This is a genomic window from Novosphingobium sp. SG720, from assembly GCF_012275365.1.
Taxonomy (GTDB): Bacteria; Pseudomonadota; Alphaproteobacteria; order Sphingomonadales; family Sphingomonadaceae; genus Novosphingobium; species Novosphingobium rhizosphaerae.
Map to the genome: position 1 here is coordinate 731,665 of NZ_JAAZQN010000001.1, position 230,686 is coordinate 962,350.

Genomic DNA, 230,686 nt, shown 5'->3' on the forward strand with positions numbered 1-230,686 from the left:
CAGCCGATGTCCACCACGCCCGGTTCACCCGCCAGCCAGGTGGCGGCCTGGCGCGTGCGGCGGTCCCACCGGTCTTGCAGGGCAGACCAGTACAGGCGCTGGCAAGCCAGTGTCGCATCGGTGGGGGCATCATTCATCCCGGGCAGGTGGCCCGCCTGGCGTGGCAACATCAAGCGCAGTTGGCTCGCATGTGGCGCAATTGCCGAGGAAACCCGCCCAAGCCGGGCTATGCGTGGCGCTCAATTAATTTTGTAGACAATGTTGCACGCCCGGCCGAACTCTCCGCCACCATTTCCCAAGCCTCGCATTCGCGTTCGCCATTGCCGATCAAGGAGCCTTGCCATGTCATCCTCCCGCTTGTCCCGCCGCGCTGCCCTGGCCGGTCTTGCCGCCGGGGGCGCGGCCCTGGCATCGCCCACGCTGGCCGCGCCCGCGGGAGCATCAGCGGGCAAGAAGCTGAATTTCCTGTATATCATGGCCGATGACATGGGGTATGCCGATGTTTCTTGCTATGGCCGGCGCGACTATGCCACGCCCGCCATCGATGCGCTGGCAGCGCAGGGCGTGCGCTTTACCCAGGCCTATGCCAACAGCGCGGTGTGCACGGCCACGCGCGTGGCGCTGATCACCGGGCGCTATCAGTATCGCTTGCCGGTGGGCCTGGAAGAACCGCTCGCCCAGCGCGCGGTGGGCCTGCCGCCCAGCCAGCCCACTTTGCCCTCGCTGCTGCGCAAGGCCGGCTATGCCACCGGCCTGATCGGCAAATGGCATCTCGGCAGCCTGCCCGATTACGATCCGCTCAAAAGCGGCTATGACGAATTCTGGGGCATCCGCAGCGGGGCGGTGGACTATTACACCCATGCCAATTCGGGCGGAAAGCCGGATCTGTGGGACGGGGCCACCCCGGTGCAACAGGCCGGATACCTGACCGACCTGATCGGGGACCATGCCGTGGCGGCGGTCAAGCGCAACGCCGGGATTGCCAAGCCCTGGCTGCTCAGCCTGCATTTCACCGCGCCGCACTGGCCGTGGGAAACGCCTGATGACGACAGCGAATCCAAGCGCCTGGCACAGTCGAAAGACCCCGAAGCGTTGATGCATTTCGATGGCGGCAGCCAGAAGACCTATGCCGCGATGGTACAGCGGCTTGACCTGCAGGTTGGCCGCATTCTCAAGGCGCTGGCCGAATCCGGCCAGGCAGACAACACCGTGGTGGTGTTCACCAGCGACAATGGCGGCGAACGCTTTGCCGATACCTGGCCGTTCACCGGCAAGAAGACCGAACTGCTCGAAGGCGGCTTGCGCATCCCCGCCATCGTGCGCTGGCCGGGCCTGGCCAAGCCCGGCACCACCAGCGAGGCGCAGATCATCTCGATGGACTGGCTGCCCACCTTCGTGGCGGCGGCGGGCGGCGCGCCCGATCCGGCATTTGCCCCCGATGGCATCGACATCCGCGCCGCGATCGCCGGCGGCACGCTGCCCGAGCGTACGCTCTACTGGCGCTACAAGCTGCACGACCAGCAGGCCGCGCGCCGGGGTAAGTGGAAATACCTGAAGATCGGGGACAACAGCTTCCTGTTCGACGTGGAAGCCGACCCGCTGGAGCGCGGCAATCTCAAGGCGCTGCATCCCGATGTGTTCGCTGCGTTGACGCAGGACTGGAACCGGTGGAACGCCACGATGCTGCCGCTCGATCCGCAAAGCTATAGCCACGGGTTCACCGCGGCCAAGCTCGCCGATCATTTCATCGCGGTGGATTGATCATGGGCGGAAGGGGCGGCCCCGGCCGCCCCTTCACCGACAACAAAAAACCCCGCCGAAGCGGGGTTTTGCCGATGGTGGGCGTAGCAAGGATTGAACTTGCGACCCCTACGATGTCAACATAGTGCTCTACCACTGAGCTATACGCCCGGCACCATCGATTTTCCGTCAGCCGCTCGGCGTCGGGAGCGCCCCACTACCTTTGCCGTTTTGCCTTGGCAAGGGGGCAAATGTGGTTTTTTACGCAGCGTTGGCAAAGATGCGGTCGACCTCCATCACCAGGTCGCGCAAGTGGAACGGCTTGGACAGCACGCGGGCCTGCGGTGCCTCGCGATTGGCCTTGAGGGTGACGGCGGCAAACCCGGTGATGAACATCACTTTGGTGGAAGGGCTGATTTCGTTGCAGCGCTGGGCAAGCTCGATCCCGTCCATTTCCGGCATGACGATATCCGACAGCAGCAGGTCGAAACGCTCGCGTTCCAGCAGGGGCACGGCCGCGGTGCCCCGATCGACGGCCACCACGCTGTAGCCGGCGTTTTCCAGCGCGCGCGCCAGATAAGTTCGCATGGCTTCCTCGTCTTCGGCCAGCAGGATGCGGATCATGTTACCCTTCTGATTTTCCATGTCGTTTTCCAGATGCACCCGGCAGTCGCGCGTCGCCGTTGCCGGCGGGGCACGCAGCCGGGGTGCTGCTATAGCGCCCGGCGGGTTAACAATCTCCGGCCGCCAGCATCGGCTTTATCGGCCGCGTCCTTTGCCCGCTTTTGCACCCGTGGGGTTTTGACAGAACGCGCAAAGCATTGCAGCCAATGGGCATGGATGCAACCGATGGTCCCGCCCCTGATTCGTGCCGCGATGGGGCAGTGCCTGCATCCCATTCCTGTGTGCCTGCCACAAGCCAGGATAGCGTGACCCAGGCCGAAGGCGGCGCGATTCCCGGTGATGCAGGGCCGGCGTTTGTCTTGCATCGCCCGATGCCCGCGCCGATCCCTGTGGTCATTGCCGTGCCCCATGCCGGACGGGCCTATCCGCCAGGCCTGCTTGCCGCGATGCGCCAGCCCGCGCAGGCCGCGCAACGGCTGGAAGACCGCCTTGTCGATCTGGTGGCGCAGGCCGTGGCGCGGCAGACCGGCGCGGCCTTGCTGATCGCGCGCGCGCCCCGCGCGATGATCGATCTCAATCGCGCGCCCGACGATCTCGATCGCGAGATGATCCTGCCCGATCCCGCCTTGCCCGATTTTCCGCCGGTTGCGCGCGGGCCGATGGCGGCGCGCCGCGCGCATAGCGGGCTGGGCCTGGTGCCGCGCCGCCTGGCCGGGCTGGGCGATATCTGGCGCCAGCGCACCCCGGCAGCAGAAATCCAGGCGCGAATCACCGGCATTCATGCGCCTTATCACCTGGCCCTGGCGCAAGTGCTGGCCGACCTGGCATCGCGCTGGGGTGCGGCCCTGCTGATCGATTTGCATTCCATGCCGCCCCTGGCGCGGCGGGAAGAGGGGGAATTGCCACCCACCTACGTGCTGGGGGACCGATTCGGCGCGGCCTGTGCCGGCCCGCTGATGGCGGCGGCCTTTGCCCATCTGGCCGCCTGCGGCGCGCGGGCGGCACACAATCGCCCTTACGCCGGCGGTTATGGCTTGGAACGGCAAGCCCGGCGCGAGGCGGGGGTGCATGCGGTGCAGGTGGAAATCGACCGCAGCGCCTATCTCGATGCGGCGCTGGCCGAGCCGGGCGCAGGGCTCGCCGATGTGGTGGAAACCGTCACCGGGCTGGTGCGCGTGCTGGCGGGCGAAGTCGCCGCTCTGGGCCAGGCAGCGCAGCGATGGCCGCGCGCGGCCGAATAAGGCCAAGAAAAAACCACCTGGAGACGTATCTCCAGGTGGCCAAGGTTCAGGGAGGAGGTGCACCAAGTGCACCAATCAGACCGGGCCATGAGGGGAGCGCCGGCCTGATGTGATGAAGATAGGCAACACTTCCGAACCATGCAAGGGGGTGATGCAGAAATTTATTGCATTTGCCGAAAATCTTTGTTTGCTGGGCAGCCCTTTCCTGAACGGGCAATACATTTGCGGTTCAGTGATCGCGCCAAGCGCCCTGATTCTCACCATTTTTTGCAGAAAAAGCATCGCCGCGGCGCGTGCCGGGTGATCATCGCGCGTGCCATCGAGCACGAAAAAAGCCCCAGCCGTTGCCGGCGGGGGCTTTCTCGTTTGGGCTTTGGCGCCGGTCATCCGGCGCCAAAACGCACCAATGGCGTATTACAGCGCCGGCACGGCCACCGGGGCCGGAGCCTTGCCCTGTTCGGCCTGGATGCCGAAGATCGTGCTCATCAGGTCGAGCGAGAAGATGTGGGCATAGAGCAGCGGCAGCAGGCCGCTCTGCGCCCAGCCGCGCAGCACGTCGCCGCGGATTTCGCGCAGCTTTTCCTGGTTCACCATCTGGAACCCGCGATAGATGAACGGCTGGTCCACACCGGTCTGCTGGATGGCGACTTCGCCTTCCATCAGCAGGTTGTGCTTCTTGAGTTCATCGATGAACGCCTGCGTGCGCTGCCCAGCCTGTTCGAACTGTTCGCAGAACTGCAGGGCCTGCTTGGTCGCTTCGCTCGGCTGGTCGCCGTCGAACAGCGGCTCGCCATCCTCGAATTCGCCGACCAGGCCGCTCGACGGATCGAAGCACAGCGAAAGCTCTTCACTGTTGGGCGTGAGCTTGGCGAGCATGAAGGGATAGCGGCGCGCATAGGCGGGCAGGTAGATCGGTTGGTCGATCTTGCCTTCTTCATTGACGAAGACGTTCACGCCTTCGTTCAGGCCCATCAGCGCCAGCGGCACGGGATTGTCGCCCGAAGCGAAGATGATCGGGAAGTGGCGCGCAGCCTGCGGGAATTCTTCCACGGTCAGCGGCACGGCATGCTGGCCGATCAGCCACGGGGCCGATTGGGCGCCGCGTGCGCGCCACGTGGCGTGGTCGCGCGTGTTGAGCGGCATGAGGTCCTTGTAGAACAGGGGCAGGTTGGCTTGCGGCGCGCTGGCCATGAACTCTCTCCGAAAACGATAATGGGCCCGTGGCCAGCACGGGCGCGCGCCGGGCATAAGGCCTCAAGGGTGCAGTGACAAGCGCGAGGCCGCGCGGGACTGGGGGTTTATCGGCCGAAACGTGCCCGTTTCGGTGCTGGATACGAATGCCGTCCCCCCAGTGCGCCGCTTCAGATCAGCTTGCCGGGGTTCATCAGGCCTTGCGGATCGAGCGCCTGCTTCACTTGCCGGAGGATCGCCAGCGCCACCGGATCGCCCAGCCGCGCCAGTTCGTCGCGCTTCAACTGGCCGATCCCGTGCTCGGCCGAGATGGAGCCGCCCCACGCGGTGACCATGTCGTGAACCTGGTGGCTGATCGCCTTGCCATCGCCCGCTTCCCACGCGGCGCGATCGGCGCCCTGGGGCGCGATCACGTGGAAATGGATGTTGCCGTCGCCCAGGTGGCCAAAGCCGATGGCGCGGGTGCCGGGCCATTGCGCTTCCAGCAGCGGAACGGCTTCTTCTACAAAGGCAGGCATCTTTTCCACCGGCACGCTGATATCGTGCTGAACCGCCGGGCCAAGTGCCCGTTCGGCCGGTGCAATGGATTCGCGCAGGTTCCAGAACGCTTCGGCCTGGGTTTCATTGGCGGCCATCGTCGCATCGTCGATCAGGCCGGCCTCGAACGCCTCTTCCAGCACCCGCTGCGCCAGTTCGGGCAGGCGTTCGGCGCCATCGGCATCGGCAACCATCTCGATCAGCACGTGCCAGGGGTGGTCTTCGGCCAGCGGCTGGCGCGCGCCCGGCAGATAGTCGCGCACCGCGTCAAGGCTGTGCTGGGGCATCACTTCAAAGCCTTCCAGCGCCTGGCCGGCCAGGCGTTCGGCCAGCAGCAACAGCTCACGCGCCTTGGGCAGGCTCTGCGTGCCGGCCCACAGAACTTCGCGCGCGGCCACCGCCGGCTCCAGCTTGAGCGTGGCGGCCGTGACAATGCCCAGCGTCCCTTCCGAGCCAATCAGCAATTGCTTGAGATCGAAGCCGCGGTTGTCTTTCTTGAGCGGGACCAGCTGGTTGAACACGCTGCCATCGGGCATCACCGCTTCCAGCCCCAGCACCAGCGCGCGCATCGAGCCATGACGCAGCACCTGGGTGCCGCCGGCATTGGTGGAAACAAGGCCGCCGATCGTGGCCGAACCCTTGCCGCCCAGCGACAGGGGGAAGCGCAAGCCCTCGGCCTCGGCCGCTTCGTGCAGCACTTGCAGGATCACGCCGGCCTCGCACGTGGCGCTGCGGTTGGCGGTATCCACCTGGCGGATGGCATTCATGCGCCGCAACGAGAGCACCACTGCATGGCCGGTCTCGTCAGGGGTGGCCCCGCCTGACATGCCGCTGTTGCCGCCTTGCGGCACGATCGGCACGCCGTGGGTGGCGCACAGGCGCACCAGGGCGGCCACTTCCCCGGTGTTGGCAGGCGATGCCATCCCCAAGGCGCGGCCCGTGAAGCGCTGGCGCCAATCGGTCAGCCAGGGGGCGATCGTGTCGTGATCGGTGGTAAAGCCCTTGGCGCCCAGCAGGGCGGCGGCGGCTTCCAGGAACGGCGCGGTTTCCGCGCGGGGTGCAAGCGTTTCGACCATGGCCACCGGCTACGCGCCTGCGCGCCCGGCAGCAATTCCTTTTTCATCGTGGGCGGGTTAAGGCGCTGTTCAAGCGTCGGCTGCAAGGCAGGGCGCCAATCGGTTCGGGTCGGGTGCCAAGGGGGGCGCCGGGCCACGGACATGAGGGATCGTAGGTTCGTTGCCGATTTGCTGATGCCTGGTCTGGTCCATCCTCTCGTGGCCATGGCGGCGCTTCTGGGCGTTGCCGTTGGGCCTGATGCCGTGCCCGTGGCGCCGGCGGGACGGACTGTGCCGATCGTTCAGGCCGCGCCGGCCGCCATCGCACCGCAGCCCTTGCGCGATGGCGCCAGCGGCCCGATGAGCGAGGCTGCCCCCGATCTTCGCGACGGGCAGGGCACCTTGGCCGATAGCCTTTCGGAAGAACCTTGGCGCCAGGTGCGGATCGAGCAGCGCCTGATCATTCGCATCACCCCCGGCTTTGGCCGCGACTTGCCGCCGCCACCGCCCTTGCCCCAGCCATTGCTGGTGCCACGAGGCCGCCATGGCAACAGGGCCTGCGTGGCGCTCGGCGGGATCGGCGCAATCGCGCCGTCGGCATCGGATAGCCAGATCGTGCTCATGCTGCGCGATCGCCGCCAGGTGGTGGCGAGCCTGGAAAAATCGTGCAGTGCCCGTGACTTCTATGTGGGATTCTATGCCGAACGGAGCAGCGACGGCATGCTGTGCGCGGGCCGCGATTCGATCCATTCGCGGGCCGGCGCCACCTGCATGATCACGCGGCTGCAGGAAATGGGCCACTGAGCCACTCGCCGCTGGCGGCTTTCCTTGACTTTCCGGCAGGTTTCGGCATAGCGAGCCCGCAACGAGTGTCGGGCCGCGCATGGTCCGTCCTGGTGGCCCGGACCCATGGTGGCGTCGCGCGCACGGCGCTTCGTTGCCAGAAGGGCGGGCCATCCTGCTTTCGGAACATAATCTGCATGAAGTTTGCCGATCTCGGCCTCTCTGACGAACTGCTTAAGTCGGTTATCGACGCCGGCTATGACGAGCCGACTCCGATCCAGGCACAAGCCATTCCTTCCGTCCTGATGATGCGCGACATCATCGGCATCGCCCAGACCGGCACCGGCAAGACCGCCGGTTTCGTGCTCCCGATGATCGACATCCTGGCCCATGGCCGGCGCCGCGCGCTGATGCCGCGCTCCCTGATTCTGGAGCCGACTCGCGAACTGGCCGCCCAGGTTGCCGAAAACTTTGAAAAGTACGGCAAGAACCACGATCTCAAGATGGCCCTGCTGATCGGCGGGGTCCAGATGGGCGATCAGGTCAAGGCGCTGCAGGAAGGCGTCGACGTGCTGATCGCCACGCCGGGCCGCCTGATGGACCTGTTCGAGCGCGGCAAGATCCTGCTCACCGGTTGCGAACTGCTGGTCATCGACGAGGCCGATCGCATGCTCGACATGGGGTTCATTCCCGATATCGAGACGATCTGCTCCAAGCTGCCGGCCCAGCGCCAGACGCTGCTGTTCTCGGCCACGATGCCGCCGCCGATCAAGAAGCTGGCCGATCGCTTCCTGTCGAACCCCAAGTCGATCGAAGTGGCGCGCCCCGCCAGCACGAACACCAACATCGTGCAGCACAAGGTTAAAGTGGCTTCCCGTGCCAAGCGCGAGGCGCTGCGCCACCTGCTGCGCACCGACAATGTCACCACCGCAATCGTCTTCTGCAACCGCAAGACGACCGTGCGCGAACTGGCCAAGAGCCTCAAGAGCCATGGCTTTTCGGCCGGCGAGATCCATGGCGACATGGACCAGTCCTCGCGCAATGCCGAACTGCAGAAGTTCAAGGACGGGGTGATCAACATTCTCGTGGCGTCCGACGTGGCCGCACGCGGGCTCGACGTGAAGGGGGTGAGCCATGTGTTCAACTTCGACACGCCCTGGCACCCGGATGACTATGTCCACCGTATCGGCCGCACCGGCCGTGGTGGCGCCTTTGGCCGCGCGTTCACGCTGGTGAGCCCCGAGGATGCCGAAGCGATCGACAATGTCGAAAAGCTGACCGGCACCAAGATTCCGGTGATGGAGCTGGATATCGGCGGGGCCGAACCGGTCGAGCGCACGGAGCGCGCCGAACGCCCCGCGCGCAAGAGCAGCCGGGCCGAAAAGCCCGCCCGCGCCGAAAAGTCGCCCCGTGCGGAAAAGCCTGTCCGCGCCGAAGCGCCCGCCCAGGAAAAGCCGGCCCGCCGCCGCAAGGATGCCCCGGCATCCGAGGCGCCGCGCCGCGCCGAACCCGCGCCGCGCGAATCGGTTGCCCGCGAAGAGGCGCCGCGCCAGCAGGCCGAGCGCCGCCGCGACTATCGCGCCGATCCGCCCAGCGCACCGGGTGACTGGAACGGCCCGATCCCCGGCTTCCTGCACGTTTCGGCGCTTTGACCCGCACGCGCCGTTTCCACGCGGCGCGGCTGGCTCTGATCCTGGTGGCCCTGGCCGCCGGGGCAAGCGTTTTGGCCTGGTCGATCGGCCAGGGCCACACGGATGCTGCATCCGCCCCGGGGGCAGCGTCCGCACCGGTGGCGATCACCCTGGCTGGCCGCGTTACCGATGCAGCCCATGTGCTGTCACCGGACGAAGTGGCCCAACTCGATCGTGCGCTTGGCGATTTCGAGCGGCGCACCGGCCATCAGATGGTGGTGGTGACCGCACCCGGCCTGGGCGGCGCAGACATTGCCACGTTTACGCGCGCCCTGGGCAATGCCTGGGGCATCGGTCGCAAGGGCGTTGACGATGGGGTGATCGTGCTGGTGGCCCCGGCCGAGCGCCAGGCGCGGATTGCGGTGGGCGACGGGCTGCGCAGCGCGCTCAGCGATGCCGATTGCGCCACGATCATGCAGCAGCACATGGTGCCCCAGTTCCGCGCCGGCCATTATGGCGCGGGCGTGATTGCGGCCGTGGCGGCGATCCGGGCCAAGCTGGCCTGAACGGCCGGCTGGTGCCGCGGCGCATAGGCTTCCCCGTTGTGAAATAATGAGAAAATGAGACTGGCTGGCGCGAAATCGCGGGCTGGTTTCATGATGCTGTCACCAATCGGTGGCGGGGAAGGGCGGCGCGTTGGGCCGGCATGGCTCAACCGGAACCGATGGGGGTCTCATGCGTCGCCTTGCTCTTTCCCTGCTGGCAGCAGCCAGCACCTTGCCGTTCGTGAGCGTTTCAGCCCTGGCCGCCGCACCCGCCGCGTCGGGTCCAGCCGATACGGCCAGCGCCGATCCTGCCGGTGCCACGGGCGAAGCCGTCAATGTCGTCCAGGGCGATATTGTCGTGACCGCGCAAAAGCGGGAGCAGAAGCTCAAGGACGTGCCGCTGACCGTCTCGGCCGTCACGCAGGACCGGCTGAATCAGCTTGGGGTATCCGAACTGGGCGAGATGGCCGCTTTCGTGCCGGGCCTGCAGATCCAGAAGCAGAGCGCCAACAACCCCGGCTTCGTCATTCGCGGGATCACGTCGGACAGCGGCTCTGCCCAGGCCGGTTCGCGCGTCTCGGTCTACTACAACGGCGTGGATATCAGCCGCGCGCGGGGCGCCTGGCAGGATCTGTTCGATATGGAGCGGATCGAAGTGGTCAAGGGGCCGCAGGCAACGCTGTTCGGCACGGCGGCCGAAGTGGGCGCGGTCTCGATGATCTCGGCCCATCCGCGCGCGGGCTTTTCCGCCGGGCTCAACGCCAGCTACGGCAATTACAACAGCACGCGCATGTCGGGCTATGTCAACGCGGGCAACGATACGCTGGCTGGGCGCGTGGCCTTTTCGCACAAGTATCGCCACGGCTACACCACCAATATCCAGCCCGGGCAGGATGACCTGAACGGCGAAAACGATTGGGGCGCGCGCGCTTCGCTGCGCTGGACCCCGACCGCCGCGGTCAAGGTCGATCTGGTCTATACCTATGACCGCCAGCGCGACCCGGGCACCGGCTTCACCAGCCTGGTCTATCCCACCAGCCAGGGTGCGTCCGATCCGTTCGGCACCACCCAGCTGTCCGGATCGCCTTACAGCGCCAGCGCCCTGGGCGCGGCCAAGCTGGGGATCAACCGCGATGTGCACGACGTCAACCTGACGGGCACGGTGCAAGTGGCGCCGGGGCTGACGTTCACCACCGTCAACGGCTTCCGCACGTTCCATTCGCACGAAGTGTTCGACGCCGATGGCAGCCGCGCGTTCTATCTCGAATTTGCCGAAGACGCGCAGGGCGAACAATATAGCCACGAAGGCCGCTTCAACTACGACAGCACGCATTGGCGCGCCACGTTCGGCTGGAATGCCTTTGTCGAAAACAGCTTCCAGAAAGTGCCGTTCTCGACCGATGAAGGCACCTACCTGGCCTGCGCCGCGATCAGCAGCTTCGCCGCGTTCCAGAAAGTGCTGTCCGCCTATGGCGTGGGCACGGGCACCGGTTGCGTGAATGCCAACGGCGTGGCCACCAACGCGGCCGGCCAGACCGCGACCTATCTGCTGACCGGGGGCAAGGCATCGAGCCTGCCTTACACCTCGAGCTACATGAACAAGGGCGTCAACAAGACCTTTTCGGTGTTCGGCGACGTGACGTTCACCCCCACGCCGCGCCTGGAAATCACCGCCGGCGCGCGGTTCCTGCTCGAACACCGCAAGTCGGAATACAGTTCGGTCCAGCCCAATTCGACGATCCTGGCTGCCTATGGCGTCAACACCAGCCTGCTCGGCGTGGTCAGCACCAATGGCGGCCTGTTGATGGCAGATCGCAACTATCACGCCGTGCTGCCGCGCGTGAACGTGCTCTATCGTCTCAGCCCGGATGTGAACCTCTACGCCACGATCAGCGAAGGGCGCTATTCGCCGGTGCTGCAGGTTACGGCCAAGACGGCGACCACGGCCAATGTCCTGCCGATCCCGGCGGAAAAGCTGTGGAACTATGAAGCCGGCATCAAGGGCCGGATCGGGCCGTTCAGCGGTGCACTGTCGGCGTTCTATCAGGTTTACAGCGGCTTCCAGGTGACCGTGACCACCAATGGCGTCACCACCACGCAATCGGCGGGCAGCGCGCACAACCCTGGCGTGGAATTCGAAGGGAACTGGCAGATCAGCCCGATCCTGTCGGTCAACGGCATGGCGGCTTGGCTGCACGGCCGCATCGATGGCAGCAATGCGCTCAGCGCCTATGCCGGCAACCATTTCCGTCTCCAGCCCGATTTCAGTGCGGCCCTGGCGGTGAACCTGCGCGTGCCGCTGGGCCAGGATCGCCTGTTCTATTTCGCGCCCAACTGGAACACGCGCTCCAGCGTGTTCTTCGAAATGCCCAACAAGGCGGCGATTTCGCAGGGGGCCTATTCGCTCACCAACTTGCGTGCCGGCTTCGAACTCGGGCCACAGGGGCGCTATGCCGTGGGTGGCTATGTGCGCAACCTGTTCAACCGCCACTACCTGCTCGATGCCGGCAACACCGGCGGCAGCTTTGGCGATCCCACCTATATCGCGGGCGAACCGCGCATGTACGGGATCGAAGCCAGCGCCCGCTTCTGATCACGCCGCACCTTGGCCATACAGGACAACGACCATGCAATTTCACCGTCGTGATATCATCAAGACCGCAATGCTGGGTGCCGGCGCCCTGCTGGCGCCGGATTGGGCACGGGCGGCCGCGCTGATCGGCGCGCGCGGGTTCACCCATTCGGTGGCCAGCGGCGAACCCGGCGCCCACGAAGTGCTGCTCTGGACGCGCTATGTGCCCACCGATGGCGGCGTCGCCGATCTGCGCGTCGAACTTTCCGAGACGGAGGATTTTGCCCGCGCCTTCGCCGGTGGCACGATGCAGACCGGGCCGTGGCGTGATCATACGGTCAAGATCGTCGCGACCGACCTCGCCGCGGCGCGGCGTTATTTCTATCGCTTCATCGCGCCTGATGGCACCCGCTCGCCTGTGGGCCGCACCCGCACGCTCCCCGCCGATGGCCAGCAGCCCTGGCGCGCCGCGGTGTTCTCGTGCTCCAACCTGCCGTTCGGCTGGTTCAATGCCTATGCCCATGCGGCTCAGAATGATGCGTTCGACTGCACCATTCACCTGGGCGACTATTTCTATGAATATGCGCCGGGTCATTATCCCGAAGGGGCCGATGCGGTCGCGGGTCGTGCCATCCTGCCCGATGCCAACACCGTGCACGTGGCCGATTACCGCCTACGCTTTGCCAGCTATCGCGCCGATCCCGATCTGCAGGAATTGCATCGCCGTTTTCCGATGATCGCACAGTGGGACGACCATGAAAGCGCCAACGACAGTTGGTCTGGCGGCGCGCAGCACCACGATCCGGCCACCGAAGGCGATTGGGGCGTGCGCAAGGATGCCGCGATGCAGGTCTATCGCGAATGGATGCCGGTCAGCGAGGCGCCGTGGAAGGCCTATGACATCGGCGGGTTGGCCACGCTGTTCCGCACCGAAACGCGGCTGCTCGGCCGCACCCAGCAGCCCGATGTGGCGCCGCTGTTCAAGGCGGCCGATCCCATCGCCGCGCTCAAGGCATTTCGCGATGGCGCCTGGCAGGATCCGGCGGCCACGATGATGGGCAGCGAGCAGGAAGCCTGGCTGGCCGGCGCCATGCAAGCCTCGGTCAAGAGCGGGCGCCCGTGGCAGATCGTGGGCTTTGGCACGATCATGGGGCAAACCGTCATGCCCGCCAGCGCGCAGGATTGGCTGGCCAACGAAGTGGCGCCGGTTGCCGCCTATCTCAAGAGCGGGATGGCGCAGGCCAAGCTGGGCCTGCCGTTCAACTATGACAGCTGGGGTGGCTATCCGGCGGCGCGCGCGCGGTTCCTGCGCAGCGCGCAGGCGCTGGGTGGCAACACCGTGGTCATTTCCGGCGATAGCCACAACGCCTGGGCCTATAACCTGCGCCAGGATGGCCATGCCGCCGCCGTGGAATTTGCCGGGCACTCGGTCACCTCGCCCGGATACGAGCACGACGTGCGCACCGCGCCCGATACGGTGGCGCGTGGCCTGGTCGGCGCCAATCCCGAACTCGCCTGGTGCGATACGGCGCGGCGCGGTTACATGGCGCTGACCGTGACGGCGCAGGCGGTGACCAACGAGTGGATCATGGTCGATACCATCCGCCAGCGCAGCCCGGCCGCCAGCGTGGGCCATCGCGCCACCGTGCGCCTGGGTCGCAACGCGATGGAGGCCTGAGCGTTTGATCCGAAACTGCGTCCATGACGCAGTTTCGGATGGTTCGGCACCGGCCCGCTCCCGAACTTCACATTCGCCGATCGGCGAATGTGAATTGGATTCAGCGCTTCAACTGCTTGGGCATCAGGAACACGACATAGCCCTTGAACTGTGGTTCGTGGGCCAGGGCAGGGGGCGGTGTCCAATCGCCGCCTTCGGCCAGGGCCACGCGGAACGGCAGGGGGAAATGCGCCATCTTGCGGAAATAGGCGTCATACCCCGGTATCGTGCTGCGCCCCTGATAGGTCTGCACCACCACTTCGTCGATCACCGGCTTGAGCCGGGCCAGCGCGGCCGGATCGCCATTGGCGCTCCAATCCATCAGCCCGGTGATGGAAAGGCGCCAGGGGCGGGGCAGATGCGCGCGGGCATCGGCCAGGAACGCGGCATAGCGATCGAGGCCTTGCGTCGCCGCGTCGAAATCGATCTGCAGGCCGGCCAGGTGGTTGCCGGCGGCCTGCCAGCGTTCCATGTCCGCGACGATCATCGCCCAGGTGCGCGGGTTCAGGTCCAGCCGGTCGATCCGCACCACCAGCCACAGATCGGCATCGGGCAGGCGCGGCAGCCCTGCGCGCAGCCGGGTGAAGCGCGCCGGGCCGGGCCGGCGGCGCACTTCGCCATCGAGCAGGTAGAGTGTGTGGGCGTGCAGATCGGCGGCCGGGCGCACGCCGGGCCACACATAGAACGCGTCGAAGCCGTGGGCGTCGACCTTCGGCTCGTCCGGCTTGGTTGCCGGCGTTTCCACCGGCTTGGGTTGCTGGCGCTGGCAACCCGCCATCAGGGCGAGCGCGGCCAGCACAAGGGCGCGCCGCTTCACCAGTAATACCGCAGGCTCTTGGCCCATCGGCTGGTGGGATAGCGGGCCTTCAACTCGTCATACCAGGCCTTGCGCTGCGCCTTGGAAACCTGCTGCGCCTGGTAAGCGGCGTAATCGGGCGTCGGCCCGGCGCAGCCATTGGCACCTGACGGCGCATAGCACATCACCGCGCGATAGAGCGCATAGGCGCGCAGATCGGCTGCCGCGCTCTTGTCGGCAATGATCGCGGCATAGATCGCGTCGCGCGAAAGCATTGGCCCACGAAACTGGTCCTTGCCCCGGCCCAGTTGCTCCACCTTTTCAAATGGGGTGTAGAGCGCGAAGCCGTCGAACCCGTTGAGGCGGTAGAATTCGCCCAGGCACAGCCGCGCGGTCTGGTTGGCCGGATCGCGTGCCAGCGTGGCGGCGGTTTGGGCCAGTGGCGGGCAGGGCAGCACGTCGGACCATTGCCCTCGCGTAAAGCGCTGCGCGGGCGGCGTCGCCAGGCCGGCGCCATACCACGCCGTCAAGTCGACTTTGGGATCGGCCGGCACCAGCGCCAGGTCGCGAGTGAAATCGGCATAGGCGCCGCGCGTCAGGCCTTTGTACAGCAACGTGAATCGCGCCACGTTGCGTTCCCCGTCGGGCCGGCCGGCATCGGCGGCATTGGCGCGCAGCGTGGCCGGCGCGGCCATGGTCTGCAGCATCAGCTGGCGCAGCGTCGTGTCCTTGATCGGCGAGGCGCTGGCCAGGGCCTGGTCGATCCGCCCATCGCGCTGCCAGCGCAGAGCCAGGCCCAGTTGCGCCAGTGGCCCCTGCCACAGCCCCTTGGCGCCGCCCATCAGTTCCTGCCAGAAGCCGGCCTCGTTGGCATCGTGCGCCTTGGCCAGCGCCATGCCGCGCAAGACCTGGCGGCTGAACGCCAGCGGCGTGTAGCTGGGCGCGCGCCCCGCATCGGGCAGGCGGGTGAGGATGCTGCGCGGTGCTTCGCCGGCGTAATAGGCGCGCGTGGCATCGAGCAGCCCATAGAGATCGTCGTGCCCCGCAAACGCTGGCGCCTGCGCCGCCAGCGTTTGCGCGTCGAGCGGCATGGGCTTGGCCGGATCGAGCGGGCGCATTGCCTTGAGATCGGCAACGGCCATGAGCAGCGGCGTCTTGCCACCGCCGACCACGGCTTTCACGCCATCCTCGCGCTGGAGCAGCGTATTGTCGATTTCCTCGGCCAGATCGGCAGCGGCCTCGCTGTTGCCTGGCGTGGCGCGCAGCATGGCCTCATAGCTTTGCGCCAGCGCGGCGTCCTGCCCGGTCAGCCACAGGACGCGCCGCTTGAGGCCTTGCGCCGAGGCGGCATAGCGGCCCTGCGGATAGGACTTCAAATAGCGGTCGATCGCTTCGCCCGCCGCTTGTGCCTGCGTCTTGTCGACTTTTTCCAGTCCGGCAAAATCGCCATATTGATCGATGGCACCGGCCACCGCTGCGCGCAGGGCGACGCGGATCTTCATATAGGCGGCGGTTTCGCGCACCCACGGCGAAGGGCTGGACTCCAGCTTGGCAAAACTGCTGCGCGCGTTGGCGTAATGCCCACGATAGAAATCGTCAGCGGCACCCAGATACATGGCGTATGAACCCGCAAGATCATCGGGAAAGACGTCGGCGGGAATGGGATCGGGGCAACCGACCTTGGCCCGCGCGGTCATCAACATATCGCGGTAGAACTGGGGCACTTTATCCGCTGCCATGGCCGCAGCAAAGACATCCTGCGCAGCCTTGGGTGCTGCGCACTCGCTGGCCGGTTCGGAGGCGGCGGTTTCCGGCTGGGGCGCTTGCGGCCACAGCGTTTCGCGCAGGCCCTTCCAGCTGAAGAACACGTGGCCCAACTGGCCATCGTCCCAATCCGGCTTGGCATAGCTCACGCCCGCGTCGCTCACGGGCGCCAGGCTGCGCATCAACAGCAGCAGGTTGATCCGCGTGTCGTTGCCGGGGCTGAGCATTGCGCGGCCTTCGCAGGCGTAATCGGGCGCATCGAGTCTCCAGACCGGCGAGCAGGACGAATCCGCACAGGCCCAGGCAACGGTTGCCGCCAGTACGCTCGCCCCGGCCAGGGCCGTCGCGCCAACCCAAGTTCTGGCCGCCCCTCGCTGCCACCCCCGCATCGCTTGCCCCCTTGCGGCCTGGCTCAGGCCGGTTTCACGAAACTGTCGAGTACGCGCTTTTCCCCGGCGCTGTCGAACAGGATTTCCAGTTTGTTGCCTTCCTGGCTCTGAACCGTGCCGTAACCGAACTTGTCGTGAAACACGCGCGCTCCCACAGCCACATCGCTGCGCGGCTTGCTGGCGAAACTGGCGGCGCTGCGCGTCGATTCGGCAATCTTGCGCGGCTTGGGATCGAACATCTGGTTGGCCGCGCGCTGCCAGCCCGGCCCGCGCGTGCTGGCCTTGACCGGATGGTTGCGGGCCACGTCGGCAAAGGGATCGCTCGCTTCGCTCCAGTTGGCGCGCCACATCGACGCCCCACCCGACAATGTGGTTTCCTGCTCGATATGGTCCTCGGGCAGTTCCTCGATGAAGCGCGAGGGGATGGCGCTGGTCCACTGGCCATAGATGCGGCGGTTGGCCGCGTGCAGGATCGTGCAGCGCCGCCGCGCCCGCGTGATCGCCACATAGGCAAGGCGCCGCTCTTCCTCCAGGCTGGCGAGCCCCCCTTCATCCAGCGCGCGCTGCGAGGGGAACACCCCTTCTTCCCAGCCGGGCAGGAACACCTGGTCGAATTCCAGGCCCTTGGCCGCGTGGATGGTCATGATCGTGACCTTCTCCTCGTTGGCCGCCGCCTCGTTGTCCATGACAAGGCTCACATGCTCCAGGAAATCCCCCAGCGTTTCATATTCTTCCATCGCGCGGACGAGTTCGGACAGGTTTTCCAGCCGGCCATTGGCCTCGGCGGTCTTCTCGGCCTGGAGCGCGCCGGTATAGCCGCTCTCGTCCAGGATCGTGCGCGCCAGTTCGGCGGGCGAGAGCGTCGCCACCTGATCCCGCCAGCGCAGGAAATCGCGCACCAGCGCCAGCAGGGTGTTGCGCGCGCGGGCGGGCAATTCGTCGGTATCGGCAATGTCATAGGCCGCGCGCAGCAGCGGCACCTGTTGCGAGCGGGCAAAGCGGAACAGCTTCTCCAGCGTCTTGTCGCCCAAACCGCGCTTGGGCGTGTTGAAGATCCGCTCGAACGCCAGGTCGTCCGAAGGTTGGCCCACCAGCCGCAGATAGGCGAGCGCGTCGCGGACTTCGGCGCGTTCGTAAAACCGGAAGCCGCCGACGATGCGATAGGCGAGGCCGATCTGGATGAAGCGGTCTTCGAATTCGCGCGTCTGGAACTGCGCGCGCACCAGGATCGCCACGCGATCCAACGGGCAGCCCTCGCGCTCCAGCCGCTCGATCTCCTCGCCCACGCGGCGCGCTTCCTCGGGCGCGTCCCACACGCCGATCACGCGCAGCTTGTCGCCGCCGTCCTGCTCGGTCCACAATTGCTTGCCCAGCCGCTGCGCGTTCTCGGCAATCAGGCCCGATGCCGCGCCCAGGATATGTGGGGTGGAGCGATAATTCTGCTCCAGCCGGATCACCTTGGCGCCGGGAAAATCCTTTTCGAAGCGCAGGATATTGGCCACTTCCGCGCCGCGCCAGGAATAGATCGACTGATCGTCGTCCCCCACCACGCAGATGTTCTTGCGCACTTGCGCCAAGAGCCGCAGCCACAGGTACTGCACCGCGTTGGTGTCCTGGTATTCGTCCACCATGATATAGCGGAAGCGGTCCTGCCAGGTTTGCAGCACATCGCGATGCTGGCGAAAGATCGTCAGCATGTGCAGCGTCAGGTCGCCGAAATCGCAGGCGTTGATGGTGCGCAGCCGGTCCTGATAGAGGCCATAGAAATGCGCGCCGCGCCCATTGGCATAGGCTTCGTTTTCCCCGGCATCCAGGTCGGCCGGGGCAAGCCCGCGATTCTTCCAGCGGTCGATCAGCCCGGCCAGTTGCTTGGCCGGCCAGCGCTTGTCATCCACGCCTTCGGCCTGGATCAACTGCTTGAGTACGCGCAACTGATCATCGGTATCGATGATGGTGAAGGAACTGGTCAGCCCGACCAGTTCGGCATGGCGGCGCAGCATCTTGGCCGCGATCGAATGGAACGTGCCCAGCCAGGGCATGCCTTCCACCGCCGGGCCGATCAGCTGCCCCACGCGCTCGCGCATTTCGCGCGCGGCCTTGTTGGTGAATGTCACGCACAGGATTTGGGAAGGGTAAGCCAGGCGCTGGCGCAACAGGTTGGCGAGGCGCGCGGTCAGCGCGGCGGTCTTGCCCGTGCCGGCGCCGGCCAGCATCAGCACTGGCCCGTCGGTGGTCAGCACGGCCTCGCGCTGCGGCGGGTTCAGGCCGGAAAGCCAGTCGGGTTCTGTTCCAGCGGCATGGGAAGGGGGGGCAAAGCTTGTCACCGTGGAACAAGTAGGGAACTGGATGCGCGCGCGCAAGGCGGATTTGCCCCGAGCCATTTGCCATCGGACGCGGTGATTGCCGGTTATTCATCTGTCATACATCAACAAAAACACGGTTTGTCGTATGCCAGGGGCAAGTCGATCGGCTGATCGACGCAAGATCACGCCTTGCCGATTGGGCGGAAACGAAATGAAGGGATGGGGCGTAACTTGGACAAATTCTGATCTTGGGAACAGGAGAAGATCCCCATGCGAAAGATCATGTCTATCAGCGCTTTTGCGCTTGCCGTTGCTTCGATCCCGGCTGCACTGCACGCCCAGTCGGCCGCCACCACCCCGCCCGCGACTGCGGATGCGGCCGCTGCCGCAGCGCCTGCCGGGCCGTTTTCGATGACCACCGAGCAGAAGGGCCAGTATGATACCTGGCCGGCCGATCTGAAGGCCAAGTATGATGCCTGGCCTTCGGCCCAGCAGGAATACTTCTGGTCGCTCAATGCTGACCAGCAGAAGGGCTGGTGGGCGCTGAACGATACCCAGCGTGGTCAGGTCTATGCGATGACGCCCGACCAGCGCGCCCAGATCTGGCCGTCGATCGTGGCGCAGGTCCAGGGCCGTGCCACGGCATCGGCTGCCGGCAGCACGCCGCCGGCGCCCGCCGCCGGAACTGACGCCCAGGGCAGCACTTCGGGTGGCATGGCGGCCAACACGGCGCCTTCGCCCGTCCCGGCGGCGGATGCTGCCACGGACAGCGGCAGCAGCGCGACGGCCGGCAGCAACAGCCAGTACGCTGCGAACAGCGATACCAGCGCGATGCCCGCCAAGAAGTATCCGGTGTGTTCGCGCACCGTCACGGACAACTGCCGCAACCGCGGCGGCGTGTAACCGATAAGCCCTGAAGGGTCGCAACACTGTTGCCCTGACAATGGGACGGGCCAACGGGGAAGGGGTGCCGGGAAACCGGCGCCCCTTTTGCGTGCGGTGCACAAGATCATTGTTCGCTTGACAACGCACCGGCCGGCGGGAACGTCGCGTGCGTTATGACCGCGCCCACCCCGCTCCACGCCGTCCATCCTATCCGCCAGCACGCCCGGATTCTCGCTGCCAGCCTGGTTGGTACGGCGGTCGAATTCTATGACTTCTATATCTATGCCACGGCTGCGGCCCTGGTGATCGGTCCGCTGTTCTTTCCGGCCCAGGCGCCCGAGGCGCAAGTGCTGCTTTCGTTCATGACATTTGGCCTGGCCTTCGTGGCGCGGCCGGTGGGGGCCATCGCGTTCGGCCATTTCGGTGATCGCGTGGGGCGCAAGTCGACCCTGGTGGCCAGCCTGATGCTGATGGGCGGATCGACCATGCTGATCGCCTTCCTGCCGACTTATGCCATGGCTGGGCCAGTGGCGCCCGCGCTCTTGTGCCTGTTGCGCTTCGGCCAGGGCTTTGGCCTGGGCGGCGAATGGGGCGGGGCTTCGCTGCTGGCGGTTGAAAATGCGCCCAAGGGCTGGGAAGCGCGCTTTGGCGCGGCGCCGCAATTGGGCGCGCCGCTCGGCTTCCTGTTTGCCAACGGGCTGTTCCTGATCCTTGGACTGACTTTGCCCGAAGCCGCCTTTGCCAGCTGGGGCTGGCGCGTGCCGTTCCTGGCCAGCGCGCTGCTGGTCGGCCTGGGCCTGTGGGTGCGGCTCAAGATCGGGGAAACCGCCGCCTTCCGTGAAGCGGTGGAAGCCGCGCCTCCGCCCAAGGTCCCGGTTGGCCGCCTGATGGCCGATCATCCCGGTGCGGTCTTGGCCGGCATCGCGGGCGTCGTCGCCTGCTTTGCCATCTTCTATCTCGCCACCACTTTCGCGCTTTCATTTGCCACCATCAAGCTCGGCTATGCCAAGCAGGAATTCCTGGCGGTGCAACTGGCCGCCAATTTCTTCCTGGCTGCGGGCATCGCGCTGGCGGGCTGGTGGGCAGACAAGCGCGGGCCGGCCGCCGTGCTGCGCGTGGGCGCGGGGCTCACGGCGCTGGTCGGGCTGGTCTTCGGCCTGGGGCTGGGATCGGGGCATCTGCCGGTGGTCTTTGCCACGCTGGCCCTGGCGCTGTTCGTGATGGGGCTGGTCTATGGCCCGCTCGGCGCCTGGCTGCCCACGCTCTATGCCGTGCCGGTGCGCTACACCGGCATTTCGATCGCGTTCAACGTGGGCGGGATCATCGGCGGCGCGCTGGCGCCGTTCGCGGCACAATTGCTGGCGGCGCGCGGTGGCACGGCCAGCGTGGGCCTGTTCCTGACGGTGGCAGGGGCGGTGACTTTGGCGGGTGTGCTGCTGGCGCCCAAGCCAGCGCGCTAGGGGCCTGTCCTGAGCCTGTCGAAGGGCGCCAGCGCTGCCCTTGTCAGGCCTTCAAGCGCAGCAACGTGAGCCGTGCCTTGCCCACCTTGCGTTCGCTTTCCACTTCGCAGGCCTTGATCTGCGGCGCTTCGTCGGCGTGGGTTTCCAGGCTCACCCAAGTGCCTTCGCCGATCCAGCCCAGCCGGACCAGCTTGTCCACCGCCACCGCGCCCGCGCCGGAGCCATAGGGCGGATCGAGCAGGATCAGGTCCAGCGGTTCCTTGACCGGTCCCAGCGACAGGACGGACGAGGCGCGCACATCGGCCTGGGCCTGCACGCGGAAGGCGGTGAGGTTGGCACGGATCGCGCGGATGGCGGCCGCGTCCTGTTCCACGAACAGGCAATGCGCCGCCCCGCGCGACAGCGCTTCCAGCCCCAGCGCACCCGATCCGGCAAACAGATCGGCCACTTTGAGGCCTTCGAAATCGCCCAACCGGCTGGTCAGCATCGAAAACAGCGTCTCGCGCGTGCGGTCCGACGTGGGGCGGGTGGTGTCTCCGGCGGGCGCGTTCAGCTTGCGTCCGCGCCATTGCCCGGCAATGATACGCATTCGTTCAATTTTCCGTGTTGGGCGTGGCCGGCTTGGCGGGCTGGGCACTCTGGGCCGGCTGGGCTGCCTGCGCGGGCTGGGTCTTGAGTGTCTTGCGGAAGCGCTCGACCAGAACCTGCGGCACTTCCTCGGCCCCGCCGCGGGGCAGGTCGGCCAGCTCGAACGGGCCGTAGGCGGTGCGCAGCAGGCGCGAGACCTGCAGGCCCAGATGCTCCAGCACGCGGCGCACTTCGCGGTTCTTGCCTTCGGTCAGGGTCATTTCGATCCACTGGTTGCGGCCGGTGCGCCGCTCCATGTTGGCGTCGATCTGGCCATAGTGAATGCCTTCGATCTCGATCCCCTCGATCAGCTCTTCCAGCTGGTTCTGCGAGATGTCGCCAAAGGTGCGGGCGCGATAAGTGCGCGGGATGCCCGTGGCGGGCAGCTCCAGTGCGCGCTTCAATTCGCCGTCGTTGGTCAGCAGCAGCAGGCCCTCGGTGTTGAGGTCCAGCCGTCCCACCGGCATCACGCGCGGTGTGCCCGGCGGCAGCGCGTTGCGCAGCGCGTTGTAGATCGTGGGCCGACCCGAGGGATCGCGCTCGGCCGTGATCAGGCCGGCCGGCTTGTGAAAGCGGAACACGCGGGTGGGGGCGGCGGCAGCGATCAGCTTGCCGTCCACGCTCACACCCTTGAGGTTCTTGAGAATCGTGGCGGGCGTGGTGACGAGTTCATCGTTCAGGCGCACGCGCCCTTCGGTGATCAGGCGCTCCACTTCGCGGCGCGAGGCAACGCCGGCGCGGGCGAGCAGCTTGGCAATGCGCTCGCCCTCGCGGCCTTCCTCGCGCGGCTGGGCCGGCGCGGCGGCGGGCTTGGCTGCGGGCCGGGCAGCCGCCTTGGCCGGATGGTTGGCGATGCGGAACGGGCGTTCGCCCTGCTGCGGGCGGGTGAGCGAGCTGGCCTGGGCCATGCCGCTCGGCCGATCGTCGCGCCGCGCAGCGGGCTTGGGCGCAACCGGCTTGGGGCTCAGCTTGCCTTCGATCTTGGCCGCGGGCCGGGCCTGCGGCTTGCCCGCCGGCTTGGCCGCGGGCTTGCTGCTGTCACGCGGCGCGGCGCGGTCTGCGCGCGGCGCCGGCTTGCCATCGGGACGGCGTGTACTTGCGGCCTTGTTGGAAGCGGCGGGCCGTCCCGGGCGGCCGCTCCTGCCTTTTGGGGGAAGTGTCATCGCCGGCCCATAGACCATTGCCGCCTTTGCGTCAAAGTGGCGGCGGATGGGGGTGCTTGGGGCTTCGACAAGCTCAGCCCGAACGGCACCTCGGTCGTGAAATCCGTTCGCCCTGCGCTTGTCGAAGGGCCTTCCCCGCGCCTAGGGTGCCCAGCGAGCAACCAGGAGACCACGATGGCATCGGCCCCCGCGCCACAGAAACCCAAGGGCTGGCGCCTGTTCAAGCTGGCGCTGCAATCGCGCAAGTCGGCCACGATGCTGGGTTTCGGGTTCTCCTCCGGGCTGCCCTATGCGCTGCTGATCGGCACGCTCAACGCCTGGCTGGGCGAAGTGAAGATCGATCTGGCCACCATCGGCGTGCTGTCGTGGATCGGGCTGTCCTATTCGTTCAAGTTCCTGTGGTCGCCGCTGGTCGATCGCCTGGCGCTGCCGGGGCTCGAGCGGCTCGGCCGCCGCAAGAGCTGGATCGCGCTGTGCCAGGGGGTGCTGGTGCTCAGCTTTGCCGGGCTGGCCGCCACCGATCCCGCCCGTGCCATCGGCACGTTTGCGCTCTTCGCATTCCTGGGCGCGCTGGCTTCGGCCACGCAGGACGTGGCGATCGATGCCTGGCGGATCGACGTGGCCGACGAACAGGCCAGCGTCGAGCTGCTCTCCTCGATCTATCAGTTCGGTTATCGCATCGCTTCGATCGTGGGTGGGGCGCTGGCACTGGTCATGGCCGGGCGGATGAGCTGGCCGCTGGTCTATCTGCTGATGGCCGGGCTGATCGGCCTGGTCTTCGTGGTCACGCTGCGCGCGCCCGATACGCCGCGCGCCGAGCAGGGCGCCTTGCACGCCACGCTGGGGCAGGTGGGTGAACTCAACGCGGGCGCCCGCACTGCCGCGCTGGCGGTGGTGGGGGCCAGCTGGGCCTGGGCGATTGCCACGATCGTGCTGTTCATGGTCAAGATGCTCAGCCCGCTGGGGCCGGGGGAAAAGCACCCCTCCGTCGCCAGCTTCACGCGTGAAACCGGGCCGTTGATCGTGCTGGCCACGGTGGCCGTGCCGCTGCTGGTTTCGGCGGTGGTCAACGCGCTCAAGACGCGGCAGGTGGCCGTACTTGCCGCGCCCGACATGGCCCATGGCCCGGTGCGCACGGCGATGAACCATCTCTATGTGGCGCTGGTGGCGCCGCTGGCCGAACTGGTCGGCCGCTTGCGCTGGGGCGTGCTGATCGTGGTCGGCATGATCCTGACCTACACCTTGTGCTACAACATGTGGGCCAGCTTTGCCTTTCCGTTCTATCTGGAATTCCTGCACTATTCCAAGGACGAGGTGGCTTTTGCCTCCAAGCTGTTCGGCATTTTCATGACCATTGCCGGGATCAGCCTGGGTGGCTTCCTGTTCGTGCGGCTGGGGCGCATGCCCACGATCCTGATCGGTGCGGTGCTGCCGATCCTGGGCAATTTCGTCTATGCCGATCTGGCCGAAGGCGCCCCGTTGATTGACCGGGTGGGCCATGCCATTGGCCTCCACGCGCTGTTCGGCGCGTTCGGGTTCGATGATCGCATGGTGCGCCTGCTTCTGGCGATCAGCTTTGAAAACATCTCTACCGGCATCGCCGGGGCGGCGTTCGTCGCTTATATGTCGGGCATCGTCAGCCGCAGCTACACCGCCGTGCAATATGCGCTGCTATCCTCGCTCACGTTCCTGATCGGCTCGCTGGGGCGCGGGATCGCGGGCGAGGCATTCGACCTTTATGGCTATGCCACGGTGTTCCGCTATGCCGCGCTGGCCGGTGGGCTGGCGGTGGTCTTCGTGCTGCTGGAGTGGGCGCGGGTCTCGCGCGGGGCGAGGCCCGGCGCCAACGTTTAATCCGGCACTTCCCCGTTGCGTGCCAGCACGTCTCCGGCAAGGTAAAGCGAGCCGACGATCAGCACGTCGCCGTCCGCCGGCAGCGCGGCCAGGGCCGCTTCCACATCGGCAAAGCTGCGCACCGGCAGGGCGCTGTGCGCGGCGAAATCCTCGGGCCGGTGGGCATCGTGGCCGGGCGCGGGGACGACCGAGATGGACAGCGCATGATCGCCCAGCGGGGTGAGGATCGCGCCGGGGTCCTTGTTTGCCAGCATGCCGATGACCACGTGCACCGGGGGCTGCGCGGCGAGGTGGCGGGCGATGGCAAGGCCGGCATCGGGATTGTGTCCGCCATCGAGCCACACCGTGCGCCCCGGCACTTGCGCCGTCAGCGGCCCGGCACCCAGCCGTTGCAGACGGGCAGGCCAGCGCGCGGCGCGGATGCCATCGGCCATGGCCTGCGGGCTGACGTCAAGGGCGCTCTGGTGGCGCAGCATGGCCACGGCGAGCGCTGCGTTTTCTGCCTGGTGGGCGCCCGCCAGCGCGGGTAGCGGCAGGGTAAGCGATCCGCGCTCATCGCGATAGACGATTGCGCCCTCCACGCTGGCATCCCACGCCGCGCCGCGCGGCACCAGGATGCCGCCTTGCGTCGCGGCCGTATCGGCGACCACTTGCGCTGCGTGGGGCGGATAGGCCAGCGTGACCAGCGGCACGCCCGGCTTGGCGATGCTGGCCTTTTCAAAGGCGATGCGCGCCAGCGGATCTTGCGCCGCGGCGGCGGGAATGCCGGGATCGGGTGAAAGCAGGAACGCCTCGTGATCGAGGCCCAGCGTGGCAAGGCCGGCGCAGGCCGCGGTGGGGAGGATGTTGGTGGCATCCAGCCGTCCGCCCAGACCGGTTTCGATGACGCAGGCGTCCGCCGGCACGCTGGCAAAGGCCAGGAACAACGCGGCGGTGGTCACTTCGAAAAAGCTCGGCTTCAGGTCTGGCTCTGCGGCGTCGAGCGCCCGCTTGAGCAGATCGGCCAGCAGCGCATCGTCGATCAACTGGCCGGCCAGGCGAATGCGCTCGTTATAGCGCACCAGGTGCGGCTTGGTGGCGGTGTGCACGCGCAGGCCCTGCGCTTCCAGCATGAAGCGCAGGTACGTGCAGGTGGAACCCTTGCCGTTGGTGCCGGCCACGTGGAACACGGGCGGCAGCCGGTCTTGCGGGTTGCCCAGACGCGCGCAGAGCTCACGCACGGTGTCGAGGCCCAGCCGCCCTTGCGGCAGCGACAGCGCGCCCAGCCGATCGAGCTGGGCCTGCACTGCCGGATTTTCGGAAATCGCGAAGTCCTTCACGAAACCCCCTCCCGCCGATCCACCCCCGCGCGGGCGCGGGGGCGGGGCGCGTTCGTGTCAGGCGGCCTTGGCGGCCATCAGGTAATCGATGGTTTCAGCCAGGGTGGCGCGCAGGTTGTGGCGGTGCACCACCATGTCGATCATGCCGTGGGCGTGCAGGTATTCCGCGCGCTGGAAGCCTTCGGGCAGCTTTTCGCGGATCGTGTCCTGGATCACGCGCTGGCCGGCAAAGCCGATCAGGGCACCCGGCTCGGCAATCTGCACGTCGCCCAGCATGGCATAGCTGGCGGTCACGCCGCCGGTGGTCGGATCGGTGAGAACCACGATATAGGGCAGGCCCGCCGCGTGCAGGCGGCTGATCGCCACGGTGGAACGCGGCATCTGCATCAACGACAGGATGCCTTCCTGCATACGCGCGCCGCCCGCCGCCGTCACGGCGACATAGGGGCACTTTTCGCGGATTGCGCGCTCGGTGCCGGCGATGAAGGCATTGCCAACGGCCATGCCCATCGATCCACCCATGAACGCGAATTCCTGCACGCCGACCACGGCCTTCTTGCCTTCGATCCGGCCCACCGCGTTGGTCAGCGCATCGGGATGCGGGTTGGCGGCGCGGGCGGCCTTGATGCGATCAGCATACTTCTTGGTGTCGCGGAACTTGAGCGGGTCTTCCTTCACCTTGGGCGCGGGCAGCAGGACGAAACCGGGGTCCATCAGCTGTGCCAGGCGCGCATCGGCGCCGATGCGGCCATGGTGGTCGCAGCGCGGGCAGACCGACTGGTTGTCTTCATACTCCTTGGTGAACAGCATTTCGCTGCACGAAGGGCACTTGATCCACAGGTTGTCGGGCGTATCGCGCTTGGGGGTGAAGGGCAGCGCGTTGCGAACGCGGTTGATCCAGCTCATGCAATGTCCTTTCGCGCCGCGTGCACGGCCGCGCTCAGTGCCGCGACCAGGTCACGCACCGGGCCGGCGGCATCGGCGCCGTGTTGGGCCACGAGATCCACCAGCGCGGAACCGACGACGACGCCATCGGCCACGGCGGCAATGCCACCGGCCTGTTCGGGCGTGCGCACGCCAAAGCCCACGGCAACGGGGATCGTGGCGGTCTGCTTGATCCGCGCCACCGCCTCTTGGATCGAGGCGAGCGCGGCCGATTGCTTGCCGGTGATGCCGGCAACCGAAACGTAATAGAGGAACCCGCCCGAACCATCGAGCACGGCGGGCAGCCGCGCCGCATCGGTGGTGGGCGTGGCGAGGCGAATGGGCGAAATGCCGTGCGCGCGCAGCGCCGGGCCCAGTTCCGGGTCTTCCTCGCTGGGAATATCGACGCAGATCACGCCGTCCACGCCGGCATCGGCGCAGGCATCGGCAAACCACTGGGCGCCGCGCGTGATCATCGGGTTGGCATAGCCCATCAGCACCAGCGGCACGTCAGGGTGACGGGCGCGAAAACCCTTGGCGATGGCCAGGATATGCGCGGTCTTGGTGCCTGCGGCCAGCGCGCGCAAGTTGGCATTCTGGATCGCCGGGCCATCGGCCATGGGGTCGGTGAACGGCATGCCCAGCTCGATCACGTCGGCCCCGCCAGCCACCAGCGCATCGAGAATCGCGGGTGTCGCTTCGGGCGTCGGGTCCCCGCCGGTGACGAAGCAGACCAGCGCGGCGTGGCCCTTGGCAAAGGCGGATGAAAGGCGGGACATGGTCAAGCCCTCTCCCCTTCGGGGGAGAGGGTTGGGAGAGGGGCAAGCCGCGCATCTGCCAACGCCTGCGAGAGCATTTTCAAAACACCTTCCATCGTCTTCGTCACTTTCGGGCAGCGCACTACGTTATTCCCTGCTGGATGCAAAGGGGCGCACCTTTATCGTCGTCACCCCGGATCAAGTCCGGGTGACGATGCATGAGGAGGCTAGGGCGTTCCGCCCTTACAGCTCTACCCCCAGGTGCTTGGCGACGGAGAAGATGTCCTTGTCGCCACGCCCGCACAGGTTGGCCAGGATGATCTGATCCTTGTCCAACGTCCGCGCCAGCTTGGTGACAGCGGCGATGGCATGGCTGGGTTCGAGCGCGGGAATGATCCCTTCGGTGCGGCAGAGCAGCTGGAAGCCGTCGAGCGCCTCGGTATCGGTCACCGAGGTGTATTCCACCCGGCCGATGTCCTTGAGCCAGGCGTGCTCGGGGCCGATGCCGGGATAGTCCAGGCCCGCGCTGATCGAATGGCCTTCGGTGATCTGGCCATCCTCGTCCTGCAACAGATAGGTCTTGTTGCCGTGGAGCACGCCAGGGCGCCCCCCGGCAAGGCTGGCCGCGTGTTCCTTGTCCAGCCCGTGGCCGGCCGCTTCCACGCCCAGCATCTTGACCGAAGGATCATCCAGGAACGGATGGAACAGGCCGATGGCGTTGGAGCCGCCACCGATCGCGGCCACCAGCACATCGGGCAGGCGGCCGACGCGCGAGAGCATCTGCGCCCGCGCTTCGCGGCCGATCACGCTTTGGAAATCGCGCACCAGTTCGGGATAGGGGTGCGGGCCCGCGGCGGTGCCGATGATGTAGAACGTGTCGTGCACATTGGCGACCCAGTCACGCAGCGCTTCGTTCATCGCATCCTTGAGCGTGCCCGCGCCCGAGGTGACCGGCACCACTTGCGCGCCCAGCAGCTTCATGCGGAACACGTTGGGCGCCTGGCGCGCCACGTCGGTGGCACCCATGTAGACCACGCAGGGCAGCCCGAAACGCGCGCAGACGGTGGCCGTGGCCACGCCGTGCTGCCCGGCGCCGGTTTCCGCGATGATCCGCGTCTTGCCCATGCGCATGGCCAGCAGGATCTGGCCGATGCAGTTGTTGATCTTGTGCGCGCCGGTGTGGTTCAACTCGTCGCGCTTGAACCAGACCTGGGCACCCTTGCCTTCCGGCGCGCTCTTGGCCAGTTCCTCGGTCAGCCGGGGCGCGAAATAGAGCGGGCTCGGCCGGCCGACATAGTGTTCGAGCAGATCGTCGAACTCGGCCTGGAACGCCGCATCGGCCTTGGCCTTGCGGTATTCCGTCTCGAGATCGAGGATCAGCGGCATCAGCGTTTCGGCAACATAGCGGCCCCCGAACTGGCCGAAGTGGCCACGCTCGTCGGGCTGATTGCGGAAGCTGTTCGGGTTCTGGACAGTCATGGTCCAGCCGATTGGCAGAGGGCGCGGCGCTTGTCCAGATTCATGGCCCAACGGGCGGTTGCGGGCCATGGGCCCCCGCGCGACGTGCCCGGTTCACGCTTCGGATTTATGCAATTCCATTTCCGCAATTTGCACCATTGCGCGTTCATCCTGGCGTAATGTGCCGGCGTTAGAGAGCGTTTTGCAACGTCGTGAAGGCGGTCCTGTAATGGGGCCGCCTTTTTGTGTTTTCAAATACTGCAACGATACTTTCTGTCTATTTGTTCAGAAAAGAAGAATCCTTTCACAAATGACAGAAACTGTGGCAAAAATGCCATGTGTACTATGTTAGAGTCAGAAATGTCATTTTTCTGACTTGTTGAGGATTGAGGCGCGGACTACTTGCCCACTCGACCGCCGCGCAAAACGGCGGCTTGAATGCAAGGAGGTTTATTATGCGTCTCGTTCTTCTCGCGCTCGCCGGTACCCTGGCTGCAGCTGCCCCGGCTATGGCCAACGAGGTCCGCGTCGAAGCGCACAGCGGCGTGCTGTGGAATCACGACAGCACCGATGCCACGGCTGGTGTCGCTGCCGGTTACGACTATGACCTTGGCCCTGCCGCATTCGGTGGCGTCGAAGTGTCGGCCGACAAGATCCTGAACAGCTATGCCAAGCGCGTTTCGGTTGGCGTTTCGGGTCGCCTGGGTGCCAACCTGGCCGGCACCAAGCTCTATGCCGTGGGCGGCTATGCCACCACGCCGTGCTCTGACTGCGGCGGCGCATGGAACTTCGGCGCCGGCGTGCAGAAGTCGTTCCTGCAGAAGTTCTACGGCAAGGTGGAATACCGCCACTACATCGCCGACGAAGGCCTGGGCAACCGCGACGCGGTGACCGCCGGCGTGGGCTTGAAGTTCTGATCGCACCGATCCGAACAGCGGGAAAAGGGCGGCGCGCGAGCGTCGCCCTTTTTCGTTGCGGCACCGGCCCGCTCTCCCACCCGACCTCCCAACGATAGTACCCTATGGGAGGTCGGGTGGGGGAGAGGGCCGGTGCCGCATATCCGGCAAAGCCGGACCTTCAATTAGCCGAACGCGCGGCGCGGCAGAAGGCCTGGATGCGGCTTTCGTCCTTGACCCCGGGCGCGCTTTCCACGCCGGACGAGACATCGACCAGTTCGGCGCCGGTCTGGCGCACCGCATCGGCAACGTTATCGGGTGAAAGACCCCCGGCCAGGCCCCAGGCGGTGGCGCCGCGATAGGTTTTGAGCAAGGTCCAGTCGAACACCAGGCCCAGGCCACCGGGAATGGCAGCGCCCTTGGGCGCCTTGGCATCGAACAGCAGCAGATCGGCCGCGCCGGCATAGCGGGTGGCGGCGGCAACGTCGGCAGGGGCGGCGATGGACAGCGCCTTCCACACCGGCAAGCCAAACTGCGCCTTGAGCTGGGCGGCGCGTTCGGGCGTTTCCGCGCCGTGGAGTTGCAGCACGTCCAGCCGGGCGGCGCGCACGGCCTCGGCAATCGTGGCGTCATCGGCGTTCACGAACAGCCCGACCAGGCGCGCACGCCCGGCGTTGCGGGCGCCAAGCGTGGCGGCATCGCGCACCGATACGTGCCGGGGCGAAGGGGGGAAGAACACGAGGCCGGCGTATTCGGCGCGCGCGGCAAGCGTGGCGTCGAGCGCGGCACTCGTGTTGATTCCGCAGATCTTGATAGCAGGGGCTGGCATGACCAGCCCATGTGGCGGCTTGCTTACTGCGGTGCAAGCTCGAACGTGATGGTGACCGATGCGCTCACGTCCAGTTCGCCGGCGGCAACCGGGCTTGGTGCGGCGCTCATCATCATCTTGTCGGCGCGGGCATAGAGCATCGGCGGCTGGGGCGACCAGCCGCCGGTTTCGCTGATGGTCAGAATGCGTACCACCTTGAGGCCGGCAGCGCGGGCATAGAGTTCGGCGCGGGCGCGGGCCTTGCTCACCGCGTCGACTCGCGCTTCGTCCTGGGCCACGTCGGGCTTGTCGAGCTGGAAGCTCGGGCCGTTCACTTCGTTGGCGCCGGCTTTCACCAGCGTGTCGATCACCTGGCCATAGCGGGCAAGGTCGCGCTGCTTGACCTGCACCTGGTTGGTGGCGCGATAGCCCACGATCACCGGATCGCCTTCGGTGCTGCCGTCGGGCAGGCGCTTTTGCTGGCCATAGACCGGGCTGACCGAAAGATTGCTGGTCTGCATGTCACGCGCGGCCACGCCGCTGGCCTTGAGCGCGGACAGCGTGGCATTCATCGCGCGGGCATTGGCGGCCAGCGCTTCGCTCGCCGTCTTGCCTTCGCTGGTGACGCCGGCGGAGAACACCGCCAGATCGGGCACGCGCGTGGTGCGGCCTTCCGCCTGGACGGTCAGGACGGTAGCGCCGGGGCTGACGACCGGGGCGGTCTGCACCGCTTGGGCATGGGCGGGAACGGCAAGCGCGGCCAGCGGCAGGGCGGCAATGCTGGCGGCAAGGATCAGGCGCTTCATCGGGGACGGTCTCCGTTTGTTACGGTTCAGGCATGGCCGAAGCGAGCTTGCGGCGCGCTGAACCGTTGCAGGGGAAACCGTTCAGGTAAGCGGGCGTTCCAGCACGACCATGGCAAAATCGACCGCCATGGTGCCGGGGAACGGGCGGGTTTCGCCGGTGCGGACATAGCCGCGGCGCTCGTACCAGGCGATCAGTTCAGGGCGGCGGTCGATTACGGTCATTTCGATGGCGCGGGCGCCCAGTTCCGTCTTGGCCATGGCATCGCACTGCGCCAGCAGCGCCCGCCCCAGGCCCCCGGCCTGCACATCGGGATCAACGCAGAGCATGCCGAGATAGGCCTTGCTGCCGGGCAAGCCCACCAGTGTGACCGTGCCCACCAGTGCGCCATCCCCGGCTTCGGCCACGATCACGCGCTTGTCGGCGGCGGCAAGCGCGGCGGCGAGTTCTGCGTCCGACGTGCGTTCGTCATCGAGCAGATCGGCCTCGTGTGTCCAGCCCTGGCGCGCGGTGTCGCCGCGATAGGCACGTTCCACCAAGGTGCGCAGCGCGGGCAGGTCAGCCAAGGTGGCCAGCCTGAACTTTGGCTCCACAGCGGTCGGCATGGTGCTTACAGCGTGGCTTCGATGGCGCGGGCGGCGGCCACCGGGTCTTCGGCGCGGCTGATCGGGCGGCCGATCACCAGGCACGATGCGCCGGCATCGCGGGCGGCGCGCGGCGTCATGGCACGCTTCTGGTCGCCCAGTGCGGCGCCCTTGCCTTCGGCCGGGCGCAGGCCGGGCACAACGAAATAGCCATTCTTCCAGCGGCGGTGGACTTCGCCCACTTCGTGGCCCGAACAGACGATGCCATCGAGGCCCGCTTCCTGGGCAAGGTCGGTCAGGCGCAGCACCTGGTCGTGCGGGGTGCCGGCAATGCCGGTGCGGGCCACGTCGGCATCGTCCAGGCTGGTCAGCACGGTTACGGCCACCACCTTGCACGCTTCGCCGGCCGCCGCCTTGGCGTCTTCCATCATCGCCCGCCCGCCAGCGGCGTGGATGGTGACGATCGCGGGCTGCAGCACATGGATCGACTGCATCGCGGCCGCGACCGTGTTGGGAATGTCGTGCAGTTTCAGGTCGAGGAAGATCGGCAACCCGATCTTGGCCATTTCCAGGACGCCGTGGTGACCATGCGCGCAAAAGAATTCCAGACCCAGCTTCAACCCGCCGACGTGCCCTTTCACCTTTTGCCCCAGCGCCACTGCGGCATCGAGGCGGGGAAGATCGACGGCAAGATAGATCGGGTTGCTCACGGGTGGATGTCCGGCTGGGCCGCATCAATGGCGGCATCGGTGGCGGGATAGGTGCCGGCCTGGCTCACCAGGCTCGACTCCAGAGTGGCGATGCGGCGCTTGAGGCGCCAGCGGCGCAGGCGGCCCGCCGCCCAAGGCGGCAGGAACCCGGCCAGGAAAAAGACCAGCGCGACAAATCCCACCGGCCAGTCGAAATGCAGATACCCGGCGCCATAGGGCCAGAAATTCACCCGCGCGGTTTCCGCGTTCATCACGATGAAAGCGGCAAAGGCCGCAACGAGGGCGAGCCACAAGACGATGCGGATCTGCTTCATGTGTGGCGCTTCACCTTCAACCTGCCGTGCCCCATGCACGGGTGGCGGACATTAGGCAGATTGTAAACGAAGCGCCAGCACTTGCATTATTCGCCGAACACGCGGGCGAAGATCGTATCCACAGCCTTGAAGTGATAGTCGAGGTTGAACTTTTCCTCGATCTGCTGCGCGGTCAGGGCCTTGGTCACGTCCTCGTCGGCCTTGAGCAGTTCGAGCAGCGAAAGCTGGCCGTCGGATTCCCACACCTTCATGGCGTTGCGCTGCACCAGGCGATAGGCCTCGTCGCGCGTCACGCCGGCCTGGGTCAGGGCCAGCAGCACGCGCTGTGAGTGGACCAGGCCGCCCATGCGATCGAGGTTCTTCTGCATCCGCTCGGGATAAACCACCAGCTTGTCCACCACCGAAGTCAGGCGGGCGAGGGCGAAATCGAGCGTGATCGTGGCGTCGGGGCCGATGAAGCGTTCCACCGACGAGTGCGAGATATCGCGCTCGTGCCACAGCGCCACGTTTTCCAGCGCCGGGGTCACGGCCGAACGCACCACGCGGGCAAGGCCGGTGAGGTTTTCGGTCAGCACCGGGTTGCGCTTGTGCGGCATGGCGGACGAACCCTTTTGCCCCGGCGAGAAGTATTCTTCCGCTTCGAGCACTTCGGTGCGCTGCAGGTGGCGCACTTCGGTGGCCAGGCGCTCGATCGAGCTGGCGATCACGCCCAGCGTGGCAAAGAACATGGCGTGGCGATCGCGCGGGATCACCTGGGTGGACACCGGCTCGACGCTCAGGCCCAGCTTTTCGGCCACGTATTCTTCCACGGCCGGATCGATGTTGGCAAAGGTGCCCACTGCGCCGGAAATGGCGCACGTGGCGATTTCGGCCCGGGCATTGACCAGGCGCGTGCGGCAGCGCGAAAATTCGGCATAGGCCTCGGCCAGCTTCTTGCCGAAGGTGGTCGGTTCGGCATGGATGCCGTGGCTGCGGCCGATGGTCGGGGTATACTTGTGCTCTGTCGCCCGGCGCTTGATCGCGGCGAGCAGGGCGTCGATGTCATCCAGCAGGATATCGGCGGCGCGGGCCAGCTGCACCGCCAGCGTGGTGTCGAGCACGTCGGAGCTGGTCATGCCCTGGTGCATGAAGCGCGCCTCGGGGCCAACCTGCTGCGCCACCCAGTCGAGGAAGGCGATCACGTCGTGCTTGGTCACCGCTTCGATCGCGTCGATCGCGGCCACGTCGATCGTGGGGTTGGTCGCCCACCAGTCCCACAGCGCCTTGGCGCCGCTTTGCGGCACCACGCCCAGGTCACCCAGCTTCTGCGTGGCATGGGCCTCGATCTCGAACCAGATGCGATAGCGCGCTTCGGGTTCCCAGATCGCGGTCATCGCGGGGCGGGCATAACGGGGGACCATGGTTCGACTCCGGAGTTGACAGGTTTGCTGGTGCTCGCCCGCCCGCTACGGGCGTGCGGCCGTTAAGGCAAGGGGCAGGGGCGCCAGCGTGCCGGATCGGCCCGCCCTGCCACGCCGTTCCCCCCGGTTCGGCATGGCAAGGCGGGCCGGCCCCGTGCGCGCCGCCGGCGGCTGCACGGGGATCGACGAACGATCGGGGCAGCCGGGGAAAGAGGCGCCAGCCGGTCGAAGCGTCGAATCGCGCGGAAATTACAGCGCGAGAGTGAGCGCCACGGAGGCGACGTGGTCGCTGCTGTCGAGCTTGCCGGGGCGGATGCCGTGCTGGTTGAGATAGCCGGCTTCGACCGATAGCGTCTTGGTGATCGGCGCATTGACGCCGATGAAATTGCGCATGCGTTCCTCGCCGTTGACGGTCTGGAAGATGGTCTTGTTCAGGTCGATAAAGCTTTCGTGGCTGGCCACGATCATGACCTTGCTGTCTTTGGCCACCGGCAGGCTGGCCTTGATGAACGGGCGCAGGCGCCAGCCGGTGCCGGGCATGTTGTCGCGCCAGCGTTGTTCCAGACGCATGCGGCCGTTGAACCGCACCGGGCCCAGGTGGGCGAAATTGTCGAACGAGACCTGCTGGCGGAAACGACGCTCCATCACCGCGAAATCGCCGTGCAAGTAGTTGGGATCGTGGGTGTAGCCGAGCCACACGGTGAAGGTCTTGTCCAGCTTGTAGCCGACCATGAAATTGTCTTCGAGTTCGTAGAACCCGCGCGTGTTGCCGGTGCGCAAGATGGTTTCGTTGGACACGCGCCAGTGGGGCCCGGCCTTGGCGGTGACGGTCAATCCGCCCCAGCCCTGCGTGTCGGTGTCTGCGCGGGCGGCGCCGGGGGCAAGCATACAGGTAGCGGCCAGGGCGGCGCCGAAAATGCAAGGCAGGATACGCATGAGGCGAAGTGTCCGTTCAGGGCTGTTGGCCGCCCCTATGACGTTTTGATGACACATTCGTGACAAAGGATTGACGCAAAATAGACGGAATTGATGGCGAGGGGCGCCGCATTTTCGGGGGTTTGGGATGATCCTTGCGCTATGCTGTGTTTCGTGAAATATAGCCTGGGGTGACAAAATATGACACTGCGGCTTGGCCGCGGTGCAGTATCCAGGGGCAATAGATCCATGAATTCAGCGACGAAACGCCACTTGTGCAAAGTGGCGCCGGCCGGGCTCGCCCTGGCGGCACTCCTGGTTATGCCGGACGGGGCGCGGGCGGATTCGGCTGCCGATCCGCAACCTTTGCCCGGGCCGGCCAACGATATCGTCGTGACGGCGCGCCAACGGCCCGAACCGGCGCAGCGCGTTCCTGCGGCGTTGAGCGTGGTGGGCGGCGCGTGGCTCGATCGGTCGCTGGCGGTCAACACCCAGGCGCTGACCACGCTGGTGCCTGCGCTTGCTTATTCCTCAGCCAATCCGCGCAACACGGCCTTTACCATTCGCGGCCTGGGATCGAGCGTCGTGGCGGTGAGCCAGGCCAACGACGGGCTGGAGCCGGGCGTGGGCTTTTATGTCGACGGCGTGTACCACGCCCGCCCGGCGACGGCGGCGTTCGACTTTTCCGATATCGAGCGGGTGGAAGTGCTGCGCGGCCCGCAAGGCACGCTGTTCGGCAAGAACACCACAGCCGGGGCGATTTCCATCACGTCGCGCCTGCCGTCCTTCACGCCGGCCGCCAGCGAGGAAGTCAGCCTGGGCGAGCGCCGTTATGTGCAGGCGCGGGCCATGGCGACCGGGCCGCTGGTGGACGATGTGCTGGCCTATCGTGTCGCGGGCCTGCTTACGCGGCGTGACGGGGTGATCCACAATGTACGCACCGGCGCAGACCAGAACAGCGTGGACAACCAGGCCTTGCGTGGCCAGCTGCTGTTCACGCCTTCGGCCAGCATGCGGCTTCGGTTGGTGGCCGATTATGCCCGCTTTGGCGGCGAATGCTGCACCCAGGTTTACCTGCGCGTTGGCACCAGCCAGCGCAGCGCCTCGCGCCAATATGCCGCGCTCGCCGCCGCTGCCCACTATGCCCCGCCCAGCACCAATCCTTATGACCGATTGACCGATATCGACGCTGCGCTGGGGGTGAACACCAACGAAGGGGGCGTTGCCGCAACGCTGGACTGGAACCTGGGCGCCGCCACGCTCACGTCGGTCAGTGCCTGGCGCTTCTGGAACTGGGACGCGGCCAACGATCGCGACTATACCGGCCTGCAGATCCAGACCACGCAGCACATCCCCTCGCGCCAGGATCAGATCAGCCAGGAACTGCGCCTGGCATCCAACGGCGATCATCGCCTCAGCTATGTGGCCGGGCTCTATTATTTCCGCCAGGTCATCACCGGGCACCCGATCTCGATCTATGGTTCCTATGGCGCGCCGTGGCTGCTGGGCACGACCACAAGCAACGGCACGGCGATCCCCGCCAACCTGCTCGACGGCTATGGCCAGACTGGCAACACGCGCTATGCCGTCAGCAGCTATGCCGCCTTTGCCGAGGCGAACTGGAAAGTACTTCCGCGCGTGACGCTGACCGGCGGCCTGCGCCAGACCTGGGAAGACAAGAACGGCCAATATGCCACCACCGTGTTCGGCGGGCCGGCGACCAGCAACGCCGCGCTGATCGCCGCGCAGCTTTCGGTGCTGCGGCCCCAATCCTATACCGCGCGCAACAGCGATGCGAGCCTTTCGGGACGGGCCAACCTGGCCTGGCAGGTGACCCCCTCGATCATGGCCTATGCCGGCTATGCCCAGGGGTTCAAGTCGGGCGGGATCAACATGTCGGGCCTGCCGCTCGACAGTGCCAACCAGCCGGTGCTGGCCACGGCGGTGATCCGCCCCGAACGCAACGTGACGTGGGAAGGCGGGATCAAGAGCCAGTGGTGGGACCACCGCCTGACGCTCAACCTGGCGGCCTATCGCACCACGGTGCGCGATTTCCAGGCGACGATCGTCGATTCCAGCCAGACCGTGGCCCTGCGCGGCTATCTTTCCAACATTCCACGGGTGCGCGTGCAGGGGGTGGAAGCCGATGCCGCGCTGCACTGGGGCGGGCTGACGCTGACCGGCGCCCTGGCCTATGCCGATGGCCGCTATACCGATTATCCCAAGGGGCCGTGCCCGCTGGAAGTGCAGACGGCGGCCACCACGGCGTGCGACCTCACCGGCAAGACGCTGACCGGTCTGTCGCGCTGGACCGAGACGCTGGGCCTGGACTATCGCCTGCCCATGGCGCGGGGCGAATGGGTGCTGCACAGCGACACCGCCTGGCGCACCAGCTATAACGGCGATCCCTCGCTCTCGCGCTATACCATGATCGACGGTTATGCGCTGACCAACGCCAGCCTCGCGTGGCGCAGCCGCCGCGATGGCGGGCCCGGCGTGGAACTGGGGGTGTTTGCGCGCAACCTGTTCAATGCGGACTATATCCAGAACCTGACGATCCAGGCGGGCAATTCCGGCTTGATCCTGGGCACGCCAAGCGATCCCCGCACCCTGGGCGTGACGTTCCGCGCCTGGCAGTGAGGGGGTACGGCGGCGCGCCTTGCCCTCCGCCAGGCTTGCGGCCTGCCACCTCCCCATCAGGAATGGGGAGGAGTAGTTCCCCTGATCCTCCCTGCCGCACAGCGGTGGGGAGGGGGACCGCCGGCATTGCCGGTGGTGGAGGGGCACCTTCCCGTCGGCACACCGCGTCCCGGCATCGGCGCACATTTCTCCCCGCAAGGCAGGGGGCAAAGAGCGTGAAACAGTGGCCGATGGATCGGGCAGGAAAAGCCGCGCCATGCCGCAAGGGCTGGGCGCGTGGGTGGGCGGGTCGGGCGGCGACACCGCCCGACGGATAGCAGATGCCACGACTTCCCCAGCCTGTGGCAACCCTCCGGAGCTATGGCCAATCCGCCTGCTCCCGGCCTTGTTCCATCGATGCCAATGTCGCTTCCCTTACACCCCCTGCTAAGTGAAGACCTGTAGAGCAGGGCCAGAAGCGGGCGGCGAAGTCATCCCGCAATGCCTTGGGTTTCGACCGACATTGGGCGGTTTGGGCGGGCAGGCGCGTTTGTGTTGCCAAAAATTACACTGCTTTTCGGTGGTTGCCGCGCTGCCGCAATCGCTCGGTTTCGGACCGATTGGCAACGCTCGGTTTTTCCGATTGCTGCATCTGTTTCGGTTTGCAGCGAGGCGTGGTCCATGGCACCCCATGGCCATCCGAAAAGCCTTGCAAGAGGATGCCCCCATGCTGCCTTATCCCGCGCTTTTGCGCCTGCGCCGTGCCATGCTCGCCGGCGCCATGCTGGCCACACCCCTGGCACTTGCCGCCCCCGCCCGGGCCGACGAAGGGATGTGGACGTTCGATGCCTTTCCCGCCGCGCGGATGAAGCAGGATTATGGCTGGGCGCCCGACCAGGCCTGGCTCGACCGCGTGCGTGCCTCGGCCGTGCGGCTGACGGGGGGTTGTTCGGCCAGCTTCGTTTCGGCCGAGGGGCTGATCCTCACCAACCACCACTGCGTGGTCGATTGCGCGCAGAACCTGTCGAGCGACAAGGAAGACCTGGTCGCGAACGGCTTCATTGCTGCCCGGCGCGAGGATGAGCGCAAGTGCCCGGGGCAGCAGGCCGAAGTGGTAACGGTCATCACCGACGTGACCGCCGCGGTGAAAGGCGCGATCGGCACGCTGGCGGGTGAAGCGCTGGTCAAGGCGCGCGACGCCAAGATTGCCGAGATCGAGAAGGCCGGGTGCAAGGACACGGCCACCACGCGTTGCCAGGTGGTAACGCTGTTCGGCGGCGGGCAATACAAGCTTTATACCTATCGCAAGTATTCCGACGTGCGGCTCGTGTGGGCGCCCGAATTCCAGGCGGCGTTCTTTGGCGGCGATCCCGACAATTTCAACTATCCGCGCTATGCCCTCGATGCCGCGTTCCTGCGCGCCTATGAAAACGGCAAGCCGGTGAAAGTGGCCGCGCACCTGAAATGGAGCGCGCGGGCGCCCCAGCCGGGCGAGGCGACGTTCGTGGTGGGCAATCCCGGCTCTACCCAGCGGCTGTTCACGATGGACCAGATCGCGTTCCAGCGCGAGGTTTCGCTGCCGATCACCAACACGGTGCTGTCCGAATTGCGCGGCCGGCTGATCACCGCGATGGAGCAGAGCCCCGAGCGCAAGCGCGAGGGCGGAGACAGCCTGTTCGGTTTTGAAAACGCGCTCAAGGTTTATATCGGGCGGCAGAAGGCGCTCAACGACCCCGCCTTCCTGAAGATGCTGGCCGATAACGAGGCGACGCTGAAAGCCAAGGTGGCCGGCAATGCCGCGATCGGCGATCCCTGGACGCAAGTGGGGCAGGCGGTGGCCGCCTATCGCAACATCTACGCCGCCTATCGCTTTACCCAGCCGATGGGCGACCTTTACGGCTATGCTGAAACGCTGGTGAAAGCCGCGATCGAGCGGGGCAAGCCCAATGGCGAGCGCCTGCCCGGCTACACCGACAGCGCGCTACCGCTGCTGGAAAAGCAAGTGCTCGACGCCAAGCCGACCTACCCCTGGCTCGAACAGCTTGAGCTGGAGTGGAGCCTGTCCAAGGCGCGCGAATACCTGGGCGCCGACGATCCCGACACGCGCCTGATGCTGGGCAAGGAAAGCCCCGAAGGCCTGGCGGAACGGCTGGTTTCGGGAACGAAGCTGGCCGATCCCGCCGTTCGCAAGGCACTGTGGGAAGGGGGCGCGGCCGCGATTGCCGCCAGCACCGATCCGCTGATCGTCTATGCCCGCAACCTGGAGCCGCGCCAGCGCGAACTGCAAAAGGCAGTGGACGCGCAATACCAAGGGCCGCTGGTGGCGGCCGGGGCCAAGCTCGCCGATGCGCGCTTTGCCGCCTATGGCGCGACGCTCTATCCCGATGCCACGTTCACGCTGCGCATCAGCTATGGCAAAGTGGCGGGATGGAAGGAACGCGGGGCCGACGTGGCGCCGGTGACGACCATCGGCGGCGCGTTCGACCGCGCCACCGGCGCGCAGCCGTTCCTGCTTGCCAAGGGCTTTACCGCGCACGAGGCACAGATCGCCAAGGCCACGCCGTTCGATTTCGTGACCACCAACGATATCATCGGTGGCAATTCCGGCTCACCGGTGGTCGACAAGGACGGCGCCGTGATCGGCGCCGCCTTTGACGGAAACATCCATTCGCTGGGTGGGAACTATGGGTACCAGGGTGACGTAAACCGCACCGTGGTGGTCAGCACCGCCGCCGTGCAACAAGCGTTGGAAACGATCTATCCGGCGCCCGCGTTGGTGCGCGAACTGGCGTCGAAGTGAAACACCTTGGCCCCGTCGGCGCCAGCCTCGGCGCCGGCGGCGGCCAACCGCCGCGCGCGCAGCCCGTTCTCTTCCCGGCCGATATAGTCGCGGGTGAGGGGCAGCGTGTCGCGATGGCGCACCAGTTGGAACTGGAAATTCACCATATCGGCATGTTCAAACGCGGTGGCGGCACCGGCCAGGTAGAATAGCCACATGCGATAGAAGCGCGCATCGAACAGCGCCTCGATCTTGTCCTTGTTGGCCACGCAGCGATCGTACCAGGCGCGCAGCGTGGGCGCATAGTGGCGGCGCAGCACTTCCACGTCGGTGATCATCAGGCGGTTGGGTTCGACCGCCGCCACCGTCTCGCTCATTGCCGGGATATAGCCGCCCGGGAAGATATACTTGCGCGTGAAATCGTCGGTCACGCTGGGCGGGCCGACGCGGCCGATGGTGTGCATCAGCATCACCCCGTCTTCGCCCAGGATATTGTGGCACTGACGGAAATAGGCGCTGAAGTTGGGCACGCCGACATGCTCGAACATGCCCACCGAGACGATGCGATCATACGTATCGGTCACGTCGCGATAGTCGGTCAGGCTGAAGGTAACGTCGCCGTCCACCCCTTCGCGCCGCGCCCAGTCCTGGGCATAGGCAAGCTGTTCCTTGGACAGGGTGATGCCGTGCACGCTCGCGCCGGTCAGCTTGTGCAACTGGATCGCCAGGCCACCCCAGCCGCACCCGATATCGAGCACGCGCAGGCCTGGGCGCAGTGCCAGCTTGGCGGCGATATGTTCCACCTTGGCGTGCTGGGCTTCTTCCAGCGTGGTCACCCCTTCGCCCCAATAGGCGCAGGAATACTGGCGCAGCGGATCGAGAAACAGATCGTAGAGGCGATCATCCAGATCGTAATGATGGGCCACGTTGCGGCGCGAGGCGTTGCGCGCGTTCAACTGGTCGATCCGGCCGGCGATGTTGAGCCACAGCTTGCGCAAGGGGCCGGGATTGTCGATGTCTCCGGCGCGTTCCCACGGGTTGTTGGCGCGCACGAAGCTGATGAAATCCATGATGTCGCCGCCCTCGATGCGGACGCGATCATCCATGAAGGCCTCGCCCAGGCCCAGGCTGGGGTTGCGGGCCAGATAGCCCGGGACCTTCTTGTCCATCAGGCGCAGGGTAAGATTGGGCCAGCCTTCCTGGGCCACGCCAAACACCCGGCTGCGGCCATCTGCTTCGATTACTGTCAAGGTACCGTGGCGGATCAGGCGTTTGAGCACCGGACCCAGGATCAACATGGACATCGTGAATAAAGCTCCGACGGACCCTCCCCGCATGTCCACTATGCACAAGCGCGGCCCGCCTGCAAGCGGGCCGCACCGATTATTCAATATCCTGATTTTTCAGGATGTGTGCGTTGGAGTCTGATCCAAAATTCGCCGCTGGGCGAATTTTGGGTTCGGCGCCGGCCCGCTCCCCACCCGGCCTTCCAGAAGGTACGCTTGCGTGGGAGGCCGGGTGGGGGAGTGGGCTGGTGCCAAACCAGCCGGGACTACGTCATCGACGTAGTCCCGGATCAGAACCTTAACGGCAGCGTGCGTTGCCGCGATCGATTTCGCGGCCAAGTAGACCGCCACCCACGGCGCCCAGCAGGGTGCCCATGGTGCGATCGCCACGCGTGTCGATCGCGCGGCCCACCAGGGCGCCACCGGCGGCGCCGATGATCAGGCCGGTCGTGCCGTTGCTGCGCTTGCAGTAGTAGCGGCCGTCGCGGCCACGCCAGATGCGCTCGTCGCGGCCGATCGGACGGGGCTCGCGATAGCGGCCGCGATCGTCGAAGCGGTCGTGACGGCCATAGCCGTGGCCACGGCCGTGGCCCGGATCGGCCATGGCCGGTGCGGCGGGAAGAACGATGGCGGCCATGACCGCGGCGAGAATGGTCTTCTTCATGGGGTATGCTCCCTGCTTGGTCCGAAAATTCGTGACGGTGAACCCGGTTTTGAGCGATGCGATCCACAACCGGCGATGAACGTCTCGTTGTCTTTCATGTTCCGGGGCAAAGCGAGCCGCCTGCGCGACGGGTTGTGCCTTGCCGGGCGCGGGGCTGGTCGATAGTCATGGTCGAATGTTGCTCGATCTTGTCGATGTTTTCGTTTCCGGCCCGCTTTCGGGCAATCCCCTGGCCGTGGTGCGCGGGGGCGATGCCCTTGATGCCGATGCGATGCTGGCGTTGACGCGCTGGCTGGGTTTTTCGGAAACCACCTTTCTGCTGCCACCCACAGATCCTGCCGCCGACTATCGGGTGCGGATTTTCTACCCGGCCGGCGAATTGCCTTTTGCCGGCCACCCCACGCTGGGCACGGCCAAGGCCTGGCTGGCGGCGGGCGGCGTGCCGCGCACGCCTGGGCTGGTGATCCAGGAATGCGGCGTTGGGCTGGTGGACGTGCGCGTGGAAGACGATGTCCTGGCGTTTCGGGCCCCGGCGCTAAGGCGTGGGGGGCCGCTTTCGCCCGAAGATCGTGACGAGGCGATCCGCGTGGCCGGCGTGCCGGAAAGCGCGGTGGTCGATGCGGTGCATGCCGACAACGGTCCTGGCTGGCGCCTGTTGCGGCTGCGCAGCGCAGCCGATGTGCTGGCTGCCGTGCCGGTTGCGAGCGCGCCGGTGCCCACCGATGTGGGCCTGATTGGCCCCTGCGCGCCCGGCGCCGACAGCGATTTCGAGCTGCGTGCGTTCTTTACCAACCCGCAGGGCAAGATCGTGGAAGATCCGGTGACCGGCAGTCTCAACGCCGCCGCGGCGCAGGTCGTGTTTGCCGCGGGCCTGGCCCAGCACCGCTATGTCGCCACGCAAGGGCGCCGCACTGGCGCCGACGGGCGCGTGGTGCTGACCCAGGATGGGCAAGGCGCGGTCTGGGTGGCCGGCGGCGTGCGGCTGGTGAGCCAGGGCGGGGTGGTGGAGGCCTAAGGCAGCCTCCTACCCCAACGCAGCCTGCTTTTCGGCGGCCAGGCGGTCCATCTCGGCGCGGCTGCGGCGTTCGGCAGCGGTCTTGAGCTGGCCGCAGGCGGCATCGATGTCGCGTCCGCGCGGGGTGCGCACCGGAGCGGAAATGCCCGCTTCGAACACGATTTCGGCAAAGCGCTTCACCCGTTCGGGGGTGGAGCATTCATAAGGCGCGCCCGGCCAGGGGTTGAACGGTATGAGGTTCACCTTGGCGGGCAGCTTGTACTGCTTGATCAGCCGCACCAGTTCGCGCGCGTCATCGTCGCTGTCGTTGCGATCCTTGAGCATCACATATTCGAAGGTGATGCGCCGGGCATTGCTGGCGCCGGGATAATCGGCGCAGGCCTGGAGCAGTTCTTCCAGTCCGAACTTGCGGTTGATCGGCACGATTTCGTCGCGCACGTCCTTGGTCACGGCGTGGAGCGAAACCGCCAGGTTGACGCCGATTTCCTCGCCAGCGCGGGCCATCATCGGCACGACGCCGGCGGTGGACAGGGTGATGCGCCGCTTCGACAGGGCAAGGCCGTCGCCGTCCATCACCAGCTTGAGCGCATCGCGCACGTTGTCGAAGTTGTAGAGCGGCTCGCCCATGCCCATCATCACGATGTTGGTCAGCAGGCGACCATCGGCGGTGTAGCTGCCTTCGTCCTCGTCCAGATCGAGGTCGTCCGTGGCGCTGGCCATCGATCCCTTGGGCCATTCGCCCAGCGCATCGCGCGCCAGCATGACCTGGCCGACGATTTCGCCCGGCGTCAGGTTGCGCACCAGCTTCATCGTGCCGGTATGGCAGAACCGGCAATTGAGCGTGCAGCCCACCTGGCTCGACACGCAAAGCGTGCCGCGGTCGGCATCGGGAATGAACACCATTTCAAAGTCATGGCCATCGGCCGTGCGCAGCAGCCACTTGCGCGTGCCATCGGTGGAAACCTGCGCTTCCACCACGTCTGGCCGGCCGATCACGAACCGTTCCGCCAGCCACGGGCGCATGGTCTTGGCAATGTCGGTCATCGCCTCGAATTCGGTCACGCCACGGTGATAGAGCCAGTGGAACACCTGCTTGGCGCGCAGCTTGGCCGCCTTGGCATCGAGCCCGGCGTCCTGGAACAGCGTGGCGATCTGCGGGCGGGGCAGGCCGATCAGATCGGTCCGGCCATCCTCGCGCGGGGTAACCGGGCGCGGCACGGGCACGGGATCGATATGGCCGGGAATCGGCATGGACACGGGAAGCGAAGTGGGGGCGTTCATGCCCCGCCATATACGCATTTGTGGGAAAATCGCCAGAGGGCGCCGTTTCCCGCTGCACGCAGCGATTGTTTGTTTGGAAATCCGGCTTTGCCGGATTTGCGGCACCAGCCCGCTCCCCCACCCGACCTCCCAACGATAGTACCCTATGGGAGGTCGGGTGGGGGAGCGGGCTGGTGCCGCCCAAAAAATGCGCCATGGCGCATTTTTCAAACGGACTCTCAGCGGCGCAACCACCCGGTAATCGCCAGGCGCGGCGCCCCGGCAAAGGGCGTGACTTGCGAAACCGAATGGCGCTGCGGCACGCGGAACAGGTGCAGCGCGTTGTGACGCGGCGCCAGCGCGCGCTGCACATCGCCGGCATCATCGTGGAACATCAGCAACCCGCCCCATTCCACCCGCCACTGCGGCGTGAGATTGAGGACATAGGCCGCGACCCGGTTTTTTCCGGCGACATTGTCATCATGGCAGGTGAGAAAGTGGCCAGGCAGATAGCGCGTGGCCTGGCCATCGACCAGCCGGATGGCCGGTTCCCCGGTCAGCGTGCGAAAGAGATCGAGCCATGGCGGCGTGTTGAACGCGCTCACCAGCCGGTCCACCGGCCAGTTGCGCGCGGCCCGCTCGGCCGGATCGTCGGACACGCGCAGCGAATCGAACAGGAACTGAAAGCCATCGCGGGCCTGGGCATGCACCGCATCGAGCAGGGCGGCCTGCCGCTGCGGATCGAGCGCGGCGCGGGCCTTGGCATCAAGATCCCAGACCTTGTCCCCCTGGTTGAGCACGCGGGAAAACGCTGCTTCTTCGCCCATCCAGCGATGCAGGGCATCGGCAGTTGCGGCGGGCAAGACCGGGGTCAGGCGCACATGGCCAGACGCGGCCAAAGTGGCCGTGGCGGCCTGGCACGCGGCAGGGGTGATGGCGGGCGAAAACGGGTTGGCCATGTCGCCTCCTAGCGCGATGCACGCTGTGGCGCAAATGCCACAGTTTTCTTGTTGTGCTGTGTTCATGAAACCGGATCGCCTCTGAGGCCGTTCGTTGCAGGTCTGTCGGGTCGCAGCAAGGTTGCCAAATTGGAATGTTCCAAAAGGAACTGGCAACCGGCCGACAGAAAAGAACAGTTCGCATGGAGTTGAACCGCTATGAAGACCATTCTCGCCAGCGTCGTCGCCGTTTCGGCGCTTGCCGTTGCAGCCCCCGCCTTTGCCCAGGACACTGCGGGAACGCCTGACGCACCGAACCGCACCTTTGTCGGCCCGCGTGTTGGCGCCGTTCTGGGCTATGACATCAGCCGTTCGGGCAGCTCGGTGGACAACGACAGCACCCGCGACCAGAAGCAGTCGATCGACGGCCTGCTCTATGGTGGTGAAATCGGCTTTGACGTGCCGGTTGGAACCAATCTGGTTGTCGGCGTGGAAGGTGAAGCGACTGGCAGCACCGCCAAGTGGACCAATCGGTTCGAACCCAACACGTTCAACCTGGGCCGCGTGAGCGCCGGCCGTGACCTCTATGTCGGCGGTCGCGTTGGTTATGCCATGTCGCCCAAGGCCATGCTCTACGTGAAGGGCGGCTACACCAACATGCACTACAAGCTGCAGGGCACCGACGGCACCACCTCGGAAGACTACCGCATCACCACTGACGGCTATCGCGTCGGCGGCGGTCTGGAATATGCCTTCAGCCCCAAGACCTTCGGCAAGATCGAATACCGTTATTCGAACTACAGCCGCGCCAACTTCAACTTCAACGGCAACACCAGCGACCGGTTCGACATCGATACCGATCGCCACCAGATCGTGGCCACCTACGGCCTGCGCTTCTGATCACGGGTTGATCGTCTGTTGCAAGGGCGGGCCGGGGGAAACCCCGGCCCGTTTTGCTGTGTCACGCGCCGATGCAGCCAAGCGTTGCTGCATCCATGGCCGAAGCGGCGCCGGTCAGGCGATAGCTATCGCGAAAGGTGCGCCCATCGCGGCCCTTGCCGCTGACGCTCAGCGTGGTGGCCGTGCGCAGCTTGGCCACCACCGCGGCATCCATCCGTCGGTCCTGCGCCCAGGCAGCCGCTTCGCCGGCGACAAGATCGAAGCGCGCGTCGCCCAGGCTCAGGGTTACTTTGCTGCCTGGCGCAATGCGGTGTGACAGGCGCCAGTGCACTTGTCCTTGCAGGTTGCGGCGCGGCCAGGTGCCGATCGTCATGTAAGGGACCATGTCGCGCGGGCGGCTGCTGGGCGCGGGCATGGCAATGGCATAGCAGCGCGGAACCGCAGGATCGCGAAACGCCGCCCAATCGTCCCACACGCCCAGTGCATCGCGCGCATCGGCCGGCCCAGGCAGCAGCACGCCGGCCATGACCAGCGCCAGGATCAGCCTTCGGCCAGGTCGAGCCATGCGATCACGTCGTTGTCGGTGGCGATGAACAAGTCGGCCTGGATCTCTTCGCTTTGCTGGGCAGCCAGGGCCATCGCCTCTTCGAGCGGGCCATAGAACAGGGTCTGCGCCGCGCCGCCCTCGGGCCCGTCGGCCAGGTGATAGAGCCGCACGGTCGCGCTTTCATACGTGGTGCGCATCAGGCCTCGTCTCCATCGCGGCGGTGGCCATCGAGATGGCGCTTCGCCTGTTCCTCGCGCATTTGGTCGGCGGCCTTTTCGGCCTTGGTGCGGCCAAAACGGGCGCGATTGGTTGCTGCCTGGGCCTCAGCCGCCTGGCGGGCGCGGGCCTTGCGGGCTTGGCGCAAGTTGATCACTTGCGCCATCAGGCGTGCTCCGTCCCGCGCGAAGAGCCGAAGAACACCGTTTCTTCCCCATTCTCGATCAGCGCGATGGAGCCTTGCACCAACGACGGCGCGATCGGTGCGCCATGATCGGGGTGGGGCGCCAAGCCGGCCAGCAACCCGCGCAGCACGCGGCTGGAAATGCCATGCATCACGACGATATGAGTTTCGCCGGTGTGCCCCACGGCATCGATCCAGCGTTGCAGCCGGGCGGCGATCGCCGGATAATCCTCGCCATCGGGCGCCGGGCGCAGCAGGTGGTCGGCCAGCGTGATGGGGCCATGTTCGGCTTCCACATCATCATACCCACGCCCGATCCACGAGCCCATATCGATTTCGAACAAGTCGGGCGTGCGGTGCGCGGCGAACCAGTCGATCCCAAGTTCCTCGGCAATCAGCGAGGCGGTCTGCAGCGCACGGCCGGTATCGGAAATGTGCAGGCGCACGGCCGGTCGCTCGCCCAGTTCGCCGCGCAGCGCCTGGCCCATCATCACCGCCTGTTCAAAGCCCTGGCGGGTAAGCGGGGTGTGCATGGCATTGGATTGCAGGCGGCGTGCGGCGTTGAACACGGTTTCGCCATGACGCAGCACGAAAAAGCGGCCGGGCAGGGGCGTGTTCCGGTTTTCGGGGCCGTTCATGCCGGCACCGGATAACTGATGGCCATGATTTCCCATTCCTTTTCCCCGCCGGGCAGGCGCACCACGCGCAGATCGCCCACCCGCGCCCCGCGCAGCGCCCGCGCGATCGGCGCGCTCCACCCGATCAGGCCTTTGCTGGCGTCCTGCTCGTCATCGCCCACCAGGGTGAGCGTGCGGCGGTTGTCGTCCTCGTCGGCCAGTTCCACCGTGGCACCGAACAGCACGCGGCTCTGGTCTTCCTGGCGCGCCGGATCGACCACGCGCGCCGCTTTCATCCGCCGTGCCAGCCAGGCCAGTTCGCGGTCGATCTCGCGCATGCGCTTGCGGCCATAGAGGTAATCGCCGTTTTCCGAACGATCGCCGTTGCCGGCAGCCCAACTGACGATCTCGACGATGGCCGGGCGTTCGGTGCCCAGCAGGTGGTCATAGCGCGCGCGCAGGGCAGCAAGGCCGGCGGGCGTGATCGGATTGCCATCGGGTTTCATTGTCGTGCGTCTTTAGCGTGCAGCGTTGGGTTCCACCACCCCCGACCCTTTCACTCACCCCGGCGTGGGCTTGCCCAGGATATGGCTCATCGGGTTGGGCCCGTGCCATTCCGCCTTGTCAGGGTTCATCGCGTCATAGACCACGGCGTTTTCCAGCACGCGCTGCACATAGTTGCGGGTTTCCGACAGCGGGATGCGCTCGATCCAGTCGACCCATTCGACCGACCCGGTGCGCGGATCGCCATTGGCGCGCAGCCACTTGTTCACGTTGCCCGGCCCGGCGTTGTAGGCAGCCACGGCCAACGGGGTGGAACCGCCATAGATGTCCATCAGCCGGCCGAAGAACGCGCTGCCCAGCATGATGTTGAAACCGGCATCGTCGGTCAGCGCCTGGGTGGAATAGGCCAGGCCCAGCTTGCCGGCCTGCTCGCCCGCCGTGGCCGGCATCAACTGCATCAGTCCGCGCGCGCCGGCGTGGCTCATCGCATTCTGGGCAAACTGGCTTTCCTGGCGGGTGATGGCGTGGATCATCGTCCAGGACTGCTCGGTGCCAGGGGGAACCGGGATCAGCGGAAAGGCGATATGCTGGAAATCGAGATAGCCACGCGCGCCGGCCGCCTGGCCCACGATCACGCCAAGGTCCCTTCGGCCGAGTTCGCGGGCCAGTTCGGCCACCAGCATGTGCTGGCCCTCGGTCTGCTGCTGTTCGGAAATTTCCTTGAAGAAGCGCACGGTGGTGCGCCACTGCCCGCTGCGTGCCACTTCGCGCACCGCCAGGGTCAGCGGGCTGGCGTTGAAGCGGGCGCGTTCGTCCGGCGTCGGGATGGCACGCGAATCATAGGCGAAATTGGGCACGCTCTGGCCCAGCCGTTCCAGCGCGAGCAGGCCATAGAACTGATCGGCATAGCGCGCGGCCATGGCGAAATAGCGCTGGGCATCGCCCGTCAACCCAGCCTGCGCGGCGGCGCGGCCGGCCCAGTAAAAGCCCTTGGCCCGCGTGCCCGGCGTGCGCGCGGCATTGCCATAGCGCCAGAACAGCGGCGCGGCGTTGGCCGCATCGCCCAGCCTCCACAGCGCCTGGGTTCCGCCCAGCCATACCAGCGAGGTGTAATCGTCGCGCAAGTCATAGGGCAACTGGCTGATGTCTTCGCCCGCGTCGAAGGCATCGTCCACCCCGCGTGCGATCGCCACGGCGCTGCGCGCATCGCCGCCGTTGGCTGCGCCCTGCGCGTTGGCCAGCAGTTCCTCCACCCACTTGCCGCGCGCCAGCGGTTTGGCCCGCAGCGGCGGCCGGTTGGCCAGAAGCTGCTGCGCCAGCATGCCTTGGCCCTGTTTGCGCAACTGGCGCGCCCGCAGATAGAGAAAGCCGGGATCGCCGTTGAGCATGTCTGCCGGCGTTCCGGCGGCGGCAGCATAGGGATCAAGGCCCTGCAAGGCCATCAGGCGCGCGCCATCGATTCCGCGCCGCAGGGGGGAAACCGCGCCGAACGCGCGGTTGGCCTGGTCGGTAGCGCCGGCCCACAACAGCGCGTCCATTCGCGCGTCGGCATCGTCGGGCGTGAAGGTGGCGCCCCACATGGCCTGGATCGCGGCTTCGTCGGCATCGCTCATCGGGCCGCCGCGCCAGGCGGCTTTGGCCATGGCATCGGCATCGGGCCGGCCCAGGGTGCGCAAGGCCAGGGCATAGCGGGCGCGGCCGGGATTGGTGAGCGGTGGCTGGCGATCGAAATACGATACGATGGTGCGCACGTCTCCGCCGGCACCGGTGCCGGTTTCGCGGGTCAGCGCGCCTTCGGCATAGCGACGCAGGCGTTCTTCGTCGGGGAAGCCGGGGTATGACAGCAGGAAGCCGGCATAGTCGGAAAAATTGAAGCGATTGGAAGACGTCAGCAGTTCCCAGCGCGAAATGGCCAGGGCCATCGGCCCCTGCTGCCCGGCGATCAACTGCGCGCGGGCACGGTCCCACGCGCTGCCATCGGTATCGGGCCCGGCATCGCTGGCGCGCGTGGGCATCGATAGGGCAACGAGCGCGGCGAGGCCGCACAGCCCATTGCGCAGCGCGTTGCGCAATGGGGGGGAAACCGGGGTTCGGGGCATGTCCATGCTGGACATCGTCTATGCCGCCTCCTTATCAGGCGCTGAATATGGCTTTGCAGTGGCAAACTGTGGTTTGACGCGGTATGCGCCGCGCGGCAAGCGTCCAGACCTGCCCAGACCCGCATTGTGCGACAAGACGAGGGATAATGTCCATGTTTTCCGGCTCCATTCCGGCTTTGGTGACACCGTTTCGCGATGGAGCCCTTGACGAGAAAGCATTTCGTCGTCTGGTCGATTGGCAGATCGAGAACGGTTCGTCGGCGCTGGTGCCTTGCGGCACCACGGGCGAGGCATCGACCCTGTCCAACGCCGAACACCACCGCGTGATCGAGGTTTGCGTGGAGCAGGCCGCCGGCCGCGTGCCGGTGATCGCCGGTTGCGGCAGCAACGACACGATGAACGCGTTGCTGCACATGACCTTTTCCAAGAAGTGCGGCGCCCAGGCGGCGCTGTGCGTGGCGCCCTATTACAACCGCCCGAGCCAGGCCGGCCTGATCGCGCATTTCAGCTATCTGGCCGAAAACAACGACCTGCCGATCATTCTCTACAATGTGCCGGGCCGCACGGTGACCGATATCCTGCCCGAAACGGTGTGCGAACTGGCCAAGCGCTATCCCGACAAGATCGTGGGCATCAAGGATGCCAGCGGCGACCTTTCGCGCGTCACCGATCATCGCATGGGCATCGGCAAGCATTTCTGCCAGCTTTCGGGCGACGACGAGCTGGCGCTGCCGGCCAATGCTGCGGGCGCGGTGGGTTGCATCTCGGTGACGGCCAATGTTGCGCCCAAGCTGTGCGCCGAATTCCAGGCGGCATGCGCGGCCAACGATCTGGCCCTGGCGCGCGAGCTGAACGACAAGCTCTATCCGCTGCACTATGCCATGTTCGAAGACGCTTCGCCCGGTCCGGTCAAGTATGCGCTTTCGCGCGTGCACGACTGGATGGGCGAGGAATTGCGCCTGCCGCTGGTGCCTTGCAGCGACGCCGCGCGTCGCGCGGTGGATGCCGCCCTGGAGCATGCCGGGCTGGTGTAAGGCGCGGTATTCGGGCACATTTCCCCCTCCTCTAAAGAGGAAGGGGAGTATCAAATCAAGCCCTTGGCCTTGAGCGAGGTGTGGCCTTCGCGGCCGATGATCACGTGATCGTGTACGGTCACGCCAAGCAGCCGTGCCGCTTCCATGATCTTGTGGGTGATCTGGATATCGGCGCGGCTGGGCTGGGTGCTGCCCGAAGGATGGTTGTGGACCAGGATCAGCGCGGCCGCGCCAATGGCCAGCGCCTTGGCAATGATCTCGCGCGTGTAGATCGCGCTTTCGTCCAGCGTGCCGTCGCTCACGATCTGGTCGAGCAGCAGGCGGTTCTGGGTGTTGAGATAGAGCACGCGCACGCGTTCGTGGTTGAGGTGCGCCATGTCGATGGTGAGATAGTCTATCAGCGCCTGCCAACTGGATAGCACCGGCATTTCCTGCACCTGGGCGCGGGCCAGGCGCCGTGCGGCGACCCCGGCGATGCGCAGCGCGGCGGCGGCGGCTTCCTTGATGCCGGGCACCGATTGCAGCGCGCGTGGATCGGCATTGAACACGCCGGGCAGCGAGCCGAAGCGCTGCAGCAGCATGCGCGCCAGCGGTTTCACGTCCATGCGCGGGATAACGGTCATCAACAGCGCCTCGATCACCTCGTGATCGGCCAGGGCATCGTCGCTGCCACCCAGCAGGCGCCGGCGCAGGCGGGCGCGGTGGCCGGAAGGATCGTGCGCCGCCTCGCGCACGCGGTCGGGCACCAGATCCGGATCGGGCGCGCTTCGTTCAGGAAAGAGTCCGGGTTCGTCCTGCATGACCTCGTGCGTGGGCAAGAAGGTGGGCACCGGGCAGGCCGGCGCGCGTTGCGAAATGCATGTTACGGCGATTTGCATTGCCCAAGCGCGGGCCATGCGCAAGAAGGGGGCGAATGGCGGATACGACCGATTTGGCGGAACCTGAAGGTCCGGCGCCCATGCGGCGGCGGCGTCGCTGGCGTGTGGCCCTGCTGGGCGCCTGCGCGGCGGCGTTGGTGGTGGGCGGTGGCCTGTGGCTGGCGCGCAATCGCATTGCCGACGGGGTGATCGCGGGTGAACTGGCGGCGCTTGGCCTGCCGGCGCGCTATACCATCGTTTCGATCGGGCCGGGGCGCGAAGTGCTGGCCAACGTGGTGGTGGGCGATGCCGCCAGGCCCGATCTGGTGATCGAACGCGTCGAACTCGGCCTGGCGTGGAGCCTGACCGGCCCGCGCATCGGCCAAGTCACCCTGGTCCGTCCGCGCCTCTATGGCACCTTGCACGCCGGCCATGCGAGCTTCGGCACGCTCGACAAGGTGATCTATGCTCCATCCACCAGCAAGGAGCCGTTCCGGCTGCCCGACTGGCGGTTGGCCATCGTCGACGGGCGCGGACTGGTCGACGCCGACCAGGGGCGCGTGGCGTTCAAGGCCGATGGCGCAGGCCCCTTGCGCGATGGCTTTGTCGGCACGCTGGCCGTGGTCGCGCCGCGCCTGGCGCTGGGCGCCTGCACCACCGGCCGCGCCACCGCGTTCGGCCAGGTGATGGTGAGCAACGAGCAACCGCGCTTTGCCGGCCCGGTGCGCGTTGCCAACCTGGCTTGTCCCGCCAATGGCCTGGCGGTGGGCGGGGCAGACCTGCAGCTTGAAGCGCAGGCCGATCGCGATCTGGCGGGACTGAGCGTCAAAGGGCGCGTGCGCTCCAGCGCGTTTCGCGCCGCTGCCGTTTCGGGCCAGACCCTGGGCCTGGATGCCGCGCTGGCCTGGCGTGGCGGCGCGCTGAGTGGCCGCGTGGCGGCAACGGCGGGTGGCGTGCGCACCGCACAAGGGGCGGTCGGCCTGCTGGAACTGGATGGGCTGGTCAAGGCCCGGCCGGCCGCGGCGCCGGGCCGGGTGCCTGTTGCTGGGGCCGATGCCGAGTTTCGCGGCACGGTCGACGCGCGAGGGCTGCGGCGCGGGCCGGCCTTGGACCAGGCGCTGGCCTCGGCGCAGGCGGCCGTGGCCGGCACGCTTGCCGCGCCGATGATGGCGCAAGTGCGCCGCCGCCTGGGCGAGGAAGAGCGCGGCAGTCGCTTTGCGGCCGATCTTACCGTGCGCCACGGGCATGATGGCGCCTGGGACGTGGTGGTGCCGCAGGGCACCCTGCGCGGGGGCAGCGGGCAGGCGCTTTTGACGCTGGGCAAAGTGCAGGTGGCGGGCAAGGGCGCGATCACGCCGCGCTTTGCCGGAAACTTTGTCACTGGCGGCAATGGCTTGCCGCGCATTTCCGGCACGATGGAGCGGCGCGGGCGCGCCGGCGCGCAGTTCCACCTCGCCATGGCCGATTATGCCGTGGGCGGCGGGCGCCTGGCCGTGCCCGAACTGGTCGTGGTGCAGATGCCCGACGGCGCGATGGGCTTTGCCGGCCAGACACGGCTTTCGGGCGCGATTCCCGGCGGGCGGGTGGAAAACCTGCGCCTGCCGGTCAGCGGCGCTTATGGCCGGCACGGCGCGCTGGCGCTGTGGCGGCGCTGTATCGAGCCGCAATTCGATTCGTTGCAGCTCGGGCAGATGACGCTCGATGGCCAGGCGTTGACGCTGTGCCCGGTGGGTGGGCAGGCGATCGTTTCGGCCGGCGGGTCAGGTCCCTTGCGCGTGGCGATGGGCACATCGGCCCTGCACATGACTGGGCGGATGGGCGAAACGCCGCTCAGCCTGCAAACCGGCGCGGTGGGCCTGGCCTGGCCTGGCACGCTGACCGCGCGCGGCGTCAATGTTGCGCTGGGGCCGGAAGCGACCGCCACGCGGCTGACCCTGGCCGACCTGACCGCCCAACTGGGCAAGGACTTTACCGGCCGCTTTGCCGGGGTGGAGGCGCGCATGGCGGCGGTTCCGCTCGACATCACCGGCGCTACCGGCACCTGGCGCTATGCCGCGGGCAAGTTGATGCTGGCCCAGACCGCGTTCGACGTGACCGACCGCGCCAGCCCGGCCCGGTTCGAAAAACTGACCGCGCAAGATGCCACCCTCACGCTGGCCGACGGGCGAATCACCGCGCAGGCGCTGTTGCGCGAAGCGGAGAGCAAGCGCCCGGTCACCGTGGTGAGCGTGGAGCACGATCTTTCCCACGCCACCGGCCATGCCGATCTCGCGGTGGACAAACTTGTGTTCGACAAGGATTTCCAGCCTGCGCAGCTCACCCGCCTGGCACTGGGCCTGGTCGCCAATGCGAGCGGATCGATCAGCGGCAAGGGGCGGATCGACTGGCAGGGCGACCGTGTCACATCGTCTGGCCGGTTTGGCAGCCAGGGCCTTGATTTTGCGGCGGCGTTCGGCCCGGTGAAGGGGCTTTCGGGCACGCTGGACTTTACCGACCTCTTGGCCATGGAAACCGCTCCGCACCAGATCCTGAAAGTCGCCTCGATCAACCCGGGCGTGGAAGTGACCGACGGCACCGTGGACCTGCAACTCAAGCGCGACATGGTGGTTCAGGTCAACGGCGCGCAGTGGCCGTTCATGGGTGGGCGCCTCTCGCTCGATCCCACGACCTTGCGCTTTGCCCTGGCCGAAGAGCGCAAGTTCACCCTGGTGATCGACGGGCTTGATGCCGCGCAGTTCGTATCGCGCATGGAAATGGCCAATATCTCGGCCACCGGGGTCTTCGACGGGCGCCTGCCGGTGGTGTTCGATGCCAATGGCGGGCACATCGTGGGCGGCACGCTGGCCTCGCGCGGGGGCGGCAATGTCTCCTACGTCGGCGCGCTGACCTACAAGGACCTATCGTTCATGGCCAACTATGCGTTCCAGGCGCTGCGCTCGCTGGACTACAAGCGCATGACCATCGCGCTGCGTGGCGACATTGCCGGCGATTTCGTCACCCAGGTGCAGTTCGGTGGGGTGAGCCAGGGGGCAGGGACCAAGCGCAACTTCTTCACCCGCCAGATCGAAGGGCTGCCGATCCAGTTCAACCTCAACGTGCGGGCGCCGTTCTACAGCCTGCTGGGTACCTACAAGTCGATGTACGATCCTTCGGTCGTGGCCGATCCGCGCACGGTCGGGCTGCTCGATGCCAAGGGCCGCATCGTGCCGCGCGTGCCGGCCGGCGCCCAGCCCGCCGCTGCGCCGTCGGCCGGCGAGAAACCCGGCAAGCCCGCCATTCAGCCTTCAGCAAGTGGAACCATGCCATGAACGCTTTCGTGCAATGCCTTCTCTTGCCAAGCCGTGGCTTGACCGTGCATCGCGGCGCTGCAACGATTGCCGGCTGTGACGGCCAAAAGAGGGGGGCAGACGTGAAGCGCAAGGTTGTGGCCGTGGGATTGCTGGCGGGCGCTGCCGCCGCGCTGTCCGGGTGTATTTCGGTCAAGGCGCCTGACAAGCCGATCGTCATCGAATTGAACATCAATATCAAGCAGGAAGTGGTCTATCGCCTGGCCGGAGACGCCAGCCAGACGATCGACAAGAACAAGGACATCTTCTGAGATGGCACGCAACGCTGCTTTTTCCGCCCCTGTCGCCTTCGCGCTCGCCGCTGCCGTGGCCTTGCCGCTGGTGGCCGCGCCCGTCGCCGCGCTGGCGCAACGCGATCCAGCCTATGCCTCCGCGCGCGCGGCCGGCCAGGTGGGCGAGAAGATGGATGGCTATCTGGGCTATGTCACGCCGCCCAGCCCGGCGCTGAAGTCTGTCGTGGACGATATCAACCTCAAGCGGCGCGCGGTCTATTCCGAAAAGGCCCAGGCGCAGAAGGCGACTGTAGAGGAATATGCCTTCACGTCCGGCTGCCTGTTGATCGCCCAGACCCAGCCGGGCGAGATGTACCAGGCGCCCAATGGCACCTGGACCAAGCGCACCAGCGCCCCGCCGCAGCGCGATTCGCGCTGCCTGTAAAAGCCCTGGAATTCCGGGCGCTCAGGGCCGCGCTGTCGCAGGATTGACGCAAACGTATGCGCGCAACTGGGGCAAGTTCGGCGCACGGCGGTTGACTCGGGAAAACCCCCCGCCTAAGGGGCAGGCGCCCTCGGCGGGATGCCGTTGCGCATGACCTGCCCCGATGGGGGAACGAGCACCCGTGTTCGATCCAGCGACGGAGCATGCCATGAGTGACGAACAGACCGACGCAGAGCCCATCGGTGAGGATGCACGTCTTTCCCGTCTGAACGCGCGGCTCGATGCCGCCCGCCAGAAGGAGCAAGCGCGCAAACCTGCGCCAGACCGGGAAAAGTCCGATGCGAACTATCGCTTGGGCAACCGGGTTCTGGCCGAACTGATCGGCGGGCTTGCGGGCGGCGCGTTCATCGGCTGGGTCATCGACCAGTTTGCCGGTACGCGACCATGGGGGCTTCTGGTGATGCTGTTTGTGGGGATGGGCGTAGCCTTCCGCAATGTCATCAGGATCTCGAACGGGCGCTCCTGATCGGGTCTTTGCATCCGATGGGTTTCCGGCCAAAAGAATGGCCGGGGCAGGGGTGCCTTGGTGTTTTTGCGCGTAACGGGGACAAGCACTGTGGCCGAAGGTAAGGTCGATCCGGTACACCAATTCACGATCGAGCCGCTGTTTGGCACCGATCATTGGTCCATCGCCGGGCACAACATTGCTTTCACCAATTCGGCCCTGTGGATGGTCATCACCACGCTGGTGCTGATCGTGTTCGTGGGCGGTGGTGCCAAGAAAGCGCAAGTGCCGGGCCGCTGGCAGATGGCTGTCGAAGGGCTGACCGGCTTTGTCGACACCCTGTTGCAATCCAACATCGGCGATGCGGGTCGCAAGTACCTGCCTTACGTGTTCTCGCTGTTCACGTTCATCCTGTTTGCCAACCTGCTCGGCCTGCTGCCGCTGGCGCTGGTGGGCATCCATCCGTTCACGGCCACCAGCCACTTCACGGTGACGGGCGTGCTGGCGATCATGAGCTTTGCGATCGTGCTGATCGTGGGCTTTGCCAAGCATGGCTTCCACTTCTTCTCGCTGTTCGTGCCGCATGGCACGCCGGCGGTGATGGTGCCGGTGATTTTCCCGATCGAGCTGATCTCGTTCCTGGTGCGTCCCTTCTCGCTTGGCCTGCGTCTGTTCGTGGCCATGATGGCAGGGCACGTGCTGCTCGAAGTGCTCTCGGGCTTCGTGATCTCGGGCACCAACGCGGGCGTTGGCACCTTCTTCCTGGCAGGCGTGCCCAGCTTCCTGCTGATGATCGGCATCTGCGCCCTGGAACTGCTGGTTGCCGGCATCCAGGCCTATGTCTTTGCCCTGCTTACCTGCGTCTATCTCAACGACGCGGAAAACCTTCACTGACCGTCACCACCACCTGATACCGCTTCACACCGGTTTACGACAAAGAGGGAGTTTTTATCATGGACGCACAGAGCGCAAAGCTTCTCGGCGCTGGTCTCGCTGCCATCGGCGCCGGTCTGGCCTCGCTGGGCGTGGGCAATGTCTTCGCCAAGTTCCTCGAAGGCGCGCTGCGCAACCCCGGCGCCGCTGACGGCCAGCAGGGCCGCCTGTTCATCGGCTTCGCCGCCGCCGAACTTCTGGGCCTGCTCTCGTTCGTCGTCGCGATGATCCTGATCTTCGTTGCCTGAGGCAGCGAAGCGGACCATTGATTGACATCCGGCCGGGGTGATCCCCGGCCGGCCAGAACGATAGACAGGAAGCGCGGACCAACGCGATGCCCCAGATAGCCCAACTCGCCGATACCTATGCCAGCCAGGTGTTCTGGCTGCTGGTGTGCTTTGGCCTGGTCTTCTTCGTCATCGGCCGGGGCTTGCTCCCGGGCGTGGTGTCGACCATCGACCAGCGCAACAAGCAGATCGCCGACGACCTTGGTGCGGCTGAAGCTGCCCGGGCCGCCGCCGACGCCGAAGAACAGGCCTGGCGCATTGCCGAAGGCAAGCAACGCGCCCAGGCCCATGCCCTGATCGCCGCCGCCAAGGCCGACGCTGCCCGCAACACGCAGGCCGCACTCGAAGCCGCCGCCGCGCGGATCGAGGAAACCACTGCCGCCGCCGAGGCGCGCATTGCCGCCGCCCGCGCTGCCGCGCAGGGGGAAGTGCAAGACGTGGCCGCGCAGGCTGCGCAGGATATCGTCAGCCGCCTCGCGGGGCTTTCGGTTTCGGCCGAAGACGCGCGCGGCGCCGTGCAGGGAGTGCTCGCCCATGGCTAATGTCAGCGCAACGACGGCAACGGTCGAACAGCACGCTGCTGGCCATGAAGCGGCCGAACCCACCATCAACGGCATCGGCGCCGGCGCGATCGTCGCCGCTGCCATGTTCGTCTTCCTGCTGATCCTGGTGTGGAAGAAGGTGCCCGGCACGATCACCAAGGGCCTTGACGGGCAGATCGCCGCGATCCGCCGCGAGTTGGCCGATGCCAAGGCGCTGCGCGCCGAAGCCGAAGCCCTTCGCGCCGAATACCTTTCCCGCATTGCAAATGCGGAAAAGGATGCGGCCGCCATGCTCGATCACGCTCGCACCGAATCCAGCGCGATCGTGGCCAAGGCCGAAGCCGACACGCGCGATATCATCGCCCGTCGCGAAAAGATGGCGTCGGACAAGATCGCCGCGGCCGAGCGCGCCGCGGTTGACGATCTGCGCGCCACGGCCGCTGCGGCCGCTGCCGCTGCCGCCGGCCAGATTATCGCCGCCCGTCATGGCGCCGATGCCGACAAGGTGCTGGTTGACAGCGCGATTGCCGGGCTCACCCACTAAGCAAGCTTTCCGCAAGGATTGCCAGAAGGCCCCACCGGGAAACCGGTTGGGGCCTTTTTCTTGTGCCCGGCGGGTCTTGTTTCCAGGGCACAGCAAAAGGCCCGGAAACCCTGTTGGGCATCCGGGCCATGCGCCACGCTGCTGGCTACGATGTCCTAGCGGGGCAGGGTCAGCGCAAAGGCTGCGTCCTGCGCGTCGCGGCCCACCACCAGCGACACGGGCTCGCTACCGGGCACCGCACGCAGGATGTAGGGGCTGGGGGTGATCGTCGCCGTGGCCGTTTCACCCGGTTCGAGGTGCAGCTTGGCAAAGCCGACCAGCGCGAACGGGCTTTGCGCGAGATAGGCCTGGATCACTTCGCTGCCGGGGCGGCCGCCGGTGTTGGTTACCTTGACCAGCACCTGGCCATCCACGATGCGGGCGTCATCCAGCGTGAAGCGGGTGTAGCCCTGGCCGGCGCCCAGCGGGAACAGGGCCGCCTTGCCCTGTGCCTTGAGGCCGCGATAGCCCACGAGGACGCCATCATCGTATGCCAGGTTGCCATCGGCATCGGGGGTGAGGTTCAGCGCGGGATAATCCGCCTCTGCCGCGGCCAGCGTCATCGGCAGGCGGCCGCCTGGTTCGCGCGTACCGGCCAAGACATCGGCCAGGGCCTTGCCAAAGTTCTGGCCCGGATACCACGCCACCAGCAGCGCGGCGTCATCGGCGGCAAAGCTGGCATCGAAGGCGTGGCCAACGTTGACCACCACTGCCGTGCGCGAATTGGCAGCGCGCACGGCCTCGGCGAGGCGCAACTGCGCAGGATCGAGCCGGGTATCGGCGCGGTCCTTGCTTTCCACGCTGGCATCGGCGGTTTCACCCAGCATCAGCACCACGGCATCGGCCTGGCGCGCGGCGTCAACCGCCCGGGCGAGCATGGCGTCGGGCGTATCGGGTGCGCGCACGCCATACCACAGGCCCTGCACGCGGGCCGGCGCATAGCGGAGTTCCACTTCCACCAGCACGCGCTGCCCGGCGGCCAGGGTCACCACGCCGTCATCGGCATCGCCAGCCTTGAGCACGCCCATGATATCGGAAGCGGGGGGCTGGATCGCGCGGTCCACCACGTCAACTCCGTCCACCTTGAGCACGACGGGCCCCGTGGCCCCGGCATAGAAGCGATGCGGTCCATCGGCCTGGGCCGTGAACCAGCCGCTGGCGCGCACTGCGCCGGTTTCGTTGAAGCGGCCCTGATCGTGCACGCCGTGGAACCATACCAGCGAATTGGTCGCCCGCGTCTCGCGCGAGAGGGGCGTGGCTGTCAGGTCGTGCCCGGCGAAATATTCCACCGTCAGGCCGGTGGTATAGCCATCGCCCAGGTTCATCGCCGGGGTGACCGGCATGGATGGCAGGCGCGGCTGCGGATCGACGCCAGGTTCATGGACGATCGCCATGGACTGGCCCAGCGTTGCCTCGATCGCCTGGAGCGGAGTGAGCGCATCAGGCGTGACGGCGATGCGGGCAAACGTGCCGCCCTGATAGCAGGGCGCCGTGGCATTGGGGCCGATCACTGCCAGGGTGCGAATCGTGGGGGCAAGCGGGAGCAGCCCATCGTTGCGCAGCAGCACGAAGCCGGCGGCGGCTCCTGCGGTGAGCAGTTCCTCTGCGTCGAGCGTCGCCGGGGTCTTGGCCCCGCCAAAGCGCTGATTGAAGCGCACGACGCGCTCGGCTGCATCCTGCACCCGCGCGGCGCTGACGGCACCTTGCGCCACGGCGTCTTCTGCCTTCGCGCCAAGGAACCGTGCCGGCCCGGGCATTTCCAGATCGAGCCCGGCGTTGAGCGTGGGCGCGGTGGAGTGGGTGGCGAAGAAATCGCTCATCAGCACGCCGCCATAGGCCCATTCGTTGCGCACGATGGCCAGCGGCCCTGGGCCTTGCGCGCACCAATCGCCATTGACGCGGTTGTAGGCGGTCATGATCCCGCCGCAGCCGGCGGCGCAAGCCATTTCGAACGGCAGCAGGTAGACCTGGCGCAGCGTGGCATCGTCCACCACGGCGTTCATGGTGTCGCGCTGGGTTTCGCTGTCGTTGCACACGAAATGCTTGGCGACTGCCCCCGTGCCGGTGGACTGGATGCCGCGCACCCAGGCCGCACCGCACAGCCCGGTCAGCAGCGGGTCTTCGGAATAGTATTCGAACGCGCGGCCGGCCAGCGGGCTGCGCGCCAGGTTGACGTTGGGTGCCAGCAAGGCATCCACGCCCATGGCAATCGCGTCATTGCCCACCAGCGCGCCCATTTGCGCGACGAGATCGAGATCCCAGCTCGCTCCTTGCGCCACTGGGGCGGGCGTAAGCACCGAAACGTCGCGTTCGTCCACGCGCCCGCTGGCCACGCCCATCGGGCCATCGGCCATCATCACACTGCGCGCGCCGCGTTCGGGAACGGCGCCCGTGGTCCACATCGTGGCCCCGGCGGTGAGGCGGGCAGCGTCGGTCAGGGACAGTGTCATGCCGCCACTCCTGCAAATTGCATGATCTGGCGCGCCTGGGCGGCCACCGCGCCGGCAATCTCGGCATCGCCGATCGTGCCATCGGGGCCGAACGGCTTTTGCGCCACGGTGTTGACGGCAATGCCCAGCGGCGTTGGCCAGCCGCGCATGGCATGGGTGATGCCGCGCAGCGCCGCCAGGGTGACCCCGGTTGCCTGCCAGCCGGCCGCACTCACGACCAGGCCCACCGGGCGCCCGTCGAAATAGGGGCGCGCGTCCTTGGCCAGGTCTTCAAGCAGGTCGATGGCGTTCTTGACCAGGCCCGAAACCCCGCCGTGGTAGCCGGGCGAACCGATCACCACGGCGTCGGCCTGGCGCACGGCTTCGACCAGGGCGCGTTCGCCGCCGGTCCGTTCCGGGCTTTCAGGGTTGAAATGGGGCAAGGCCTTCAAGGCGCTGCCGCCGAACATCTGCGTCTGGGCGCCCATGCTTTCGCAACTGGCCAGCACCGCCGCCACCAGGCGTTCGGTGCTGGAACCATCGCGCAGGGTTCCGCCGATCCCCACGATCTTCATGGTGTTCAAGCCCCCTTCAGCGCGGGCAAGACCTTGCGACCCATGAGGTCCAGCGTCTGGTTGCCCAGGCGCAGCCGTTCCTCGGTCAGCGGGCCGGTGGTGGTGCCGCACAGGACGTTGCCGATGCCGAGTTCGGCGTAGGGCTTGAGATGCTCGATCACCGTTTCGGGCGAGCCATAAAGGCACCAGGTGCCGATCCAGTCTTCGGTGAGCGCGTTGGGGGTGCGATCGGTCTTGGTGTTGGCTTCGTCGCTTTCGGCGCGCGCGTTGAATTCGGCCTCGCGCTCGATCGCATCCTGATAGGCGCGCAGGATCGTCATCATTTCATCGCGCGCCTGCTCGTCGCTTTCGGCCACGTGCACCAACTGGTAGGTGTGCGTGGTCCACGACAGCGCATCGCGCACGGTCGCCTCGCTGTGCCCGGCTTCGAGCAGCAGGCCCTTGTAGATGTCGAAGTACTTTTTCACATGGGTGAACGGTTCGGTGCCGCCGATCTTGGGCGGGGTGAAGGCCGGGATGAACGCGGGCCAGCCATGCTGCGCGGCGCGGCGCGCGCTGGCTTCCTTCATCGCCACCGGCATGAGGCGGGCATGCTTTTCGCCATAGGGCGCGGGCGTGATGCGCTGGAGCACGCGGCCCTGGTAGGGCCCGTTGTCGATCGTCACGGCCGGATCGTCCATGCGCTTGGCCCACAGCTCTTCGGCAAGGGCCAGGTTGCGCTCTGCCAGGGCGCCGGCTTCCTTGTAGTTGACGTTGAAGCCGATCATTTCCTCGGGCGTGGTGCCCGAACCCACGCCCACCAGCAGCTTGCCCTGGGTCAGGTGATCCAGCACGTTGACCCGCTCGGTAAAGCGCACGGGGTGGTGCAGCGGTACCGAAACCACCGAAAAGCCGATGTGCATCTGCGGCAGCCGCGCGGCAAGATAGCCGGCCAGGATGAAGCTGTCGCTGGCCACGGGCATGTAGCCGTTGAAGTGGTGGTCGGGCATGAACACCGCTTCAAAGCCTTGCGCGGCGGCGTTCTCGGCATGGCCGATGAGGTCTGTGATCAGTTGGCCATCTTCGGCCGGGCTCATCGAGCGAGCGTTCAGGAACACGGAAAAGCGCATTTTCTCTCCCCTAAAGGTCCGGGCAGGCGCGTTGATTGTCGGGAAACCAGCTTGCTCCCCGGATCGCGCTGCGGTACTATTTCGAATTAGAACTGCAATTATATTTTGTCCAGCCGGATTCTCGCTTTGCCCCTGCTGCACTGCGTTTCCCGGCTGTTGGGATGGGCGGGTTGGCGGCGCTGTGCGCTTGGCCAGCAAGAGGATCGGCACTTGGAAGAAGCACATTTGGCACCATCGGTGCGGGTACCCCGGCAGGGCCGCAGCAAGGCGTCCTACGAACGCATGCTGGTTGCGGCCGAGGAACTCCTGGTGACCAAGGGCGGGGAAGCTTTCACCCTGAGCGAGGTGAGCCGTCTGGGCCAGGTTTCGATCGGTTCGATCTATTGCCGGTTCGAAAGCAAGGACGCGCTGGTGCAGTCGGTGCAGTTGCGCGTGCTCGACCGCGTGGACACGCGCATGCTCACCCAGGTGGTTGCCGCGCGCGAAGCGGCAGGAAGCCTGCTGGCGATCGTGCCCCTGCTGGTCGAAGCGGTGGCCGAAACGCTGCGCGAACACGCCCCCCTGCTGCGCCCGCTGATGCAGCGGGCAACCCACGATCCGATCGTGGCGCAAACCGGCAAGGCATCCTATGCCAGCACGGCTGCGGCGGTGCGCAGCGCGTTGCTCGCCCATCGGGCCGAAATCCGCCAGGACGATCCCGAGCGCGCGGTCGATTCCTGCTTTCGCGTGCTCTACGCCGCGATCGCGCGCTACCTTGGTTTCGGCTCAGCCAAGGAAGCGGCGTGGGAAGGCCGCTGGGACGTGCTCAAGCAGGACCTGGGCCGCATGCTCGCCGCGTTCCTGATGATGCCATCGGCCTGATCAGGCCGGCCGCCCCACGTCGATGTGCGCCGGGGTGCCGGTGCGGGCCGCCGGCGCGATCCAGAAATCGAACGCGCCGCTGCCCGCCACCACGCGGCAGGCCTGGTCGAGATGGGCGAGCATGGCCGGCGTGATGGCAAACCGCACCGTGCGGGTTTCCCCCGGGGCCAGCGCCAACTTTTCGAACGCGACCAGCTTCTGCACCGGTTGCACCACTTCGCTGGCCACGTCGTGGAGATAGCACTGCGCGACTTCCTCCACCGCGCGGCTGCCGGCGTTGGTCACGCTTGCTGACACCACCACGCCTTCGCCAGCGCGCGCTGCCTGCACCGGGCCATAGCGCACATCACCATACGTCAGCCCGTGGCCGAACGGGTAGAGCGGGGCATCGGACAGCCCGATGAAGTGGGATTTGAACAGTTCATCAGGCGCGCCCGAGGCCGGGCGTCCCGAACTTTCGCGCGCGTAGTAATAGGGCTCCTGCCCGGTGGCCTGGGGAAACGTAACCGGCAAGCGCCCCGATGGGCTGACTTGGCCCAGCAGCACCGCCGCCAGGGCATGGCCGGTTTCCGTGCCCAGGAACCATCCCGCCAGCAAAGCGGGCGCCTCTCGCACGGCACCCTTGAGCGCGAGGGCCCGGCCATGGCGCAGCACGACGACGAGCGGCTTGCCCGTGGCGGCCATCGCTTCGGCCAGCGCCTGCTGCGCGGGCGGAATGACGATATCCACGCGCGAGGAACTTTCGCCCGACATGCGCTGGCTTTCGCCCAGGGCGAGGATGACCACGTCGGCATTCTGCGCGGCGGCGCGTGCCGCTTCGATCCCGCCGGGCAGGGCGGCGTCGATCGCGCAACCGGGGACCACGGTCAGCAGGGCAGGATCGGGCAGGGCCGCGCGCAGGCCCTGTTCGAGCGAAACCGGCGGGGCATCGGGCGTGAACGTGGACCAGGGACCGTGGCAATTGTCCACATCGGGTCCGAACGGGCCGACCAGGGCAATGCGCTGGCCGGCACGGAGCGGCAGGAGACCGCCTTCGTTGCGCAACAGGACGATGGACTTGATCGCCGCCTCGCGCGCCAGTTCGCGGTGCGCCGGCGGGGCCGGGCGCCGGCTGCGCGCAGGGTCCAGCCGACGGAACGGATCGGCAAACAGGCCGGCCGCCTGCTTGACCCGCAGCACGCGGCCCACCGCGCGATCGAGCGTGGCCAGGGAAATCGCGCCTTGTGCCACCAGGGCGGGAATGTGCAGCGGAAACAGGCCGCTGACCATGCCCACGTCGCACCCGGCATTGAGCGCCAGGCGCACCGCGTCCGCGCCGTCTTCGGCCTGGCCGTGGGCGATCAGTTCCTCTTCGCTGCGGAAATCGGAAATGACCGCGCCGCCAAAGCCCATCTGGTCGCGCAGGATTTCGGTCAACAGGTGGCGGTTGCCCGTGGCCGGGACGCCATCGACAGTGTTGAACGCGGCCATGACGAGCAGCGCGCCGGCGTCGAATGCGGCCTGGAAAGGCGGCAGGTACACTTCGTGCAGCACCCGTTCCGACAGGGCGTTGCCCTGGTAATCCAGCCCGCTTTCCCCCGCGCCATAGGCGGCAAAGTGCTTGACGCAGGCAAGCAGGCTGTCCGCCGCGCCCAGCTTGCCCTGGAAACCGGCCACGCGCGCCGCAGCAAACAGGCGCGCCAACAGCACATCTTCGCCCGCGCCTTCGACCACGCGGCCCCAGCGCTGGTCGCGGCCCACGTCCACCATCGGGGCAAAGGCCGCGTCCAGCCCGCGCGCCGATGCTTCCACCGCGCAGGCCCGCGCAGTGCGGCGCGCCAGTTCGGGGTCGAAACTCGCCGCTTCGGCCAGGGGCACGGGGAACACGGTGCGATCGGAATGGATGATGTCGGCTGCAAACAGCACGGGGATTTTCAGCCGCGATTGCTGCACGGCCGCCTTCTGCCCCAGGATCATGGATTCAACGTCCATCGGCGTCATGATCCAGCCCACGCCGCCTGCGCGGATGCGCGCCAGTTGCTCGGCAAATTGCGCACGTGCCTGTTGCGGCGTAACGGGCGGCACGAATGGGTTGAACTGCGCCACCGCCGGCTCGGCCTGGCGATAGGACAGCGCGGCTTCCATGTGCAGCTGCCCGGCCTTTTCGGCCACCGTCATGCGTGCCACCAGGGAATCGAGCGCGGCATCGGGGGCCGGCGCGGCTTCAAGCGGACCGGCAAGGGCGGAAACGGCCCCGGTCACCAGCGCTGCGGCCAGGAACTGGCGGCGATCGATGACGGCCGACGCCGGCAGGAGCGAGGTGGCTTGGCTGGACATGGCGCGGGCTTTCGATCGGGTCAGAACATCGGGTGCGTGTTGGCGGACTGCTCGGGAATCGGCTGTATCACGTCCCAATGCTCCACGATCTTGCCGTCTTTGAGGCAATAGAAATCGGCCACGGCCGCGCCGCGTGCTGCCGGATCTGGTTTGACGAAAATGTGCACCGCGGCCAGATCGCCGTCCACCACAATGTGCCGAATGGCAAAGCTGTGGCCGCGATCGGCAAACATCGGGGCCAGCATGGTGATCGCTGCATCTCGTCCGTCGGCAAGGCCGGGATTGTGCTGGATGTAATCGGGCGCGACATAAGTTTCGAACGCCGATCGCACCTGGCGCAGGGTGTAGAATCGGTGGGCGAAATCGGTGATGATGGCGCGGTTGCGCGCGGTTTCGCGCGCGTGCTGGCCGCTGTCGTGGTGCGGGTTGGGCGCGGGCCGCCCCCAAGCGACGATCGGCCCGGCGCCACCAGACACCGCAAGCGCCAAGGCCAGCGCCGGCTTGAGAATATGGCTCACGCTTGCTCTCCCGTTCGCGGTCTCGTCGTTCGGGCAATGCCGGCGCGCCGGGGTGCCGCAGGCCCCGGCGCGCGCATGGTCAGGCGGCGCTGACGGTCTTTTCGTCGGTGTTGAACGCGGGGAAGGGCAGGTACGAAACACGCAGCTTCTGGCGCAGGCCCAGCTTGTGCTCGCCCGTGCCCAGTCCGCCGGGGTGGCTGACCAGGATCGTGGCCGGCGTGCCGAACGCCCAGCGCCGGTCATAAGCGGTTTCCATGGCATCGAGCGCGATCGGCCCCGCGCCTTCATCGAACTGCACGGCATCGCGCGGCAGTTCGGTCCCGTCGAGCGTGACGGCGAGTTCTTCGATCATCGAAAGGGTCAGGCCACGGTAATAACCCAGCTTGGCTTCAAAGGCGAAGCCGGTGGGTGCATCTGCCGGGCCGGTGTTGCGCACGGTGGCCGGGTCGATCAGGTACTTGTCGAACATCACACGGTCTCCTTGGCGCCATACTTGGCTTCGGCCTGGCTGATCAGCCGTTCGAACATCACATGCTGGCGCCGCACCTGCTCGCGGCTGTCCACTTCGTGCACGTCCTGGATCCAGCGATTGCCTTCGTATTCGCTCGAAAGCGTGCCTTCCCAACCGCACTTGACCAGTTCGGGAATCACTTCGTCATAGGCGATGGCAGGATCGGTGCAGTCCTCGTTCATTTCATAGAACTTGGCCTGGATGTGGCGGAAATAGGGGGCATAGTCGCCAATTCGCTTGGGATTGGCGAACGGCGCATGGCGCAGGGTTTCGGCCATGGCCACTTCGGCCTTGTTGCCGCCCATCTTCACCGCCACTTCATAGATCGTGTATTCGCACATGATCTTGGCTTCGTGCTGGTCGACGATGAACTGCGCCACTTCGGGCCGGGCGCCCTGGCGTTCGAACCGCGCGCGGAAGGCGGGCGGGTAGTGCTTCATGAAGATGCCCATGTCGGGCAGGATGCCGAGATGGCGCGTGCCCAGGCGATCGGCCTCTTCGATCGTCCGCAGGATCCAGGCATGTTCGAGGTGCCAGGGCGCGTGGACTTCCACGCCCAGGTGCACGTCGTACTGTTCGGCAAAGGGCACGCAGCGGGCCAGGATATCGGGGCGCACGAAGACCAGCACGCGCATGTTGCGAATGCCCAGCCGGCTGGCCAGCTTGATATCGCGCACGATGCTGTCCACCTGCTCGTCATCGCTCAGCAGGCTGTCCTTGCGCAGCTTGGTGTCGAGGAACATGTCATAGCAGGTGAAATGTGCGCCGTGCCGGGCAAGCATGTCCTGCCAGCGCGCCACATCGGCGTCGGTCACGTTGGGGAATTCGGGCATGTTCTGCTCAGGCAGAATCTCGATGCCGTTGGCCCCGATCGAACTGGCAAAGACAACGCAGTCTTCAACCGACATGCGGCCCAGGAAGAGCTCTTCCTGGAAGGAATAGAGGCTTACGCCCCGCTGGATTTTTGACATGGCTTTCATGGCTCCGTCAGGAGAGGCGGCCGGCGCGGGGTGCACGCCGGGGATGCGAAAGGAATGGGAAGTGCGGCAAGGCCCGCGGCGCCATGAAAGCGCCGACGCTCACGCGCGCAGGGCCCGCAGCGCGGCTGCCGGCCCTTGGTGCGCCCGATGTGGCGATGGCTGCGATCATGGCTCTCCCCCCCAAGCGCGGCAGGCTGAATATCCTGCTGCGGATGGCTTGCTAAAAATAGAATTATAGTTCGTATTGCTTGCGGTATTGCCGCAAGGCGCGGCGCTGTCAAGCGGCCGCGTTAGGCAGGCGGCAAAGGCCCCTCGGCCTGGGCGCAAGTGTCAGTTTGTAGTGAGCATTCCAAATAGGCTTGACCAGCCCGGTTCGCCGCGATAATCAGAATGAGCATTTTGATTCAAAAGCAGCGAGTCGTGTTCTCGCTGCAACGATTGGGGAGGAAAATCGGATGAACCGCTTCATCGCGGCGCTGTTGATCGGCGCGAGCATGCCCACCATCGCCACCGTTGCCCATGCCCAGGACGGCGCCACGCCGCAGCCCGCCGCTGCGCAGGGCGCGCAGGCCGAACCCAATGCGGGTGGCCTTGCCGAAATCGTGGTGACCGCCAACCGCGCGGAAAGTTCTGCCCAGAAGACTGCCGTTGCGCTGACCGTCTACACCGGCGCCGATCTGGCGCAGAAGGGCATCAGCAACGTCCAGTCGCTGGCCACCATGGACCCCAGCGTCAACGTCACCAGCAGCACCGGCGCGGCCTATGTGGCCGTGCGAGGCATCGCATCGACCGACGTGACCGAAATTGGCGATCCTTCGGTGCCGATCGCCCGCGACGGGTTCTACACCAACCGCTCGTTCTCCATCGGCACGTCGATGTACGACATCGCCCGCGTCGAAGTGCTCAAGGGCCCGCAAGGCACGCTCAACGGGCGCAATTCCACCGGCGGCCTGATCTCGCTGATCACCAACCGGCCCAGCGACACGGCCGGCGCCTATGGTTCGTTCGAAGTGGGCAACTACCGCGCGCTCAACGTGGAAGCGGGTGGCAACGTGCCGCTGACCGATACCCTGGCCGTGCGCTTCTCGGGCATCCATCGCCAGCATGACGGCTATCGCCACCTCACCGGCATCAACATCGACGGCGACGATGAAAACACCTCGTCGGGCCGCGTGCAGGTGCAGTGGAAGCCCACCACCAACGTCAAGCTCTGGGCTTCCTACCAGCATGACGATATCAACAACGTGGGTGACGTGGCGCTGGTCTCTGCGCCGCTCGGCACGCGGCCCAGCTTTGGCGATGCCAAGAGCTTCCCCAACCAGGCCGCCACGTCCAACCGCGTGAAGGGTGACCGGGTGCGCTGGGAAGGCACCGTGTCCGATATCCTGGGCGACCTGTCGCTGACCTACGCCGGTGGCTGGGACAAGCAGACCTGGAACCACAAGCTTGATGCGACGGGCCCGGCCTATCCGGCGATCCGCAACTTCCTGCAGAACGAATCGCCCACGACGTGGAACCACGAAGTGCGTCTGTCGAACGGGCAGAACAATCCGTTGTTCTTCCAGGTTGGCCTGTTCCACTTCCAGGAAACCAACACGATCGATTCGGGCATCTACAACCTGGCGATGACCGGTGACTATGCAACCGGCGGCCCGCTCTCGTTCCTCGATTTCTCGAACACGTACGGCATCCACTTCAACTACCACGTCAAGACCAAGTCCGACGCTGTGTTCGGCCAGGTGGCCTACAAGCTGAACGACCAGTGGAAGCTGACGGTGGGCGGCCGCTATACCCGCGACGAAAAGGTGCGCACGGGCGGCGCGGCGCTCAACTATCCGGCGCTGGCGTTCCCCGAATGGGGCTTCGTGTTCCCCTTCACCACCGGGTACACCGATGGCGCGGGCCGCATGACCAAGTCGCAGCCGACCTGGCATGTGGGCCTGGACTACACCCCGGCCACCAACTCGCTGGTCTATGCCAAGTACGATCGCGGCTACAAGTCGGGCGGGTTCAACTCCAACGGTTCGGCCGCATCGATCCCCTATGGCCCCGAAACGCTCGACGCGTTCGAAGTGGGCACCAAGAACCGCTTCATGGGCAACCGCCTGCAACTCAACGCGGCCGCGTTCTACTTCAACTATCGCGGCTACCAGGCCTCGCAGACCGCCGACTCGCTCAACGGCGCGGCCGGGACGTTCAACGTCGGTTCGGCCAAGATCTATGGCGCCGAATTGCAGGCTGTGGCCCTGTTCGGCGCAGGTGGGCGGATCGATTTCAACGCGGCCTGGCTGCACACCCGCTTTGGCGACAACATCACCGTCAACGATGGTGGCGGCACGGCGCAGAACATCGGTGGCAACCAGCTGCCCAACGCGCCCAAGCTTTCCGCATCGGGCGGCATCGAATATGCGATCCCGGCCTTTGGAGGCACGCTGACCCCGCGCGCGGATGCCAAGTACAGCTCGTCGTTCTACTATTCGGTGTTCAACACCTACGACACCCAGTCGCGTCCCTACGTCACGGGCAACCTTTCGCTGCAATATGCGCCCGACGGCGGCGCCTGGAACATCCAGGCCTTCGTGCGCAACGTGGGCGACAAGGTGGTGCTGGCCAACGGCGTGCAGAACTTCAACTCGCGCACCAACACCTATCAGTTCCAGCCGCCGCGCACCTATGGCGTGCGCTTTGGCTTCAAGATCTGATCGGCTGACACGAAAAGGCCAGTCCGGGGCAAGCCGGACTGGCCTTGGAGTGCGGCATGGGGCCGGGACAGCGGCCCCACGCCAGCGTGAGAGAGTTGGCGACGCCGGGAGGAACGGCGCCGCCGGAGGGATCAATCGAACTTGAAGCGCGCGCCCAGGGCAAACGTGCGCGGGCGCAAGGTGGAGCCCAGGTTGAACTGGTCCTGGTTCCCGGCGTTGCCGTACTTGTAATAGTTTTGCTGCATCTCGCTGGTCAGGTTGACGGCATCGAACGTGATGCCGATGCGGTTGTTGACGTTGAGTGTCAGCTGGAAATCCAGGCTCTTTTCCGGGCGGAACCACACACCGATGGGGTTGGCGAACAGCCGCGCTTCGTTGTTGTGCAGGAAGGCCTGGCGCCAGATGTACGACAGGCGGGCCGAGATCGGACCCTTGTCGTAAGCCAGCGTGGCATTGTACGAGAACTTCGAGACGTTGAAGAACTGCGACTGCGTTTGCGTGATATTGCCGGCCGCGTCGCTTTCGGGAATGTTCTGCTTGGAATCGAGCACGGTGGCGCTGCCGGTCAGGCCCAGGCCGTTGAGCGGGCCCGGCAGGAAATGCGGGAACCAGGTCAGGCCCACTTCCACGCCCTTGAGCACGCCGTCCGAGGCATTGACCGGGCGGCTGATCACGAAATGGTCGGTTGCGCCGGCGGTGATGCCGTTGTTGGGAATGTATTCCAGCGCCGAAAGCGGCACGACAAGGCCATCGATTTCGCGGCGGAAACCGGTGACGTAGATCGCGCTGTCGCGGTCGAAGTACCATTCGACCGCCGCGTCGAAATTGCGCGAATGGGTCGGGCGCAGGGCCGCATTGCCGGCAACGCCGCTGCCATAGCCCACGTTGGTGAGATCGCCGGTGAGGGTGGGGTTGGGGTTGAGGTCGGAAAAGTTCGGGCGGCGCAGCGTTTCGCCATAGTTGAAGCGCAGGCGCAGCTTGTCGGTCACGTCAAAGCGCGCGGTGAACGAGGGCAGGAAGCGTTCCGCCCCCACCGAACCACGCACCGGCAGGCCCTTGTTGGCGCCGAACGTGGCCATGAACACCGTGTCCGTGTCCACCGTGACAAAGCGCACGCCCGCTTCCAGGCGCAGCGGCCGGCCGAACAAGTCGATCTGGCCGTCGGCCTGGACATAGGCCGCCATGGTGCGCTCGTCGATGTCGAACACATGGTCGAGCGAGAGCTTGTCCGACGTGGGCATGCCATAGAGACCGCGCACGGTATCGGCGTTGTCGTTCAGCCACCAGCCGCTGGGCAGAGTCCAGCTGGTCGGCACGCTGGCGCGGCCATCGAAGAAGTTGCTGTTGGTAAACAGCGCTTCGCTGGGCAGGGTGGACAGGTTCCGGCCCAGGCCGTTGGCGCTGGCGGTGCGGCTGTAGCTGGAGGCCTTGCGATCGTCGTAGCGCATCCCCGCTTTGATCTGGCGCAGGAAGCCGCTGTCCCAGGTGTAATGCCCGTCAAGCGTCAGCGTGATCGCATTGCCGCTGGTCTTGCCGGCATTGTCGTAAAGCTGCGCGACGTTCCATTGCGTGGGGTCGGTCAGCAGCGCATCGTCGTTGAAGTGATAGGACGCGACGCCGCCGCCGGCATTGAAATCGGCCGTGATCTGCTTGGCCACGCGATCGGTGCGCATGGCGATGAACGTGGTTTCATTGGTGCTGGTCTGATAGGCGACATCGGCAACGATGCCCCCGCGATTGCCCAGGTCCCACTTGCCGTTCAACGCATAGACATAGCTGTCGGTGCGGTTGGTGGTGAAATCGGCGCTGTTGAAGCCATAGACATCGTCCACCGTGCGCGACTTGACGATGTTGGTGCCGTCATAGAGCGAGACCGGCCCGGGATTGCCCCACCAATCGACGAAGCTGAACATCAGGCTGTTGAACGTCTCGCCCCGGAAGCCGGCGTAGAACGCTTCGGCGGTATAGGTCGAGCTGGGGTTGGGCGACCACTGCAGCGCGATATTGGCCGAGGGCCGCTCCCGCTTGCCATAGAGGTCGGAGCTGAACACCGCGTCGCGGCTCAGGTAATAGGGCGTGGCCACGCCGTTGATATTGAGCGTGGAGCCGGGCGCCGTTGGCAGGCCGGCATTGAGGCCCGGCGTCCAGTTCACGTTGTCGTCGCCCGGGAAAATGCGTTCGAGCGGCGATAGGCCCGAGCCGGCGGGCGGCGTTTCGGTGGCAAAGGGCACCAGCGCGCCGGCAGTGACCGACATGGTGCGGTACTTGCTGCGGCTCCAGCTGCCGTTGACCAGGATGCCCACGTCGCCGATCCCGGTTTCCCAGCGATCCGACACCAGCAGCGCCACGTTGGGGTTATAGCTGTTGGCTTGCTCGTCATAGATCCCGCGCACCAGGCCCGAGATGGTGAAGCCCTTGAAATCGAACGGGCGCCGCGTCTTCACGTCGATCTGGCCAGCCAGGCCCGTCTCGATCTGGTCGGCCGAGCGGGTCTTGTAGACATCGACCTGGCGGATGAGGTTGGCCGAAATATCCTGGAGCGCGAACGATTGGCCTGCAGCGGTGAAGATGTTGCGGCCGTTGAGCGTGGTGAGCGGATCGGCCAGGCCGCGGATGGTCACGGTGCCGGCTTCGCCGCTGGCGCGGTCGGTCACCTGGATGCCGGTCACGCGCTGCAGGGCTTCGATCACGTTGTTGTCGGGCAGCTTGCCCACGTCTTCGGCGACGATGGAATCGATGATCTGCGTGGCCTGCTTGCGCACGTTGACCGCACCCACGATCGAGGCACGCACGCCGCTGACCACGATGGCACCGGCGACATCGCTGTCCGCCTGTGCATCGCTGGGCGTGGTCGGTGCTGCGGCGGGGGCGGCGTCTTGCGCGTGCGCAACGCTGCCCAAGGTGAGGGCCAGCACCGAAGCGGACGCGCATACAAATGTTCTGATTGCCATGAAACACCCTCCCTGGTGGGCGGGCTGGTTGCCTCGCCCGATTTAGTCGGAGTATTTATTACTCCGACTAATTCATGGCAAGAGATATTTTGTCAGCCGTGGCAACATTCAGAATAGGCGCAAGCGCCAAGGCGACGGCGCAAACCGGCCGCGACCTTGGCGATATTCTGGTCTGACAAATCAGTTGAGCGTCCACAGGCAGATGCGCGCATGGCGCGGCGCCAGGCGCAATGCCTGCCCTTGCGCCGCAAGGGCCTGGCCCGGCACGGCCAGCGAGTCGAAGCGCCACTTGCCCTGCGGCAGTGCCACTGCGTGAAACAGCGCGGTGGGAGGAACTGCCTGGCCCGGCGCCAGCTCTACCAGCGTGGCGCTGCCGTCGCGTGCCACGGCCAATGCGGCGTGGGGGCGCAGGATCGGCATGAGGCATACCGCGCCGGCCTGGCCGGGCAGGGGTGCCGTGCCCGGCGCCAGTTCGTTGAGCAGCGCGGGCAGGGGCACCTGGCGGAACTGGGTTTGCGCAAGGGGCGCGGTGTCCACCGCCACGCCGCCATCGCCGTGCAACAGGAAGCGGCCCGGCGCGCCGGCCGGCACCAGCCGATCGGGCAGGGCGCCGTTGCCCACAGGCACGCCGAAATCGGGCGTGCCATCGGCGTGGTAGTAAAGGCGCTGCACGCGGGTGTGGCGGTTGGGATCGAACAGCGGATCGCCCGTGATCGCGGCATAGTCGCGGCCGTGGTAGACCAGCATGTCGTGGCCGTGCTCGTCCACGGTGAAGCTGTTGTGCCCTGGCCCATAGACGCTGGTTTGCGGGCACGAGGTGAACACCGGGTGCTGGCTCTTGGCCCAGGCGCGCGGATCCATCAGGTCGGCATCGGTGTCGGCCGTCAACATGCCCAGGCAATAGCGCGTATCGGTGGCCGCCGCCGAATACGTGAGGAACAGGCGCCCGTTGCGGGCCAGCACCGCCGGCGCCTCGTTCACCTTGAAGCCAGGAATTTCCCAATCGAGCATGGGCACCGACAGCCGCACCGGCGCACGGCCCGGCGTCAGTGCATCGGCCAGGGGCGCGAGATAGAGATTGGAGTTGGTCTCGATCCCCGGTTCGCGCTGCGCCCAGCAGACATAGCGCACGCCCTTGTGCACGAAGAGCGTGGAATCGAGCGTGAAGCTGTCCCACGGCCCCTTGAACTGGCCCAGCAGATGCCAGGTTCCCGTCAGCGGATCGGCATCGCGGCTGGTGAGCACATAAGTGCGGATGTGGAACGGATCGTCGCTGTCACCGGCGGCGAAATAGATATGCCAGGCGCCATCGAACCAATGCAGTTCGGGCGCCCAGATATAGCCGCCCAGCTTGCCGTTCGCGGGCCGGCGCCACACCACGTGCTCGCTGGACGGATCGGCCAGTCCTGCCAGCGTCGGCGCGCGGCGAATGGCCAGCCGATCGTATTCCGGCACCGATCCCATCATGTAATAGTGGCCATCGCCGTGGCGGAACACCTGGGCGTCGGCGCGCTGGCGCACCAGCGGGTTGCGTGGCGCAGGCAGGGCGCTGGCGTTACCCCGCCCGGTGCCACGCCCGATGCCCCTTATCGCTGCGCGCGCCGCCATCGGGCTGGCCATCGAAAGGCCGGCCGCGCCCAGGGCAAAGGCGCGGCGGCTCAACACGGGGGTGCGGCCCATGGCTCAATAATCCGCCACGGGCCAGCCATCGGCATCCCAGCGCACTGGCGCCAGGCGCATGGTGGATGCGCCGTTGTTGGCCTTGTCATAGGCGTGATAGACCACGTAGGTCTGCCCGTCCTTGTCGGTGAACGCGCCGGCATGGCCAGGGCCGCGGAAGCGCTGCTGCTCTTGAAGGTCGGCGCGCAGGAACACGGTGCCGCCGCCCTGCATCATGTCGCTGCCGTCCTTGCCCAGATAGGGTCCGGTGATCTGCTTGGCGCGGCCGACCACGGTGTAATACGTGCTTTGCGTGCCCTTGCAGCAATAGTCGTAGCTGGCGAGCAGGAAGTAATACCCGCCGTGCTGGAGGATGAACGGCGCCTCGATCGGGCCGGGTGCGCCGGCCGGGGCGGGGCGGCGGGCAATGCTGTAGGGCAGGGTGCCGGGCGCCGGCTTGCCGGTCTTGGGATCGAGCGGGAACAGCTTGATCCCGGTCCAGAAGCTGCCCAGCGCCAGCCAGTGCCGCCCCTGCGCATCGATCACGAAATTGGGATCGATGGCGTTGAAATCATCCGCCTGGGTCGACATCACGACCAGGCCCTGGTCTTTCCAGCCATAGTCCTTGGCCTTGGGATCGAGCGTCTTGCCGGTGAACAGCCCGATAGCCGAACGGTTCGATCCGAACGTCGAGACCGCATAATACAGCCGGTATTCCCCGTTCACGAACGAGATGTCGGGCGCCCACATCTCGCGCGTGCCCGGCACCGCCTGCTTGGCCCATTCGGGAATGGCCGTGAACAGCGGGCCGGTGGCCGTCCAGTGCCTGAGATCGGTGGACGTGCGCGAGAGGATATAGTGTCCATCGTCACCCGGCACGCCGGTGCCATAGACGTGATAGGTATCGCCTTCGCGGATGATCACCGGATCGTGGGTGGGAACAAGGTCGCCGGTCAACTGGCTGTTGAGCGTTCCGGCAGCCTTTTCGCCCACTTGCTGCGCCACGGCCGGCGCGGCGAGCATCTGGGCGGGAAGGGCCAGGGCGGCGGCTGCCGCCAACAGGGTTTTCGCGTTCATGCAATCCTCTCCTCTTGCCCGCGCTCAGCGCAGGTCGAGCACCACGACCGACTTGGCCGGCAACGTGACGGTGAGCGTGCCGCCCTGGATGGTCGCGCCGGTGAACGGCGCGGGCTTGACCGCATCGGGTGTGTCAAAGGTGTTGTGCGCGTCCATGGTGGCGGCGGTCACCACCTGCCCGGCGGCGCTGCTGGCGGTCACGCCGTCCAGCTTGACCGTCACCGTGTTGGCTTGGCCCGGATCGCGGTTCGACAAGGCGACGTGGACCACGCCGGCCTTGTCGCGCACGGCCGAGCCGCTGACGGCCGGCATGGTGAATTCGTCCTTGGCATACCATGGGCTGGCAATGTCGATCGGCAGCACCGTGGCATCCTGCCACGGCCGATACATCATGAAGACATGATAGGTGGGCGTGAGCACCATCTTCTTGCCTTCGGTCAGGATCATCGCCTGCAGCACGTTGACCATCTGGGCAATCGCCGAAAGCCGCACGCGATCGGCATGGCGGGCAAAGATATCCAGCGTGGTGGAGGCAACCAGCGCATCACGCAACGAATTCTGCTGCAACAGGAAGCCCGGGTGGCTGCCCGGTTCCTGGGCGTACCAGGTGCCCCATTCGTCCACCGCCAGGAACACGCGCTTTTGCGGGTCATACTTGTCCATGATCGCGCTGTGCCGCGTGACCAGTTCGTCCATACGGCGCGCACCGGCCAGCGTCTCGGCCCAGCCGTGCTCGTCAAAGCCGGTGGCCGTGGCGCGCGGCGGCCAGCCGCCGGGCACGGTGTAATAGTGCAGCGACAGCCCGTCGATTTGGTCGCCAGCCAGGCGCATGACCGTTTCGGTCCAGTTGTAGTCGTCCACGTTCGGGCCCGAGGCGATCTTGAGCACGCGGGTGCCCGCTGGCGCCTTGATGAACGTGGCAAAGCGGCGGGTCTCGTCGGCGGCATATTCGGGGCGCATGCTGCCGCCGCAACCCCACAGCTCGTTGCCGATGCCGAACAGGGGCAGTGCCCAGGCGCCCTTGTGCCCGTTGCGGGCGCGTTCTTCGGCCAGGCTACCGGCCGGTGACGTGATGTATTCCACCCATTCGGCCATTTCGCGCGCCGTGCCATTGCCCACGTTGCCCGAGATATAGGCTTGCGAACCCACTTGGCGCAGCAACTCGAAATATTCGTGCGTGCCTACGGCGTTGGGTTCGGTCACGCCGCCCCAGTTGGTGTTGATCTTGACCGGGCGCTTGGCCTGCGGGCCGATGCCTTCGCGCCAATGATATTCATCGGCAAAGCAACCGCCCGGCCAACGGATCACCGGCACTTTCAGTTCGCGCAGCGCGCCGATCACGTCGTTGCGGAAACCGTTGGTGTTGGGGATCGACTTGTCGTTGCCCACCCACAGGCCGCCATAGATGCCGTTGCCCAGATGTTCGGCAAACTGGGTAAAGATCCGCGCGTCATACGTCGGCCCCGGCTTGTCGGCGTGGAGCGTCGCGGTGGTCGGCTGGCCGGCGGTATCGGCCAGCGCGGGCACAGCAAGGGCGCTCGCTGCCAGCAGTGCAGCGGCAGCGGTGTGGCGAATTGTCTTGATCATCGTGTTCTTGTCCTCTCCCAAAAAGGGGTGGGTCAGTCGAAGAAAGCGTCTGTCACCAGCCGTTTGCCGCGCAAGAATGCGTCAGCCACCAAGGTCAGCGGCGCCAGGTCGACATCGCTACGGCCGCTGCGGATCAGGGTGGCAAAGCGGGCATAGAGGCCAGGGTATTCGTGGTCCTCGTTGTGCAGCGTCTCGCTCGGCAAGGTCAGCACGGCGCCGCCCTGGGCCAGGCGCAGCGTGCCGGCGTCGGTTTCCACCACGATGTCCCAGCTTTGCGGGCCGGTCTGCCGCCAATCCAGGTCCATGTGGATGGCCGCCCCGGCCGTATCGCGGAAATGCAGGTCTGCAGCGATCGGCGCGGCGCGGTTTTCGGGAATTTCCAGCGTCGCTTCGGACAGGAAGAACGGGCGCGGCAGGATATGGGTGATGATCGAAAGGGCGTTGATGCCCGGATCGAAAACGCCCAGCCCGCCTGGCTGCCAGATCCAGGCCTGGCCGGGGTGCCACACGCGCACGTCTTCGCGCCAGATTACTTTCACGCTGTCGATGCGCCGCTCCGCCAGCCACGCGCGCGCCGGGGCAACCCCGGCGGCAAAGCGCGAATGCCACGAGGCGAACAGCGTTGCGCCCACGCGATCAGCCTGGTTGGCCAGGGTATGGACTTCCGCCAGCGTCGCGCCCGGCGGCTTTTCCAGGAACACGTGCACGCCCTTGGCCAGGGCTTGCGCCGCCAGGTCATAGCGCACCTGGGGCGGGGTGCAGAGCGCCACGGCATCGACCGCCGGCCCTTGCGCCAGGAGATCGTCCAGGCTGCGATGGTGCGAGATGCCCTCCACGCCGGAATCGCGCGGGCTGACCGTGGCGGCCAGGCTGAACGCCGGGTTTCCGGCAATGGCCGGCAGGTGCTGGTCACGGGCGATCTTGCCCATGCCCACCACGGCAATGCGGATCGGGTCCATCGGCTTAGAGCGCCTTTATCGCAAAGGGCACCGGGCCGGCCGCGGCGCGGGCCAGCGGATTGTGCAGCGGCAGGGCAAAGGGCGCGGCGCTGATTTCAAAGGCATCGCCTTCGCGCGTTGCGATCCCGTCGCTGAACGACAGCGTGGCCGTGCCGAAGAAGTGCACGTGGATGTCGCCTGGGCGGCGGAACAGGCCATACTTGAAGTGGTGATGCTCCAGGTTGGCCAGGCTGTGCGACATGTTGTCCTCGCCCGAAAGGAACGGCTTTTCCCACAGCGTGGCGTCGTCGCGCAGCACGCGGCTGGTGCCGCGCACGTCGGCCGGCGGGGTGCCCAGCAGCAGTTCGGCGCCAAGGGCTGCCTGGCGCAGCTTGGAATGGGCCAGCCACAGGTAGTTGTGGCGCTCAGTCACGTGGTCGGAAAACTCGTTGGCCAGGGCCAGGCCCAGGCGCCAGGGCGTGCCGTCCTCGCCGATCAGGTAGATGCCCGCCAGTTCCGGCTCCTCCCCGCCATCCTTGGCAAAGGCGGGCATGGTCAGCGGCTGGCCGGGGCCGACGAGCTGCGTGCCATCCCCCTTGTAGAACCATTCCGGTTGCTGCCCTTCGGCGCCCGGCGCGGGCTTGCCGCCTTCCAGCCCTTCCAGGAACATGCGCATGGAATCGGTCTGCTTTTCCGCCTGGGCGGCATCGCGGTGCATCTTGTCGCGCCCTTCGGCCGAACCAAGATGGGTCAGGCCCGTGCCGGTCAGCCAGACGCGCGCCGTGTCGCTGTGGTCGATCGCGGGCAGCAGGGTGCCGGCGGCAAGCTCGGCCGCGATGTCCACGCTCTGGCTGCTGGCGCGGGCTGCGGCAGCTTCGGCCAGGCTCTGCCCGGCGGCGATGGCGGCCTGCGCCAGTTCGCGCACTGTGGCGGGCTGTTCCAGGAACACGGCGGTGTCGTCGGTGGCCAGGATCACGCGGCGCACGCCATCGGCGCTGCGGTGTTGAAGAAGGCGGGTTGCCATGGATCGGATGCTTTCTGCGAAAAGGGAAGGGATCAGAGCGTGAGCGTGCCGTCGATCAGGCGCGGCGCGCCATCGCCGCGCGCAGCGTCGGTCAATTCTGCCGGCAGCACTGCCGCGCTCAGGTTCTGGTAGCTGACCGGACGGAGGAAGCGATCGATCGCCAGGCTGCCGACCGACGTGGTGCGCGGGTCTGACGTGGCCGGGAACGGCCCGCCGTGGACCATGGCGTGGCACACTTCCACCCCGGTGGGCCAGCCATTGGCCAGGATGCGGCCAGCCTTGCGCTCCAGGATCGGCAGCAGCCGGGCGGCGAGCGGCTCGTCGGCCGCGTCCATGTGCAGCGTGGCGGTCAGCTGGCCTTCCAGGCCCTTGAGCAGGCTGGCCAGTTCGGCTTCATCGGCGCATTTCACCACGATGGAACTGGCGCCGAACACTTCGTGGCCCAGTGCCTTGTCGGCCAGGAAGGCCTGCGCGGTGGTGACGAACAGCGCGGCGTTGCCGCAGGGCCCTTCGCCCGCCGGGCCGGTTGCCACGGTTTCCACGCCGGGCGCGGTGGCCAGGGCCTTGACCCCCGCTTCATAGGCGGCGTGGATGCCGGTGGTCAGCATGGTCTGCGGCGCGGCTGCGCCCACGCCTTCGCGCGCGGCCGCCAGGAACGCGTCGAGCCCGTTGCTGTCGATTGCCAGCACCAGGCCGGGATTGGTGCAGAACTGCCCGGCGCCCATGGTGAGCGAGCCGACGAAGGCCTGGCCCAGGGCCGCACCACGCGCGGCAAGCGCCTCGGGCAGCAGCAGCACGGGATTGATGCTCGACATTTCGGCATAGACCGGGATCGGCACGTCGCGCGCCTGGGCGATGCGGGCGAGTGCGAGACCACCGCCGCGCGAGCCGGTAAAGCCCACCGCTGCGATGCGCGGATCGGCCACCAGCGCGGCGCCCAGATCGTTGCCGGGGCCGACCAGGTGGCCGAACACGCCTTCGGGCAGGCCACGGGCTGCCACCGCGCGGGCAATTGCCGCGGCCACCAGCGCCCCGGTTTCGGGATGGGCGGGGTGGCCCTTGACCACCACCGGGCAGCCGGCCGCGAGGGCCGAGGCGGTGTCACCCCCGGCCGTGGAAAACGCCAGCGGGAAATTCGAGGCGCCGAACACCGCCACCGGGCCCAGCGGGATCATGCGCAGGCGGATATCGGGGCGGGGCAGAGGCTGGCGATCGGGCAATGCGGGATCGATGCGCAACTGCTGCCAGCCGCCCGCGCGCACGACGCCGGCAAACATGCGCAACTGGCCCACGGTGCGGCCGCGTTCACCTTCCAGGCGTGCGCGCGGCAGGCCGCTTTCGCGCATCGCCGCCTCGATCAGCGGATCGCCGATGTCCAGGATTTCCTGGGCGATGGCTTCCAGGAACAAGGCGCGCTCCTCGCGCCCGGTGGCGCGATAGCTGTCGAACGCCGCTTCGGCCGCGGCACAAAGCCGCGCCACGTCTTCCAATCCGTGCACGGCCAGGGCGGGGCCGTGGGGCAGCCCGGTGCGGGCGTCGATCGAGCGGAATTCGGTCATCGGATTCTCCATATTTACTCCGACATATTCCGGCTTGGCGGCAAACGCAATAATAGTCATTTCGCCCTTGCGCGCTCCCTGCTAACCACATTGGCCAGGAGGCGGCACAAACAGTGACGGAACGGCATATTCCCGGCAATTTGGCAGACGGCAGCGCTGCCCCGGCCGATCGTGAAGAGGCTCTGCGGGGGCTTGGGCGCGGCCCCGGACGGCGGCTGCATGGTGCCATTGCGCACAAGTTGGGCACGGCGATCTTGTCTGGCCAATACCAGCCCGGTGACATCCTTTCGGGTGAAGTCGCCTTTGCCGAGGAACTCAAGGTTTCGCGTAGCGCCTATCGCGAGGCGATCCAGGTCCTGACGGCCAAGGGCCTGGTGGCGAGCCGCCCCAAGGCGGGCACGCGCGTGCTGCCGCGCGAGCGCTGGAACCTGCTCGATCCCGAAGTGCTGGCCTGGGCCTTTGCCGGCGAGCCCGACCTGCAATTCGTGCGCGACTTGTTCGAATTGCGCGCCGTGGTCGAGCCGGCCGCCGCGCGCCTGGCCGCACAGCGCCGCGACAAGGCCGATCTCAAGGCCATGCGCGATGCCCTTGCCGCCATGCGTCGCCACACCCTGACCAACGATGCCGGCCGCGCCGCCGATCGCGATTTCCACGATGCCATCCTGCGCGCCAGCCACAATGCGGCGCTGCTGGTGCTGTCGGCCAGCATCGGCGCGGCCGTGCACTGGACCACGCAGTTCAAGCAACGCGCCCGCGAACTGCCGCGCAATCCCATCCCCGATCACGCGCGGGTCTATGACGCGATTGCCGATGGCGATGGCGATGCCGCCGCCCAGGCGATGGGCGTGCTGGTGCAACTCGCGCTCGAAGACACCGCCAGCGCGATCGAAGCGGCAGTGCAAGGCTGATTGTCCCTCCCCGGCGCGGGGAGGGGGTCCGCGCGAAGCGTGGCGGAGGGGATTGGCCGCCTGCAGCGGCGCTCAAGGCTCACAATCCCCTCCGCCAGCCTGCGGCTGGTTCCCCTCCCCACGAGTGGGGAGGAAGCAATCAGTCCGCTGTCTTGGTCTTCGCGCCCCACAGCGCATAGAACACGATGTAAAGCTCGCAAGCCGCGGTCAGCAGGAACGAGGTCTGCAGGCCAAAGGCATCGGCCAGCTTGCCCTGCACCACCACCAGCGCGCCGCCGGCAATGGCCATGATCAGCAGGCCCGAGGCTTCCTCGGTCAGCGGGCCCAGGCCCTTGATCCCCAGCGTGAAGATCGTGGGGAACATGATCGAGTGGAACAGGCCCACCAGGATCAGCGCCCACATCGCCACCGGGCCATGAGTCAGCACGGTGATCATCATCACCACGAAGGCCCCCACGGCGGCTAGCGCCAGTACGGTTTCGGCGCGCACCTTCTGCATGATCGCGCCGCCGGCAAAGCGGCCCACCATCATTCCGCCCCACAGGAACGTGAGGTAACGCCCGGCTTCCTCGTGCGTGAGGTTGGCGATGTCACCCTGGCTGACGAAATTGACGAAGAGGTTGGCCACGCCGATTTCGGCGATCAGGTAGATGAAGATTGCCGGAATGCCGAACACCAGGTTGCGGTGCGACCACAGCGAGTGATGCTTGCGTTCCTCGCTCGCCATGCGGCTGGTGGCGCTGCCCATGGCGGGCAGGGGATAGCGTGCGATCACCACCGCCAGCACTACCAGCACCACCGCGACCAAGCCATAGGGCAGGATCACCGAATGCGCGTCGGCCAGGCGTTCCGCCGGCGTCAGCACGGTGCCGGCCACGGCTGTCCCGCTCTTGGACCTGCCAAGGATGAGATAGGCGCCGAACAGCGGCGCCAGCATCGTTCCGGCCGAATTGAGCGCCTGCACGAGGGTGAGCCGCGACGAAGCGGTTTCCGCCGGGCCGACCACCGCGACATAGGGATTGGCCGCCACCTGCAGCAGCGTGATGCCGCTGGCGATCACGAACAGCATGACCAGCGTAACGCCGTAGGACGGGATCGATGCCGCCACCATCATGCCCAGCGCGCCCGCCGCCATGATCAGCAGCCCGGTGACCATCGACAGCTTGTACCCGATCTTCTCGATCAGCTTGGCCGAAGGGATCGACGCCACGAAATAGGCGATGAACCACACGGATTCGATCAGTGTTGTCTGGGTATAGTTCAGATCGAACACGGCGCGCAGATGCGGTAGCAGCGTGTTGTTGATGACGGTGATGAAGCCCCACATGAAGAACAGTGTGGCCAGCAGCGCCAGTGCGCGACCATAGCTGGCGCCCGCAGGCAAGTCTTCGCCAGGGGTCGCGGATAGCGCGGCCGATGAAGCAACAGGGGGCATGTCCATCCTCTCTTCCAAGGTTTGTGCAAGAAGAGAACAATGAACGGGCGTATGCCAGTGGACAGGCGCCACGCGAACCGGCTTGCACTCTTTCTATTTGTCGGACTATATGCGATGCCACGGCCGCGTCAATGGCTGCACACGTGTTTTCACGTGGCTCCCCAGGGCAGAACGGGTCGATCATGGAGAACAGGATGAACACGAAGGCCGCTTCCCTTGCCGCGCTTCTCGCGCTTGCGCCCTTTTCGGGTGCCCACGCCGCGCAGGCGAGCCAGGAGGCCGCCGGCACGCTGGCCGATGGGCAGAAGGTTGTCGCGGTCACGCTCAAGGCCGCCAATGGCGTTTCGGCCCGCATCCTGAGCTATGGCGCCACGCTCCAGGCGCTGGTCGCGCCCGATCGCCAGGGCAAGCCGGCCGACGTGCTGCTCGGCTACGACGATCTGGCCGGCTATGTCGATCATCCCAACTATTTCGGCGTCACTGTCGGCCGCTATGCCAACCGCATTGCCGGCGGCAAGTTCGCGCTTGATGGCAAGACCTATCAACTCCCGCTCAACGACAACAAGATCAACAGCCTGCACGGCGGCGGCAAGGGCTTCGACAAGCAGGTCTGGCAGGTTGTCTCGGTCAAATCCGGGCCGGTGGCGAGCGTCGTGCTCAGCCATGTCAGCCCCGATGGCGATGCCGGCTATCCCGGCACGGTCAAGGCCACGGTCACCTATTCGCTGGACGAGGCGGGCAACCTGACCATCGCGTTCGAAGCGGCCACCGACAAGCCCACGATCATCAACATGACCAACCACGCCATTTTCAACCTGGCCGGCGAAGGCGCGTCGCAAGGGGCGATGGACCATGTGCTGACCATTCCGGCCAAGGCCTATACCCCGGTCGATGCCGGTCTTATCCCCACCGGCGAACTGCGCCCGGTGGCCGGCACGGTGTTCGATTTCACGCAAGGGCGCCGCGTGGCCGATGGCCTGCGCGATGGGCGCGACCAGCAGATCGTCTATGGGCGCGGCTATGACCACAACTTTGCCCTCGACAAGGGCGTGACCGCCCAGCCCGAACTGGCCGCGCGCCTGGAAGACCCTGCCTCGGGCCGCGTGCTCGAAGTCTTGACCACCGAGCCCGGCGTGCAGTTCTATGCCGGCAATTTCCTCGATGGCACGCTGGTCGGCAAGCAGGGCCACCTCTATCGCATGGGTGATGGCATCGCGCTGGAACCGCAGAAGTTCCCCGATGCGCCCAATCACCCGTCGTTCGTTTCCGCGCGCGTCGATCCCGACAAGCCCTATCGGCATGTCATGATCTATCGCGTTTCCACCTCGCGCTGACAGGCAGACATGACCGACCACCAGACCCCCAAGCTGCGCAGCCGCGCCTGGTTTGATAACCCCGACAATATCGACATGACCTCGCTCTATCTGGAGCGGTATCTCAATTTCGGGATCAGCCTGGAAGAGTTGCGCAGCGGCAAGCCGATCATCGGCATCGCGCAGACCGGCAGCGACCTTTCCCCGTGCAACCGCCACCACCTGGTGCTGGCCGAGCGTATCCGCGAAGGCGTGCGCGAGGCAGGCGGCATCGTCCTGGAATTTCCGGTCCATCCGATCCAGGAAACCGGCAAGCGGCCCACTGCCGGGCTCGATCGCAACCTCGCCTATCTCGGCCTGGTCGAAGCGCTCTATGGCTATCCGATCGATGGCGTGGTGCTGACCACCGGGTGTGACAAGACCACCCCCGCGCTGCTGATGGCGGCGGCCACGGTCAATATCCCCGCGATTGCCCTCTCGGTCGGCCCCATGCTCAACGGCTGGCACAAGGGCGAGCGCACCGGTTCGGGCACCATCGTGTGGAAAGGCCGCCAGTTGATGGCCGCCGGCGAACTCGATGCCGAAGGGTTCATCAAGCTGGTCGCGTCTTCGGCGCCATCCACCGGCTATTGCAACACCATGGGCACGGCCACCACGATGAACAGCCTGGCCGAAGCGCTGGGCATGATGCTGCCCGGTTCGGCCGCGATTCCCGCGCCCTATCGCGATCGCCAGGAATGCGCCTATCACACCGGCAAGCGCATCGTCGACATGGTGCGCGAAGACCTCAAGCCTTCCGACATCCTCACGCTCGATGCGTTCCACAACGCCATCGTGGTCAATTCCGCGATCGGCGGATCGACCAACGCGCCGATCCACCTGGCCGCGATTGCCCGCCACGTGGGCGTGGACCTGCCGCTCGACGACTGGCAGCGCCTGGGCCACAAGGTGCCCTTGCTGGTCAACCTGCAGCCAGCGGGCGAATACCTGGGCGAGGATTACTATCGCGCCGGCGGCGTGCCGGCCGTGGTCGGCCAGTTGATCGACCAAGGCCTGATCCGTGAGCAGGCGATGACCGTCAACGGCCGCACCATGGGCGAAAACTGCCGTGGCGTGGAAATCGAGGACGAGCGCGTGATCCGCCCGTTCGCCCAGCCACTGGTCGAAGAAGCCGGCTTCCTGGTGCTCAAGGGCAACCTGTTCGACGCCGCGATCATGAAGACCAGCGTGATCAGCGAGGAATTCCGCGCGCGCTATCTGTCGAACCCGGCCGATCCCGACGCGTTCGAAGGCCCCTGCGTGGTGTTCGACGGGCCGGAAGACTATCATCACCGCATCGACGATCCGGCGGTGGGGATCACGCCCGAAACCTTGCTGTTCATGCGCGGCGCCGGGCCGATCGGCTATCCGGGCGCAGCCGAAGTGGTCAACATGCGCCCGCCGGCCTACCTCATCACCGAAGGCGTCAGCGCGCTGCCGTGCATCGGCGATGGGCGCCAATCGGGCACCAGCGGCAGCCCCTCGATCCTCAATGCCAGCCCGGAAGCGGCGGCGATGGGCGGCCTGGCGCTGCTCGAAACCGGGGACCGGGTGCGCATCGATCTCAACGCCGGCACGGTGAACGTGCTGGTTGCCGACGATGTGCTGGAAGCGCGCCGCGCTGCGCTGGTGGCCAAGGGCGGCTATCCCTATCCGGCCAGCCAGACGCCGTGGCAGGAAATCCAGCGCGCGCTGGTGGGCCAGATGAACACCGGTGCCATCCTGGAAGGCGCGGAAAAGTACCAGCGCATTGCCCAGACCCGTGGGCTGCCGCGCGACAACCATTGAGCGATGATGGGAAGCGTGGGCCTTGCCCCGCGCTTCCCCCTGAACGAAGCGAAAGGACGACGGCCGCGATGGCACCCTGGCGCAAGATCGAACGCGACGTGGCCGATACCCTGGGCGAGGGCACGCTGTGGTGCCCGCGCGACGGCGCACTCTACTGGACCGATATTCTTGCCCCGGCGCTCAACCGGCTGGATCTGGCCAGCGGGGCGATCCACCGCTGGGCCATGCCGGAACCTCTGGGCTGGGTGGCCGCAAGCCGCGCGGGCGGCCTGGTCGGCGGCTTTCGCAGCGGCGTTGCGCGCATCACGCTGGATCCGCTGCACATTGCCGAACGCAGCGATCCCGAGCCGCACTTGCCAGGCAACCGCATGAACGATGGCAAGGCTGATGCCCATGGCGCGATCTGGTGCGGCACGATGGACATGGCCGAAGCGCAGGACAGCGGCACGCTCTATCGCCTCGCTCCCGATGGCACGTTCCAGACGATCGACACCGGCTATGGCGTGCCCAATGGCCCGGCGTTTTCGCCTTGCGGCCAGTGGCTCTATCACGCCGACAGCGCGCGGCGCGTGATCTATCGCTTCCCGCTCACGGCCGACGGCGTGGGGCAGCGCGACGTTTTCGTGCGCTTCGAGGAAGCCGACGGCTATCCCGACGGGATGACGTGCGACGCACAAGGGTTCCTGTGGCAGGCGCACTGGGATGGCGGGCGGATCAGCCGCTTTGCCCCCGATGGCCGGCTCGATCGCACGATCAGCCTGCCTGCCCGCCGGATCACCAATATCGCCTTTGCCGGTGAAAGGCTCGATCGCATGTTCGTGACCAGCGCGCGCGTCGGGCTGGATGATGCAAACGAATTCGACGGCGCCCTGTTCGAAGTGGATGCTGGCGTCGCCGGCTGCGCACCGGGTACATACGCCTAGATTTGCCCCACCATGCCGATGGTGGAGGGGCTGCAGCCCCTCTCAATCCGGTCAATCGCTTTCCACCCCGGCATAGCCGGGCAGGTGCCGCGCCGCGCGGCTGCGGGCCAGTTCTATTCCCACCCGCAGCGCCTCGTCGAACTTGTTGGCCAGCTTGCGCGGGCCGATATGGTCGCGCAGGAAATCGGCCCACAGGAATTCGGCATAGGGCCGCGTGGTCTTGGCATATCCACCGGCCCGCCGCACATCGCTTGCCAGCGATCGCCACGGATCGTCTTCCAGCTTGCCGACATGGTGGGGCAGGGCTTTCCATTCGCGCCGCCGCCCGCGCGCGTCATAGGGATGCAGCCAGTTGTTGGCGTCCATGAACGCCAGGAAGCGCTTGCGCGGCAAATGCGCCAGCCGCGCGACCACCGAAACCAGCACCTGCTCCACCCCTTCGAGATGCAGCGCCAGGGCCAGGTGGTGATGGTCGAGCATCCACAGCTGATCGTCCGGGCCGATCACCGCCGGAATCATGTGCGCGCCCAGGAATTCGCCTGCGGCGCTGGCCTCCTGGCGGCGCGTCCAGTCGCGGCGCTTGCGCTCCACTTCGCGCAGGCCGATCGTCATCTGCGTGGGGCGCAAGTCGGCAATGGCCACGGTCTTGAGAATCGGTTGGATCGGTCCCGCCAGTCCCATGATCTATTTCCCACCGTCTTTGCCCAATGGACTCAGTGCCCGGCAGGCGCAGTCTGCGCCAAAGCCACTGCATCAGCAACGCTGAAGGTGGCATTGCGTGCCAGGTCATCGAGACCGGCTGCCGCCAGCACCGCCCGCGCGCGATCATGCGTGCGCGCCAGGATCAGACGGCCTTGGCGCGCGGCCAGTGTCTTGTGCAGCTCGCCGATCACTTCGGCCGCCGTGCTGTCCAGGTCGTCGCTTTCCTCCAGGCTGAGCACCACCACGACCGGTGCGCCCGGCCGCTGGGCACGGCGTGCCACCAGGGCCAGCACCGTTTCGGCATTGGCAAAGAACAGCGGCGCATTGGGGCGATAGATGGCCACGCCCGGCACGGCGGCGGCTTCCGGATGGGCGGCGCGATCGACGAAATCGTGGCCCTGGCTGATCTGGCCCAGTTCGCTGAGCGAGGGATGCGCCAGGCGATAGAGCAATTGCGCCAGGCTCAGCCCCACGGCCAAGAGCAATCCGTCGAGCACGCCCAGCGCCAGCACGCCCAGCGCGGCTGCTGGTGCCGTCCAGCGATCGCGGCCCAGCTTCCACGGGCGCAGCAAGGGCTCGGGCGACAGGGCATGGGCCAGCGCGGCCATCACCACGGCGGCAAGCACCGGCTGAGGCAGGCGCGCGGTCAACGGCCCGGCCCACAGCGCCAGGGCAAGCAGGGCCAGCGCCGCCATCACCCCGGCCGCCCGGCTGGTGGCGCCACTCGCCGCGTTGGCCGATCCGGCGGAAAAGCCAGCGCCCACCGGCATCCCCTGGGCCAGGGCTGCGGCGGTGTTGGCCAGGCCCAGCGCGGCCAGTTCGCGATTGGCGTTCAGCGCGTCGCCGCGTGCCAGCGCCAGGCTGCGGATCGTGCCCCAGCTTTCGGCAAACAGGATCAGCACCAGCGGCACGGCCAGCGGCACCAGGCGCAGCCACTGCGCGGGATCGGCCGGCAATACCGGCATCGATAGCACCAGCGGCGTGGGGCCGGCCTGGGCAATCCCCAGCCGGGCAAAACCGGGCAGGCTGGCCCCGGCAATGCCCAGCACCAGCACGATCAGCGCGCCGGGCACCCCCGGCCAGCACCGCAGCAGCAACAGCAGCACGAGCGCACCCAATCCGCAGGCGAGCGTCGCCACATGCCAGTGCGGCATCTGTTCCAGCACGGCCCAGGCCACGGCACCCACCGTGCCGGGCGGGGCAGGCACGCCGGTCATCGCGGGCAGTTGGCGGATGATGATCGTCAGCGCCAGGCCAAGGGCAAAGCCGCGCAAAACCGGCCGCGCGATAAAGCCGGCGAGGCTGCCCAGCCGTGCCGCTGCCAGGGCGATGAACAGTCCCCCGGCCAAGAGCGTGAGCGCGGTGGCATTGGCGGCCGTTGCAGCAGCACCGCCTGGCCCCGCCACCAGGCTGCCCAGGCTGGCCGCCAGGATCGCGGCCGAGGACGAAGTTGGCGAGACGACGGCGAACCGGCTGCGCCCCACCAGAGCATAGGCAAGGCCGCCCGCCACGGCAGCAATCAGCGCCCGCCCTGGTGCCAGCCCGGCAATCCCGGCATAGGCAACGGCCTCGGGCAGCATCAGGCCGGCCATGGCCAGCCCTGCCAATGCGTTGCGCACAGTGAAAGCCATCGTCACCCTCCCGCACCTCACGCTGCGCCTGGCCTCGATCACGAACCGGCCGGGTGTGGTTCGTCGGCGCGGCGCCAGGGCGATTTCACAGCGCCCTATCCAGCATTGGGCGGTCGATCTCACCGCTGTAGATATGTTCAACCGGGCCGGCGAGGCGAACGCCACCCGAGCCGTCCCATTCCACCTCCACCGGTCCGCCGTCGCACACAACCACGACGCGCTCGTCCAACAGGCCCCGGCGGATACCGCCGACAACTGCGCCACACGAGCAAGAGCCCGATCCCAGGGGGATGCCGCCGCCGCGTTCCCAAATCCGCAGCCGGATATGGGTGCGACTTAGCACCTCGACAAAATGCACGTTTGTTCGTTGCGGGAACAGGGGGTGCATTTCCATCGCCGGGCCAACCGTTGCCACATCGACGCGCGACAGGTCGTCGACGAAGAACGTGCAATGCGGATTGCCCATGCTGCAGGCGGTGGGATCGCCCGCCAGGGGCAGGGCGAGCGTATCCGCCTCTCTTGCCAAAGGCACATCGCGCCAATCGAGCGATGGTGTGCCCATATCGACGGCGATGGTGCCACGTTGCCTGCGTTCACACCGCAGCAGCCCCCGTTTTGTTCGGATGAAGACACAATTCTGCGCCGTCTCGCGCATGAGAAGATGGGCAACGCCGCGCGTTGCACTGCCGCAGGCATCCAACGGCGTGCCGTCGGCATTCCAAAACGCCAGTTCAACGTGCCCGTCCTGGCCGTCCGACATCATGGCGAGCTGATTAAATCCAATGCCGCGATGGCGGTTTCCAAGACGGCATGCGAGTGGGCTTGTCATGGCGATTGACCTGCCGCGCGCATCAACGATGACGAAATCGTCGCCGTTGGCATGCATCTTGTGGAATTCCATGGGCATCCTTCGGCTAAAAGCGATCCTGCGGGCTGTGGCGCATTGGGCGATATCCTGTTCGCCAGGGCCGGGAAACACCTCTTTGCTTCGACGAGATTTTGGCTCGATCGCGCCCATCGATACCTGGCAATAGGGAAAGTCCAGGCGCACCGTTTCGACCAGCACGCGGCGAACTGATCCGGCCACTCCATGATGCCGACCCAACGCGGCGCGTGGCCGCCGTAGATGGCGCCCGGCAGCCACCCGTGCGCGGCAGGGTGGTCACTGGAGGTTTCGCGCAGGCTATCAGGCATCAGCCGACCCAGCTGCACACCCAGAGATCAGCCGGTTGCATCTCCCCGGCCGCTCAGTTGACCACCAACCCCTGCCGCTGTCCCGCCGGCGGCAGGCATTGCGCCTTGTCGCTGCGGGGCGTGGCGGCGCAATCCCACCAGGCGCCTTCGCCGCCGTTTTCGCGGTTGCGGCGATAGGCGAAGGCGAGAGTGTCCATTCCCCCAGTCGTTCCGCGCCAGCCCAGCACCACGCAGCGTGGGCGGTGGCCGCAGGCCTCCAGCGCGAGGATGGCATAGCGGCCGGGAAACAGCGCGGGGTCGAACGTCAGGCGGATCGCACTTTCGTCCGCCGTGCCCCCGCCACTGGCGGGCGCGGTGTGCATGGCCATCAGCGCGGCGCGGCCGGGAGCGAGCGCGGCTGGCGGGCTGCCATCGCGCAGGGCCGGGCCTGGGGCGCCCACCGGGCCATCGCTTCCAGCCAGCCGGGTATCGGCCGTCACGCCTTCGTCGCTGTCGGCAAGGCTGGCGAGCAGCGCACCATCCTGTCCCGCCGCGGCAGGATCGTGCGTGGGTGAAAGCGTCGCCAGCTTGGGTTCCAGCGGTTCGGTGGCCATGTCGGTGCCGTGGCGGCGAAAGGCGGGGGTGGTGCCCCACCAGCCTTGCCAGCGATAGAACAGATGTGCGCCAACCTGGGCCAGCTTGGTCAGCGAATCCCGCCACTTGGGCACCACGTAGTCGGCATGGTAATGCGTTGCCCAGCCCACGCGGGGATCGACGGCTCCGGCCAGCGCCGCCCCGGCAATCGCCCGGGCCCGCGCCCAGGCTGCCAGGCCGGGATGGCGCGCGGCCAGGCTGCCATCGCAGGTGAAGGTGAATTGGCAGCCGGTCTGGCGTTCGGACCCCTGGAACACCACGCCGCATACGCTGCTGGCGAAAGCGGGATGGCGCGCACGGTTGAGCACGACCTGGACCACGGCCCGCTCGCCCGAGGGATCGTCGCCCGCTTCGTACCACGCAGCCGCAGCCAGGCAATCGCGCGCGCGTTCGTGGTTGGGCGAAAGCGGTGCGGGCAACACGAAAGGCGTGGCCGGCACCGGCGCCTCGGCAATAGGCACGGCAGCGTTGGACGTGCGCGCGTCCTGGCTGCTCAAGTCGAGCAGCGCGGCGGGATCGGGCAGCGCCGGCGGCGGGGCGGTGGGACTGGCAAGGTCCACCCGCAGGGTGGCTCGGTCCGGGCCTGGCGCCAGCAAGCGCAACGTGGCCGCCAGTGCCACCAGGAACAACAGCGCCATCGCGGCGCGCAGCGCAAGCTCGGCCCGCCTTGCGGCCGTATCGACGGGTGCCGCATCGGCGTCTGACGGCGTAGCGGCGGCGGTTTCGACAGGATCGAGCGGGATGCTGGCCATCGCGCGCGCGCCGCTCAAAACACGTATTTCAAAGTGATGGTGGCGCGGTTCTGGTCATATTCGCGTGGCTTGGCTACCAGGGCGGAAGACCGCCCCAGCGCGTGGCGCAGCGTGCCTTCGACCATCAGGTGCGGGGCCGCCTGCCAAGTGGCCGAAAGACCCACGCTGGCATAGCGATCCACCCGCGCACCGCCGCGAAAGCGATTGACGGTATAGCTGGCGGTGGGGCGCAGGATCAGGGTGCGCAGCAATTCATGCGCCGCGCCAAGGCTGAACTGCTGCTGTTCGATCCCCGCCACGTCCACGATCGGCGAACGCTGGATGGTCTTGTCGGCCGCCAGCGAAAAGGTGGTGAGCGGGGTAACATGCCAGCGCAGGTTGGCGTCATAGGCCAGGCCCGCAATCGTGGGATAGGCCGGACTGGTGAAGCGCTGGTGCAGGTAACCCAGCGCCAGTTCCCCTTCCAGCAGCCGATCCTGGCCAAAGGCCACGCCGGCCATCACGGCATAGCCATGCGCGCGGCGGGTGGCCTCTGCCGGGTTTTCATGGGGATAGCGCGTGGCGTTGAGGCGCACCGCAACCGAAACCGCCACTGCCGACGAAATCGGCCGGATCACTTTGGCGCCACCGGCCAGCGCCTGGTAATCGCGCTGCGAGAGGACGATGGTGCTGTCGCCATCATGGCGGTTGAAATAGTGGAACCGGTCGAACCGCAAATCGAATGCCAGGTGCGTGGCGCCAACCTGCTGTTCCACGCTGCCGCCCAGGCCAACCTGGCGATAGGCGATCGGCTTGACCCCGAACAGCGTGTCGCCGGTGGTGCCGCGTGCTTCGATCCGCCGGTCTATCGCGGCGTCCAGGTTTATCCGCGTGTCGCGACCGATGTCAATGCGGCCGCCGATTCCGGCGCCATAGCGATCGGTGCCTTCCGCGCCGTGGCGGGCATAGCGTTCGAACAGCCCGTCGGCGCGCAGTGTCAGCGCATGGCGATCCCACCGCGATTGCACGGCGAGCGCCGGGGCAAGGCTGGCGCCCACATCGGACACGCGGGGAACGCGGCGGGCATAGAGATCGTCCGTGGCAATCGCGCCAAAGGCCACGCTGGGCAGGATGCGTAGCGATCCTGCCTCGAACCCGGTGCCTTCCAGCCCCGGCCGCACCCGATTTTCCACGGTTTCCGGCCCGGCGCGACGATCACCGGCGTTTTGCCCGGCGGCCAGCATCGGCCACGAAAGGGCGCCGGCCAGCGACCCCCATTGCATGGCCATGCGGCCCCAGCGGCAGCGGCGCAGCCCGTCTGCCCCCGGCCTTGCGCGCGTGCCATCCCCCTTGCGATGCTGTTGCACCTCGCCTCCTGCCACCATTGCCCCAGTCACCATTGCCATGGCGGTGTCGTATCATCGCGGCGCAGGCGCGGCGGCAGCAATTGACGCCATTACTGAGGCACTTTCCGGCCGCGCGCATCGGCATTTGCTTCACCATGGCCGGCATGGCCTTGCCAATGGGCCGGCAGGCGCTTGCCAGGCCAGGCAAAATCGTGCCGGTTCAACATCATGATCCATCGTGCCGTAATCGCACCAGATTGCCGCCAAAGCCGGGATATTTTCCCTCAGGCATTGTGCGGATCGGGTTTGCCGGCGCGTTAAGGATCGCGCGCAAGCATTCGTTGAGGGCTGTTATGTCACGCACCAAGGCGTGAACCGCTTGCTCGCCCGCTTTGCCCCTGCGCAGGTCGTCCGTTTCGGGCGCATCCTGGCGCTGTTGACCGCCACGGCAATGACGTTCGGCTATGTCACCGGACGGGCTACGGCCGAAAGTACGGCAGTCATGGCCTATGTTCTAGGCCTGCTCATCCTGCTTTCCGCACCGGGCCAGCGCAGTTCGGAATTGCTCGGCGCGCAGGCGGTGTGGATGACGGTTGCCGAATTCCTGGCGGCCGCGCAATCGGGCCAGATGCTGTTGTGGCGCTGGGCGGTGTCGGTTGCGGCGCTGGCGGTGGTCATGGTGCCGCTCAAGATCCAGCATCTGCGCAGTCTGGCCTGCCGGCATCCCTATTCGCCGTTGCGAGACCTGGAAAGGCGAGCGCCGGCTGCCAGTTCGGCCGTGCTCGATGGCCGGGCGCGGCGGGTACGGCCCCGGCCTGGCCAAACGCCCGAAGCCGATGCAGATGGCGTGGCGGCGCATTCATCCTCGCGCGCAGGGTAAGGCGCCGGGCCGCCCGACACCGCCGACGCAGCCAGCCGCGCGGCATAGAAATCGAGCAGACGGGCGATCCACGCATCGGGTGACAGCGCCAGGTCATCGGGCAGGGCAAAGGCCGCCTCGCTCATGGCGCGCACGCGCGCATCATCTTGCGCCAGGGCGGCCAAGTGCCGGGCAAAGCCGGCGGTGTCGCGCGGGTCGATCGCCACGCCGGCGCCATGGCGCACCATGTCATCGGCCAGCAGCGCCGTGCCAGGCAGGATAACCGGCAGGCCGGACCGTGCGGCCTCCATCGCCACCAAGCCATAGGGTTCGGGATAGCGGCTGGGCATGACCAGCAGCCGCGCCCGCCGCGCCACCCGCGCAATCTCTGCTGGAGAAAGCCGGCCGCTGAAGCGCGCTTCGGGGTGGCGGGCGCGCAACATCGGCTCCATCGCGCCGCTGCCGACCAGGCGCAGCGGAACCCCGGCGGCGCGGGCAGCGGCAGCGGCGAGGTCAGGCCCCTTGGTTTCCTCAAGCCGGCCCACGAACAGCACTTCGCGGTTTTCCTCGGCCGGAATGCGCGTGGCAGACCATGGCTCCACCGGATTGGGCAGGGCGTGGATCGCATCGGCGGGAATGCCGGCGCGGGCCAGAAGCGGCGCCATGGCGGCATGGATTGCCAGCACCGGCGGCGCATGGGCCGGATCGAACACGCGCGTCTGGATGGCGTGGCGGACCACGCGCAACAGCTTGTGGCTGCGGCTGTGGCGGTCGCAGTCAGCCATCACGCAGGCGCGCGAGAGCGGCACGAGCGGGCAGGGCCGCCCGGTCTTGAGATCGGCAAATGCCCCGTTGGGGCAGGCCAGGAAGAAATCGTGCGCGGAAATCACCAGCCTGTCGCGCACCGGGGCCAAGGCGTGGAACACGGCGGGCGAGAGGATCTGCAGCCAGCCATGCAGGTGATAGACCGTGCGCGGCGTATCGTGGGTTGCGATCCAGCGGGATACCATGCGGGCGGCGCTGCGGTTCCACAGCGCAGCCAATGTCGCTTCGATCCTTGGCCGAGAGAGCAGGCGGCCCTGGCCCAGCGCCACGCAGGCAATGCCCGCGGCCGCCAGGCTGCCATCGTCACCGGTATCGCCCGCCAGCAGCGTCACCGCGTGGCCCTGGGCGCGAAACGCCCGGGCAGAGGCCAAGGCCAGCGCGCTTGCCCCGCCCATCGGCCGGGCCAGATCGTTGATCACCACGATGCGATCGATCGGCACGCCGCGCATCAGGCCAACACCGCACCGGCTGGGGCGGTTGCCGCGTGTGGGGCGCTGGCCGTTGCCACCTCGGCCGCCTGCCGGGGCACCTCGTGCTGGGCGGCCGAGGCAAGGCGGATGCCCAGCGCGGCCACATCGGCGCGCGTGCGCTCGATCAGGCTGGTCAGCGCGGCACGGTCCACCCCCTCGGCCAGCGCTGCCTGCGCCAGTTCGACAATGGCGGCGGGGGCCAGGGCCGGCCCATCGACGGCATATTGGCTTCGCCCTGCCAGCGCGAAGAAGCTGGCCAGCTTTTCGTCCCAGGTCAGCCCGATGGTGGGCACGGCAAAGGAATGGGCGGCGATGCAGGCATGCATGCGATGGGCAATGACCAGATCGCAGCCGGCAACGAACCCGGCGAGATCGGCCGGGGTGGCAAAGGGCGCGGCCATGTTGATCCGGCCCTGGCCCTGGCGCGCAATGCCGCCGCGCCAATCGGCGGCCGGGCGTTCGGCCGTCCAGCGCGGCGCGTGGCGCACCAGGCAGGCGCGGTCTTCCGGGCTGCCGTTGGTGAACAGGATCACGTGCAGTCCCTGTTGCGCCAGGGCCTGGGCGAGGGCGCCATACCATTCGATCACCGCGCCATCGTGCAGCGCGCCTGCCCCGCCCGTGGCGGCGGATTCATGGTGCTGGCCCACGTGATAGCGCAGCGCCAGGGGCGCCGTGATGCACAGGCCCACGCGCCGCCCGGCATCGCCGCGTGGCATGCCGGGCTTGCGCGGATAGTGCAGGCTGGCGAGCAGGCCGGGATCGCCCGACACTGCCGCCGCGATCGCGCCGAGCGGTTCGAGCTGCCGGGCCCAGGCCTGGCGGCTGCGTTCGTCCCGCACGGAGGCATGGGCCAGCGGGCGGCGTGCCAGAGCACGGGCAAACAGCGCGCGGCCCCGCGCAGACCACTGCGCACTGGCCCCCACGGCGTGGACGGCAAGGGGCAGGCCGCGCCGCGCCACTTCGGCCGCCGCGCCCGCCAGCTTGATCGGAAAGTTGAGATCGGCGTCGGTCAACAGGTTGCCCCCGCCGATCACCGCCGCATCGCACCGCGCAAGGCCGCCGCGCACATGGCGGCGCAGGGCCAGCCGGCTCAGCAGCGTGAGCGCCGCGCCCGCGGCCATGCGGCGCAGCGCAGGGGGCACGGCTTCGAGCAGGGCCATGGCAAGACGCCGCCGCCCGGGTCCGCCATTCCATCCGGTGCGGCCGGCAATGTCGATCGAAAAGACCTCTGCCCCGCCCAGCGCCTGGGCCAGTTCGCGCTCAAGGCATTCGGCCAGCAGTCCATCGCCCAGGTTCGGGCTGTATTTCACATTGAGCAGCGCGACGCGCATGGACGCGCGCGGGGCCGGGCTGGCAGAAGAGGGCGACATGGCGGGCACGCATCCTTGGCCGGAAACAGCAGGGCACCGGAATGGCCGCCGCTGGCGCCATTGCCGATGCCCTTAGTGTTCCCGTCCTGCCGCGCTGCGGCAAGGAACGATGCAGCCGGAACCCAACCGTTACGGAGCGATCCGCGCCGGTTTATGCCGCAACGCGGCCGTCAGGGCGTGAGGCCACCGCCCAGCACTTCATAGAGCGTGACCATGTTGGTCGCGCGTGCCAGCCGCGCCGTGACCAGCGCCTGGCGGGCAGTATAGGCCGTGCGATCGGCGTCGAGCGGCTCCAGGAACGTGTCGATCCCGTTCTGATAGCGGGCCAATGTGATCTGCGCCGCCTTTTCCGCGTTGGCGGCATAGCTTTCCTGCGCGGCCACCTTGTCGTCGATCGTGCCGCGCCGGGCCAGGGCATCGGCCACTTCCCGGAACGCTGTCTGGATCGCCTTTTCATAAGACGCCACGGCCGCATCGCGGCTGGCCTTGGCATAGGCCAGGTTGCCGGCGTTCACCCCACCATCGAACACCGTCTGGGTAGCGCTGCCGCTGGCGCTCCAGGCAAAGGTGCCGCCGCTGAACAGGCCCGACAGGCTGGTGCTGGCAAGGCCGAGCAGCCCGGTCAGCGAGATCGACGGGAAGAACGCGGCGCGGGCTGCGCCGATGCGCGCGTTGGCCTCCTTGAGCGTATGTTCGGCCTGGAGCACGTCGGGCCGGCGCAGCAGCACGTCGGATGAAAGCCCCACGGGCAGGCTGGCCAGGGTCTGCCGCCCTTCGCCCAGCGTCTTGGGCAACAAGGCTTCGGGCACGGGCGCGCCGGTCAACAGTTCCAGGGCGTTGCGATCCTGCGCCACATAGGTGGTATAGTCTGCCACATCGGCCCGCGCGGTGTCGAACGCGGTTTGGGCCTGGGCCACGGCCAGCTTGGTGCCAACGCCATTGGTTTCGAGTTGCTGCGTCAATTGCAGCGTCTTGGTGCGCGAAGCGAGCGTGGCCTGGGCCACGGCCAGCGCGTCGCGGTCGGCAGCCAGCGTGAGCCAGGCCGTCGCGGTTTCGGAAACCAAGGTGATCTGCGTGGCCTTGCGGCCTTCGTCGCTGGCCAGATAGGCCTCGAACGCCGCCCGGCTGGTGTTGCGCAGCTTGCCGAACAGATCGACTTCATAGGACGATACGCCGCCGCTGAGCTGATAGCTTTCGCTGGTCACGCCGTTGCTGCGCGAGCCAGAGGCGGTCGGCCCGGCCGTGACCGTGGGCACCAGCGCGGCGCGGTCCACCTTGTAGGTCGCGCGGGCCTGGGCCACGGCAGCCACCGCGCTGCGCAAGTCGCGGTTGCTCGACAGCGCCAGGGCGATGGTGTCCTTCAACTGCTGGTCGGTGAAAAACGCCTGCCAGCCGATGGCATCCACGCCGCCCGCGCCGTCGGCCAGCGTGGGATAGCTGGTGCCCTGGGGCAGGCTGGGAGCCACCGGCAGGTCGGGACGGACGTACTTGGGCGCGAGGTTGCAGGCGCCCAGGGCCAGCATTGCGCCCCCGGCAAGCGCGGCGCGCGCGATCTTCACGTGTGGCGCGCTCATGCCTGCGCCTCCCCATTGGGTTCGTGGTGGTCAGATGGCTCGCGGTGCCGGAACACGCGCTTCACCAGGACGAAGAACAGCGGCACCAGGAAGATGGCCAGCAACGTGGCCGACAGCATCCCGCCCAGCACGCCGGTGCCGATGGCGCGGCGGCCATTGGCACCCGCGCCGCTGGCCACCGCCAGCGGAATGACGCCGGCGATGAACGCCACCGAGGTCATGATGATCGGGCGGAATCGCAGCCGCGCGGCTTCCATCGCCGCGTCGGCCGGCTTGAGCCCGCGATGCAGTGCCGCTTCGGCAAATTCCACGATCAGGATCGCGTTCTTGGCCGAAAGCCCGATGGTGGTGAGCAGGGCCACCTGGAAGTAGATGTCGTTGTTATAGCCACGCAGCGTGACCGCCAGCACCGCGCCGATCACGCCCAGCGGGATCACCAGCAGCACCGACACCGGCACCGACCAGCTTTCGTAAAGCGCGGCAAGGCACAGGAAGATGAAGAAGATCGATGCGCCATAGAGCAGCCCGGTCTGGCTGCTGGCGGCACGTTCCTGATACGACAGGCCCGCCCACGCCACGTTGTAGCCACCGTTCATCTTGCTCGCCAGGTCCATCATGGTCTGCATCGACTGGCCCGAGCTGACCCCGGCCGCGGGATTGCCGACCACTTCCTGCGCGGCAATGCCGTTGAAGCGCGGCAGCACGGGGGCGCCCACGGTCCAGTCGGTCTGCGCAAAAGCCGCGAACGGGGCCATCGCGCCGTTGGTGCCGCGCACATACCACTGGCCCAGGTCCTGCGGCTTGCTGCGATAGGGCGCGTCGCCCTGCACGAAGACCTTCTTCACGCGGCCACGATCGACGAAGTCGTTGACGTAGGTGCCGCCCCAGGCAGTGGACAAGGTGGAGTTCACGTCGGACGGCGCGATCTGGAAGGCCGTGATCGCTTCGTCGTTGAGCGAAACCTTGAGCTGCGGGGTGTCTTCCAGGCCCTGCAGGCGGGCCTGGGCGACGCGGCCGCTGCTGTTGGCATCGTCCACCAACTGCTTGCGCGCGTCGGTCAGCGCGGTGCGGCCCTGGCCTTCGGCGTCCTGCAGGTACATGTCGAACCCGCCCGAATTGCCCAGACCGCGAATGGCCGGCGGCGAGAGCACGAAGATCTGCGCCTGGTTGCCCAGCTTCATCGCGAACAGCTTGTTGAGCCGCGCCGAAATGGAAGACGCGCTGGCATCGCTGCCCGGACGATCGGCCCAGTCCTTGAGCAGGACGAAGCCCATGCCCGTGTTCTGGCCCGAGCCGCCCTGGCCGCGCCCGGCGATGATGAACACCGCGCGGATATTGTTGCCTTCAGTCTTCTGGATCAGGTCTTGCGCCTGCGCTGCCACGGCCTGCGTCTGCTCCATGGTGGAGCCGACCGGCAGGGTATAGCTGAGCATGAGCTGGCCCTGGTCTTCGTCGGGCAGGAAGCTGGTGGGCAGGCGGGTATAGAGCAGCACCATCGCCGCGATGATCGCCACGAACGCCAGCATCCACACCAGCGGGCGCCCGAGAATGCCGGTGAGGCGGTTCTGATAGCCTTCCTGCAGCCGGTCGTAACGGCGGTTGAACCCGGCGAAGAACCGGCCCTTGGGCTTTTCGGCCTGCTTGAGCAGCGTGGCGCAGAGTGCCGGGGTCAGCACCAGCGCGACCAGCACCGACAGACCCATGGCCGAAACGATGGTGATCGAGAACTGGCGATAGATCGCCCCGGTCGAGCCGCCGAAGAACGCCATGGGAATGAACACGGCGGTCAGCACCAGGGTGATGCCGATCAGCGCCGAGGTGATTTCGCCCATCGACTTGACCGTGGCATCGAGCGGCGAAAGATGCTCCTCGTGCATCACGCGCTCGACGTTTTCCACCACCACGATGGCATCGTCCACCAAGAGGCCGATCGCCAGCACCAGGCCGAACATGGTCAGCGTGTTGATGGTATAGCCCAGCAGCGCCAGGATGCCGAACGTGCCGAGCAGCACCACCGGCACCGCGATCGCCGGGATCAGCGTGGCGCGCCAGTTCTGCAGGAACAGGAACATCACCACCACGACCAGCGCGATCGCCTCGAACAGGGCCTTGACCACTTCTTCGATGGAGATCTTCACGAAGGTGCTGGAATCGCGCGGATAGGCGATCTGATAGCCTTCGGGCATGTCCTTGGCGAGTTCGTCCACCTTGGCCTTGACAGCCGTGGCGGTCTTCATCGCGTTGGCGCCCGAGGCAAGGCTTACCGCGATCCCCGTGGCGGCATTGCCGTTGAGCGTGTTGATCGAGGAATAGCTTTCCTGGCCCATTTCCACGCGGGCCACGTCCGACAGGCGCACTTCGCCGCCGTCGGCATTGGTCTTGAGGATGACCTTCTTGAAATCGTCCACCGTCTGCAGGCGCGATCGCGCCGTCACCGTGGCGTCCAGCCGCTGGCCTTGCGGCGCGGGCAGGGCGCCCACTTCGCCGGCTGCCACCTGGGTGTTCTGCGCGGTGATCGCGCTCGTCACGTCCGACGGCATCAGGTTGACCGCGGCAAGCTTGGCGGGATCGAGCCAGATGCGCATGGCATAGGACGAACCGAACACGTCGGCCGAGCCCACGCCTTCCACGCGCGAGAGCGGATCCTGGATATGCGTGGTCAGGTAGTCGGCAATGTCGGCGTTGGTGCTGCGCCCGGTGGTGTCGTACAGCGCCATGACCAGCAGCTGGTCGTTCTGCGCCTTGGTCACCGTCACGCCTTGCTGCTGCACCACGGTGGGCAGGCGGCTGGTGGCGCGCGAGATGGCATTCTGCACCTGCACCTGCGCCGTATCGGGATTGGTACCCTTTTCGAACGTTGCCGTGATGCTGGCCGAACCATTGGAACTGGTCGACGTGAAATAGAGCATGCCGTCGATGCCCTTGAGCTGCTGCTCAAGCACCTGGGTCACGCTGTTTTCCACCGCCGAGGCATCGGCGCCGTTATACGTGGCGCTGATCGAGACGGTGGGCGGGGCGATATCGGGGTACTGTTCCACCCCCATGGTGGTGATGGAAAAGGCGCCCGTAGCCATCACGACGATCGCGATGACCCAGGCAAAGATCGGGCGGTTGGCAAAGAAGCGCGACAGCATGGGGCGTTACTTCGCCCCCCCGGCATCGGCGGTGTTGGCGGCCGCGGCCGGCGCGCTGCCGGCCGGGCTTGCCTTCACCTTGGCGCCGGGCTTGGCCTTGATCAGCCCTTCGGTGATCACCTTGTCACCGGCCTTGAGGCCGCTGGTCACCAGCCAGTTGGTGCCCACCGGGGTTTCGGCGGTCACGTCGCGGGTTTCCGCTTCGCCCTTGGCATTGACCACCAGCACCGTGGCCGTGCCGCGCGGGGTGCGGCTCACGGCGGCCTGGGGCACCAGGATGCCATTGGGCACGATGCCTTGCACCAGCTGCGCTTTCACGAACAGGCCGGGCAGCAGGTCGCCCTTGGGATTGGGCACGGTCACGCGCAGGATCACCGTGCCGGTTTCGCTGTTCACATCCACGTCGGCAAAGTTGAGGCGGCCTTCGACCGGCCATTCCGTGCCATCGGCCAGGATCACCTTGACCGGGGCCGAGCCATCGGCCGACAGCTTGCCCGATTGCAGTGCGCGGCGCAGCGCCATGTAATCATTGCTCGATTGCTGGATGTTCACCCACATCGGGTCCAGCTTCTGGATCTTGGCCAGGGCATCGGTCTGGCTGGACGTGACGAGCGCGCCCTTGGTCACGCTCGAAACGCCGATGCGCCCGCTGATCGGGGCAAGGATGCGGGTGAAGCCCAGGCTGACCCGGGCCGCCTGCAGTGCGCCTTCATAAGCCATGACCTGGCCGCGCGCCTGGTTGTAGCTGGCAAGGGCGTCGGCCGCATCCTGGCGGGAAATGCCGCCCTGGTCGGCCAGCACTTTATAGCGTTCGGCCTTGAGCCGCAGCGATTCCACCGTGGCGCGCGTCGCCGCCAGGTTGCCCGCTGCCTGGTTGGCCGTGGCGGCATAGCTGCGCGCGTCGATCTGGTAGAGTGGCTGGCCGGCGCGCACCATGCTGCCTTCGGTAAACAGGCGATCCATGATGATGCCGGTTACCTGCGGGCGCACTTCGGCGATCTGGCTCGCCACGGTGCGGCCGGAAAGCTCGGTGCTCACCGGAACCGCCGTGGGCGTTGCCACGATATAGCCGACGACCGCGTCCTGCGGGGGTGGGCCGTCCTGCTTGCTGCCACAGCCCCCCAGCGAAAGCGCGGCGAGCGAGAGTGTGGCCAGTGCCAGGGGCGCCATGGCCCTGGCCCGGTAAAGCTGGGAGAACCGGAAGGAGGAGGCAACCGGATGACTGTGCAACATTCTTTCACCGACTTGTGTGATTCGAAGGCGGCCTAGCACAGCTTGCTGTTTGGCGTGGCGCGAAAGCCTGTTTGCACAAGCCCTGCGACACTTTGAGACAAGTACCGGCAACCCACGGGAGATAGTCTCGTCGGGATCACAGATCGGCAGGGAAGGCAAGCATTAACGCGCGCAAAAACCCTTTGGGGCCGCTGCGGGAACCGCTGGCGCGGCGGGGCGTTTCAAGGGGTTGGCCGGGCCGGTGGCTTGATGCCAGGGCCGTGGCGGGCGGTGCGGCGGCAAGGCAGCGCTACGGCTGCCACGGCGCGCCGCACTGGCGTTACCGCGCGGCGTAAAGCAGGCGGCCTGGCCCCAGCAGGCCGAGCACATGATCGATATCGCTGCTTGAAACGGCAAAGCAACCCTGACTGCGGCCGACCCGGCCCTGCATGCTGGCTATGTCGGGGCCGACATAGCTGGCCGCGTGGATCACGATGCCGCGCACCTGGGCCAGGTTGTTTTCCGGGTCCAGCCCGATCAGCCGGCGCGAGCGACCATGGCGGCCGTAATAGGTGTCGCCGGTCAGGAAGCTGCCGCTGCACGACGCTTCCGAGCCGTAATCGTTGGACAGGCGCTCGACCCAGCCCTTGTTGGACGGGTCCGATCCCTTGCCATGGGCGACCAGATGCGACGAGAGCACGCGGCCGCTGGCCACATCCACCAGTTGCATCCGCGCCTCGCGCGAGGGGGCGGAAAAATCGACGATGCCGATCACGTCGCGGGCAGCCACATGGTTGCCATGATCGCGCAGCGCGCCAAGAGCACGGGTCAGCAAGGTCGGGCTGTCGGCCACGGAGGAGGGCGGAGGAAGCGTGGCTGCGCCAGGACCGAGGCCCGGTGCCCAGGCACCGTTCGAACCCTGGATGGGCGCAATCGCTTCTGCCGCCGCGCGCGGAAACAGCGCCGAGGCCGCCGATCCGGCAATCGCGCCAAGGAACTGGCGCCTGCCAAATGTCATGATTGCGAGACCCCGAAACAAGTAATGCGTTATGCTATGGGTCTCAAACTGGCGTTGGTTCCCGCTGCTGCCAAGGGCCGGGGGCGGGGCAATGCGACGAGATGTGCATCACACGCCACTGGCCGTTGTGCAGCGCGGGAACCGAATTCCATCTATCGTATCAGGCGGGCAGATCGCCGAAAGTGCCTGCCACGGCCACTTCGGCCACCGGCTTGCGGCCGCTCGGGGCTTCGCGTTCCTTGAGGAAGTCGGGCAGCTTTTCCGGGCTGTCCTGGCGACCGATGACCACGGCCGCTTCCACGCGCCAGCCTTCGGGCACGCCCAGCACGTCGCGTGCCTTGGCAAAATCAACGCCGGTCATGCCATGGGTGTGATAGCCCAGGGCAGTGGCCTGCAGGGCCAGCAGCGCCCAGGCAGCGCCGGCGTCAAAGCTGTGGCTGTGGTTGGGATTGGCAGTGCCATCGTCCTTGCGCATCGATTCGTCCGACACGATGAACACCAGCGCGCCGGCATCCTTGGCCCAGCCCTGGTTGAACGGAATGAGGATGTCGAGGAACGCGGCCCAGTTGGCGTCGCCCGGCACGGCATAGAGGAAGCGCCACGGCTGATAGTTGAACGCCGAAGGGGCCAGGCCCGCTGCTTCGAAAATAACGGCCAGGTCCTGGGCCGGCACGGCCGTGCCGTCAAAAGCGCGTGGCGACCAGCGGTCGACGATCAGGGGCAACACGCGGGGATCGGCAGTACGGGTGGTCATGGGATCGAATCCTCGTTTGGGAATCACGTCGGCGCGCGGTCTGAAGGCTTTTGCGCATTTCGAAAATCCCTATAGTTCGGATAAGAATGTTCAAGTCTGTTGAACGGAGTGGCATGGCATGGATGTGGGGCAGCCCAGCATCGACCAGATTCGCATTTTCCTCGCGGTGGTTGACGAAGGCACATTCAACGGGGCTGCCCGAAGGCTGGGGCGGGCGATTTCGGTGGTCAGCTATGGCATTGCCAACCTCGAAGCGCAGCTGGGCGTGGCGCTGTTCGACCGCGAAGGCTCGCGCAAGCCGCAGTTGACCGAGGCCGGGCGCGCGGTTCTGGCAAGTGCCCGCGCCGTGGCCGACGATGTCGACGCGCTGATGGCCCGCGTGCGGGGGCACAACCAGGGCCTCGAGGCGGAATTGACCGTGGTGGTGGACGTGATGTTCCCGACCCAGAGCCTGGCCCGCCTGCTCGAGGATTTCCTGCTCGCGTTTCCCACCGTGGACCTGCGCCTGCATGTCGAGGCGCTGGGCGCGGTGGCGGCCCAGTTGCTGGATGGGCAGGCCGAACTGGCGATCACCGGCGCGGTGCTGGTGGACCATCCCGCGCTCGATCGCATGGCGATTGGCGCTGTAGAACTGGTGCCGGTGGCCGCGCCCGGCCATCCGCTGGCGGGCATGGCGCAAGTCACGCCGGGGCTCGGCCGGCAATACCTGCAACTCGTGCTGACCGATCGCTCTTCGCTCACCCAGGGGCGTGACTTCTCGGTCTTGGCCGCGCGCACGTGGCGGCTGGGCGATCTGGGGGCCAAACATGCCTTGCTGCGCCAGGGCATCGGCTGGGGCAACATGCCGCGCCATGTCGTGGCCGATGACCTGGCGAGCGGGCGGCTGGTGCACCTCGCCATGGCGGAATCGCCCACCATCACTTATCCCATCCATGCCCAGTGGCGGCGCGATAGCCCGGCCGGCCCGGCGCGCGCCTGGCTGCTCGACCGCCTGCTTTCCGGCGAATGCCGTTCCCATGCTGCGGCGTTCCATGACGGATCGATGACGCTGAAATCCCGGGATTGAAGCCAAACTGTCATCGAAACGGCATCAATCTGAAACGGCAGGGGGCTAGGCGCCGCGACGCACGTCTCCCGATTGCACGGGAGCATAGCCATGAGGGATTTCCATGCGTCGCGTTTCTGCCCTGCTTGCCGGCTGCGCCGTGCTCCTTGCCCATCCCGCCCTGGCCGCCGCGCCGGCTGATGCGGCCGCTGCGCCCGATGCCGCCGCTCCCGACGTGGCTGGCGAAAGCGGCCCGGCCATCATCGTTCTCGGCACCGGCCAGACCCGCCAGACCCAGGAAATCAAGACGGCCGACCTGGCCGTCCTGGCGTCGGGCACCAGCCCCCTGAAGGCGATCGAAAAGCTGCCCAGCGTCAATTTCCAGTCGGCCGACGCGTTCGGCAACTATGAATGGTCCACGCGCGTGACCATTCGTGGCTTCAACCAGAACCAGCTCGGCTTCACGCTCGACGGCATTCCGCTGGGCAACATGAGCTATGGCAACAACAACGGCCTGCATGTCAGCCGCGCGATCAGCCCCGAAAACATCGGCGTCACCGCGGTCAGCCAGGGTTCGGGCGCGATCGATACCCAGTCCACCAGCAACCTGGGCGGCACGCTGGAATTCAAGTCGATCGACCCGGCCGAACTGCTGCGCGATCACCATGTCGCCATCGACGCCAGCGGTTCCTATGGCTCAGCGCAGACCTGGCGCGGTTTCGGCCGCGTGGCGGTGGGCACGCCCGATGGCGTGCGCGGCTTTGCCTCGCTGCAATACCAGGATGGCAACAAGTGGAAGGGCGATGGCCAGCAGCGCACGCTGATGACCAACGTCAAGTTCATTGCGCCGGCAGGCAGCGTCAACCTGGAAGGCTGGTACAGCTATTCCGACCGCGTCGAACAGGACTACCAGGACATGTCGCTCGAAATGATCGGGCGCCTTGGGTATGACTGGGACAACTTCGGGCCGCATCAGTATGCCCTGGCCGTCAAGGTTGCCGATGTCGGCGCCAACACCGGCTACACCGGCGTGACGCCGACCAATCCCTCGGCCGGCACGACCTATCCGGGCAAGATCACCTCGGCCGACGACGCCTATTACGATGCCGCCGGCCTGCGCCGCGACTGGGTCTATGCGTTCGGCGCCAGCGGCCCGCTCAACGACAAGATCACCTTCAACATCAAGACCTACTACCACCACAACCGTGGCCAGGGCCTGTGGGGCACGCCTTATGTCGCCAGCCCCAGCGGCGTGCCGATGTCGGTGCGCACCACCGAATACGACATCAAGCGCGAAGGCGTGTTCGGCGATGTGTCGGCCGATCTGGGCAAGAACAAGATCACCGTGGGCGGCTGGGTCGAAAACAACGATTTCCAGCAGGCGCGGCGCTTCTATGGCCTGACCAGCCGCACGGTCGCGGGGATCGATTTCCACCACTTCCTGACCAACCCGTTCTACACGCAGTGGGCGATGGCCTATAACACCAAGACGTATCAGTATTACGTCATGGACGATGTCGATCTCGGCGCGCTCAAGCTCAACCTGGGCTGGAAGGGCTTCGACGTGGAAAACAAGGCGTCCAAGCTCGCTGCGCAGAGCACGCTGGCGACCGGCAGCCTCAAGGCACGCGACTGGTTCCAGCCGCATGCCGGCCTCACCTACAAGCTGGGCGGCGGCGCTGAACTCTTCGCCGGTTTCACCCAGGTGACTCGCGCGTTCACGGCGGATGCCACCTCCAGCCCGTTCTCCACCACGCAGGCGGCGTTCGGGGCGATCAAGGCCAATCTCAAGCCCGAGGAATCCGATACCTACGAAGGCGGCCTGCGCATCAACCAAGGTCCGTTCAACGCCGTGCTCGGTGGCTACCTTGTCAATTTCCGTAACCGCCTGCTCACCATTCCCACCTCGCTCGGCATCGTCGGCGCGGCCAACGTGGTGCAGAACGTGGGCAACGTGCGCTCCTATGGCCTGGAAGCGGTGGCGAACTACAAGCTGCCCTATGGCTTCGCGCTATTCGCGTCCTACAGCTACAACAATTCCACCTACCGCGACAACGTGGTGACCACCTCGGGCACCAAGCTGACCGCAGGCAAGACCGTGGTGGACACGCCCAAGCACCTGGCGCGTGGCGAAATCTCGTATGACAGCAGCACCTTCTTCGGGCGCGTGGCGGTCAACTACATGTCCAAGCGCTATTTCACCTACCTCAATGACCAGTCGGTGCCCGGCCGGGCCTTGGTCGATGGCACCATCGGCTACCGCCTCGACGTGGGCCAGCGCACGCCGCTGGAACTGCAGGTCAATGGCACCAACCTGCTCAACAAGCGCTATGTCGCCACGATCGGTTCGAACGGCTTCGGCTTCTCGGGCGATGCCCAGACCCTGCTGGCCGGTGCGCCGCGCCAGGTCTTCGTGACGCTCAAGGCCGGCTTCTGATCCACCCGCCTCGGGCCGCCCCGGCGGCGCGATTCGGCCTCTTGTGCCCCGCTTCGCATGGCGAAGCGGGGCGCTTTTTTTATGAGCAACGCTTTGTGGCAAAGCGCACGAAAGCGCGGAAATCCGCCAAAAATGCCGCGATCAATGTCAGGTTTCGGTCAAATGTGACAATGACTGACATATCTGCGTCACAAAAGTGCAGCCATGCCGACCTAGGGGGAGGCGCGAAGGGGCTGTCAGCCTCACCAGTGAGGGAAATCCGATGTTGAAGAACACTGTTCGTGCCGGCCTGCTGGCCGGGGCGGGCGCGCTTGCGCTGAACGCCATGCCGGCTTTCGCGGCCGAAAATGCTCCGGCTGCCGATGCTGCTGCGGAAGCGCCAGCCAGCGATGCTTCGTCGGGCGAGAAGGGTCTGACCGAAATCGTCGTGACCGCGACCAAGCGTGAAACCAACCTTCAGAAGACCCCGATCTCGATCAACGTCGTCACTGCCGATACGATCAAGGATCGCCACATCCAGAGCCTGCTCGACCTCGCCGATGGCGCGGTGCCGAGCTTGCGCGTCGTGACGTTCGAAGCGCGCCAGACCGCGCTGACCATCGGCATTCGCGGCATCGTGCCGCTCGATGCCAACCAGCCGGCGCGCGAACAGGGCGTGGGCGTCTACATCGACGGCGTCTACATGGGCCGCCAGCACGGCCTCAACGCCGCGCTCTTCGACATGGAACGCGTCGAAGTGCTCAAGGGCCCGCAGGGCACGCTGTTCGGCCGCAACACCGAAGGCGGCGCGCTCAGCCTGGTGTCCAAGGCACCCTCGGGCGAGTTCGGCGGCCGTGTTTCGGGCGGCTTCGGCAACTATGGCTCGTACAACGGTGAAATCCACCTCGACCTGCCCGAATACCACAACTTCTCGGTCAAGCTCGACGGCGTTGCCCAGTACCAGGGCGCCACGACCAAGAACCCGATGGCGGGCCAGACCGGCTGGAACTATTTCGATCGTCGCGGCGGCCGCATCGCCGTGCGCTGGAAGCCCAGCACCAGCATCACCAACGATTTCAGCTATGACAACGGCTGGGACAGCAACTCGCCGTTCTACAGCCAGCTGCTGAACTACAACCCCAACAACTGCGTCGCCGGCGCCGTTACCGCCGCCTGCAACACGCCCGGCACCAACTTCACCACGCTGTCGGGCACGGTCAAGACGCTGCCCAGCCAGGTCGTCGTCAACGGCACCACGCGCATGAAGGTGGCCGACATCGGCGTGCCGCAGCAGCCCAGCGTCGATCGCACCCACGGCTTCACCAACACGCTCAAGTGGAAGGTTTCGCCCGAACTCGAACTGCGCTCGATCACCGCATGGCGCGGCGTGACCAGCGAACAGTGGGACAACTCGGGCGGTGCGCACCGCGTGCCGGTCTATTCGGCCAATGGCGTGTTCAGCCGCTATTCGCTGGCCAACCTGTGGCAGCACCAGTTCAGCCAGGAAGTCCAGGCTGTCGGCACCGTGGGCATCGTCGATTACGTGGCCGGCGTGTTCTATTTCAACGAACACGTTTCGGATAACGCCGCGACGCCGAACTCCAACATCTGGACCACGGACGCCAACGGCAACGTGACCGGCTACACGATCAACACCGCCGCGCTGCTCAACCCCTTCGCGTCGATCGACCGTGCCTCGGTGGCCAACTCCAAGAGCCTGGCCGGCTATGCCCAGGCCACGATCAACCCCACCGACGCGCTGCACCTGACCGTCGGCGGGCGTTACACCCACGACAAGAAGACCGGCACCCTGGTCACGTTCCGCAACGCCGCCAACGGCGCCACGCTGGACAAGACCTGGAACAAGTTCAACCCGATGGCGACGCTCGCCTATGACGTGAACAACGATCTGCACGTCTATGCCAAGTATGCCACCGGCTATCGCGCCGGCGGTGCCTCGTCGCGCTCGCCCACGTACCGTGGCTTCGATCCGGAAACGGTGACGTCCTACGAACTGGGCCTCAAGTCCGACTTCTGGGATCACCGCGCCCGGTTCAACATCGCCGGCTACATCATGGACCGCAAGAACAGCCAGGTGGACTTCAACGCCATCTATGTCTCGGGCAGCTCCAACGTGAACGTGCTGGAAACGGTCAACGTGCCCGGCATCACCAAGATCCGTGGCATCGAGGCCGACCTGACGGTCAAGCCGGTGGACGGCCTGACGCTGACCGCGTCGTATGCCTACACCTATACCAAGATGCCCACGGTGACGAACCCGTTCACCGGCATCACGCAGAACGTCTATATCGTCTACACCCCGCGCAATGCCGCCAGCGGTTCGGTCGATTACGAACTGCCGCTCGGCGTCAACGGCACGCGCCTGCGCGCCCACATCGATGGCAACTATTCGCAGGCCACGCAGACCTTCGACCAGTATGCCACCAAGAACGACTCCAGCCTGGTGTTCAACGGGCGTCTCTCGCTGGCTGACATCCCGGTTTCGGGCACCGGCCAGAAGCTGACCGTGGGCCTGTGGGGCCGCAACCTGTTCAACACCGCCTATGTCTATCGTCGCGATCCGTCGAACTCGATCCCGGGCTTCTCGACTTCGTCGACAGGCAGCATCAACAACGTGCTGGGTGACTACGGCAACTTCAACGCGCCGCGCACTTATGGCCTGGATGCCACGATCAACTTCTGATCGCACAAGCGCTTGATATGAAATGGGGCGGCGGGGAAACTCGCCGCCCTTTTTCTTTGTGGCTTGCGTCAGACTTCGCACCACCCCCCGCCCCCCTCTGAAGAGGAGGGGGATTTAAGGCATTTATAAAAAAGCCCCCTCCTCTTCAGAGGAGGGGGTTGGGGGTGGTGGAAATCTGAAGCAACTTTGGCCGTCAAGCCGCCTGGCGCGCCCCGGCCAGCACCGCTTCATAGCTGGCGAAAAGCTCGCGGAAATGATCGTCCATCGTGCGCGGCGGGGGCAGGTCGGCGCGCGGGCCGTCCAGGCCGCTCTCGCGGGCCAGGCAGTATTGCGCCACCGCTTCGGTCGCGGCGGCAGCGTTGGCGGATTCATAGATCCACCCGCCCGAGGCGCGGGCCTGGTCGCTGGCGCCGCCCTGGTCGGGTGCGATCAGCGGCAGGCCGCTGGCGCGCGCTTCTGCCGCCACCATGCAGAACGTTTCGGCCTCGCAGCCATGCAGCAGCGCGTCGGTGCTGGCCATCACGCGGGCCAGTTCGTGGCGCTTGGTGATCGGGGCGAGCACGCGGATATGCGGGTTGCCGCCGATGCGCCGCTCGATCGCCTTGCGTTCGCGTCCCTGGCCGGCCAGCACCAGCCCGACCGGACGGCGGCTGCCGGCGGCAGTCACCGCGTCGACCAGCATCGGCCAGCGCTTTTCCGGGGCAAAGCGCCCCACGCCCAGCAGCAACGTGGCATCCTCGGGCAACTCACACAGCTCCAGCATGCCCTTGCGCAAGGCAAGGTCGCGGAACGTGGGCGAAAACACGCCGGGATCCACGCCCATCGGGTTTGTCACCACATGGGCCAGGCCGCCGCCGGTCAACCGTTCCGACAGGCTGGCGCTGGCGCTGACGATCATGTCATAGCGCTCGTCGAGCCGGCGCAGGTGCCGCCAATAGCGTTCGAACGCTTTGTCGATCGTGGGGCGCGTGGCCACGCCGTCGAACCAGCGATAGGCATAAGCCGACAGCGGATCGGCATGCATGATCAGCGCGCGCGGGGCATGCCCGGGCCATTCGGCAATCACGCTGGCGCTGCGCCAGGGCGAAGATGCCTCCACGAAATCGGGCGCTTCCTTGTCCAGCGCGGCATAGAGCGCGGGAATATCGGAGAACCAGCGGTAGTTGAAATCGAGCGGGAACAGCTGGCTTTTCAACCAGCGGATGCGCGCGTTCGGCCCGCGTTCCTCCACGTGGTCGTGCTGGCCAGGGGCAATGACGGTGACATCATGCCCCAGCGCGGCCCCGGCCTTGAGCTTGCGATCGACATAGGTGCGCACCCCGCCGCCCTTGGGGGCATAGAATGCGCAAACATCGACAAGCTTCATCGCGCGCCCTTGAGTGGCCCCACAGACATCAACCCGTTACGGTAATTCATCACGATCCGCAACGTGGTCGGGCCATTTCCGGCCGAAACGGTGGCGCTGGCGGCCTTGGGCTTGGACCAGCCCAGCCGTGGGTTGCCGGAAAAACCGATGCCGTCGCGCTGCCAGTTGAACTTGCGGTTGTTGTCGCGGTCATGCAGCACCGAGACGGTGTATTGGCCCGGGCCGGGCAGGCGCACGCACAGGCGTGGCGTCGGTTCCGCCGGCGTTGGCACTTCGACGCGGCGGAACGTCTTGCCTGCGCCCACCAGCACATTGTCGTCGGCCAGGAAATCGGTGTCGTTGGCGGGATAGACTTCCAGCTTGAGCTTGCCGGTATGGTCTTTCAGCCCCAGGATATCGACCATGAACGAGGGACCATGTTCGCCTGGGCGGCACTGCCCTTCGGCCTTGCCCAGGTCGGGCGTGGAGGGCGGCAGCGGGCCAGCCCCGCCCAGCAGCAGGGCGGCGGGAAGCAATGATGCACCTAGCAAGGCAGTTGGGGCCAGAACAGCCAGCTTGTTCACGCATTCTTCTCCTTCTGCACGAGATCCAGCAACATCAGGCCGATGAACAGGATCACGTGTGTGGCAACGATCAGCATCGATATCATCGCGATCATGACATCAGTCTGAACTCCCTTGCCCACGATCAGCGGCGTGATGCCGGCAAACGCGATATCCTTGTTGGGGATGAAGGGAAGGCGTGCCACCAGAAGTCGGATGGTGGAAAAGAGGATCCAGGTGCCGATCGAAACCTCGGGCAGGATCAGGTGCCATGACAGGGCGGTAAAGCCCATGCCGGCGGCGATGCGCAGGCAGTGCACCACGAACACGAACCACAGGTCCGGCCCCGAGAGGCTGAAAATGCCCTTGCGCAGGAAGGTGATGACCAGCGACGTGGCGAGAGCAAAGCCGATGGCCGAGACGATCAGCCAGGTGTTCTGGCCGAAATCGACCCGCCCGCTGACATACCAGGTGATGCCCATCATGCCGATGGTGATGATGTTGCCGGCCAGCGCCGAAAGGATCGCCACGTCCTTGACCGCGCCGAAGGGCGAGCCTTCCATTTTCACATGGCGGCGCGCCCAGTCGTAGAAATAGACTTCACCGACATAGCCGAGCAGCAGTTCGTTGCCGACCAGCTTCTTTAGCAACGGCGCCAGCCCCGAAAAGGGAATGCCCCACAGCTTGCGGAAAATCACCCAGTCGGCCACCGGCCCGGCGAAATAGCTTGCGGCCAGCACCAGCCAGATCAGCGGCGAGCGCGGGATGATCGACACCACCATCAGCCAGTTGAGCTGGCGCAGCTGCCACAGCACGGCGCCCAGGATGGCCACCGACACGGCGGGGCCAAGATAGGCGCTCCATCTGCGCAGGCCGCTGGCTTGGGGAGCGGTCTCGGGAATCGCGGGTGTCGTCATTGTGTCTCGTTCAGGCCCGGGCGCGGCGTTACCGCGAACGAAGCCGCCGCGCCATCCGCTTTATGCAGGATGGCCCAAGCGGCGGGTTCGCCCGTGCCGGGCAGCGGGTGGTCAGCCATGGGCCAGTCGCTGCATTTCAACGACATAGCTTTGGGCGGCAATTTCTACGGTAAAACGGCGTGCCTGGGTACGCGCCGCGGCCGAATCGAAGGGCAGGGCAGCGATACCGTCCATCGCGGCGGCCAGCGCGGCCTCGTCGCGCACCGGCACCAGCAGGCCAAAGCGGCCATGACCCAGCAGGTCTGCCATGCTCACGCTGCAATCGGTGGAAACCACGGGCAGGCCGGCGGCCAGCGCTTCGGGCACCACGGCGGGCACGCCTTCATAATCGGATGACATGACCAGCGCATCGGCGGCCAGCAACGCGTCGGAAACCGGATTCACGTGGCCGGGCATGTCCACCCGGTCGGCCACGTCCAGGCTGCGCGCCAGGGTTTCCAGCGTCTTGCGTGCGCCCCCTTCGCCCAGGATGGTGAGCCGGTCCGTTGGCCGCGCGATCTTGGCAAAGGCGCGCAGCAGCAGGGGGAAGTTCTTTTGCGCGGCCAGCCGGCCGATCGCCAGGAAGCGGCGGCCCGCTGCGGCCGGGCGAGGCGGACGTGGCAGGGTTTCGAGATGGGCGATCTGGGCTTCATCCAGCGCGGGATCGTCGATGATCGCCACGCGATCGGCGGGCACGCCCATCAGGTCCTGCAATTCGGCGCGCATCGGCTGCGCCATGCCCACCACGCGGTGGAGCATGCGGCCCTGGATGCGCAGCCACAGGCGATAGAACGGGCGCGCGGGGGCGGGCAGGTCGGCCCGCGTCAGGTCGTTGCTGATCTTGGCCAGGATCGGCGGGCAACGCTTGCCCAGCACCAGGCGCATGACCACGGCCACCACGGTATAGGAATTGCCGGCGCAAAACAGCACGTCGGGACGGTGGCGGCGGATCGCACCTCGCAGACGCAGCATCATCCACAGCGTTTCCCACGCCGCCGTGGGCACGCCGTGGCTGTCGAACACCTCGGCTTCAAGCCCGGGCCATTCGCCACGCATCGCGCCTTGGGTGCGCCCCAGCACCAGCCGCGCGTCGATCCCCTGCGCCAGCCACGCGCGATGCAGGCGCAGCGCCACGCGCTCCACCCCGCCCGGCTCGAAGCTGTGCAGGAAGGTCAGAACGCGCAAGGGTCTTGGCGCGGTTGCAGTCAAAACAGGCTCGCCGGGCCGGTCAGGCTGGCATAGCGGGCGGGCGCGTGGCTCTTGGCAAAGCGCGCCAGCGTCTTGTCGATCGAGCGCAGCAGCGCGGGCACGGTGGTATCGCCGGGGTGCACCGCCACGCGCACCGTGCGGGTGGCGGGCAGGGCCTGCCGGGCCAATGCGGAGAACCACAGCGAGGAACGGATGCGGGCCTTGCTGCGGCTGGCCCAGGTGATCACCGGGCCCTTGGCCAGCACTTCGCCGGTCTGCGGACGCCACACTTTCATGTGGTCTTCGGCCAGGGCAAAGCCCACTTCGCCCATCGCCTGGTGGGCGCCGGGGCCATAGAGCCAGGCCGGCGCGATAAAGCCGGTTACCGGGCGGCCCAGGATATCTTCGACCAGCGCCTTGCCCTCGCGCATGCGGGCCAGCGCCTGGTCATGCGGCAGGTTGAGGAACTCGCCTTCGCCCGCGGTCATGTGCTTGCCCTTGAAGCCGGCAAGACCCTGATCTGCGGGCGTTTCGTCCTTGTGGCACCAGCCGTGCAGGAACATCTCGATGCCCATGTCGGCCCATTGGCGCAGCCGCGCCTGGAACGCGGCATTGCCAGCCAGCGGCGCGCCGCGCCAATGATCGGGGATCACCAGCATGGCAAAGCGGCCGGTACCCAGATGGCCGGAAAGCCGTTCGGCCAGCGCGTCCACTTCGCGCTCGAAACGCGGGCTCACGTCGTGGATCGAGGCCAGCAGCCGCTTGCGCGGGGCGTCTTGGTTGGCTGGTGCAGTCATGCCGGAAACGTCCGTGATCCCTTTAGAGTGCGATGACAAAAAGTGGGCACCGGTTTTTGTCCATAAATCGCATGACAACGAAGAACCCAAAGCCTGCTGGCGCTTCAACCCAACGCCCGCAAGCTTCAGGGCGCCAAGGCCCCCCTTGCGCCGGCCCCCGCCAGCTTGCACCGGTTCGGGCCTGTCGCAATTGGCGGCAAAATGCAACGGTGTTCCAGCGCCTTCCCACCGGGCGCAAACGGCTGTCGTTTCATCGCCGGCCTATTGTCTATCACAAAGATTGAGTTATCTCTTGTTCATGTCGGGACGTAGACCGAGTCGACCGGCCGCTTCCTTGGTGGGAGAACTTGTATGGCCCATGAACATTCCTTCGCGCGCAACGCCGATCCGATCATCCTGACCGTGCCGGGGCTGGACAACTCCGGCCCGGATCACTGGCAAACCCTTTGGGAACAGACACTTCCCGATTGCCACCGGGTAGACCTGGGGCTGTGGAACGATCCGCACCGCAACACCTGGGTCAACAAGCTCGCGCTGGCGATTCAGCGCGCCCATGAAGGCACCGGTCGCCCGGTGGTCCTGGTGGCGCACAGCCTCGGTTGCCTTGCCGTGGCGTGGTGGGCGGAATACGAACGGCTCGCCAATGCCTCGCGCGCCCATGCGCCGGCCATGCCGGTGATTGGTGCGCTGCTGGTTGCCCCGCCCGACGTGGAAGACGGGGTCAAGGACCGCCGCCTCACCCGCTTTGCCCCGGTGCCGGATGCCGATCTGCCGTTCCCCGCCATCGTCGTGGCCAGCCGTGACGATCGCTACGCCGCGTTCGGCGCCACCCGGCGCCTGGCGCAGCGCTGGGGCGCGCGCTTTGCCGATGCGGGCGCGGCCGGCCACATCAATGCGCAATCGGGCCTGGGTGAATGGGCGTTCGGCCGCCTGCTGCTCAACCGCCTGCTGCCACGGCCGCTGTCGCTTGATGATGGCCAGGCCAACTATGTCCCGGCGCCGCGCCGCTATATCGATCCGGCCTTGCGGCGGCTGGGGGCTTGAGGCTGCGGTTAAGGTGCTGTTCTCCCCTCCTCTTCAGAGGAGGGGGAGCGATATTCTCATGCTCCGTTCGCCCTGAGCCGGTCGAAGGGCCCGTCAGCCCAGCGCCACCCCGTCGGCCCGGCTCACCCGAAAGCCAGGCCTGATCCCGGCGGGATCGTGCCACGCCACGCCGGGCGTCGCCGGGTCTTCCCACCGCGCGCTATCCATCGGCGCGCCATCCAGCGCCAGCCATTGCCCGTCTTCCGGAAACCGTGCCATGTCGCCGCCCGCGCGCTTTGCAGCGAGCTGCGCGACAAAGTTCTCAAGATCATGGTCGCGCCCCTGCCAGTCGATCCAGGTCAATGCGTTGTCCTGGGCGTAGGCGTTGTTGTTGCCCTGCTGGCTTCGGCCGAATTCATCGCCCGCGGTCAGCATGATCGTGCCGGTCGAGGCAAACAGCGTGCCCAGCAATGCGCGCAAGGCCGCCTGGCGCCGCGCCAGCACGGCCGGATCGTCGCTCGGCCCTTCGACGCCGTTGTTCCACGAGAAATTGTCGTCATGCCCGTCGCGGTTGTCCTCGCCATTGGCGTGGTTGTGCTTGCGGGCAAAGGCCACGCAATCGGCCAGGGTAAAGCCATCGTGCGCCGCCAGGAAATTCACGCTTCGGCAGGGCGTTGCATCGCACGGGCCAAACACGTCGGCCGATCCGGCCAGCCGCGTGGCAAGCTCGCCCAGCGCGCCATCGCCGCGCCAGAACCGCCGCGCATCGTCGCGAAAGCGGTCGTTCCATTCCAGCCAGTTGGCGGGAAACCGCCCCAGTTGATAGCCATCGGGCCCGATGTCCCAGGGTTCGGCAATCAGCACGCGGTCAGCCAGCAGCGGGTCGGCTGCGATCTCGGCAAAGATCGGTGCATCGGCGGCAAAGCCCGGCCCGCGCGCCAGGATCGGCGCCAGGTCGAAGCGGAAGCCATCCACGCCGGCATGGGCAACGAAATGGCGCAGCGCATCCAGCGTCAGGCGGCGCACATGCGGATTGGCAAAGTCCAGCGTGTTGCCACAGCCGGTATCGTTGATGAGTTGGCCCGCCGGATCGTGGGCATAGGCCTGGTTGTCCAGCCCGCGCAGGCCCACGATTGGGCCGGCCAGATCGCTTTCGCCGGTGTGGTTGAACACCAGGTCCAGGATCGTGCCGATACCCGCTGCGCGCAAGGCGGCCACCGTTTCGCGCAATTCGGCCAGGCCACCGGGGCACAGTCCGGGATCGAGCGCCATGAAGCCCACCGGGTTATAGCCCCAGGCATTGGTCAGGCCCAGCGGGGGCAGGTGCCGCTCCTCGATCCAGGCGACGATCGGCATCAGTTCCACCGCGTTTACGCGCAGCTTCTTGAGGTGGGCCACGATCGCCGGATGCGCCAGGGCCGCTACCGTGCCGCGCAAATGCTGCGGCACGTGCGGATGCAGCATGGTGAAGGCACGCACGTTGACTTCATAGATCAGTCCGCCCGGCGCGAAGAGCGGCGGGGCGGGGGGCACCTTGGGCAGATCGTCGGGCACCACGGCCTTGGGCACCAGTGCCGCCGTATCCGCGCCCAAGGCAGATAGCGCTGGCTCATAGGCAAAGCGCTGGTCCAGTTCCACCGCATAGGGATCGACCAGCAGCTTGGCCGGATCGAACCACAGCCCGCGTTCTGGCGCCCAGTCGCCCCCCGCGCGATAGCCATAGCGCGCGCCAGCCTGGCTGCCCGGCAGCGTCAGCGTCCAGTCCTCACCATCGCGCACCATCGCATGGCGGGTTTCGGCCGCGCCATCGAACAGGCAAAGCCAGACGGCCTCGGCCAGCGGCGCGCGCACCCGCCAGGCGGTGCCGCCGGGGCAGGGGTGCGCGCCGTGTGGCATCAGGTGATCACGTCGGGCGCGGTGCGGCCGGTGTGGGCCACGATGCCCGCCACGGCGTCGGCCGCGGCGATCAGGTCGGCCAGCATGTCGCCCGTTTCGCGATCGAGATAGCCGTCGGCCGGTTCATAGCGTTCGAGGTAGACGCGCAGCGTTGCGCCTTCGGTCCCCGTGCCCGAAAGGCGGAACACGATGCGCGATCCGCCCTCGAACAGCACGCGCAGGCCCTGGTTGGCGCTGGTGCTGCCATCGACGGGATCGAGGTAGGAGAAGCTGTCCGCCGTGGCCACGGTGAGCGCGCCAAAGCTCTGGCCTGGCAGGCCGTCCAGCTTGGCCTTGAGCGCCGCGATCAGGGCATCGGCCTGTTCGGTGGGCAGGCCTTCATAGTCGTGCCGCGCGTAATAGTTGCGGCCATATTTGGCCCAATGCTCGCGCGCCAGTGCGTCCACGCTGATCTTGCGCACGGCCAGGATGTTGAGCCACAGCAGCACGGCCCACAGGCCATCCTTCTCGCGCACGTGGTCCGATCCGGTGCCGGCGCTTTCCTCGCCGCAGATCGTCGCCTTGCCGGCATCGAGCAGGTTGCCGAAGAACTTCCACCCGGTGGGCGTCTCGAACGCGGGGATGCCCAGCGCCTCTGCCACGCGATCGGCCGCTGCGCTGGTGGGCATCGAGCGGGCAATGCCAGCCAGGCCACGGGCATAGCCGGGCGCCAGGTGTGCATTGGCCGCCAGCATCGCCAGGCTGTCGGATGGGGTGATGAAGCGTCCCTTGCCGATGATCAGGTTGCGATCCCCGTCGCCATCCGATGCCGCGCCGAAATCGGGCGCGTCGGGGGCAAACATCGTGTCGAACAGGGCCTTGGCGTGCACCAGGTTGGGATCGGGATGGTGCCCGCCAAAGTCTTCCAGCGGCACGCCGTTGCGCACCGTGCCGGCGCCAAAGCCCAGCCGCTTTTCCAGGATTTCCACCGCATAAGGCCCGGTCACCGCGTGCATCGCGTCAAACGCCATGGTCAGGCCATCGCTTGCAGCAGCACGGATCGCGGCGAAATCGAACAGCTTTTCCATGAGGTCGGCATAGTCGGCGACGGGATCGATCACCGAAACCTGGCACCCGCCCACGTCCACGCTGCCGCAGCTGTCCAGGTCGATGTCTGCCGTGTCCACCGTCAGCCAGCGGTCGATGGTCTGCGTGCGGGCATAGATCGCCTCGGTCACGCCTTCCGGCGCAGGGCCGCCATTGGCGATATTGTACTTGATGCCGAAATCCTCGTCCGGCCCGCCGGGATTGTGGCTGGCCGAAAGGATCAGGCCGCCACTGGCCTTGTACTGGCGGATCACGTTGCTCGCCGCCGGGGTGGACAGGATGCCGCCCTGGCCCACCAGCACCTGGGCATAGCCATTGGCCGCCGCCATGCGGATCGCCTGCTGGATCACCGTGCGGTTGTGATAGCGTCCATCGCCGCCGATCACCAGGGTGCTGCCGGCCGGGCGCTCCACCACGTCGAACACGGCCTGGATGAAATTCTCGGCATAATTGGGCTGCTGGAACACGCGCACTTTCTTGCGCAGGCCCGATGTGCCCGGTTTCTGCCCGGCATAGGGCGTGGTCTGGTGAGTCGTGATCGTCATTGTGCCCCCGCAAGTTGGCGATAGAGCGCAGCATAGGCCTGGCCGCTGCGCTTCCACGAAAAGTCCGTCTTCATGCCTGTTCGCTGCATCTGCGTCCAGACATCGCGTTGCCCGTAAAGGGCAATCGTGCGCGTTATCGCAGCTGCGAAAGAAGGATAGGTGACGCCGTGAAACGCCACGCCGGTCGCGGCCTGGCTGTTGATCGCGGCCAGGTTGGCGTCCACCACGGTATCGGCCAGGCCCCCGGTATGCGCCACCACCGGCACACAGCCATAGGCCAGGCCGTAAAGCTGGGTCAGCCCGCAAGGCTCGAACCGGCTGGGCACCAGGATCGCGTCGCCACCGCCCTGCATGCGGTGCGAGAGTGCTTCGTCATAGCCGATGCGCAAGCTGACCCGGCCGGGATGGCGCGCGGCGGCGGCGTGCAGCCCCGCTTCCATTGCAGCATCGCCCGAACCCAGCAGCGCCAGCCGCCCGCCCAGCCCAACGAGATGGTCGATGACTTCAAGCAGAACGTCGATGCCCTTTTGCCAGGTCAGCCGCGTGATGCACACGAACAGCGGCCCATCGCTCTGGTCCAGGTGAAATTCCCGCTCCAGCGCGCGCTTGTTGGCCTGGCGTCGCGACAGGGAGCGCCAGGAATAGGTCTGCAGCAGGTGGGCATCGGTTTCCGGGTTCCACACCGCCGGATCGATGCCGTTGACGATGCCGCTCACCCGGTCCGCCTTTGCGGCGATCAGCCCTTCCAGCCCCATGCCGAACGCGGGATCGCGAATCTCGCGGGCATACGTCGGGCTGACCGTGGTAATCGCGCTCGCGCTTTCCAGGCCGGCTTTCAAAAATCCCACGCCGCCGTGGTATTCCACCCCGTCGATCGCCCAGGCCCACGACGGCAGTTCCAGCAAGGCAAAGATGTCAGAGCCATAGTGCCCCTGGAACGCCATGTTGTGGATGGTCATGATCGAAGGCACCGTGCCCACGCCGGCCGGGGCAAAGCGCAGATAGGCCGGGGCCATCGCCGCCTGCCAATCGTGGGCATGGGCCACGTCGAACGCCAGGCCTTTCACCGCGCCGCCCGCCACGTCGGCTGCGGCACGGGAAAACGCGGCAAAACGCCGCCAGTTGTCCCCCCAGTCGCGCCCGGCCAGATCGGTGTAGGGCCCGCCTTCGCGCGCAAACAGGTTGGGGCTGTCCACCACCAGCAAAGGGTGGCTGCCCAGGTTACCGGCCAGCTTGCCGGCCAGCAACCGCGCCGGTTCACCCAGCAGGCTGTCCCACTGGTGGATCGCCTTGGCTTTGCCGACGGCTTTCAGCACGGCTGGATAGCCGGGCAGGATCGTGGTCATCGCCACGCCATGGGGCGCAACGGCATCGGGCAGGGCGCCAACCACGTCGGCCAGCCCCCCGGTCTTGATCAGCGGCACCGCTTCGGACGCGATGGAAAGAACGCGCAAAGTCATTCCAATCTCCCCCTCCCGCCTGCGGACGGAAGCAGGGGGAGGGCATGTTATGCAACAATGGCGTTAAACCAGCTTGTCGATCATCGCCTTGGTGATGAGGCACACCCCATTGTCGGTGCGACGAAACCGCCGGGCATCGAGTTCCGGATCTTCGCCCACCACAAGGCCCTCGGGAATGCGCACGCCCGAATCCAGGATCACCCGCTTCAACTGCGCGCCGCGGCCGATGTTGCAATAGGGCAGGATCACCCCTTCCTCCACGCTGGAGAAAGAGCCCATCTTCACGCCGGTGAACAGCAGGCTGCGCTTGGCCAGCGCGCCCGAAACGATGCAGTCCTGGCTGATCAGCGAACAGATCGCCATGCCGCGCCGGCCATCCTCGTCGTGCACGAACTTGGCCGGGGCGGCCACGATCTGGTCGGTCCAGATCGGCCATTCGCGATCGTACATGTTGAGCGCGGGCACCGTGTCGGTCAGGTCGAGGTTGGCATCGAAATAGGCGTCGAGCGTGCCCACGTCGCGCCAGTACTCGCCGATCTCCTCGGCCGCGCGGATGCAGCTGTCGGTAAAGCGGTGGGCCACCGCCTTGCCGTGCTTGACGATGTAGGGGATGATATCGCCGCCAAAGTCGCGGTTCGATCCCGGCGTGGCCGCATCGCGGCGCAGCTGGTCGAACAGGAACTGCGTTTCGAAGACATAGATGCCCATCGAGGCCAGGGCATGGTCCGGATCGCCGGGAATGGTCGGCGGATCGGCCGGCTTTTCGACGAAGCTGGTGATCACGCTGTTTTCGTCCACGCCCATCACGCCAAAGCCGGTTGCCTCGGCCTTGGGCACCACCAGGCAGCCCACTGTCACGTCGGCACCCGAATTGACGTGCTGCTGCAGCATCAATTCGTAGTCCATCTTGTAGATGTGGTCACCCGCCAGGATCACCATGTGCTTGGGCGCATGGGCCTGGATGATGTCGATGTTCTGATAGACCGCGTCGGCCGTGCCTTCATACCACAACAGCTCGGAAATGCGCTGCGAGGCGGGCAGGATGTCGAAGCTTTCATTGCGTTCGGGGCGCATGAAGTTCCACGCGCGGTTCATGTGGCGGATCAGCGAATGCGCCTTGTATTGCGTGGCCACGCCGATGCGCCGGATGCCCGAATTGATCGCATTCGACAGGGCGAAGTCGATGATGCGGCTGACTCCGCCGAAATAGACCGCCGGCTTGGCGCGGTTGTCGGTCAACTCCTTCAACCGGCTGCCGCGTCCCCCGGCCAGGACATAGGCCATGGCATCGCGGGCCAGCGGTTGCCCATAGGTTTTGCGCATTGTTCCTCCTGACCGATTATTCGGGTTGGTCCTGCAATTCGAACATCATCGTGGAAAGCGGCGGCAGGATGACAAAGGCCGCGCCATCACGCGCCACGATCTTGCCGGCGTTGCCCTGGCCGCTGCCGCCATAGATCGCGGCATCGGAATTGAGCACTTCGCGCCACACCCCATCCTGCGGGGCGGGCAGGCGATAGTGGTCGTGCAATGCCGGGGTCATGTTGCAAACCACGATCACCGGGGCGTGGCCGGGCGTGCGGCGCACCCAGGCAAACACGCTGGCCAGCGCATCGTCCACCACCAGCCATTCAAAGCCTTCGCCCTCGCAATCGCGCGCGTGCAGGGCGGGCAGGGCGGCATAGGCGCGGTTGAGGTCGCGCACCCAGGCCTGCATGCCGGCGTGGGGGGCATGTTGCAACAGGTCCCAATCCAGCTCGCGCGCTTCGCTCCATTCGCGCGATTGGGCAAATTCCTGGCCCATGAACAGCAGCTTCTTGCCGGGATAGCCCCACATCAGCCCGTAATAGGCGCGCAAGTTGGCAAACTTCTGCCATTCGTCGCCGGCCATCTTGCCCAGCAGGCTGCCCTTGCCGTGCACCACTTCGTCATGGCTGATCGGCAGCACGAAGTTCTCGGTGAACGCATACATCAGGCCGAACGTGATCTCGTCGTGGTGATAGCGCCGATGCACGGGTTCGCGCGCCATGTAGCGCAGCGTGTCGTTCATGAACCCCATGTTCCACTTGAAGCCAAAGCCTAGGCTCGATGGGCGTTCGCCCTGGTCCAGCGCCGGCTGGGTCACGCCGGGCCAGCTGGTCGATTCCTCGGCCACGGTGATCACGCCGGGGCAGGTGCCATAGACCGCCTGGTTCATCGTGCGCAGGAAATCCACCGCTTCCCAGTTCTCGCGCCCGCCTTGCGCGTTGGGCACCCATTCGCCGCTCTTGCGCGAATAGTCGCGGTACAGCATCGAGGCGACCGCATCGACGCGCAACCCGTCGACGTGATAGCGCTCGGCCCAGAACAGCGCGTTGTTGACCAGGAAATCGCGCACTTCGCGCCGGCCGAAGTTGTAGATCGCGGTGTTCCAATCGGGGTGGAACCCCTGGCGCGGGTCTTCATGTTCATAGAGCGCGGTGCCGTCGAACCGCGTCAATCCGTGGGCATCGGTGGGGAAGTGCGCTGGCACCCAATCGATCAGCACGCCCACCCCGGCGCGGTGCGCCCCATCGACGAAGCGGGCAAAGCCCTGCGCGTCGCCGAACCGGGCCGATGGCGCATAGAGCCCGGTGGTCTGGTAGCCCCAGCTTGGATCGTAGGGATGCTCTGACACGGGCAGGAATTCGATATGGGTAAAGCCCATGTCCACGGCATAGGGGATCAGCCGCGCGGCCAGCTCGTCCCAGCTGTAGAATTCGCGCCCATCGCCCGGCTTGCGCCAGGATCCGGGGTGCACTTCATAGATCGAGATCGGCTGGCGGCGCGGATCGACCTGGGCCCAATGCGCGCGGTGGGCCGCGTCGCCCCATTCATGCGGCGGCTCGTCCAGCGTGATCGAGGCGGTATGCGGGCGCAACTCGGCGGCAAAGGCAAAGGGATCGGCCTTGTAAGGCTGCACCGTGCCATCGGGCCCGACGATGCGATACTTGTAGGCGCGCCCGCCGCCGATTTCGGGCAGGAACAGTTCCCAGATGCCGGTGTCGGTGCGCCGGCGCATGGGATGTCGGGCAGGGTCCCAATCGTTGAAATCGCCCACCACGCTCACCAGCCGGGCATTGGGCGCCCAGACGGCAAAGTGGACGCCGCGCGCGCCTTCGTGGTCGATCACGTGGGCGCCCAGCTTGTCGAACAAGCGATGGTGGGTGCCTTCGCCGATCAGGAAATCGTCGACCGGCCCCAGCACCGGCCCGAACGAATAGGGATCGGTCACTTCCCAGGTATACGTGCCCGCCTGGCAGGCATAGCGCACCGGCTGGCGCGGGCCGGCCACCGGCCCTTCGAACAGGCCGCGCGGATCGACGCGCGACAGCACGCCAAGCGGCGTGCCATCCAGGGCAAAGGCTTCGGCGCGCTCGGCGCCGGGCAGGATGGCGCGGGCAAAGGCGCCCTGCGGACCAGGATGCACCCCCAGCAATGAAAATGGGTCGGCGTGGGTGCCGTCAAGCAGCGCGGCAATCGCCTCTGCCGGGGGGTGCATGGTCAGGATGTCAAACTCCCCAGATGTCGCGGGCATATTCGCCGATCGTGCGATCGGACGAGAACCAGCCCACGTTGGCGATGTTGCGGATCGCGCTGGCGCGCCAGGCGGCCTGGTTTTCCCAGCGCTTGTCCACCCCGCGCTGCGCGGCGTGATAGGCATCGAAATCGGCCGCCACCAGGAACCAGTCGCTGTCGTAAAGCCCGCCCATCAGGCCGGCATAGCGCTGCGGATCGTCGGGCGAGAACACGCCGCTGGCAATCGCGGAAATGGCCTGCTGCAATTCGCGGCTGCTCTCGATCACCGCGCGCGGGTTATAGTTTTCGCGGGTCTGGGCCACTTCGTCTGCCGTCAGGCCGAAGATCACGATGTTGTCATCGCCCACGCGGTCCTTGATCTCGATATTCGCGCCGTCGAGCGTGCCGATGGTGAGTGCGCCGTTGAGCGCGAACTTCATGTTGCCCGTGCCCGAAGCTTCCATGCCTGCGGTGGAGATCTGTTCCGAAAGATCGGCGGCCGGAATGATGCGTTCGGCCAGGGTCACGTTATAGTTCGGCACGAACACCACCTTGAGGAGTCCCCCGACGGAAGGGTCGGAGTTGACGCGGCGGGCAATGTCGTTGGCCAGTTTGATGATCAGCTTGGCATTGTGATAGCTTGGCGCGGCCTTGCCCCCGAAGATCTTTACGCGCGGGGTCCAGTCGCGTTCCGGGTGGCTACGAATTTGGTCATAGAGCGCAACGGTTTCCACCAGGTTGAGCAACTGACGCTTGTATTCGTGGATGCGCTTGATCTGCACGTCGAACAGCGCATCGGGATCGATGCGGGTGCCGGTCAATTGCTTGATATGCCCGGCCAGCGCCACCTTGTTGGCGCGCTTGACCTCGGCAATGCGTTCACCCAGCGCGGCATCATCGGCCAGGGCATTGAGTTCCGAAAGCTTTTCCGCGTCATCCAGGAACGCGTCGCCGATCGCATCCTTGATCACGCCCACCAGGCGCGGGTTGCACTGCTGCAGCCAGCGGCGCGGGGTGACGCCATTGGTCTTGTTGTTGATGCGCGTGGGATAGAGCGCGTGGAGATCGGCAAAGACCGTGCCTTTCATCAGCTCGGTATGCAGCGCGGCCACGCCGTTGATCGAATGCGCGCCCACGAAAGCCAGGTTGGCCATGCGCACGCGCCGCTCGCCGCCTTCGTCGATCAGGCTGATCGCGGCGATCGCGCGGTCGTCCAGTCCCGCCTTGCGCGCTTCGCGCAGCACGCGGCTGTTGATCGCATAGATGATCTGCATGTGGCGCGGCAGCAGGCGTTCGAACAGCGGCAGCGGCCAGCTTTCCAGTGCCTCGGGCAGCAGGGTGTGGTTGGTATAGCCCACCGTGCGCTTGGTCACTTCCCAGGCTTCGTTGAATTCAAGGCCGTGCACGTCCACCAGCAAGCGCATTAGCTCGGCCACGGCCACGCTCGGATGCGTGTCGTTGAGCTGGATCGCGGCCTTGTCGGGCAGGGTGCGCACGTCGCCATGGTATTGCGCGTGGCGGCGCACGATGTCCTGGATGGAAGCAGAGGTGAAGAAATATTCCTGGCGCAGGCGCAGCTCCTGGCCTGCCGGGGTGCTGTCGGCTGGGTAGAGCACGCGCACCAGCGCATCGGCGCGCACTTGTTCGGCCAGCGCCCCGGCATGGTCGCCGGCGTTGAACGCATCCAGGCGGATGGGGTCGAGCGGGTTGGCCGTCCACAGGCGCAGGGTGTTCACCCGCTTGCCCTTGTAGCCCACCACTGGCGTATCGACGGCGTTGGCTTCCACCTTTTCATGCGGATGCCATTCCACGCCATCGCCATTGTCGATCACTTCGCCGCCAAAGCCGATCATGTAGGCGCTTTCGCGGCGGTCGAATTCCCAGGGATTGCCGTGGCTCAGCCAGGTTTCGGGCAATTCCACCTGCCAGCCATCGTCGATGCGCTGGCGGAACATGCCGTTCACATAGCGGATGCCATAGCCGTAGGCGGCAATGTCCAGGCTGGCGAGGCTTTCCATGAAGCAGGCAGCCAGGCGGCCCAGGCCACCGTTGCCCAGCGCGGCATCGGGTTCCAGCTCTTCCAGCGCTGCCAGGTCAAAGCCGTGGCTGGCCAGCGCCTTTTCCATCTCGCGGGTGAGGCCAAGGTTCGACAGCGCATCGCGCAGCAGCCGCCCGATCAGGAATTCCAGGCTGAGGTAGTAGACCCGCTTGCCGCCTTCGTCATAGGTCTTGCGGGTGGATTCCATCCAGCGGTCGATGACCACGTCGCGCAGCGCCAGGCAGGTGGCGGTATACCAGTCATGCGGCTTGGCGGCGCGTTCGTCCTTGCCCACGCGGTGACGCAGCACATCGATGATGTGGGCGTCGATTTCGGCAACCTTGGACGTGATTTCGAGGGTCATGGCTACTGGCTCCACCTGCTTTGGGCCGTGCCATGCTGCGTGCCCAAGGGCGCAACATGGATCGGGCCGGTTATCCCGGCCTTTCGCTGGCTCCTGCCCCCGTATCGCGTGACGCCGCTGCCGCCCCCTTGCGACATGCGGCCACGGCCAGCGGCTTGTTGTCGCAGCCCGAATTGCCCCCGGCTGCGACCTCCCGATGCAAGGGGTAAGCCAGGCCAGCCCCTGCCGACAAGCGCAGAGTTGCAAACAATGTAAGAACGGCGCCGCCCGCCCATCGAATTGTGCGTGAACGCCTGCCCCATCGCGCGCATCCCCCCATGGCACCGCACGCTGTGCTGCGCGTCTGGCCGGCAACAGGAAGGCTAGGCGCAAATCCTGCGCCTGTCTGCCTGCTTGGGGATTGAATACGATTGCAGGGTAGGGCGCGCAGTTGGGCCCTTCGACACGCGCAGCCCGAACGGATTTCATCACCGAAGATCCGTTCGCCCTGGGCCTGTCGAAGGGCCCTTCCCGAAAACGCGGCGGCCCCGCTTACCTCAACCCGATCCGCAGCCCTGCCCACAGCGTGCGCGGCGTGCCGATGTCGATCGTGCCGCCCGAATTGCGCGTGACGATCGTGGTGTCGAACAGGTTCTCCCCGCGCAGCACCAGGCTGGCCCAGGGCGCCAGCGGCACTTGGGCAAAAGCATCCAGCGTTGTCGCCGCGCGCAGCGGCGCGGTCTGGAGATCGTCTTCATAGGCCAGGCCCACGTGGCGCAGCGTCACCGCGCCGGTCCAGCGCGGGGCAGGGTGCCAGGCCAGCGTGGCGCTGCCGGCAATGCGCGGTGTCTGGGCAGGCCGCATGCCGTCCAGCGCCGTGCCGGGCGCTTCCACCTTGGCGTCGGTCCAGGCCAGGCTGCCGTTGAAAGACAGCGTGCCGGCGGTCACTTCGCCGCCCAGTTCCAGCCCGCGCGCGTGCACGGCGGCCACGTTCTGGCGCTGGCGCACGGTGGTGGTGCCACTGGTGGACAGCGTGACATTGGCGATCGCGTCCTTCACCTTGTTGTCGAACGCCGTCAGCGTCAGCTTCACGCCCTTGGCCGGGGTCAGGTCGATCCCGCCTTCAAAGCCGATCAGCCGCTCGTTCTTGAGCGCCGGGTTGCGCTGGGTGGTAGTCAGCGAAACGCCGCCACTGCCATTGGGCGCGGCGAGCGTGAACGAGCGATAGAGTTCGTTGAGCGTGGGCAGGCGCAGCCCGGTATAGGCCGCCCCGCGCAGCGAGGCCCAGCTTGCCGCCTGCAAGACCGCGCCACCGCGCCAACTGCCCTGCCAGCCCGTGCGCGAGGCAACGGCAGGATCACCGACGGAGGTGACGGTCGTGGTCCCGGCCGCGTTCAATTCGCCATAGTGGCCCTGGGTGATCGCCCAGCGATCGGCGCGGCCGCCTGCGGTCAGCACCAGCGGGCCCAAAGTCCAGTCATCCTCGATAAAGAAGCCCACGTCGTCGCTTCGCCCGCCGGCATTGCGCCGCGCGGTGACCAGGCCGGTGACGGCGGAGATGGCGTTCTCCTTGGTTACGCCATCGGCCCGGCGCCAGTCTGCCCCCAGCTTGAGGACGTGGCCACCGCCCACCGGCGGGCGCAGTTCCAGCTTGCCGCCAAGGCCGGTGGACGGCGTGGCGTATTGGTCCAGCGTCTTCTTGAAACTCGTTGAACTCACCGTAACGGCGTGGAAATCGCGCGCCTGGACATAAGCCAGCGCATCGAACTGCCACGCGCCACGGCCCACCAGGCGCAAGCTGGCATCCTGCCCGCTGATGCCATTGTCCGCCCCGGCAAAGCGCAAGGTTCGGTTGTCTTCGAACGCGGCCACGCGGGCCTGCAATTCCACGCTGCCCGTCAGGGGCGCCACCGCGCGCACGCCGGTTGACCAGCTTTCATAGCGGGCCCGCACGCTGGCGGCCACGCGCTGGCTTTCAGGCGTCGTCCAAAAACCCTGGCCGCGGTCCCACCGTCCGGTCACCACGGCAAAGCCCTGGCCCAGCTTGGGCGCCAGCGCGCCCGAAACCGTGGTCTCGCCGCGATCGTCCACCAGGCCCTGCGCGTTGAGCAAGCCCAGATCGGCCTGTCCGGCGCTGGTCATGTCCACCGTGCCGGCCACCGCGCCCGCGCCGAATGCGCCCGATCCGCCACCGCGCTGCACGCGCACGCTGGCCAAGCGCTCGGGATCGATCGCGTTCATGGGGATATAGCCAAAGAACGGATCGGCCATCGGCACGCCATCGAGCAGCACCAGCGTGCGGCTGGTGGCATTGCCGCCCAGCGCGCGCAGGGTGATACCCTGGGCCGATGGATTGGACGCGCGGCTGTCGGAACGGCGAAATTGCTGCACGCCGGCGGCCGAAAGCAGGGCATCGTCGATTCGGCCCGATGCGGTGGCGTTCAACTGCGCCGCAGAAATCGTCTGCGTGTCATAGGCCGGGGTGGCGGGCGTCGCCGCCAGGCCCTGTCCGGTCACCACGATCGTGCGCCCCGCGCCACTGGCGTCGGCTGCGTCGGGGGCTGCGTCAGGCGCATCTGCTGCCATCGCCGGCGCAGCCAGAGCCAGGGCAAGTCCCAATGCCATGGCCGAGGTAGATGGGAATTTGGTATGCAATGCGCGCACTTGGCTCGTCCTCTCCTGACAGTCCCTGCCCATTGCGCCCCTTATGGTGAGGCCCCCTGGCGGCGTCATCCGCGATTGTTCTGGTTATCGTGCATGGCGCGTTTGCTGCGGCTTTGATGCCACATGCCCCCGTGCCCGCGGGGCGACGATGGCCGTTGCTTTGTCCCGGCGCCATTGCACGTTAGGCCAATGGCGCACGCCGCGGGCGGAGGCACAAGGCGCAAAAAAAAGGCCGCACCAGATGGGCGGCCCTTCGAAAGTTTGGGAGAGGATGCCTGAAAGGCCCGTCCCTTTTGTCTGCCGCAGCGCAAATGTGCAAGTGCGAAATGCAGAACTGATATTGCAAAAAATGCAATTGTTAAACGCTCAGCAAGAAACACCCTTTCCCTGCCGGAACACTTGCATTCCATTATAGATTTGAAATATATGAATAAAAGACGATAAGCGCATCTGCAACCAATCTGCGCTGATGCGGAAATTGCAAATCACCCCGTATGTTTGCCTAGGCGAAATAGCAGGTGCCCCAAGGGGCATAACCGCCCGCGATGGGCCTGTGGCGGCACTGCCCGGTTGCGGCTGCCTACGATGATTGCTATAAACCATAACATAATTGGGAGACTCACGATGCAGTTCGAACGGCTCAATCCCCTTGATGGCTCGGTGGCATCTTCGGCCCCGGCCATGCAGGCTGCCGATATCCCCGCCATTGCCGCCAAGGCCGGTGCCGCGTTTCCGGCCTGGGCTGCCCAAGGCCCCAATGCCCGGCGCGCCGTGCTGATGAAGGCGGCCGCCGCGCTCGAAGCGCGCGCAGATGCCTTTGTCGAGGCGATGATGGGCGAAATCGGCGCCACCAAGGGCTGGGCGCTGTTCAACCTGGGCCTGGCCGCCAGCATGGTGCGCGAGGCTGCCGCGCTCACCACCCAGATCGCCGGCGAAGTGATCCCGTCGGACAAGCCCGGTTGCCTGGCCATGGCCCTGCGTGAACCGGTCGGCGTGATCCTGGGTATCGCGCCGTGGAACGCGCCGATCATCTTGGGCGTGCGCGCCATTGCCGTGCCGCTGGCCTGCGGCAACGCGGTCATTCTCAAGGCATCGGAACAGTGCCCGCGCACCCATGCCCTGATTATCGAGGCTTTTGCCGAAGCCGGTTTCCCCGAAGGCGTGGTCCAGGTCGTCACCAATGCCCCGGCCGATGCCGGCGCGGTGGTGGGCGCGCTGATCGATGCGCCGCAGGTCAAGCGCATCAACTTCACCGGCTCCACCGCGGTTGGCAAGATCATCGCCACCCGCGCGGCTGGCCACTTGAAGCCCTGCCTGCTCGAACTGGGCGGCAAGGCGCCGCTGATCGTGCTGGAAGATGCTGACCTGGATGAAGCGGTCAAGGCCGCGGCCTTTGGCGCGTTCATGAACCAGGGCCAGATCTGCATGAGCACCGAGCGGATCATCGTGGTCGAAGCCGTGGCCGAAGAATTTGCCAAGCGCTTCAAGGCGAAGGTCGAAACGCTCGCCGTGGGTGACCCGCGCGAGGGCAAGACCCCGCTGGGCGCCGTGGTCGATGCCAAGACCGTGGCGCACTGCCAGGGCCTGGTGCAGGACGCGCTCGATCACGGCGCCACGCTGCTGGTGGGCGGTGAAACCACCCACAACGTGCTGATGCCCGCCCATGTGGTGGATGGCGTGACGCAGGCCATGAAGCTGTTCCGCGATGAAAGCTTCGGCCCGGTCGTCGGCGTGATCCACGCGCGGGATGAAGCCCATGCCATCGCACTGGCCAACGACAGCGAATATGGCCTCTCCGCCGCCGTGTTCACGCGCGACACCGCGCGTGGCCTGCGCGTGGCGCGCCAGATCACTTCGGGCATCTGCCACGTCAACGGCCCCACCGTGCACGATGAAGCACAGATGCCCTTCGGCGGTGTCGGCGCGTCTGGCTATGGCCGCTTTGGCGGCAAGGCCGGGATCGACAGCTTCACCGAACTGCGCTGGATCACCGTGGAAACCCAACCCGGCCATTTCCCGATCTGAATTTCCGAAACAAGAACACCGAAAGGACAATATCATGGCAGAAGAACAGGCCGTGCGCGCGGAAGAGGATACCGTTGCCGTCACGATCGAGAACCGCATCGCCTGGGTGCGTTTCAACCGCCCGGAAAAGCGCAACTGCATGAGCCCCAAGCTCAACCGCCAGATGCTCAAGGTCATCGAGGAACTGGAATTCCGCGAAGACGTGGGCGTGCTGGTTCTGTCGGGCGAGGGCGATGCCTGGTCGGCCGGCATGGATCTCAAGGAATACTTCCGCGAAACCGAAGCGCAGGGCCTGTGGGCCGTGCGCAAGGCGCAGCGCGAAGCCTATCGCTGGTGGAACCGCCTGCGCTGGTATGAAAAGCCCACCATCGCCATGGTCAATGGCTGGTGCTTTGGCGGCGGCTATGGCCCGCTCTACGCGTGCGACATCGCCGTGGCTTCGGATGATGCGCAGTTCGGCCTTTCCGAAATCAACTGGGGCATCCTGCCCGGCGGCGGCGCGTCCAAGGTGGCGGCCGATCTCATGCCGCTGCGCAAGGCGATGTACCACGCGATGATGGGCGAAAACCTCACCGGCCAGCAGGCCGCCGCGCAGGGTCTGGTCACCGAATCCGTGCCGCATGACCAGCTCAAGGCGCGCGTCCAGGCCGTTGCCGAAGCGCTGCTCAAGAAGGACGGCCATGCCCTGCGCGCCACCAAGTGGGCCGTGCGCCGCATGATCGACATGACCTATGAAAACGCGGAAGACTATCTGATCCGCGCCCAGGAAGCGCTGCACAGCTTTGGCGGCGTGGCCGCGCGCAAGGAAGCGACGCGACAGTTCCTCGATGAAAAGAGCTTCAAGCCCGGCCTGGGCACGTTCGACACGTCGAAGATCAAGGACTGATCGCGCGTTCCTTTGCGACGTAATGCCAGACCCCGGTGCCTTCGCGGCGCCGGGGTTTTGCACATCTGGCATCGCAAAAAGAGGTTGTGCGCGAAACCAATCGGGACCAGTTTCCGGCGCGAAAAGGAGTGCCCCCCCATGACACCGCCGATGAAACTGACGTTGCCCCTGGTTTCCCTCGCTGCCCTGGTCGCCACGCCCGCCCTGGCTGCCCCTTCCGGCCATGCCGAGGCGGAAGCCCAGACGCTCGACTTGTCCAAGCAGACCATCGCCATGCGCTCGGTGCAGGGGCCGGGCAACGAAACGCCCAAGGTTGCCGCGCTCTATCGCGACACGCTGGTCAAGGCCGGCTGGGCACCGTCTGACATTGAGATCGTGCCGGTAGACGATACCGCCTACCTGCTCGCCACCTGGAAAGGCAGCGACCCCAGCCTCAAGCCGCTGGTGCTGTCGGGCCATATGGACGTGGTGGAAGCCAAGCGCGCCGATTGGGAACGCGATCCTTTCGTGCCGGTGGTGGAAAACGGCTACCTGTTCGGGCGCGGCGCGCTCGACATGAAGTTCAACGCCGCGCTCGCCGTCTCCACCCTGATCGAAATGCGGCACAAGGGGTTCAAGCCCAAGCGCACGATCATCATCGCTTTCTCGGGCGATGAAGAAACCACGATGAAGACCAGCCGCCTGATCGCCGAACGGCTGAAAGGGCAGGCGGGGCTGGTCATCAACGTCGATGGCGGCGGCGGCATGCTGGCCGAAGACACCGCCAAGCCGCTCGCCTGGACCTGGGACGGCGCGGAAAAGAACTATGCCGATTTCCAGCTGGAAGTGACCAATCCCGGCGGCCACAGCTCGGCCCCGCGCAAGGACAACGCCATCGTTCAGCTCAGCCAGGCGCTGGTGGCGATCGGCGCCTATTACTTCACCCCCGAACAAAGCCCGCTGACCAAGGCGTTCTTCGAAAGCGCGGCCAAGATCACGCCCAACCCGCAAGTCGCCGGCGCCATGCGCGCCTTCGCCGCCGATCCCACCGATGCCGCTGCCATTGCCACGCTGCGCAGCTTGCCCGAATTCATCGGCCGCATCGAAACCACGTGCGTGCCCACCATGGTCAATGGCGGTCACGCGCTCAACGCCCTGCCGCAACGCGCCACGGCCAATATCAACTGCCGCATCTTCCCCGGCCACAAGCGCGAAGATATCATGGCCGAGCTGGCCAAGGTGGCGAACATGCCGGTGGTGAAGTTCACCGACGTGACCGAAGGCTCCACCCCGTCGCCCGCCAGCCCGATGCGCCCCGATTTCGTCAACGCGGCGAACAAGGCCATTCACCTGGCCTATCCCGGCATTGCCGTGATCCCGGCCCAGGCCTCCGGAGCGTCGGACTCGATGTGGTACCGCGTCAACGGCGTGGATGCCTATGGCGCCAGCCCCGTGCTGATCAAGGACAGCGAAGAATTCGCCCATGGCCTCAACGAGCGCGTACCCCTATCGAACATTGCGCCGGGCGTGGTCTATTTCACCAGCCTCTTCACCGACCTGTCCAAATGAAGAATGAGCCCCCTCCTCTTCAGAGGAGGGGGTTTGGGGGTGGTGGAGGCAAGGCGCTACTATAGCCTTCCTCCACGAAGTCGCTGAGGAAGATTTGCATGAGCCCAATGTTGCGCGAACAAGACCCCCAATGGAAAGAATACCGCGCAAGCCGGCAGGCAATCTACGCACGATTGATGAAGCGCTACGGTCCGCATCCACATTGGTTCGCCCAGCGCCACATTTCACAAATTCGGGCGATGCGCCGTGTGTTGCTCAACGGCGGGCAACCTACCTATCGCGCATTTAGTTCCCATCGCGTCCTGCAAGTTTGGAAAGACAAACGCAGGATGGCTATTGAAGTAAGGCAGCGCGCATTGAGCCGCAATCTCCCTCACCACGAGCAAACCCGGCGAATTGCCAGATTGACCAAGCAACTTAGCGTGCTTTGGTGAAAACTTGGAATCGTCACAATAAGCGGGACCCCGGATCAAGTCCGGGGTGACGGAGAAGTAATTACACCACGGATATTTAACGTCACCCCGGACTTGATCCGGGGTCCCGCTTGCGGCCGTGCATCACACCATCGTGACGGGCCATTCCCAGTCGTGCCAACCAAAAAATCCCACACGAAGACACGAAGCCACAAAGAGAACGACCTTCTTTGTGCCTTCGTGTCTTCGTGTGAAACCATCCCGAAACCGGGTTGATCGATCGGCGACAAAGCGATCGGGCGTTGGCTGACTTTACTCGCCTACCGTATCCCCACAAACCGTCCCCAGAAACCGCCGCGCAATCGCGCCGGCTTCCTCGCCGGAAAAGCACTGCGGCGAAAGGCACAGTTCCAGCCACAGCCCATCGACCAGCGCCGTCACCGCAATCGCGGCGTGGCGCAAGTCGGCCTCGGCCACGCCGGCTTCGCGCAGCAAGTGCTCCAGCCGGGCGCGATAGCCGGCGTATTGGTCGTCGTGCTGGCGGGCGATCTGCGGCTGGCTGGTGACGAGGCTCCAGAACGCGATCCACGTGGCCAGCAGAGCGGGCTGGGCAATCGGCGCGGTGAAGCTTGCCGTGACGAAGGCTTCCAGCCGGGCGCGGGGCTGGGGCGGGGCGGCCGCCACGGCAGCGTCCAGCGCGCGGGTCACCATGGCGTCGACGTGGGTATAGGTTTCGGCGATCAGCGCATCGATCCCGGTGAAGTAATGCCCCACCAGGCCCGGCGAAACGCCGGCTTCCTGCGCAATCGCGCGCACGCTCGCGCCATTGGCCCCGGCGCGCGCCAGCACCCGCATCGTCGCCTCGATCAGGCTCTGCCGCCGCGCATCGGGTTCGGCGCGTCGGCGCGTGGCCCCGCGCGGCGCGGCTTCACGAACCTGCGGAGGACGGGGCGAGCGCCCTGTCCGGGCATCGGCACCTTGCATCTTGCACTTCCCGATAGTTGTTGTACGATCGTCCAATAAGGCGATGTGCGGGGAGTCACCCATGGCCGATCTTGCTCTTGATGAACACCGCCATTTGGTGATGGCGCAATGTGCTGGTCAAGCGGGCACGCCCGATCCGGATGCGGATTGGAGCCTGCCCGGCTGGATCTATCGCGATCCCGAATTCGCGGCGTTGGAAATGGAGCGGATCATCCGCCCTTCGTGGCAGATCGTGTGCCATGAAAGCGATCTCGATCAGCCCGGCGCCTGGCGCAGCCTGTCCTACTGCGGCGAAAACGTCATCGTCGTGCGCGGCGAGGATGGGCAAGTGCGCGCCTTCCACAACCTGTGCCGCCACCGCGCCATGCGCCTGGTGGAAGGCGCGGCGGGCTGCGCGCGCAAGCTGGTCTGCCCCTATCACGCCTGGACCTATGAGGCCGATGGCCGGCTCACCGGCGTGCCGATGAAGCGCGATTACCCTGCGCTCGATCTGGCGCAGAACGGCCTGTTCCCGGTGGACCTCGAAGTGTGGCACGGCTTCGTCTTCGTCCGGCTGGAGGATCGCGGCTTTCCTTCCGTGGCCGAAATGATGGCGCCCTATGAAGCCGAAGTGGCGCCCTATCGCCTGGCCCAGATGCGCCGCATGGGCGATGTGCGCGAGCGCCCCCGCGGGGTGAACTGGAAGAACGTCGGCGACAATTATTCCGACAACTTGCACATTCCCGTGGCGCACGACGGGCTAAGCCGGATTTTCGGCAAGTCCTACGAGATTTCCGCGCAGCCCTGGGTGGATCGCATGAAAGGCGATTTGGTCGATGCGCCCAGCCCGCATTTCTGGGAGCGGTTCTATCAAACGCACCTGCCGCGCGTTCCGCACTTGCCCGATGCGGCGCAGCGGCGCTGGCTCTATTACAAGCTCTGGCCGAACATGGCGTTCGACATCTATGCCGACCAGGTCGATTTCATGCAGTGGCTGCCCACATCGCCCACCACCTGCACCTTGCGCGAAATGGTGTTCAGCCTGCCCGACAGCATGACGCCTCCGGGGCAGGAGCGCACCATGAAGCTGGTCCGCTATGCCAATTGGCGGATCAACCGCGTGGTCAACAGCGAAGACACCTGGCTGATCGAACGCGTGCAGCAAGGCATGCACTCGCACCGCTATGGCGCCGGCCCCATCGGTCGCAGCGAAGTGTGCCTGCGCAGCTTTGCCCGCAAGATCCGCACCTTGATCCCTGAGGCCAGGCTGCATCACCAGCCGGCCGAGGGCTGGAGCAAACGTTAGCACCAACGTCACCCCGGACTTGATCCAGGGTCCCGCTTGAACCCATGCACGGCGCTGGCAAACAAGCGGGACCCCGGATCAAGTCCGGGGTGACGAAGCAGAGACGCATTCCCTTTTACGATCCCACGAAGGAAACCACACGATGAGCAACCGCTACGACGCGCTGATTATCGGCGGCGGCCACAACGGCCTGGTCTGCGCGTTCTATCTGGCCAAGGCCGGCATGAAAGTGCGCGTGCTGGAACGGCGCGACATCGTGGGCGGCGCCTGCGTGACCGAGGAATTCCACCCCGGCTTCCGCAATTCCACCGCCAGCTACACCGTCAGCCTGCTGCGGCCCAAAGTGATCGCCGACATGAAGCTGGCCGATCATGGCTATCGTGTGCTCGAACGCCAGATCAGCAACTTCTTCCCCTTTTCTGACACCTATTTGAAACTCGGCGGCGGGGCGGAACGCACCCAAGCCGAATTCGCGCGCTTCTCGCAAAAGGATGCTGCCGCCTATCCGCGCTATGACGCCGCGCTGGAAAAGTTGGCGCAAGTGCTGCGCGATCTGGCCCGGCAATGCCCGCCCAACATCGGCGGCGGGCTCCATGCCCTGGCCGCGGCGGCCAAGCAGGGCTGGCCGCTCGCCAAGATGGACCTGGCGGCGCAACGCGACCTGCTCAATATCTTCACCCGCTCCGCGCGCGAATTCCTCGACGCCTGGTTCGAAGACGATCACGTCAAGTCCGCCTTCGGCTTCGACGCGGTGGTGGGCAACTTTGCCGGCGTCTCCACGCCTGGCTCTGCCTATGTCCTGCTGCACCATGTGTTCGGCGAAGTGAACGGCAAGCTCGGCGCCTGGGGCCACGCGGTGGGCGGCATGGGCGCGATCACCCAGGCCATGGCCAAGGCCTGCGAACTGGCCGGCGTTGAAATCAGCCTGGACAGCCCGGTGGCCAAGGTTCTGGTCAACAACGGTAAGGCGGCCGGCGTCAAACTGGCGGGCGGCGAGGAACTCTACGCCCCGATCATCGCTGCCAATGTCGGTCCCGCGCTGCTCTATCGGCAACTGGTGGACCGCAGCGACCTGGCGCCCGATTTCGCCCAGGCCATCGATGGCTACAAGACCGGCTCGGGCACGTTCCGCATGAATGTGGCGCTGTCGGAACTGCCCGATTTCACTGTGCTGCCGGGCAAGGCCCAGGCCGAACACCACACCGCCGGCATCATCATCGCGCCGGGCATGGACTATATGGACCAGGCCTATGACGACGCGCGCGTCCACGGCTGGTCGAAAAAGCCCATCGTCGAAATCAAGATCCCCAGCACCGTGGACAAGACCCTGGCCCCCGAAGGCGCCCACGTGGCCAGCCTGTTCTGCCAGCAGTTCAGCCCGGAGCTGCCCGACGGCCGCAGCTGGGACGACGTGCGCGAAGAAGTGGCCGACCACGTGATCGACACGATCACCGAGCATGCGCCCAACTTCAAGAACGCGGTGATCGCCCGCCAGATCCATTCGCCGCTCGATCTGGAGCGCAAGTTCGGCCTGATCGGCGGCGATATCTTCCACGGCCGCATGAGCCTCGAACAGCTTTGGGCCGCGCGCCCGGTGCTCGGCCACGGCGACTATCGCGCGCCGATCAAGGGTCTCTACATGTGCGGTTCGGGCACCCACCCCGGTGGCGGCGTCACTGGCGCCCCCGGCCACAACGCGGCGGCCGAAATCATCCGCGACCGCTCGCTGCTGTGGAAAATGCTGCACCGCTAAGGGCGCAACAAAAAAGCCCCCTCCTCTTCAGAGGAGGGGTTTGGGGGTGGTGCAAGCCCTTGCGCAGCGCCTCAAAAAAGCCAAACCCCGGATCAAGTCCGGGGTGACGAAGTGGTTGCGGTGCGGTGCTTTCCCCACCGCACCGCCAGATAGACAGGCAGCCCCAGCGCCACCAGCACCAGCCCATAGGCAATCGCTTCCAGCCCCAGGCCCCACAGCGCCCAGGCGTTGAACGCGCCCGCCAGCATGGCCACCACCACCACCGCCCATTCATCACGCAGCAGGCGCATTGCCGCTGCCATCGTCGCCACATAGGTCAGCATGCCGGCGGCCAGGCTGATCGAGGCGATGAAGGTGAACAGGTTGCCCATGTCACGTCCGAAATTGAGCAGCGTGATCACGGTGAGCAGCCCCGAGGACACGAGGTGCGCGTTGATCGGCGTGCCGGCGCGGGTTTCCTTGCCGAACCATGCGGGAAACAGCCCGTCGCGCGCCATGGCCCAGGGCACTTCGCCTTGCACCAGGATAAAGCCGTTGAGCGTGCCGAACGCGCTGATCGCGGCAAACACCGCGACGATCCCCGAAACGTCCCCACCCAGCCGCGATCCCAGGAACTGTGCCACCGGGGAAGGGGAGGCGCCCGCCGCTGCTTCTGGCATATAGGCCCGAAAGGCCAGCGCGATGCCCAGGTAGATCGCGCCGGCCAGGGCCACGCCCCACAACGTGGCGCGCGGCACCACGCGCGCGGCGTTTTCCACTTTGTCCGAAGGCACGGTGGCCGATTCCAGTCCGAGAAATCCCCAGAACGTCAGGCCGGCCGCGGTCGCCACCAGGCTGGGCGACAGGGGCAGGGCGGGCTGCACCACGCGCGGCGCGCCCGATAGCCACAGCCACAGCGCCAGCCCGATCAGCAGCGCCAGCGGTAGCAACTTGAGCACGGTGGTGATCACCTGCACATCGCCCGCGCTGCGCACGCCGCGAATGTTGATTGCCGTCAGCAGCCACACCGCGCCCACCGCAAGGGCCGCCGGCGCGCCCGGCGTGTTGCCCAGCGGTGGATAAAGCAGGCTGAGGTTGGAAACCACCGCCACCGCCACCGCGCCATTGCCTGACCACAGCATCGTCCAATAGGCCCAGGCCGCGGCAAATCCCGCGCCCGGCCCGAACCCTTGCATGACATAGGCAAACGGGCCGCCCTGCGCCGGCATGCGCGCGGCCAGCCGGGCAAACACGAAAGCCATGCACAGCGAGCCGGCGATGGTCACGCCCCAGCCGGCCAACTGGTTGATGCCCAGCGGCGCCAGCGTGGCCGGCAGCAGGTAGATGCCCGATCCGATCAGGTTGCCCACCACCAGGGCGAGCGTCATCCAGAAACCCAGGCCCCGTCTTTTGGCATCACTCACGCGGCGCATCCCCTGGTTCACCTGGCATCGCACAAGACTAACGCTTGATCGCGCGGCGTCACCATGTTTGTTGTGGCGCGATGACCACCGTGACCCTGCCCTCGCGCCCCGCCTACGATCCCCGCCTCGTCGCTGCCGCCGCCGCGATGAACGCCAACGATCTGCCGCGCGCCGAACCCTTGCTGCGCGCGCTGCTCAAGGACGATCCGTTCGATGCCCGCGCGATCCGCCTGTTTGCCGAACTGGCCGGGCGCATCGGCCGCTATGGTGACGCGGAAAACCTGTTGCGCCGCGCCATCGAGCTGGACCCGGCTTTCACCCCGGCGCGCGCCAACCTGGCGCTGGTGCTCTATCGCACCAACCGCGCGGCAGAGGCGCTGGAACAGTTGCAGCAAGTCACCCTGGAAGACCCCGAAAACCTCGGCCACGCCAATCTGGCTGCTGCCGCCAATGGCCGCATCGGATCTTTCGATGCGGCGCTCGCGCTTTATGAAAAGGTGCTGGCCCAGGCGCCCGACCAGCCGCGTGTTTGGATGAGCTATGGCCACATGCTGAAAACCGTGGGCCGCCAGGCCGACGGCATTGCCGCCTATCGCCGCGCCAGCGCGCTGATGCCGGGGCTGGGCGAGGCGTGGTGGAGCCTCGCCAATCTCAAGACCGTGCGCTTTGCCGATGAAGATATCGCCGCGATGGAGCAGGCGCTGGCCGATCCCGCGCTTGGCGCCGAAGACCGCTGGCATCTCGATTTCGCGCTGGGCAAGGCGTTCGAGGATCGCAAGCAGGCCCAGGCCGCGTTCGATCACTACGCCGCCGGCAATGCCCTGCGCCGTCGCCGCATTCCCTACAAGGCCGATGAAACCACCGCCACCGTCGATGCGATCATCGCCACGGCCACGCCGGCGCTGTTTGCTGCACGCGCCGGCGCAGGGTGCGCCGCGCCCGATCCGATCTTCATCCTCGGCATGCCGCGCGCCGGCTCCACCCTGGTCGAACAGATCCTGGCCAGCCACAGCCAGGTGGAAGGCACCAGTGAACTGCCCGACATCGCCCAACTGGCCCGCAAGGTGCCCGATTACCCCGCCGGCCTGGCGGGCCTCTCGCCCGAAGAATTGCGCAGCATGGGCGAAAGCTATCTGCACACCACGCGCATCCAGCGCCACACCGCACGCCCGCTGTTCATCGACAAAATGCCCAACAACTGGGTGCATGTACCGCTGATCCGCCTGATCCTGCCCAACGCGCGGATCATCGATGCGCGGCGCCATCCGCTGGGCTGCTGCTTTTCCAACTTCAAGCAGCATTTCGCGCGGGGGCAGGGCTTTACCTACGATCTGGCGGACATGGGGCGCTATTATGCCGACTATGTCCGGCTCATGGCCCATGTCGATGCGGTGCAACCGGGCGCGGTCCATCGCGTGATCTATGAACGCATGGTCGATGATACCGAAAACGAAGTGCGGGCGCTGCTCGATGCCTGCGGCCTGCCGTTCGAGGCGGCATGCCTGGCGTTCTACCAGACCGAGCGCGCCGTGCGCACCGCCAGTTCCGAACAAGTGCGCCAACCGATTTTCCGCGAAGGCACGCAAGGCTGGAAAGCCTTCGAACCCTGGCTCGATCCGCTCAAGGCCGCGCTCGGCCCGGTGCTCGATGCCTATCCCGATGCGCCGCAAGGTTTTGTCTGACATCGGCAATGCGTTGCAAAACTGCCACGCTCATCTGTGATCGATTGGTGAAGATTGTAACCGCTTGACGCAATATCGCACGGCGGCGCACACCCTTGCGCACAAGAATTGCAACAGGGTGGGTTCAAGCATGCGTATTGCCACGGCGGGTCTCTCGCGGTTTCTCCTGATGACGAGCACCGCGCTCCTGGCGCCGGCCAGCATCGCGATGGCGCAGGATGCTGCGCCTCAGGCTGAACCGCAGGCGGCCGATGGCGGCAACGTGATCATCGTCACTGCGCAAAAGCGTTCGGAAAACCTCCAGAACGTGCCGATCTCGATCCAGGCCCTGGGCACGCAAAAGCTCGACCAGCTTAACGTGTCGAACTTCAACGGCTATACGCAGCAATTGCCCACGGTCGTGGCGCAAAGCTCGGGCACGCCGGGCACCAACATCATCTACATGCGCGGTGTCGCCTCGGGCGGCGATGGCAACCACTCGGGGTCGCTGCCCTCGGTGGGCGTCTATCTCGACGAACAGCCGGTCACCACGATCGGTGGCAACCTTGACGTGCATGTCTATGATATTGCCCGCATCGAAAGCCTGGCTGGGCCGCAGGGCACGCTCTATGGCGCCTCGTCCGAAGCCGGCACGATCCGCATCATCACCAACAAGCCCGATACCTCGGGCTACTACGGCCGCATGGATGTGGAAGTGAACAAGGTGCACAAGGGCGGCACCGGCGGCAAGGTGGAAGGGATGGTCAACATCCCGCTGTCGCAAAAGGCCGCGCTGCGCATCGTCGGCTTCTATGAAAAGGATGCCGGCTATATCGACAATGTCGCGGGCACGCGCAGCTTCGAGCCCAAGCCCGGTGGCATCACCATCAACAACAGCAAGTACGTCAAGAAGAACTACAACGACACCGAGATCGCCGGCGGCCGCGCCCTGCTCAAGGTGGACCTTGACGACAACTGGACCGTCACGCCCGGCGTGATGTACCAGGATACGCGCAGCCACGGGTCCTACGGCTATGACACCAGCCTGGGCGATCTTCAGGTGCAGCATTTCCTGCCCGAATATCGCCGCGACATCTTTGCCCAGGCTTCGCTCACCATCGAAGGCAAGATCGGTAGCTGGGATCTCACTTATGCCGGCGCCTACCTCGATCGCAAGACGTTCTCGTCGAGCGATTATACCGACTATGCCGAAGCCTATGACTCGCTCTATTCGGGCGTTGGCGGCCTCGCCGGCTATTTCTATTACAAGGACAATGCCGGCAACCAGGTCACCCCGATCCAGCAGGTGATCGGGCAGGATCACTTCAAGAAGATGAGCCACGAACTGCGCATCGCTTCGCCCACCAGCGAGCCGCTGCGTTTCGTCGGTGGCCTGTTCTACCAGCGTCAGTCCAACCTGATCCACCAGGATTACCAGGTCGCGGGCCTGGCCGATCTGCTGTCGGTCAACGGCAAGCCCGGCACGCTGTGGCTGACCCAGCAGCACCGCGTGGACAAGGACTACGCCGCGTTCGGGGAATTGAGCTACGACATCCTGCCCAACCTCACCGCCACGGCCGGCGGCCGCTATTTCAAGTATGACAACTCGCTGATCGGTTTCTTCGGCTTCGGTCGCAACCCGGCCTATTATCAGGGCGCTGACGGCAATCCGCCGCCCAATGCGGCCGGTTCCTCGCGCACCGGGGTCGCCGGTTGCTACACCACCGATGGGCTCACCTTGCGCAATGCACAGCTGGCGGGCGAAACCAACATCACGCTGCTGCCGGCGGCCGTGGGTGGTAGCCCGTGCACCAACCTGGGCGATTACGTGAACGGGGGCGTGGTGCCCAAGCGCGCCAAGGGCGATGGCGGTACCTATCGCTTCAACCTGACGTGGAAGCCCGATCGTGACGTGACGGCCTATGCCACCGTCTCGCGCGGGTTCCGCCCCGGCGGCATCAACCGCCGTGCGGATGTGGCGGCCTACAAGCCGGATTATCTCACCAATTTCGAACTGGGCCTCAAGACCACACTGTTCGATGGCCTGCTGCGCTTCAACATGGCGGTCTACCAGCAGAACTGGAAGAACTTCCAGTTCTCGTACCTGGGCGCCAACAGCTTCACCGAAATCCACAATGGCCCCGATGCGCGCATTCGCGGCGTGGAATTCGATGCCAATGTGGTCAAGGGTGGGTTCTCGTTCAATTTCGGCGGCGCCTATACCGACGCGGTGATGCGCAAGAACCTCTGCGCGGTGGACGATCTGACCTACAAGTGCACCGGCGATGGCAATTTCGTCGCCGCCAAGGCCGGCACCCGCCTGCCGATCACGCCCAAGTGGAAGCTGGCGAGCACGCTGCGCTACAGCGTGCCCGTGGGCGCGGCCAAGGTCTATGGCCAGGCCAACGCCACTTATCAAAGCTCGGCCGCGTCCGACTTGCGCACCGCAGCCGTGCAGACTGGGACAGGGAACATCATCAATCCAGCCGAACTGCTCGGCCGCATCGAAGCCTTTACCCAGGTCAACTTTGCCATCGGCAGCGAGTGGGACAAGTATTCGCTGGAGCTGTTCGCCACCAACGCCTTTGACGAACGCGGCCAGCTCTCGCGCTACGTCGCCTGCGGCAGCTGCTACAACCGCGTCTATATCGTGCCCAACCAGCCCCGCACGATCGGCATCCGCGCCGGCGCCAAGTTCTGAACCGCTGACAAAAAACCCCCTCCTCTTCAGAGGAGGGGGTTTGGGGGTGGTGGAAGCCACGCGCGGCGCTCGAACTTAAGCTGGACCCCGGATCAAGTCCGGGGCGACGAAGCTGATTTGAACAAATCTTTGGTTATCAAGGCTTGTCCAGCACATACCCCAGCGCGCGCACCGTGCGCAGCGGATAACCGGCCCCGGCGTCGCGCAGCGCGCGGCGCAGGCGGCTGACCCAGGCGTCAACGGTGCGCTCGTCGATCGGCTGGCCCTGTTTGCCCAGTGCCGCGATCAGTTGCTGGCGGGAAAAGACCTGGCCCGGCTGCTCCATCAGGTAGCGCAGCAGGCGCAGTTCGTTGGGCATCAGCGCGATGGCCTTGTCCTTCCACCGCGCCTGAAGCGCCGTCAGGTCCAGGCTCAATTCGCCCAGCCGCAGCGTGCGGGCCACGGTTTCGCGTTCGGGCAATTGCACCGAAAGCACGCGATCGAGCACGGTGCCACGGTCGATCGGCCCGACGATGTAATCATCCGCCCCGGCGCGCATGGCGCGGCGCTTGGCCTCGGGATCGTCTTCTTCCAGCACCATGGTAACATGGGCCGCTTCGGTCTGCATGTCGCAGCGCAGGCGCCGGCACAGTTCCAGGCCCGAAAGTTCGGGCAGGAGCCAATCGACGAAGGCCCAGGGCCGCCCGTCGAGCAGGGGCAGGGGGCCCGCGCCACGCCAGGGGTGAAACACCACTTTCAGGTCGCCATGGGCAAACGGGTCGTGGCCGCCTTCCAGCGGGTTGGTCAGCAGAATGTCGATCTGGCGCATGGGCCTGCCTGTTGGGGGAAACAACAGGCGCCTTGTGTCTGCGCTTTATGACGGCCTTGTGACGATACTTGGCGAATTGTCACATTGCGGGGAAAATTCGCTTCTCGTCTGGCAAGGGGGTGGGGGAGAGAGGCCCGCCCACCCCCTTGCCAAGCTCGTCAAAGGGCCAAGGGGTCAAACCGGAAGCCCCACATAGTTTTCGGCAATGCTGGTCTGCGCGGCGCGGCTGGTGGCGATGTAATCCAGTTCGGCCACCTGCATCGCCCGCTCGAATGGGCCATCGTCGGGGAAGCGGTGCATCAGCTTGGTCAGGGTCCAGCTGAAGCGTTCCGATTTCCACACCCGCGCCAGCGCCTTGGCGGCATAGCCGGCAATCGCGTCGGCATCGTTTGCCTTGAAAAAGCCGGTCAGCGCCTGCGCGGCATAGTGCACGTCGCTGGCTGCCAGGTTCAGCCCCTTGGCGCCGGTGGGCGGCACGATATGGGCCGCATCGCCGCACAGCAGCAGGCTGCCGTGGCGCATCGGCTCGAACACGTAGGACCGCAGCGGTGCGATCGACTTTTCGATCGAGGGTCCGCGCGTGATGTTCGCGGCTGCATCGGGGCCGAGGCGGATGGCCAGTTCGTCCCAGATGCGCTCGTCGCTCCAGTCCTCGATCTTTTCGGTCAGCGGCACGTCCACGTAATAGCGGCTGCGGGTGTGGCTGCGCATCGAGGCGAGGGCAAAGCCGCGCTCGTGGTTGGCATAGATCAGTTCGTGGTTGCACGGCGGCACGTCGGCCAGGATGCCCAGCCAGCCGAACGGATAGACGCGCTCGTATTCGCGCGCCACGCTGGCGGGAATGGCCTTGCGCGACGGGCCGTGAAAGCCGTCGCAGCCCACGATGAAGCGCGCGTCCAGCCGCTCTGCGCGGCCTTCATGGGTAAACGTCAGGTAGGGCGCATCGCTTTCGATGTCGTGCAGCGCCACGTCGCCTGCGCCATAAAGCACCGGCAGCCCGCGTTCGGGTGCGGCATCCATCAGGTCGCGCGTCACTTCGGTCTGGCCATAGACGGTCACGGTCTGGCCGGTGAGGCCGGCCACGTCGATGCGGATCAGGCGCTCGCCATCGGCCAGGTTGAACCCTTCTTCCACCAGGCCTTCGGCCTTGAGGCGGGCATCCAGGCCCAGCCGCTCCATCAGGTTGACGGTGATCGATTCCAGCACGCCAGCGCGGATGCGGCCCAGCACATAGTCACCGGTCTGGCGTTCCACCACCACGCACTCGATCCCTTCGGCGCGCAGCAGGTGGCCCAGCAGCAGGCCGGCGGGGCCAGCGCCCACGATGGCAACTTGGGTTTTCATCGCTTTTCTCTCCCTCGGGCGGCCCGTCCGTCATGGCCGCCGCTCACGCCCTTTCTTGACATTGGCCGGCCCGTGCGGGAAGGCATCAGCCTGACATAAGATGGCACTTTCAGGACAAGTCGATGGCGCAAGGCAGCATCCCCAGCTATGCCCTCTATGGCGAGGAACAGGCCGGAATTGCCAGCGGATTTGCCCATATCGAGACGATCGCAGCGCGTTCCTCCTTGCACGATTGGGAAATCCGGCCGCACCGCCACGCCGATTTCGTGCAATTGCTGCTGGTGCACACCGGACAAGTGCGCATCACCTTCGACGGTGCAGAACAGGCGCTTGACGGGCCCGTGGCGGTGATCGCCCCGGCCGGCGTGGTCCACGGCTTTCGCTTTGCCGCCGATGTGGTGGGCCATGTCGTCACCTTGGGTGCCGATTTCCTGGCCCGCGCCCCGGCGGCGGCCGATCCGCTGCATCGCGCGCTCACCCAGGGGCAGGCCGCCCCGCTCGCGGCCGAGCCGGCCCGCCGCGCCGCCTGGCTCGCGGCCGAAATGCTGGCGCTGCAGGCCGATCGCACCACGGCCGATCCGCTACTGCTGGCGCTTGCCGAAACCCTGGCCCGCTGCGTCGCCCAGGCCGCGCCCGCCGCCGGCCCGGCGCCCGACACCCGGCTCGATCGCTTCCGACAGTTGGTCGAAGTCCATTTCCGCAGCCACCGCAATCTGGCGTTCTACGCCTCGGCCCTGGGCACCACCCCGCGCACGCTCTCACGCCTCACCGCCGCGCGCCTCGGCTGCTCGCCCATGGACGTCGTCCACCGCCGCCTGGCGCGCGAGGCGCATCGCCTGCTGCGCTACACCAACGCCACCGCCGCCCAGGTTTCCGCCGAACTCGGCTTCGAAGACCCTTCGTACTTCTCCCGCTTCTACTTGCGCCTCACCGGCCGCCGCCCGGCACAAGATCGCGCCGGGGCGGCGTAATGGCGCTTGCACGCGGCCGCCCAGCCGCTATGAAATCTTCACAAGTGTGAAATTGCGCAAGGGAGAGGCCCTGTGGCCCATATCAAGACCAGCCATGTCGGCAGCCTGCCGCGGGGCGAGGAACTCACGCCGCTGTTGCTCGCGCGTGATGCGGGCAAGCCTTATGACGCGGACGAATTCGATGCCAAGGTGGGCGCCGCCGTCAAGGCCGCCGTGCAGGCGCAAGTGGACGCGGGCGTGTCCATCGTCAGCGATGGCGAGCTGGGCAAGGTCGGCTATTCCACCTACATGATCGAGCGCCTCTCGGGCTTTGGCGGGCATATCGACCGCAAGCCGGCGGCGGACCTGGCCGAAGTGCCGAACCTCGCCAAGAAGCTTTCCGCGATCATGGGCAGCCAGGAGTTCGTGCGCGCCTCGTGCATCGGGCCGGTCAAGCTGGTCACGCTCGAACCGCTGCATGACGATATCCGCCGCTTCCGCGCCGCGCTCGACGAGCATGCGGCGTCCGAAACGCAGGCCTTCATGAACGCCGCCTCGCCGGGGCTGATCACCGCGTTCCAGGTCAACCGTCACTATCCCAGCCACGAAGCCTATCTGGCGGACCTCGCCGATGCCATGCGCGAGGAATACGAGACGATCGTGAACGCCGGGTTCTTCCTGCAACTCGATTGCCCCGATCTCGCGATGTCGCGCCACACCGGCTACCAGGACCTGAGCGAGGCGGAATTCCTGAAAGTGGCCGCCGCCAACGTAGAGGCGCTCAACGCCGCCACGGCCAACATCCCGCCCGAAAAGATGCGCATGCACGTGTGCTGGGGCAATTACGAAGGCCCGCACGATCACGACATTCCGCTCGAACGCGTGATCGACATCGTCATCGGCGCGCGGCCTTCCACCGTGCTGTTCGAGGCGGCCAATCCCCGGCACGAGCATGAATGGAAAGTCTGGGCCGATGCGAAGCTGCCCGATACCAAGATCCTCGCGCCCGGCCTGATCGACACCTGCTCCAACTATATCGAGCATCCCGAACTGATCGCGCAGCGGGTGGAACGCTTTGCCGGCATCGTGGGCGCAGACCGCGTGGTGGCCAGCACCGATTGCGGGTTCGGCACCTTTGCCGGCTATGGCAAGATCGATCCCATCGTCACCTGGCGCAAGCTCAAGGCCCTGCGCGAAGGCGCCGACATCGCCGGAGCGCGCCTGTGATTAACGAAGACGAACGCCGCGCGATCGAGGCGGACTGCGCGCGCCTGATCGCGCTCTATGCCAACTTGAACGATGCAGCGCGCTGGGAAGACGTCGCCGCCCTCTATGCCGCCGATGGCCTGATGACCCGCCCCACCGCGCCCGATGCGCCGATCGTGGGGCGCGAGGCGATCCTCGCCGCGTTCCAGTCGCGCCCGCCGCGCACCACGCGCCATGTGTGCAGCAACGTGGTGATCGACGTGGAAAGCGCCGACGCCGCCCGCGGCACCAGCGCGATGCTGCTGTTCAACGGAGGCCCGGCGCCGCTGGTCGGCTCGTTCCACGATCGCTTCGTGCGCACGGCGCAAGGCTGGCGCTTTGCCGAACGGCGCGGCACTCTCCTCTTCCAAACCTGACCAGACAAATAGCCCCCTCCTCTTCAGAGGAGGGGGTTGGGGGGGGGTGGAACCCTAACACCACCGCCCGCAATAAGGACAAGACACCCATGGCCTCCGCTCCCTCTGCTCCCGCTTCGGCCAAGACCGGCCCGGTCAAGTCGGCGCTGCGCACGCTCGACGTGATCGAATTCGTCGTGGCCCATGCCGGCGGCGTGGTGGCGCAGGATGTGGCGCAGGCGCTGGGCATTCCGGTGTCGAGCCTGTCCTACCTGCTCGCCACCCTGGTGGAGCGGCAATACCTGGCGCGGGACGGGCGGCGCTATCTGCCCGGGCCGGGGCTGGAGCGCCTGCGGGTGGCCCCGGCGGCCTTGCCCCTGGCCGACCGCGTGGCTCCGCTGGTCCGCGCGCTCAAGGCCGAACTTAACGAAACCGCCAGCTTCATGGTCCGCGTGGGGTGGGACGTGGAAGCCGTGGTGACCGAAGCCAGCGACCAGACCCTGCGCTACGCCATCGAACCCGGCGCCCGCCGCCCGCTGCACTGCCTCGCCGCCGGCAAAGTGATCCTCGCCTATCTCTCGGAAGCAGACCTGCACCGCTACTTCGCGGAAAGCACCCGCACGGCCATGACCGAACACACCCGCGTGCGCGACGAAGACCTGCGCGCCGACCTTACCCGCATCCGCGCCGAAGGCATCGCCACCGCCTGCCACGAAGCCACCCTGGGCATCTGCGGCACCGCCGTGCCGGTGCGCGTGGGCGGGCAGATGGTCGGCGTGCTGAGCGTGGCCGTGCCGGAAGTGCGCTTTGATGCTGCGCTGGCTGCGCGGGTGCGCAGTGCGCTCAAGCGGGCGGCTGGGGCGGTGGGGTGAGGGTAGGGGCGGGGGGCGCCAACAAGGTTGCCTTCCTCACTTCCCCTAGTGGCAGGTGAAAGTCGACGGTCTTTCACCTGTTACGACTAATCTGAACGCTTCAGCGCCGTTGGCGCGACGCAAATACACCTCGCGCCAACGGGACGAGTGTTAGGACTTTTTCTGTCCCTTGGTTTGGTCTTGGCTCAAGGCAGATGCTGCAACGCTTTTGATCTGGGCGATTGTCGGTCGAGCTATTTTTCCTGACAGAATGCCAGACGCAATTGTCGATACCTTGCTGGACGTTTGCCGTGTTGGCGCCTTTGACATAATTTTTTCCTAGTCGAATATTATTGAAGCCTGTTATTGGGTCGGAACATGACCGAGTGACAGCCATGCGCCGATCCTCGCTTTCTTTGTCAGGCTGCGATTTGGGTCGTGCGCCAAGGAATACGATCTAACGCAACATTGCTCATGAACCGAACGATGTCAGTGCGTCCGTAATAGCGATGTCGGTTTGCGCCGAGGAGAACGGTGACGCAGCCAAACTGCCTCGACCAATATGCGACGGCACTGTCGCGCTCGAATTGATCGTCAATGACGCTGTCCTTGACCACCACCACGCAGAATGTGATGCCCTGCTCGCGAATGCGAGCAAACTGAACGCTACTCATAGTTTCATAGCCTTATATCAAGGCCCGGAAAACTGTTGACGGACTGGGCACGAGTGCTTAGAAAAGGCGCACGTGATCACGAACGTAAACAGTCTTCCGGACAGTTTGCACATAACATCGAGCCAGCAGGGATAGCCGTCCTTGCTGGCTCATTTGTGTTTTACTCCATTTTAACGCTACTTTGCAAGCATTCTTTGCCTCAGCGCGGGCGCGACAGCGTGGATAACTCGTCCAGTGTGTCCGGGTAGCCAAAATCTCTTAAACCCCTCTCAGAGGCTTCTTAAGGGCTTCTCAAGGGTGTTTAAACGCTCTCTCTCCGTTGCAGCTTTTCTAAGGTTGCTGCTGTTGCCTAAATTTTAGGCATTTTTAAGCAGTGTTCTCGATATGATCAAATTGGCACGAGGCCATACCGCTCCGTCCCCGCCGAATCGCCTAGCCATTTCGTCGGGAATTCCGGAGGCAGGGGATTCGGGGAGAGTGTGCCCAATTCCTGTCTTAATGCAGCTAACTATAGGCCAGGCTTCCCTATCTGCCTGGCTGCATTTCTGCCGTCTCACCACAATTCCCCGCCCACTCAAAACTTCCGCGTAACCCCAAACCCCACCTCCACATCCGGCGTATCGCGGTTCAACCCCGCCACCGCCTGCACATCCAGTTGCAGCATCTTCGCCGGCTGCACATCGAACGAGAGCGCCGCGCGGCTCATCGTTGCATGCCTCGACGGGTCCTGGTCGCGCAGGAATTGCAGTTCCGGGGTCAGGCGGGTGGCTTTCGACAGGTGCACCTGCACGCCCATTGCGGCACCATAGGCGAGGTGGCGGCCTTGGCCGCTTTCGTTCACGGCGGCGTCCACTTCGGGGGAGAGTTCCAGCGAGACGGTGTCGTCGATCTTGTAGCTCGTCGGCACGATCAGCCCGGCGCCCCAGTCGCCCGCGCCCACTTCGCTATGGCCGGTCGGCAAGGTGACGAAGGGCAGCACGGCCACGGCGAGGCCGGTTTTGCCTTCGGCGGGGTGGCGCAGGTTCTGCTTTACGCCCAGGGTCACGTCGCCCACGCCCTGTGCGGTGTCGATCGTGCCCGATGGCACATCGCGGGTGCGCACGTGGCCATAGGCGGTCCAGCCGAGCCGCACTTCGGTGGTGGGGGTCACGCCCATGCGCACCAGCACGTCGCCGCTTTCGATCGTGTCGGTGCGCTGGTCCGCTTCCTTGTCCAGCGTCCAGTCGCCCAGCCCGATTTCAACCTGGACGCGACCGGGATCGACGGTGCAGGCGGGGGTGTCGAGGCCCGGCCGGTCGCTGCACAAGTCGCGCGGGGCAGGGTGGTGGGTGCTGTCCTGGGCCACTTCGTCGGGCGTGCCGGTGTCCTGTGCCGCCGCCGGCGTGGCAGCCAGCGCCAGCGCCGCGATGATCATTGCTCTCATGGCTTTGCCCCTTGGTGATACGGGGGGCAACGTGCGCCTATCGGGCCGGTTCCCCCGGCGCGGACGCGCGGCTCAGCGTGGCGTCAGCACCGGCGCGCGCCGCGCATGGCTCTCTTGTTCAAAGGCATAGCCATAGGCGAGCACGCGCGCATCGTCCCACGCGGTGCCGATGATCGAAAGGCCCACGGGCAGGCCGGAAACCTCGCCCATCGGCACGGTGAGGTGCGGATAGCCGGCCACCGCCGGCAGGCCACCCGCGCCGCCACCCACGAAATTGTCTTTCAGCACCGGGTCGATCAGCCAGGCCGGCCCGAGCGTGGGGGCAACCAGCGCGGTCACCTTGTTGTCGGCCAGCATGCGGTCGATCCCCTCGGGCCCCGCCATGCGCCGCGCCTCTGCGGCGGCGGTGACATAGGCGGGGTCGGCCAGGCCCTTGGTCTTGTCGGCGTCTTCGAAGAAGTCCTGCCCGAACAGCGCCATTTCCTGCGCTGCATGGGCCTGGTTGAACGCGATCAGGTCTGCCAGCGTGCGGCTGGGCACTTTGGCCGGATCGGTGGAAGCGAGATAGGTGGCGAGGTCCGCCTTGAGTTCGGTGGACAGCACCAGTTGCTCGCGCTCCCCCACGCCGGCCGTGGCGGGCGGGGGTGCCTTGATCTCCACCAGCGTGGCGCCGGCAGCGCGCAGGGTGGCCAGCGCCCGTTCGAACACGGCATCGGTTTCGGGGTGGAAGCCGGCGGCAAAGCGCATCACGCCGATGCGCGCGCCTTTCAGGGCATTGGCGGAAAGCGCGGCGGTGAAATCGTGGCCCAGCGCATCGGCGCGGGCCGTGGCCGGGTCGGCCGGATCGCCGCCGGCCATGGCGCCCAGCAGCAGCGCGGCATCGCGCACGCTGCGCGCCATCGGGCCGGGCGTATCCTGGCTATGGCTGATCGGCACGACATGGGTGCGCGAGACGAGGCCGACGGTGGGCTTGAACCCGACCAGCCCGTTGACCGCCGAAGGGCAGGTGATCGACCCATCGGTTTCGGTGCCCACGGCCGCTGCGGCGAAACTGGCGGCGGCGGCCGCGCCCGAACCGGCGCTCGATCCGCAGGTGCTGCGGCGCGGATCATAGGGATTGCGCGCCTGGCCGCCCGTGGCGCTCCACCCGCTGATCGAATGGTTCGATCGGATATTGGCCCATTCGGAAAGGTTGGTCTTGCCCAGGATGATCGCGCCCGCCGCGCGCAGACGCGCCACCAGCGGGGCATCGCGGCCGGTCACGTTGTTTGCCAGCGCCAGGCTGCCGGCGGTGGTCGCCACGGGATCGGCGCTTTCGATATTGTCCTTGATCAGGATCGGAATGCCATCGAGCGGCAGATGCGTGGCCCTGGCCTTGCGCGCCACGTCGGCCGCGCGGGCCTGCTCCAGCGCGCGCGGATTGAGCGCGATCACCGCGTGCAGCGTGGGGTCGATCCTCGCGATGCGCGCTTCATAGGCGGCCACCAGCTCTGCCGAAGTGACGCGCCCGGCATCAAGATCGGCGCGCGGTGCATCGACCGACTTTTCCGCCACGTCATACGCATGGGCCGGGGTGGCGGCGAGCAGGGCGGTTGTAAGCAGCAAAGGCAGGCGCATGGCGGGCGGGGTTCCCTTCGGCGTCGTTTATGGCCTTGCACCACCCCCCGACCCCCTCCTCTGAAGAGGAGGGGGAGTATTGGATTAGCCCCCTCTTCTTTAGAGGAGGGGGTTGGGAGTGGTGCGAGGCCTCACGCCAAGCACTCTGGCACACCCCACCCGCTGCCGCCACTGGCACTATCCGCCCATCTCGCGCATTGTGCCATCATGGCCGACACGATCCAGTCCCTCACCGCGCGGATGGAAGCCGCCGTTGCTGCGCTCGATTTCGAGGAAGCAGGGCGCCTGCGCGACAGGATCACGCTGATGCGGGGCGGGGCGAGTGCGGAACAGGCGGCAAAATCGGATACGGCGGGGCTGACCCGCCAGGTGCCCGGCGCCATGGGCCTGGGCACCAGCCAGCAAGCCATGACGCCGCCACCCGGCTGGCGCCCGCCCCCCAAGCCCGATCTGATGACCCGGGGGACGAAGCGCAAGCGGTGAGGGCGGTGGCCGCCGGTCAGGCCGGCTGCTTCATCCCCTGGGTGATCTTCTGCGTCTCGGCCTGGGTGGAAGCAGGGCCGGTGTTGCGCTTGTAGATGCCGCCAAGGCCGGCCGCGCGGTTGAACGCGGGCACGTCGCCCTCGCGCTCCTTGAGGCCGAACAGCGGGAACAGGCCGGGATGGCGGCCGAGGCCACCGTAGAGATCAAGGCAGCGATCAAGCCAGCCGCGCAGCGGATCGTCTTCCACCAGCACCGGCGTCTTGCACACCGACGACGTGAACAGGAAGCCGCCCAGGATGCGGTAGTCGGCATAGTTGGGCGTGGCCCCGCCCAGCCACTGGTGCTGCGACAGCGTGGAGCGCAGCGGTTCGAGCGCGGCGGAAATGGCGGCCAAGCGATCCTCGCGGCCGGCCTGGATATCCTCCAGCTTGCGGCCCAGCATCTTTTCGCGCGAATGGGTGATGTATTCGTGGTCCTGCGGCAGCGACAGATCGCGATAGTCCGCGCAGAAGCAGCGCATCCACGGGCCGACGGCGTTGGCCCAGAACCAGTGGTCCAGCGCCTTGAGCGTGGCCGCCACGCTTTCATGCGGGATCAGCGCGGGGCGATCGGGATAGGTGGCATCCAGGTATTCGACGATGCCCCAGCTATCGAGCACCCACTTGCCATCATCGACGATGGCCGGCAGCCGCTCGGTCTGCCCGCCGGTGCGCTCCAGGATGCCGGTAAACCCGCCGGGCACCACATCAAGATCGAAACCCTTGTGCTTCAACGCATATTTGGTCGCCCACACGAACGGACTGATCGTTGCGCCGGTGGAAATGGCCAAGTCGTAAAAGGTGATCTTGTTGTCTTTTGCCATGGCGGCATCCTCTCCTTTGTTGCCGCGATCATGCCATGAATTGTTAGCGAGGCAAACAAAATATCTGCGCAAACAGAAAGCGCCGGCCTTCGTCGGGAGAAGGCCGGCGCCGCGTCCGGGATGTGCTTCCCGGGCGCTTACCTGTGCGGGCTTACTTCTGCGTGCGCCACCCTTCGGCATAGCTGTCGCGCGCCACTTCCGAATAGGGCACGGGGCTGACCACGGCCTTGATTTCGGTCTGCACGTGGGGTTCCACGGTGGGCTTGGTGGTGCCACCATTGGGTTCGCCCCACAGCAGGCTGACTTCGCCGCCGATCGTTTCGTGGCCCGGATCCAGCATCGCCAGGGTCAGGAACTTGCCCTCGTTGGCGGAATAGCCGATCCAGGTGGACAGGCCCACCTGCTTGCCGTCCTTGAGCACCTGGTCGAAGGGATGCATCGCATAGACCGCGCTGGGATATTCCATGAACTTGGCGCGATCGCCCTTGCTGAGCGCCGAAGACTGCACGCGCATGACGTCTTCGTTGTCGAGCGCCAGGGTCACCTTGGTGCGGTGGTTGCCGGCAGCCGCCATCTTTTCCAGCGCGGCGCGGCCGATGAAGTCATGGTCGAACTTGACGAACGGGCCATACCCCAGGTCCCACGGCGTGGTGTAATACCCTTCGACGGTTTCGGGCACATAGCTGCCACCCACCGAGCACTTGGCTTCATAGGAATTGGCCGAAAGCCATTCGCGATAGGGCGCCAGCGCCTCGCCGGTGTAGATCGCCGGAAGGGGGGAGGGGATCCAGCCCGATTCGAGCGTGTTGGACGAGTAGGCACGGCCACCCACCAGGGCGAGGCCGAATTCCTTGCCCGCTTCCACCAGCGCGGCGTGCACCGCGCCATAGTCTTCCCAGGGGCCGAACAGTTCGAAGCCCGGCTGGCCGGCCATGCCATGGCGCAGCGCACGCACGTCCTTGCCGCCGATGGTCATGCGGGTCATGTGGAAGAACTTGAGTTCGGGCGGGGTCTTGCCGGTGGCCTTCTCGATGATCTTCATCGCGTTGGGGCCCTGGATCTGGAAGCGATAGCTGTTGCGCTTGCCATCGTTGCGCATGGCCCAGCGCTCGTCGCGCTCGACGGTCACGTTCCAGTTGCCGGTGGCGGCGTGGTATTCCACCCATTCGATGGTGGGCGCGCGGCCAACCAGGTTGAATTCGTTCTCGTCCAGGTAGAACAGGATCACGTCACCGATGACATAGCCATCGGGCGTGACCGGCACGAACTGCTTGGCGCGATCGGGCTGGAAGTTCTTGAAGCTGTTGATGCCCAGGTATTCCAGCATCTTGAATGCATCGGGCCCGCGCACGGCCAGGTCCACCATGTGGTAGGACTGGTTATAGAGCACGGCGGTGTGGCCCCAGGCCCATTGCTCGGCCCGCCAGTTGGAATATTCCGCCGGCACGCCGGGATAGACATTGGGGCCGACCTGCTGGTTGCGCAGGAAATCGACGAGGTTGGCTTGTGCGCCGATCACGTTGGCCAGGGTTTGCGTCATGACAGGTATCTCTCCCTTGAGCGTTGTCGGGGTGCTTCATGCCTCAAATTCACGCTGGTGAAAAGTTCACAAACATGAATTTAGCAAAAAAGTTCGTGCGGCTTACAATGTGGCATGCCTCAGCGGGTTGACAACGTGCGACAACATGCTGTGATCGGCGCATGACCTGCTCACGACGCGCTGCCCTGCTCGGCCTTTCCGCCGGTGCTTTTGCCCCCATGCTGGCGCGCGCGGCGCCGGTCCTGCCCGATGCGCCGCCGCGCATGCGGGTGATCGTGGACAACGACCTGGCGGGCGATCCCGATGGCCTGTTCCAGCTTGCCCACGCGCTGCGCAGCCCTTCGGCCGATGTGCGGCTGATCGTGGGGTCGCATCTCCATTCCCCCCAGGATGCCGAGCCCGACGACGGCCACCAGGCAGACAAGGCGGCAGCCAAGGCGCGGGAATTGCTGGCCCTGATGGGGCTGGCCGGGCGGGTGCCGGTGGTGCGCGGAGCCGAGGGCGCTCTGGGCCGCGCGGATCGGCGCAGTTCGGCCGAGGCGGTGGCCGCGATCGTGGCCGAAGGCATGCGCAGCGATGTGCAGACGCCGCTGTTCTATACCGCCGGGGCCGGGTTGACCGATCTGGCCGCCGCGCTCCAGGCCGAACCAAGCCTGGCGCAGCGGATGACCTTGGTGTGGATTGGCGGGGCCGAGCATGACGGCGTGGCACTGCCGCCACCGGGCGGCACGCCTGGCGAATACAATTTCACCATCGATCCGGCTGCGGCGCAGTTCGTCTTCGGGCAAAGCGGCATCCCGATCTGGCAGGTGCCGCGCAACGCCTATCGCCAGATGCTGGTGAGCCTGGCCGAACTGCGCGTGCTGGCGCAAAGCGGCCCGGTGGGCGCCTGGTTGGTGGCACAACTGGATCACATGCGTGGCCAGTTGACCCGGATCGGTCGAAACTTGGGCGAAGTCTATGCCTTGGGCGATAGCCCCCTGGTGACGCTCACCGCATTGCAGGCCGCGTTCGAGCCCGATCCCGCCTCTTCGCGCTATCACCTGGTGCCAACCCCGCGCCTGGGCGAGGACGGCGCATATCTGCCGCGCCCCGACGGGCGGCCGATGCGCGTCTATGACTGGATCGACACGCGGCTGACCTTTGCCGACATGTTTGCCAAGCTGGAGCACTGAAACGCAAAAAGGGCCAGCGCTGCGAGAGCGCCGGCCCTTTTTTGCCCATCCGTGGGATGAAAGCGTCAGCCTTCGACGTGTTCGGCCAGAACCGTGAGGCCCTTGGCCGAAACTTCGGCAAAGCCGCCCTGCACCTGGATTTCCTCGGGCTGGGCGCCCTGGGTGCGGTAAATCTTGATCGTGCCGTCCTTGACCGTGGACATGAACGGCGCGTGGCCTTCCAGCACACCGAATTCGCCTTCGGTGCCGGGAACGACAACCTGCCACACCGCTTCGGAGCGGACGAGGCGGGCCGGAGTGACGAGTTCAAAGTGGAGCATGGACCGTCTCTGCGCTCCCCTCCCGCTGGCGGGAGGGGCTGGGGGAGGGGCGGTTAGCCGGATGTTCGAAGAAGGGCGCCCCTACAGGCCCTCCGCCGACCCCTCCCGCAAGCGGGAGGGGAGCATTTGGCCTCAGGCTTCGGCAGCCAGCTTCTTGGCCTTTTCGACGGCTTCGTCGATGCCGCCGACCATGTAGAACGCCGCTTCGGGCAGGTGGTCGTATTCGCCGTCGACCACCGCCTTGAACGAGCGGACGGTGTCTTCGAGCTGCACGAACTTGCCCGGAATGCCGGTGAACACTTCGGCCACGTGGAACGGCTGGCTGAGGAAGCGCTGGATCTTGCGGGCGCGAGCCACGGTCAGCTTATCTTCTTCCGACAGTTCGTCCATGCCCAGGATGGCGATGATGTCCTGCAGCGACTTGTACTTCTGCAGGGTTTCCTGAACGCGGCGGGCGGTTTCGTAGTGCTCGGCACCCACGATGCGCGGTTCGAGCACGCGGCTGGTCGAGTCCAGCGGGTCCACCGCCGGATAGATGCCGAGTTCCGAGATCGCGCGGTTGAGCGTGGTGGTGGCGTCGAGGTGGGCGAACGAGGTGGCCGGCGCAGGGTCGGTCAAGTCGTCGGCCGGCACGTAGATCGCCTGGACCGAGGTGATCGAGCCCTTGTTGGTCGAGGTGATGCGTTCCTGCAGCGCGCCCATGTCGGTCGACAGGGTGGGCTGGTAACCCACGGCCGAAGGAATACGGCCGAGCAGCGCCGACACTTCCGAACCGGCCTGGGTGAAGCGGAAGATGTTGTCCACGAAGAACAGCACGTCCTGGCCTTCCTGGTCGCGGAAGTATTCGGCCATGGTCAGGCCCGAGAGCGCGACGCGCGCGCGGGCGCCCGGCGGTTCGTTCATCTGGCCATAGACGAGCGCAACCTTGGAGCCTTCCGAGGTGGCGTTGCCTTCGGCGTCCTTGGCGATGACGCCGGCGTCGAGGAATTCGTGGTAGAGGTCGTTGCCTTCGCGGGTGCGTTCACCCACGCCGGCAAAGACCGACACGCCGCCGTGGCCCTTGGCGATGTTGTTGATCAGTTCCTGGATGAGCACGGTCTTGCCCACGCCGGCGCCGCCGAACAGGCCGATCTTGCCGCCCTTGGCATAAGGCGCGAGCAGGTCGATCACCTTGATGCCGGTGACCAGGATGGCCGCTTCGGTCGACTGGTCGACGAATTCGGGAGCCTTGGCATGGATCGGGGCGAACTGGTCGGCGCCAACCGGGCCGCGTTCGTCGATGGGATCGCCCACCACGTTGAGGATGCGGCCCAGCGTCTTGGGGCCGACCGGAACCGAGATCTGCGCGCCGGTGCTGGTCACGGCCTGGCCACGGGTGAGGCCTTCGGTCGAGTCCATGGCGATGGTGCGCACGGTGCTTTCGCCCAGGTGCTGCGCCACTTCGAGCACCAGGCGGTTGCCATTGTTGCTGGTTTCGAGCGCGGTGAGAATGGCCGGAAGTTCGCCGTCGAACTGGACGTCGACGACGGCGCCGATGACCTGGCTGATCTTGCCGGTCGAAGTGATGACAGGTGCGGTTGCCATTTGTGTCTTTCCTTGCCTGCTGGTCGTCGTCAGAGCGCTTCGGCGCCGGCGATGATTTCGACGAGTTCGGTGGTGATCGCGGCCTGGCGGCTGCGGTTGTATTGGATGGTCAGCTTCTTGATCAGTTCACCGGCGTTGCGCGTGGCGTTGTCCATCGCGGTCATCGAGGCGCCCTGTTCGCTGGCCATGTTTTCGAGCAGCGCACCGAACAGCTGGACGCGCAGGTAGCGCGGCAGCAGGTCAGCGAGGATCGCTTCCTCGTCGGGTTCGTAATCGACCACGGCGCCGCCATCGTTGGCCACGGCCACGGTGGGCGCCGGCACGGGGATGATCTGCTGCGTGGTGGGAATCTGGGCCAGCGCGCTGCGGAACCGCGAATAGAACAGATGCGCCACGTCGAACTGGCCGGCTTCGTACATGGCCAGCAGTTCGTTGGCGATCTTTTCGGCTTCGGCAAAGCCGGCTTCGCGCACGGTGGTGGTGTCGAACCCGCCGGCGATCGCGCTGGGGAAATCGCGCCGGATCGGGGCGCGGCCCTTGCGGCCGACGAGGTAGAACTTCACCGTCTTGCCTTCGGCGATCAATTCCTGCGCCTTGGCCTTGGCGGCCTTGACGATATTGGCATTGAACGCGCCGCACAGGCCGCGATCGGAATTGGCGACGACCAGGAGGTGAACCTGGTCCTTGCCGGTGCCGGCGAGCAGCTTGGGGCTGCCTTCGCCAACCTGCACCTTGGAGGCGAGGCTGGCCATGACAGCGGCCAGGCGGCCGGCATAGGGGCGCGCGGCCTCGGCAGCGGACTGCGCCTTGCGCAGCTTGGCCGCGGCGACCATCTGCTTGGCCTTGGTGATCTTCTGGGTCGATTTGACCGAGTTGATCCGCAGCTTGAGTTCCTTGAGCGAGGCCACTCGTCTTTTCTCCACTTCATCCCCCCCGGCACGCCCGCAAGGGGCCACCGGGGGGATGAGTCATGCGTTGGTCAGGCGAACTGCTTGGCGAAAGCGTCGAGCGCTTCCTTGAGCTTGGCCTTGGCGCCGTCGCCCAGATCCTTGGTGTCGCGGATTTCGGCCAGCAGGTCGGCCTTCTGCGTGCGCAGGAAGCTGAGCAGTTCGGCTTCGTATTCGGTCACCTGGTCAACCGGCACGGCGTCGAGGTAGCCCTGGGTACCTGCAAAGATCACGCAGGTCTGCTCTTCGAAGCCCTGCGGCGAGAACTGCGGCTGCTTGAGCAGTTCGGTCAGGCGCGCACCGCGGTTGAGCAGCTTCTGCGTCGAAGCGTCGAGGTCGGACCCGAACTGGGCGAAGGCCGCCATTTCGCGGTACTGCGCCAGCTCCAGCTTGATCGAGCCGGCCACCTTCTTCATCGCCTTGGTCTGGGCCGAGGAGCCCACGCGCGACACCGAGAGGCCGACGTTGATGGCCGGACGGATGCCCTGGTAGAACAGGCCGGTTTCGAGGAAGATCTGGCCATCGGTGATCGAGATCACGTTGGTCGGAATGTAGGCCGACACGTCGCCCGCCTGGGTTTCGATGATCGGCAGGGCGGTCAGCGAACCGGCGCCGTTGTCGTCGTTCATCTTGGCGGCGCGTTCGAGCAGGCGGCTGTGCAGGTAGAACACGTCACCCGGATAGGCTTCGCGGCCCGGCGGGCGGCGCAGCAGCAGCGACATCTGGCGATAGGCGACGGCCTGCTTGGACAAGTCGTCGTACACGATCACGGCGTGCATGCCGTTGTCGCGGAAGAATTCGCCCATGGTGCAGCCGGTGTAGGGCGCCAGGTACTGCAGCGGGGCCGGTTCCGAAGCGGTGGCGGCCACGACGATGGTATATTCCATCGCGCCGTTTTCTTCGAGCTGGCGCACGATCTGCGCCACGGTCGAACGCTTCTGGCCGATCGCGACGTAGATGCAGTAGAGCTTCTTGCCTTCGTCCGAACCGGCGTTGGCCGCCTTCTGGTTGATGAAGGTGTCGATGGCGACGGCGGTCTTGCCGGTCTGGCGGTCACCAATGATCAGCTCGCGCTGGCCACGGCCCACGGGCACCAGGGCGTCGATCGCCTTGAGGCCGGTCTGCACGGGTTCGTGCACCGACTTGCGCGGGATGATGCCCGGCGCCTTGACTTCGACGCGGCGACGCTCGGTGTATTCGATCGGGCCCTTGCCGTCGATCGGGTTGCCCAGCGCGTCGACCACGCGGCCGAGCAGGCCCTTGCCGATCGGCACGTCCACGATGGTGCCGGTGCGCTTGACGGTGTCGCCTTCCTTGATCTCGGAGTCCGAGCCAAAGATCACGACGCCGACGTTGTCGGCTTCGAGGTTGAGGGCCATGCCCTTGACGCCATTGGCGAATTCGACCATTTCACCGGCCTGGACCTGGTCCAGCCCGTGAATGCGGGCGATGCCGTCACCGACCGAGAGCACGGAGCCGACTTCCGAGACCTGGGCCTCGGTGCCGAAGCTGGCGATCTGGTCCTTGATGACCTTTGAGATTTCAGCGGCGCGGATTTCCATCGTTCAGCCTTTCGTGCAAACTTTTTGGCTTCAGCCCTTCATGGCCTGGGCGAGCGAATTGAGACGGGTGCGGATCGAGCTGTCGATCATCTGGCTGCCGATCTTGACGACCAGCCCGCCGAGAATTTCGGGATCGACCGCAGTCTTGAGCTTGACCGACTTGCCGGCGCGCGCGGCCAGCTTTTCAGCCAGCGCGGCAACCTGCGCATCATCGAGCGGGTGGGCGCTGGTGACCTGGGCGGTCACTTCGTTGCGCGCGGCCGCGGCGATGGCGGCATAGGCGCGGGCCACATCGGGCAGGGCAGCGAGGCGGCGGTTGCCAGCCAGCACGCCCAGGAAATTGGCCGTCAGCGGGGTGATGCCGAGCAATTGGCCCACGGCAGCGATGGCGCGCGCGGCTTCTTCGCGGCCCACCTTGGGGTTGCGGATCAGCGCAGCGAAATCGGCCGATTCGCGCAGGGCGTCAGCCAGGCGTTCGAGATCGCCTTCCACGGCCGCAGCAAGGCCCTGTTCGTTTGCCAGCTCATAAAGCGCAGAAGCGTAACGCCCTGCCAGGCTGGCGGTGATGCCGCTGGAAATCTCCACGCGCCTCAGTCCCCCTTCGTCCAAGGATTTCAAGCAAGGCACATGACGCGCAAAAAATGCACGTGACGGCCCGCAGTCCCGGCGCGCCTAGCAACGTCACCGCCATATGACAAGTCACCAGTTGGCTCGCGCTGTTGAACGTTGGCCTCCAACACGCAAACGTATGCGTATAACGCCAGCGAAACGTCTCAAGCGCGGGACGGCGGGGCAGTTTGCAGCGCGGGGGTGATTCGGTTTTCGGCGGGCGCTTGCGGGGTTGCTATCTCCCCTCTTCTGAAGAGGAGGTGAGATTGTTGTGCCGCGCTCCCCGTTCAAGGCACCGGCTGGCAGTTGTAGCGCATGCGCTCGTTGGGTTCGGCAGGGAGCAGGGCGCGGATGGCCTGTTGGTCCTGGCCGAAGCGGCGGGCTTCGGTGTCGCCTGCGCCACAGGCCGGGGCGACGATCTTTTGCCGGGCGTCGCGCGCCTTGGTCATCGCGTCGAGCCCCATGAGGAAGCGCTCAACCGTATAGGTGCGACTGTCCGGATCGAAATGGGTGACGGCGATGGTGTCTTCACCGTTGGGCACCAGCACGCGCGACCAGCCGTCGCTTGCCAGGCCATATTGGCTGCGCTCGTTCATGCAGCCATCGCCGCTCCAGGTGATCGGCACGTCGGTCATGTCGGACACGGTCACGCGGCTGCGCTGCGCGTCGATCACGCAGATGAACTTGCCCGCGCGCGCCGGGTTGGCGGCGCCCGCGCTGGCCGGTGCCTCGGGCGTGCCGCTGGCTGCGGCAAGGTCTTCGGCGCGGGCATCGATCGATTGCAGGCTGGGGCGCAGCGCCCAGGCCGCCACCGTGCCCAGCAGCAGGGCGAGCGCGCTGCCGCCAGCGATCCGCGTGGCGCGAGGGTTGCTGCGCTGGGCATAGATGAACGCGGCACCGCCGGCGCCCAAGGTGGCAACCAGCAGGAGCACGGCGATCGCCATGCCATTGTCGCGCTGGGTCAGCACGTCGATCTCGGCCTGGCGGCGCGCCAGTTCGAGGGTGCGGGCGCGGGCGATCTGCTTGGCTTGTGCTTCGGCCGCCTGGCGCGCCTGGTCGCTGGCGGCGCGCTCGCTTTCGGCGCGATCGAGATCGGCGATCGAGGTGCAGGGCAGGTCGCTGGCATGGGCCTGCACGCCGTTCTGTTGGAGGAAGCGCGAGAGCTCGCGCATCGAGATGGCGAAGTAGAATGCCGAATCGGTGCCGTTGTCGCTGATCGTGCCGAACGAATTGACCCCCACCACGCGGCCGCAGGCATCGAGCAGCGGGCCGCCCGAATTGCCCGCGCCGATCGGTGCAGTGTGGAGGATCGTGTCGAATTCCTTGGAACTGCGCCCGGCCGAGACATAGCCGCGCGTCTTCACCGCCGCTTGCGGGCTGACCAGGTCGGACAGCGACAGGCCCTGCGCCAGATCGACATTGCCGGGATAGCCCACCGCGCTGACATCGGCGCCATCGCTGACCTGGCCGGCATAGAGCGACAGTGGGGACAGGCGCCCGCCGCCATCGATCTTGAGCAGGGCCAGATCGTTGCGCGGGGAATAGGCAACGACTCGCGCTTCATAGCCGCCGCGCCCCTCGGGCGGGACGACGCCGGCGATCAGCGTGTCATCCTGGCGCAGCGCTTCGACCACGTGGGCATTGGTCACGACATATTCGGGCGTGACGGCAAAGCCGCTGCCATGGCCGATCAGCGTGGAACTGCGCCCTTCGCTCTGCACGATGACGACGCGCACCACGCCACGACTGGCCGCCGCGATGTCGGCCGGGTCAGCCAGCGCCGCGGGCACGAGCAGGAACGAAACGATGAGCGAGGCGATGAGGCGGCGCAACATGGCGCCGGTCATTGCCGGGATTTGCTTTGATCGCAAGGCGCGGGATGCGTGGGGGCTGCAACGATGGCATGAAGGGGCCACCAAACAGACTCAGGTCCAGACGCAGGAAACGCCATGACCGATGCCCCAACCCTTGATCAACAAGCCTGCTGGCAGGCCGTGCTGGCGCGCGATCGCGCCTGGGACGGGGTGTTCGTCACCGGGGTGCTGACCACCGGGATCTATTGCCGGCCATCGTGCCCGGCGCGGCATCCGGCGCGGGACAACGTGCAGTTCTTTGCCGATGGCGCGGCGGCGCGTGACGCGGGCTTGCGCGCCTGCCTGCGTTGCCGGCCGGACGATCTGGCCCGCGATGCGCAGGCGGTGGCCACGGCGATCGCCGCGATCAAGGACGCGGAAGACGCGCCCAGGCTGGAACAGCTTGCCGCGCAGGCCGGCTATTCGCCCGCGCATTTCCAGAAGCTGTTCACCCGCCATACCGGGCTTTCCCCGGCGGCCTATGCCCGCGCGCTGCGCCAGCGGCGGATGGGCGAGGCGCTGAGCGAGGCGGACAGCGTGACCGAGGCGATCCACGCCGCCGGATATGGCGCGCCTTCGCGCTTCTATGCCGAAAGCGAGCGGCTGGGCATGGCGCCCTCGGCCTGGCGCAATGGCGGGGCGGGGGTGACGATCCGCTGGGCGCAAGTGCCGACCTCGCTGGGGCCGATGCTGGTGGCGGCGACCGACAAGGGCGTGTGCCGGCTTTCGTTCGGCGAGGGCGAAGCAGCGCTGCGCCAGCGTTTCCCCCGGGCGACGCTGGTTGCCGGCGGGGCAGACTTCGCCGCCCTGCTCGATGACGTGATCGCCGCCGTGGAAGTGCCGGGACGGGCCGATCACATCCCGATCGACGTGGCCGGCACTGCGTTCCAGGAAGCGGTATGGCGCCAGCTTCGCGCGATTCCGCCTGGCGAGACGCGCAGCTATGCCCAGATTGCCGCTGCGGTGGGCAAGCCCGGCGCCGTGCGCGCCACCGGCAGCGCCAATGGCGCCAACCACGTTTCGGTGCTGATCCCCTGCCACCGCGTGGTGCGCACCGACGGCAGCCTGGGCGGCTATGCCTGGGGGCTGGAGATCAAGCAGGCGCTGCTGGAGCGGGAGCGGCGGTAGGCCGGCTCAGGGTTTCAGGATCACCGTGTCGGACTGCTGCCAGGCGGGCGTGGCGGAGACGTAGAACGTCAGTTGCGAGAGGGCGCTGATGCGGTGGGGCACTTGCGGGGGCAGGTAGATCACGGCGCCGGGCTTGAGCGGTTGCACCGCGTCACCGATCTGCACGGTGCCTTCGCCGCTGGTCACGAACATCACTTCGTGGCCCTGCTTGGTCATCATGCTGGGCATGGCCGTGCCGGCGGCCATGGTGAAGCGCGCGGCGCTGATCTGGTCGGTGCGCTGTGGCGCGGTGCGGCCGACGAGTTCCTCCAGCTTGATCGGCGGCGGCGGGGGCGGCGTGGCTGCGGCGGGTGCCAGCTTGGCCGGGCCGTCCTCGCGCGTCAGCTGTTTGATCGTGCGGGCAAACTTGGGATAGCGGGCGAGCAGGTCCTTGCGATTTCCGGCTTCGTAATCGGCATATTCGAAGCCGGGTGAGAGTGTGTTGGCGCCAAAGCTGTAAGCCGTTTGCGGTTTGCCGAGGGGGATCGCGCCCATCCAGGTGCCGCGCGGCACCAGGATCTGTGGTTCTTCCCCGGCGAGGACATGGCTGCCCCAGACTTTGGTTTCGCCGTGGCCATCGGGATAGAGCAGCAGCAGGAGCGCCGGGCTGCCACCATAGAAGTGCCACATCTCGTCGGTGGCGAGGCGGTGCATGGCGGAAAAATCGCGCTGGGTGAGGATCAGGTAGGTTGCCGTATAGGCCCAGCGCGGACCGGCATAGCGTTCGGCCAGCGGGCCGCCGATCGCGTCCTTGCTCTTGAAGGTCTGGATGAACCAGGGGCCTTCGTGCGGGATGTTTTCCATGTGGAAATGCCGGATCAGCGCGCGGGCGCCCGCCGGAATGCCGTCGGTGGCGGCCGGACGGGCCATGGCGGACGGTGCGGCGCAGCCCAGCAGCAGCGCGGCGCCCAGCGCGATCGCGGTTTTCATGGTCGTTCTCCATCGCTTGCCGGCAAGCCCCCTGCCGGCGCGGCGCATGGTGTTTAAGCAGAAGTGACGGCCCTGGCCCAGCCTTTGCGCGCGGGTTTCAGTGTCTTGAGGAACGCGGCGGCGCTGTCGCGGTATTCGGCTTGCTTTTCGGCGCTCATGCGGCGCCAGGTGGCGTAAGGGTTGGCCAGGCGCGGGTTGCCCGCGAGGCGGTCTTCATTGCGGGCGAGAAAATCCCAGTAGAGCGCGTTGAATGGGCAGGCTTTCTCGCCCGTCTTGCGCTTCACGTCATAGGCGCAAGTGCCGCAATAGTCGCTCATGCGATCGATATAGGCGCCGCTCGCGGCATAGGGCTTGGATGCCAGCTTGCCGCCATCGGCATAGAGCGCCATGCCCGCCACGTTGGGCAGTTCCACCCATTCGAAGGCATCGGCGTAAACCACCAGGAACCAGTCGGCCACATCCTGCGGAGACAGGCCAGCGAGCAGCGCGAAATTGCCCATGACCATCAGCCGCTGGATATGGTGGGCATAGGCATTCTTGTGCGTGGCGCGCACGCAATCGGCAATGCAGGCCATCTGCGTTTCGCCGGTCCACCAGAATTCGGGCAGGGGGCGGGTGGCGTCCAGTTCGTTGGCCTGCGCCAGATCGGGCATCGTCAGCCAATAGATGCCGCGCACATATTCGCGCCAGCCGATCACCTGGCGGATGAAGCCTTCCACCGCCTCGATCGGGGCGCGGCCTTCGCGCCATTCGGCTTCGGCCAGGCGGCACATCTCCACCGGGTCGATCAGCCCGATGTTGAGCGCCGGGCTGATCACCGCGTGATACATCGTGTCGGTGCGCGCCATCATTGCATCCTGATAGCGGCCGAACAGCGGCAGGCGAGTTTTGAGGAAGCGGTCGAAAGCATGCCTGGCCTGCGCTGCCGTGACTGGCCAGGCGAAGTGATCCAGGCTGCCGAAGTGATCCTCGAACCGCGCAGCGACCAGATCGAGCACTTCGCGCGTGATCGCATCGGGCGCAAAGTGCGAAACAGCGGGCGGGCGGCAATCGGCATCGGGGCCGCCGCGATTGTCCGCGTCGAAATTCCACTTGCCGCCCACCGGTTTTTCGCCGTCCATCAGCAAGCCGGTCTTGCGGCGCATGTCGCGATAGAAGAATTCCATGCGCCATTGCCGGCGCCCGGCGGCCCACTGATAGAAATCGGGCAGGGGGCAGACGAAGCGTGTGTCGGGCAAGATGCGCACGCGCACGCCCAGGCTTTCGCCCCAGGCATCGATCATCGCGCGCACCCGCCATTCGCCCGGCTCGGTCACCTGCACGCCGCGCGCGCCGTGGCGCTCAACCGCGCGGGCCACTTCGCCGCTGAAATTGCCGGTGTTGGCGGGATCGTCCAGCGTGACGTAATCGACCGTGAAGCCCTTTTCGCGCAGCTCTTGCGCAAAATGGCGCATGGCCGAAAAGATCATGGCGATCTTGGCCTTGTGGTGGCGGACGTATTGCGTCTCGTCCCACACTTCCATCATCAGCACCACGGTATCGCCGGGCGCGCGGTCAGCCAGGCTGGACAGGCCATGCGAAAGCTGGTCGCCCAGCACGGGGACGAGAACGGGACCCTTTGTCATCCCGCTTAAACGAAGCTGTAGGGGTCGATATCCACGGCCACGCGTACCCCTTGGGGAAAGCGGAACGGTTCGAGCCACTGGCGGATGACTTTCTGCACTTCGCTCGATCGGCGGGCATTGACCAGCAGGCGATAGCGATAGCGGCCGCGCAACAGCGAGAGCGGGGCAGGGGCAGGGCCGAGGATCATCACATCGTCGAGGCGCGGCGCGGTGCCGCCAATGGCACGGGCGGCGTCGCGCGCTTCGGCTTCGTCCTCGCTCGACACGATGATCGCGGCCCAGCGTCCGAAGGGCGGGGCATGGGCCTCACGCCTGGCTTCGGTTTCGGCGGCATAGAACGCGTCGCGCTCGCCGCTGGCCAGGGCAGCGATCACCGGGGCATCGGGATGGCGCGTCTGGATCAGGACTTCACCCGGCTTCTCGCCGCGCCCGGCGCGCCCGGCGACTTGCGCCACCTGTTGATAGGTCCGCTCGGCCGCGCGCAAGTCGCCACCTTCCAGGCCCATGTCGGCATCGACCACGCCCACCAGCGTGAGATCGGGGAAGTGATAGCCCTTTGTCACCAATTGCGTTCCCACGATCACGTCGATGGCCTTGTTTTCCGCTTGCGCCACGAATTCGGCCGCTTTGGCCGCGCTGGTCAACGTGTCCGAAGTGACAAGGGCCACGCGGGCCTCGGGCAGGATCGTCGCCACTTCGTCGGCAATCCGCTCCACGCCGGGGCCGCAGGCGACCAGGCAATCGGGCTCTCCGCATTCGGGGCAGGCGCGCGGCGTGGGCACTTCATGGCCGCAATGGTGGCAGGCGAGCCGCTGCGACAGGCGGTGCTCCACCAGCCAGGCCGAGCAATTGGGGCACTGGAAGCGATAGCCGCAGGTGCGGCACAAGGTGAGCGGCGCATAGCCGCGTCGGTTGAGGAACAGCAGGCTCTGCTCCCCCTTGGCCAGCCGATCACGCAATCCTTCCACCAGCGGCGGAGCCAGCCAATGGCCGCGCTCGGGCGGCTGCTCGCGCAAGTCCAGGATCTTGATGTCGGGCAGGCCGGCCCCGCCGAAACGGCTGGGCAGCACCAGCCGTTCATAGCGCCCGGTGCTAGCCATGTGCAGGCTTTCCAGCGCAGGCGTGGCACTGGCCAGCACCACCGGCACGCTTTCGAAATGGCCACGCATCACCGCCACGTCGCGCGCGTTGTAGCGCACGCCATCGTCCTGCTTGAACGAGATCTCGTGCGCTTCGTCCACCACGATCAGGCCGAGCGCGGCGAACGGCAGGAACAGCGCCGAACGCGCGCCGACCACCACTTGCGCGCGGCCTTGCGACACCGCCCGCCACGCGCGCCGCCGTTCCGAGGACTTGAGCGAGGAGTGCCAGGTGACCGGCGCCACGCCGAAGCGCGCCTCGAACCGTGACAGGAAGCTTTGCGTCAGGGCGATTTCGGGCAGCAGCACCAGGACCTGGCGGCCCTGTTCCATCGCGGCGGCGATGGCTTCGGCATAAGTCTCGGTCTTGCCCGATCCAGTCACGCCATCGAGCAGGAAGGTGGTAAAGCGCCGCGCGCCCACGGCGGCCACCAGCCGTCCGGCCACTTCGGCCTGGGCCGGCGTCAATTCCGGCACGGCATGGCGCGGATCGGCGGCGGGATAGGGGCGGTCGGCATCGACGGTGACCGGTTCGAGCAGCCCGGCATTGACCATGCCGCGCAGCACGCCATCGGAAACCTCGGCAATTTCGGCCAGCTCGCGGATCGTCGCCTGCTGGTCGATCAGCAAGTCCATCGCCTGCGCGCGTTGTGGCGTCAGCCGGCCCGGTTCGCGGCCCGACAGGCGATATTCGGTCACCGTGCTGCCGCCCTGGAGCGCCGCCGTGCTCGACAGCGCCATGCGCGCCACGGCGGCGAGCGGCGCCATATAGTAATCGGCGCACCATTCGATCAGGCGGCGCAAGGGGGCGCCCAGCGGCGGCACCGGCAGCACGCCCAGGATCGGGCGCAGCTTGTGTTCGGGCACGTCGGCGCTGGGCAGGCGATCGGCTTCCCACACCACGCCCAGGATCTGGCGCGGCCCAAGCGGGCAGACCACCACCTGGCCGGGCACCACGTCGAGATGGGCGGGCACTTTGTAATCGAGCGGACCCAGCGCGGCGTTGAAGACCACGCAGCGAATGCGGCGGGCCGTGCGTTGTGGAGGCGGCTGGGTCATGCCAGATGCATATAGGGTGCCAGGCGCAGGGGGCAAATGGGGAACGGCGTTTGCCCGGCCACGGGGAACAGGGCCAAGAGCGCATCGTTGATCAAATGGCGCACACAACCGCACCTGACAGCGCGGCATAGCTGCCCTATAGCCCGCGCCAGATTCGCCGTTATCAAATCATAACCCACCGCGCAGGAAGCATCCCATGAAGTTCTTTGTCGACACGGCCGATACCGCCGAAATCGCCGATCTGGCCGCCACCGGCCTGCTCGATGGCGTGACCACCAATCCCAGCCTGATTGCCAAGTCGGGCCGTGACTTCATCGAAGTCACCAAGGAAATCTGCCACCTCACGCACGGGCCGGTTTCGGCCGAAGTGGTGGCGCTCGATCACCCGACGATGATGCGCGAGGCCGAGATCCTGCGCAAGATCGCCGACAACGTGTGCATCAAGGTGCCGCTGACGATCGACGGCCTCAAGACCTGCAAGAAGCTGACCGCCGATGGCACCATGGTCAACGTCACGCTGTGCTTCTCGGCCAACCAGGCGTTGCTGGCGGCCAAGGCTGGCGCCACGTTCGTTTCGCCGTTCGTGGGCCGCCATGACGACAACGGCTTCGATGGCATGGACCTGATCCGCGACATCCGCCTGATCTATGACAACTACAACTTCGAGACCGAAATCCTGGTCGCTTCGGTCCGCCACGGCATCCACGTGCTGGAAAGCGCCCGCATCGGCGCCGACGTGATCACCGCGCCGCCGGCCGTGATCAAGGGCCTGTTCAAGCACGTGCTGACTGAAAAGGGCATCGAAGGGTTCCTTGCGGATTGGGCCAAGACCGGCCAATCTATCGGGTAAGGATGAACCCGCGCCCCGGTTTTCGCAGCCGGGGCGCTATTTTGCAAAACTGGATTGATTCTTGGCTGCCGAATCCCCGCTCGATACCTTCCGCTCGGTTCTCACCGGCACGTCCCGCGCGCTGGCGGAACAGCCCGAAGTGGAAGTGGCCTGGACATCGGACCAGGCGAGCCAGACCGGCAAGCTGATGCGCGTGCCCATGCCCGGCCGCGCGCTGCCGGCCGACCAAGTGGCCCAGGCGCGCGGCGCGGCCGATTCGATGGCGCTGCGCCTGCGTTTTCATAACGAAGCCCTGCACAATGCCGGCGCGCCGGGCGAAATGCTCGCCCGCGCCTGTTACGATGCGGTGGAGCGAGTCCGCTACGAAGTGCTCGGCTCCGATGGCTATAGCGGGATGCGCGGCAATCTGGACGCCGTAACCGCGCAGCGCGTGGCCGCCGATCCGATCAGCCGCGCGACCAAGCCCGAGGAAGTGCCGCTGCCGACCGCGCTTTCGCTGCTGCTGCGCGAAAAGCTGACCGGCGCGCCGATCCCGGCGCTGGCCAAGCTGGGCACCGACATGGTGCGTAGCTGGATCGAGGCCAAGGCGGGCGACGACATGGCCGGCCTGGCGGGTAGCCTGGAAGACCAGAAGGCGTTCCAGAAGCTCGCCCTCTCGATGCTTGGCCATCTCGATCTCACTCAAGTCTCTGCGCCCGAGCAGAACGAGAGCGAGGACGAGGAAAGCGAGGACGAGGACGACGGCACCGAAAAGCCCGAGGACGCCGAATCCAGCGCCGACGACCAGCAGCCGATCGAACAGGCCGGTGACACGTCGGACGGGGAAGGCGATGGCGAGGACCAGGAAGAAGTCGAGCGTCCCGACGATGCCGCCGACGCCGACATGGCCGACGAGGGCGAGGAAGGCATGCTGCCCACCCGGCCCAACCGGCCCTGGACCGACTTGCCCGAAGACTTTGATTACAAGACCTATACCACGCGCTTCGACGAAGTGATCGCGGCGACGGACCTGTGCGACGAGGAAGAGCTGACGCGGCTGCGCGCCTATCTCGACAACCAGATGAAGGGCTTGCAAAGCGTGGTCACGCGGCTGGCCAACCGGTTGCAGCGCCGGCTGATGGCGGCACAGAACCGCAGCTGGGATTTCGACCAGGAAGAAGGCCTGCTCGATGCCGCGCGGCTGGCCCGCGTGGTGATCGCGCCGGGCCACTCGCTGTCGTACAAGATCGAGCGCGAAGTGGAGTTCAAGGACACTGTCGTCACGCTGCTGATCGACAATTCCGGCTCGATGCGCGGGCGGCCGATCTCGATCGCGGCGATCAGCGCCGACATTCTCGCGCGCACGCTGGAGCGCTGCGGGGTGAAGACCGAAGTGCTGGGCTTCACCACCCGCGCCTGGAAGGGCGGCCAATCGCGCGAAGCATGGCTGGCCGGCGGCAAGCCCGCGCATCCGGGGCGCCTCAACGATTTGCGGCACATCGTTTACAAGAAGGCCGACGAACCCTGGCGCCGCGCGCGCAAGAACCTGGGCTTGATGATGCGCGAAGGCCTGCTGAAAGAGAACATCGACGGGGAGGCACTGCTCTGGGCACACACCCGCATGCTCGCCCGCCCCGAAGACCGCCGCATCCTGATGGTGATTTCCGATGGCGCGCCGGTGGACGACAGCACCCTGTCGGTCAACCATGCCGGCTACCTGGAACAGCACTTGCGCAAGGTGATCGACTGGATCGAGAAGCAAAGCCCGGTGCAGCTGGTGGCCATCGGCATCGGCCACGACGTGACCCGCTATTACCGCCGCGCCGTGACCATCATGGACGTGGAGCAACTGGGCGGCACGATCGTGGAGCAACTGGCCGACTTGTTCGAGGTGGATTGAGAGCGGGGCTGCCGGGGTTTGACAGGCTCAGCCCGAACGGGGTTTTGGGTCAGTTAAGCCCCATCCTCTTTAGAAGAGGGGGTTGGGGGTGGTGCGAACCCTTGCGCCAGGCATCCACCACCCCCCGACCCACTCCTTGCGAAGAGGATGGGGAGATAAACCAGTAACCTTGACCTTGCGCCCGGATGCAAGGCAAAGCGCGCGGCATGACCGACCAATCCGCCCCGCCAGTCCCGACGACGCTCACGCTGTTCAACAGCCTTACCCGCGCGCTCGAACCCTTCGTGCCGGTCCATCCCGGTGAAGCGCGGGTCTATTCCTGCGGGCCGACGGTCTATAACTATCCCCATATCGGCAACATGCGCGCCTATGTCTTTGCCGACGTGCTGGGCCGCACGCTGTCGTGGAAGGGCTATGCGCTCACCCATGTGATCAACATCACCGACGTGGGCCACCTCACCGACGATGCCGACGCGGGCGAGGACAAGCTGGAAAAGGCGGCGAAGGCCAATGCCCAGTCGATCTGGGACATCGCGCGGCATTATACCCAGGCCTATTGGGCCGATATCGCGGCGCTCAACATCCGCCAGCCGGCGCACTGGTCGATCGCCACCGATTATGTGCCGGCGATGATCGAATTTGCCCAGAGCATCGCCGACAAGCACTGCTACGAATTGCCCGGCGGCCTCTATTTCGACGTTTCGACCGTCGCTGATTATGGCAAGCTGGCCCGGGCCGCCACGGACGAAGGCGAGGGCCGGATCGAGCAGGTGGAAGGCAAGCGCCACCAGGCCGACTTCGCGATCTGGCGCAAGACCCCGCCGGGCGAGACGCGGCAGATGGAATGGGACAGCCCCTGGGGCCGCGGCGCGCCGGGCTGGCACCTGGAATGCTCGGTCATGTCGGGCAAGCTCCTGGGCTTTCCGTTCGATATCCACACCGGCGGGATCGACCATCGCGAGATCCACCACCCCAACGAAATCGCGCAGAACCAGGCGTTCTGCTGCGCCGGCAGCCTCACCGATCCGGCCAATTCCGGCGCGCGGATGTGGATGCACAACAATTTCCTGGTCGAACGCTCAGGCAAGATGAGCAAGTCCTCGGGCGAGTTCCTGCGGTTGCAACTGCTGATCGACAAGGGCTACCACCCGCTGGCCTATCGCCTGCTGTGCCTCCAGGCGCATTATCGCAGCGAGCTGGAGTTTTCCTGGGAAGGGCTGGGCGCCGCGCTGACGCGGTTGAAGCGGCTGGTGATGGCCGTGGCGCAACTCAAGGAACGGGCCGAGCCTAGCGCGGATGTTTCGGACTGGCAGGCGCATGCCAAGCTGGCGCCGCTGGTGGCGCGTTTCGACGCGGCGATTGCCGAAGACCTCAACACCGCCGTGGCGCTCACCGTGCTGGACGAAGCCGTGGCGCTCAAGAAGATCGATCCCGCGCTGAAACTGGCGGCAATCGGGGCGTTCGACAGCGTGCTGGGCCTCAACCTGCTCACCCTGTCCCGCACCGACCTGCGCCTGCGCCCCAAGGCGGCGACGGTGACCGAGGATGAAATCGCGCAAAAGATCGCCGCCCGCCACGAAGCCCGCGCCATCAAGGACTTTGCCCAAAGCGACGCCCTGCGCGACGAACTGGCGGCCCAAGGCGTGGACGCGATGGACGGCGATCCGCTGGGCTGGGACTGGCGGCTGGGCTGACCGCACGGTTGCGCCAGATGCCCTTCGACAGGCTCAGGCCGAACGGAAGTTGCAGAAAAGTCTGTGAAATCCGTTCGGGCAGAGCTTGTCGAAGCCCCAGGCGGTTTCGCGCCGAGCGCTCATCGCTTGGGAACGACCGTCAGCTTGTAGGGGATGTAGAGCAAGACGCCCGTCAACCCGTCGCGTGCCCATTCCACCGGGCGGCTGAGGCCTTCCACTTCCACGGCATAGTCCGCGCCAAAGGCTTCACTGGTGGCGTGGGCATCGGCCGCTACGGCGCGCGCGATGGCAGGGCGGTATTGGTCGGGCGCGACGACAGACAGCGTCAAGTCGCCATCTTCCTCCATAAGTGCGCGCCCAACCGGCTTCACCATCTTGATGAATGCGGTAATTCGCGCCTGTGCGCTCCGCGCGTCTACCTTGTCGGACAGCGGCACTTTGACCAACACGGTCAGCGCCTGGCTATCGGGACGGTTGGTGCGTTTGAGCGTCAGGCTGCGATAGTTGGCCGTGGTCACCGGTTCTACCACCGTTTCGCCATGGGCCAGGCTGACACCGGCCTTGTCCGCCGCCGCGATGGCGCTGGCGAGCATGGCGTAGATTTCATCGGCCCGCTGCGTGGCATCGCGGGTGTCGCCGGTGATACTGACTGGCATGACGGCGAAATCCGCCATGCGATGCAGCCCCACGGCGGGGCGATCGGCACTGTAATCGTCGGTGTCACGGCGCTGGGCCGTGACGATAACTTCCCCGCTGCCGGATTGGGCCTGCGCCGGGCTGGCTAGGCTTCCAAGCGCCAGGGCCAGCCCCAACGTGCCGCGATACGAACGTGTCATCCTCAGGCCCTCCCGTTTGACCAGAGGGTTGCGAGCGAATGACGCGACCGTCAACCCAGCTCGGCCTGCTTTGCCGATCACCCCTGGTCGAGCAGCAGCAGTTCCAGTTCCACTTCCAGCGTGCGTTGCGGCAGCACGGTTTCGTCGGTGCGCACCACGGTCACATCCGCGACCAGGGCGCCAGGGACAGTGAATTCGTGATCGGGCAGGGCGGCGATCAGGGCTTCGCCGTCGTCGCAGGCTTCCCAGCCGGTGTAGCGCAGCACCACGGTGTGGCGGGCGCCGGAAAACGTGACGCTGGCCCAAGGCTGCTCGCGGTGGTCGATCAGCTGCGCGCTGCGGCCGGCGAGGGCGAGCACGCTGCGCACCACGCGGGGGGCGAGTCCCGTGCCGACTCGGCGCTTGCGAGGGGCGATGGCTTGGCCGAATGGATCGTGATCGCGCAGCATCGAAGGCAATCCTCTGTTTGAATTTCAAAGAAGTTCATGAAATGTTCCGCATACCCTTTGCCAAAACGGCGGCAGCGGTGGCTGGTCTGGATGGTTAAGACCCTGGTTTGAATCGTGGCATGAAATTTCCTCGGTTTCCGGTGCAGTCCTGTGGACAAATCCCGATAAAAATCCTATAACCATGGCTCAGGACCTAGTGTCTAGGAAAAATCCTTCGAGTTTGGACGCACCATGGCGAAGTCTCTGGAATCGGTTGAAAGCGCTGCGATGGCGGGCAAAATCGGCAATGCCGAACCGCTCGATCCGGCCCGCGCACGATTGGTGGAACTGGCCACTGCGCGGGGCGTGTCGCTCTCTGCGCTGTCGGGCCTGATCGGCCGCAACGCCAGCTACTTGCAGCAGTTCGTGCGCAAAGGATCGCCGCGCAAGCTGGAAGAGATCGACCGGGGCACCCTGGCGCGATTCTTTGGCGTGGACGAGGCCGAACTGGGCGCGCCCGATCCGGCCGTGCATGTGCCGGCTTCGCTGGCGCGGCGCAGTGGTGAGGGCGGGGTGCCGGCCAGCGCCTCTGCCCCGCGCAGCGCGGCCGAATGGGCCGACATTCCGCGTCTGGCGCTGGGGGCGTCGGCCGGGCCGGGGGCGCTGGCGGCCGATGAAGTGCCGGTGGGGCGGCTGCGTTTTTCCAGCCGCTGGCTCAAGGCGCAAGGCCTCGATCCGGCGATGCTCAGCGTGATCGAGGTGGAAGGCGATTCGATGGAACCGACGCTGCGCGACAGCGACGAGATCCTGGTCGACCGCACCCCGCGCCCGCTGCGCGCGGGCATTCACGTGATCCGCGTAGACGATGTGCTGCTGGTCAAGCGGCTGGAAGCGGGCGCGGCCGGCATGATCCGCGTGATCAGCGACAACCCCGCCTATCCGCGCATGGAGCGCCCCATGGCTGACGTGGACGTGGTGGGCCGCGTGGTGTGGAAAGGTGGCAAGATCTAACCACCGCGCGGCATGGCTTGCCATTTGGCCCGGCGCTGGCCATTTCAGGGGGCATGAGCCAAGCCCCCGCCAGCAACCAGCCGCCGATGAAAGTGGCGATTCTGCCTGTCACGCCGTTGCAGCAGAACTGCACCCTGCTGTGGTGCACCGCCACGATGAAGGCTGCCGTGGTCGATCCCGGTGGTGACCTTGACCGCATCAAGGCGCTGATCGCCAAGGCCGGGGTCACCGTGGAAAAGCTGTTGATCACCCACGGCCACCTCGATCATTGCGGCGGTGCAGCGCAGCTTTCGCGCGACCTTGGCGTGCCGATCGAGGGCCCGCACGAGGCGGACCTGTTCTGGATCGCCAAGCTCGCCGAGGACAGCGGCCGCTGGGGCGTGCCGGCAGAAATCTTCACGCCCAGCCGCTGGCTGGAACATGGCGACACCGTCACGGTGGGCAACCTCACGCTCGACGTGGCGCATTGCCCCGGCCACACGCCGGGCCACGTGGTGTTCTTCCATGAACCATCGCGCTTTGCCATGGTGGGCGACGTGCTGTTCCAGGGCGGTATCGGCCGCTGGGATTTCCCGTTGGGCAATTTCGACGATCTGGTCGGCTCGATCACCGGGCGGCTGTGGCCACTGGGCGATGACGTGACGTTCATTCCCGGCCACGGGCCGCACAGCACGTTTGGCCAGGAGCGCGCCACCAACCCTTACGTGGGCGACGCGGCCCTGGCCTGATTCGCGGCCGAATCGGCGCCTGCGCGGTTCAGGCGTCGGCCGCGATGGAAATGGCCCAGATCGCCAGGCCCAGCAGCGTCAGCATGGTCGTCAACGCGCCGACCGAGCGCAGCTTTGCAAGGAGGCCGCCGTCCATGCCCACGCCATGGGCCACGCGGCCCAGCAGATAGATCGCCATCGCACCCAGCAGCCAGGGGCTGCCGGGGCGGGCCAGTTCGACCACGCCGGCCAGGATCAGCACGATCGGCGCACTTTCGATGAAATTGGCCTGGGCGCGCATCCGCGCAACCAGGGGGGGATGGCCGCCATCGCCCAGCGAAATCTTCGCCGCGCGCCGCACCATGCCGATGCGGATCATCAGCCAGATGTTGAGAATCGCCGCGGCCCCGGCAGAAGCCAGGGTGATGGGCAGGACCGTCGGCATTGTCATTATCCCCTCTCGTCGAGCCGGCGTGGGCGTTTCTTGTGCGAACGCCCCGGCAGATGGTGTGCAACCTAGCGAGGGCATGCTTGCAAAGCACCAGAAAATCCGTATAGGCGCGGCCTTCGCCCGTGATAGGCGATGCCGGTCCACCCGCTCTCATCCAGAACGGAAGCCGTATGAACCCTTCGTCGTGAGATGCGGGGTTGTGCGGTGGCACGGTTTTCCCTATCGCGCCCGCAACCGATGTAATTTTCAGGAACAGGTGCCGAAATGGCCGTCCCCAAGAGAAAGACTTCCCCGTCCCGCCGGGGCATGCGCCGCAGCCACGATGGCCTGAAGGCCGAAGCGTTCCACGAATGCTCGAACTGCGGTGAACTCAAGCGTCCGCACAACCTGTGCAACGCCTGCGGTCACTACAACGGTCGCGAAATCATCGCCGTCGGCGCCTGAGCCGATCTGACGGAGGGATGATCGGATCATGAGCTTGCCCAGAATCGCCGTCGATGCGATGGGCGGCGACGAGGGCGTGCGCGTGATGATCGAAGGCGCCGCGCTTGCGCGTCGGCGCCACGATCGCTTCAAGTTCCTGCTGGTCGGGGACGAGGCGAAGATCGTTCAGGCCCTTGACCATCATCCCAACCTTCGTGGCGCGTCGGAAATCCTCCACGCGCCCGAAGCGGTGGCCGGCGATGAACGCCCCACCCAGGCCCTGCGCCGCGCACGCACCACCTCGATGGGATTGGCCATCGACGCGGTGAAGCGGGGCGAGGCTGGCGCTGCCGTGAGCGGTGGCAACACCGGCGCGCTGATGGCCATGGCCAAGCTCGCCCTGCGCACGATGCCCGGCATCGACCGCCCGGCACTGGCCGCGCTGCTGCCCACGCTCGGCACGCACGATCTGGTGATGCTCGATCTGGGCGCGAACACCGATTGCGACGCACGCAACCTGTTTCAGTTCGCCCTGATGGGTGCGGCTTATGCGCGCATCGTCAACGGGCTAGACAGCCCGCGCGTGCGCCTGCTCAACATCGGCACCGAGGAAACCAAGGGCACCGACGACTTGCGCGATGCCGCCGCCCTGCTCAAGCAGGCCGCCGCCTCGCTCGCGCTGACGTTCGATGGCTTTACCGAATCCGACAAGCTGTCGCGCGGCGATTTCGACGTCGTGGTGACCGACGGATTTTCCGGCAACATCGCGCTCAAGGCGATGGAAGGGGCGGCGCGTTTCGTGGGCGACCTGCTGCGCCGCAGCTTTGCCTCGTCGCTGCGGTCCAAGATCGGCTTCCTGATCTCCAAGCCGGCGACCGAAACGCTCAAGCATCATCTTGATCCCAACAATCACAACGGGGCGGTTTTCCTCGGCCTCAACGGCGTGGTGGTGAAAAGCCACGGCAGTGCATCGGCCATGGGGGTGGCCAATGCCGTGGCCGTGACCGCGCGCCTGCTGGAAGAAAACCTGATCGAACGCATCGCCGCCGACGTGGCAGCGGTGGACCCGGACACGATTCGCCAGCCGGCCCGGCGCCGCGCGGCCAACACGGAAGGTGAAACCGCGCTGTGACTGTGCGCTCGGTTATTACCGGCAGCGGCTCTGCTCTGCCAAAACGCGTCGTTTCCAATGCCGAAATGGCGCAGATGGTGGATACCACCGACGAATGGATCGTCGAGCGCACCGGCATCCGCATGCGCCACATTGCCGGGGAGGGCGAAACCACGGCCACCCTCGCCACTCTCGCCGCCCGCCGCGCGATCGAAGCCGCCGGGATCGAGGCATCGAGCATCGACCTGATCGTGCTGGCCACGGCCACGCCCGACCAGACCTTTCCCGCCACCGCCACGATCGTGCAGGACAACCTGGGCTGCAACGGCGGCATGGCGTTTGACGTGGCGGCCGTGTGTTCGGGCTTCCTCTATGCGCTGGGCACGGCCGATTCGATGCTGCGCACCGGCATGGCCCGCCGCGCGCTGGTGATCGGCGCGGAAACGTTCAGCCGTATCCTCGATTGGGAAGATCGCACCACTTGCGTGCTGTTTGGCGATGGCGCGGGCGCCATGGTGCTGGAAGCGCGCGACGTGGACGATGCCGACCCGGCCGCGCCCGGCATCCTGGCCACGCGCCTGCATGCCGATGGCGCGCACAACCAGCTGCTTTACGTGGATGGCGGCGCATCGACCACCGGCACCGTGGGCAAGCTGCGGATGAAGGGGCGCGAAGTGTTCCGCCACGCGGTGACGAACCTGGCGTCGGTGCTGGAAGAAGTCTTGGTGGCCACCGGCCACGTTCCGGCCGATGTCGATTGGGTCGTGCCGCATCAGGCCAATTCCCGCATTCTCGATGCCACCGCCCGCAAGCTGGGGCTGCCGGCGGAAAAAGTGGTGGTGACGGTGGATCGCCATGCCAACACCAGCGCCGCTTCGGTGCCGCTGGCTTATGACACAGCGGTGCGCGATGGTCGCATCAAGCCGGGCAGCCTTGTCGTGTTCGAAGCGATGGGCGGTGGCTTTACCTGGGGTGCCTGTATCGCCCGCGTGTGATTCGCACACAAAAGCGATGCAGGAGGGATCGGTTCAGCGCGTGGGGATGCCTGAAACGATCCGAAACAGTCCGATTGGAACTGGATTTTTGCTGCGCGAAAAATCCATCAAGGTTTCAGCGGAATGGATGGCATTGCCTGTCCGGCAAAACGCGCTATTGTGTAGGACGGGAAGGGATTTTTTTACCGGGGGGTAAAATATACCATGCGTTCTGTAGGTACGCTGACACGGGCCGATCTGGCCGAAAGCATCAATCGTCGGGTTGGCCTCTCGCGGGCGGACTCCCTCGAAATGGTCGAGGCGATTTTGCAGCATATGAGTGGCGCGCTGGCCGATGGCCAGAACGTCAAGATTTCCGGTTTCGGCACGTTCCTGTTGCGGGACAAGGCCGAACGCATCGGGCGCAACCCCAAGACCGGGGTGGAAGTGCCGATCACGCCACGTCGCGTGCTCACCTTCCGGGCCAGCCAGATGCTGAAGGATCGCATCAGCGACGGTTCCTGATAGATTGGATGCATGACGGATAAGGGCCATCTCGTTTCTCCCGATGGTGTGATTGATGATGGCAAGGCACCCGATGCCTTGCGCACGATCGGAGAGGTGGCCCGGATCCTGGGCGTGAAACCGCACGTGCTGCGCTATTGGGAAGAACAGTTCCCGATGCTGCGTCCGCTGACGCGTGCCGGCAACCGGCGTTACTACCGGGCGCAGGATGTCGCCTTGGTGGCCACGATCGATCGCCTGCTCAACCGCGAAGGCTACACCATTCGCGGCGCCCGCCAGGCGCTGGAAAGTGGCTTGCGCCCCGATGCCGCGCCGCCGGGCCCCGTGCCCGCACCGTCCGCTGCGGTGACGCAAGCCGCGCCTGCGCCGCAGGCCGCGGCACATCCGGCTGTAGCGGGTGCACCCGCGCTGGAGACCGAACTGGTGGCCGCCATCGCGCGCCTGCGCGTTCATCTTGAGCGCATTCGCAGCGGCCTGGCCGTGGCGCTGGACGAAAGCTGATTTAGAGTGCGCTGACAAAAAAGCGGGAACCGGTTTTTGTCTACAAATCGCACGAGCTGGAGCACGATCACGTTTCCGTGAAACGCCATCGTGCTCCAGGCACGCCCCAAAGGGCAGGTTTTGTCTGCCTTATCGGCAAAAATCCTTTATATGCAGTTTGTTGCCTTCCCGCTTGCCCTTGTGGGCACGGCGGCGCTGCGGAACCGCGCCGCACAGGCATGGTTTCACCCGCGGCAATTATGCCGCAGTGGAGAGTTTCCCATGCTGAAAGGCAAGTTCACCGCATCGATCGCCGCCCTCGGGCTGGCGCTGGTGATGACCCCGGCCGCGCAGGCCGCCGCGTCCAAGATGGTTGGCGGCGCCGCGATGGTCGGCACCAAGACCATCGTCGAAAATGCGTCCAAGTCGTCCGATCACACCACGCTGGTGGCTGCGGTCAAGGCTGCGGGCCTCGTCGACACGCTGAACGGCAAGGGTCCGTTCACAGTGTTCGCCCCCACCAACGAAGCCTTCGCCGCGCTGCCCGCCGGCACGGTGGACACCCTGCTCAAGCCCGAGAACAAGGCGCAGCTCACCCAGGTGCTGACCTATCACGTGGTGGCCGGCAAGGTTACCTCGGCCGATCTCGTCGCCAAGATCAAGGCCGGCGGCGGCAGCGCCAGCCTCACCACCGTGGAAGGCGAACCGCTGACCGCCAGCCTCGATGGCAGCAACGTGGTGCTGACCGATGCCAAGGGTGGCAAGGCCACCGTGACGATCGCCGACGTGCCGCAGTCGAACGGCGTGGTGCACGTGGTGAACGCAGTGCTGCTGCCGTAAGGCACGCTACCATGTTCTTGATCAGGCCCCCTTCCGCACAGCGCGGAAGGGGGCTTGTTTCATCGAAACGTGTCGCTTTCGTCGATCGGCGTTTTGCGCGCGATACGCTTGCCCAGAAAGAAGAAGCCGAGGCCGAACGCAAAGGGTATGCCGCCGAAGAGGGCGACCAGCAGCAAGAGGCCCGGCAGTGGTCCGAAATCGCCGCTGGTTCCCATCATGATCGTGAACCAGGCGGAGCAGAGCCCGCTCGCGCCGGCAATCAATAGCCCAACCGCCTGGAGGATGGCGCCGATCAACCGGGTCATGCCCGCTCTCCCGCCAGCGCGCGATGCCGTGCGACAACGCCGGCGCCCTCGGCCCCGCTGCGATAGAACGTGTTGTAGGTATCGAAGGGGATGATCTGCCCGGCTTCGGTCACGAAGTGAACGCAACTGCGCTTCACCGTTGCCAGATCGAAATTGTAGCGATCGAGGAATTGCAGGATCACCACGCGAAAGCTGTGCTCATAGCCCAGGTCTTGCGGCACCATCGCCTGGGGCAGGCAGCACAGCACGCCGGCCAGCTTGTCGGCGGTGTTGGCCTGCGTGGTGGCCAGCGAGAGCAGATCGAGCAGCCCGGCGCGCAATTGCGGATAGGCTTCATAGCTGATCGTGTTCGGCCCGGCGAGAATCACCTCGCGCGGGAGGAGGCGGGTGATCGGCGTGACATCCGCGCCCTGGCGCAGGCCATAGCCGATGGAAATCTGGTCCGGGTTGCAGGGCAGGGGAATCATGTCTTGCGTATCGAACACGCCAGACTTGCCCACTTCGTGCCGGATCTGCGTGAGCAGCACACGGTTTTCCGCCGGATCGAATCCTTCGTTGCGCCCGGCATCCTGCACCGGCTGGAACGTGACGCCGCGCACGCAGCGCCAGGTCAGCGCGTGCTGAATGATCGGCGCAACCTGATCGTCGTTCACCCCGCGCTTCACCACGCAGACCAGCGTGGTCGCAAGGTTTACCGCCTCCAGCGCGGCCAGCGCCTGCTGCCGGATGCGCGCCAGCCGGGCGCCGCGCAGGTTGACCAGGGCATCGTCGTCCAGCGCGTCGAACTGAAGATAGACTTCCAGCGCCGGGGCATAGCTGGCCAGCCGCGCCACGAAGGCGGCATCCTGGGCAATGCGTAGGCCATTGGTGTTGATCATCACGTGGCGGATCGGGCGGGCTTTCACCGCGTCGAGAATGGCGAAGAAATCGGGGTGGAGCGTCGGCTCACCGCCGGAGATCTGCACCAGGTCCGGCTCGCCCTCGCTGGCCACCAGCGCGTCGAGCATGCGCTCGATCTCTGCCAGGGGGCGATGGCTGCCGTGGGCATCGGCCGCATCGGCAAAGCATACCGGGCAGGCGAGGTTGCAGGCGCTGTTGACCTCGATGATGGCCAGGCACGAATGTTGTTCGTGATCGGGGCACAGCCCGCAATCGAACGGGCAGCCGGCCTCGGTTCGGGTCTGCGCGGTGAGTGGGCGATCGCCCGGTTTCAGCCACAGCTTTTGTGCGCGCCAATAGTCCAGATCATCGCTGATCAGGGTTTTCTGTACGCCGTGGTCGCGGCAGCGTTTGAGGTAATAGACCCGCTCGCCTTCGATGATGACTTTGGCGGGAACGGGTTCAAGGCAGGTTTCGCACAGGCTCGTCGTCTGGCTGTGAAACACATAAGGCGCCACCTTGCGCACCGCGTCTCGCGTCGTTTCGCCAATACACGATGCCATAGACGACCAGTCCCCCGCAGATCAGGTGGAACAGGTTAAACGGGCCGACAAGATTTGGATAGGGCTTGAAAAATTCCCACACGAAGCGCTGCGCGCCATACCAGATGGCAAAGGCGTGGAACGCGTGGTGCCGCGCCCAGCCTGCGCCGCGCCGCCGCGCCACGACGAAAACGGCGATGAACAGCGCCATGGCCGCGCTTTCGTAAAGCTGCACCGGATGCCGGCCCGTGCCATCGCCCAGGTCCACCGCCCAGGGCAGCGCGGTGGGGGTGCCATAGGTGAGATCGGGCAGCCCGGCAAACAGGCAGCCCAGGCGGCCGACCATGATGCCCGTGGCCATCGGCAGCACGAACGATCCGCCGGTGGAGCCGCGCACGCCGTGGCGCCACTTCCACAGTTCCACCGCCGCGATGCCCCCGGCCAGCGCGCCGGCGACACTGTGCGAGGGTGCCCAATGCAGCGGCAAGGCGGTCAGGCGCAGGGTGTTGAGCGTGCCGGCCAGCCAGGCGCCGATCAAGGCGCCCACGGCCAGCCAGCGATAATAGCCCGGCGCCGTCAACCGCAGCAGGGTTTGCGTGCCCTGGGGCCAGGCGCGGTGCTGGCGCCAGGCAACCAGGCTGGCGCTCGCCCAGGCGGCCAGGTCGAACGCGATATGGGCAAAGGGCGCCGTAGGCAGGTGGATCATGCCGGGCGCCCCGTGCTTGCGCGGGGCCTCAGCCCTCCAGCGCCTCGGCAATCAGCTTGCGCGTGTTGCCAACGCCATAGAGCGCGATGAAGCTGCCCATGCGCGGGCCCTGGGGCGAACCCAGCAGGGTTTCATAGAGCGCCTTGAACCAGTCACGCAGGGTTTCGAACCCATAGTGCGGGTCCTTGCCGATTTCATAGACGATGTTCTGCAGTTCTTCTGCGGTGGCATCGTCGCTGGTGGCAGCCAGTTCCTCGTCCAGCGCGGCGAGCGCGGCGGCTTCGCCGGCCTCGGGCTTGCGCCGCACCAGGGTGGGGGCGATGAAATCGCGGTTGTAGGCCAGCGCGCGGGTGACCAGGGCATCGAGCGCGGGGTGCGCGGCAGGGTCTGCATTCTCGACATAGTTGGCCAGGTACGACCAGACCTGCTCGCGCGTGGCATGGGCGCCGAGCACGCCGACAAGGTTGAGCAGCAGGCCATAGGTGACGGGCAGCTTGTCGCCCGCGCCGACTTGTTCGCCATTGGTGCGCAGCAGGTGCCACACCGGGTTGCCCAGCTGCTGCTCGATCGGCTGGCTGGCGAGCTTTTCGCGGAACTGCCAGTATTCGTCCACCGCGCGCGGGATCACGCCAACGTGCAGCGACTTGGCGCTCTTGGGCTCGCGGAACAGGTAGAAGCTTAAGGATTCCTCGCTGCCATAGTCCAGCCACTGTTCGATGGTCAGGCCATTGCCCTTGGACTTGGAGATCTTCTCGCCCTTTTCATCGAGGAAAAGCTCGTAGATCAGGCCTTCGGGGCGGCGCCCGCCGAGCACCTGGGCGATGCGGCCCGACTGGGTCACGCTGTCGGTCAGGTCCTTGCCGCACATCTCGTAATCGACGCCCAGGGCGACCCAGCGCATCGCCCAGTCGACCTTCCATTGCAGCTTGGACTTGCCGCCCAGCACCGATTGTTCGACCACCGCGCCATCGGCGTCGGTAAAGCGGATCGTGCCGGCCTCGGCATCGACCACTTCGATCGGCACTTGCAGCACCTGGCCATTGCTGGGCGAGATCGGCAGGACCGGCGAATAGGTCTTGCGGCGTTCCTCGCGCAGGGTGGGCAGCATGATGCCCATGATCGCGTCGAAATGGCGCAGCACGTTCTTGAGCGCTTCATCGAACGCGCCGGAATTGTAGCGATCGGCGCCCGAAACGAATTCATAGTCGAAGCCGAAGCGATCGAGGAATTCGCGCAGCATGGCGTTGTTGTGGTGGGCAAAGCTTTCGAACTTGCCGAACGGATCGGGAATGCGGCTCAGCGGCTCCTGCAGGTGGGCGGTGAGCAGGTCCTTGTTGGGCACGTTGTCGGGCACCTTGCGCAGCCCGTCCATGTCATCCGAAAAGGCGACGAGGCGCGTGGGATGCCCGCCGGTCAGCGTTTCATAGGCGCGGCGCACCAGCGTGGTGCGCAAGACTTCCTGGAACGTGCCGATATGCGGCAGGCCCGAGGGGCCGTAGCCGGTTTCGAACAGCACCGGCACCAGATTGCCGCCTGCATCCTTTTTGCCGCCAGGATAGCGCTTGACCAGCTTGCGGGCTTCCTCGAACGGCCAGGACTTCGACACTTGGGCGGCGGTGGTGAGTTCGGTTTGGGTCATGGTTCCCGCCCTTTCGCGCTTGGCGGGCGGGAAGGCAAGGCATTTGGGCGCGTGCTCTGTTTGGCCGACGCGAAAATGCGACACAGCCCGAGGGAGGACTGTGCCGCATTTCCGTGGAGGCTCCAGAAGCGAGGTGTGGATGGGGGTTCTTACTTCAGGAGCGTCAGGACATTCTGCTGGTTCTGGTTCGCCTGCGAGATCATCGCAGTCGACGCCTGGGCCAGGATCTGCGCCTTGGCCATGGCGGTGGTTTCAGCAGAATAATCGGTATCCAGAATGCGGCTGCGCGCATCGGAAAGGTTGGTGACATTGTCGGTGAGGTTGTTGACCACCGACTGCAAGCGGTTCTGGCCGGCGCCAAATTCGGCGCGGACGGCGTTGACCTGGATGAGCGCGGAATCCACGTTGTCCATGGTGGTTGCGGCAACCGTGGCGTCGGACACGTCCAGCGCCTGGGTTGCGGTGGCATCATAGGCAGACAAGCCTGAGCCGAACAGGACCTGACCATCGAACGCGACCGAGCGCAGGGTGACGACGTTGTTGGTGTCGGCACCGGCCTGGATGTCGAGCGTGAGATCGTCGCTGCCGTCGGCGGCGGGCGTGCTGGTCATCACCTTGAACATGTTGTTGCCATTGAACAGCGAGTTGTTCAGCACGTCGGAAATCTGCGCGGTCAGGTTGCTCACTTCCGACTGCATCGCGGTGCGGTCGGAGTCCTGATAGGTGGCCGACTTGGCCTGCACGGCCAGTTCGCGAATGCGCTGGAGCATGTTGGTCACTTCGTTCAGCGCGCCGTCTGCGGTCTGCGCCATCGAGATGCCGTCGTTGGCGTTGCGCACCCCCTGCTGCATGCCCTGGATCTGCGAGGTCATGGTGGTGGTGATGGCGAGGCCCGCCGCGTCGTCCTTCGAGCTGTTGATGCGCTTGCCGGTCGACAGGCGCTGCATGGCGACGCCGGCTTGGGCCGACGCGGTGATCGAAGCATTGGCGGCACGGATCGCCGCAATATTGGTGTTGATGACTGCCATTTTCCCATTCTCCACTATGGGTTGAGTGACGATCCGGCGGTTCCCATCCGGCTCGGGAGCAAAGACGGCGCGGGGCGGGAATGTTTAAGTGCAACGTGGGTGACCTTGCGCGATCTTGCCCCGCGTTCCATTTTCGTTCACAGGGTGGAAGATGGCCGATCCTGCTGTTCCAGACCCGGGCAATCCTGCCCCGCCGGCGCTTGACCTGCCCGCCATTCAAGCCAGCCACGGCGGTTGCTGGCTGCGCGGGGTGGACCTGTTCCCGTCCACCCGCACGGTCGGCAAGGGCGAGGCGATCGTGGCGGCGGCCGATACGCCGCTGCTCATGCTCAATGCGCCGCTGGTGGCCAACCGGCTGGGCTATCCCGATCTTTCCGGCCTCGATCTGCTCGAACTCTACGCCTTCATCCACCCGGCGCGGTTCGTGGTGCCCACCCCCAAGGGGCTGGCCAACGCGCTTGGCCTGCCGCAGCCGGCGGGCGACGCCGATGTGCCGCTGCTGCTGCAACAGGCAGCCGAGGCGCTGCTGGCCACCACCGCCGCGCCCGATTGGGCGGAGCGGGAAGGGGCATGGAGCGCGCTGCAATCCATGATCAAGCTGCGCTGGCCCTGGTCCACGCTGCTGAGCGGGCGCATTGCCCGGCCCGAACGCGCCGAACGCTGGCTGTTTTCGCGCCTGCCCGAATGGGACGAGGCGGGCGAGCGGCCGCAGCCGGCGCAAGTCACGCTTGATTCGCAGGCGGTGGAAGCGCGCCTGGCCAACCTGACCGGGGCGGGCGCGGAAGACCGGCCGGGCCAGCGCGCCTTTGCCACCCAGGCCGCGCAGATGTTTGCCCCGCGCCGCGGCGCGCGCCAGCCGCACGTGGTGCTGGCCCAGGCGGGCACGGGCACGGGCAAGACGCTGGGCTATCTGGCGCCGGCTTCGCTGTGGACAGAGCGTTCGGGCGGCACGGTCTGGGTATCCACTTATACCAAGGCGCTGCAACGCCAGCTCCGCCGCGAAAGCCGGCGGGCCTTTGCCCAGCCTGCACCGGGCAGCAAGGCGGCCGCGCCGGTGGTGGTGCGCAAGGGGCGAGAGAATTACCTGTGCCTGCTCAACCTGGAAGACGCGTTGCAGGGCGGGTTTACCGGGCGCCCGGCGATCCTGGCACACCTGGTGGCGCGCTGGGCGGCCTATAGCCAGGATGGCGACATGATCGGCGGCGATCTGCCGGGCTGGCTGGGCACGCTATTCCGCAAGCGCGGGATCGCGGCGCTGACCGACCAGCGCGGCGAATGCGTCTATGCCGGGTGCCCGCACTATCGCAAATGCTTCATCGAGCGGGCCGCGCGCGCCAGCGCCGAAGCGGAACTGGTGATCGCCAACCATGCGCTGGTCATGGTCAACGCCGCGCGCGGGCGCGATGCGGCGCAGCGGCCCACGCGCATCGTGTTCGACGAAGGGCACCATGTGTTCGATGCGGCCGACAGCACGTTTGGCGCGGCGCTGACAGGCGCCGAAACGATCGAGTTGCGCCGCTGGGTGATCGGCCCCGAAGGCAAGTCACGCGGGCGGCGGCGCGGCCTGTCGGCGCGGCTGGCAGACGTGGCCAGCTATGACGAGGACGGCGCCATTGCGATCACCCAGGCGCGCGAGGCGGCCGAACTGCTGCCGGCCGATGGCTGGCTGGCGCGCATTGGCGATGGTGCGCCCGATGGCCCGGTGGAGCGGCTGCTCGCCGCGGTGCGGGCCACCGTGCTGGCGCGCGACGAAAGTGGCGGCACCGAGGCAGGCTATGGCCTTGAGACCGAGGCTGCGCAACTGGACGGCCCGCTGTTGGAAGCCGCCGCTGCCGCTCTTGAAGCGCTGGAAGACTTGCGCCAGCCGCTGTTGCGCCTGTCCTTGCGGCTGGAAGCGATTGTGGAAGAAGGGCCGGACTGGCTCGACGGGCAGGCCCGCGCGCGGATCGAAGGCGCCCGCAGTGCGATCCAGTGGCGCACCGATCTGCTGGCCGGATGGATTGCCCTGCTCGGGCGGCTGGGGGGCCCAACCGATCCCGATTATGTCGATTGGCTCGCGCTGGACCGGTCGGACGGGCGCGAATGGGACATGGGGCTGCACCGCCACCACCTCGACCCGATGAAGCCCTTTGCCGAAGTGGTGCTGGCGCCCGCGCACGGCGTGCTGATGACGTCGGCGACGCTGACCGATGGCGGGGATTGGAGTGGCGCGATTACCCGCAGCGGCGCGCCGCGTATCGACGTGCAGCCGCAACTTTTTGCCGCCAAGAGCCCGTTCGACTATCCCCGGCAGGCCGAAGTGCTGATCGTCACCGACGTGCCCAAGGGCGACATCGCCGCGCTCGCCGGCGCCTATGCCCGCCTGATCGAGGCGAGCGGGGGCGGCGTGCTCGGGCTGTTCACCGCGATCCGCCGGTTGCGCGCGGTGCATGGCCGCATTGCCGACCGCCTGGCGCGCGGCGGGCTGCCGCTCTATGCCCAGCATGTCGATCCGATCGACACCGGCACGCTGGTGGACATCTTCCGCGACGATCCGCGCGCCTCGCTGCTCGGCACCGATGCCCTGCGTGACGGGGTGGACGTGCCCGGCCAGTCGCTGCGCCTGGTGGTGATGGAGCAAGTGCCCTGGCCCAAGCCCTCGATCCTCCACCGCGCCCGGCGCCTGGCTGCCCCGCGCGAGGAAGGCGGCGCGCAAGGGCACGATGATCGCATCATCCGCGCGCGGCTGGCGCAGGCCTTTGGCCGGCTGATCCGCTCGGCCGACGATCGCGGCCATTTCGTCGTACTGTCGTCTGCGTTCCCATCCCGCCTGCTGTCGGCCTTCCCCGAAGGCACGCCGGTCCGCCGGGTAAGTTTGGAGCAGGCTTTACAATCCATCGCCGGGCGTGTTGATGAACGCGTGTTGGCAGCCAAAGACGAGAACGTGCCGTGAAGACGCTTGCCCTGTTCCGCCATGCCAAATCGGATTGGAGCGATGCCCGCGCCCGCGATTTCGATCGGCCCTTGAACGAACGCGGCCAGCGCGGCGCAGTGGCCATGGGCGAGCACGTGCGCGCCAGCGGCCGCCGCTTCGACCGCGTGATCGCCTCACCAGCCGTGCGCGTGGCCGAAACCATCGAATGGGCAAGCAAGGCCTGGAACCGCGTGTTCCCGGTGGAATGGGACCGGCGCATCTACCTCGCCAGTTCGGCCACGCTGCTGGACCTCTTGCGCGAATTGCCCGGCGACCCTGGCAGCGTGCTGATGATCGGCCACAATCCGGGCCTGGAAGACCTGATCTTCGACCTCGTGCCCGACGATGGCACCAGCCCTTTGCGCGACGTGGTGGAAGCCAAGTTCCCCACCGCCACTTTCGCCGTGCTGGAACTCGATGTGGCGCGCTGGGCCGACGTGGACGCCGGCTGCGCCCGGCTGGTGGCGCTGACGCGGCCGCGCGACCTCGATCCGGCGCTGGGGCCGCAGTTGTTGGGGTGAGGAGGTGCCTGCTTGCGTCGGATTTCGGCCGATGGCGTTGAAAAAGTCGCCTTCTTGGCGAAGCGGAGGGTACGGATCGAAACGGCTGAGCAGAATCGCCTGGCCTCATGTCATCACCATCTGCCTGGCGATGCTGATCTTGGCGAGCTTGCGCAGGTTCTGGGCGGCAGCGGCGAGGTGGAACTCATCCCGGGCACCATTGGGTCCGCGTAATCGCAGCCGGTCGAGCCGCATGATGCGCTTCAGGTGGGCAAAAAGCATCTCGACCTTCTTGCGCTCGCGGCGTGAGGCGATCCATTCATCTTCCTGCGACAGGGCCCGAGCGAGATCGCGAGCGCCCTCGTGGATGGAGCGGGTCACCTTGCGAGCCGGCAGGATGGGCGTGCATTGTGGCTTGAGCGCGCAGTTGCTGCAGTCCTGCTGCCGCGCTCGGTAGCGGATGAAGCCATCCTGGCCGGCCTCCGGTCGCGGCGAGGTGAAGTTGCGGTTACGCGGTCGCAGACGCCTGCCGGCCGGGCAGATATAGCTGTCATCCTCGTGATCGAAGGTGAAGTCGCTGCGCTCGAACGCACCATCACTCCTGGCGGATTTGTCAAAGACGGGCACGTGCGGCTCGATGCCACGCTCGTGCACAAGCCACGCGAGCATGCCGGCAGAACCATAGCCGGTGTCGCCGATCAGCTTGCGGGGCCATAGGCCATGGCGGTCGGCTGCCCGCTCGATCATCCGTTTGGCGGCGGTCACCTCGGCCTGGCGCACCGCCGTGCTTGCCTCGACATCCACGATCACCGCATTGTCGACGTCGATCAGGTAATTGGTGGCGTAGCAGAAGTCGGTGCGGTTACCGTGCGCCTGAGTATAGCGGGCCGCAGGATCGACCGGTGAAACGCGCTTGGGCTCAACCGGCGTTGCGCCGCCGAAAACGGCGTCGTCGAGTACGGCGAGATACTCCTCGACGGCACGCCCTGCCGGACCAGCGCCAAGACCTTGCGTTCCCTCGACATAGGTCTGCCGGTTGGCCTCGGCCCGGATCAGGCTGGCATCGACAGCAAAGCCGTCACCGCCGACCAGTCCTTCCTCAATGCAGCGCCGCACGGTGGCTTCGAACAACTGGCGGAACAGATCACTCTCACGGAAGCGTCCATGCCGGTTCTTCGAGAAGGTCGAGTGATCCGGCACGTCACCGTCGAGACCCAGGCGGCAGAACCAGCGGTAAGCCAGGTTGAGGTGCACCTCCTCGCACAGGCGGCGCTCCGACCTGATGCCGAAGCAGTACCCCACGATGAGCATCCGCAGCATCAGCTCGGGGTCGATCGAAGGGCGACCGATCGCGCTGTAAAAGCCGCGCAGGTGCTCGCGCATGCCCGACAGGTCCACGAACCGGTCGATCGCCCGCAGCAGATGATCGGCGGGGACATGCCGATCCAGGCTGAACTCGTAGAACAGGGCCTCCTGCGCCACCCGGCGCTCGCCCATCATGGCTTGGCATCCTTCAGCATCCTAATGCTGAATCAGACCCTTACCCCAAGTGCAAGACCGACTTTTTCAACACAATCGGCCAGTTGCGGACATCCGAGTAGGGTGGCACTTTGTTGCCGTTAGCTGACGGATTTCAATGCAATGGACGACGGTACGGACATCTACAATGAGATTGATCCACCGAAGCAGCTTTTTGCGATTGGCACGGTTGCCGTCTTAGTGGTGTTTATCGGAACCGCGTGGGTCAGAGAAGATGCAGCGCCACTCTTTGCTGCTTTCTCGGTTGGTGTCCTCTGCCTGCTCGTCGGACTGACGTGGCAATTGCGGCGCCGTAAAATGCTTTGGGTGATTTTGACCGCCATCGGCTTGCTACACGTTGCAGCGATCACGATGGTCAGATTTCCTGATAGGATCTCATACGGCGTGCTGTTTGCGCCGCTGGTCTGCCTTGATACCTACATCTTTTGGAAGCTCACCGTCTCTGTTCTGAAGGTGCTCGATTAGTTCACATAGTGACGTCCACTTTCCACCAATCACGTTCGTTCCAGCGGGCTCCGCGAAGGGGCATTTTATGTGAACTTGGCGCGCGCAATCGAGACGTCAGTTCCGTTTCCGAAAATCCCACACGAAGCCACAAAGACACAAAGAGAGGGCTTTTCTTCGTGTCTTTGTGGCTTTGTGTGAAATCATTCTGGAAACCACCCGCGCCTGGTTCTGGTATGGCATTGCAGGATAAAGCGGGCCCCCGGATTAAGTCCGGGGTGACGTTAAATATCTAAATCAGCTGAAAATTTCGTCACTCCGGACTTGATCCGGGGTCCCGCTGCCTTCTGCGCGATCAACGCGCCGCCTGTTCCGCTATCCAGTCTCGCACTTTGCTTTCCAGCACCGGCAGCGGAAGCGCGCCGCTGCCCAGCACTTGCGCATGGAATGCCCGCAAGTCGAAGCGCGCGCCCAGCCGCGCTTCCGCCTCGGCGCGCAACCGCTGGATGGTCAGGGCGCCGATCTTGTAGGCCACGGCCTGGCCGGGATCGGCGATATAGCGATCCACTTCCGCCTGGGCGTCACTGCGGCCCATGCCGGAGTTGGTCAGCATGTAGTCCAGCGCCTGTTGCCGGCTCCAGCCTTGGCTGTGCAGCCCGGTATCGACGACCAGGCGCATGGCGCGCAGCATTTCGTCGTCCAGCGTGCCCCAGTGCTGCATCGGATCGTCGAAGAGCCCCATGGGATAGCCCAGCGTTTCGGCATAGAGCGCCCAGCCTTCGACATAGGCGGTGTTGCCGCCATAGCGCTGGAAATCGGGCAGGTCCGGATTCTCCTGCGCCAGGCTGATCTGGAAATGGTGGCCCGGTGCGCCTTCGTGCAGATAGAGCGTGGCAATGCCGGTCAGGAACCGGCTCTTGAGATCGAACGTGTTGTAATAGAACACGCCGGGCCGGGTGCCGTCGGCGCTGCCGGGGCTATAGCTGCCGCCCGCCTCGAACCGCGCGCGATAGGCGGGGTGCGGCAGGATCAGCAGCGGCGTGCGTGGCATGGTCACGAAAAAGCGCGGCGCCTGGGCCGCCACCACCTGGGCCACACGCCGATAGCCTTGCGCCAGATCTTCGGCCTTGCGGGGATGATAGCGTGGGTCGACACGGATCGCATCGAAGAACGCACGCAGCGGCCCGGCAAAGCCCAACTGCCGCTTCACCGTATCCATCTCGGCCTGGATGCGCGCCACTTCGGCCAGGCCCAGGGCATGAACCTGCGCAGGATCGAGATCGAGCGTGGTGTGATGGTGCAGCAGGGCGCGATAGAGCGTCGCGCCGCCGGGCAGGGCGGCCAGGCCCACGCTCTCGCGCGTGGCGGGCAGATATTCGTCGGCCAGGAACGCGCGCAGGGTGCGATAGGCTGGATAGACTGCCTCGACCGTGGCGGCGCGATATTCGGCGCGCAGGCGCGTGCGGGCGAGCACGGCGGTCTTGCCCCCGCCTTTGCCGCTTTCAGCCAGGCCCAGCGGCTGTTGCGCCGGGCTCATGAACAGGGAGTGTTCGGGCGGGCGGGCCAGCAGTGCGTCGATCTGCCCGATCAGCGTTTCGACCACGGCACGGGGGCTGGTTACCCCGCGCGCCAGGCCTGCGCGATAGCGCGCGATCGCGGCGGCAAAGACCTGGGGCAGCGCGCGGTTGCGCGCCAGGTTAGCGGCGTGATCGGCTGCGGTTTCCAGCGAGGCCGGCCCGCCGGCAGAAGCCAGGCCGGGATATTCCACCTGCAACCCGCCCACCGGGTTGAGCGGCATCATCGCCAGCATATCGGCCACCTCGGGCGAGAGCATGGCCTGTTCATCGTCGAGCACCGCGGCATAGGCCCGGGCCGAGATGCGGTGCGGGGCATCGAGCGTGGCCAGGTCGATCCGCGCCAGGGCATCGCGCGCGGCCGCGTTGCGCGCGCGCTGCATCGTGGTGAGCGCCGGATCGAACACCATGCGAAAGCTGCTGGCGGCAAGCGGTTCGCCCCGTTCGAGCGTATCGAGCGGGTCAAGCGCACGGCGGGCTGCGTCGTCCTGCGCCAGCAGCGCGTCGAGCGCCACATTGGGCGAAACGGTGGTGGAAGCCGGCGCCGAAGCCGGAGCCGGAGCAGGCTGGGTGATCTGGGCCTTGGCCCCAACCGGAGCGCCGACCAGCGCAAGCAGCAACAGGGCATGAAGCGGCCGCGTCGCGGGCATCAATTCCACGGGCGCGACCGATACCACTTGGTCAGCACGTATTTCACCCCCCGGATAACCGGCGTGCCGGCATGGAGGCTCTTGGCATTGGGGCGGCCATCGGGGGACATGTTGTTCCAGATCAGCAGGGCGCCCTGCTGTGGCGGGATCGACAGGTTCACTTTGGGAAAGTCGGTCGAGCCGCCTTCCTCCACCGCGTTGAGATAGGCCATTGCCGTCCAGCTGCGCTGGCCGCCGTTGCGCATTTCCTCGGCCCACATCGGGTCAGACGGGCGGAAATGATCGAAGTGCGCCTTGAATTCCTGGCCCGGCGTATAGCGTTGGCCCTGGATGGTTTCGCCATAGGCGGGGTCCAGGCCGATCAGGTCGTCGATCCGGCGCTGCAACATGCGAATGAACGGATCGTGCGGATTGACGTCGCCGCTATAGCTCGTGCGGCCACCATCGTTGCTGTACGTATCCGACGGGCGCGCCACGGAATCGACAACCCCGATCAGGCGCTCGCATTCGGCGCGGGTGAAGAATTCGCCCACGGCATAGATCTCGAAATCTTCGACGGGAATGCGGTAGGCGGCCGGATCTGCATCGAGTCGCGCGCGGACCTGGCTACCGATGCGCTTGAGGTCGGCCATGTCGGGATGACGGTCGGAACGGAACAAAACCATGATCGGATCGTCATGACGCAAGGGCGCGATGGCGGCAAGCCGGCTTGGCCGAATGCCAGGAAAACCCGGTGGAATTCGAGTTCACCAAGTTTTGGTCCGATGTGGACCGAAATCGTTGATAATTCATGCGAAATATTGTCGATAGTGGGTTATTGCAAGATGTAGTTAACCTGAAGCTGTCCTGCGGTTGGGGCCTGGGGGGCCCAACAGAAGGCCTCGCGAAACCAACGGTGTCAACTGTGCCGCACATGTCATTCGCGCCTGCACTCCCCTTAGACAGTAAAGCCATTCCTGATCTGGGAGGTCGCGTTCCTTTGGATGCCCTAGTCGATGTCGAGGCAGAGGCCTTCCGCGTTGCCAAGGCGCTTTATGCGCTCCGCCGTCGCCGCGACGGGGCTACGCCGGTTAAAGGCCTGTTTGGAGAGCCGGCCTGGGACATTCTGCTCGACTTGTTCATCGCCTACAAAAGCGGGACAGAACTGCAGGTTTCGAGCGTGTGCGTGGAAGCGGGCGTGCCTTCGACCACGATCCTGCGCTGGATCGCCCGGCTTGAGCGCGAGGGCTTGCTCTATCGCCAGGCCGATACCGGCGACTTGCGCCGTCGCTATGTCAGGCTGACGAACGACGGGCTGACCATGATGCGCAATATCCTCACGGCCATCGGCACGATCTGACCAACACGAAAACGGCGCATGGCCTTTCTATGGCCATGCGCCGCTTGTCAGGTCAACGGGGCCAACCCACCGGGCTGGCCCCGCCTTAACCATCTTACCAGAAGAAATCGTAGATCACGTCCACGACCTGGCCGGTATAGGTATCGATCAGAACCACGTCGTCATAATAGCGCACCCAGCGATAGGGCGGGTAGGCCGGCGGCAGGCGATAGGCCCAAGGATCGGTGATCCAGTACTGCTGCGAGAAGAACGGCGCACCCAGATAGATACCGATATTCAAGCGGTTGTAGCGATAGTTCGGCAGCGGGGCGAAATAGCGCGGGCCGCGGAACAAGTCGCGGTGGCCATTGCGCCAACCCTGCCAGTCATACCGGCGATCCTGGCGCCAGTCGCCCCGCCACGGGCTGCGATCGTTGTTCCAACCCGGACGACCCGGTCCGCGATCGTTGTTCCAGCCGGGACGGCCAGGGCCACGATCGTTGTTCCAACCAGGGCGACCCGGCCCGCGGTTGTCATTCCAGCCGGGGCGATCCGGGCCGCGATTGTCGTTCCAGCCGGGACGGCTGGGACCGCGATCGCCACCCTGCCAGCCGGGCTGCGGCACGGGGCGGGTTGACGGGTTGCCGCCGCCGGGACGATCGCCGCCGGGCCGGTCGCCACCCGGACGCCCGTTGCCGTTGTTCCACGAAGGCTGCGGCGCCTGGCCCGGTTGGGGCACGGCATGGCCGCCGCGCCAGCCGCCGGGCTGGTTCTGATAACCGCCGCCAAAGCCGCCCTGCGGACCGCGGGGAGGCTGCGCCTGGGGTGGCGCCTGGGGTGCGGGGCGTGCCTGTTCGCCGCGCGGGGCGCCGCCACCGCCGCTGGGGAAGCCCCCGCCGCGGTTGCCGCCGCCACGATTTTCACCACCACCGCGGTTTTCACCGCCGCGATGCTCGCCGCGTTCCTGGGCAAAGGCCGTGGCCGGAATGGCGGCGGCCAGAGTGGCGACGGCCAGGGCCGCGCCGATCTTCGATTTCCACTTGCTGCTGGCGGCCATGGCCGTCTCCCTTGGTTCACCTACTCGAAACGTCGGGCGGTGGCGGTTTGTTTCCCATCGCTTGCTGATGTTTCTAAACCTGCGCCGCTGTCGCATCGCTGAACCGGCTTGGTGCCCCCACGTTCATCTTGGCAGACCGCGGCTGTCCGCGCCACAGCGCTGCGATGGACAGCCTGGAACAGACGATCGCCGACGCGCAGGCCCGGTTGGAAGCGGCCGTTGCCGATCGCACTGCGGCGATGCATGCGCCGGTGGTGGGCACGCCCGATGGCGAAATGCGGATCATGGTTTTGCGTGCGGTGGGCCCGGCGCTGTCGGCGCTGCGCTTCCACACCGATGCGCGCAGCCCCAAGGTGATGACGGTTGCCACGCATGGCCGCGCCAGCGTGCTCGCCTATGACCCTGTCGCACGCGTGCAATTGCGTTTGTCCGGCCCGGCGCGAATCGAGCAAGCGGGGCCGACGGCGGATGCGGCATGGGACAAGGCCGCTGCGTTCAGCCGGCGTTGCTACCTGGCCGAGGCCGGCCCCGGCGCACCGCTCGATGCACCGGGCAGCGCTTTGCCCGCCGATCTCCTTGCCCGCCGGCCCACCCTGGCGGAAACCGAGGCCGGCCGGGCCGCCTTTGCCGTCCTGCTGGTGGAGCCCGAGACCCTCGATTGGCTCAGGCTCGATGCCCATGGGGGCGTGCGGGCGCGGTTCGCGCGCGGGCCGCAGGGTTGGGAAGGGGGTTGGGTGGCGCCTTAGGGGGCGTTGCGCCTGGTTTTCCACCACGCCCGGCCCGATCCTCTTCGCAAGGAGCGGGCCGGGGGTGGTGCGAACCCTAGCGCAACCTCAGCGCGTCAGCTTCTTGTAAGCCAGGCGCGTGGGCCGATCGGCCGCATCGCCCAGGCGGCGGCGCTTGTCTTCTTCGTACATGGCAAAGTTGCCTTCGAACCATTCGACGTGGCTGTTGCCTTCGAAGGCCAGGATGTGCGTGGCGAGACGATCGAGGAAGAAGCGGTCGTGGCTGATGACCACGGCGCAGCCAGCGAAGTTTTCGATGGCTTCTTCCAGCGCTGCCAGCGTTTCCACGTCGAGGTCGTTGGTCGGTTCATCGAGCAGCAGCACGTTGCCGCCCTGCTTGAGCATCTTGGCCATGTGCACGCGATTGCGTTCACCGCCCGAAAGCTTGCCGACGTTCTTCTGCTGGTCCTGGCCCTTGAAGTTGAACGCGCCGACATAGGCACGGGTCGAGGTGTCGAACCCGTTGACCTTCATGTAGTCGAGCCCGTCGGAGATTTCCTCCCACACGTTCTTCTTGGGATCGAGGTGGTCGCGGCTCTGGTCGACATAGCCCAGGCGCACGGTCGAGCCGATGTCGATCTCGCCGCTGTCGGGGGTTTCCTGGCCGGTGATCAGCTTGAACAGCGTGGACTTGCCCGCGCCGTTCGGCCCGATCACGCCGACGATGCCGCCGGGCGGCAGCATGAACGACAGGTTTTCGAACAGCAGCTTGTCGCCATAGGCCTTGGAGATGTTCTTGGCCTCGATCACCTTGCCGCCCAGGCGCTCGGGCACCTGGATGACGATCTGGGCCTTGCCGGGCGAACGGTTTTCCTGGGCAGAGACCAGTTCCTCGAACTTCTTGATACGCGACTTCGACTTGGTCTGGCGGCCCTTGGTGCCGGCGCGGATCCATTCGAGTTCGTCGTTGATCGCCTTCTGGCGGCCGGTCGCCTCGCGGTCTTCCTGCTCCAGGCGCTTGGCCTTCTTTTCCAGGTAGGTCGAATAGTTACCTTCGTAGGGGAAGTACTTGCCCCGGTCGAGTTCGAGGATCCAGCCCACCACGTTATCGAGGAAGTAGCGGTCGTGGGTGATCATCAGCACCGCGCCGGCATATTCCTTGAGGTGGTTTTCCAGCCATTCGACGCTTTCGGCGTCGAGGTGGTTGGTCGGTTCGTCGAGCAGCAGGATCGACGGCTTTTGAATAAGCAGACGGGTCAGCGCGATGCGGCGCTTTTCACCGCCCGAGAGGCTTTCCACCGACCAGTCACCCGGCGGGCAGCGCAGCGCTTCCATCGCGATTTCAAGCTGGTTGTCGAGCGTCCAACCATCGACTGCGTCGATCTTGCCCTGCAGGTCGCCCATCTCGTCCATCAGCGCGTCGAAATCGACGTCTTCGGGCGGATCGGCCATGATGTTGGAGATCTCGTTGAAGCGGTCGACCAGGTCGGCCACTTCGCGCGCGCCGTCCTTGACGTTTTCCAGCACGGTCTTGGTGGGATCGAGCTGCGGTTCCTGCGGCAGGTAGCCCACGGTGATGTTTTCGCCGGGCCACGCTTCGCCGGTGAATTCCTTGTCAATGCCGCCCATGATCTTCATGAGCGTGGACTTGCCGGCGCCGTTGGGGCCGACGATGCCGATCTTGGCACCCTGGTAGAACTGCAGGTTGATGTTGTTGAGCACCGGCTTTTGCGCGCCGGGGAAGGTTTTCGTCATGTTCTTCATGACGTAGGCATATTGGGCGGCCATCGAAGGGTCCTTGCGCGAGACGGAACGTTTGGCAAAACGTGCTAAATTGCCCCGCGCTCTACAGGGCGCGCGTGGGCCGCGCAAGCGTGTGCCGGGCAGGCCGGTGGCGTGTCAGGCTGCCTCGGCCGGGCCTGGCGCCAGGGCAAAGGCCTGGGGCCCGAGGACTTCCCATGTCTGGTTGGCGCGGCAACGGATCGTGGCCGCGGGCAATTGCCGGCTGGTCCCTTGGGCGCGCAGGGCCTGGAGCGGGACGCGCTCGACCGAACAGAGCATGTCGGCCAGGAACGCGCGGCGTTGGCCTTCCATGCCGACCACGACCATGATCGCGGCTGCCGTGCTCGCTTCGCACGGGCAACCCAGCCGGGCGCCTAGGTCGATCAGCGGGGTGGGCCTGTCGCGATGCAGGAACACGCCGGACAGCGGGAATTGCCCGGCGACCGAAAGCATGGGCTGTTCGCCCGGCAAGACCGCCTCGACCGCCGCCAGTGGCAGGGCATAGCGGGCCTGGCCCAGGCGGAACGTCAACCACGCGTCGCCGGTGCCGGTCACCGCGCCGGTGATCGCATCGGCAGCGGCGGCCGATGCTGCTGCCGAAGCCGTCTTGCCCAGGCCAGCGGCACCCGCCACGGCATCGGCCGGGCTGGCCAGCGGCACCTGCATGGCCGATACTTCGACCAGCCGGGGATCGCCGGCAAGCGCGGTGGGTTCGAGATGCAGCACGGGTTGCCCGGCCACATCGACCAGGGCATGGGCGCCACCCGCGCCCCCCACGCCGATCGTGCCCAGCGGCGCGGGGGCATGGCGCGGCAATTGGCGGATATCGTCGACCCCGTCGATCAGCAGCGCGACGCGCGCGCTGGCGCTGCTGCGGTCCTGCGGCTCGCCGGCCGACGTGCCGACGTGGATGACCACGGCGGCACTGCGCCCCACGGTGCGGCCGATGCTGCCGATGCCGATCAGGCGCAACGTGTCCACCGCGGGCACGGCCAGGCCGTTCCACCCCAGCGTGCCGAGCCACAGCTCGTTCTCCACGGGCGGCGTTGCCAGCGCGGATTCGGGCAGGGTTGCCACGATGGCGTGGGCATCAAGCGCCAGGCGCTGCCCGCCGGCGCGAAACACCAGGCACGTGGCACGATCGCCACTCCGGTCGCTCAGCCGGTGGCCCGGCTCGTCTTCCTGGGCGGCCGAAGCGCCCTTGTGCTGGGCCTGGCTCTGGCGCTGCCCTGCCAGACTGTCGGGCACCATTGGCAGGCCGGGCATCGCGGTCAGTTGCGCAATGTCGAGCACCACGCCGCGCGTTGCGCCGTGCAGGAAGCCGGCGGCCGACAGGCGGTGCAGCGGTGCATCATCGGGATAGTGCAGGGCCCCCAGCGCCGTTGCCGGCAAGCGGGCAATGCCATCGATCGCGTCGAGCAGGATGCCCGTGACGCGGCCTTCGTGGCGCAGGATCGTCACGATGCCGTCGGCCGCCTGCGCCGGTCCCAGGCCCAGCAGCAACCCCATGTCGATCACCGGAATGATCGCGCCGCGCACTTCGATGGCACCGGCCAGGTCTGGCCGGGTCACGGGAAACGGCAGCAGGGTGGCCGGGCGCGGCACCACTTCGCGGATCGCGGCCGCCTGGATTGCCAGGGTGATGCCGGCCACCTGCAGCAAGCCGTGCAGCCCGCCCGCCGGGCCTGCCCCTTGTCCCTCGGCAGCGGGCGCTGGCGCCGCGCGATCAGGCAGGTTCATGGGCGGTGGCCGCCAGTTCCTGGATCAGGGTGACGATGTTGCGGGCCACTTCGTCCTGCGCCAGCGCCGAACGGGTGATCACTTCGATGGCGGTGCTGGTATCCCCCACGCTGGCGGCAATCGCGCTGAACGCGCTTTGCGCCGCCTGGGCGCGCTCGGTGCCCATGCCGATGCGCACCAGGCTTTCCTCGATCAGTCGGCTGATGTCGCGCGCGGCGGTGCTGCTGCGCTCGGCCAGCTTGCGCACTTCGCCGGCCACCACGGAAAAGCCGATGCCGTGTTCGCCCGCGCGCGCCGCCTCGATTTCGGCGTTGAAGGCCAGCAGGTTGGTCTGCCCGGCAATTTCCGAAATCACCCGCACGATCTCGGCAATGCCGGTGGCCGATTTCTGGATCAGCTCGATCGATTCCAGCGCGGATTTGAGCGCCACGCCGCCTTCATCGGCTTTCATCTCGGTCTGGTTGGCCAGCTTGTTGGCGGTTGCGGTGGAGCGGTTGATCTCCTCGATCGTGCGGCCCAGCCGATCGGCGACGCCGGCGGTTTCCTGCGATCGTGCGGCGATCTTCTGTTCCAGTTGCACCTGCTCGGTCACGTCGGTGGCATATTTGACGATGCGGCGCGGCTTGCCGCGCAAGTCGAGCACCGGGTTGTACGTGGCCTGGATCCACACGTCGCGGTTGTGCTTGCCCACGCGGTGAAAGCGGCCGGACTGGAACTGGCCCTGGTTCAACGAAATCCAGAAATCGGCATATTCGCGGGTACGCACGTATTCGGGCAGGCAGAACATGGCGTGGTGCTGGCCGATGATCTCACGCGGGGAATAGCCCATGACCGACAGGAAGTTGTCGTTGGCGGTGATCACGTTGCCATCCAGATCGAATTCCACCACCGCCATGGCGCGATCGATCGCTTCCAGCTTGGCTTCGTATTCGGCCGTGGCCAGCCGCTGGGCCGTGATGTCATAGGCGATCTTGAGAATGCGCTGCAGCCTGCCGTCGGCCCCGCGGATGGGGGTGTAGGAGGCATGCACCCAGATATCGGACTCATTCTTTCCGAAACGCTTGTAGGCGCCGTGGCACGATTGGCCGCGGCGCAGCGTGTTCCACAGTTCGCGATAGGCATCCGACGACGCCGTCTCGGCATCGCAGAACAGCGTATGCTGCTCGCCCAGCACTTCATCCAGGGTATAGCCGGTCAGCTTGAGGTAGTTTTCGTTGGCAGCCAGCACCTGGCCGTCCATATTGAATTCCACCAGCGCCACGGCGTGGTCCAGTGCGTCCAGCTTGGCTTCGGCATCGAAGCGGGCCAGGCCGTCGCGGCTGATGTCGATCCCCACCGCCAGGATCCGGGCCGGGGTGCTGTCATCGGCGTCGAGCCGGGAAAACGCCAGGCGCACCCAGGCCGGTTCGCGGTCTCCCACCGCCAGGCGCACGGCCGTGACCTGGGCGTGCCCATCGGCCGCCCGCTGCCAGAATGCCGGCGCGGCGCTGTCTTCGACCGCGCCCTTGTGGCACAGGTTGACATAGCGCCGCCCGACGAGGTCTTCGGGCCGCTCGCCGAGCAGTCGCGCGAAATTCTCGTTGGCGCTCACCAACTGGCCGTCGGCGGTGAATTCGCACAGCAGCAGCGCGCGCTCCATCGCCGTGATGCGGGCTTGGGCCGCGCCCTCTTGCGCGCGCTTGCGCTCGCTGGCGGAAATCGGTGTCTGGTCGGTCATTCCTGCAAACCCCCTCACGGCCGCCACTGCAGCCCGCGCCCCTGGCGCCATCCGCCTGCCGTCCTAGCCCAGGCGTGGTTGCCCGCGTTTAAGGGCCACACTGCGCATTTTTGCGCAGTATTGGCAGCATGGTCCGGACCATTCCGGGCTTGATTATGTCAATTAAATAAGTAGAGAATTGGAAAAGCCGTCTAGCAACCGAGGATGTCATGACCGATAGCAAGCCTGCCGCTTCCCGCCCCGAAACCCTGGCCCTGCACGCGGGCTGGCGCGCCGATCCGGCCACGGGCGCAGTGGCCGTGCCGATCTACCAGACCACGTCCTTCCAGTTCGACAGCACCGAGCAGGCAGCCAACCGCTTTGGCCTCAAAGAGCTTGGCCCGATCTACACCCGCCTGGGCAATCCCACCACCGATGTGCTGGAACAGCGCGTGGCCGCGCTGGAAGGCGGGGCGGCGGCGGTGGCGGTGGCATCGGGCCAGGCCGCGTCGACTTATGCCGTGCTCAACCTGGCGCGCGCGGGCGACAACATCGTCAGTTCGACCGATCTCTATGGCGGCACCTGGAACCTGTTTGCCAACACGTTCAAGGATCTGGGCATCGAAGTGCGCTTCGTCGATCCTGCCGATCCCGAAGGCTTTGCCCGCGCCACCGACGATCGCACCCGCGCCTATTACGCCGAAAGCCTGCCCAATCCCAAGCTGGTTGCCTTTCCCATTGCCGAAGTGGCGGCGATCGGCCGCAAGCTGGGCGTGCCGCTGATTGTCGACAACACCGCCGCCCCGCTGCTGATCCGCCCGTTCGATCATGGCGCGGCGGTGGTGGTCTATTCCTCCACCAAGTATCTGGGCGGGCACGGCACATCGATCGGCGGGCTGATCGTGGACGGCGGCAATTTCGCATGGGACGAATTTCCCGAACGCCAGCCTTTGTTCAACCTGCCCGATCCCAGCTATCACGGTGCGGTCTGGGCGCGGGATATCAAGCCGCTGGGCCCCATTGCCTATGCCATCCGCGCCCGCGTGATCCTGCTGCGCGATATCGGCGCCGCGCTTTCCCCGTTCAATGCATTCCAGCTGATCCAGGGGATCGAGACGCTGCCCCTGCGGATCGAGCGCCACAGCCAGAACGCCGCCGCCGTGGCGCAATGGCTTTCAAGCCATGCCAAGGTGACGCGGGTGATCCACCCCAGCCTGGCGCAGGGCCGCGCGGCAGAGCTTGCCGCCAAATACCTGCCGCGCGGGGCAGGGGGGCTGGTCGGTTTCGAACTCGCCGGTGGCGCCGATGCCGGCCGCGCGTTCATCGATGCGCTCAAGCTGTTCTACCACGTCGCCAATATCGGTGACGCACGCAGCCTGGCGATCCACCCGGCTTCCACCACCCATTCGCAGCTTTCGGTGCAAGAACAGGCCGCCGCCGGGGTCAGCCCCGGCTATGTCCGCCTGTCGATCGGGATCGAGCATATCGACGATATCCTGGCCGATCTGGATCAGGCGCTGGCAACCGTCTGAATTGCCGGATTTTTGGGGTGGGCGGTTGACTTCGCGGGGGTGTGCGCAAATGTGGCGGCCCCCAATGCCTTTCGGGATTTCGCCATGTCCTTGTTTACCGCCCGCCTGCCTGTTGCCGCCGCTGCCCTGGCGATCCTGCCTGCTTTTGCCGCGCATGCCACCGCCCCCACCACCGATGTGGCGTGGGACCTGGTGCGTGACCTGACCACGCAGATCGGCCCGCGCCCCGCCGGCAGCCCGGCCGAAGCGCGCGCGCGTGAATGGGCGGCGGCCCGGCTCAAGAGCCTGGGCTTCCAGAATGTCGCGATCGAACCGTTCACGATGCGGGCCTATCGCCGCGGCACGGACAAGGCCGAACTCGTCGGCTTTGCCGCGCAGCCGCTGGCGATCACGGCGCTCGGCTATTCCGGCGCCACGCCCGATGCCGGGATCACCGCGCCGCTGGTCTATTTCCCCACGCTTGCGGCACTCGAAGCCGCGCCCGATGGCGCGCTGGCGGGCAAGATCGCATTCATCGACCATGCCATGGTCCCCACCCAGGATGGCAGCGGCTATGGCCCTTATGGCAATGTGCGGCGCAAGGGGCCGGGCGTGGCCGTGGCCAAGGGCGCGCTGGCGGTGGTGATCCGCTCGGTCGGCACCGACAAGCACCGCAACCCGCACACCGGTGCGATCATGTGGCCCAAGGGCATCAAGCCCATTCCCGCCGGCGCCGTGGCCAATCCCGATGCCGACCAGATCGCCCGGCTGGCTGCCACCGGCCAGCCGCTCCGCCTGCATCTCACCCTGACCGGCCAGATCATCGACAATGCGCCTTCGGGCAATGTCGTGGCCGATCTGCCCGGCCGCGATCCCACGCTGCCGGTCGTACTGGTGGCCTGCCATCTCGATAGCTGGGATCTGGGCACCGGGGCCATCGATGATGGCGCGGGCTGCGCCATCGTGACTGCGGCGGCCTTGCGCGCCCAGAGCGGGGGAGCGCCTGGCGGGACGCTGCGCACCATCCGCGTGCTATTTGCCGGCAGCGAGGAACTGGGCGGCTTTGGCGGAGAGGCCTATGCCCAAAAGCACGGCAAGGAGCCCCATGCCTTGGCGATGGAAAGCGATTTCGGCGCCGACCGGGTGTGGCGGGTGACGACCAATTTCGCCCCTGCATCCGATGCGGTGAAGAACCGCATCATCGCCGCGCTCAATCCGCTGGGCGTGGTGCCGCACGATGGCCCGGCCGATGGCGGGGAAGACGTCGGTGCGATCATCGCTGCGCAGAAATTGCCGGTGGTGGATTTGAACCAGGACGGCACCCACTATTTCGATCTGCACCACACGCCCGATGACACGCTCGACAAGATCGATCCGGCGCTGCTGGCGCAGAATGTGCAGGCTTGGGAAAATACCCTGGCGATCGTCGCCAACGAAGCCGGGCCGATCGCCGCGCGCTGAACCGGTCCAGGGTTGGCGGGGCGCCCGCCGCGTCAACCCTGGATGTCGAGCTTTTCCGGAAAGATGACGGTGGTGGTCACGCCGGGGGATTGGCCTTCACCAGCGTGGGCATGGGTGTTGCGCGTGCGGTGGCTGCCACCCAACTGCGCCACCAGCCCGGCGATGATCGCAGTGCCCAGGCCCCGGCGCGGCCGCACGCCACCGCCAACGGCGCTGTCCTGGGGATCGGCGGCGGGCAGGCCGCGGCCGTTATCCGCCACCGTCAGGCACAGGGTGCCTGCCTCGGCCCGTTCCAGCCGCACTTCGATCTGCCCGGTCTCGCCCGGCGCAAAGGCGTGCTTGAAGCTGTTGGCCAGAAGTTCGGTGATCAGCAGCACCAGCGGCAGCAACCGGCCCACTTCCAGCCGCACGTCGTCCACCGTCAGGCGCACGTCCACGCCATCGGCATCGGCCATCTCGCGCGCCTGCGCCACGGCATGCGCCAGGATATCGGCCAGCGGCCGGGCCTGCGCGGCGGGATCGTAAAGCTGGCGGTGCACGCGGCCCATCATTTCGATCCGCTCGTCGGCGCGATCGATCAGCGGCAACGCCAGCGCCGGGTTGCGTTCGATCTGGCGGCGCTGCAACCGCAGCATCGAGGCGACCGAGGCCAGGTTGTTGGCCACGCGGTGCTGCAGTTCCTTGAACAGCAGCGCCTGGTGCGCGGCCATTTCCGCCAGGCGCGCCTCGCTGTCTTCCAATTGCCGCTGGCGCCGGGTCAGCCCGTCGATCAGGAAGATGTCCACCGCCACCACGCCGGTATAGAACAGCATCGCGGTGGCCACCTGGGTGTTGATCGCAAAGCTGAGCAGCGGCGGCACGAAGAAGTACCAGGCCGCCAGCCCGCTCAGGACGGCGCAGACGATGCCCGGCCCGCGCCCGGCAATGAAGGTCGCCACGATGACAGCGGGAAAGAACGTCAGGAACGGAAAACCCGGCGGAAACAGCGCATCGGCGATCCAGCGCAGGAACAGGGCCAGGGCGAACAGCGCCACCCCCAGCGTGTAGCGGGCGGCGCGGCCGCGAGATTGCAGGCCCCGGATCGACCAGGGATTATGGCGCGGCGCAAAGGTCATTCCCACCAACGTTGCCTGATAGCGTTCGCAAGTGCAACCGCTTCCGCTTTGGGAAACCGCTGCGGATGCGAGCGCGGCGTGCTGCGGATTTCGTACCGTAGATGTACCGTAAAATTTTTTGGCCACATGGGGAACCGCGAGGGGGCAAGAAGCATTTTGGCGCCATTGGGTGGCATTGTGCTACGGGTCGCTAAAGGTCGGGAACAAACGTTTGTCGAGTGACAGGGCAGATCAGGCGCTAGGCCGCCCAGACGATGCCAGGAAGGCTGGTGAAGCCACGAGCGGCGCGAGCGAAGCGCGTCACGAGGCCGGTGGTGCCGGCCAGGCCGCCGGTCGCAGGCGCGCCAGCCAGGCCGGCGGGCAATACGATGACAGCGCAGAGCGCTTTCTTGCCAACCATCCGGATGACATTTTCCCCGGTGCCTCGGGTGTCTTGTTTGAACAGGCAATGGCGCAGACGCGCATGGCGGTATGCCTGTGCGATCCCCATGCGCCCGATGCGCCGATCGTGTTCGTCAACCGCGCGTTCCGCTGGCTGACCGGCTATGACGAAGACGAGATCATCGGCCGCAATTGCCGCTTTCTGCAAGGGCCGGGCACCGATCCCGCTGCCGTTGCCCGCATTCGCCAGGCGCTGGTGGGCCAGGATGTCGTCGTGGTGGAAATCCTCAATTACCGCAAGGACGGCACGGCGTTCTGGAACGCCTTGCACCTGGGGCCGATCTATGATGCCGAGGGCCGGCTGATCTATTACTTTGGCAGCCAGTGGGATGTGTCTGACGTGCGCGCCGCGCGCGCCGACGAGCGCCACGCCCGCGAACTGGCCCGCGAACTGTCGCATCGCATGAAGAACATGTTCGCGGTGATCGGCGGCATCGTCAATTTCACCGGTCGCTCGCGCGGCATCGAAGCCGAAGCGCGCGAGATCAACGATCGCATCCAGGCCTTGGGCCGCGCCTATGAAACCACGCTGGACGAAGCTTCCAGTGGGTCGATCGAAGTGGGCCAGGCGATCCGTTCGGTACTTTCGCCATATGATCCCGATGGCCGGCGTATCCTGTTCAAGGGCAATGGCCTGCGCAGCGATTTCTCGGCCGTGTCGGTGCTGGGCCTGTCGTTGCACGAACTGGCGGTCAACGCGGCCAAGCACGGTGCACTCAGCAGCGAGGATGGCCAGGTGACCGTCGCCTGGCAGAAGAACGGCAGCAGCGATGCGCCGACGATCGTGATCGACTGGATCGAACAGGGCGGACCGGCCGTTGTGCCGCCCGGCAACGATGCGGAGGCCCCCGCCGGGGGCATCGTCGACCGCATGCTGCACATGGCAAGGGGGAACATCATGCGCGACTGGCATCCGGATGGGCTGCGAGCGAGACTACGGGTGCCGCTGCGCGAGGACGCGGTCTGATGGCACAGGCCTGTTGCCAACCTTCCGGCTGTCGCGTGCTGGTGCTCGACGATGAACCGCTGATCCTGCTCGATCTGGAATTTGCGGTCGAGGACGCGGGCTGTGTGCCGCTCACCGCGCTGGAATTGGCAGAGGCGCTGGCCATTGCCGAGGGCGAGGAAATCGTTGCCGCGATCCTCGACGTGTCGCTGTCGCAGGGCCAGACTTGCGCGCCCGTGGCCAAGGCGCTGGCCGAACGGGGCGTGCCTTATGTGCTGCACACCGGCGACCTTGATCGCATGGATGAAGCGGTGCGCAAGCTTGGCGGGGTTCTCGTGCCCAAGCCCACGCCCGCGGCCGTGGTCGTCAGCCGCGCGCTGGAAGGGGTGACGCAGCGCCAGCAGGCGTGAGGCCGGCCGGGCAGTTGGCCAAGCGGTGGGCCGCTGGCCGATTTGCCGGGGGTGAAGTTTTACTTGGGCTGGCGTTTCGGCCCTCCAGCGCCTATCTCGCGCGCCATCGGAAGGAGTTTCCATGGCGACGACGCACAAGACCCGCATGCTTATCATCGGTTCCGGCCCGGCTGGCCTGACGGCCGCGATCTATGGCGCACGCGCCGGGATGGAGCCGATCGTGGTGCAGGGGCTTCAGCCCGGCGGGCAGCTGACCATTACCACCGATGTGGAAAACTATCCCGGCTTTCGTGACGTGATCCAGGGCCCCTGGCTGATGCAGGAAATGCAGGCCCAGGCCGAGCATGTCGGCACGCGGATGATCTGGGACACGATCACCGACATCGACCTGTCGGGCCCGCCGTTCCGCGCCACCGCCGACAGCGGCGACGTTTTCGAGGCAGATACCCTGGTCATTGCCACCGGCGCCCAGGCCAAGTGGCTGGGCGTTCCGGGCGAACAGCTGCTTTCGGGCAAGGGCGTTTCGGCCTGCGCCACTTGCGACGGGTTCTTCTATCGCGGCAAGAAGGTGGTGGTGATCGGCGGCGGCAACACCGCCGTGGAAGAAGCGCTCTACCTCACCAACCATGCCGAGCATGTGACGCTGATCCACCGCCGCGACAGCTTGCGCGCCGAACGCATCCTGCAACAGCGCCTGCACGCCGATCCCAAGATCAGCGTGCTGTGGAACAAGGCCGTGGCCGCGTTCGCCGGCGATCCGCTGGCAGGCGGCCTCAAGGCGGTGGAACTGGTTGATACCGTCACGGGTGAAGGCAGCCGCGTGGAAACCGACGGCGCCTTCGTCGCCATCGGCCATGCCCCCGCCACCAGCCTGTTTGCCGGCAAGCTGGAACTGGACGAGAGCGGCTATATCGTGGTGCAGCCCGGCACGCCCAAGACCGCCATTCCTGGCGTGTTTGCCTGTGGCGACGTGATGGACCACACCTATCGCCAGGCGGTGACGGCGGCCGGCACCGGCTGCATGGCCGCGCTCGACGCGGAACGCTTCGTGGCTGAGCTGGACTTCGCCACGGCGCAATTGACCCAAGCCTAACGCAGCGTTTCAAGCACCTGCTCCACCAGCCAGTCCTGTGCATCGGCAAAAGAATGGCTGGTGCTGGCATGGCCGATCACGCGGCTGTCCTGGCCCCAGTGGCTGGCAAAGAGCTGCGCGGTGCGATCGCCTTGCGCCAAGAGGATCGTGACCCGCCCGGCATAGCCGGCCAGCCCGTTGCGCATGTCCTCGGCCAGGGCGGAACGCGCCTGTGGCCCGGCGGCGGTGCGCAGGCCGCCGGCCAGCTTGCCCAGCGCAACCTTGCCCGCGAGCAGCCGCGCCCACTGGCGCGGATCGGACAGCCGGCGCAAGTAGTGCCGGCGCAGCGCCGCGGCGGAATGGACCGGTGCCGTTTCGTTTTCCGCGTCGACCGTCCAGGGATTGCACCCGATCACCCCATCGAGCCCGGGCAGCGTGGCAGCATTGAGCATCAGCGCGCTCGCCGCGTCGCAATTGCCCATCGCGAACACCCGCTTCACATGCGGCGCAGCGGCCCGAAACGCGGCCAGGGCGGCGGCAATGTCGGGCGCGCTGGCGCGAAAGCCTTGGTTCTCGCCCGCACTGTCGCCCACCCCGCGCCGGTCGAAGCGGAACGTGGGCACGCCTTCGCGCGCCAGGCGGGCCGAAAGAGTGGACTGGCCGCCCCAGGCCCCGCTGCGGATTTCATTGCCGCCCGAAACGATCAGCACGCCCACCGCGCCGCTGGCCGTGCCCATGTCGAGCGTGCCAAACAGCTGGCTGCCCTGACAGGCAAAGGCGATGACGTGCCGGTTCATGCGGCAAGCTCTGCCACGATGCGCGCAGCCAGCGCCTGGGCCAGGGCGGGCGCCGGGGCCGGTTCCTGGCGAACCCAGGGGGCAGGACCGGCGGCGCCCAGATCGGATAGCGCAATCGCCTGCTGCCCTTCGCCCGCCGGCAGCGCCCCGTGCAGGCCCGCGATCAGCGCCGCGCCGCACGGATAGCCGCCCAGCATCAGGCCCTGCGTGCGCCCTTGCTCGAGCAGGGCGGCGGGGCTCGCGTCTTCGTTCCGGGCCCTTGCCGCCAGGCTTGCGGCGCGCAGCAGCGGGCGCAGCACGGCATCGCCGCTGACCGGCGCCAGCGCCCAACCGGGCAGCGTGGGCGGGGCCACCAGTGCGCCGCCGCGCAGCGCAAGTACATGGCTGGCGGCAAAATGGCGCGCGGCGGCGATCATCGCGGCCCGCCAGGCGTTGAGGCTTTGCGCGGCGAAATCCTGCACGCTTTCCCCGCAGCCGGGCAGATCGGGCAGCACTGCCGCCACGCCGGCTGCACCCAGATGGCGCATGACCGCGGCCAGCATGGCACGGGCGCGGTTCATTTCATCGAACAGCGGCGGCACGATCAGCACGCGCGCCGCATGGCCACCCTGCGTCACCAGCGCCCATTCGCCGTCTGCCCCGGCACCGGGGCAGGGCCAGCGCATGGGGGCCAGCGCTTCAGCCATGGCCCTGCTTGCGCGCCACGAAAGCCAGCAGCGCGCCATAGGTTTCCAGCAGGTCGCCGTCGATTTCGTCTTCTTCCAGAACGAAGCCGAAGCGATCTTCCAACGCGGTGAAAAGGCCCGCGACGGCCATCGAATCGAGTTCGGGCAGCGCGCCGAACAGCGGCGTCTGCACGGTGAAGTCAGCAGCGCGCGCCGGGGTGAGGCCCAGCACATCGGCCAGCAGGGCGCGCAAGTCGGCGTCGAGCGAAGCGGGGATCGTTTCAGACATTGTCGGCGCCTTAACCATCCGCCGGTGGTGGAGCAAGCCGGCTGCGCCCGGCCGCGCGCCGCACCAGGCCGCGCAGCAGGGCCGGCCAATGCCGCCAGGCGGCGGGATGGTGCGCGTGCAGGCGCCAGCGGGTGCGGGTCCGGTCCATCCAGTCCGCCTTGTAGGGATCGTCGCCCGTGCCGAAATCGATGGCGCGCACGCCATCGCGGTCGATCACATGGGCAAACATCGCAGCCGAAAGCAGCGTGCCGGGAGAGGCGCCACGCGCATCCTGGCGGTGGGCCAGCTTGTGGATGAAGGCGGTGCCGGCCTCCACGCTCCACATTTGCGCCGCCACCGGTTGCCCTTTCAGCGTTGCCACGCCCAGTCGCAGCGCGCCAGCAGCGCTTTCGCCTTGGGCAAAGGCGCGCAGGAAAGCCGGGTCGCCCTCGGCCGGTTTCCAGCTGGCGGCATAGACCGCTTCATAGGCCGCCCAATCGCCCGCATCGAACGCGGTGCCCACGCGGCATTGCACCGCCCCGCTTGCCCCCTTGCGCCGCACCGTGGCGCGCAGGGCGCCCGGCCGCGTTGCCCACCAAGTGGCAAAATCCTGCCCGTCCAACGCCATATGCCGGTTCACATGGGCCGGTTCGACCGCCACCACCCAGCCGGCGGCGCGAAAGGCACGGGCCATCCAGCCAGCCTCCCGCGCAGGGACCGGCGCAAAATCGAGCGCGCCATGGCGGGCCAGATCGCGGGCAAGGGCCACGAGCATCGCTTCGGCCCGCTCGGGCGCATCGGTCAGCGGCCGCGCCCAGAAACTGTACCAGTTGGCCAGTGCGCCAAGGCCATGGCGTGTGGCGACCAGGGGCAGGGCCAGCACCGCGCCATCGCCGTCTTCCGCCACGGCCAGGAAGGCACGGGCACCGGGAAAGGCATGGGTTGCCAACAAGGCCAGCCAATCGGCGCGGTCAAACGGGCCATCCGTATTGCCGCGCGCCAGCAGGGCTGCCAGGCGCGGATGGTCTTGCACTTGGGCAAGTTCGGCATGATAGACCCGGCACGCCACGCTTGGCCCTGGTTCCCTTCGCTCGATCCGTCAGGAGTGCCGTGACCGTTCCGCCCGACCCCACCGTGCATCCGCTGGACCATCTCGCCTTGCGGGGCAAGGCCGATGCACCAGCCTTGGTGCTCAAGGACGGGGTGCTAAGCCACGAGGGGTTAAATCGGCGTGTAGGGCAATTGGCTGCCTGGCTGGCGGCGCAACCGGGCATCGTGCCCGGGGCACGCGTGGCGACGTGGCTGGGCAAGGGGCTGATCGCGTGCCTGATGCCGCTGGCCGCGGTGCGCGCGGGGCTGGTCCATGTGCCGATCAATCCGGTGCTGCGCCGCGCGCAGGCCGCGCATATCCTGGCAGACAGCGGCGCTGCCCTGCTGCTGGCCAATGCCGGGCGGCTGGAAACGCTCGATCCGGGCGATCTGGGCGGAGCGGCGGCGCACGATGAAGCCGTTGTGCTGGCCGCGCTCGATGCTCTGGCGCCGCTGCCGCCCAGCGCAGCCACGCCCGAAAGCCTGGCTGCGCTGCTCTATACCAGCGGCTCCACCGGCCGGCCCAAGGGCGTGATGCTCAGCCAGGCCAACCTGTGGCTCGGCGCCATCAGCGTGGCGCATTATCTGGGCCTGGCGGCAGACGATCGCGTGCTGGCGGTGCTGCCCCTGGCGTTCGATTATGGGCAGAACCAGTTGTTGTCCGCCTGGGCGGCGGGGGCCTGCGCCGTACCGATGGATTACCTGATGCCGCGCGATGTGGCGCGCGCCGTGGCCCGCCACGGGATCACCACGCTGGCTGCCGTGCCGCCGCTGTGGCGCCAGTTGCTCGACGTGCCGTGGCCCGATGGCGCAGGGGCCAGCTTGCGCCGCTTGACCAACAGCGGCGGCGCGCTCACCCCCGATCTGGTGCACGGCTTGCGCAGGCAATTTCCCCAGGCGCGGCTGTTTGCGATGTACGGCCTGACCGAGGCATTTCGCTCCACCTTCCTCGATCCAGCGCTGATCGACGACCATCCCACTTCCATCGGCACGGCGATTCCCTTTGCCGAAGTCATGGTGGTGAACGATGCGGGCGGGGAAGCCGCACCGGGCGAAGAAGGCGAACTGGTCCACGCCGGGCCGCTGGTGGCGCAAGGCTATTGGCAGGATGCCGTGCGTACCGCCGAACGCTTTCGCCCGGCACCCCCCTTTGGCAAGCTAGGTGGCATGGCGGTGTGGTCTGGCGACAGGGTGCGGCGCGATGCCTTGGGCCTGCTCCATTTTGTCGGGCGGCGCGATGCGATGATCAAGACGTCGGGCCACCGCGTCAGCCCGCAGGACGTGGAAGAGGCCGCGCTCGCGACCGGCCTGGTGGCCGAAGTGGTGGCGCTGGGCCTGCCCGATGCGGCGCTGGGCCAGGCGATCCATCTGGTGTGCCGCGCCATGCCGGGCGCGGCGCTGGACGAGGCGGGGCTCCGCGCGGCCATGGCGCAGGACCTGCCCGCCTTCATGCTGCCTGCGCAGGTGCATTGGCGCGATGCCTTGCCGCTTTCGCCCAATGGCAAGCACGATCGTGCCGCTCTTTACCGGGCTTTGACCGGTGGGCGATAAGGCGAAGTCCATGAAACCGCTTGGTCCGATCCCGCCCCATTTCCACAGCCAGGGCGCTGACCTGCTGATCGCCGGTCGCCCGGCGCGCGATTGGGCGCAGGCCCATGGCACGCCGCTGTTCGTCTATGAGGCCGGCGCCGTCCGCGCCCGCGTGGCGCAGCTGCGCGCCGCGCTGCCGGCGCGGGTGCGGCTGCATTATGCGGTGAAGGCCAATCCATTTGGCCCGCTGCTGGCTTTGCTGGCGGAATTGGTGGACGGGTTCGACATCGCCTCGGCCGGGGAACTGGCGCTGCTCAAGGCGCGGGGCATCGATCCGGCGCGCGCCGGCTTTGCCGGGCCGGGCAAGCGTGACGCGGAAATCGCCGCTGCGCTTGCCGCCGGGGTGACACTGCACTGCGAATCCGCACGCGAGGTGGAACGCGCGCTCGCCCTGGGTGCGGCGGCGGGGCACAGGCCCAAGCTGGCGATTCGCGTCAATCCTGATTTCGACTTGCGCGGATCGGGCATGAAAATGGGCGGCGGGGCACGGCCCTTTGGCGTGGACGCGGAGAACGTGCCGCCGTTGGCGCGGCGTATCGTGGCATCCGGGGCCGATTGGCGCGGCCTGCACATCTATGCCGGCAGCCAGGCGCTCGATGCCCAGGCGGTGATCGCCACGCAGGCCGCCACGCTCGATCTGGCGGCGCGCCTGGCCGGTGAAGCCGGGGTGCCGCTGCCCGCGCTCAACCTGGGCGGCGGCTTTGGCATTCCCTATTTTCCCGGTGACACGCCGCTCGACCTGGCGGCCGTGGGCAGCGCCCTGGCGGCGCGTCTGGCCGATTTGCCCCCCGTTCTCCACGACACGCAGCTGACCGTGGAACTGGGCCGATACCTGGTGGGCGAGGCCGGCGTCTATCTGGCGCAAGTGGTGGAACGCAAGGAAAGCCGGGGCGAGGTGTTCCTAGTCACCGATGGGGGCTTGCATCACCAGTTGGCCGCCAGCGGCAATTTCGGTACCGTGGTGCGGCGCAACTATCCCCTGGCGATTGCCACGCGGATGGATGTCCCGGCCACCGAGATCGCCAGCGTGGTGGGCTGCCTGTGCACGCCGCTCGATCGGCTGGCGGACAAGGCGGCGCTGCCGCGCGGGCAGGAAGGCGATCTGGTCGCGGTGTTCTGCGCGGGGGCCTATGGCGCCACGGCCAGTCCGGCGGCGTTTCTGGGGCATGGCCCGGCCAGCGAAATCCTGGCCGAAACCCCGGTGGACAGGGCGGGTTAATCTTTGCCGGGGCACCCGTCCCGAATTGGGACCGGGGCCGCGAAGCGCCTTGCCGCCCAAGGCGCTTGGCAACAAGACTAACCGTATCTTCACCCTTTTTGTCGATAGCCGAAGGTGAAGGTCGCAGGCCCCGATGGTCCCGATAGGGGACACTACGTAGGGTCGGCGCAAGAGTCAGACAAAGGAACTGTCCGCGATGCCGTCCCATTCCGGCCCAATCCCGAACGCCGCCCGGAGCGCTGCGCAGAGCGTCGCCCGGATTGCCGCTGGGCGCGGACGTCTCGCCCGTACGAGCCTGGGGGTGGCGTGCATTTCGCTGTTGCTCACCGGCTGTGCCGGCGGCGCGCACGGTCCGCAGTTGCCGCCCGCCTCGTTCGTGGCCCTGCAAGAGGGGCCGGGCGAGGAATACGTGATCGGCCCGCTGGACGAGCTGACCATTTTCGTATGGCGCAATCCCGAGCTTGGCGCGCAAGTGCAGGTGCGGCCCGACGGGCGCATCACCACGCCGTTGATCACCGACATGCCCGCCGTGGGCAAGACCCCCTCGATGCTGGCCGAGGATATCAAGCTGCAGCTTTCGCAGTATATCCAGGAGCCGATCGTTTCGGTCATCGTCAACAAGTTTGCCGGCACGTTCAGCCAGCAGGTGCGCATCGTGGGGGCCACCGAAAAGCCCGCCTCGATTCCCTATCGCGCCAACATGACGCTGCTCGATGCCATGATCGCGGTGGGCGGGCTGTCGGAATATGCCGCCGGCAACCGTGCGCGGCTGATCCGGTTCGACAAGACCACCGGCAAGCAGACCGAATATGCTGTGCGCATCGGTGATCTTTTGCGCAAGGGCGATACCAAGGCCAATGTCATGCTGATGCCCGGTGACGTGATCATCATTCCGGAAAGCACGTTCTGACGATGGCTGCGACGGATCCCATCCGCGCGGGCCACCAGCCATTGGAGCGCGCGCCGCGATGACCAATCTTATCGATGAAGTGCGCATTGCGCTCTATGGCATCTGGCATCGCCGCTGGATGGCGCTGGGCGTGGCCTGGCTGGTCTGCCTGCTCGGTTGGCTGGTCGTGGCCATGGTGCCCAATTCCTATGAGTCCAAGGCGCGCATCTTCATCCAGATCGATGATGTGCTGTCCGACCAGATCGGCATCAACGGCAATGCCAAGCAGGATATCGAGCGGGTGCGCCAGACGCTGACCAGCACGGTCAACCTGGAAAAGGTGGTGCGTGCCACGCGGCTGGGCGACAAGGTCACCAACGACAAGCAGATGGAGTCGGCCGTGGCGGGCCTGGCCACCCAGATCAAGGTGGTGAGCCAGCAGGACAACCTGTTCGAGATCAGCGCCACATCGGGCCGCAGTTCCTATACCGACGCGCAGAATGCCAAGCTGGCGCAGGACGTGGTGCAGAAGATGATCGACATCTTCCGCGAGGAAAACCTGGCCGGCGGGCGTGGCGAAATGACCGACAGCCTGGCCTTCATGGACCAGCAACTGGCCGATCGGCAAAAGGACCTCGAAGCGGCCGAGCAGAAGCGCCAGGAGTTCGAAGCCAAGAACGCCGCGCTGATGCCGGGCACCGGTTCGGTTTCCGCCAAGCTGGAAGGCGCGCGCAGCGAGCTGCGCGGGGTGGAATCCGATCTGCTGGCGGCGCAAAGCGCGCTGGCCTCGATCAACGGACAGCTTTCGGGCACGGCACCCACCATCACCATTCCCGGCGCCCAGGGCGGGGCGCGGGGCGCGCTGGCGCAGGCGCTGGCAGACATGGCCTCGATGAAGGCGCGCGGGCTGACCGACAGTCATCCCGATGTGCTGGCGGCCAAGGCCCAGATTGCCAGCCTGCAACGCCAGGCTGCAGCCGAAGGCGGCCATGCCGGCACGCCCAACCCGGCCTATGCCTCGCTCCAGTCGATCAAGGCCGATCGCGAGGCCAGCCTGGTTTCCCTGCAATCGCGCAAGGCCTCGCTCCAGCAGGAAATCGGCCAGCTGACCGGCCAGCAATACAGCGAACCGGCCGTCGCCGCCGAAGCATCGCGCATCAACCGCGACTATGACGTGCTCAAGGACCAGTACGACAAGCTGCTGCGCGATCGCGAGCAGTTGCGCCTGCGCGGCCAGGTGGAAAGCGAGCACAACTCGGTCAAGTTCGACGTGATCGACCCGCCCAGCACGCCGCGCGGGCCTTCGGCACCCGATCGCCCGCTGCTGTTGATGCTGGTGCTGATCGTCGGGCTGGCGGCGGGCTGCGGCGTGGCCTTTGCCATGGCGCAACTGCGCTCCAGCTATGCCACGACGGGCCAGCTCGAACGCGCCACGGGCATGATCGTGCTGGGATCGGTCTCGCTGACCCAGACCGCCGCCGCCCGCGCGCGGCAGTGGAAGCAATTGAAGCTGTTCGGCGGTGCCACGGCTGGCCTGGTGCTGGTATTGATGGTGCTGTTGGCGGTGGAATTCATGAAACGGCGGATGGTGGCGTGAAGGGGCAGGACATGACCGACCAGAGCGATACGCCCCAGCCGCCCCGGGAAACCCCGCGCCGCGCGGCCCCCTCGCTGATCGAGCGGGCGGCGGGCACGTTTGATTTCCGCCAGCACATGCGTGCACCGGCGGTGCCGCCGCTGCCCGCCAAGGCAGCGCCACCGCCCGCCGCGACGCCGGCGCCCACACCCACTGCCGAGCCCACGCCTGCGCCGGCCAGCGAACCCGCGCCAGCGCCTGCTGCGCCGGATACTGTCGCCGCGCAACCGGCTGAGCCAGACCCGATCGTGCCCGAACCGCCGGCGTTTGCGCCGGAAGGGGCACAAGTGTTCATTCCGGCCCCCGCCGAGGCCGCGCCGCCGGAAAGCGACGCGACGCTCGACGGCATTCCCTCGCGCCAGCGGTTCAAGAAGGCGGCCCAGCCCATCGACCGCCGCCTGTTGCGCGAACAATGCCTGATCGAACCCGAAGGGCCGGTCAGCGCGCTGCTGGAAGAGTTCCGCATCGTCAAGCGCCAGCTTTTGCTGACGGCGGCGGATTCGCGCGCCGGGCGCACCGGCCGCCATGGCGAGCGCATCCTGGTCTGCTCGGCCCATCCGGGCGAGGGCAAGACATTCTGCGCGGTAAACCTGGCGTTGTCGATCGCGGCGGAAAAGGACAACGAAGTCCTGCTGGTCGATGCCGACTTTGCCAAGCCTTCGGTGCTGTCCACGCTGGGCCTGCCGGGCGGGCCGGGCTTGATGGATGCGCTGGCCGATCCCGAAGTCATGGTCGAGGAATGCATCATTCCCACCGATATTCCGGGCCTGTCCGTGCTGCCCGCCGGCAACCAGACGGGGTCCGATACCGAATATCTCGCCTCGGTGCGCACCCGCGCCATCCTGGATCGGCTGACCGCGCAGTCGCCCAGCCGCATCGTGATTTTCGACAGCCCGCCCGCGCTGGCCGCTTCGCCCGCATCGGAACTTGCGATGCACGTGGGCCAGGCGCTTATGGTGGTGCGCGCCGACGTGACCGGAGAAGCCGCGCTGCGCGATGCAGTGGGCATGCTTTCGGGCTGCGCGGACATCAAGCTTCTGCTCAACGGCACGCGCTTCTCGCCCACTGGGCGGCGCTTTGGCACTTATTATGGATACAAGGAATGAAACGCACTCGTTCCATTATCCTCACCGGCTTGCTGGCCGGGTCCGGTCTGGCGGTTGCGCCGGGGGCCCTGGCGCAATCGCTGCCCTATCAGGTGGGCAGCGACGATGGCGCCGCAGCGTCTGACGCAGAGGGCGCCGCGCCGCGCAGCGGGCACAGCGCGCGCGGGGCAGGATCGGGCGTGCGCACCACGATCCGGCCCTATCTGGAAGTGACGCAGAACCTGCTGGCGCAGATCACGCCCGGCAACGACGTGGTGACTTACACCACGCTGGCGGCCGGGGTGGATGCCACGCTGGCCGGGCGGCGCACGCAGGGCCAGATTTCGGTGCGCTATGAACGCCGCTTCGTGGAAAAAGGGCGGGTTGGCGATTCCGACACCATTTCGGGCATGGCGCGCGTGTCGCACCAGCTCGTGCCCCGCACGCTGAGCATCGAGGCCGGCGGCCTTGCCGCGCGCACCCGGGTGGAGGCGAATGGTTCGGCCACGCTCAATCCGCTGTCGGTCAACGATGCGGTCAGCCAGGTCTATTCGGTCTATGCCGGGCCGGCGCTGACCACCCATTCGGGCGATGTGGCGATCAACGCCAATTACCTGGCCGGCTATACCAAATTGACGCAGAAGAATGCCTACCAGCCCGCCGCCGGGCAGCCGCGCGTCGATCTGTTCAACCATTCGGTGGTGCAATCGGCGCAAGTCTCCGCCGGGACCAAGGCCGGCACGGTGCTGCCGGTGGGCCTGACGGCCAGCGCCGGGTGGGACCGCGAGGATATCTCCAACCTGGACCAGCGCATCGACGACAAGCGCGTCGGCCTTCAGGCCACGCTGCCGGTCAGCCGCACGGTGCAGCTGGTGGGCGACGTGGGTTGGGAACATATCCGCGTCTCTTCGCGCGATGCGCTGCGCGATGCCAATGGCAATGCGGTGGTGGGCAGCGATGGCCGCTATGTGACCGACACCAGCAAGCCGCGCCAGATCGCCTATGACAGCAATGGCCTGACCTGGGACGTGGGCGTGATGTGGCGGCCCAGCCGGCGCACCTCGCTGTCGGCCTTCGTCGGCCGGCGCTATGACAGCACGACCTATTTCGGCAGCTTTTCCTATGCGCCCAACACGCGCAGCTCGCTCAACATCTCGGTCTATGATGGGATTTCGGGCTTCGGATCGAGCTTGTCGAACGCGTTGAAGCAAGTGCCGACCGACTTTGCCACTGGCGGCGCTTCGGGCTGCGGCATTGGCGCCACGGGTGGATCGTGCGTCAATGGCGCGCTGTCTTCGGTGTCTTCGTCCGTGTTCCGCCAACGCGGGGTGAGCGCGACCTATGGCTTTGCCATGGGTCGGTTGCGGCTGGGCGTGGGGGCGGGCTATGTCCGCCGCCGCTTCATCGCCGCACCGGGCACCGTACTCGCCCAGGCCAATGGCACCGTGGACCAGAGCTGGTACGTGACCGGCGGGGTTTCGGGCCAGCTGGGCCGCGACGCGAGTTTCAGCGTGGCGGTCTACGATGCCTGGTACGACAGCGGCACGGCGTTGCTGGGCAATACCAATTCTTATGGCATCTATGCCTCATACTATCGGCGCCTGGCCGATCGTCTCACCGCAACGGCTTCGGTTGGGCTTGACGGGGTGAGCCGCGATCTGGCTGCGGACCAATTGGAAGCGACAGGCCTCATCGGCTTGCGCTACACGCTCTGACGGTTCAGGAGGCGATACGCCCATGTACGATGATTTCTACCGCCTTTCGGCCCGTCCGTTCCAGCTGACGCCCGATCCGGATTTCTATTTCGAAAGCGCCACGCACAAGAAGGCGCTGTCCTACCTGGGTTATGGCCTGGCGCAGAGCGAAGGCTTCATCGTCATCACCGGCGAAGTGGGCGCGGGCAAATCCACCCTGGCGGCGCATCTTCTGGCCAGCATCGACCCGGCGCAACTGACCGCCGCGCAGATCGTGACCAGCAAGCTCGATGGCCAGGAACTGGTGCACATGGCCGCGCGCGCGTTCGGCCTGGATGTGGCCGGCCATGACAAGGCCGCCGCGCTCGCCCGGATCGAAGCATTCCTGCATGACGAGGCCCGCGCGGGGCGCCGCTGCCTGCTGGTGGTGGACGAAGCGCAGAACCTGAGCGTGGAAGCGCTGGAAGAACTGCGCATGCTGTCCAACTTCCAGTTGGGCGCGCACCCGCTGTTGCAAATCCTGCTGCTGGGCCAGCCCGAATTCCGCACCCTGGTGCAGCATTCGCCCCGGCTGGAGCAATTGCGCCAGCGCGTGATCGCCACGCACCACCTGGCGCCGATGGAGCCGGATGAAGTGGGCCCCTATGTGGAGCACCGCCTGGCCCGCGCCGGGTGGAACGGCAACCCGGCGTTCGAGCCGCGCGTCTATGCCGATCTCGCCCGCGCCAGCGGCGGCATTCCCCGCCGGATCAACCAGATTTTGAGCCGCGTGCTGCTGGCCGGCGCGCTGGAGCAGACCAACCGGATCGAGGCCGGGCTGCTCCACGCCGTGCTCGACGACATGGCTGCCGACAGCGCCGCACCGGCGCCGGAAGCCGCTGCCGAACCAGCACAGGCCCCGCATGCCTCGCCTGCCATGCCGCAGGCCGCATCGGCGCAGGCGCTGGGCCTTACCACCGACACGTTCCACGGCGAGGGCGAGGCGCAGCAGCCCGCGTCCCAGACACAGACCCACGCCTTTGACCTGGCTGCGATCGAGGCCGCCATGGCCAGCCGCGACGAGCAGATTGCCGAGTTGCAGCAGGCGGTGATCGAAGTGGCGGAAATGCGCGCCGCGATGGGCGACCAGGCCGCTGCGGCCCAGGCCGATGGCGAAGCCCGCACGGCGGCGCTGGAAGCTGCGCTGAGCGATGCCGCCGCGCGGATCGGCGTGCTGGAACATCGCCTGGCCGAGCAGGAGCAGGCGATCCGCCACGTGCTGACCATGCTGATCGAATGGTTCGAAACCGACCGCCCCAAGCGCGCGGCCTGAACGAAAGAGCGGCCATGCCATCGCCTGTCATCAACGGCCTTTCCGTCGACGTGGAGGAATGGTTCCAGGTCGGCGCGTTCGAAAAGGTCATCGCCCGCGCGCAATGGGACGGCCTGGATTCGCGGGTGGAGCGCAATGTTCGCGCGATCCTGGCGATGTTTGCCGCGGCCGATGTGAAAGCCACGTTCTTCACGCTGGGCTGGGTGGCGCAGCGCCATCCCGCGCTGGTGCGCGCCATTGCCGATGCCGGGCATGAGGTGGCGAGCCACGGCTGGGATCACCAGCGGGTCTTCACCATGGACCCGGCGGCCTTTGCCGCTGATCTTGCCCGCGCGCGCGATGCGCTGGAACAGGCAAGCGGCCAGGCGGTGACCGGCTATCGCGCGCCCAGCTTCTCCATCGATGCGCGCAATCCCTGGGCGCACGATGTCCTGGCGCAGGCCGGGTACGCCTATTCCAGTTCGGTCGCGCCGATCGTGCACGATCACTATGGCTGGCGCGAGGCGCCGCGCTTTGCCTTTCGCCCGCTGGCGACTGGCGCGCTGTTGGAAATTCCGGTGACCACGGCGGAAATCGCCGGGCGGCGCATGGCAGCGGGCGGCGGCGGGTTCTTCCGCTTGCTGCCCTATGGCGTTTCGAGCTGGGCGATCCGCCAGGTCAATGCCGCAGGGCGCCCGGCGGCGTTCTATTTCCACCCCTGGGAAATCGATCCCGATCAGCCGCGCCGCAACGACGCACCGTGGCGCTCGCGCTTTCGCCATTACACCAATCTTGCGGTGATGGCGCCCAAGCTGGAGCGGTTGGTGCGTGATTTCGCCTGGGGGCGGATGGACGAACTGGCCGCGCGTGAAGCCGCCTGGGTGGATAGCGCGCCCGCGCCGCTTCCGGCTGCGGCATGAACGCGCCGTTCCGCCTGGGCGCGCCGACCGTGCGCGAGGCCGGGCCGGATGACCGCGCCGCCTATGCCCGGTTCCTGGCCGGGCAACCCGATGCCAGCGTGTTTCACGATCCCCGCTGGCTCGATGCCGTGGCGCAGGGCAGCGGCCATGCCAGCCGGCTCCTGCTGGCCGAACAGGCCGGCGTGATCGTGGCGGCGCTGCCTTTGCATGCGGTTTCGTCGCTGCTGTTCGGGCGGGCGCTTGTGTCCACCGGCTTTGCCGTGGGCGGCGGGATCGTGGGCGATGCGGCCGCGGCGCCCGCGCTGGTGGCGGCTGCGCAAGACCTGGCCCAGCGCCTGAAAAGCCCGACGATCGAACTGCGCGGTGGCGTGCTGCCTCAGGCGCCGGGTTGGCACGTCAAGCAGGACAGCCACGTCGGCTTCGTCATGCCGTTGGCGGCCGATGACGCCGCACAGTTGCAGGCCGTGCCGCGCAAGCAGCGGGCCGAACTGCGCAAGGGGCTGGCCCAACCGCTGGAAATCCGCACCGGGAATGGCGCGCAGGACCGCGCCTGGCACTATCGCGTTTACAGCGAATCCGTGCGCAACCTGGGCACGCCGGTGTTTCCGCGCCGGCTGTTTGCCCGCATGCTCGATGCCTTTGGCCAGGATGCCGATATCCTGACCGTGCTGCACGAGGCGCAACCGGTGGCCAGCGTGCTCAGCCTTTATCACGGCGGCGCGGTCATGCCCTATTGGGGCGGGGGCGTGCTGGCGGCACGCGCCCTGCGCGCCAACGACGTGATGTATTATGCGCTGATGAACCATGCGCGCGGGCGCGGCATGGATCGCTTCGATTTCGGGCGGTCCAAGGTGGATTCGGGGGCCTATCACTTCAAGCGCAACTGGGGTTTCGTGCCCCAGCCGCTGTCTTATGCGCACTGGACTGCCGACGGCCAGGCGCCGCGCGACGTCAATCCATTGAGCCCGCGTTACCAGGCCAAGATCCGCCTTTGGCAGAAACTGCCGCTGCCACTGGCCAACCTGATCGGGCCGATCATCGCGCGCGGGCTGGCCTGACATGGGCGAAATCCTGTTCATCGCGCATCGCATCCCGTTTCCGCCCGATCGCGGCGACAAGATCCGCTCGCACCACATTCTCAAGGCCCTGGCCGCGCTGGCGCCCGTGCATGTGGCATGCCTGGCCGACGACGCGCAGGACATGGCGCACGAGGGCGAACTGGCGGCGGTGGCGGCCAGCCATTGCCTGGTGCGGCGGCGCGGATCGCTGGCGAGCGCGGGGTTGGCGGCGCTGCTGGGCGGCCGGCCAATCAGCCTGGCCGCCTTTTCCAACGGCAAGCTGGCACGCTACGTGAAGCGGACCCTGGCAAGCCGGCCGATCACCACGATCTTCGTGTTTTCCGGGCAGATGGCGCAATATGTGCCCGCCGGTTTCACTGGCCGCGTGGTGATGGATTTCGTCGACGTGGATTCGGCCAAGTTCGGCCAATATGCCCGGCGCCCCGGCCTGGCTGCGCCCGTCTATGCGCGCGAAGCCTGGCTGCTGCGCCGCTATGAAGCGCGCATTGCGCGCCGGGCCACGACCAGCCTTTTGGTGAGCGAGGCGGAGGCCGCGCTGTTTCGCAGCCGCTTGGGGCGCGGGGCCATGCCCGACGTGCGCAGCCTGGGCAATGGCATCGACACCGCCTATTTCGATCCGGCCGGCATTCCCATTGCGCCGCAGATGGTGATGGCGGGGCCGCAGATCGTGTTTACCGGGCAGATGGACTATCCGCCCAATGTGGACGCGGTGGTTTCCTTCGCCCGCCAGGTCATGCCCCTGATCCGGGGGCGGTTTCCGCGTGCCGAATTCAACGTGGTGGGCCGCGCGCCCACGCCCGCCGTCCAGGCGCTCGATGGCGTGAACGGCACCCGCGTGACCGGCGCCGTGGCCGATGTGCGCCCCTGGCTGGCCGGGGCAGACCTGGTCGTCGTGCCGCTGACGCTGGCGCGCGGGGTGCAGAACAAGGTGCTCGAAGCCATGGCCATGGCGCGGCCCGTATTGCTGACGCCAGAGGCCGCCACCGGAATCGCGGCGACGGATGGGCGCGAATTTGCCATTTCGCCGGCCGCCAGCGAGGAACTGGCCGCGCGCGCGGTCGGGCTGCTGTCCGACACGATCCGCGCCGATGCGCTGGGCCGCGCGGCACGCGCTTTCGTGATCGCGCAATGCGGATGGGATCGCGTGCTGGCGCCATTGCCCGCGTTAGTTGGCCTCGATCGCCGGTTTGGCCGCCGTGCGGCTTGATATTTTTACCAGATCCTCTCCCGCAAAGCGGGGGCGGGGCACCGCCGGCGCAGCCGGTGGTGGCGGGGGCGGGGCGCTCGATGCCCCCTCCGTCGGGCCTGTGGCCCGCCATCTCCCCCACGGTGTGGGGGAGGATCTTGGGCCTTGGGCCATTCTGGCGCTGTGCTGGCTGGGGCTGATCGCGCTGTTCCATGCCGATTGGGCGGCGATGGCGGGGCAGTGGTGGGAGAGTTCCACCTATAGCCACATCCTGCTGGTGCCCTTGATCCTGGCCTGGCTGGTGTCGCTGCGCTGGGCCGCCTTGCGCCAGATCGCGCCGCAGGGCTGGTGGCCGGGGCTGGCGCTGTTTGCCGGGGCTGCGTTCCTGTGGATGCTGGGCGATTTCGCCGGTTTTTCGCTGGTGACGCAGACGGCCTGCGTGCTGATGCTCCAGGCCAGCCTGCTCGCGCTGATGGGGCCGCGCGTGGGGGCGGCCTTGCTGTTTCCCCTGGCCTACATGCTGTTCCTGGTGCCGTTCGGCGATGAACTGGTGCCGATGTTGCAGCTGGTGACGGCGCGTATCGTCATGGCGCTGCTGCATGTGGTGGGCATTCCTGCGACGCTCGATGGCGTGTTCATCACCACGCCGGCGGGCTATTTCAAAGTGGCCGAAGCCTGTTCGGGCGTGAAGTTCCTGATCGCCATGGTCGCCTATGGCGTGCTGGTCTGCCAGGTCTGCTTTCTTTCCTGGCCGCGCCGCGCCGGGTTCATGGTGCTGGCGCTGGTGGTGCCGGTGCTGGCCAACGGGGTGCGCGCCTGGGGCACGATCGTGCTGGCGGGCAAGCTGGGCATCCAGTTCGCCGCCGGGTTTGACCATATATTTTACGGCTGGGTGTTCTTTGCCGTGGTCATGGCACTGACGATGCTGGCCGGCTGGCGCTTTTTCGATCGTGGGCGCGACGATCCGCCGGTGCGGGCCGCCGTGATCCTGGCCGACGCGCGCCTTGCCCGGCTGGCACGGGCGCGCCTGGGGCAGGGTGTGGTGCTGTCCGGGCTCGTGGCCCTGGCCCTGGGCTTCGTTTTCTGGGGAGAGGCGGCGGGCCGGCTGGCTGCACCCCTGCCGGCGCGGATCGACCTGCCGGCCGTGCCTGGGTGGCACCGTGTGGCAACGCCGCCGGCCTGGCCGTGGCAGCCGCGCCATGCTGGTGCCGATCATAGCCTGCTGGGCCGCTTTGCCGATGGGCAGGGCCATGTGGTCGATGTGTCATTCGCGCTCTATGCCGGGCAGGGCGAGGGGCGCGAGGCGGGCGGTTTTGGCGAAGGCGCCGTGCCGCCGGGCAGCGGCTGGGCCTGGGAAAAGCCCGCGCCGGCGCTGGAAGGCGGCAAGGGTGACATGATCCAGGCCCCCGGCCCGGTCCATCGCCTGGCGCTGACCTGGTACCGCACCGATGGCTGGCTGGGTGGCAGCAATATCCATCTCAAGCTGTGGAACATCGCCGACCGGCTCTTGCTGCGTCCGCGGACCACGGCCACGCTGATCCTGTCGAGCGAGGACAGGGCCAATGCACCGGCAGCGCCGGCACTGGCCGCCTTCGTGGCCTCCGCCGGGCCGCTCGACCGCTGGATCGACACCATTTCGCGCGGACAATAAGGGGCTGGTTTTCACGGCATGTGCGGCATTGCGGGGATTTTTCACACCCAGGGGATGAAGCCGGTCGATCCGGTGCGCTTGCGCGCCATGGGCGACGTGATCGCGCATCGCGGCCCCGATGGCGATGGGGTGTGGACCGCGCCCGGCGTGGGCCTGGGCCACCGCCGCCTGTCGATCATCGACCTGGCCGGATCGCCCCAGC

Annotated in this window: 191 protein-coding genes, 1 tRNA gene and 1 pseudogene (2 of these 193 running past the window's edge); 82 read left to right on the top strand and 111 right to left on the bottom strand. The window is 66.5% G+C overall.

Features of this window, described 5'->3' with window-relative positions; genetic code table 11:
- Window positions 1–137, bottom strand: the start of a protein-coding gene (locus FHW94_RS03375; RefSeq protein WP_168554345.1) for a class I SAM-dependent methyltransferase. 406 nt of this gene lie to the left of the window's left edge; only the first 137 of its 543 coding nucleotides appear in the window; the start codon lies at window positions 135–137; the stop codon falls past the left edge of the window.
- A gap of 205 nt (window positions 138–342) precedes the next feature.
- Between FHW94_RS03375 and FHW94_RS03380 the strand changes: the two genes are divergently transcribed.
- Window positions 343–1,761, top strand: a complete 1,419-nt coding sequence (locus FHW94_RS03380; protein ID WP_168554346.1) for a sulfatase-like hydrolase/transferase — start codon at window positions 343–345, stop codon at window positions 1,759–1,761.
- Window positions 1,762–1,836: 75 nt separating this feature from the next.
- On the opposite strand, the gene FHW94_RS03385 is transcribed toward FHW94_RS03380, so the two are convergent.
- Both FHW94_RS03385 and FHW94_RS03390 read right to left on the bottom strand, forming a co-directional pair.
- A tRNA-Val gene (locus tag FHW94_RS03385) sits at window positions 1,837–1,911 on the bottom strand.
- A gap of 90 nt (window positions 1,912–2,001) precedes the next feature.
- Window positions 2,002–2,364, bottom strand: a complete 363-nt coding sequence (locus tag FHW94_RS03390) for a cell cycle two-component system response regulator CpdR (protein ID WP_168555437.1) — start codon at window positions 2,362–2,364, stop codon at window positions 2,002–2,004.
- Between the two features lie 305 nt (window positions 2,365–2,669).
- On the opposite strand from FHW94_RS03390, the gene FHW94_RS03395 reads away from it, so the two are divergent.
- Window positions 2,670–3,605 (top strand): N-formylglutamate amidohydrolase, encoded by a 936-nt coding sequence (locus tag FHW94_RS03395; protein WP_248290247.1) that lies wholly within the window; start codon window positions 2,670–2,672, stop codon window positions 3,603–3,605.
- A 75-nt stretch (window positions 3,606–3,680) separates the two neighbouring features.
- Here the strand turns inward: FHW94_RS03395 and FHW94_RS03400 are convergent, their stop codons facing one another.
- The 3 genes from FHW94_RS03400 to FHW94_RS03410 form a co-directional block, all read right to left on the bottom strand.
- The gene (locus FHW94_RS03400; RefSeq protein WP_168554347.1) at window positions 3,681–3,992 is read right to left on the bottom strand and encodes a hypothetical protein; all 312 of its coding nucleotides are present in this window, start codon (window positions 3,990–3,992) and stop codon (window positions 3,681–3,683) included.
- 27 nt (window positions 3,993–4,019) lie between these two features.
- Window positions 4,020–4,796, bottom strand: a complete 777-nt coding sequence (locus FHW94_RS03405; RefSeq protein WP_168554348.1) for a SapC family protein — start codon at window positions 4,794–4,796, stop codon at window positions 4,020–4,022.
- A 170-nt stretch (window positions 4,797–4,966) separates the two neighbouring features.
- A complete protein-coding gene (locus tag FHW94_RS03410; protein WP_168554349.1) occupies window positions 4,967–6,409 on the bottom strand; it encodes an FAD-binding oxidoreductase in 1,443 nt (480 codons plus the stop codon).
- Window positions 6,410–6,550: 141 nt separating this feature from the next.
- Here FHW94_RS03410 and FHW94_RS03415 point away from each other — a divergent pair, with 141 nt between their 5' ends.
- From FHW94_RS03415 to FHW94_RS03435, 5 genes are all read left to right on the top strand, one after another.
- Complete coding sequence (locus FHW94_RS03415; protein WP_168554350.1) at window positions 6,551–7,192, top strand: hypothetical protein; 642 nt, start codon at window positions 6,551–6,553, stop codon at window positions 7,190–7,192.
- Between the two features lie 176 nt (window positions 7,193–7,368).
- Complete coding sequence (locus FHW94_RS03420) at window positions 7,369–8,823, top strand: DEAD/DEAH box helicase (RefSeq protein ID WP_168554351.1); 1,455 nt, start codon at window positions 7,369–7,371, stop codon at window positions 8,821–8,823.
- Window positions 8,820–9,368: a TPM domain-containing protein gene (locus tag FHW94_RS03425; RefSeq protein ID WP_168554352.1), complete on the top strand. Its 549-nt coding sequence runs from the start codon at window positions 8,820–8,822 to the stop codon at window positions 9,366–9,368. Before FHW94_RS03420 ends, FHW94_RS03425 begins: the two co-directional genes overlap by 4 nt.
- Window positions 9,369–9,537: 169 nt before the next feature.
- The gene (locus tag FHW94_RS03430) at window positions 9,538–11,940 is read left to right on the top strand and encodes a TonB-dependent receptor (protein WP_168554353.1); all 2,403 of its coding nucleotides are present in this window, start codon (window positions 9,538–9,540) and stop codon (window positions 11,938–11,940) included.
- 34 nt (window positions 11,941–11,974) lie between these two features.
- Complete coding sequence (locus tag FHW94_RS03435) at window positions 11,975–13,597, top strand: alkaline phosphatase D family protein (RefSeq protein ID WP_168554354.1); 1,623 nt, start codon at window positions 11,975–11,977, stop codon at window positions 13,595–13,597.
- 100 nt (window positions 13,598–13,697) lie between these two features.
- On the opposite strand, the gene FHW94_RS03440 is transcribed toward FHW94_RS03435, so the two are convergent.
- The 3 genes from FHW94_RS03440 to FHW94_RS03450 all read right to left on the bottom strand — a co-directional run bounded on the left by FHW94_RS03440 (window position 13,698) and on the right by FHW94_RS03450 (window position 18,909).
- Window positions 13,698–14,453, bottom strand: a complete 756-nt coding sequence (locus FHW94_RS03440; RefSeq protein WP_349237428.1) for a DUF3142 domain-containing protein — start codon at window positions 14,451–14,453, stop codon at window positions 13,698–13,700.
- A complete protein-coding gene (locus tag FHW94_RS03445; RefSeq protein ID WP_246865864.1) occupies window positions 14,450–16,423 on the bottom strand; it encodes a hypothetical protein in 1,974 nt (657 codons plus the stop codon). The genes FHW94_RS03440 and FHW94_RS03445 overlap by 4 nt, the downstream gene beginning before the upstream one ends.
- Before the next feature lie 185 nt (window positions 16,424–16,608).
- Window positions 16,609–18,909, bottom strand: a complete 2,301-nt coding sequence (locus FHW94_RS03450) for a UvrD-helicase domain-containing protein (protein WP_349237429.1) — start codon at window positions 18,907–18,909, stop codon at window positions 16,609–16,611.
- Between the two features lie 249 nt (window positions 18,910–19,158).
- On the opposite strand from FHW94_RS03450, the gene FHW94_RS03455 reads away from it, so the two are divergent.
- The gene (locus FHW94_RS03455) at window positions 19,159–19,791 is read left to right on the top strand and encodes a hypothetical protein (RefSeq protein ID WP_168554358.1); all 633 of its coding nucleotides are present in this window, start codon (window positions 19,159–19,161) and stop codon (window positions 19,789–19,791) included.
- Between the two features lie 155 nt (window positions 19,792–19,946).
- Complete coding sequence (locus FHW94_RS03460; RefSeq protein WP_168554359.1) at window positions 19,947–21,233, top strand: MFS transporter; 1,287 nt, start codon at window positions 19,947–19,949, stop codon at window positions 21,231–21,233.
- 43 nt (window positions 21,234–21,276) lie between these two features.
- Here FHW94_RS03460 and rsmD read toward each other — a convergent pair whose 3' ends face one another.
- Entirely contained in the window at window positions 21,277–21,822 is a 546-nt protein-coding gene (gene rsmD / locus FHW94_RS03465; protein WP_168554360.1) for a 16S rRNA (guanine(966)-N(2))-methyltransferase RsmD, read from the bottom strand.
- Window positions 21,823–21,826: 4 nt separating this feature from the next.
- On the bottom strand, window positions 21,827–23,023 hold the full coding sequence (locus tag FHW94_RS03470; RefSeq protein WP_246865865.1) for an RNA pseudouridine synthase: 1,197 nt from the start codon (window positions 23,021–23,023) through the stop codon (window positions 21,827–21,829).
- Between the two features lie 174 nt (window positions 23,024–23,197).
- On the opposite strand from FHW94_RS03470, the gene FHW94_RS03475 reads away from it, so the two are divergent.
- The gene (locus FHW94_RS03475; RefSeq protein WP_246865866.1) at window positions 23,198–24,877 is read left to right on the top strand and encodes an MFS transporter; all 1,680 of its coding nucleotides are present in this window, start codon (window positions 23,198–23,200) and stop codon (window positions 24,875–24,877) included.
- On the opposite strand, the gene FHW94_RS03480 is transcribed toward FHW94_RS03475, so the two are convergent.
- The 4 genes from FHW94_RS03480 to trpB form a co-directional block, all read right to left on the bottom strand.
- The gene (locus FHW94_RS03480) at window positions 24,874–26,196 is read right to left on the bottom strand and encodes a folylpolyglutamate synthase/dihydrofolate synthase family protein (RefSeq protein ID WP_168554361.1); all 1,323 of its coding nucleotides are present in this window, start codon (window positions 26,194–26,196) and stop codon (window positions 24,874–24,876) included. The two genes, FHW94_RS03475 and FHW94_RS03480, sit on opposite strands and share 4 nt — an antisense overlap.
- Before the next feature lie 57 nt (window positions 26,197–26,253).
- Window positions 26,254–27,102, bottom strand: a complete 849-nt coding sequence (accD, locus tag FHW94_RS03485; RefSeq protein WP_168554362.1) for an acetyl-CoA carboxylase, carboxyltransferase subunit beta — start codon at window positions 27,100–27,102, stop codon at window positions 26,254–26,256.
- The gene (gene trpA / locus FHW94_RS03490; RefSeq protein WP_168555441.1) at window positions 27,099–27,899 is read right to left on the bottom strand and encodes a tryptophan synthase subunit alpha; all 801 of its coding nucleotides are present in this window, start codon (window positions 27,897–27,899) and stop codon (window positions 27,099–27,101) included. Before trpA ends, accD begins: the two co-directional genes overlap by 4 nt.
- Before the next feature lie 222 nt (window positions 27,900–28,121).
- Window positions 28,122–29,357, bottom strand: a complete 1,236-nt coding sequence (gene trpB, locus FHW94_RS03495; protein ID WP_168554363.1) for a tryptophan synthase subunit beta — start codon at window positions 29,355–29,357, stop codon at window positions 28,122–28,124.
- A gap of 434 nt (window positions 29,358–29,791) precedes the next feature.
- On the opposite strand from trpB, the gene FHW94_RS03500 reads away from it, so the two are divergent.
- Window positions 29,792–30,253 (top strand): outer membrane beta-barrel protein, encoded by a 462-nt coding sequence (locus FHW94_RS03500; RefSeq protein WP_168554364.1) that lies wholly within the window; start codon window positions 29,792–29,794, stop codon window positions 30,251–30,253.
- 160 nt (window positions 30,254–30,413) lie between these two features.
- Here the strand turns inward: FHW94_RS03500 and FHW94_RS03505 are convergent, their stop codons facing one another.
- The 7 genes from FHW94_RS03505 to FHW94_RS03535 form a co-directional block, all read right to left on the bottom strand.
- The gene (locus tag FHW94_RS03505) at window positions 30,414–31,061 is read right to left on the bottom strand and encodes a phosphoribosylanthranilate isomerase (protein ID WP_168554365.1); all 648 of its coding nucleotides are present in this window, start codon (window positions 31,059–31,061) and stop codon (window positions 30,414–30,416) included.
- A 23-nt stretch (window positions 31,062–31,084) separates the two neighbouring features.
- Window positions 31,085–31,846, bottom strand: a complete 762-nt coding sequence (locus FHW94_RS03510; RefSeq protein ID WP_168554366.1) for an SIMPL domain-containing protein — start codon at window positions 31,844–31,846, stop codon at window positions 31,085–31,087.
- Between the two features lie 81 nt (window positions 31,847–31,927).
- Window positions 31,928–32,410 (bottom strand): GNAT family N-acetyltransferase, encoded by a 483-nt coding sequence (locus FHW94_RS03515; RefSeq protein WP_349237430.1) that lies wholly within the window; start codon window positions 32,408–32,410, stop codon window positions 31,928–31,930.
- A gap of 44 nt (window positions 32,411–32,454) precedes the next feature.
- The gene (gene pyrF / locus FHW94_RS03520; RefSeq protein ID WP_168554368.1) at window positions 32,455–33,138 is read right to left on the bottom strand and encodes an orotidine-5'-phosphate decarboxylase; all 684 of its coding nucleotides are present in this window, start codon (window positions 33,136–33,138) and stop codon (window positions 32,455–32,457) included.
- Complete coding sequence (locus FHW94_RS03525; protein WP_179504402.1) at window positions 33,135–33,452, bottom strand: LapA family protein; 318 nt, start codon at window positions 33,450–33,452, stop codon at window positions 33,135–33,137. Before FHW94_RS03525 ends, pyrF begins: the two co-directional genes overlap by 4 nt.
- Window positions 33,453–33,538: 86 nt before the next feature.
- Window positions 33,539–34,852 carry an adenylosuccinate lyase gene (gene purB, locus FHW94_RS03530; RefSeq protein WP_168554369.1) on the bottom strand — a complete coding sequence of 438 codons (1,314 nt, stop codon included), beginning with the start codon at window positions 34,850–34,852 and terminating at the stop codon, window positions 33,539–33,541.
- 249 nt (window positions 34,853–35,101) lie between these two features.
- The gene (locus FHW94_RS03535) at window positions 35,102–35,788 is read right to left on the bottom strand and encodes a DUF2490 domain-containing protein (RefSeq protein WP_168554370.1); all 687 of its coding nucleotides are present in this window, start codon (window positions 35,786–35,788) and stop codon (window positions 35,102–35,104) included.
- Between the two features lie 300 nt (window positions 35,789–36,088).
- On the opposite strand from FHW94_RS03535, the gene FHW94_RS03540 reads away from it, so the two are divergent.
- On the top strand, window positions 36,089–38,407 hold the full coding sequence (locus tag FHW94_RS03540) for a TonB-dependent receptor (protein ID WP_246865982.1): 2,319 nt from the start codon (window positions 36,089–36,091) through the stop codon (window positions 38,405–38,407).
- Window positions 38,408–39,113: 706 nt separating this feature from the next.
- Entirely contained in the window at window positions 39,114–41,186 is a 2,073-nt protein-coding gene (locus FHW94_RS03545) for a S46 family peptidase (protein ID WP_246865867.1), read from the top strand.
- Here the strand turns inward: FHW94_RS03545 and FHW94_RS03550 are convergent.
- On the bottom strand, window positions 41,144–42,463 hold the full coding sequence (locus FHW94_RS03550) for a cyclopropane-fatty-acyl-phospholipid synthase family protein (protein WP_168555444.1): 1,320 nt from the start codon (window positions 42,461–42,463) through the stop codon (window positions 41,144–41,146). The genes FHW94_RS03545 and FHW94_RS03550 overlap by 43 nt on opposite strands.
- Window positions 42,464–42,749: 286 nt before the next feature.
- A complete protein-coding gene (locus FHW94_RS03555) occupies window positions 42,750–43,115 on the bottom strand; it encodes a glycine zipper 2TM domain-containing protein (protein WP_168554372.1) in 366 nt (121 codons plus the stop codon).
- A gap of 175 nt (window positions 43,116–43,290) precedes the next feature.
- On the opposite strand from FHW94_RS03555, the gene FHW94_RS03560 reads away from it, so the two are divergent.
- Entirely contained in the window at window positions 43,291–44,130 is an 840-nt protein-coding gene (locus FHW94_RS03560) for a PhzF family phenazine biosynthesis protein (protein WP_168554373.1), read from the top strand.
- Between the two features lie 9 nt (window positions 44,131–44,139).
- On the opposite strand, the gene rlmN is transcribed toward FHW94_RS03560, so the two are convergent.
- Together rlmN and FHW94_RS03570 are read right to left on the bottom strand one after the other, a co-directional pair.
- Entirely contained in the window at window positions 44,140–45,411 is a 1,272-nt protein-coding gene (gene rlmN / locus FHW94_RS03565) for a 23S rRNA (adenine(2503)-C(2))-methyltransferase RlmN (protein ID WP_168554374.1), read from the bottom strand.
- A 218-nt stretch (window positions 45,412–45,629) separates the two neighbouring features.
- On the bottom strand, window positions 45,630–46,349 hold the full coding sequence (locus tag FHW94_RS03570; protein WP_168554375.1) for a 2OG-Fe(II) oxygenase family protein: 720 nt from the start codon (window positions 46,347–46,349) through the stop codon (window positions 45,630–45,632).
- Between the two features lie 198 nt (window positions 46,350–46,547).
- Between FHW94_RS03570 and FHW94_RS03575 the strand changes: the two genes are divergently transcribed.
- A complete protein-coding gene (locus FHW94_RS03575) occupies window positions 46,548–47,228 on the top strand; it encodes a porin family protein (protein ID WP_168554376.1) in 681 nt (226 codons plus the stop codon).
- 61 nt (window positions 47,229–47,289) lie between these two features.
- Here the strand turns inward: FHW94_RS03575 and FHW94_RS03580 are convergent, their stop codons facing one another.
- From FHW94_RS03580 to FHW94_RS03605, 6 genes are read right to left on the bottom strand one after another with little or no spacing between them, the layout of a single operon-like run.
- Window positions 47,290–47,793 carry a hypothetical protein gene (locus tag FHW94_RS03580; RefSeq protein WP_168554377.1) on the bottom strand — a complete coding sequence of 168 codons (504 nt, stop codon included), beginning with the start codon at window positions 47,791–47,793 and terminating at the stop codon, window positions 47,290–47,292.
- Window positions 47,769–47,972, bottom strand: a complete 204-nt coding sequence (locus FHW94_RS03585) for a hypothetical protein (protein ID WP_168554378.1) — start codon at window positions 47,970–47,972, stop codon at window positions 47,769–47,771. The genes FHW94_RS03580 and FHW94_RS03585 overlap by 25 nt, the downstream gene beginning before the upstream one ends.
- A complete protein-coding gene (locus FHW94_RS03590; protein ID WP_168554379.1) occupies window positions 47,972–48,157 on the bottom strand; it encodes a DUF4169 family protein in 186 nt (61 codons plus the stop codon). Before FHW94_RS03590 ends, FHW94_RS03585 begins: the two co-directional genes overlap by 1 nt.
- Window positions 48,157–48,813, bottom strand: coding sequence for a histidine phosphatase family protein (locus FHW94_RS03595; RefSeq protein ID WP_168554380.1), 657 nt, complete (start codon window positions 48,811–48,813; stop codon window positions 48,157–48,159). Before FHW94_RS03595 ends, FHW94_RS03590 begins: the two co-directional genes overlap by 1 nt.
- Complete coding sequence (greB, locus tag FHW94_RS03600; protein WP_168554381.1) at window positions 48,810–49,298, bottom strand: transcription elongation factor GreB; 489 nt, start codon at window positions 49,296–49,298, stop codon at window positions 48,810–48,812. The genes FHW94_RS03595 and greB overlap by 4 nt, the downstream gene beginning before the upstream one ends.
- 54 nt (window positions 49,299–49,352) lie before the next feature.
- Entirely contained in the window at window positions 49,353–51,410 is a 2,058-nt protein-coding gene (locus tag FHW94_RS03605; RefSeq protein WP_246865868.1) for a lytic transglycosylase domain-containing protein, read from the bottom strand.
- Between the two features lie 137 nt (window positions 51,411–51,547).
- Between FHW94_RS03605 and dapA the strand changes: the two genes are divergently transcribed.
- On the top strand, window positions 51,548–52,429 hold the full coding sequence (gene dapA / locus FHW94_RS03610) for a 4-hydroxy-tetrahydrodipicolinate synthase (protein WP_168555446.1): 882 nt from the start codon (window positions 51,548–51,550) through the stop codon (window positions 52,427–52,429).
- 50 nt (window positions 52,430–52,479) lie between these two features.
- On the opposite strand, the gene radC is transcribed toward dapA, so the two are convergent.
- Window positions 52,480–53,229, bottom strand: a complete 750-nt coding sequence (gene radC / locus FHW94_RS03615) for a DNA repair protein RadC (RefSeq protein WP_168554382.1) — start codon at window positions 53,227–53,229, stop codon at window positions 52,480–52,482.
- 158 nt (window positions 53,230–53,387) lie between these two features.
- Here radC and FHW94_RS03620 point away from each other — a divergent pair, with 158 nt between their 5' ends.
- The 8 genes from FHW94_RS03620 (at window position 53,388) to FHW94_RS03655 (ending at window position 60,101) form a co-directional block, all read left to right on the top strand.
- Window positions 53,388–56,594, top strand: coding sequence for a YdbH domain-containing protein (locus FHW94_RS03620; RefSeq protein ID WP_168554383.1), 3,207 nt, complete (start codon window positions 53,388–53,390; stop codon window positions 56,592–56,594).
- A 101-nt stretch (window positions 56,595–56,695) separates the two neighbouring features.
- Window positions 56,696–56,884, top strand: a complete 189-nt coding sequence (locus FHW94_RS03625) for a YnbE family lipoprotein (protein WP_248290255.1) — start codon at window positions 56,696–56,698, stop codon at window positions 56,882–56,884.
- Between the two features lies 1 nt (window position 56,885).
- Window positions 56,886–57,290: a YdbL family protein gene (locus FHW94_RS03630; RefSeq protein WP_168554384.1), complete on the top strand. Its 405-nt coding sequence runs from the start codon at window positions 56,886–56,888 to the stop codon at window positions 57,288–57,290.
- Window positions 57,291–57,498: 208 nt separating this feature from the next.
- The gene (locus FHW94_RS03635; protein WP_168554385.1) at window positions 57,499–57,816 is read left to right on the top strand and encodes an AtpZ/AtpI family protein; all 318 of its coding nucleotides are present in this window, start codon (window positions 57,499–57,501) and stop codon (window positions 57,814–57,816) included.
- A gap of 90 nt (window positions 57,817–57,906) precedes the next feature.
- Window positions 57,907–58,689: a F0F1 ATP synthase subunit A gene (locus tag FHW94_RS03640; protein ID WP_168554386.1), complete on the top strand. Its 783-nt coding sequence runs from the start codon at window positions 57,907–57,909 to the stop codon at window positions 58,687–58,689.
- Window positions 58,690–58,748: 59 nt separating this feature from the next.
- Window positions 58,749–58,976, top strand: a complete 228-nt coding sequence (locus FHW94_RS03645; RefSeq protein WP_022677864.1) for a F0F1 ATP synthase subunit C — start codon at window positions 58,749–58,751, stop codon at window positions 58,974–58,976.
- 86 nt (window positions 58,977–59,062) lie between these two features.
- Window positions 59,063–59,557, top strand: a complete 495-nt coding sequence (locus tag FHW94_RS03650) for an ATPase (RefSeq protein WP_168554387.1) — start codon at window positions 59,063–59,065, stop codon at window positions 59,555–59,557.
- The gene (locus tag FHW94_RS03655; RefSeq protein WP_168554388.1) at window positions 59,550–60,101 is read left to right on the top strand and encodes a hypothetical protein; all 552 of its coding nucleotides are present in this window, start codon (window positions 59,550–59,552) and stop codon (window positions 60,099–60,101) included. Before FHW94_RS03650 ends, FHW94_RS03655 begins: the two co-directional genes overlap by 8 nt.
- Window positions 60,102–60,256: 155 nt before the next feature.
- On the opposite strand, the gene FHW94_RS03660 is transcribed toward FHW94_RS03655, so the two are convergent.
- From FHW94_RS03660 to FHW94_RS03670, 3 genes are read right to left on the bottom strand one after another with little or no spacing between them, the layout of a single operon-like run.
- On the bottom strand, window positions 60,257–62,590 hold the full coding sequence (locus FHW94_RS03660) for a glycoside hydrolase family 3 C-terminal domain-containing protein (RefSeq protein ID WP_168554389.1): 2,334 nt from the start codon (window positions 62,588–62,590) through the stop codon (window positions 60,257–60,259).
- Complete coding sequence (locus tag FHW94_RS03665; RefSeq protein WP_168554390.1) at window positions 62,587–63,144, bottom strand: NAD(P)H-dependent oxidoreductase; 558 nt, start codon at window positions 63,142–63,144, stop codon at window positions 62,587–62,589. The genes FHW94_RS03660 and FHW94_RS03665 overlap by 4 nt, the downstream gene beginning before the upstream one ends.
- Before the next feature lie 5 nt (window positions 63,145–63,149).
- A complete protein-coding gene (locus FHW94_RS03670) occupies window positions 63,150–64,253 on the bottom strand; it encodes an LLM class flavin-dependent oxidoreductase (RefSeq protein WP_168554391.1) in 1,104 nt (367 codons plus the stop codon).
- Window positions 64,254–64,463: 210 nt separating this feature from the next.
- Between FHW94_RS03670 and FHW94_RS03675 the strand changes: the two genes are divergently transcribed.
- Entirely contained in the window at window positions 64,464–65,114 is a 651-nt protein-coding gene (locus FHW94_RS03675; RefSeq protein ID WP_168554392.1) for a TetR/AcrR family transcriptional regulator, read from the top strand.
- On the opposite strand, the gene FHW94_RS03680 is transcribed toward FHW94_RS03675, so the two are convergent.
- The 4 genes from FHW94_RS03680 to FHW94_RS03695 form a co-directional block, all read right to left on the bottom strand.
- The gene (locus tag FHW94_RS03680; RefSeq protein WP_168554393.1) at window positions 65,115–67,430 is read right to left on the bottom strand and encodes a glycoside hydrolase family 3 N-terminal domain-containing protein; all 2,316 of its coding nucleotides are present in this window, start codon (window positions 67,428–67,430) and stop codon (window positions 65,115–65,117) included.
- 20 nt (window positions 67,431–67,450) lie between these two features.
- Window positions 67,451–67,948 (bottom strand): nuclear transport factor 2 family protein, encoded by a 498-nt coding sequence (locus FHW94_RS03685; RefSeq protein WP_349237431.1) that lies wholly within the window; start codon window positions 67,946–67,948, stop codon window positions 67,451–67,453.
- A 79-nt stretch (window positions 67,949–68,027) separates the two neighbouring features.
- A complete protein-coding gene (locus FHW94_RS03690) occupies window positions 68,028–68,417 on the bottom strand; it encodes a DUF6379 domain-containing protein (protein WP_168554394.1) in 390 nt (129 codons plus the stop codon).
- Window positions 68,417–69,430 carry a TIM barrel protein gene (locus FHW94_RS03695; protein WP_168554395.1) on the bottom strand — a complete coding sequence of 338 codons (1,014 nt, stop codon included), beginning with the start codon at window positions 69,428–69,430 and terminating at the stop codon, window positions 68,417–68,419. The genes FHW94_RS03690 and FHW94_RS03695 overlap by 1 nt, the downstream gene beginning before the upstream one ends.
- A gap of 464 nt (window positions 69,431–69,894) precedes the next feature.
- Between FHW94_RS03695 and FHW94_RS03700 the strand changes: the two genes are divergently transcribed.
- Window positions 69,895–72,141: a TonB-dependent receptor gene (locus tag FHW94_RS03700; RefSeq protein WP_168554396.1), complete on the top strand. Its 2,247-nt coding sequence runs from the start codon at window positions 69,895–69,897 to the stop codon at window positions 72,139–72,141.
- Window positions 72,142–72,272: 131 nt separating this feature from the next.
- On the opposite strand, the gene FHW94_RS03705 is transcribed toward FHW94_RS03700, so the two are convergent.
- From FHW94_RS03705 to FHW94_RS03735, 7 genes are all read right to left on the bottom strand, one after another.
- Window positions 72,273–75,092, bottom strand: coding sequence for a TonB-dependent receptor (locus FHW94_RS03705; RefSeq protein ID WP_168554397.1), 2,820 nt, complete (start codon window positions 75,090–75,092; stop codon window positions 72,273–72,275).
- Window positions 75,093–75,272: 180 nt separating this feature from the next.
- Window positions 75,273–76,772: a family 43 glycosylhydrolase gene (locus FHW94_RS03710; RefSeq protein WP_168554398.1), complete on the bottom strand. Its 1,500-nt coding sequence runs from the start codon at window positions 76,770–76,772 to the stop codon at window positions 75,273–75,275.
- A gap of 3 nt (window positions 76,773–76,775) precedes the next feature.
- The gene (locus FHW94_RS03715) at window positions 76,776–77,828 is read right to left on the bottom strand and encodes an arabinan endo-1,5-alpha-L-arabinosidase (RefSeq protein ID WP_168554399.1); all 1,053 of its coding nucleotides are present in this window, start codon (window positions 77,826–77,828) and stop codon (window positions 76,776–76,778) included.
- A 24-nt stretch (window positions 77,829–77,852) separates the two neighbouring features.
- Window positions 77,853–79,415: an alpha-L-arabinofuranosidase C-terminal domain-containing protein gene (locus FHW94_RS03720; RefSeq protein WP_168554400.1), complete on the bottom strand. Its 1,563-nt coding sequence runs from the start codon at window positions 79,413–79,415 to the stop codon at window positions 77,853–77,855.
- Between the two features lie 32 nt (window positions 79,416–79,447).
- Window positions 79,448–80,374, bottom strand: coding sequence for a Gfo/Idh/MocA family oxidoreductase (locus tag FHW94_RS03725; protein WP_168554401.1), 927 nt, complete (start codon window positions 80,372–80,374; stop codon window positions 79,448–79,450).
- Window positions 80,375–80,378: 4 nt separating this feature from the next.
- Complete coding sequence (araD1, locus tag FHW94_RS03730; RefSeq protein ID WP_168554402.1) at window positions 80,379–81,377, bottom strand: AraD1 family protein; 999 nt, start codon at window positions 81,375–81,377, stop codon at window positions 80,379–80,381.
- 32 nt (window positions 81,378–81,409) lie between these two features.
- Window positions 81,410–82,936 (bottom strand): aldehyde dehydrogenase (NADP(+)), encoded by a 1,527-nt coding sequence (locus FHW94_RS03735; RefSeq protein WP_168554403.1) that lies wholly within the window; start codon window positions 82,934–82,936, stop codon window positions 81,410–81,412.
- A 140-nt stretch (window positions 82,937–83,076) separates the two neighbouring features.
- Here FHW94_RS03735 and FHW94_RS03740 point away from each other — a divergent pair, with 140 nt between their 5' ends.
- Complete coding sequence (locus tag FHW94_RS03740) at window positions 83,077–83,844, top strand: FadR/GntR family transcriptional regulator (RefSeq protein WP_246865983.1); 768 nt, start codon at window positions 83,077–83,079, stop codon at window positions 83,842–83,844.
- A 139-nt stretch (window positions 83,845–83,983) separates the two neighbouring features.
- On the opposite strand, the gene FHW94_RS03745 is transcribed toward FHW94_RS03740, so the two are convergent.
- A complete protein-coding gene (locus tag FHW94_RS03745; protein WP_168554404.1) occupies window positions 83,984–85,279 on the bottom strand; it encodes a sugar MFS transporter in 1,296 nt (431 codons plus the stop codon).
- A gap of 182 nt (window positions 85,280–85,461) precedes the next feature.
- Here FHW94_RS03745 and FHW94_RS03750 point away from each other — a divergent pair, with 182 nt between their 5' ends.
- The 3 genes from FHW94_RS03750 (at window position 85,462) to FHW94_RS03760 (ending at window position 89,342) form a co-directional block, all read left to right on the top strand.
- On the top strand, window positions 85,462–86,613 hold the full coding sequence (locus FHW94_RS03750) for an aldose epimerase family protein (protein WP_168554405.1): 1,152 nt from the start codon (window positions 85,462–85,464) through the stop codon (window positions 86,611–86,613).
- 9 nt (window positions 86,614–86,622) lie between these two features.
- The gene (locus FHW94_RS03755) at window positions 86,623–88,419 is read left to right on the top strand and encodes an IlvD/Edd family dehydratase (RefSeq protein ID WP_168554406.1); all 1,797 of its coding nucleotides are present in this window, start codon (window positions 86,623–86,625) and stop codon (window positions 88,417–88,419) included.
- A 68-nt stretch (window positions 88,420–88,487) separates the two neighbouring features.
- Window positions 88,488–89,342, top strand: coding sequence for an SMP-30/gluconolactonase/LRE family protein (locus FHW94_RS03760; RefSeq protein WP_168554407.1), 855 nt, complete (start codon window positions 88,488–88,490; stop codon window positions 89,340–89,342).
- 51 nt (window positions 89,343–89,393) lie between these two features.
- Here the strand turns inward: FHW94_RS03760 and FHW94_RS03765 are convergent, their stop codons facing one another.
- The 12 genes from FHW94_RS03765 to FHW94_RS03820 form a co-directional block, all read right to left on the bottom strand.
- Complete coding sequence (locus tag FHW94_RS03765) at window positions 89,394–90,023, bottom strand: ParB-like protein (RefSeq protein ID WP_168554408.1); 630 nt, start codon at window positions 90,021–90,023, stop codon at window positions 89,394–89,396.
- A 32-nt stretch (window positions 90,024–90,055) separates the two neighbouring features.
- Complete coding sequence (locus FHW94_RS03770; protein WP_168554409.1) at window positions 90,056–91,675, bottom strand: SulP family inorganic anion transporter; 1,620 nt, start codon at window positions 91,673–91,675, stop codon at window positions 90,056–90,058.
- An 85-nt stretch (window positions 91,676–91,760) separates the two neighbouring features.
- On the bottom strand, window positions 91,761–92,741 hold the full coding sequence (gene dapF, locus FHW94_RS03775; RefSeq protein ID WP_210425449.1) for a diaminopimelate epimerase: 981 nt from the start codon (window positions 92,739–92,741) through the stop codon (window positions 91,761–91,763).
- A 181-nt stretch (window positions 92,742–92,922) separates the two neighbouring features.
- On the bottom strand, window positions 92,923–94,254 hold the full coding sequence (locus FHW94_RS03780) for a cell wall hydrolase (protein WP_168554410.1): 1,332 nt from the start codon (window positions 94,252–94,254) through the stop codon (window positions 92,923–92,925).
- Window positions 94,255–94,268: 14 nt separating this feature from the next.
- Entirely contained in the window at window positions 94,269–95,639 is a 1,371-nt protein-coding gene (locus tag FHW94_RS03785; RefSeq protein WP_168554411.1) for an outer membrane beta-barrel protein, read from the bottom strand.
- Window positions 95,640–96,305: 666 nt separating this feature from the next.
- Entirely contained in the window at window positions 96,306–97,712 is a 1,407-nt protein-coding gene (locus tag FHW94_RS03790) for a glycosyltransferase family 4 protein (protein ID WP_168554412.1), read from the bottom strand.
- The gene (locus tag FHW94_RS03795) at window positions 97,712–99,103 is read right to left on the bottom strand and encodes a polysaccharide pyruvyl transferase family protein (RefSeq protein ID WP_246865869.1); all 1,392 of its coding nucleotides are present in this window, start codon (window positions 99,101–99,103) and stop codon (window positions 97,712–97,714) included. The genes FHW94_RS03790 and FHW94_RS03795 overlap by 1 nt, the downstream gene beginning before the upstream one ends.
- 170 nt (window positions 99,104–99,273) lie before the next feature.
- Complete coding sequence (locus FHW94_RS03800) at window positions 99,274–100,677, bottom strand: efflux transporter outer membrane subunit (protein WP_168554413.1); 1,404 nt, start codon at window positions 100,675–100,677, stop codon at window positions 99,274–99,276.
- Complete coding sequence (locus FHW94_RS03805; protein ID WP_168554414.1) at window positions 100,674–103,811, bottom strand: efflux RND transporter permease subunit; 3,138 nt, start codon at window positions 103,809–103,811, stop codon at window positions 100,674–100,676. Before FHW94_RS03805 ends, FHW94_RS03800 begins: the two co-directional genes overlap by 4 nt.
- 6 nt (window positions 103,812–103,817) lie before the next feature.
- Window positions 103,818–104,981 carry an efflux RND transporter periplasmic adaptor subunit gene (locus FHW94_RS03810; RefSeq protein WP_168554415.1) on the bottom strand — a complete coding sequence of 388 codons (1,164 nt, stop codon included), beginning with the start codon at window positions 104,979–104,981 and terminating at the stop codon, window positions 103,818–103,820.
- Between the two features lie 382 nt (window positions 104,982–105,363).
- Window positions 105,364–106,041, bottom strand: a complete 678-nt coding sequence (locus tag FHW94_RS03815; RefSeq protein WP_168554416.1) for a murein L,D-transpeptidase catalytic domain-containing protein — start codon at window positions 106,039–106,041, stop codon at window positions 105,364–105,366.
- Window positions 106,042–106,201: 160 nt separating this feature from the next.
- Entirely contained in the window at window positions 106,202–106,795 is a 594-nt protein-coding gene (locus FHW94_RS03820; RefSeq protein WP_168554417.1) for a nitroreductase family protein, read from the bottom strand.
- Between the two features lie 118 nt (window positions 106,796–106,913).
- Here FHW94_RS03820 and FHW94_RS03825 point away from each other — a divergent pair, with 118 nt between their 5' ends.
- The 3 genes from FHW94_RS03825 to FHW94_RS03835 all read left to right on the top strand — a co-directional run bounded on the left by FHW94_RS03825 (window position 106,914) and on the right by FHW94_RS03835 (window position 112,960).
- On the top strand, window positions 106,914–107,861 hold the full coding sequence (locus FHW94_RS03825) for a LysR family transcriptional regulator (RefSeq protein WP_168554418.1): 948 nt from the start codon (window positions 106,914–106,916) through the stop codon (window positions 107,859–107,861).
- 103 nt (window positions 107,862–107,964) lie between these two features.
- Complete coding sequence (locus FHW94_RS03830) at window positions 107,965–110,277, top strand: TonB-dependent receptor (RefSeq protein WP_168554419.1); 2,313 nt, start codon at window positions 107,965–107,967, stop codon at window positions 110,275–110,277.
- A gap of 262 nt (window positions 110,278–110,539) precedes the next feature.
- Window positions 110,540–112,960, top strand: a complete 2,421-nt coding sequence (locus tag FHW94_RS03835) for a TonB-dependent receptor (RefSeq protein WP_168554420.1) — start codon at window positions 110,540–110,542, stop codon at window positions 112,958–112,960.
- A 193-nt stretch (window positions 112,961–113,153) separates the two neighbouring features.
- Here FHW94_RS03835 and FHW94_RS03840 read toward each other — a convergent pair whose 3' ends face one another.
- The 5 genes from FHW94_RS03840 to FHW94_RS03860 form a co-directional block, all read right to left on the bottom strand.
- Window positions 113,154–114,326: a glycosyltransferase gene (locus tag FHW94_RS03840; protein ID WP_168554421.1), complete on the bottom strand. Its 1,173-nt coding sequence runs from the start codon at window positions 114,324–114,326 to the stop codon at window positions 113,154–113,156.
- Window positions 114,323–114,841 carry a DUF2141 domain-containing protein gene (locus FHW94_RS03845; protein ID WP_246865985.1) on the bottom strand — a complete coding sequence of 173 codons (519 nt, stop codon included), beginning with the start codon at window positions 114,839–114,841 and terminating at the stop codon, window positions 114,323–114,325. The genes FHW94_RS03840 and FHW94_RS03845 overlap by 4 nt, the downstream gene beginning before the upstream one ends.
- Before the next feature lie 44 nt (window positions 114,842–114,885).
- On the bottom strand, window positions 114,886–115,785 hold the full coding sequence (locus FHW94_RS03850) for a hypothetical protein (protein ID WP_168554422.1): 900 nt from the start codon (window positions 115,783–115,785) through the stop codon (window positions 114,886–114,888).
- A gap of 111 nt (window positions 115,786–115,896) precedes the next feature.
- The gene (locus FHW94_RS03855; RefSeq protein WP_168554423.1) at window positions 115,897–117,009 is read right to left on the bottom strand and encodes a glycosyltransferase; all 1,113 of its coding nucleotides are present in this window, start codon (window positions 117,007–117,009) and stop codon (window positions 115,897–115,899) included.
- 20 nt (window positions 117,010–117,029) lie between these two features.
- Window positions 117,030–117,809 (bottom strand): polysaccharide deacetylase family protein, encoded by a 780-nt coding sequence (locus tag FHW94_RS03860; protein WP_168554424.1) that lies wholly within the window; start codon window positions 117,807–117,809, stop codon window positions 117,030–117,032.
- Between the two features lie 351 nt (window positions 117,810–118,160).
- On the opposite strand from FHW94_RS03860, the gene FHW94_RS03865 reads away from it, so the two are divergent.
- A complete protein-coding gene (locus tag FHW94_RS03865; RefSeq protein WP_168554425.1) occupies window positions 118,161–118,853 on the top strand; it encodes an alpha/beta hydrolase in 693 nt (230 codons plus the stop codon).
- A 93-nt stretch (window positions 118,854–118,946) separates the two neighbouring features.
- On the opposite strand, the gene glgX is transcribed toward FHW94_RS03865, so the two are convergent.
- The 7 genes from glgX to FHW94_RS03900 all read right to left on the bottom strand — a co-directional run bounded on the left by glgX (window position 118,947) and on the right by FHW94_RS03900 (window position 132,362).
- Complete coding sequence (glgX, locus tag FHW94_RS03870) at window positions 118,947–120,728, bottom strand: glycogen debranching protein GlgX (protein WP_168554426.1); 1,782 nt, start codon at window positions 120,726–120,728, stop codon at window positions 118,947–118,949.
- On the bottom strand, window positions 120,728–122,359 hold the full coding sequence (locus tag FHW94_RS03875) for an alpha-D-glucose phosphate-specific phosphoglucomutase (RefSeq protein ID WP_168554427.1): 1,632 nt from the start codon (window positions 122,357–122,359) through the stop codon (window positions 120,728–120,730). Before FHW94_RS03875 ends, glgX begins: the two co-directional genes overlap by 1 nt.
- Window positions 122,356–123,819, bottom strand: a complete 1,464-nt coding sequence (gene glgA / locus FHW94_RS03880) for a glycogen synthase GlgA (protein WP_168554428.1) — start codon at window positions 123,817–123,819, stop codon at window positions 122,356–122,358. Before glgA ends, FHW94_RS03875 begins: the two co-directional genes overlap by 4 nt.
- 63 nt (window positions 123,820–123,882) lie before the next feature.
- On the bottom strand, window positions 123,883–125,142 hold the full coding sequence (gene glgC / locus FHW94_RS03885) for a glucose-1-phosphate adenylyltransferase (protein ID WP_168554429.1): 1,260 nt from the start codon (window positions 125,140–125,142) through the stop codon (window positions 123,883–123,885).
- Window positions 125,143–125,158: 16 nt separating this feature from the next.
- A complete protein-coding gene (glgB, locus tag FHW94_RS03890) occupies window positions 125,159–127,339 on the bottom strand; it encodes a 1,4-alpha-glucan branching protein GlgB (RefSeq protein WP_168555452.1) in 2,181 nt (726 codons plus the stop codon).
- Between the two features lie 10 nt (window positions 127,340–127,349).
- The gene (locus FHW94_RS03895; RefSeq protein ID WP_168554430.1) at window positions 127,350–129,758 is read right to left on the bottom strand and encodes a glycogen/starch/alpha-glucan phosphorylase; all 2,409 of its coding nucleotides are present in this window, start codon (window positions 129,756–129,758) and stop codon (window positions 127,350–127,352) included.
- 531 nt (window positions 129,759–130,289) lie between these two features.
- A complete protein-coding gene (locus tag FHW94_RS03900) occupies window positions 130,290–132,362 on the bottom strand; it encodes a TonB-dependent receptor (protein ID WP_168554431.1) in 2,073 nt (690 codons plus the stop codon).
- A gap of 663 nt (window positions 132,363–133,025) precedes the next feature.
- Between FHW94_RS03900 and FHW94_RS03905 the strand changes: the two genes are divergently transcribed.
- From FHW94_RS03905 to FHW94_RS03920, 4 genes are all read left to right on the top strand, one after another.
- Entirely contained in the window at window positions 133,026–134,426 is a 1,401-nt protein-coding gene (locus FHW94_RS03905; RefSeq protein ID WP_168554432.1) for an aldehyde dehydrogenase, read from the top strand.
- Window positions 134,427–134,460: 34 nt separating this feature from the next.
- Window positions 134,461–135,312: a p-hydroxycinnamoyl CoA hydratase/lyase gene (locus FHW94_RS03910; protein WP_168554433.1), complete on the top strand. Its 852-nt coding sequence runs from the start codon at window positions 134,461–134,463 to the stop codon at window positions 135,310–135,312.
- 138 nt (window positions 135,313–135,450) lie between these two features.
- Window positions 135,451–136,860, top strand: coding sequence for a M20/M25/M40 family metallo-hydrolase (locus tag FHW94_RS03915; protein WP_246865870.1), 1,410 nt, complete (start codon window positions 135,451–135,453; stop codon window positions 136,858–136,860).
- Between the two features lie 98 nt (window positions 136,861–136,958).
- The gene (locus FHW94_RS03920; RefSeq protein ID WP_168554434.1) at window positions 136,959–137,294 is read left to right on the top strand and encodes a hypothetical protein; all 336 of its coding nucleotides are present in this window, start codon (window positions 136,959–136,961) and stop codon (window positions 137,292–137,294) included.
- A 291-nt stretch (window positions 137,295–137,585) separates the two neighbouring features.
- Here FHW94_RS03920 and betI read toward each other — a convergent pair whose 3' ends face one another.
- Window positions 137,586–138,257 (bottom strand): transcriptional regulator BetI, encoded by a 672-nt coding sequence (gene betI, locus FHW94_RS03925; RefSeq protein WP_168554435.1) that lies wholly within the window; start codon window positions 138,255–138,257, stop codon window positions 137,586–137,588.
- A gap of 100 nt (window positions 138,258–138,357) precedes the next feature.
- Here betI and FHW94_RS03930 point away from each other — a divergent pair, with 100 nt between their 5' ends.
- Both FHW94_RS03930 and FHW94_RS03935 read left to right on the top strand, forming a co-directional pair.
- A complete protein-coding gene (locus tag FHW94_RS03930) occupies window positions 138,358–139,542 on the top strand; it encodes an aromatic ring-hydroxylating dioxygenase subunit alpha (RefSeq protein WP_168555454.1) in 1,185 nt (394 codons plus the stop codon).
- Between the two features lie 142 nt (window positions 139,543–139,684).
- Window positions 139,685–141,295 carry an NAD(P)/FAD-dependent oxidoreductase gene (locus FHW94_RS03935; RefSeq protein WP_168554436.1) on the top strand — a complete coding sequence of 537 codons (1,611 nt, stop codon included), beginning with the start codon at window positions 139,685–139,687 and terminating at the stop codon, window positions 141,293–141,295.
- A gap of 92 nt (window positions 141,296–141,387) precedes the next feature.
- Here the strand turns inward: FHW94_RS03935 and FHW94_RS03940 are convergent, their stop codons facing one another.
- Window positions 141,388–142,707, bottom strand: coding sequence for an amino acid permease (locus tag FHW94_RS03940; protein ID WP_168554437.1), 1,320 nt, complete (start codon window positions 142,705–142,707; stop codon window positions 141,388–141,390).
- Between the two features lie 71 nt (window positions 142,708–142,778).
- On the opposite strand from FHW94_RS03940, the gene FHW94_RS03945 reads away from it, so the two are divergent.
- Window positions 142,779–144,380: a sulfotransferase gene (locus FHW94_RS03945; RefSeq protein WP_168554438.1), complete on the top strand. Its 1,602-nt coding sequence runs from the start codon at window positions 142,779–142,781 to the stop codon at window positions 144,378–144,380.
- A gap of 130 nt (window positions 144,381–144,510) precedes the next feature.
- Window positions 144,511–147,060, top strand: coding sequence for a TonB-dependent receptor (locus tag FHW94_RS03950; RefSeq protein WP_168554439.1), 2,550 nt, complete (start codon window positions 144,511–144,513; stop codon window positions 147,058–147,060).
- A gap of 136 nt (window positions 147,061–147,196) precedes the next feature.
- Here the strand turns inward: FHW94_RS03950 and FHW94_RS03955 are convergent, their stop codons facing one another.
- The gene (locus FHW94_RS03955; protein ID WP_168554440.1) at window positions 147,197–147,868 is read right to left on the bottom strand and encodes a response regulator transcription factor; all 672 of its coding nucleotides are present in this window, start codon (window positions 147,866–147,868) and stop codon (window positions 147,197–147,199) included.
- 174 nt (window positions 147,869–148,042) lie between these two features.
- Window positions 148,043–149,212, bottom strand: coding sequence for a 4-hydroxybenzoate 3-monooxygenase (gene pobA / locus FHW94_RS03960; protein WP_168554441.1), 1,170 nt, complete (start codon window positions 149,210–149,212; stop codon window positions 148,043–148,045).
- A 122-nt stretch (window positions 149,213–149,334) separates the two neighbouring features.
- On the opposite strand from pobA, the gene FHW94_RS03965 reads away from it, so the two are divergent.
- From FHW94_RS03965 to FHW94_RS03980, 4 genes are all read left to right on the top strand, one after another.
- Window positions 149,335–150,183, top strand: a complete 849-nt coding sequence (locus tag FHW94_RS03965) for a helix-turn-helix domain-containing protein (protein ID WP_168554442.1) — start codon at window positions 149,335–149,337, stop codon at window positions 150,181–150,183.
- A gap of 72 nt (window positions 150,184–150,255) precedes the next feature.
- On the top strand, window positions 150,256–151,389 hold the full coding sequence (locus FHW94_RS03970) for a cobalamin-independent methionine synthase II family protein (RefSeq protein ID WP_168554443.1): 1,134 nt from the start codon (window positions 150,256–150,258) through the stop codon (window positions 151,387–151,389).
- Entirely contained in the window at window positions 151,386–151,784 is a 399-nt protein-coding gene (locus tag FHW94_RS03975; RefSeq protein ID WP_349237433.1) for a nuclear transport factor 2 family protein, read from the top strand. The genes FHW94_RS03970 and FHW94_RS03975 overlap by 4 nt, the downstream gene beginning before the upstream one ends.
- 89 nt (window positions 151,785–151,873) lie before the next feature.
- Window positions 151,874–152,635, top strand: a complete 762-nt coding sequence (locus tag FHW94_RS03980) for an IclR family transcriptional regulator (protein ID WP_168554444.1) — start codon at window positions 151,874–151,876, stop codon at window positions 152,633–152,635.
- A 398-nt stretch (window positions 152,636–153,033) separates the two neighbouring features.
- On the opposite strand, the gene FHW94_RS03985 is transcribed toward FHW94_RS03980, so the two are convergent.
- The 3 genes from FHW94_RS03985 to FHW94_RS03995 all read right to left on the bottom strand — a co-directional run bounded on the left by FHW94_RS03985 (window position 153,034) and on the right by FHW94_RS03995 (window position 156,328).
- Window positions 153,034–153,288, bottom strand: coding sequence for a hypothetical protein (locus FHW94_RS03985; protein WP_168554445.1), 255 nt, complete (start codon window positions 153,286–153,288; stop codon window positions 153,034–153,036).
- 574 nt (window positions 153,289–153,862) lie between these two features.
- The gene (locus FHW94_RS03990) at window positions 153,863–154,711 is read right to left on the bottom strand and encodes a transporter (protein WP_168554446.1); all 849 of its coding nucleotides are present in this window, start codon (window positions 154,709–154,711) and stop codon (window positions 153,863–153,865) included.
- A 72-nt stretch (window positions 154,712–154,783) separates the two neighbouring features.
- Window positions 154,784–156,328, bottom strand: a complete 1,545-nt coding sequence (locus tag FHW94_RS03995; RefSeq protein WP_168554447.1) for an amidase — start codon at window positions 156,326–156,328, stop codon at window positions 154,784–154,786.
- 207 nt (window positions 156,329–156,535) lie between these two features.
- Here FHW94_RS03995 and FHW94_RS04000 point away from each other — a divergent pair, with 207 nt between their 5' ends.
- The gene (locus tag FHW94_RS04000; protein WP_168554448.1) at window positions 156,536–156,811 is read left to right on the top strand and encodes a UvrB/UvrC motif-containing protein; all 276 of its coding nucleotides are present in this window, start codon (window positions 156,536–156,538) and stop codon (window positions 156,809–156,811) included.
- 16 nt (window positions 156,812–156,827) lie between these two features.
- Here the strand turns inward: FHW94_RS04000 and FHW94_RS04005 are convergent, their stop codons facing one another.
- Window positions 156,828–157,673, bottom strand: coding sequence for a beta-etherase (locus tag FHW94_RS04005; RefSeq protein ID WP_168554449.1), 846 nt, complete (start codon window positions 157,671–157,673; stop codon window positions 156,828–156,830).
- Between the two features lie 151 nt (window positions 157,674–157,824).
- Window positions 157,825–159,213: an aminomethyltransferase family protein gene (locus FHW94_RS04010; protein WP_168554450.1), complete on the bottom strand. Its 1,389-nt coding sequence runs from the start codon at window positions 159,211–159,213 to the stop codon at window positions 157,825–157,827.
- 161 nt (window positions 159,214–159,374) lie between these two features.
- Between FHW94_RS04010 and FHW94_RS04015 the strand changes: the two genes are divergently transcribed.
- Entirely contained in the window at window positions 159,375–160,388 is a 1,014-nt protein-coding gene (locus FHW94_RS04015) for a nucleoside hydrolase (protein WP_168554451.1), read from the top strand.
- Between the two features lie 65 nt (window positions 160,389–160,453).
- On the opposite strand, the gene FHW94_RS04020 is transcribed toward FHW94_RS04015, so the two are convergent.
- From FHW94_RS04020 to FHW94_RS04045, 6 genes are all read right to left on the bottom strand, one after another.
- Window positions 160,454–160,708, bottom strand: coding sequence for an ATP synthase F1 subunit epsilon (locus tag FHW94_RS04020; protein WP_168554452.1), 255 nt, complete (start codon window positions 160,706–160,708; stop codon window positions 160,454–160,456).
- 132 nt (window positions 160,709–160,840) lie between these two features.
- Complete coding sequence (gene atpD, locus FHW94_RS04025) at window positions 160,841–162,292, bottom strand: F0F1 ATP synthase subunit beta (protein WP_168554453.1); 1,452 nt, start codon at window positions 162,290–162,292, stop codon at window positions 160,841–160,843.
- 29 nt (window positions 162,293–162,321) lie between these two features.
- Window positions 162,322–163,200, bottom strand: coding sequence for a F0F1 ATP synthase subunit gamma (locus FHW94_RS04030; RefSeq protein ID WP_168554454.1), 879 nt, complete (start codon window positions 163,198–163,200; stop codon window positions 162,322–162,324).
- A 71-nt stretch (window positions 163,201–163,271) separates the two neighbouring features.
- Window positions 163,272–164,801, bottom strand: coding sequence for a F0F1 ATP synthase subunit alpha (atpA, locus tag FHW94_RS04035; RefSeq protein WP_168554455.1), 1,530 nt, complete (start codon window positions 164,799–164,801; stop codon window positions 163,272–163,274).
- A gap of 30 nt (window positions 164,802–164,831) precedes the next feature.
- Window positions 164,832–165,386, bottom strand: coding sequence for a F0F1 ATP synthase subunit delta (locus tag FHW94_RS04040; RefSeq protein WP_168554456.1), 555 nt, complete (start codon window positions 165,384–165,386; stop codon window positions 164,832–164,834).
- A 311-nt stretch (window positions 165,387–165,697) separates the two neighbouring features.
- The gene (locus tag FHW94_RS04045) at window positions 165,698–167,257 is read right to left on the bottom strand and encodes a trypsin-like peptidase domain-containing protein (RefSeq protein ID WP_168554457.1); all 1,560 of its coding nucleotides are present in this window, start codon (window positions 167,255–167,257) and stop codon (window positions 165,698–165,700) included.
- Window positions 167,258–167,359: 102 nt separating this feature from the next.
- Between FHW94_RS04045 and FHW94_RS04050 the strand changes: the two genes are divergently transcribed.
- Window positions 167,360–168,391, top strand: a complete 1,032-nt coding sequence (locus FHW94_RS04050) for a methylated-DNA--[protein]-cysteine S-methyltransferase (protein WP_168554458.1) — start codon at window positions 167,360–167,362, stop codon at window positions 168,389–168,391.
- Window positions 168,392–168,397: 6 nt separating this feature from the next.
- Here FHW94_RS04050 and FHW94_RS04055 read toward each other — a convergent pair whose 3' ends face one another.
- The 3 genes from FHW94_RS04055 to FHW94_RS04065 are packed head-to-tail and all read right to left on the bottom strand — an operon-like array spanning window position 168,398 to window position 173,183.
- A complete protein-coding gene (locus FHW94_RS04055; RefSeq protein ID WP_168554459.1) occupies window positions 168,398–169,360 on the bottom strand; it encodes a cupin domain-containing protein in 963 nt (320 codons plus the stop codon).
- 53 nt (window positions 169,361–169,413) lie between these two features.
- A complete protein-coding gene (locus FHW94_RS04060; protein ID WP_168554460.1) occupies window positions 169,414–170,985 on the bottom strand; it encodes a cryptochrome/photolyase family protein in 1,572 nt (523 codons plus the stop codon).
- A gap of 5 nt (window positions 170,986–170,990) precedes the next feature.
- Window positions 170,991–173,183 carry a primosomal protein N' gene (locus tag FHW94_RS04065; protein WP_168554461.1) on the bottom strand — a complete coding sequence of 731 codons (2,193 nt, stop codon included), beginning with the start codon at window positions 173,181–173,183 and terminating at the stop codon, window positions 170,991–170,993.
- Window positions 173,184–173,379: 196 nt separating this feature from the next.
- Here FHW94_RS04065 and fsa point away from each other — a divergent pair, with 196 nt between their 5' ends.
- From fsa to cysS, 3 genes are all read left to right on the top strand, one after another.
- Entirely contained in the window at window positions 173,380–174,033 is a 654-nt protein-coding gene (fsa, locus tag FHW94_RS04070) for a fructose-6-phosphate aldolase (protein WP_168554462.1), read from the top strand.
- 61 nt (window positions 174,034–174,094) lie between these two features.
- Entirely contained in the window at window positions 174,095–175,912 is a 1,818-nt protein-coding gene (gene cobT / locus FHW94_RS04075; protein WP_168554463.1) for a cobaltochelatase subunit CobT, read from the top strand.
- A 206-nt stretch (window positions 175,913–176,118) separates the two neighbouring features.
- A complete protein-coding gene (gene cysS / locus FHW94_RS04080; protein WP_168554464.1) occupies window positions 176,119–177,606 on the top strand; it encodes a cysteine--tRNA ligase in 1,488 nt (495 codons plus the stop codon).
- A gap of 119 nt (window positions 177,607–177,725) precedes the next feature.
- Here the strand turns inward: cysS and FHW94_RS04085 are convergent, their stop codons facing one another.
- Window positions 177,726–178,442: a TonB-dependent receptor gene (locus FHW94_RS04085; RefSeq protein ID WP_168554465.1), complete on the bottom strand. Its 717-nt coding sequence runs from the start codon at window positions 178,440–178,442 to the stop codon at window positions 177,726–177,728.
- Between the two features lie 77 nt (window positions 178,443–178,519).
- Window positions 178,520–178,891 carry a hypothetical protein gene (locus FHW94_RS04090; RefSeq protein ID WP_246865871.1) on the bottom strand — a complete coding sequence of 124 codons (372 nt, stop codon included), beginning with the start codon at window positions 178,889–178,891 and terminating at the stop codon, window positions 178,520–178,522.
- A 267-nt stretch (window positions 178,892–179,158) separates the two neighbouring features.
- On the opposite strand from FHW94_RS04090, the gene FHW94_RS04095 reads away from it, so the two are divergent.
- Together FHW94_RS04095 and FHW94_RS04100 are read left to right on the top strand one after the other, a co-directional pair.
- On the top strand, window positions 179,159–179,881 hold the full coding sequence (locus FHW94_RS04095; RefSeq protein ID WP_168555457.1) for a S24 family peptidase: 723 nt from the start codon (window positions 179,159–179,161) through the stop codon (window positions 179,879–179,881).
- Between the two features lie 86 nt (window positions 179,882–179,967).
- Window positions 179,968–180,609 carry an MBL fold metallo-hydrolase gene (locus FHW94_RS04100; RefSeq protein WP_168555458.1) on the top strand — a complete coding sequence of 214 codons (642 nt, stop codon included), beginning with the start codon at window positions 179,968–179,970 and terminating at the stop codon, window positions 180,607–180,609.
- A 28-nt stretch (window positions 180,610–180,637) separates the two neighbouring features.
- Here FHW94_RS04100 and FHW94_RS04105 read toward each other — a convergent pair whose 3' ends face one another.
- Window positions 180,638–181,039 carry an MAPEG family protein gene (locus FHW94_RS04105; RefSeq protein WP_348981761.1) on the bottom strand — a complete coding sequence of 134 codons (402 nt, stop codon included), beginning with the start codon at window positions 181,037–181,039 and terminating at the stop codon, window positions 180,638–180,640.
- A 264-nt stretch (window positions 181,040–181,303) separates the two neighbouring features.
- On the opposite strand from FHW94_RS04105, the gene rpmF reads away from it, so the two are divergent.
- The 6 genes from rpmF to FHW94_RS04135 all read left to right on the top strand — a co-directional run bounded on the left by rpmF (window position 181,304) and on the right by FHW94_RS04135 (window position 185,392).
- Window positions 181,304–181,483, top strand: coding sequence for a 50S ribosomal protein L32 (gene rpmF / locus FHW94_RS04110; RefSeq protein WP_168554466.1), 180 nt, complete (start codon window positions 181,304–181,306; stop codon window positions 181,481–181,483).
- A 28-nt stretch (window positions 181,484–181,511) separates the two neighbouring features.
- Window positions 181,512–182,594 (top strand): phosphate acyltransferase PlsX, encoded by a 1,083-nt coding sequence (plsX, locus tag FHW94_RS04115; RefSeq protein ID WP_168554467.1) that lies wholly within the window; start codon window positions 181,512–181,514, stop codon window positions 182,592–182,594.
- Window positions 182,591–183,568 (top strand): beta-ketoacyl-ACP synthase III, encoded by a 978-nt coding sequence (locus tag FHW94_RS04120; RefSeq protein WP_168554468.1) that lies wholly within the window; start codon window positions 182,591–182,593, stop codon window positions 183,566–183,568. Before plsX ends, FHW94_RS04120 begins: the two co-directional genes overlap by 4 nt.
- Window positions 183,569–183,772: 204 nt before the next feature.
- A complete protein-coding gene (locus FHW94_RS04125) occupies window positions 183,773–184,072 on the top strand; it encodes an integration host factor subunit alpha (protein ID WP_168554469.1) in 300 nt (99 codons plus the stop codon).
- A 12-nt stretch (window positions 184,073–184,084) separates the two neighbouring features.
- Window positions 184,085–184,573 (top strand): MerR family transcriptional regulator, encoded by a 489-nt coding sequence (locus FHW94_RS04130; protein WP_168554470.1) that lies wholly within the window; start codon window positions 184,085–184,087, stop codon window positions 184,571–184,573.
- A 315-nt stretch (window positions 184,574–184,888) separates the two neighbouring features.
- Window positions 184,889–185,392 (top strand): fasciclin domain-containing protein, encoded by a 504-nt coding sequence (locus tag FHW94_RS04135; RefSeq protein WP_246865987.1) that lies wholly within the window; start codon window positions 184,889–184,891, stop codon window positions 185,390–185,392.
- 59 nt (window positions 185,393–185,451) lie between these two features.
- On the opposite strand, the gene FHW94_RS04140 is transcribed toward FHW94_RS04135, so the two are convergent.
- The 5 genes from FHW94_RS04140 to FHW94_RS04160 all read right to left on the bottom strand — a co-directional run bounded on the left by FHW94_RS04140 (window position 185,452) and on the right by FHW94_RS04160 (window position 190,491).
- Window positions 185,452–185,697, bottom strand: a complete 246-nt coding sequence (locus FHW94_RS04140; RefSeq protein ID WP_168554472.1) for a hypothetical protein — start codon at window positions 185,695–185,697, stop codon at window positions 185,452–185,454.
- On the bottom strand, window positions 185,694–187,139 hold the full coding sequence (locus tag FHW94_RS04145; protein WP_168554473.1) for a radical SAM protein: 1,446 nt from the start codon (window positions 187,137–187,139) through the stop codon (window positions 185,694–185,696). Before FHW94_RS04145 ends, FHW94_RS04140 begins: the two co-directional genes overlap by 4 nt.
- Window positions 187,039–187,824 carry a prolipoprotein diacylglyceryl transferase family protein gene (locus FHW94_RS04150; RefSeq protein ID WP_168554474.1) on the bottom strand — a complete coding sequence of 262 codons (786 nt, stop codon included), beginning with the start codon at window positions 187,822–187,824 and terminating at the stop codon, window positions 187,039–187,041. Before FHW94_RS04150 ends, FHW94_RS04145 begins: the two co-directional genes overlap by 101 nt.
- A 28-nt stretch (window positions 187,825–187,852) precedes the next feature.
- On the bottom strand, window positions 187,853–189,463 hold the full coding sequence (locus FHW94_RS04155) for a lysine--tRNA ligase (protein ID WP_168554475.1): 1,611 nt from the start codon (window positions 189,461–189,463) through the stop codon (window positions 187,853–187,855).
- 149 nt (window positions 189,464–189,612) lie between these two features.
- Window positions 189,613–190,491: a flagellin gene (locus FHW94_RS04160; RefSeq protein ID WP_168554476.1), complete on the bottom strand. Its 879-nt coding sequence runs from the start codon at window positions 190,489–190,491 to the stop codon at window positions 189,613–189,615.
- Window positions 190,492–190,642: 151 nt separating this feature from the next.
- On the opposite strand from FHW94_RS04160, the gene FHW94_RS04165 reads away from it, so the two are divergent.
- Together FHW94_RS04165 and FHW94_RS04170 are read left to right on the top strand one after the other, a co-directional pair.
- Window positions 190,643–193,423 (top strand): ATP-dependent DNA helicase, encoded by a 2,781-nt coding sequence (locus FHW94_RS04165; RefSeq protein ID WP_168554477.1) that lies wholly within the window; start codon window positions 190,643–190,645, stop codon window positions 193,421–193,423.
- Window positions 193,420–193,965: a histidine phosphatase family protein gene (locus FHW94_RS04170; protein WP_168554478.1), complete on the top strand. Its 546-nt coding sequence runs from the start codon at window positions 193,420–193,422 to the stop codon at window positions 193,963–193,965. Before FHW94_RS04165 ends, FHW94_RS04170 begins: the two co-directional genes overlap by 4 nt.
- Window positions 193,966–194,070: 105 nt before the next feature.
- Here the strand turns inward: FHW94_RS04170 and FHW94_RS04175 are convergent, their stop codons facing one another.
- Window positions 194,071–195,444 carry a transposase gene (locus tag FHW94_RS04175; protein WP_168554479.1) on the bottom strand — a complete coding sequence of 458 codons (1,374 nt, stop codon included), beginning with the start codon at window positions 195,442–195,444 and terminating at the stop codon, window positions 194,071–194,073.
- A 141-nt stretch (window positions 195,445–195,585) separates the two neighbouring features.
- Here FHW94_RS04175 and FHW94_RS04180 point away from each other — a divergent pair, with 141 nt between their 5' ends.
- Window positions 195,586–195,948: a hypothetical protein gene (locus FHW94_RS04180; RefSeq protein ID WP_168554480.1), complete on the top strand. Its 363-nt coding sequence runs from the start codon at window positions 195,586–195,588 to the stop codon at window positions 195,946–195,948.
- A 334-nt stretch (window positions 195,949–196,282) separates the two neighbouring features.
- Here FHW94_RS04180 and FHW94_RS04185 read toward each other — a convergent pair whose 3' ends face one another.
- Both FHW94_RS04185 and FHW94_RS04190 read right to left on the bottom strand, forming a co-directional pair.
- A complete protein-coding gene (locus tag FHW94_RS04185; protein WP_168554481.1) occupies window positions 196,283–198,151 on the bottom strand; it encodes a DUF885 domain-containing protein in 1,869 nt (622 codons plus the stop codon).
- The gene (locus tag FHW94_RS04190; RefSeq protein ID WP_168554482.1) at window positions 198,151–198,816 is read right to left on the bottom strand and encodes a 2OG-Fe(II) oxygenase; all 666 of its coding nucleotides are present in this window, start codon (window positions 198,814–198,816) and stop codon (window positions 198,151–198,153) included. Before FHW94_RS04190 ends, FHW94_RS04185 begins: the two co-directional genes overlap by 1 nt.
- 314 nt (window positions 198,817–199,130) lie before the next feature.
- Here FHW94_RS04190 and FHW94_RS04195 point away from each other — a divergent pair, with 314 nt between their 5' ends.
- Window positions 199,131–199,490 carry a winged helix DNA-binding protein gene (locus tag FHW94_RS04195; protein WP_168554483.1) on the top strand — a complete coding sequence of 120 codons (360 nt, stop codon included), beginning with the start codon at window positions 199,131–199,133 and terminating at the stop codon, window positions 199,488–199,490.
- A gap of 94 nt (window positions 199,491–199,584) precedes the next feature.
- On the opposite strand, the gene FHW94_RS04200 is transcribed toward FHW94_RS04195, so the two are convergent.
- Window positions 199,585–200,526, bottom strand: a complete 942-nt coding sequence (locus tag FHW94_RS04200) for an RcnB family protein (RefSeq protein ID WP_168554484.1) — start codon at window positions 200,524–200,526, stop codon at window positions 199,585–199,587.
- 164 nt (window positions 200,527–200,690) lie between these two features.
- Between FHW94_RS04200 and FHW94_RS04205 the strand changes: the two genes are divergently transcribed.
- Complete coding sequence (locus tag FHW94_RS04205; protein ID WP_168554485.1) at window positions 200,691–201,272, top strand: flavin-binding protein; 582 nt, start codon at window positions 200,691–200,693, stop codon at window positions 201,270–201,272.
- 87 nt (window positions 201,273–201,359) lie between these two features.
- On the opposite strand, the gene ettA is transcribed toward FHW94_RS04205, so the two are convergent.
- The 3 genes from ettA to FHW94_RS04220 form a co-directional block, all read right to left on the bottom strand.
- Entirely contained in the window at window positions 201,360–203,039 is a 1,680-nt protein-coding gene (gene ettA / locus FHW94_RS04210; RefSeq protein ID WP_168554486.1) for an energy-dependent translational throttle protein EttA, read from the bottom strand.
- A gap of 111 nt (window positions 203,040–203,150) precedes the next feature.
- A complete protein-coding gene (locus FHW94_RS04215) occupies window positions 203,151–204,773 on the bottom strand; it encodes a chemotaxis protein CheW (RefSeq protein WP_168554487.1) in 1,623 nt (540 codons plus the stop codon).
- Window positions 204,760–206,490: a PAS domain-containing methyl-accepting chemotaxis protein gene (locus FHW94_RS04220; RefSeq protein WP_168554488.1), complete on the bottom strand. Its 1,731-nt coding sequence runs from the start codon at window positions 206,488–206,490 to the stop codon at window positions 204,760–204,762. The genes FHW94_RS04215 and FHW94_RS04220 overlap by 14 nt, the downstream gene beginning before the upstream one ends.
- 209 nt (window positions 206,491–206,699) lie before the next feature.
- Here FHW94_RS04220 and FHW94_RS04225 point away from each other — a divergent pair, with 209 nt between their 5' ends.
- Together FHW94_RS04225 and FHW94_RS04230 are read left to right on the top strand one after the other, a co-directional pair.
- Window positions 206,700–208,001, top strand: a complete 1,302-nt coding sequence (locus FHW94_RS04225; RefSeq protein ID WP_168554489.1) for a PLP-dependent transferase — start codon at window positions 206,700–206,702, stop codon at window positions 207,999–208,001.
- A gap of 84 nt (window positions 208,002–208,085) precedes the next feature.
- A complete protein-coding gene (locus FHW94_RS04230; protein ID WP_168554490.1) occupies window positions 208,086–209,441 on the top strand; it encodes a M28 family peptidase in 1,356 nt (451 codons plus the stop codon).
- 32 nt (window positions 209,442–209,473) lie between these two features.
- Here the strand turns inward: FHW94_RS04230 and FHW94_RS04235 are convergent, their stop codons facing one another.
- Window positions 209,474–210,556 carry a DUF4118 domain-containing protein gene (locus FHW94_RS04235; RefSeq protein ID WP_168554491.1) on the bottom strand — a complete coding sequence of 361 codons (1,083 nt, stop codon included), beginning with the start codon at window positions 210,554–210,556 and terminating at the stop codon, window positions 209,474–209,476.
- Window positions 210,557–210,794: 238 nt separating this feature from the next.
- Entirely contained in the window at window positions 210,795–210,956 is a 162-nt protein-coding gene (locus FHW94_RS23155) for a hypothetical protein (RefSeq protein ID WP_246866047.1), read from the bottom strand.
- 3 nt (window positions 210,957–210,959) lie between these two features.
- On the opposite strand from FHW94_RS23155, the pseudogene FHW94_RS04240 reads away from it, so the two are divergent.
- The 3 genes and pseudogenes from FHW94_RS04240 to trxB form a co-directional block, all read left to right on the top strand.
- Window positions 210,960–211,964, top strand: a pseudogene (locus tag FHW94_RS04240) (PAS domain-containing protein); the annotation flags it as partial.
- Window positions 211,964–212,353 (top strand): response regulator, encoded by a 390-nt coding sequence (locus FHW94_RS04245; protein ID WP_168554493.1) that lies wholly within the window; start codon window positions 211,964–211,966, stop codon window positions 212,351–212,353. The pseudogene FHW94_RS04240 and the gene FHW94_RS04245, both read left to right, overlap by 1 nt.
- 121 nt (window positions 212,354–212,474) lie before the next feature.
- Window positions 212,475–213,446 carry a thioredoxin-disulfide reductase gene (gene trxB, locus FHW94_RS04250; RefSeq protein ID WP_168554494.1) on the top strand — a complete coding sequence of 324 codons (972 nt, stop codon included), beginning with the start codon at window positions 212,475–212,477 and terminating at the stop codon, window positions 213,444–213,446.
- Here trxB and FHW94_RS04255 read toward each other — a convergent pair.
- From FHW94_RS04255 to FHW94_RS04270, 4 genes are read right to left on the bottom strand one after another with little or no spacing between them, the layout of a single operon-like run.
- Window positions 213,443–214,222, bottom strand: coding sequence for a hydrolase 1, exosortase A system-associated (locus FHW94_RS04255; RefSeq protein WP_168554495.1), 780 nt, complete (start codon window positions 214,220–214,222; stop codon window positions 213,443–213,445). The genes trxB and FHW94_RS04255 overlap by 4 nt on opposite strands.
- Complete coding sequence (locus FHW94_RS04260; RefSeq protein ID WP_168554496.1) at window positions 214,219–214,908, bottom strand: hypothetical protein; 690 nt, start codon at window positions 214,906–214,908, stop codon at window positions 214,219–214,221. Before FHW94_RS04260 ends, FHW94_RS04255 begins: the two co-directional genes overlap by 4 nt.
- Window positions 214,901–215,176 carry an acyl carrier protein gene (locus FHW94_RS04265; RefSeq protein WP_168554497.1) on the bottom strand — a complete coding sequence of 92 codons (276 nt, stop codon included), beginning with the start codon at window positions 215,174–215,176 and terminating at the stop codon, window positions 214,901–214,903. The genes FHW94_RS04260 and FHW94_RS04265 overlap by 8 nt, the downstream gene beginning before the upstream one ends.
- Before the next feature lie 10 nt (window positions 215,177–215,186).
- Window positions 215,187–216,224 (bottom strand): GNAT family N-acetyltransferase, encoded by a 1,038-nt coding sequence (locus FHW94_RS04270; protein ID WP_349237434.1) that lies wholly within the window; start codon window positions 216,222–216,224, stop codon window positions 215,187–215,189.
- Window positions 216,225–216,265: 41 nt separating this feature from the next.
- On the opposite strand from FHW94_RS04270, the gene FHW94_RS04275 reads away from it, so the two are divergent.
- From FHW94_RS04275 to FHW94_RS04330, 12 genes are all read left to right on the top strand, one after another.
- Window positions 216,266–217,795 carry an acyl-CoA ligase (AMP-forming), exosortase A system-associated gene (locus tag FHW94_RS04275; RefSeq protein ID WP_168554498.1) on the top strand — a complete coding sequence of 510 codons (1,530 nt, stop codon included), beginning with the start codon at window positions 216,266–216,268 and terminating at the stop codon, window positions 217,793–217,795.
- Window positions 217,796–217,805: 10 nt separating this feature from the next.
- Window positions 217,806–219,053, top strand: coding sequence for a pyridoxal-dependent decarboxylase, exosortase A system-associated (locus tag FHW94_RS04280; protein WP_168554499.1), 1,248 nt, complete (start codon window positions 217,806–217,808; stop codon window positions 219,051–219,053).
- 295 nt (window positions 219,054–219,348) lie between these two features.
- The gene (locus FHW94_RS04285) at window positions 219,349–219,963 is read left to right on the top strand and encodes an XrtA/PEP-CTERM system exopolysaccharide export protein (RefSeq protein ID WP_179506429.1); all 615 of its coding nucleotides are present in this window, start codon (window positions 219,349–219,351) and stop codon (window positions 219,961–219,963) included.
- 58 nt (window positions 219,964–220,021) lie between these two features.
- Entirely contained in the window at window positions 220,022–221,539 is a 1,518-nt protein-coding gene (locus tag FHW94_RS04290; RefSeq protein ID WP_168554500.1) for an XrtA system polysaccharide chain length determinant, read from the top strand.
- A gap of 11 nt (window positions 221,540–221,550) precedes the next feature.
- Window positions 221,551–222,684 carry an AAA family ATPase gene (locus FHW94_RS04295; RefSeq protein WP_168554501.1) on the top strand — a complete coding sequence of 378 codons (1,134 nt, stop codon included), beginning with the start codon at window positions 221,551–221,553 and terminating at the stop codon, window positions 222,682–222,684.
- Entirely contained in the window at window positions 222,681–224,378 is a 1,698-nt protein-coding gene (locus FHW94_RS04300; protein WP_168554502.1) for a preprotein translocase subunit YajC, read from the top strand. Before FHW94_RS04295 ends, FHW94_RS04300 begins: the two co-directional genes overlap by 4 nt.
- Before the next feature lie 22 nt (window positions 224,379–224,400).
- Window positions 224,401–225,669 (top strand): XrtA/PEP-CTERM system-associated ATPase, encoded by a 1,269-nt coding sequence (locus FHW94_RS04305; protein WP_168554503.1) that lies wholly within the window; start codon window positions 224,401–224,403, stop codon window positions 225,667–225,669.
- A gap of 14 nt (window positions 225,670–225,683) precedes the next feature.
- A complete protein-coding gene (locus FHW94_RS04310) occupies window positions 225,684–226,568 on the top strand; it encodes an XrtA system polysaccharide deacetylase (RefSeq protein WP_168554504.1) in 885 nt (294 codons plus the stop codon).
- Window positions 226,565–227,626 (top strand): FemAB family XrtA/PEP-CTERM system-associated protein, encoded by a 1,062-nt coding sequence (locus FHW94_RS04315; RefSeq protein ID WP_168554505.1) that lies wholly within the window; start codon window positions 226,565–226,567, stop codon window positions 227,624–227,626. Before FHW94_RS04310 ends, FHW94_RS04315 begins: the two co-directional genes overlap by 4 nt.
- Window position 227,627: 1 nt before the next feature.
- Complete coding sequence (locus tag FHW94_RS04320; RefSeq protein ID WP_168554506.1) at window positions 227,628–228,854, top strand: TIGR03087 family PEP-CTERM/XrtA system glycosyltransferase; 1,227 nt, start codon at window positions 227,628–227,630, stop codon at window positions 228,852–228,854.
- Between the two features lie 100 nt (window positions 228,855–228,954).
- Window positions 228,955–230,484: an exosortase A gene (xrtA, locus tag FHW94_RS04325; protein ID WP_349237435.1), complete on the top strand. Its 1,530-nt coding sequence runs from the start codon at window positions 228,955–228,957 to the stop codon at window positions 230,482–230,484.
- An 18-nt stretch (window positions 230,485–230,502) separates the two neighbouring features.
- Window positions 230,503–230,686 carry the start of an XrtA/PEP-CTERM system amidotransferase gene (locus tag FHW94_RS04330; protein WP_168554507.1) on the top strand. The gene runs 1,721 nt beyond the window's last position, so 184 of the gene's 1,905 nt are visible here — the first part of the coding sequence; its start codon is at window positions 230,503–230,505; its stop codon lies beyond the right edge, outside the window.

Bases quoted from the DNA above. Each gene is read 5' to 3' on its own strand.
- FHW94_RS03380 (WP_168554346.1), top strand. From the start codon at position 343: ATGTCATCCTCCCGCTTGTCCCGCCGCGCTGCCCTGGCCGGTCTTGCC.
- FHW94_RS03390 (WP_168555437.1), bottom strand. From the start codon at position 2,364: ATGATCCGCATCCTGCTGGCCGAAGACGAGGAAGCCATGCGAACTTAT.
- FHW94_RS03400 (WP_168554347.1), bottom strand. From the start codon at position 3,992: ATGACCGGCGCCAAAGCCCAAACGAGAAAGCCCCCGCCGGCAACGGCT.
- FHW94_RS03405 (WP_168554348.1), bottom strand. From the start codon at position 4,796: ATGGCCAGCGCGCCGCAAGCCAACCTGCCCCTGTTCTACAAGGACCTC.
- FHW94_RS03410 (WP_168554349.1), bottom strand. From the start codon at position 6,409: ATGGTCGAAACGCTTGCACCCCGCGCGGAAACCGCGCCGTTCCTGGAA.
- FHW94_RS03415 (WP_168554350.1), top strand. From the start codon at position 6,551: ATGAGGGATCGTAGGTTCGTTGCCGATTTGCTGATGCCTGGTCTGGTC.
- FHW94_RS03420 (WP_168554351.1), top strand. From the start codon at position 7,369: ATGAAGTTTGCCGATCTCGGCCTCTCTGACGAACTGCTTAAGTCGGTT.
- FHW94_RS03430 (WP_168554353.1), top strand. From the start codon at position 9,538: ATGCGTCGCCTTGCTCTTTCCCTGCTGGCAGCAGCCAGCACCTTGCCG.
- FHW94_RS03435 (WP_168554354.1), top strand. From the start codon at position 11,975: ATGCAATTTCACCGTCGTGATATCATCAAGACCGCAATGCTGGGTGCC.
- FHW94_RS03445 (WP_246865864.1), bottom strand. From the start codon at position 16,423: ATGCTCAGCCCCGGCAACGACACGCGGATCAACCTGCTGCTGTTGATG.
- FHW94_RS03455 (WP_168554358.1), top strand. From the start codon at position 19,159: ATGCGAAAGATCATGTCTATCAGCGCTTTTGCGCTTGCCGTTGCTTCG.
- FHW94_RS03460 (WP_168554359.1), top strand. From the start codon at position 19,947: ATGACCGCGCCCACCCCGCTCCACGCCGTCCATCCTATCCGCCAGCAC.
- rsmD (WP_168554360.1), bottom strand. From the start codon at position 21,822: ATGCGTATCATTGCCGGGCAATGGCGCGGACGCAAGCTGAACGCGCCC.
- FHW94_RS03470 (WP_246865865.1), bottom strand. From the start codon at position 23,023: ATGACACTTCCCCCAAAAGGCAGGAGCGGCCGCCCGGGACGGCCCGCC.
- FHW94_RS03475 (WP_246865866.1), top strand. From the start codon at position 23,198: ATGGCATCGGCCCCCGCGCCACAGAAACCCAAGGGCTGGCGCCTGTTC.
- accD (WP_168554362.1), bottom strand. From the start codon at position 27,102: ATGAGCTGGATCAACCGCGTTCGCAACGCGCTGCCCTTCACCCCCAAG.
- trpA (WP_168555441.1), bottom strand. From the start codon at position 27,899: ATGTCCCGCCTTTCATCCGCCTTTGCCAAGGGCCACGCCGCGCTGGTC.
- trpB (WP_168554363.1), bottom strand. From the start codon at position 29,357: ATGACTGTCCAGAACCCGAACAGCTTCCGCAATCAGCCCGACGAGCGT.
- FHW94_RS03500 (WP_168554364.1), top strand. From the start codon at position 29,792: ATGCGTCTCGTTCTTCTCGCGCTCGCCGGTACCCTGGCTGCAGCTGCC.
- FHW94_RS03505 (WP_168554365.1), bottom strand. From the start codon at position 31,061: ATGCCAGCCCCTGCTATCAAGATCTGCGGAATCAACACGAGTGCCGCG.
- FHW94_RS03510 (WP_168554366.1), bottom strand. From the start codon at position 31,846: ATGAAGCGCCTGATCCTTGCCGCCAGCATTGCCGCCCTGCCGCTGGCC.
- FHW94_RS03525 (WP_179504402.1), bottom strand. From the start codon at position 33,452: ATGAAGCAGATCCGCATCGTCTTGTGGCTCGCCCTCGTTGCGGCCTTT.
- purB (WP_168554369.1), bottom strand. From the start codon at position 34,852: ATGGTCCCCCGTTATGCCCGCCCCGCGATGACCGCGATCTGGGAACCC.
- FHW94_RS03535 (WP_168554370.1), bottom strand. From the start codon at position 35,788: ATGCGTATCCTGCCTTGCATTTTCGGCGCCGCCCTGGCCGCTACCTGT.
- FHW94_RS03540 (WP_246865982.1), top strand. From the start codon at position 36,089: ATGCCGGACGGGGCGCGGGCGGATTCGGCTGCCGATCCGCAACCTTTG.
- FHW94_RS03545 (WP_246865867.1), top strand. From the start codon at position 39,114: ATGCTGCCTTATCCCGCGCTTTTGCGCCTGCGCCGTGCCATGCTCGCC.
- FHW94_RS03550 (WP_168555444.1), bottom strand. From the start codon at position 42,463: ATGTTGATCCTGGGTCCGGTGCTCAAACGCCTGATCCGCCACGGTACC.
- FHW94_RS03555 (WP_168554372.1), bottom strand. From the start codon at position 43,115: ATGAAGAAGACCATTCTCGCCGCGGTCATGGCCGCCATCGTTCTTCCC.
- FHW94_RS03560 (WP_168554373.1), top strand. From the start codon at position 43,291: ATGTTGCTCGATCTTGTCGATGTTTTCGTTTCCGGCCCGCTTTCGGGC.
- rlmN (WP_168554374.1), bottom strand. From the start codon at position 45,411: ATGAACGCCCCCACTTCGCTTCCCGTGTCCATGCCGATTCCCGGCCAT.
- FHW94_RS03570 (WP_168554375.1), bottom strand. From the start codon at position 46,349: ATGGCCAACCCGTTTTCGCCCGCCATCACCCCTGCCGCGTGCCAGGCC.
- FHW94_RS03575 (WP_168554376.1), top strand. From the start codon at position 46,548: ATGAAGACCATTCTCGCCAGCGTCGTCGCCGTTTCGGCGCTTGCCGTT.
- FHW94_RS03580 (WP_168554377.1), bottom strand. From the start codon at position 47,793: ATGGCTCGACCTGGCCGAAGGCTGATCCTGGCGCTGGTCATGGCCGGC.
- FHW94_RS03585 (WP_168554378.1), bottom strand. From the start codon at position 47,972: ATGCGCACCACGTATGAAAGCGCGACCGTGCGGCTCTATCACCTGGCC.
- FHW94_RS03590 (WP_168554379.1), bottom strand. From the start codon at position 48,157: ATGGCGCAAGTGATCAACTTGCGCCAAGCCCGCAAGGCCCGCGCCCGC.
- FHW94_RS03595 (WP_168554380.1), bottom strand. From the start codon at position 48,813: ATGAACGGCCCCGAAAACCGGAACACGCCCCTGCCCGGCCGCTTTTTC.
- greB (WP_168554381.1), bottom strand. From the start codon at position 49,298: ATGAAACCCGATGGCAATCCGATCACGCCCGCCGGCCTTGCTGCCCTG.
- FHW94_RS03605 (WP_246865868.1), bottom strand. From the start codon at position 51,410: ATGTCCAGCATGGACATGCCCCGAACCCCGGTTTCCCCCCCATTGCGC.
- dapA (WP_168555446.1), top strand. From the start codon at position 51,548: ATGTTTTCCGGCTCCATTCCGGCTTTGGTGACACCGTTTCGCGATGGA.
- radC (WP_168554382.1), bottom strand. From the start codon at position 53,229: ATGCAGGACGAACCCGGACTCTTTCCTGAACGAAGCGCGCCCGATCCG.
- FHW94_RS03620 (WP_168554383.1), top strand. From the start codon at position 53,388: ATGCGGCGGCGGCGTCGCTGGCGTGTGGCCCTGCTGGGCGCCTGCGCG.
- FHW94_RS03630 (WP_168554384.1), top strand. From the start codon at position 56,886: ATGGCACGCAACGCTGCTTTTTCCGCCCCTGTCGCCTTCGCGCTCGCC.
- FHW94_RS03635 (WP_168554385.1), top strand. From the start codon at position 57,499: ATGAGTGACGAACAGACCGACGCAGAGCCCATCGGTGAGGATGCACGT.
- FHW94_RS03645 (WP_022677864.1), top strand. From the start codon at position 58,749: ATGGACGCACAGAGCGCAAAGCTTCTCGGCGCTGGTCTCGCTGCCATC.
- FHW94_RS03650 (WP_168554387.1), top strand. From the start codon at position 59,063: ATGCCCCAGATAGCCCAACTCGCCGATACCTATGCCAGCCAGGTGTTC.
- FHW94_RS03655 (WP_168554388.1), top strand. From the start codon at position 59,550: ATGGCTAATGTCAGCGCAACGACGGCAACGGTCGAACAGCACGCTGCT.
- FHW94_RS03660 (WP_168554389.1), bottom strand. From the start codon at position 62,590: ATGACACTGTCCCTGACCGACGCTGCCCGCCTCACCGCCGGGGCCACG.
- FHW94_RS03665 (WP_168554390.1), bottom strand. From the start codon at position 63,144: ATGAAGATCGTGGGGATCGGCGGAACCCTGCGCGATGGTTCCAGCACC.
- FHW94_RS03670 (WP_168554391.1), bottom strand. From the start codon at position 64,253: ATGCGCTTTTCCGTGTTCCTGAACGCTCGCTCGATGAGCCCGGCCGAA.
- FHW94_RS03680 (WP_168554393.1), bottom strand. From the start codon at position 67,430: ATGTCCAGCCAAGCCACCTCGCTCCTGCCGGCGTCGGCCGTCATCGAT.
- FHW94_RS03690 (WP_168554394.1), bottom strand. From the start codon at position 68,417: ATGTTCGACAAGTACCTGATCGACCCGGCCACCGTGCGCAACACCGGC.
- FHW94_RS03695 (WP_168554395.1), bottom strand. From the start codon at position 69,430: ATGTCAAAAATCCAGCGGGGCGTAAGCCTCTATTCCTTCCAGGAAGAG.
- FHW94_RS03700 (WP_168554396.1), top strand. From the start codon at position 69,895: ATGAACCGCTTCATCGCGGCGCTGTTGATCGGCGCGAGCATGCCCACC.
- FHW94_RS03705 (WP_168554397.1), bottom strand. From the start codon at position 75,092: ATGGCAATCAGAACATTTGTATGCGCGTCCGCTTCGGTGCTGGCCCTC.
- FHW94_RS03710 (WP_168554398.1), bottom strand. From the start codon at position 76,772: ATGGGCCGCACCCCCGTGTTGAGCCGCCGCGCCTTTGCCCTGGGCGCG.
- FHW94_RS03715 (WP_168554399.1), bottom strand. From the start codon at position 77,828: ATGAACGCGAAAACCCTGTTGGCGGCAGCCGCCGCCCTGGCCCTTCCC.
- FHW94_RS03720 (WP_168554400.1), bottom strand. From the start codon at position 79,415: ATGATCAAGACAATTCGCCACACCGCTGCCGCTGCACTGCTGGCAGCG.
- FHW94_RS03725 (WP_168554401.1), bottom strand. From the start codon at position 80,374: ATGGACCCGATCCGCATTGCCGTGGTGGGCATGGGCAAGATCGCCCGT.
- araD1 (WP_168554402.1), bottom strand. From the start codon at position 81,377: ATGGCAACCCGCCTTCTTCAACACCGCAGCGCCGATGGCGTGCGCCGC.
- FHW94_RS03735 (WP_168554403.1), bottom strand. From the start codon at position 82,936: ATGACCGAATTCCGCTCGATCGACGCCCGCACCGGGCTGCCCCACGGC.
- FHW94_RS03745 (WP_168554404.1), bottom strand. From the start codon at position 85,279: ATGCCCCCTGTTGCTTCATCGGCCGCGCTATCCGCGACCCCTGGCGAA.
- FHW94_RS03750 (WP_168554405.1), top strand. From the start codon at position 85,462: ATGGAGAACAGGATGAACACGAAGGCCGCTTCCCTTGCCGCGCTTCTC.
- FHW94_RS03755 (WP_168554406.1), top strand. From the start codon at position 86,623: ATGACCGACCACCAGACCCCCAAGCTGCGCAGCCGCGCCTGGTTTGAT.
- FHW94_RS03760 (WP_168554407.1), top strand. From the start codon at position 88,488: ATGGCACCCTGGCGCAAGATCGAACGCGACGTGGCCGATACCCTGGGC.
- FHW94_RS03765 (WP_168554408.1), bottom strand. From the start codon at position 90,023: ATGGGACTGGCGGGACCGATCCAACCGATTCTCAAGACCGTGGCCATT.
- FHW94_RS03770 (WP_168554409.1), bottom strand. From the start codon at position 91,675: ATGGCTTTCACTGTGCGCAACGCATTGGCAGGGCTGGCCATGGCCGGC.
- FHW94_RS03780 (WP_168554410.1), bottom strand. From the start codon at position 94,254: ATGGCCAGCATCCCGCTCGATCCTGTCGAAACCGCCGCCGCTACGCCG.
- FHW94_RS03785 (WP_168554411.1), bottom strand. From the start codon at position 95,639: ATGGCAATGGTGACTGGGGCAATGGTGGCAGGAGGCGAGGTGCAACAG.
- FHW94_RS03790 (WP_168554412.1), bottom strand. From the start codon at position 97,712: ATGCGCGGCGTGCCGATCGATCGCATCGTGGTGATCAACGATCTGGCC.
- FHW94_RS03795 (WP_246865869.1), bottom strand. From the start codon at position 99,103: ATGTCGCCCTCTTCTGCCAGCCCGGCCCCGCGCGCGTCCATGCGCGTC.
- FHW94_RS03800 (WP_168554413.1), bottom strand. From the start codon at position 100,677: ATGAGCGCGCCACACGTGAAGATCGCGCGCGCCGCGCTTGCCGGGGGC.
- FHW94_RS03805 (WP_168554414.1), bottom strand. From the start codon at position 103,811: ATGCTGTCGCGCTTCTTTGCCAACCGCCCGATCTTTGCCTGGGTCATC.
- FHW94_RS03810 (WP_168554415.1), bottom strand. From the start codon at position 104,981: ATGGCGCCCCTGGCACTGGCCACACTCTCGCTCGCCGCGCTTTCGCTG.
- FHW94_RS03815 (WP_168554416.1), bottom strand. From the start codon at position 106,041: ATGACATTTGGCAGGCGCCAGTTCCTTGGCGCGATTGCCGGATCGGCG.
- FHW94_RS03820 (WP_168554417.1), bottom strand. From the start codon at position 106,795: ATGACCACCCGTACTGCCGATCCCCGCGTGTTGCCCCTGATCGTCGAC.
- FHW94_RS03825 (WP_168554418.1), top strand. From the start codon at position 106,914: ATGGATGTGGGGCAGCCCAGCATCGACCAGATTCGCATTTTCCTCGCG.
- FHW94_RS03830 (WP_168554419.1), top strand. From the start codon at position 107,965: ATGCGTCGCGTTTCTGCCCTGCTTGCCGGCTGCGCCGTGCTCCTTGCC.
- FHW94_RS03835 (WP_168554420.1), top strand. From the start codon at position 110,540: ATGTTGAAGAACACTGTTCGTGCCGGCCTGCTGGCCGGGGCGGGCGCG.
- FHW94_RS03840 (WP_168554421.1), bottom strand. From the start codon at position 114,326: ATGAAGCTTGTCGATGTTTGCGCATTCTATGCCCCCAAGGGCGGCGGG.
- FHW94_RS03850 (WP_168554422.1), bottom strand. From the start codon at position 115,785: ATGACGACACCCGCGATTCCCGAGACCGCTCCCCAAGCCAGCGGCCTG.
- FHW94_RS03860 (WP_168554424.1), bottom strand. From the start codon at position 117,809: ATGACTGCACCAGCCAACCAAGACGCCCCGCGCAAGCGGCTGCTGGCC.
- FHW94_RS03865 (WP_168554425.1), top strand. From the start codon at position 118,161: ATGGCCCATGAACATTCCTTCGCGCGCAACGCCGATCCGATCATCCTG.
- glgX (WP_168554426.1), bottom strand. From the start codon at position 120,728: ATGCCACACGGCGCGCACCCCTGCCCCGGCGGCACCGCCTGGCGGGTG.
- FHW94_RS03875 (WP_168554427.1), bottom strand. From the start codon at position 122,359: ATGACGATCACGACTCACCAGACCACGCCCTATGCCGGGCAGAAACCG.
- glgA (WP_168554428.1), bottom strand. From the start codon at position 123,819: ATGACTTTGCGCGTTCTTTCCATCGCGTCCGAAGCGGTGCCGCTGATC.
- glgC (WP_168554429.1), bottom strand. From the start codon at position 125,142: ATGCGCAAAACCTATGGGCAACCGCTGGCCCGCGATGCCATGGCCTAT.
- glgB (WP_168555452.1), bottom strand. From the start codon at position 127,339: ATGCACCCCCCGGCAGAGGCGATTGCCGCGCTGCTTGACGGCACCCAC.
- FHW94_RS03895 (WP_168554430.1), bottom strand. From the start codon at position 129,758: ATGACCCTCGAAATCACGTCCAAGGTTGCCGAAATCGACGCCCACATC.
- FHW94_RS03900 (WP_168554431.1), bottom strand. From the start codon at position 132,362: ATGGCATTGGGACTTGCCCTGGCTCTGGCTGCGCCGGCGATGGCAGCA.
- FHW94_RS03905 (WP_168554432.1), top strand. From the start codon at position 133,026: ATGCAGTTCGAACGGCTCAATCCCCTTGATGGCTCGGTGGCATCTTCG.
- FHW94_RS03910 (WP_168554433.1), top strand. From the start codon at position 134,461: ATGGCAGAAGAACAGGCCGTGCGCGCGGAAGAGGATACCGTTGCCGTC.
- FHW94_RS03915 (WP_246865870.1), top strand. From the start codon at position 135,451: ATGACACCGCCGATGAAACTGACGTTGCCCCTGGTTTCCCTCGCTGCC.
- FHW94_RS03920 (WP_168554434.1), top strand. From the start codon at position 136,959: ATGAGCCCAATGTTGCGCGAACAAGACCCCCAATGGAAAGAATACCGC.
- betI (WP_168554435.1), bottom strand. From the start codon at position 138,257: ATGCAAGGTGCCGATGCCCGGACAGGGCGCTCGCCCCGTCCTCCGCAG.
- FHW94_RS03930 (WP_168555454.1), top strand. From the start codon at position 138,358: ATGGCGCAATGTGCTGGTCAAGCGGGCACGCCCGATCCGGATGCGGAT.
- FHW94_RS03935 (WP_168554436.1), top strand. From the start codon at position 139,685: ATGAGCAACCGCTACGACGCGCTGATTATCGGCGGCGGCCACAACGGC.
- FHW94_RS03940 (WP_168554437.1), bottom strand. From the start codon at position 142,707: ATGCGCCGCGTGAGTGATGCCAAAAGACGGGGCCTGGGTTTCTGGATG.
- FHW94_RS03945 (WP_168554438.1), top strand. From the start codon at position 142,779: ATGACCACCGTGACCCTGCCCTCGCGCCCCGCCTACGATCCCCGCCTC.
- FHW94_RS03950 (WP_168554439.1), top strand. From the start codon at position 144,511: ATGCGTATTGCCACGGCGGGTCTCTCGCGGTTTCTCCTGATGACGAGC.
- FHW94_RS03955 (WP_168554440.1), bottom strand. From the start codon at position 147,868: ATGCGCCAGATCGACATTCTGCTGACCAACCCGCTGGAAGGCGGCCAC.
- pobA (WP_168554441.1), bottom strand. From the start codon at position 149,212: ATGAAAACCCAAGTTGCCATCGTGGGCGCTGGCCCCGCCGGCCTGCTG.
- FHW94_RS03965 (WP_168554442.1), top strand. From the start codon at position 149,335: ATGGCGCAAGGCAGCATCCCCAGCTATGCCCTCTATGGCGAGGAACAG.
- FHW94_RS03980 (WP_168554444.1), top strand. From the start codon at position 151,874: ATGGCCTCCGCTCCCTCTGCTCCCGCTTCGGCCAAGACCGGCCCGGTC.
- FHW94_RS03985 (WP_168554445.1), bottom strand. From the start codon at position 153,288: ATGAGTAGCGTTCAGTTTGCTCGCATTCGCGAGCAGGGCATCACATTC.
- FHW94_RS03990 (WP_168554446.1), bottom strand. From the start codon at position 154,711: ATGAGAGCAATGATCATCGCGGCGCTGGCGCTGGCTGCCACGCCGGCG.
- FHW94_RS03995 (WP_168554447.1), bottom strand. From the start codon at position 156,328: ATGCGCCTGCCTTTGCTGCTTACAACCGCCCTGCTCGCCGCCACCCCG.
- FHW94_RS04000 (WP_168554448.1), top strand. From the start codon at position 156,536: ATGGCCGACACGATCCAGTCCCTCACCGCGCGGATGGAAGCCGCCGTT.
- FHW94_RS04005 (WP_168554449.1), bottom strand. From the start codon at position 157,673: ATGGCAAAAGACAACAAGATCACCTTTTACGACTTGGCCATTTCCACC.
- FHW94_RS04010 (WP_168554450.1), bottom strand. From the start codon at position 159,213: ATGACGCAAACCCTGGCCAACGTGATCGGCGCACAAGCCAACCTCGTC.
- FHW94_RS04015 (WP_168554451.1), top strand. From the start codon at position 159,375: ATGACCTGCTCACGACGCGCTGCCCTGCTCGGCCTTTCCGCCGGTGCT.
- FHW94_RS04020 (WP_168554452.1), bottom strand. From the start codon at position 160,708: ATGCTCCACTTTGAACTCGTCACTCCGGCCCGCCTCGTCCGCTCCGAA.
- atpD (WP_168554453.1), bottom strand. From the start codon at position 162,292: ATGGCAACCGCACCTGTCATCACTTCGACCGGCAAGATCAGCCAGGTC.
- atpA (WP_168554455.1), bottom strand. From the start codon at position 164,801: ATGGAAATCCGCGCCGCTGAAATCTCAAAGGTCATCAAGGACCAGATC.
- FHW94_RS04045 (WP_168554457.1), bottom strand. From the start codon at position 167,257: ATGACCGGCGCCATGTTGCGCCGCCTCATCGCCTCGCTCATCGTTTCG.
- FHW94_RS04050 (WP_168554458.1), top strand. From the start codon at position 167,360: ATGACCGATGCCCCAACCCTTGATCAACAAGCCTGCTGGCAGGCCGTG.
- FHW94_RS04055 (WP_168554459.1), bottom strand. From the start codon at position 169,360: ATGAAAACCGCGATCGCGCTGGGCGCCGCGCTGCTGCTGGGCTGCGCC.
- FHW94_RS04060 (WP_168554460.1), bottom strand. From the start codon at position 170,985: ATGACAAAGGGTCCCGTTCTCGTCCCCGTGCTGGGCGACCAGCTTTCG.
- FHW94_RS04065 (WP_168554461.1), bottom strand. From the start codon at position 173,183: ATGACCCAGCCGCCTCCACAACGCACGGCCCGCCGCATTCGCTGCGTG.
- fsa (WP_168554462.1), top strand. From the start codon at position 173,380: ATGAAGTTCTTTGTCGACACGGCCGATACCGCCGAAATCGCCGATCTG.
- cysS (WP_168554464.1), top strand. From the start codon at position 176,119: ATGACCGACCAATCCGCCCCGCCAGTCCCGACGACGCTCACGCTGTTC.
- FHW94_RS04085 (WP_168554465.1), bottom strand. From the start codon at position 178,442: ATGACACGTTCGTATCGCGGCACGTTGGGGCTGGCCCTGGCGCTTGGA.
- FHW94_RS04090 (WP_246865871.1), bottom strand. From the start codon at position 178,891: ATGCTGCGCGATCACGATCCATTCGGCCAAGCCATCGCCCCTCGCAAG.
- FHW94_RS04095 (WP_168555457.1), top strand. From the start codon at position 179,159: ATGGCGGGCAAAATCGGCAATGCCGAACCGCTCGATCCGGCCCGCGCA.
- FHW94_RS04100 (WP_168555458.1), top strand. From the start codon at position 179,968: ATGAAAGTGGCGATTCTGCCTGTCACGCCGTTGCAGCAGAACTGCACC.
- FHW94_RS04105 (WP_348981761.1), bottom strand. From the start codon at position 181,039: ATGACAATGCCGACGGTCCTGCCCATCACCCTGGCTTCTGCCGGGGCC.
- rpmF (WP_168554466.1), top strand. From the start codon at position 181,304: ATGGCCGTCCCCAAGAGAAAGACTTCCCCGTCCCGCCGGGGCATGCGC.
- plsX (WP_168554467.1), top strand. From the start codon at position 181,512: ATGAGCTTGCCCAGAATCGCCGTCGATGCGATGGGCGGCGACGAGGGC.
- FHW94_RS04125 (WP_168554469.1), top strand. From the start codon at position 183,773: ATGCGTTCTGTAGGTACGCTGACACGGGCCGATCTGGCCGAAAGCATC.
- FHW94_RS04130 (WP_168554470.1), top strand. From the start codon at position 184,085: ATGACGGATAAGGGCCATCTCGTTTCTCCCGATGGTGTGATTGATGAT.
- FHW94_RS04135 (WP_246865987.1), top strand. From the start codon at position 184,889: ATGACCCCGGCCGCGCAGGCCGCCGCGTCCAAGATGGTTGGCGGCGCC.
- FHW94_RS04140 (WP_168554472.1), bottom strand. From the start codon at position 185,697: ATGACCCGGTTGATCGGCGCCATCCTCCAGGCGGTTGGGCTATTGATT.
- FHW94_RS04145 (WP_168554473.1), bottom strand. From the start codon at position 187,139: ATGGCATCGTGTATTGGCGAAACGACGCGAGACGCGGTGCGCAAGGTG.
- FHW94_RS04150 (WP_168554474.1), bottom strand. From the start codon at position 187,824: ATGATCCACCTGCCTACGGCGCCCTTTGCCCATATCGCGTTCGACCTG.
- FHW94_RS04155 (WP_168554475.1), bottom strand. From the start codon at position 189,463: ATGACCCAAACCGAACTCACCACCGCCGCCCAAGTGTCGAAGTCCTGG.
- FHW94_RS04160 (WP_168554476.1), bottom strand. From the start codon at position 190,491: ATGGCAGTCATCAACACCAATATTGCGGCGATCCGTGCCGCCAATGCT.
- FHW94_RS04165 (WP_168554477.1), top strand. From the start codon at position 190,643: ATGGCCGATCCTGCTGTTCCAGACCCGGGCAATCCTGCCCCGCCGGCG.
- FHW94_RS04175 (WP_168554479.1), bottom strand. From the start codon at position 195,444: ATGATGGGCGAGCGCCGGGTGGCGCAGGAGGCCCTGTTCTACGAGTTC.
- FHW94_RS04180 (WP_168554480.1), top strand. From the start codon at position 195,586: ATGGACGACGGTACGGACATCTACAATGAGATTGATCCACCGAAGCAG.
- FHW94_RS04185 (WP_168554481.1), bottom strand. From the start codon at position 198,151: ATGCCCGCGACGCGGCCGCTTCATGCCCTGTTGCTGCTTGCGCTGGTC.
- FHW94_RS04190 (WP_168554482.1), bottom strand. From the start codon at position 198,816: ATGGTTTTGTTCCGTTCCGACCGTCATCCCGACATGGCCGACCTCAAG.
- FHW94_RS04200 (WP_168554484.1), bottom strand. From the start codon at position 200,526: ATGGCCGCCAGCAGCAAGTGGAAATCGAAGATCGGCGCGGCCCTGGCC.
- FHW94_RS04205 (WP_168554485.1), top strand. From the start codon at position 200,691: ATGGACAGCCTGGAACAGACGATCGCCGACGCGCAGGCCCGGTTGGAA.
- ettA (WP_168554486.1), bottom strand. From the start codon at position 203,039: ATGGCCGCCCAATATGCCTACGTCATGAAGAACATGACGAAAACCTTC.
- FHW94_RS04215 (WP_168554487.1), bottom strand. From the start codon at position 204,773: ATGAACCTGCCTGATCGCGCGGCGCCAGCGCCCGCTGCCGAGGGACAA.
- FHW94_RS04220 (WP_168554488.1), bottom strand. From the start codon at position 206,490: ATGACCGACCAGACACCGATTTCCGCCAGCGAGCGCAAGCGCGCGCAA.
- FHW94_RS04225 (WP_168554489.1), top strand. From the start codon at position 206,700: ATGACCGATAGCAAGCCTGCCGCTTCCCGCCCCGAAACCCTGGCCCTG.
- FHW94_RS04230 (WP_168554490.1), top strand. From the start codon at position 208,086: ATGTCCTTGTTTACCGCCCGCCTGCCTGTTGCCGCCGCTGCCCTGGCG.
- FHW94_RS04235 (WP_168554491.1), bottom strand. From the start codon at position 210,556: ATGACCTTTGCGCCGCGCCATAATCCCTGGTCGATCCGGGGCCTGCAA.
- FHW94_RS23155 (WP_246866047.1), bottom strand. From the start codon at position 210,956: ATGGTTGGCAAGAAAGCGCTCTGCGCTGTCATCGTATTGCCCGCCGGC.
- FHW94_RS04245 (WP_168554493.1), top strand. From the start codon at position 211,964: ATGGCACAGGCCTGTTGCCAACCTTCCGGCTGTCGCGTGCTGGTGCTC.
- trxB (WP_168554494.1), top strand. From the start codon at position 212,475: ATGGCGACGACGCACAAGACCCGCATGCTTATCATCGGTTCCGGCCCG.
- FHW94_RS04255 (WP_168554495.1), bottom strand. From the start codon at position 214,222: ATGAACCGGCACGTCATCGCCTTTGCCTGTCAGGGCAGCCAGCTGTTT.
- FHW94_RS04260 (WP_168554496.1), bottom strand. From the start codon at position 214,908: ATGGCTGAAGCGCTGGCCCCCATGCGCTGGCCCTGCCCCGGTGCCGGG.
- FHW94_RS04265 (WP_168554497.1), bottom strand. From the start codon at position 215,176: ATGTCTGAAACGATCCCCGCTTCGCTCGACGCCGACTTGCGCGCCCTG.
- FHW94_RS04280 (WP_168554499.1), top strand. From the start codon at position 217,806: ATGAAACCGCTTGGTCCGATCCCGCCCCATTTCCACAGCCAGGGCGCT.
- FHW94_RS04290 (WP_168554500.1), top strand. From the start codon at position 220,022: ATGACCAATCTTATCGATGAAGTGCGCATTGCGCTCTATGGCATCTGG.
- FHW94_RS04295 (WP_168554501.1), top strand. From the start codon at position 221,551: ATGACCGACCAGAGCGATACGCCCCAGCCGCCCCGGGAAACCCCGCGC.
- FHW94_RS04300 (WP_168554502.1), top strand. From the start codon at position 222,681: ATGAAACGCACTCGTTCCATTATCCTCACCGGCTTGCTGGCCGGGTCC.
- FHW94_RS04305 (WP_168554503.1), top strand. From the start codon at position 224,401: ATGTACGATGATTTCTACCGCCTTTCGGCCCGTCCGTTCCAGCTGACG.
- FHW94_RS04310 (WP_168554504.1), top strand. From the start codon at position 225,684: ATGCCATCGCCTGTCATCAACGGCCTTTCCGTCGACGTGGAGGAATGG.
- FHW94_RS04315 (WP_168554505.1), top strand. From the start codon at position 226,565: ATGAACGCGCCGTTCCGCCTGGGCGCGCCGACCGTGCGCGAGGCCGGG.
- FHW94_RS04320 (WP_168554506.1), top strand. From the start codon at position 227,628: ATGGGCGAAATCCTGTTCATCGCGCATCGCATCCCGTTTCCGCCCGAT.